The organism is Fructilactobacillus sp. YLN 2507 (assembly GCF_059614085.1).
In genome coordinates this window covers 115,343-346,028 of the sequence record NZ_CM184303.1, presented here as the reverse complement: position 1 = coordinate 346,028, position 230,686 = coordinate 115,343, and the positions used below count along the sequence as shown (strand labels likewise).

At 34.9% G+C, this 230,686-nt stretch carries 232 protein-coding genes, 8 tRNA genes, 2 pseudogenes, 2 riboswitches and 1 other annotated feature (1 of these 245 only partly in view); of the genes and pseudogenes, 56 read left to right on the top strand and 186 right to left on the bottom strand.

All coding sequences use genetic code 11. The annotated features are described in order from the left end of the window. Together thrB and thrC are read right to left on the bottom strand one after the other, a co-directional pair. Window positions 1-599, bottom strand: the 5' portion of a protein-coding gene (gene thrB, locus AC0GLY_RS01730) for a homoserine kinase (RefSeq protein WP_496611846.1). 274 nt of this gene lie to the left of the window's left edge; only the first 599 of its 873 coding nucleotides appear in the window; its start codon is at window positions 597-599; its stop codon lies beyond the left edge, outside the window. Then, window positions 592-2,082, bottom strand: coding sequence for a threonine synthase (thrC, locus tag AC0GLY_RS01725; protein WP_496611845.1), 1,491 nt, complete (start codon window positions 2,080-2,082; stop codon window positions 592-594). The genes thrB and thrC overlap by 8 nt, the downstream gene beginning before the upstream one ends. A gap of 106 nt (window positions 2,083-2,188) precedes the next feature. Between thrC and AC0GLY_RS01720 the strand changes: the two genes are divergently transcribed. After that, entirely contained in the window at window positions 2,189-3,364 is a 1,176-nt protein-coding gene (locus AC0GLY_RS01720) for a homoserine dehydrogenase (RefSeq protein ID WP_496611844.1), read from the top strand. Further along, window positions 3,351-4,637, top strand: a complete 1,287-nt coding sequence (locus AC0GLY_RS01715; RefSeq protein WP_496611843.1) for an aspartate kinase — start codon at window positions 3,351-3,353, stop codon at window positions 4,635-4,637. Before AC0GLY_RS01720 ends, AC0GLY_RS01715 begins: the two co-directional genes overlap by 14 nt. 50 nt (window positions 4,638-4,687) lie before the next feature. On the opposite strand, the gene AC0GLY_RS01710 is transcribed toward AC0GLY_RS01715, so the two are convergent. The 3 genes from AC0GLY_RS01710 to AC0GLY_RS01700 form a co-directional block, all read right to left on the bottom strand. Further along, window positions 4,688-5,914, bottom strand: a complete 1,227-nt coding sequence (locus tag AC0GLY_RS01710; RefSeq protein WP_496611842.1) for an ArgE/DapE family deacylase — start codon at window positions 5,912-5,914, stop codon at window positions 4,688-4,690. 20 nt (window positions 5,915-5,934) lie between these two features. Continuing rightward, window positions 5,935-6,462 (bottom strand): GNAT family N-acetyltransferase, encoded by a 528-nt coding sequence (locus AC0GLY_RS01705; RefSeq protein ID WP_496611841.1) that lies wholly within the window; start codon window positions 6,460-6,462, stop codon window positions 5,935-5,937. 308 nt (window positions 6,463-6,770) lie between these two features. Further along, window positions 6,771-7,004 carry a hypothetical protein gene (locus AC0GLY_RS01700; RefSeq protein ID WP_496611840.1) on the bottom strand — a complete coding sequence of 78 codons (234 nt, stop codon included), beginning with the start codon at window positions 7,002-7,004 and terminating at the stop codon, window positions 6,771-6,773. A gap of 266 nt (window positions 7,005-7,270) precedes the next feature. Here AC0GLY_RS01700 and AC0GLY_RS01695 point away from each other — a divergent pair, with 266 nt between their 5' ends. Together AC0GLY_RS01695 and AC0GLY_RS01690 are read left to right on the top strand one after the other, a co-directional pair. After that, a complete protein-coding gene (locus AC0GLY_RS01695) occupies window positions 7,271-7,483 on the top strand; it encodes a helix-turn-helix domain-containing protein (RefSeq protein WP_496612226.1) in 213 nt (70 codons plus the stop codon). A gap of 32 nt (window positions 7,484-7,515) precedes the next feature. Continuing rightward, on the top strand, window positions 7,516-8,388 hold the full coding sequence (locus AC0GLY_RS01690; RefSeq protein WP_496611839.1) for an HNH endonuclease: 873 nt from the start codon (window positions 7,516-7,518) through the stop codon (window positions 8,386-8,388). A gap of 57 nt (window positions 8,389-8,445) precedes the next feature. Here AC0GLY_RS01690 and AC0GLY_RS01685 read toward each other — a convergent pair whose 3' ends face one another. Next, window positions 8,446-8,679 carry a DUF2922 domain-containing protein gene (locus AC0GLY_RS01685; protein ID WP_496611838.1) on the bottom strand — a complete coding sequence of 78 codons (234 nt, stop codon included), beginning with the start codon at window positions 8,677-8,679 and terminating at the stop codon, window positions 8,446-8,448. Window positions 8,680-8,693: 14 nt separating this feature from the next. Then, window positions 8,694-8,897 (bottom strand): DUF1659 domain-containing protein, encoded by a 204-nt coding sequence (locus AC0GLY_RS01680; protein WP_496611837.1) that lies wholly within the window; start codon window positions 8,895-8,897, stop codon window positions 8,694-8,696. A 181-nt stretch (window positions 8,898-9,078) separates the two neighbouring features. Here AC0GLY_RS01680 and AC0GLY_RS01675 point away from each other — a divergent pair, with 181 nt between their 5' ends. After that, complete coding sequence (locus AC0GLY_RS01675) at window positions 9,079-9,216, top strand: DUF2798 domain-containing protein (protein ID WP_496611836.1); 138 nt, start codon at window positions 9,079-9,081, stop codon at window positions 9,214-9,216. Between the two features lie 93 nt (window positions 9,217-9,309). Further along, on the top strand, window positions 9,310-9,552 hold the full coding sequence (locus tag AC0GLY_RS01670; RefSeq protein ID WP_496611835.1) for a DUF2798 domain-containing protein: 243 nt from the start codon (window positions 9,310-9,312) through the stop codon (window positions 9,550-9,552). Between the two features lie 70 nt (window positions 9,553-9,622). Here the strand turns inward: AC0GLY_RS01670 and rlmD are convergent, their stop codons facing one another. The 10 genes from rlmD to AC0GLY_RS01620 all read right to left on the bottom strand — a co-directional run bounded on the left by rlmD (window position 9,623) and on the right by AC0GLY_RS01620 (window position 22,501). After that, window positions 9,623-10,999, bottom strand: coding sequence for a 23S rRNA (uracil(1939)-C(5))-methyltransferase RlmD (rlmD, locus tag AC0GLY_RS01665; RefSeq protein ID WP_496611834.1), 1,377 nt, complete (start codon window positions 10,997-10,999; stop codon window positions 9,623-9,625). A gap of 55 nt (window positions 11,000-11,054) precedes the next feature. After that, on the bottom strand, window positions 11,055-11,993 hold the full coding sequence (locus AC0GLY_RS01660) for a diacylglycerol kinase (protein WP_496611833.1): 939 nt from the start codon (window positions 11,991-11,993) through the stop codon (window positions 11,055-11,057). Between the two features lie 16 nt (window positions 11,994-12,009). Continuing rightward, window positions 12,010-13,431: an Asp-tRNA(Asn)/Glu-tRNA(Gln) amidotransferase subunit GatB gene (gene gatB / locus AC0GLY_RS01655; RefSeq protein ID WP_496611832.1), complete on the bottom strand. Its 1,422-nt coding sequence runs from the start codon at window positions 13,429-13,431 to the stop codon at window positions 12,010-12,012. 11 nt (window positions 13,432-13,442) lie between these two features. Then, a complete protein-coding gene (gene gatA, locus AC0GLY_RS01650) occupies window positions 13,443-14,891 on the bottom strand; it encodes an Asp-tRNA(Asn)/Glu-tRNA(Gln) amidotransferase subunit GatA (protein ID WP_496611831.1) in 1,449 nt (482 codons plus the stop codon). Next, window positions 14,891-15,199 (bottom strand): Asp-tRNA(Asn)/Glu-tRNA(Gln) amidotransferase subunit GatC, encoded by a 309-nt coding sequence (gatC, locus tag AC0GLY_RS01645; RefSeq protein ID WP_496611830.1) that lies wholly within the window; start codon window positions 15,197-15,199, stop codon window positions 14,891-14,893. The genes gatA and gatC overlap by 1 nt, the downstream gene beginning before the upstream one ends. Before the next feature lie 21 nt (window positions 15,200-15,220). Further along, window positions 15,221-16,336 (bottom strand): CamS family sex pheromone protein, encoded by a 1,116-nt coding sequence (locus tag AC0GLY_RS01640; RefSeq protein WP_496611829.1) that lies wholly within the window; start codon window positions 16,334-16,336, stop codon window positions 15,221-15,223. Between the two features lie 17 nt (window positions 16,337-16,353). After that, window positions 16,354-18,378 carry an NAD-dependent DNA ligase LigA gene (ligA, locus tag AC0GLY_RS01635; protein WP_496612225.1) on the bottom strand — a complete coding sequence of 675 codons (2,025 nt, stop codon included), beginning with the start codon at window positions 18,376-18,378 and terminating at the stop codon, window positions 16,354-16,356. A gap of 23 nt (window positions 18,379-18,401) precedes the next feature. Then, entirely contained in the window at window positions 18,402-20,663 is a 2,262-nt protein-coding gene (pcrA, locus tag AC0GLY_RS01630; protein WP_496611828.1) for a DNA helicase PcrA, read from the bottom strand. 88 nt (window positions 20,664-20,751) lie between these two features. Continuing rightward, window positions 20,752-21,843, bottom strand: a complete 1,092-nt coding sequence (locus tag AC0GLY_RS01625) for an ATP-grasp domain-containing protein (protein WP_496611827.1) — start codon at window positions 21,841-21,843, stop codon at window positions 20,752-20,754. A 13-nt stretch (window positions 21,844-21,856) separates the two neighbouring features. Continuing rightward, complete coding sequence (locus tag AC0GLY_RS01620) at window positions 21,857-22,501, bottom strand: glycoside hydrolase family 73 protein (protein ID WP_496611826.1); 645 nt, start codon at window positions 22,499-22,501, stop codon at window positions 21,857-21,859. 114 nt (window positions 22,502-22,615) lie between these two features. On the opposite strand from AC0GLY_RS01620, the gene AC0GLY_RS01615 reads away from it, so the two are divergent. The 4 genes from AC0GLY_RS01615 (at window position 22,616) to aroD (ending at window position 26,224) form a co-directional block, all read left to right on the top strand. Continuing rightward, window positions 22,616-22,897 (top strand): DUF2187 domain-containing protein, encoded by a 282-nt coding sequence (locus AC0GLY_RS01615; RefSeq protein ID WP_496611825.1) that lies wholly within the window; start codon window positions 22,616-22,618, stop codon window positions 22,895-22,897. A 514-nt stretch (window positions 22,898-23,411) separates the two neighbouring features. Continuing rightward, window positions 23,412-24,620, top strand: coding sequence for an MFS transporter (locus AC0GLY_RS01610; protein ID WP_496611824.1), 1,209 nt, complete (start codon window positions 23,412-23,414; stop codon window positions 24,618-24,620). After that, window positions 24,610-25,506, top strand: a complete 897-nt coding sequence (locus AC0GLY_RS01605; RefSeq protein WP_496611823.1) for a shikimate dehydrogenase — start codon at window positions 24,610-24,612, stop codon at window positions 25,504-25,506. The genes AC0GLY_RS01610 and AC0GLY_RS01605 overlap by 11 nt, the downstream gene beginning before the upstream one ends. Continuing rightward, window positions 25,487-26,224 (top strand): type I 3-dehydroquinate dehydratase, encoded by a 738-nt coding sequence (aroD, locus tag AC0GLY_RS01600; protein WP_496611822.1) that lies wholly within the window; start codon window positions 25,487-25,489, stop codon window positions 26,222-26,224. Before AC0GLY_RS01605 ends, aroD begins: the two co-directional genes overlap by 20 nt. A 57-nt stretch (window positions 26,225-26,281) precedes the next feature. Here the strand turns inward: aroD and solA are convergent, their stop codons facing one another. The 43 genes from solA to rpsL form a co-directional block, all read right to left on the bottom strand. Next, entirely contained in the window at window positions 26,282-27,409 is a 1,128-nt protein-coding gene (gene solA / locus AC0GLY_RS01595; RefSeq protein WP_496611821.1) for an N-methyl-L-tryptophan oxidase, read from the bottom strand. Window positions 27,410-27,454: 45 nt separating this feature from the next. Next, window positions 27,455-27,697: a binding site (T-box leader), on the bottom strand. A 59-nt stretch (window positions 27,698-27,756) separates the two neighbouring features. Beyond that, window positions 27,757-28,140, bottom strand: coding sequence for an SMU1112c/YaeR family gloxylase I-like metalloprotein (gene gloA2, locus AC0GLY_RS01590; RefSeq protein ID WP_496612224.1), 384 nt, complete (start codon window positions 28,138-28,140; stop codon window positions 27,757-27,759). 10 nt (window positions 28,141-28,150) lie between these two features. Continuing rightward, a complete protein-coding gene (locus AC0GLY_RS01585; RefSeq protein ID WP_496611820.1) occupies window positions 28,151-28,999 on the bottom strand; it encodes an SPFH domain-containing protein in 849 nt (282 codons plus the stop codon). Then, a complete protein-coding gene (locus AC0GLY_RS01580) occupies window positions 28,986-29,318 on the bottom strand; it encodes a hypothetical protein (RefSeq protein ID WP_496611819.1) in 333 nt (110 codons plus the stop codon). Before AC0GLY_RS01580 ends, AC0GLY_RS01585 begins: the two co-directional genes overlap by 14 nt. 125 nt (window positions 29,319-29,443) lie before the next feature. Then, window positions 29,444-31,126, bottom strand: a complete 1,683-nt coding sequence (dld, locus tag AC0GLY_RS01575; protein ID WP_496611818.1) for a D-lactate dehydrogenase — start codon at window positions 31,124-31,126, stop codon at window positions 29,444-29,446. Window positions 31,127-31,279: 153 nt separating this feature from the next. Next, window positions 31,280-31,672, bottom strand: a complete 393-nt coding sequence (gene rpsI, locus AC0GLY_RS01570; RefSeq protein WP_496611817.1) for a 30S ribosomal protein S9 — start codon at window positions 31,670-31,672, stop codon at window positions 31,280-31,282. Between the two features lie 13 nt (window positions 31,673-31,685). Further along, on the bottom strand, window positions 31,686-32,129 hold the full coding sequence (rplM, locus tag AC0GLY_RS01565; protein ID WP_496611816.1) for a 50S ribosomal protein L13: 444 nt from the start codon (window positions 32,127-32,129) through the stop codon (window positions 31,686-31,688). A gap of 121 nt (window positions 32,130-32,250) precedes the next feature. Then, window positions 32,251-33,054: a tRNA pseudouridine(38-40) synthase TruA gene (gene truA / locus AC0GLY_RS01560; RefSeq protein WP_496611815.1), complete on the bottom strand. Its 804-nt coding sequence runs from the start codon at window positions 33,052-33,054 to the stop codon at window positions 32,251-32,253. Continuing rightward, complete coding sequence (locus tag AC0GLY_RS01555; protein ID WP_496611814.1) at window positions 33,054-33,854, bottom strand: energy-coupling factor transporter transmembrane component T family protein; 801 nt, start codon at window positions 33,852-33,854, stop codon at window positions 33,054-33,056. Before AC0GLY_RS01555 ends, truA begins: the two co-directional genes overlap by 1 nt. A gap of 12 nt (window positions 33,855-33,866) precedes the next feature. Then, a complete protein-coding gene (locus AC0GLY_RS01550; RefSeq protein ID WP_496611813.1) occupies window positions 33,867-34,715 on the bottom strand; it encodes an ATP-binding cassette domain-containing protein in 849 nt (282 codons plus the stop codon). Then, complete coding sequence (locus AC0GLY_RS01545; RefSeq protein WP_496611812.1) at window positions 34,694-35,518, bottom strand: energy-coupling factor transporter ATPase; 825 nt, start codon at window positions 35,516-35,518, stop codon at window positions 34,694-34,696. Before AC0GLY_RS01545 ends, AC0GLY_RS01550 begins: the two co-directional genes overlap by 22 nt. Before the next feature lie 161 nt (window positions 35,519-35,679). Further along, window positions 35,680-36,060 (bottom strand): 50S ribosomal protein L17, encoded by a 381-nt coding sequence (rplQ, locus tag AC0GLY_RS01540; RefSeq protein ID WP_496611811.1) that lies wholly within the window; start codon window positions 36,058-36,060, stop codon window positions 35,680-35,682. Window positions 36,061-36,081: 21 nt separating this feature from the next. After that, window positions 36,082-37,032 carry a DNA-directed RNA polymerase subunit alpha gene (locus tag AC0GLY_RS01535; protein ID WP_496611810.1) on the bottom strand — a complete coding sequence of 317 codons (951 nt, stop codon included), beginning with the start codon at window positions 37,030-37,032 and terminating at the stop codon, window positions 36,082-36,084. Window positions 37,033-37,094: 62 nt separating this feature from the next. Beyond that, window positions 37,095-37,481, bottom strand: a complete 387-nt coding sequence (gene rpsK / locus AC0GLY_RS01530; RefSeq protein ID WP_041817915.1) for a 30S ribosomal protein S11 — start codon at window positions 37,479-37,481, stop codon at window positions 37,095-37,097. A 27-nt stretch (window positions 37,482-37,508) separates the two neighbouring features. After that, a complete protein-coding gene (gene rpsM / locus AC0GLY_RS01525; protein ID WP_496611809.1) occupies window positions 37,509-37,859 on the bottom strand; it encodes a 30S ribosomal protein S13 in 351 nt (116 codons plus the stop codon). A gap of 20 nt (window positions 37,860-37,879) precedes the next feature. After that, complete coding sequence (rpmJ, locus tag AC0GLY_RS01520) at window positions 37,880-37,999, bottom strand: 50S ribosomal protein L36 (protein ID WP_014082355.1); 120 nt, start codon at window positions 37,997-37,999, stop codon at window positions 37,880-37,882. A 26-nt stretch (window positions 38,000-38,025) separates the two neighbouring features. Continuing rightward, entirely contained in the window at window positions 38,026-38,244 is a 219-nt protein-coding gene (infA, locus tag AC0GLY_RS01515; protein WP_014082356.1) for a translation initiation factor IF-1, read from the bottom strand. Between the two features lie 98 nt (window positions 38,245-38,342). Next, window positions 38,343-38,996: an adenylate kinase gene (locus tag AC0GLY_RS01510; RefSeq protein ID WP_496612223.1), complete on the bottom strand. Its 654-nt coding sequence runs from the start codon at window positions 38,994-38,996 to the stop codon at window positions 38,343-38,345. Window positions 38,997-39,003: 7 nt separating this feature from the next. Continuing rightward, window positions 39,004-40,332, bottom strand: a complete 1,329-nt coding sequence (gene secY, locus AC0GLY_RS01505; RefSeq protein ID WP_496611808.1) for a preprotein translocase subunit SecY — start codon at window positions 40,330-40,332, stop codon at window positions 39,004-39,006. Then, window positions 40,332-40,763 carry a 50S ribosomal protein L15 gene (gene rplO / locus AC0GLY_RS01500; RefSeq protein ID WP_496611807.1) on the bottom strand — a complete coding sequence of 144 codons (432 nt, stop codon included), beginning with the start codon at window positions 40,761-40,763 and terminating at the stop codon, window positions 40,332-40,334. Before rplO ends, secY begins: the two co-directional genes overlap by 1 nt. 30 nt (window positions 40,764-40,793) lie before the next feature. Then, window positions 40,794-40,979, bottom strand: a complete 186-nt coding sequence (rpmD, locus tag AC0GLY_RS01495) for a 50S ribosomal protein L30 (RefSeq protein WP_395319241.1) — start codon at window positions 40,977-40,979, stop codon at window positions 40,794-40,796. Between the two features lie 12 nt (window positions 40,980-40,991). Then, entirely contained in the window at window positions 40,992-41,495 is a 504-nt protein-coding gene (gene rpsE, locus AC0GLY_RS01490) for a 30S ribosomal protein S5 (protein WP_496611806.1), read from the bottom strand. 21 nt (window positions 41,496-41,516) lie between these two features. Then, the gene (gene rplR, locus AC0GLY_RS01485; RefSeq protein ID WP_496611805.1) at window positions 41,517-41,873 is read right to left on the bottom strand and encodes a 50S ribosomal protein L18; all 357 of its coding nucleotides are present in this window, start codon (window positions 41,871-41,873) and stop codon (window positions 41,517-41,519) included. 38 nt (window positions 41,874-41,911) lie between these two features. Further along, complete coding sequence (gene rplF / locus AC0GLY_RS01480) at window positions 41,912-42,451, bottom strand: 50S ribosomal protein L6 (RefSeq protein ID WP_496611804.1); 540 nt, start codon at window positions 42,449-42,451, stop codon at window positions 41,912-41,914. 31 nt (window positions 42,452-42,482) lie between these two features. Continuing rightward, on the bottom strand, window positions 42,483-42,881 hold the full coding sequence (gene rpsH / locus AC0GLY_RS01475) for a 30S ribosomal protein S8 (protein WP_395319249.1): 399 nt from the start codon (window positions 42,879-42,881) through the stop codon (window positions 42,483-42,485). A gap of 32 nt (window positions 42,882-42,913) precedes the next feature. Then, window positions 42,914-43,099: a type Z 30S ribosomal protein S14 gene (locus AC0GLY_RS01470; protein ID WP_395319251.1), complete on the bottom strand. Its 186-nt coding sequence runs from the start codon at window positions 43,097-43,099 to the stop codon at window positions 42,914-42,916. 11 nt (window positions 43,100-43,110) lie between these two features. Further along, on the bottom strand, window positions 43,111-43,653 hold the full coding sequence (gene rplE, locus AC0GLY_RS01465; RefSeq protein WP_496611803.1) for a 50S ribosomal protein L5: 543 nt from the start codon (window positions 43,651-43,653) through the stop codon (window positions 43,111-43,113). Window positions 43,654-43,683: 30 nt separating this feature from the next. Then, on the bottom strand, window positions 43,684-43,992 hold the full coding sequence (gene rplX, locus AC0GLY_RS01460) for a 50S ribosomal protein L24 (RefSeq protein ID WP_496611802.1): 309 nt from the start codon (window positions 43,990-43,992) through the stop codon (window positions 43,684-43,686). A 34-nt stretch (window positions 43,993-44,026) separates the two neighbouring features. Continuing rightward, complete coding sequence (gene rplN / locus AC0GLY_RS01455; protein WP_496611801.1) at window positions 44,027-44,395, bottom strand: 50S ribosomal protein L14; 369 nt, start codon at window positions 44,393-44,395, stop codon at window positions 44,027-44,029. A gap of 54 nt (window positions 44,396-44,449) precedes the next feature. After that, window positions 44,450-44,716 carry a 30S ribosomal protein S17 gene (gene rpsQ / locus AC0GLY_RS01450; RefSeq protein WP_395319259.1) on the bottom strand — a complete coding sequence of 89 codons (267 nt, stop codon included), beginning with the start codon at window positions 44,714-44,716 and terminating at the stop codon, window positions 44,450-44,452. Between the two features lie 28 nt (window positions 44,717-44,744). After that, window positions 44,745-44,939, bottom strand: a complete 195-nt coding sequence (rpmC, locus tag AC0GLY_RS01445) for a 50S ribosomal protein L29 (protein WP_014082370.1) — start codon at window positions 44,937-44,939, stop codon at window positions 44,745-44,747. Next, window positions 44,929-45,363, bottom strand: a complete 435-nt coding sequence (gene rplP, locus AC0GLY_RS01440; protein ID WP_496611800.1) for a 50S ribosomal protein L16 — start codon at window positions 45,361-45,363, stop codon at window positions 44,929-44,931. Before rplP ends, rpmC begins: the two co-directional genes overlap by 11 nt. Before the next feature lie 2 nt (window positions 45,364-45,365). After that, a complete protein-coding gene (rpsC, locus tag AC0GLY_RS01435) occupies window positions 45,366-46,028 on the bottom strand; it encodes a 30S ribosomal protein S3 (RefSeq protein ID WP_496611799.1) in 663 nt (220 codons plus the stop codon). Window positions 46,029-46,031: 3 nt separating this feature from the next. Beyond that, window positions 46,032-46,388 (bottom strand): 50S ribosomal protein L22, encoded by a 357-nt coding sequence (rplV, locus tag AC0GLY_RS01430; RefSeq protein WP_496611798.1) that lies wholly within the window; start codon window positions 46,386-46,388, stop codon window positions 46,032-46,034. A gap of 15 nt (window positions 46,389-46,403) precedes the next feature. Continuing rightward, window positions 46,404-46,688, bottom strand: coding sequence for a 30S ribosomal protein S19 (gene rpsS / locus AC0GLY_RS01425; RefSeq protein WP_014082374.1), 285 nt, complete (start codon window positions 46,686-46,688; stop codon window positions 46,404-46,406). A 44-nt stretch (window positions 46,689-46,732) separates the two neighbouring features. Continuing rightward, entirely contained in the window at window positions 46,733-47,578 is an 846-nt protein-coding gene (rplB, locus tag AC0GLY_RS01420; protein WP_496611797.1) for a 50S ribosomal protein L2, read from the bottom strand. Window positions 47,579-47,603: 25 nt separating this feature from the next. Then, entirely contained in the window at window positions 47,604-47,891 is a 288-nt protein-coding gene (rplW, locus tag AC0GLY_RS01415; protein WP_496611796.1) for a 50S ribosomal protein L23, read from the bottom strand. Beyond that, window positions 47,891-48,514, bottom strand: coding sequence for a 50S ribosomal protein L4 (rplD, locus tag AC0GLY_RS01410; protein WP_496611795.1), 624 nt, complete (start codon window positions 48,512-48,514; stop codon window positions 47,891-47,893). The genes rplW and rplD overlap by 1 nt, the downstream gene beginning before the upstream one ends. An 18-nt stretch (window positions 48,515-48,532) precedes the next feature. Further along, window positions 48,533-49,168: a 50S ribosomal protein L3 gene (gene rplC / locus AC0GLY_RS01405; protein WP_496611794.1), complete on the bottom strand. Its 636-nt coding sequence runs from the start codon at window positions 49,166-49,168 to the stop codon at window positions 48,533-48,535. A gap of 26 nt (window positions 49,169-49,194) precedes the next feature. Beyond that, window positions 49,195-49,503, bottom strand: coding sequence for a 30S ribosomal protein S10 (rpsJ, locus tag AC0GLY_RS01400; RefSeq protein WP_041817923.1), 309 nt, complete (start codon window positions 49,501-49,503; stop codon window positions 49,195-49,197). A gap of 271 nt (window positions 49,504-49,774) precedes the next feature. Then, window positions 49,775-51,865 carry an elongation factor G gene (gene fusA / locus AC0GLY_RS01395; RefSeq protein WP_496611793.1) on the bottom strand — a complete coding sequence of 697 codons (2,091 nt, stop codon included), beginning with the start codon at window positions 51,863-51,865 and terminating at the stop codon, window positions 49,775-49,777. 85 nt (window positions 51,866-51,950) lie between these two features. Then, window positions 51,951-52,421 carry a 30S ribosomal protein S7 gene (gene rpsG, locus AC0GLY_RS01390; RefSeq protein WP_496611792.1) on the bottom strand — a complete coding sequence of 157 codons (471 nt, stop codon included), beginning with the start codon at window positions 52,419-52,421 and terminating at the stop codon, window positions 51,951-51,953. Window positions 52,422-52,451: 30 nt separating this feature from the next. Further along, entirely contained in the window at window positions 52,452-52,871 is a 420-nt protein-coding gene (rpsL, locus tag AC0GLY_RS01385; protein ID WP_496611791.1) for a 30S ribosomal protein S12, read from the bottom strand. Between the two features lie 165 nt (window positions 52,872-53,036). On the opposite strand from rpsL, the gene AC0GLY_RS01380 reads away from it, so the two are divergent. Further along, complete coding sequence (locus tag AC0GLY_RS01380) at window positions 53,037-53,705, top strand: prepilin peptidase (RefSeq protein ID WP_496611790.1); 669 nt, start codon at window positions 53,037-53,039, stop codon at window positions 53,703-53,705. Then, window positions 53,699-53,794, top strand: a riboswitch (purine riboswitch). Its footprint overlaps the gene before it by 7 nt. 6 nt (window positions 53,795-53,800) lie before the next feature. Beyond that, complete coding sequence (locus AC0GLY_RS01375; protein WP_496611789.1) at window positions 53,801-54,373, top strand: xanthine phosphoribosyltransferase; 573 nt, start codon at window positions 53,801-53,803, stop codon at window positions 54,371-54,373. Window positions 54,374-54,418: 45 nt separating this feature from the next. Here AC0GLY_RS01375 and AC0GLY_RS01370 read toward each other — a convergent pair whose 3' ends face one another. The 13 genes from AC0GLY_RS01370 to AC0GLY_RS01310 all read right to left on the bottom strand — a co-directional run bounded on the left by AC0GLY_RS01370 (window position 54,419) and on the right by AC0GLY_RS01310 (window position 66,085). Next, window positions 54,419-54,643: a DUF3923 family protein gene (locus AC0GLY_RS01370; RefSeq protein WP_496611788.1), complete on the bottom strand. Its 225-nt coding sequence runs from the start codon at window positions 54,641-54,643 to the stop codon at window positions 54,419-54,421. A gap of 126 nt (window positions 54,644-54,769) precedes the next feature. Beyond that, the gene (gene rpoC / locus AC0GLY_RS01365) at window positions 54,770-58,417 is read right to left on the bottom strand and encodes a DNA-directed RNA polymerase subunit beta' (protein ID WP_496611787.1); all 3,648 of its coding nucleotides are present in this window, start codon (window positions 58,415-58,417) and stop codon (window positions 54,770-54,772) included. A 17-nt stretch (window positions 58,418-58,434) separates the two neighbouring features. Continuing rightward, window positions 58,435-62,040 carry a DNA-directed RNA polymerase subunit beta gene (rpoB, locus tag AC0GLY_RS01360; protein WP_496612222.1) on the bottom strand — a complete coding sequence of 1,202 codons (3,606 nt, stop codon included), beginning with the start codon at window positions 62,038-62,040 and terminating at the stop codon, window positions 58,435-58,437. A gap of 283 nt (window positions 62,041-62,323) precedes the next feature. Beyond that, on the bottom strand, window positions 62,324-64,783 hold the full coding sequence (locus AC0GLY_RS01355) for an ATP-dependent Clp protease ATP-binding subunit (RefSeq protein ID WP_496611786.1): 2,460 nt from the start codon (window positions 64,781-64,783) through the stop codon (window positions 62,324-62,326). An 18-nt stretch (window positions 64,784-64,801) separates the two neighbouring features. Further along, window positions 64,802-65,272 (bottom strand): CtsR family transcriptional regulator, encoded by a 471-nt coding sequence (locus AC0GLY_RS01350; RefSeq protein WP_496611785.1) that lies wholly within the window; start codon window positions 65,270-65,272, stop codon window positions 64,802-64,804. 125 nt (window positions 65,273-65,397) lie between these two features. Next, window positions 65,398-65,471 (bottom strand) — tRNA-Pro (locus tag AC0GLY_RS01345). Window positions 65,472-65,477: 6 nt separating this feature from the next. Next, window positions 65,478-65,551, bottom strand: a tRNA-Arg gene (locus AC0GLY_RS01340). 8 nt (window positions 65,552-65,559) lie between these two features. Continuing rightward, window positions 65,560-65,645 (bottom strand) — tRNA-Leu (locus AC0GLY_RS01335). Window positions 65,646-65,668: 23 nt separating this feature from the next. Further along, window positions 65,669-65,740, bottom strand: a tRNA-Gly gene (locus AC0GLY_RS01330). Between the two features lie 4 nt (window positions 65,741-65,744). Beyond that, a tRNA-Thr gene (locus tag AC0GLY_RS01325) sits at window positions 65,745-65,818 on the bottom strand. 10 nt (window positions 65,819-65,828) lie between these two features. Then, window positions 65,829-65,911 (bottom strand) — tRNA-Leu (locus AC0GLY_RS01320). Between the two features lie 26 nt (window positions 65,912-65,937). Continuing rightward, window positions 65,938-66,010: transfer RNA gene (locus AC0GLY_RS01315), tRNA-Lys, on the bottom strand. Between the two features lie 2 nt (window positions 66,011-66,012). Continuing rightward, window positions 66,013-66,085 (bottom strand) — tRNA-Val (locus AC0GLY_RS01310). 207 nt (window positions 66,086-66,292) lie between these two features. On the opposite strand from AC0GLY_RS01310, the gene AC0GLY_RS01305 reads away from it, so the two are divergent. Then, window positions 66,293-67,255: an L-lactate dehydrogenase gene (locus AC0GLY_RS01305; protein ID WP_496612221.1), complete on the top strand. Its 963-nt coding sequence runs from the start codon at window positions 66,293-66,295 to the stop codon at window positions 67,253-67,255. A 51-nt stretch (window positions 67,256-67,306) separates the two neighbouring features. On the opposite strand, the gene AC0GLY_RS01300 is transcribed toward AC0GLY_RS01305, so the two are convergent. Beyond that, on the bottom strand, window positions 67,307-68,479 hold the full coding sequence (locus AC0GLY_RS01300; RefSeq protein WP_496611784.1) for an aminotransferase class I/II-fold pyridoxal phosphate-dependent enzyme: 1,173 nt from the start codon (window positions 68,477-68,479) through the stop codon (window positions 67,307-67,309). A 97-nt stretch (window positions 68,480-68,576) separates the two neighbouring features. Between AC0GLY_RS01300 and AC0GLY_RS01295 the strand changes: the two genes are divergently transcribed. Then, window positions 68,577-70,916 carry a Xaa-Pro dipeptidyl-peptidase gene (locus tag AC0GLY_RS01295; RefSeq protein WP_496611783.1) on the top strand — a complete coding sequence of 780 codons (2,340 nt, stop codon included), beginning with the start codon at window positions 68,577-68,579 and terminating at the stop codon, window positions 70,914-70,916. A 35-nt stretch (window positions 70,917-70,951) separates the two neighbouring features. Here AC0GLY_RS01295 and phnE (AC0GLY_RS01290) read toward each other — a convergent pair whose 3' ends face one another. From phnE (AC0GLY_RS01290) to AC0GLY_RS01260, 7 genes are all read right to left on the bottom strand, one after another. Continuing rightward, window positions 70,952-71,743: a phosphonate ABC transporter, permease protein PhnE gene (gene phnE / locus AC0GLY_RS01290; RefSeq protein WP_496611782.1), complete on the bottom strand. Its 792-nt coding sequence runs from the start codon at window positions 71,741-71,743 to the stop codon at window positions 70,952-70,954. Then, entirely contained in the window at window positions 71,743-72,528 is a 786-nt protein-coding gene (gene phnE, locus AC0GLY_RS01285) for a phosphonate ABC transporter, permease protein PhnE (protein ID WP_496611781.1), read from the bottom strand. Before phnE (AC0GLY_RS01285) ends, phnE (AC0GLY_RS01290) begins: the two co-directional genes overlap by 1 nt. Further along, window positions 72,528-73,289, bottom strand: coding sequence for a phosphonate ABC transporter ATP-binding protein (gene phnC, locus AC0GLY_RS01280; protein WP_496611780.1), 762 nt, complete (start codon window positions 73,287-73,289; stop codon window positions 72,528-72,530). Before phnC ends, phnE (AC0GLY_RS01285) begins: the two co-directional genes overlap by 1 nt. Before the next feature lie 16 nt (window positions 73,290-73,305). Beyond that, a complete protein-coding gene (locus AC0GLY_RS01275) occupies window positions 73,306-74,241 on the bottom strand; it encodes a phosphate/phosphite/phosphonate ABC transporter substrate-binding protein (protein WP_496611779.1) in 936 nt (311 codons plus the stop codon). 227 nt (window positions 74,242-74,468) lie between these two features. Further along, window positions 74,469-75,758 (bottom strand): serine--tRNA ligase, encoded by a 1,290-nt coding sequence (serS, locus tag AC0GLY_RS01270; RefSeq protein ID WP_496611778.1) that lies wholly within the window; start codon window positions 75,756-75,758, stop codon window positions 74,469-74,471. 260 nt (window positions 75,759-76,018) lie between these two features. Beyond that, on the bottom strand, window positions 76,019-76,657 hold the full coding sequence (locus tag AC0GLY_RS01265) for a deoxynucleoside kinase (protein ID WP_496611777.1): 639 nt from the start codon (window positions 76,655-76,657) through the stop codon (window positions 76,019-76,021). A gap of 81 nt (window positions 76,658-76,738) precedes the next feature. Continuing rightward, on the bottom strand, window positions 76,739-78,193 hold the full coding sequence (locus AC0GLY_RS01260) for an amino acid permease (protein ID WP_496611776.1): 1,455 nt from the start codon (window positions 78,191-78,193) through the stop codon (window positions 76,739-76,741). A 100-nt stretch (window positions 78,194-78,293) separates the two neighbouring features. Beyond that, a riboswitch (Lysine riboswitch) is annotated at window positions 78,294-78,466 on the bottom strand. 105 nt (window positions 78,467-78,571) lie between these two features. Between AC0GLY_RS01260 and AC0GLY_RS01255 the strand changes: the two genes are divergently transcribed. After that, window positions 78,572-79,129, top strand: coding sequence for a cysteine hydrolase family protein (locus AC0GLY_RS01255; protein ID WP_496612220.1), 558 nt, complete (start codon window positions 78,572-78,574; stop codon window positions 79,127-79,129). Between the two features lie 32 nt (window positions 79,130-79,161). On the opposite strand, the gene AC0GLY_RS01250 is transcribed toward AC0GLY_RS01255, so the two are convergent. After that, window positions 79,162-80,577 carry an amino acid permease gene (locus tag AC0GLY_RS01250; protein ID WP_496611775.1) on the bottom strand — a complete coding sequence of 472 codons (1,416 nt, stop codon included), beginning with the start codon at window positions 80,575-80,577 and terminating at the stop codon, window positions 79,162-79,164. A 136-nt stretch (window positions 80,578-80,713) separates the two neighbouring features. Here AC0GLY_RS01250 and AC0GLY_RS01245 point away from each other — a divergent pair, with 136 nt between their 5' ends. Next, complete coding sequence (locus AC0GLY_RS01245; protein ID WP_496611774.1) at window positions 80,714-81,589, top strand: LysR family transcriptional regulator; 876 nt, start codon at window positions 80,714-80,716, stop codon at window positions 81,587-81,589. A 42-nt stretch (window positions 81,590-81,631) separates the two neighbouring features. On the opposite strand, the gene AC0GLY_RS01240 is transcribed toward AC0GLY_RS01245, so the two are convergent. Next, a complete protein-coding gene (locus tag AC0GLY_RS01240; RefSeq protein WP_496611773.1) occupies window positions 81,632-82,297 on the bottom strand; it encodes a phosphatase PAP2 family protein in 666 nt (221 codons plus the stop codon). A gap of 119 nt (window positions 82,298-82,416) precedes the next feature. Here AC0GLY_RS01240 and AC0GLY_RS01235 point away from each other — a divergent pair, with 119 nt between their 5' ends. Next, window positions 82,417-83,262: a sulfite exporter TauE/SafE family protein gene (locus AC0GLY_RS01235; protein WP_496611772.1), complete on the top strand. Its 846-nt coding sequence runs from the start codon at window positions 82,417-82,419 to the stop codon at window positions 83,260-83,262. Then, a complete protein-coding gene (locus AC0GLY_RS01230) occupies window positions 83,262-83,636 on the top strand; it encodes a DUF1634 domain-containing protein (RefSeq protein WP_496611771.1) in 375 nt (124 codons plus the stop codon). The genes AC0GLY_RS01235 and AC0GLY_RS01230 overlap by 1 nt, the downstream gene beginning before the upstream one ends. A gap of 47 nt (window positions 83,637-83,683) precedes the next feature. Here the strand turns inward: AC0GLY_RS01230 and AC0GLY_RS01225 are convergent, their stop codons facing one another. Further along, window positions 83,684-84,052, bottom strand: coding sequence for a hypothetical protein (locus AC0GLY_RS01225; RefSeq protein WP_496611770.1), 369 nt, complete (start codon window positions 84,050-84,052; stop codon window positions 83,684-83,686). 121 nt (window positions 84,053-84,173) lie between these two features. On the opposite strand from AC0GLY_RS01225, the gene pepT reads away from it, so the two are divergent. The 3 genes and pseudogenes from pepT to AC0GLY_RS01210 all read left to right on the top strand — a co-directional run. Beyond that, the gene (gene pepT, locus AC0GLY_RS01220; RefSeq protein ID WP_496611769.1) at window positions 84,174-85,406 is read left to right on the top strand and encodes a peptidase T; all 1,233 of its coding nucleotides are present in this window, start codon (window positions 84,174-84,176) and stop codon (window positions 85,404-85,406) included. Between the two features lie 584 nt (window positions 85,407-85,990). Beyond that, complete coding sequence (locus AC0GLY_RS01215) at window positions 85,991-86,170, top strand: hypothetical protein (protein WP_496611768.1); 180 nt, start codon at window positions 85,991-85,993, stop codon at window positions 86,168-86,170. Between the two features lie 878 nt (window positions 86,171-87,048). Continuing rightward, a pseudogene (locus AC0GLY_RS01210) lies at window positions 87,049-87,138 on the top strand (transposase); the annotation flags it as partial. Between the two features lie 133 nt (window positions 87,139-87,271). Here the strand turns inward: AC0GLY_RS01210 and glyA are convergent. Then, window positions 87,272-88,504: a serine hydroxymethyltransferase gene (glyA, locus tag AC0GLY_RS01205; protein WP_496611767.1), complete on the bottom strand. Its 1,233-nt coding sequence runs from the start codon at window positions 88,502-88,504 to the stop codon at window positions 87,272-87,274. A gap of 293 nt (window positions 88,505-88,797) precedes the next feature. Next, complete coding sequence (locus AC0GLY_RS01200; RefSeq protein WP_496611766.1) at window positions 88,798-89,133, bottom strand: hypothetical protein; 336 nt, start codon at window positions 89,131-89,133, stop codon at window positions 88,798-88,800. A gap of 88 nt (window positions 89,134-89,221) precedes the next feature. Between AC0GLY_RS01200 and AC0GLY_RS01195 the strand changes: the two genes are divergently transcribed. The 3 genes from AC0GLY_RS01195 to AC0GLY_RS01185 are packed head-to-tail and all read left to right on the top strand — an operon-like array spanning window position 89,222 to window position 91,838. Then, a complete protein-coding gene (locus tag AC0GLY_RS01195) occupies window positions 89,222-91,048 on the top strand; it encodes an FAD/NAD(P)-binding protein (protein ID WP_496611765.1) in 1,827 nt (608 codons plus the stop codon). 58 nt (window positions 91,049-91,106) lie between these two features. After that, the gene (locus tag AC0GLY_RS01190; protein ID WP_496611764.1) at window positions 91,107-91,307 is read left to right on the top strand and encodes an LBP_cg2779 family protein; all 201 of its coding nucleotides are present in this window, start codon (window positions 91,107-91,109) and stop codon (window positions 91,305-91,307) included. 33 nt (window positions 91,308-91,340) lie between these two features. Further along, entirely contained in the window at window positions 91,341-91,838 is a 498-nt protein-coding gene (locus tag AC0GLY_RS01185) for a hypothetical protein (RefSeq protein WP_496611763.1), read from the top strand. Between the two features lie 47 nt (window positions 91,839-91,885). On the opposite strand, the gene AC0GLY_RS01180 is transcribed toward AC0GLY_RS01185, so the two are convergent. From AC0GLY_RS01180 to AC0GLY_RS01165, 4 genes are all read right to left on the bottom strand, one after another. Then, window positions 91,886-92,515: a DNA-3-methyladenine glycosylase gene (locus tag AC0GLY_RS01180; protein ID WP_496611762.1), complete on the bottom strand. Its 630-nt coding sequence runs from the start codon at window positions 92,513-92,515 to the stop codon at window positions 91,886-91,888. A gap of 15 nt (window positions 92,516-92,530) precedes the next feature. Further along, window positions 92,531-92,977, bottom strand: coding sequence for a universal stress protein (locus AC0GLY_RS01175; RefSeq protein ID WP_496611761.1), 447 nt, complete (start codon window positions 92,975-92,977; stop codon window positions 92,531-92,533). A gap of 159 nt (window positions 92,978-93,136) precedes the next feature. Continuing rightward, window positions 93,137-95,431 (bottom strand): ABC transporter permease, encoded by a 2,295-nt coding sequence (locus AC0GLY_RS01170; protein ID WP_496611760.1) that lies wholly within the window; start codon window positions 95,429-95,431, stop codon window positions 93,137-93,139. Beyond that, complete coding sequence (locus AC0GLY_RS01165) at window positions 95,428-96,129, bottom strand: ABC transporter ATP-binding protein (RefSeq protein ID WP_496611759.1); 702 nt, start codon at window positions 96,127-96,129, stop codon at window positions 95,428-95,430. Before AC0GLY_RS01165 ends, AC0GLY_RS01170 begins: the two co-directional genes overlap by 4 nt. A gap of 116 nt (window positions 96,130-96,245) precedes the next feature. Here AC0GLY_RS01165 and AC0GLY_RS01160 point away from each other — a divergent pair, with 116 nt between their 5' ends. Continuing rightward, window positions 96,246-96,560 (top strand): winged helix-turn-helix transcriptional regulator, encoded by a 315-nt coding sequence (locus AC0GLY_RS01160; RefSeq protein WP_496611758.1) that lies wholly within the window; start codon window positions 96,246-96,248, stop codon window positions 96,558-96,560. Window positions 96,561-96,632: 72 nt separating this feature from the next. Further along, window positions 96,633-96,800 (top strand): SHOCT domain-containing protein, encoded by a 168-nt coding sequence (locus tag AC0GLY_RS01155; RefSeq protein WP_496611757.1) that lies wholly within the window; start codon window positions 96,633-96,635, stop codon window positions 96,798-96,800. Between the two features lie 76 nt (window positions 96,801-96,876). On the opposite strand, the gene AC0GLY_RS01150 is transcribed toward AC0GLY_RS01155, so the two are convergent. The 3 genes from AC0GLY_RS01150 to AC0GLY_RS01140 form a co-directional block, all read right to left on the bottom strand. After that, the gene (locus tag AC0GLY_RS01150; RefSeq protein ID WP_496612219.1) at window positions 96,877-98,517 is read right to left on the bottom strand and encodes a BCCT family transporter; all 1,641 of its coding nucleotides are present in this window, start codon (window positions 98,515-98,517) and stop codon (window positions 96,877-96,879) included. A gap of 133 nt (window positions 98,518-98,650) precedes the next feature. After that, a complete protein-coding gene (locus AC0GLY_RS01145; protein ID WP_496611756.1) occupies window positions 98,651-99,217 on the bottom strand; it encodes a sugar O-acetyltransferase in 567 nt (188 codons plus the stop codon). Window positions 99,218-99,223: 6 nt separating this feature from the next. Further along, the gene (locus tag AC0GLY_RS01140; RefSeq protein WP_496611755.1) at window positions 99,224-99,907 is read right to left on the bottom strand and encodes a ribonuclease H family protein; all 684 of its coding nucleotides are present in this window, start codon (window positions 99,905-99,907) and stop codon (window positions 99,224-99,226) included. 115 nt (window positions 99,908-100,022) lie between these two features. Here AC0GLY_RS01140 and AC0GLY_RS01135 point away from each other — a divergent pair, with 115 nt between their 5' ends. Further along, the gene (locus AC0GLY_RS01135) at window positions 100,023-100,463 is read left to right on the top strand and encodes a hypothetical protein (protein ID WP_496611754.1); all 441 of its coding nucleotides are present in this window, start codon (window positions 100,023-100,025) and stop codon (window positions 100,461-100,463) included. Between the two features lie 73 nt (window positions 100,464-100,536). Here AC0GLY_RS01135 and AC0GLY_RS01130 read toward each other — a convergent pair whose 3' ends face one another. After that, window positions 100,537-100,659, bottom strand: a complete 123-nt coding sequence (locus tag AC0GLY_RS01130; RefSeq protein WP_496611753.1) for a hypothetical protein — start codon at window positions 100,657-100,659, stop codon at window positions 100,537-100,539. A gap of 104 nt (window positions 100,660-100,763) precedes the next feature. Here AC0GLY_RS01130 and thiD point away from each other — a divergent pair, with 104 nt between their 5' ends. Further along, the gene (gene thiD, locus AC0GLY_RS01125) at window positions 100,764-101,561 is read left to right on the top strand and encodes a bifunctional hydroxymethylpyrimidine kinase/phosphomethylpyrimidine kinase (protein WP_496611752.1); all 798 of its coding nucleotides are present in this window, start codon (window positions 100,764-100,766) and stop codon (window positions 101,559-101,561) included. A gap of 61 nt (window positions 101,562-101,622) precedes the next feature. On the opposite strand, the gene AC0GLY_RS01120 is transcribed toward thiD, so the two are convergent. Both AC0GLY_RS01120 and AC0GLY_RS01115 read right to left on the bottom strand, forming a co-directional pair. Beyond that, the gene (locus tag AC0GLY_RS01120; RefSeq protein WP_496611751.1) at window positions 101,623-101,799 is read right to left on the bottom strand and encodes a hypothetical protein; all 177 of its coding nucleotides are present in this window, start codon (window positions 101,797-101,799) and stop codon (window positions 101,623-101,625) included. A 2-nt stretch (window positions 101,800-101,801) separates the two neighbouring features. Then, on the bottom strand, window positions 101,802-102,488 hold the full coding sequence (locus AC0GLY_RS01115) for an NAD(P)H-dependent oxidoreductase (RefSeq protein ID WP_496611750.1): 687 nt from the start codon (window positions 102,486-102,488) through the stop codon (window positions 101,802-101,804). A gap of 178 nt (window positions 102,489-102,666) precedes the next feature. Here AC0GLY_RS01115 and AC0GLY_RS01110 point away from each other — a divergent pair, with 178 nt between their 5' ends. Both AC0GLY_RS01110 and AC0GLY_RS01105 read left to right on the top strand, forming a co-directional pair. Next, complete coding sequence (locus AC0GLY_RS01110; RefSeq protein ID WP_496611749.1) at window positions 102,667-104,343, top strand: phosphoenolpyruvate carboxykinase; 1,677 nt, start codon at window positions 102,667-102,669, stop codon at window positions 104,341-104,343. A 155-nt stretch (window positions 104,344-104,498) separates the two neighbouring features. Next, the gene (locus AC0GLY_RS01105; protein ID WP_041817938.1) at window positions 104,499-104,702 is read left to right on the top strand and encodes a cold-shock protein; all 204 of its coding nucleotides are present in this window, start codon (window positions 104,499-104,501) and stop codon (window positions 104,700-104,702) included. 176 nt (window positions 104,703-104,878) lie between these two features. On the opposite strand, the gene AC0GLY_RS01100 is transcribed toward AC0GLY_RS01105, so the two are convergent. The 15 genes from AC0GLY_RS01100 to AC0GLY_RS01030 form a co-directional block, all read right to left on the bottom strand. Then, window positions 104,879-105,418 carry a TetR/AcrR family transcriptional regulator gene (locus tag AC0GLY_RS01100; protein WP_496611748.1) on the bottom strand — a complete coding sequence of 180 codons (540 nt, stop codon included), beginning with the start codon at window positions 105,416-105,418 and terminating at the stop codon, window positions 104,879-104,881. A gap of 15 nt (window positions 105,419-105,433) precedes the next feature. Further along, window positions 105,434-106,237, bottom strand: coding sequence for a biotin--[acetyl-CoA-carboxylase] ligase (locus tag AC0GLY_RS01095; protein ID WP_496611747.1), 804 nt, complete (start codon window positions 106,235-106,237; stop codon window positions 105,434-105,436). Beyond that, window positions 106,191-106,952, bottom strand: coding sequence for an enoyl-ACP reductase FabI (fabI, locus tag AC0GLY_RS01090; protein ID WP_496611746.1), 762 nt, complete (start codon window positions 106,950-106,952; stop codon window positions 106,191-106,193). The genes AC0GLY_RS01095 and fabI overlap by 47 nt, the downstream gene beginning before the upstream one ends. 67 nt (window positions 106,953-107,019) lie before the next feature. Then, on the bottom strand, window positions 107,020-107,790 hold the full coding sequence (gene accA / locus AC0GLY_RS01085) for a carboxyltransferase subunit alpha (protein WP_496611745.1): 771 nt from the start codon (window positions 107,788-107,790) through the stop codon (window positions 107,020-107,022). Further along, a complete protein-coding gene (locus AC0GLY_RS01080; RefSeq protein ID WP_496611744.1) occupies window positions 107,783-108,619 on the bottom strand; it encodes an acetyl-CoA carboxylase carboxyltransferase subunit beta in 837 nt (278 codons plus the stop codon). The genes accA and AC0GLY_RS01080 overlap by 8 nt, the downstream gene beginning before the upstream one ends. Beyond that, complete coding sequence (locus AC0GLY_RS01075; RefSeq protein WP_496611743.1) at window positions 108,609-109,979, bottom strand: acetyl-CoA carboxylase biotin carboxylase subunit; 1,371 nt, start codon at window positions 109,977-109,979, stop codon at window positions 108,609-108,611. Before AC0GLY_RS01075 ends, AC0GLY_RS01080 begins: the two co-directional genes overlap by 11 nt. An 8-nt stretch (window positions 109,980-109,987) precedes the next feature. After that, window positions 109,988-110,398, bottom strand: coding sequence for a 3-hydroxyacyl-ACP dehydratase FabZ family protein (locus AC0GLY_RS01070; protein WP_496611742.1), 411 nt, complete (start codon window positions 110,396-110,398; stop codon window positions 109,988-109,990). Between the two features lies 1 nt (window position 110,399). Beyond that, window positions 110,400-110,828 carry an acetyl-CoA carboxylase biotin carboxyl carrier protein gene (locus AC0GLY_RS01065; RefSeq protein WP_496611741.1) on the bottom strand — a complete coding sequence of 143 codons (429 nt, stop codon included), beginning with the start codon at window positions 110,826-110,828 and terminating at the stop codon, window positions 110,400-110,402. After that, complete coding sequence (fabF, locus tag AC0GLY_RS01060) at window positions 110,828-112,069, bottom strand: beta-ketoacyl-ACP synthase II (protein WP_496611740.1); 1,242 nt, start codon at window positions 112,067-112,069, stop codon at window positions 110,828-110,830. Before fabF ends, AC0GLY_RS01065 begins: the two co-directional genes overlap by 1 nt. 25 nt (window positions 112,070-112,094) lie before the next feature. After that, window positions 112,095-112,829: a 3-oxoacyl-ACP reductase FabG gene (gene fabG / locus AC0GLY_RS01055; RefSeq protein WP_496612218.1), complete on the bottom strand. Its 735-nt coding sequence runs from the start codon at window positions 112,827-112,829 to the stop codon at window positions 112,095-112,097. 2 nt (window positions 112,830-112,831) lie between these two features. Beyond that, window positions 112,832-113,746, bottom strand: coding sequence for an ACP S-malonyltransferase (locus AC0GLY_RS01050; RefSeq protein ID WP_496611739.1), 915 nt, complete (start codon window positions 113,744-113,746; stop codon window positions 112,832-112,834). A gap of 14 nt (window positions 113,747-113,760) precedes the next feature. Then, entirely contained in the window at window positions 113,761-114,015 is a 255-nt protein-coding gene (locus AC0GLY_RS01045; protein ID WP_496611738.1) for an acyl carrier protein, read from the bottom strand. Window positions 114,016-114,043: 28 nt separating this feature from the next. Then, entirely contained in the window at window positions 114,044-115,024 is a 981-nt protein-coding gene (locus tag AC0GLY_RS01040; protein ID WP_496612217.1) for a beta-ketoacyl-ACP synthase III, read from the bottom strand. Beyond that, complete coding sequence (gene fabZ, locus AC0GLY_RS01035; protein ID WP_496611737.1) at window positions 115,021-115,467, bottom strand: 3-hydroxyacyl-ACP dehydratase FabZ; 447 nt, start codon at window positions 115,465-115,467, stop codon at window positions 115,021-115,023. Before fabZ ends, AC0GLY_RS01040 begins: the two co-directional genes overlap by 4 nt. A gap of 247 nt (window positions 115,468-115,714) precedes the next feature. Next, window positions 115,715-115,885: a hypothetical protein gene (locus AC0GLY_RS01030; RefSeq protein WP_496611736.1), complete on the bottom strand. Its 171-nt coding sequence runs from the start codon at window positions 115,883-115,885 to the stop codon at window positions 115,715-115,717. 171 nt (window positions 115,886-116,056) lie between these two features. Here AC0GLY_RS01030 and AC0GLY_RS01025 point away from each other — a divergent pair, with 171 nt between their 5' ends. Beyond that, on the top strand, window positions 116,057-117,055 hold the full coding sequence (locus AC0GLY_RS01025) for a YczE/YyaS/YitT family protein (protein WP_496611735.1): 999 nt from the start codon (window positions 116,057-116,059) through the stop codon (window positions 117,053-117,055). Between the two features lie 50 nt (window positions 117,056-117,105). Here AC0GLY_RS01025 and AC0GLY_RS01020 read toward each other — a convergent pair whose 3' ends face one another. Then, the gene (locus AC0GLY_RS01020) at window positions 117,106-118,491 is read right to left on the bottom strand and encodes a class II fumarate hydratase (protein WP_496611734.1); all 1,386 of its coding nucleotides are present in this window, start codon (window positions 118,489-118,491) and stop codon (window positions 117,106-117,108) included. 231 nt (window positions 118,492-118,722) lie between these two features. Here AC0GLY_RS01020 and AC0GLY_RS01015 point away from each other — a divergent pair, with 231 nt between their 5' ends. Continuing rightward, on the top strand, window positions 118,723-119,985 hold the full coding sequence (locus AC0GLY_RS01015; RefSeq protein WP_496611733.1) for an adenylosuccinate synthase: 1,263 nt from the start codon (window positions 118,723-118,725) through the stop codon (window positions 119,983-119,985). A 48-nt stretch (window positions 119,986-120,033) separates the two neighbouring features. Here AC0GLY_RS01015 and AC0GLY_RS01010 read toward each other — a convergent pair whose 3' ends face one another. The 10 genes from AC0GLY_RS01010 to pyrF all read right to left on the bottom strand — a co-directional run bounded on the left by AC0GLY_RS01010 (window position 120,034) and on the right by pyrF (window position 130,155). Beyond that, a complete protein-coding gene (locus AC0GLY_RS01010; RefSeq protein WP_496611732.1) occupies window positions 120,034-120,612 on the bottom strand; it encodes a 4'-phosphopantetheinyl transferase family protein in 579 nt (192 codons plus the stop codon). A gap of 23 nt (window positions 120,613-120,635) precedes the next feature. After that, window positions 120,636-120,890, bottom strand: a complete 255-nt coding sequence (locus AC0GLY_RS01005; protein WP_496611731.1) for an acyl carrier protein — start codon at window positions 120,888-120,890, stop codon at window positions 120,636-120,638. A gap of 78 nt (window positions 120,891-120,968) precedes the next feature. After that, window positions 120,969-122,084: an alpha/beta hydrolase gene (locus tag AC0GLY_RS01000; protein WP_496611730.1), complete on the bottom strand. Its 1,116-nt coding sequence runs from the start codon at window positions 122,082-122,084 to the stop codon at window positions 120,969-120,971. Window positions 122,085-122,134: 50 nt separating this feature from the next. Beyond that, window positions 122,135-122,986, bottom strand: a complete 852-nt coding sequence (locus AC0GLY_RS00995) for a DUF975 family protein (RefSeq protein ID WP_496611729.1) — start codon at window positions 122,984-122,986, stop codon at window positions 122,135-122,137. Window positions 122,987-123,082: 96 nt separating this feature from the next. After that, entirely contained in the window at window positions 123,083-123,967 is an 885-nt protein-coding gene (locus AC0GLY_RS00990) for an aldo/keto reductase (protein ID WP_496611728.1), read from the bottom strand. A gap of 46 nt (window positions 123,968-124,013) precedes the next feature. Next, a complete protein-coding gene (locus AC0GLY_RS00985) occupies window positions 124,014-125,192 on the bottom strand; it encodes a DUF998 domain-containing protein (protein WP_496611727.1) in 1,179 nt (392 codons plus the stop codon). A gap of 70 nt (window positions 125,193-125,262) precedes the next feature. Then, a complete protein-coding gene (locus AC0GLY_RS00980; protein WP_496611725.1) occupies window positions 125,263-127,458 on the bottom strand; it encodes an SH3 domain-containing protein in 2,196 nt (731 codons plus the stop codon). 194 nt (window positions 127,459-127,652) lie between these two features. Then, window positions 127,653-128,684 carry an alcohol dehydrogenase AdhP gene (gene adhP / locus AC0GLY_RS00975; protein ID WP_496611723.1) on the bottom strand — a complete coding sequence of 344 codons (1,032 nt, stop codon included), beginning with the start codon at window positions 128,682-128,684 and terminating at the stop codon, window positions 127,653-127,655. Window positions 128,685-128,798: 114 nt separating this feature from the next. Beyond that, window positions 128,799-129,425, bottom strand: a complete 627-nt coding sequence (gene pyrE / locus AC0GLY_RS00970) for an orotate phosphoribosyltransferase (RefSeq protein WP_496611722.1) — start codon at window positions 129,423-129,425, stop codon at window positions 128,799-128,801. A gap of 10 nt (window positions 129,426-129,435) precedes the next feature. Then, entirely contained in the window at window positions 129,436-130,155 is a 720-nt protein-coding gene (gene pyrF, locus AC0GLY_RS00965) for an orotidine-5'-phosphate decarboxylase (protein WP_496611721.1), read from the bottom strand. A 242-nt stretch (window positions 130,156-130,397) separates the two neighbouring features. Here pyrF and AC0GLY_RS00960 point away from each other — a divergent pair, with 242 nt between their 5' ends. Beyond that, window positions 130,398-131,621 (top strand): MFS transporter, encoded by a 1,224-nt coding sequence (locus tag AC0GLY_RS00960; RefSeq protein ID WP_496611720.1) that lies wholly within the window; start codon window positions 130,398-130,400, stop codon window positions 131,619-131,621. Window positions 131,622-131,697: 76 nt separating this feature from the next. Beyond that, window positions 131,698-131,913, top strand: coding sequence for a P8 family protein (locus AC0GLY_RS00955; RefSeq protein WP_496611719.1), 216 nt, complete (start codon window positions 131,698-131,700; stop codon window positions 131,911-131,913). A 46-nt stretch (window positions 131,914-131,959) separates the two neighbouring features. Here AC0GLY_RS00955 and AC0GLY_RS00950 read toward each other — a convergent pair whose 3' ends face one another. The 9 genes from AC0GLY_RS00950 to galE all read right to left on the bottom strand — a co-directional run bounded on the left by AC0GLY_RS00950 (window position 131,960) and on the right by galE (window position 141,150). Beyond that, window positions 131,960-132,211, bottom strand: a complete 252-nt coding sequence (locus tag AC0GLY_RS00950; protein WP_496611718.1) for a hypothetical protein — start codon at window positions 132,209-132,211, stop codon at window positions 131,960-131,962. After that, window positions 132,201-132,812 (bottom strand): hypothetical protein, encoded by a 612-nt coding sequence (locus AC0GLY_RS00945; RefSeq protein WP_496611717.1) that lies wholly within the window; start codon window positions 132,810-132,812, stop codon window positions 132,201-132,203. The genes AC0GLY_RS00950 and AC0GLY_RS00945 overlap by 11 nt, the downstream gene beginning before the upstream one ends. A 70-nt stretch (window positions 132,813-132,882) precedes the next feature. Beyond that, window positions 132,883-134,301, bottom strand: coding sequence for a basic amino acid/polyamine antiporter (locus AC0GLY_RS00940; protein ID WP_496611716.1), 1,419 nt, complete (start codon window positions 134,299-134,301; stop codon window positions 132,883-132,885). A 110-nt stretch (window positions 134,302-134,411) separates the two neighbouring features. Next, window positions 134,412-135,332, bottom strand: a complete 921-nt coding sequence (locus tag AC0GLY_RS00935) for a DMT family transporter (RefSeq protein WP_496611715.1) — start codon at window positions 135,330-135,332, stop codon at window positions 134,412-134,414. Between the two features lie 19 nt (window positions 135,333-135,351). Next, window positions 135,352-135,666 (bottom strand): DUF7671 family protein, encoded by a 315-nt coding sequence (locus AC0GLY_RS00930; RefSeq protein ID WP_496611714.1) that lies wholly within the window; start codon window positions 135,664-135,666, stop codon window positions 135,352-135,354. 9 nt (window positions 135,667-135,675) lie between these two features. Further along, on the bottom strand, window positions 135,676-136,581 hold the full coding sequence (locus AC0GLY_RS00925) for a DMT family transporter (RefSeq protein ID WP_496612216.1): 906 nt from the start codon (window positions 136,579-136,581) through the stop codon (window positions 135,676-135,678). 141 nt (window positions 136,582-136,722) lie between these two features. Continuing rightward, complete coding sequence (locus AC0GLY_RS00920; protein ID WP_496611713.1) at window positions 136,723-139,413, bottom strand: MMPL family transporter; 2,691 nt, start codon at window positions 139,411-139,413, stop codon at window positions 136,723-136,725. Beyond that, window positions 139,406-140,047, bottom strand: coding sequence for a TetR/AcrR family transcriptional regulator (locus AC0GLY_RS00915; protein WP_496611712.1), 642 nt, complete (start codon window positions 140,045-140,047; stop codon window positions 139,406-139,408). Before AC0GLY_RS00915 ends, AC0GLY_RS00920 begins: the two co-directional genes overlap by 8 nt. 110 nt (window positions 140,048-140,157) lie before the next feature. Continuing rightward, window positions 140,158-141,150 (bottom strand): UDP-glucose 4-epimerase GalE, encoded by a 993-nt coding sequence (gene galE / locus AC0GLY_RS00910; RefSeq protein ID WP_496611711.1) that lies wholly within the window; start codon window positions 141,148-141,150, stop codon window positions 140,158-140,160. A 181-nt stretch (window positions 141,151-141,331) separates the two neighbouring features. On the opposite strand from galE, the gene AC0GLY_RS00905 reads away from it, so the two are divergent. The 4 genes from AC0GLY_RS00905 to AC0GLY_RS00890 all read left to right on the top strand — a co-directional run bounded on the left by AC0GLY_RS00905 (window position 141,332) and on the right by AC0GLY_RS00890 (window position 147,305). Then, window positions 141,332-143,071 carry a phospho-sugar mutase gene (locus AC0GLY_RS00905; protein WP_496611710.1) on the top strand — a complete coding sequence of 580 codons (1,740 nt, stop codon included), beginning with the start codon at window positions 141,332-141,334 and terminating at the stop codon, window positions 143,069-143,071. Between the two features lie 166 nt (window positions 143,072-143,237). Continuing rightward, a complete protein-coding gene (locus AC0GLY_RS00900; RefSeq protein WP_496611709.1) occupies window positions 143,238-144,599 on the top strand; it encodes an AAA family ATPase in 1,362 nt (453 codons plus the stop codon). Window positions 144,600-144,658: 59 nt separating this feature from the next. Further along, window positions 144,659-146,089, top strand: coding sequence for an MFS transporter (locus tag AC0GLY_RS00895; RefSeq protein ID WP_496611708.1), 1,431 nt, complete (start codon window positions 144,659-144,661; stop codon window positions 146,087-146,089). Further along, entirely contained in the window at window positions 146,079-147,305 is a 1,227-nt protein-coding gene (locus tag AC0GLY_RS00890) for a DUF2075 domain-containing protein (protein ID WP_496611707.1), read from the top strand. Before AC0GLY_RS00895 ends, AC0GLY_RS00890 begins: the two co-directional genes overlap by 11 nt. A 30-nt stretch (window positions 147,306-147,335) precedes the next feature. Here the strand turns inward: AC0GLY_RS00890 and AC0GLY_RS00885 are convergent, their stop codons facing one another. Beyond that, window positions 147,336-147,995: a histidine phosphatase family protein gene (locus tag AC0GLY_RS00885; protein WP_496611706.1), complete on the bottom strand. Its 660-nt coding sequence runs from the start codon at window positions 147,993-147,995 to the stop codon at window positions 147,336-147,338. A gap of 9 nt (window positions 147,996-148,004) precedes the next feature. Continuing rightward, the gene (locus tag AC0GLY_RS00880) at window positions 148,005-150,587 is read right to left on the bottom strand and encodes a YfhO family protein (RefSeq protein ID WP_496611704.1); all 2,583 of its coding nucleotides are present in this window, start codon (window positions 150,585-150,587) and stop codon (window positions 148,005-148,007) included. A 144-nt stretch (window positions 150,588-150,731) separates the two neighbouring features. Here AC0GLY_RS00880 and AC0GLY_RS00875 point away from each other — a divergent pair, with 144 nt between their 5' ends. Together AC0GLY_RS00875 and AC0GLY_RS00870 are read left to right on the top strand one after the other, a co-directional pair. Then, on the top strand, window positions 150,732-151,253 hold the full coding sequence (locus AC0GLY_RS00875; protein ID WP_496611703.1) for an HdeD family acid-resistance protein: 522 nt from the start codon (window positions 150,732-150,734) through the stop codon (window positions 151,251-151,253). 79 nt (window positions 151,254-151,332) lie between these two features. After that, complete coding sequence (locus AC0GLY_RS00870) at window positions 151,333-152,280, top strand: NmrA family NAD(P)-binding protein (protein ID WP_496611701.1); 948 nt, start codon at window positions 151,333-151,335, stop codon at window positions 152,278-152,280. Window positions 152,281-152,367: 87 nt separating this feature from the next. On the opposite strand, the gene yjeM is transcribed toward AC0GLY_RS00870, so the two are convergent. From yjeM to AC0GLY_RS00760, 22 genes are all read right to left on the bottom strand, one after another. Then, window positions 152,368-153,849, bottom strand: a complete 1,482-nt coding sequence (gene yjeM, locus AC0GLY_RS00865; protein WP_496611700.1) for a glutamate/gamma-aminobutyrate family transporter YjeM — start codon at window positions 153,847-153,849, stop codon at window positions 152,368-152,370. 47 nt (window positions 153,850-153,896) lie between these two features. Further along, the gene (locus AC0GLY_RS00860) at window positions 153,897-154,400 is read right to left on the bottom strand and encodes an MGMT family protein (RefSeq protein WP_496611699.1); all 504 of its coding nucleotides are present in this window, start codon (window positions 154,398-154,400) and stop codon (window positions 153,897-153,899) included. Window positions 154,401-154,538: 138 nt separating this feature from the next. Further along, complete coding sequence (locus AC0GLY_RS00855) at window positions 154,539-154,763, bottom strand: hypothetical protein (protein WP_496611698.1); 225 nt, start codon at window positions 154,761-154,763, stop codon at window positions 154,539-154,541. A 15-nt stretch (window positions 154,764-154,778) separates the two neighbouring features. Continuing rightward, a complete protein-coding gene (locus AC0GLY_RS00850; RefSeq protein ID WP_496611697.1) occupies window positions 154,779-155,384 on the bottom strand; it encodes a nitroreductase family protein in 606 nt (201 codons plus the stop codon). Between the two features lie 9 nt (window positions 155,385-155,393). Beyond that, a complete protein-coding gene (locus tag AC0GLY_RS00845; protein ID WP_496611696.1) occupies window positions 155,394-156,383 on the bottom strand; it encodes an NAD(P)-dependent oxidoreductase in 990 nt (329 codons plus the stop codon). Window positions 156,384-156,394: 11 nt separating this feature from the next. Then, window positions 156,395-157,393 (bottom strand): NAD(P)-dependent oxidoreductase, encoded by a 999-nt coding sequence (locus AC0GLY_RS00840; protein ID WP_496611695.1) that lies wholly within the window; start codon window positions 157,391-157,393, stop codon window positions 156,395-156,397. A 108-nt stretch (window positions 157,394-157,501) separates the two neighbouring features. Next, window positions 157,502-158,548: an acyltransferase gene (locus AC0GLY_RS00835; protein ID WP_496611693.1), complete on the bottom strand. Its 1,047-nt coding sequence runs from the start codon at window positions 158,546-158,548 to the stop codon at window positions 157,502-157,504. Between the two features lie 223 nt (window positions 158,549-158,771). After that, window positions 158,772-158,975: an IS3 family transposase gene (locus tag AC0GLY_RS00830; RefSeq protein WP_496611692.1), complete on the bottom strand. Its 204-nt coding sequence runs from the start codon at window positions 158,973-158,975 to the stop codon at window positions 158,772-158,774. Continuing rightward, entirely contained in the window at window positions 158,951-159,496 is a 546-nt protein-coding gene (locus AC0GLY_RS00825) for a transposase (RefSeq protein WP_496612215.1), read from the bottom strand. The genes AC0GLY_RS00830 and AC0GLY_RS00825 overlap by 25 nt, the downstream gene beginning before the upstream one ends. Before the next feature lie 55 nt (window positions 159,497-159,551). Further along, window positions 159,552-159,887: a helix-turn-helix domain-containing protein gene (locus tag AC0GLY_RS00820; protein WP_496611691.1), complete on the bottom strand. Its 336-nt coding sequence runs from the start codon at window positions 159,885-159,887 to the stop codon at window positions 159,552-159,554. A 92-nt stretch (window positions 159,888-159,979) separates the two neighbouring features. Continuing rightward, on the bottom strand, window positions 159,980-160,999 hold the full coding sequence (locus AC0GLY_RS00815) for a tetratricopeptide repeat protein (RefSeq protein WP_496611690.1): 1,020 nt from the start codon (window positions 160,997-160,999) through the stop codon (window positions 159,980-159,982). Between the two features lie 92 nt (window positions 161,000-161,091). Next, window positions 161,092-161,763 carry a sugar transferase gene (locus AC0GLY_RS00810; RefSeq protein ID WP_496611689.1) on the bottom strand — a complete coding sequence of 224 codons (672 nt, stop codon included), beginning with the start codon at window positions 161,761-161,763 and terminating at the stop codon, window positions 161,092-161,094. 108 nt (window positions 161,764-161,871) lie between these two features. Continuing rightward, entirely contained in the window at window positions 161,872-163,305 is a 1,434-nt protein-coding gene (locus AC0GLY_RS00805) for an oligosaccharide flippase family protein (protein WP_496611688.1), read from the bottom strand. Window positions 163,306-163,310: 5 nt separating this feature from the next. Continuing rightward, window positions 163,311-164,429: a UDP-galactopyranose mutase gene (gene glf / locus AC0GLY_RS00800; protein ID WP_496611686.1), complete on the bottom strand. Its 1,119-nt coding sequence runs from the start codon at window positions 164,427-164,429 to the stop codon at window positions 163,311-163,313. An 87-nt stretch (window positions 164,430-164,516) separates the two neighbouring features. Further along, window positions 164,517-165,575: a glycosyltransferase gene (locus tag AC0GLY_RS00795; protein ID WP_496611685.1), complete on the bottom strand. Its 1,059-nt coding sequence runs from the start codon at window positions 165,573-165,575 to the stop codon at window positions 164,517-164,519. Beyond that, window positions 165,562-166,464 (bottom strand): glycosyltransferase family 2 protein, encoded by a 903-nt coding sequence (locus tag AC0GLY_RS00790; protein WP_496611684.1) that lies wholly within the window; start codon window positions 166,462-166,464, stop codon window positions 165,562-165,564. Before AC0GLY_RS00790 ends, AC0GLY_RS00795 begins: the two co-directional genes overlap by 14 nt. A gap of 10 nt (window positions 166,465-166,474) precedes the next feature. Beyond that, on the bottom strand, window positions 166,475-167,557 hold the full coding sequence (locus AC0GLY_RS00785; RefSeq protein WP_496611683.1) for a glycosyltransferase: 1,083 nt from the start codon (window positions 167,555-167,557) through the stop codon (window positions 166,475-166,477). Window positions 167,558-167,560: 3 nt separating this feature from the next. After that, complete coding sequence (locus AC0GLY_RS00780; RefSeq protein WP_496611682.1) at window positions 167,561-168,397, bottom strand: GT-D fold domain-containing glycosyltransferase; 837 nt, start codon at window positions 168,395-168,397, stop codon at window positions 167,561-167,563. A gap of 2 nt (window positions 168,398-168,399) precedes the next feature. Then, a complete protein-coding gene (locus AC0GLY_RS00775; RefSeq protein ID WP_496611681.1) occupies window positions 168,400-169,356 on the bottom strand; it encodes a glycosyltransferase family 2 protein in 957 nt (318 codons plus the stop codon). Between the two features lie 61 nt (window positions 169,357-169,417). Continuing rightward, a complete protein-coding gene (locus AC0GLY_RS00770; RefSeq protein WP_496611680.1) occupies window positions 169,418-170,623 on the bottom strand; it encodes a hypothetical protein in 1,206 nt (401 codons plus the stop codon). A gap of 4 nt (window positions 170,624-170,627) precedes the next feature. Next, window positions 170,628-171,311, bottom strand: a complete 684-nt coding sequence (locus tag AC0GLY_RS00765) for a hypothetical protein (protein ID WP_496611679.1) — start codon at window positions 171,309-171,311, stop codon at window positions 170,628-170,630. A gap of 21 nt (window positions 171,312-171,332) precedes the next feature. Then, complete coding sequence (locus tag AC0GLY_RS00760) at window positions 171,333-172,328, bottom strand: LCP family protein (protein ID WP_496611678.1); 996 nt, start codon at window positions 172,326-172,328, stop codon at window positions 171,333-171,335. 256 nt (window positions 172,329-172,584) lie between these two features. Between AC0GLY_RS00760 and AC0GLY_RS00755 the strand changes: the two genes are divergently transcribed. The 3 genes from AC0GLY_RS00755 (at window position 172,585) to AC0GLY_RS00745 (ending at window position 176,647) form a co-directional block, all read left to right on the top strand. Beyond that, window positions 172,585-174,723, top strand: coding sequence for an ATP-dependent Clp protease ATP-binding subunit (locus tag AC0GLY_RS00755; RefSeq protein WP_496611677.1), 2,139 nt, complete (start codon window positions 172,585-172,587; stop codon window positions 174,721-174,723). Between the two features lie 87 nt (window positions 174,724-174,810). Next, window positions 174,811-175,488, top strand: a complete 678-nt coding sequence (locus tag AC0GLY_RS00750; RefSeq protein WP_496611676.1) for a TVP38/TMEM64 family protein — start codon at window positions 174,811-174,813, stop codon at window positions 175,486-175,488. A gap of 70 nt (window positions 175,489-175,558) precedes the next feature. After that, entirely contained in the window at window positions 175,559-176,647 is a 1,089-nt protein-coding gene (locus tag AC0GLY_RS00745) for a baeRF3 domain-containing protein (RefSeq protein ID WP_496611675.1), read from the top strand. 113 nt (window positions 176,648-176,760) lie between these two features. On the opposite strand, the gene AC0GLY_RS00740 is transcribed toward AC0GLY_RS00745, so the two are convergent. Continuing rightward, a complete protein-coding gene (locus tag AC0GLY_RS00740; protein WP_496611674.1) occupies window positions 176,761-177,147 on the bottom strand; it encodes an iron-sulfur cluster biosynthesis family protein in 387 nt (128 codons plus the stop codon). A gap of 167 nt (window positions 177,148-177,314) precedes the next feature. Between AC0GLY_RS00740 and AC0GLY_RS00735 the strand changes: the two genes are divergently transcribed. Further along, on the top strand, window positions 177,315-178,100 hold the full coding sequence (locus AC0GLY_RS00735; RefSeq protein ID WP_496612214.1) for a glucose 1-dehydrogenase: 786 nt from the start codon (window positions 177,315-177,317) through the stop codon (window positions 178,098-178,100). A gap of 111 nt (window positions 178,101-178,211) precedes the next feature. Here AC0GLY_RS00735 and AC0GLY_RS00730 read toward each other — a convergent pair whose 3' ends face one another. From AC0GLY_RS00730 to AC0GLY_RS00665, 14 genes and pseudogenes are all read right to left on the bottom strand, one after another. Further along, the gene (locus AC0GLY_RS00730) at window positions 178,212-178,715 is read right to left on the bottom strand and encodes an acyltransferase (protein ID WP_496611673.1); all 504 of its coding nucleotides are present in this window, start codon (window positions 178,713-178,715) and stop codon (window positions 178,212-178,214) included. A gap of 46 nt (window positions 178,716-178,761) precedes the next feature. Continuing rightward, window positions 178,762-179,532: a tyrosine-protein phosphatase gene (locus tag AC0GLY_RS00725; protein WP_496611672.1), complete on the bottom strand. Its 771-nt coding sequence runs from the start codon at window positions 179,530-179,532 to the stop codon at window positions 178,762-178,764. Next, window positions 179,529-180,266 (bottom strand): CpsD/CapB family tyrosine-protein kinase, encoded by a 738-nt coding sequence (locus tag AC0GLY_RS00720; protein ID WP_496611670.1) that lies wholly within the window; start codon window positions 180,264-180,266, stop codon window positions 179,529-179,531. The genes AC0GLY_RS00725 and AC0GLY_RS00720 overlap by 4 nt, the downstream gene beginning before the upstream one ends. An 8-nt stretch (window positions 180,267-180,274) precedes the next feature. Then, on the bottom strand, window positions 180,275-181,018 hold the full coding sequence (locus AC0GLY_RS00715) for a YveK family protein (protein WP_496611669.1): 744 nt from the start codon (window positions 181,016-181,018) through the stop codon (window positions 180,275-180,277). Between the two features lie 208 nt (window positions 181,019-181,226). Then, the gene (locus tag AC0GLY_RS00710; RefSeq protein ID WP_496611668.1) at window positions 181,227-182,255 is read right to left on the bottom strand and encodes a glycosyltransferase; all 1,029 of its coding nucleotides are present in this window, start codon (window positions 182,253-182,255) and stop codon (window positions 181,227-181,229) included. Then, a complete protein-coding gene (locus AC0GLY_RS00705; protein ID WP_496611667.1) occupies window positions 182,252-183,250 on the bottom strand; it encodes a glycosyltransferase family A protein in 999 nt (332 codons plus the stop codon). The genes AC0GLY_RS00710 and AC0GLY_RS00705 overlap by 4 nt, the downstream gene beginning before the upstream one ends. Window positions 183,251-183,308: 58 nt before the next feature. Then, window positions 183,309-184,094: a DUF4422 domain-containing protein gene (locus tag AC0GLY_RS00700; protein WP_496611666.1), complete on the bottom strand. Its 786-nt coding sequence runs from the start codon at window positions 184,092-184,094 to the stop codon at window positions 183,309-183,311. A gap of 14 nt (window positions 184,095-184,108) precedes the next feature. Further along, window positions 184,109-184,988: pseudogene (galU, locus tag AC0GLY_RS00695) on the bottom strand (UTP--glucose-1-phosphate uridylyltransferase GalU). Between the two features lie 125 nt (window positions 184,989-185,113). After that, window positions 185,114-186,046, bottom strand: coding sequence for an alpha/beta hydrolase (locus AC0GLY_RS00690; protein ID WP_496611665.1), 933 nt, complete (start codon window positions 186,044-186,046; stop codon window positions 185,114-185,116). A 64-nt stretch (window positions 186,047-186,110) separates the two neighbouring features. Next, the gene (locus AC0GLY_RS00685; protein WP_496611664.1) at window positions 186,111-186,542 is read right to left on the bottom strand and encodes a hypothetical protein; all 432 of its coding nucleotides are present in this window, start codon (window positions 186,540-186,542) and stop codon (window positions 186,111-186,113) included. 80 nt (window positions 186,543-186,622) lie between these two features. After that, entirely contained in the window at window positions 186,623-187,810 is a 1,188-nt protein-coding gene (locus AC0GLY_RS00680) for a hypothetical protein (RefSeq protein WP_496611663.1), read from the bottom strand. Between the two features lie 159 nt (window positions 187,811-187,969). Next, window positions 187,970-188,722 (bottom strand): aggregation-promoting factor, encoded by a 753-nt coding sequence (apf, locus tag AC0GLY_RS00675; protein WP_496611661.1) that lies wholly within the window; start codon window positions 188,720-188,722, stop codon window positions 187,970-187,972. Between the two features lie 317 nt (window positions 188,723-189,039). Continuing rightward, entirely contained in the window at window positions 189,040-189,831 is a 792-nt protein-coding gene (locus tag AC0GLY_RS00670) for a 2-keto-4-pentenoate hydratase (protein WP_496612213.1), read from the bottom strand. 319 nt (window positions 189,832-190,150) lie between these two features. Continuing rightward, the gene (locus AC0GLY_RS00665; RefSeq protein WP_496611660.1) at window positions 190,151-190,903 is read right to left on the bottom strand and encodes an AEC family transporter; all 753 of its coding nucleotides are present in this window, start codon (window positions 190,901-190,903) and stop codon (window positions 190,151-190,153) included. 374 nt (window positions 190,904-191,277) lie between these two features. Here AC0GLY_RS00665 and AC0GLY_RS00660 point away from each other — a divergent pair, with 374 nt between their 5' ends. Then, window positions 191,278-191,868, top strand: coding sequence for a cadmium resistance transporter (locus AC0GLY_RS00660; protein ID WP_496611659.1), 591 nt, complete (start codon window positions 191,278-191,280; stop codon window positions 191,866-191,868). A gap of 26 nt (window positions 191,869-191,894) precedes the next feature. Here the strand turns inward: AC0GLY_RS00660 and AC0GLY_RS00655 are convergent, their stop codons facing one another. The 5 genes from AC0GLY_RS00655 to AC0GLY_RS00635 form a co-directional block, all read right to left on the bottom strand. After that, on the bottom strand, window positions 191,895-192,263 hold the full coding sequence (locus AC0GLY_RS00655) for a hypothetical protein (RefSeq protein WP_496611658.1): 369 nt from the start codon (window positions 192,261-192,263) through the stop codon (window positions 191,895-191,897). After that, window positions 192,256-192,576, bottom strand: a complete 321-nt coding sequence (locus AC0GLY_RS00650) for an acetyl-CoA carboxylase (RefSeq protein WP_496611657.1) — start codon at window positions 192,574-192,576, stop codon at window positions 192,256-192,258. The genes AC0GLY_RS00655 and AC0GLY_RS00650 overlap by 8 nt, the downstream gene beginning before the upstream one ends. Next, window positions 192,569-193,870 (bottom strand): Y-family DNA polymerase, encoded by a 1,302-nt coding sequence (locus AC0GLY_RS00645; RefSeq protein ID WP_496612212.1) that lies wholly within the window; start codon window positions 193,868-193,870, stop codon window positions 192,569-192,571. The genes AC0GLY_RS00650 and AC0GLY_RS00645 overlap by 8 nt, the downstream gene beginning before the upstream one ends. A 485-nt stretch (window positions 193,871-194,355) precedes the next feature. Further along, window positions 194,356-195,855 carry a xylulokinase gene (gene xylB / locus AC0GLY_RS00640; protein WP_496611656.1) on the bottom strand — a complete coding sequence of 500 codons (1,500 nt, stop codon included), beginning with the start codon at window positions 195,853-195,855 and terminating at the stop codon, window positions 194,356-194,358. Window positions 195,856-196,010: 155 nt separating this feature from the next. Next, window positions 196,011-200,198, bottom strand: coding sequence for a bacterial Ig-like domain-containing protein (locus AC0GLY_RS00635; protein ID WP_496611655.1), 4,188 nt, complete (start codon window positions 200,196-200,198; stop codon window positions 196,011-196,013). A gap of 289 nt (window positions 200,199-200,487) precedes the next feature. On the opposite strand from AC0GLY_RS00635, the gene AC0GLY_RS00630 reads away from it, so the two are divergent. Beyond that, entirely contained in the window at window positions 200,488-201,405 is a 918-nt protein-coding gene (locus tag AC0GLY_RS00630; protein WP_496611654.1) for a LysR family transcriptional regulator, read from the top strand. Window positions 201,406-201,474: 69 nt separating this feature from the next. Here AC0GLY_RS00630 and AC0GLY_RS00625 read toward each other — a convergent pair whose 3' ends face one another. The 3 genes from AC0GLY_RS00625 to AC0GLY_RS00615 form a co-directional block, all read right to left on the bottom strand. Next, window positions 201,475-202,074, bottom strand: coding sequence for a TetR/AcrR family transcriptional regulator (locus tag AC0GLY_RS00625; RefSeq protein ID WP_496611653.1), 600 nt, complete (start codon window positions 202,072-202,074; stop codon window positions 201,475-201,477). Between the two features lie 22 nt (window positions 202,075-202,096). After that, the gene (locus AC0GLY_RS00620; RefSeq protein WP_496611652.1) at window positions 202,097-203,419 is read right to left on the bottom strand and encodes a YhgE/Pip domain-containing protein; all 1,323 of its coding nucleotides are present in this window, start codon (window positions 203,417-203,419) and stop codon (window positions 202,097-202,099) included. Window positions 203,420-203,592: 173 nt separating this feature from the next. Beyond that, entirely contained in the window at window positions 203,593-203,931 is a 339-nt protein-coding gene (locus tag AC0GLY_RS00615; protein ID WP_496611651.1) for a winged helix-turn-helix transcriptional regulator, read from the bottom strand. Window positions 203,932-204,161: 230 nt separating this feature from the next. Here AC0GLY_RS00615 and AC0GLY_RS00610 point away from each other — a divergent pair, with 230 nt between their 5' ends. Together AC0GLY_RS00610 and AC0GLY_RS00605 are read left to right on the top strand one after the other, a co-directional pair. Next, a complete protein-coding gene (locus AC0GLY_RS00610) occupies window positions 204,162-205,214 on the top strand; it encodes a zinc-binding alcohol dehydrogenase family protein (protein WP_496611649.1) in 1,053 nt (350 codons plus the stop codon). Continuing rightward, a complete protein-coding gene (locus tag AC0GLY_RS00605) occupies window positions 205,207-205,992 on the top strand; it encodes a glucose 1-dehydrogenase (protein ID WP_496612211.1) in 786 nt (261 codons plus the stop codon). The genes AC0GLY_RS00610 and AC0GLY_RS00605 overlap by 8 nt, the downstream gene beginning before the upstream one ends. 72 nt (window positions 205,993-206,064) lie before the next feature. Here the strand turns inward: AC0GLY_RS00605 and AC0GLY_RS00600 are convergent, their stop codons facing one another. Further along, window positions 206,065-206,670: a TetR/AcrR family transcriptional regulator gene (locus AC0GLY_RS00600; protein WP_496611648.1), complete on the bottom strand. Its 606-nt coding sequence runs from the start codon at window positions 206,668-206,670 to the stop codon at window positions 206,065-206,067. An 87-nt stretch (window positions 206,671-206,757) separates the two neighbouring features. Here AC0GLY_RS00600 and AC0GLY_RS00595 point away from each other — a divergent pair, with 87 nt between their 5' ends. Next, window positions 206,758-207,051, top strand: coding sequence for a YciI family protein (locus AC0GLY_RS00595; RefSeq protein WP_496611647.1), 294 nt, complete (start codon window positions 206,758-206,760; stop codon window positions 207,049-207,051). Between the two features lie 247 nt (window positions 207,052-207,298). After that, window positions 207,299-208,234, top strand: a complete 936-nt coding sequence (locus tag AC0GLY_RS00590; protein ID WP_496611646.1) for an aldo/keto reductase — start codon at window positions 207,299-207,301, stop codon at window positions 208,232-208,234. A gap of 80 nt (window positions 208,235-208,314) precedes the next feature. On the opposite strand, the gene AC0GLY_RS00585 is transcribed toward AC0GLY_RS00590, so the two are convergent. Next, window positions 208,315-209,466 (bottom strand): alpha/beta hydrolase, encoded by a 1,152-nt coding sequence (locus AC0GLY_RS00585; RefSeq protein WP_496611645.1) that lies wholly within the window; start codon window positions 209,464-209,466, stop codon window positions 208,315-208,317. Between the two features lie 136 nt (window positions 209,467-209,602). On the opposite strand from AC0GLY_RS00585, the gene AC0GLY_RS00580 reads away from it, so the two are divergent. Further along, a complete protein-coding gene (locus tag AC0GLY_RS00580) occupies window positions 209,603-210,139 on the top strand; it encodes a TetR/AcrR family transcriptional regulator (RefSeq protein ID WP_496611644.1) in 537 nt (178 codons plus the stop codon). Between the two features lie 96 nt (window positions 210,140-210,235). Here AC0GLY_RS00580 and AC0GLY_RS00575 read toward each other — a convergent pair whose 3' ends face one another. The 3 genes from AC0GLY_RS00575 to AC0GLY_RS00565 all read right to left on the bottom strand — a co-directional run bounded on the left by AC0GLY_RS00575 (window position 210,236) and on the right by AC0GLY_RS00565 (window position 220,695). Continuing rightward, window positions 210,236-214,843 carry a MucBP domain-containing protein gene (locus tag AC0GLY_RS00575; RefSeq protein ID WP_496611643.1) on the bottom strand — a complete coding sequence of 1,536 codons (4,608 nt, stop codon included), beginning with the start codon at window positions 214,841-214,843 and terminating at the stop codon, window positions 210,236-210,238. Between the two features lie 182 nt (window positions 214,844-215,025). Further along, window positions 215,026-215,907: a LysR family transcriptional regulator gene (locus tag AC0GLY_RS00570; protein ID WP_496611641.1), complete on the bottom strand. Its 882-nt coding sequence runs from the start codon at window positions 215,905-215,907 to the stop codon at window positions 215,026-215,028. 102 nt (window positions 215,908-216,009) lie between these two features. After that, window positions 216,010-220,695: a bacterial Ig-like domain-containing protein gene (locus tag AC0GLY_RS00565; RefSeq protein WP_496611639.1), complete on the bottom strand. Its 4,686-nt coding sequence runs from the start codon at window positions 220,693-220,695 to the stop codon at window positions 216,010-216,012. A gap of 423 nt (window positions 220,696-221,118) precedes the next feature. On the opposite strand from AC0GLY_RS00565, the gene AC0GLY_RS00560 reads away from it, so the two are divergent. Next, window positions 221,119-222,006, top strand: a complete 888-nt coding sequence (locus AC0GLY_RS00560; RefSeq protein ID WP_496611638.1) for a LysR family transcriptional regulator — start codon at window positions 221,119-221,121, stop codon at window positions 222,004-222,006. Here the strand turns inward: AC0GLY_RS00560 and AC0GLY_RS00555 are convergent. Further along, window positions 221,995-222,960 carry an alpha/beta hydrolase fold domain-containing protein gene (locus AC0GLY_RS00555; RefSeq protein ID WP_496611637.1) on the bottom strand — a complete coding sequence of 322 codons (966 nt, stop codon included), beginning with the start codon at window positions 222,958-222,960 and terminating at the stop codon, window positions 221,995-221,997. The two genes, AC0GLY_RS00560 and AC0GLY_RS00555, sit on opposite strands and share 12 nt — an antisense overlap. Before the next feature lie 304 nt (window positions 222,961-223,264). Further along, on the bottom strand, window positions 223,265-224,245 hold the full coding sequence (locus AC0GLY_RS00550) for a LacI family DNA-binding transcriptional regulator (RefSeq protein ID WP_496611636.1): 981 nt from the start codon (window positions 224,243-224,245) through the stop codon (window positions 223,265-223,267). 137 nt (window positions 224,246-224,382) lie between these two features. Here AC0GLY_RS00550 and AC0GLY_RS00545 point away from each other — a divergent pair, with 137 nt between their 5' ends. From AC0GLY_RS00545 to AC0GLY_RS00535, 3 genes are read left to right on the top strand one after another with little or no spacing between them, the layout of a single operon-like run. Continuing rightward, window positions 224,383-226,044, top strand: a complete 1,662-nt coding sequence (locus tag AC0GLY_RS00545; protein WP_496611635.1) for a glycoside hydrolase family 13 protein — start codon at window positions 224,383-224,385, stop codon at window positions 226,042-226,044. Further along, on the top strand, window positions 226,028-227,476 hold the full coding sequence (gtfA, locus tag AC0GLY_RS00540) for a sucrose phosphorylase (RefSeq protein ID WP_496611634.1): 1,449 nt from the start codon (window positions 226,028-226,030) through the stop codon (window positions 227,474-227,476). The genes AC0GLY_RS00545 and gtfA overlap by 17 nt, the downstream gene beginning before the upstream one ends. An 11-nt stretch (window positions 227,477-227,487) precedes the next feature. Continuing rightward, window positions 227,488-228,816: an SLC45 family MFS transporter gene (locus AC0GLY_RS00535; RefSeq protein ID WP_496611633.1), complete on the top strand. Its 1,329-nt coding sequence runs from the start codon at window positions 227,488-227,490 to the stop codon at window positions 228,814-228,816. A 180-nt stretch (window positions 228,817-228,996) separates the two neighbouring features. Here AC0GLY_RS00535 and AC0GLY_RS00530 read toward each other — a convergent pair whose 3' ends face one another. Continuing rightward, window positions 228,997-230,229, bottom strand: a complete 1,233-nt coding sequence (locus AC0GLY_RS00530) for an ATP-grasp domain-containing protein (RefSeq protein WP_496612210.1) — start codon at window positions 230,227-230,229, stop codon at window positions 228,997-228,999. A 136-nt stretch (window positions 230,230-230,365) separates the two neighbouring features. On the opposite strand from AC0GLY_RS00530, the gene AC0GLY_RS00525 reads away from it, so the two are divergent. Continuing rightward, window positions 230,366-230,656 carry an ArsR/SmtB family transcription factor gene (locus AC0GLY_RS00525; RefSeq protein WP_496611632.1) on the top strand — a complete coding sequence of 97 codons (291 nt, stop codon included), beginning with the start codon at window positions 230,366-230,368 and terminating at the stop codon, window positions 230,654-230,656. Window positions 230,657-230,686: the final 30 nt, after the last annotated feature.

Genomic DNA, 230,686 nt, shown 5'->3' with positions numbered 1-230,686 from the left:
TCTGCTAATGCTTTAACTAGTAACAAACTATGACTAACTTGGTAAGTAACATCCGCATAACTCAATTGTTTGGGCAAAATTTCTCGTGCCGCTTTCGTCGCAACCCTAAAATCTGGAATGATTGCCACAAAATGATAGGCAGTATTAATTGGATACTTAATTAATTCAATATCAGCAGCAACAAAGGCCATACATAAACCACCAAAAATAGCCGGTGCGACGTTGTCCGGATGTCCTTCCATTGCATTCGCTAATTTTAATAACTCATTTTGATTGATTGAAATCCCAAACCAACCGTAAGCGGCTGCTAATCCTCCCACAATGCAAGTGGCTGAACTACCTAGACCTCGCGATAACGGAACCTCACTTTTAATTGTAATTGCAACGGGAGGAACGGTTTTTCCTAACGCTGCACAACCTTTACAAAACGCCTGATAGACTAAGTTATTTTCATTTTGTAATACCTTTGGACACCCAGTAATGCGTAATTCATTACTCCGGCTAAATTCAAAAGTCGCATATAAATCAAGCGCCATTCCCATACAATCATAACCAACCGCTAAATTAGCGCTCGTCGCTGGGACTTGAACTCTAATCATGACCAAACACCTCATTTACCTTTTGATAAACGAAGTCGGCCATTGCAGCTGGCTGAATCACAGAGGCTTTAACCGGTTGCTTTTGCCAAATTGCTTGCAGTGGTTCAGGTACGGGAACCCCCGTATATTCATTGATTTTAGCAGTGGTTACTTGAACATCGGCATCGTGTTTACCAAATAATGCATCCGCAACCGCATCCACAAATTTATAAGGACTAGCGGTACTCAATAAAATCATCGGAATTTCTGGATTTTCACTTTGAGCTTCCCGCATCACCTTATAACCAGAAGCAGTATGGGGATCCATAAAATAGTGGTATTTGTCATAAACCATCCGAATTGAATCTTCAATATCATGATCAGAACTATAACCACAGGAAAATTCCTCTAGCAACCGTTCCAATAATTGGTCACTTACTCGATACTTTCCCGTCGCTTCTAATTCTTCCATTAAACCTTTGATGTAATTAGAATTTTGGCCACTCATGTAATAAAGCAAGCGTTCAAAGTTACTAGAAACTTGAATATCCATGCTAGGAGCCACCGTCTTAAAAAATGGACGATTACGATCATATACACCCGTAGCAAAAAAATCAGCTAACACGTTATTTTCGTTACAAGCGACCACTAATTTTTTCACAGGTAAGCCCATTTGTTTAGCATAGTAACCGGCTAGCACATCGCCAAAGTTCCCAGTTGGAACAGTAAAACTGACCTCATCGCCGACTTTAATCGTGCCCTTGGCTAACAATTGTTGATAAGCACTAAAGTAGTATACGACTTGGGGAATGAGGCGGCCAATATTAATTGAGTTAGCGCTCGATAAGATGGTATCAGAACCTAATTTCGCTTTTAATTCTGCATCATTGAAAATCTTTTTCACGTTGGTTTGCGCATCATCAAAGTTTCCTTCAATGGCAGCCACGTTAGTATTTTCCCCATTAGTGGTCAACATTTGTTGTTGTTGGACCGTACTGACTCCGCCATCAGGAAAGAAAACCGTAATCCCCATTTGAGCTTTATCCTGAAAGCCATTCAAAGCAGCCGTTCCGGTATCACCACTAGTAGCTGCTAAAATCATCACTTGTTGTTGCGCTTGAACCGAACGTTCCATTAATTCTGGTAACATTTGTAAGCCCACGTCTTTAAAAGCGCTGGTTGGTCCATGGAATAATTCTAAAATATGGAAGTCATCAACCCCTTTAAGTGGTGTAATTGGGTTGGCAGCAAAAGTATTCGTATAGGCGTTTTTAATTGACTCGTTAATCTCAGTTTCGGAAAAATCAGGTAATAATAAGGAAAGTACCCGTTTCGCAATCGCTTGGTAGTCCAAGTCAGCTAAGTCTGACAAATCAAATTCTAAGCTAGGCAAAATTGGTAATACAAATAAGCCCTTATCATCAGCAAAACCTTTCACAATTGCTTCTTTAGCACTAATCTTAAGCTGATTATTGCGGGTGCTGGTATAGTACTCGTCAATCATTATTTATCCTCCGTCACTTGCGTTTTTGTTATTTCCATGATAATCTGTTTTTAAATAAAATACAAGTGTATATAATTAAAAAACATAATTTTAGGAGTACTTTAAAATGAAAATTGCAATTTTAGGTTTAGGAACAGTGGGTTCAGGAGTGGATAAAATCATTGCGAGTGCTCAAACTAACTTCGTTAAAAAAATAGAAGTAGCCGCTATTTTTGTGCGCCCTAATAAAGTCGACTTAGATCCCCGCATGACATCCAATTATGATGACATTTTAAACGATCCTTCCATCAAATTGGTTGTGGAAACCCTTGGTGGCTTAGAACCTTCCCATACCATGATTATTCAAGCACTGAAACACGGTAAAAGCGTTGTTACTGCTAACAAAGCTGTCGTGGCACGTCATATTCAAGAATTTACCCAATTAGCACGTGAAAATAACGTGAAGTTTTATTTTGAATCAGCCGTTGGTGGCGGAATTCCCTGGATTATTAATCTAGAACGGACTTTGCGAATTGATGAAATTGATTCTATTCACGGAATTTTCAACGGAACCAGTAACTTTATCTTGGATCAAATGACCAAAACCGGGGCATCCTTTGAAAGTATTCTTAAACAAGCACAAGCACTTGGATATGCCGAAGCTGATCCTAGTGCCGATATTGATGGGTATGATATTGAAAATAAATTATGTATTAGTGTTGATATTGCGTACGACACATTCGTCGAACCGGGCGACAACCTTCTCAAGTTTGGGATTCGGAATGTTACGGCCGAAGACATCGCCTACTTCAAGGAACACGGCTGGGTAGTTAAACTTCTCGGCCGTAGTTTCCGGAAAAATAATCGGTTTAGCTTTGTGATTGAGCCAACCTTATTTGCCCCCGGACAAATCGAAGCTGGTGTTCATGATAACTATAACTACGTAGGCTTACGGGGAACAACGATTGGTAAACTGACGTTTAATGGTCAAGGAGCTGGAATGTTCCCCACGGCGCACGCGTTAGTCCAAGATATTATTGACGTGGCGATTGACCAAGTTCATTTACCTCGGGACTTCCACCAAAAACTCCAACTCGATAATGCCACGAAGCGACGTGACTACATTGTCCGAACTAATGCTGATTTGGCTGAATTACTTCCCGACTACTCAGTCACTCAAGATGGCAACTACTGGTTAGTGAAAAACATTAACACAGCTCTTATCCACCAAACCATTGCTCAATTAGCTGGTCAACCTTTCTTAGCTTGTATCAATGGAGGCGCACAGAATGAAGGTCGCTAAATTTGGTGGAAGCTCAGTGGCGGATACCCAGCAGTTTCAAAAAGTTAAGCAAATTATTGAAAGTGATCCCGCACGCCAAGTCGTGGTGGTCAGAGCCATGGGAAAAGGGCCGCACAATCCCGTTAAATTAACTGATCAATTAATTGCCCTGACACAAGCTGAAAATGCGGATGCTTATCAAACTGAGTTTGCCAAAATCAAGCAACGGATTGAAAATCTAGTGAAAGAATTAAATTTACCCGTTTTTGTAAGTGAATTATTGACTCCCTTGGCAGCATTTAATCATCAACTAAGTCAGGCCGAAATGGTCGCAAAGGGTGAATTTATCACGGCAACTTTGCTGGGTGCTTACTTGGACTGGCCAATGCTAGATGCTGCAGACTTTGTCACGCTTACAGAACAAGGAATTGATTATCAAGCTTCGGCCACTAAACTAGCCAAATTACGTAAAAATAAAAATCATTTTATCGTCCCTGGTTTTTACGGGACTAATCAAGCCGGCGAAATCACTTTACTCCAACGAGGTGGTGGCGATACGTCTGGTGCTTTAGTTGCTAATTTACTGGAGGCCGATACCTACGAAAACTGGACTGACACTTCGGGAATTTTACAAGTTGATCCTCGCATTATTGATAACCCTCATCAAATTCAAGAATTATCCTTTGATGAGTTACAAGAACTTGCTTACCTAGGTGTGCAAGTCTTTAATTCCGAAGCCGTACAGCCGGTCAAAATGAAAGGGATTCCCATTCAAATTAAGAATACTAATCGACCTGCTGATCAAGGAACCCGAGTGGTTTTACACCGGCAACAACCAACAGAAATCACGGGGGTGGCTGGAAAAAAGAATCAAACGGTCATTACTTTAAAACAGTATCAACTTAACCAGCATTTAATCGAAATTTCTGGATTATTAAAGCAACTAAAACAACAACCCTACCATTTTGATTACTATCAATCTGGAACTGATCAAATTAACTTAGTATTGAGCAACATTAATACCAAACAACTTTGTGAGGTAGTTGATTTAATTCAAGCCGAAATCAAACTTGATTTAGAAATCCAAGTTCAATCGCAAGTCGCACTGGTCGCCATTGTCAGTGATGCCTTGAAGGTTCACCCTGCCATGACGGGGAAATTCATTGCTGATTTAGACGAAAGTGACATTAAAGTTAATTCCGTTTTTCAAGCTACTAATGACATTAAGGTTGTTTTTGGCGTGGCTAATCAGGATTATCAACGAACGATTGCGGAATTGTATAAACAGGCATAGCAAAAGCAGCTAACCTCTGAAATTAATCAGAAGTTAGCTGCTTTTTATCATTAACCTAAATATTCTTTAAATAATTTTTCGTAAATCTCAATAAAATCAAACCACATTTGCTCGGAAGCAGATTCGTTGGTTTGGTGCATTTTTAAAGGATTCCCTGGACCAAAGACCGCATAGTTAGCGCCTTTTAACTTATCTTTAAGGAGTTCAGAAGCATCCGTTCCCCCAGCCCCACTCAATACATCAAGCTTGTCATTAGAAAAAGGATTGAACCCTTGCTTAGCTTGCATTTCTTTTCCTTGTTGTTTTTCTAACGGCGTGTATTTTGTATCTTTCATGTAAGGAGTCGCAATTTTAATAATATCCTTAATTAAGTTTGATTTAGGATTTCCGACCACAGGTGGAATATTCATTAAAATTTCAATTTTAATTTCACCATCATGGCTTTGGTTAAATTCATCAATCACAGCTTGAACATCGGCCATCACTGCATCATTGGGATATTCAGGTACAATCCGCGTATTAATTTGTGCTTCCGCATTGGCTGGAATTGCATTAATTTGAATGCCACCTTGAAAAATATCAATCGCAAAAGTCGTTTTGCCTAAAATATTATCCGGGTTTTGCTCAGCACGAGCTTCAACTTTAGTTCTAATTAATTCTAAAGCATCCATCAGGTTTTGAATGGCATTAATCCCAAAGTTAGGTCGTGAACTGTGAGCCGCTTTCCCCTGTGCCGTAATCTTGAAGTCAACTTCACCCTTATTGGCATAGACGGTCCGATAGCCAGTTGGCTCTGCAATTAAAAGGGTATCGGAATCGTGCATCGCTCCGTCAACATGTAATTGACGAGATCCGTGCATATTTGATTCTTCTCCAGCCGTTAAAACTAAGCGTAACGTTCCGTTTAAAGGAACCTCATCATCTTTAAGCATAATCATGGCAATTACTAAGGCAGCAGCGCCACCCTTCATGTCGGTCACACCACTTCCATACATTTGACCATTTTTTCGCACTAAAGTGAAAGGGTCTGTATTCCATTTTTCTACATCAACGGCCACCGTATCTAAATGACCACTAATCGTAAAAACTGGTTTTTGTCCGTTTCCAATTTCCGCAATTAAATTAGCTTCATGATTGCCTAAATTTTCAATTTCACTTTCAATACCGTGGTCTAACAATAAGTCTTGTAGATATTGGGCTTCGGCTAGTTCGTTACCTTCTGAGGTGTTAAAACTAACTAATTTTTCTAACACTGCTAACTTTTCTGCTTTATTCATTCATTTCACCTAACTAATGCTTATTTTTGTAACTTTTTGACCATCACTAAATCAGTCTGTGGATCATCACCTAAATTAAAGGTGTGGGTAGTCGTTTGTTTGAACCCAATCTCATGGTAAAAAGCTAATGCTTTATCGTTATCACACCACACTCCAAGCCAGAGGTACTCTGCATGCTTTTGGTTAGCGGTTGTCTCCGCAAAGGCTAATAACTTCCGACCAAGTCCCTGGCGTTTGAAAGCTGGTAAAACATATAATTTTTCAATTTCAACTGACTCACCATCATAAGTTTCCGTTTGAGCATCAGCAAAATTAAGTTTCATATAACCTGCCACTTTCCCTTCTTTCATTATAAAGTAAAAAGCACAGTTTGACTGGTCTAATTGAGTCGCAATTTGGGCTGGTGAATATGAATCCTTTAAGTAGTCAGTAATATTTTGATCAGCACTGGAACCACGATAGGTATCCCAAAAAGTATCGACAATCATTTTATGTAACTTTTGGACATTTTCGGGGGTGTTAGTAATCTTTTTAATTTCGGTATCCATTTTAAATTTATGACCTTTCAGTAGACGAATAAAGTTCGATTTTTATTAATATATACCAAAAAAGCAAGCAATGTCAATCGCTTTCCGATGACATTGCTTGCTTTAGTTATTTATGAAAGTTCGGGATTTTTGCATAAATTATCATGATTTGAAATCACTAGTTACTTTTAAATTTATTTTTCCAAAAATAATGTACTTCATCACTCGCAAAATCTAATGCTAAATCTACACTTTCCTAACTATCGTTTATAAATTTCAGTTGGGATTTATAAGTCACTTGAAAAAGTAATTGATTTTTGAAATCATCATTAATGGCTTCGTAATAAGGTAACCTGTCTGTCGAAAGCACCCTTTGTATAATTTTCTAACGATTCATCATTAACGTAGGCCACCACACAGAGTGCTTTATGATCGACAAACCAATTCCCGCCAACATACCATTCATCAGCTAAAATATCTTCACAATTACTTTCGATAAATTGAGTATCTGCTTGTAAAGCTAAACTGTGATAGTTAAATTTTTCGGATAAATTAGGTCGCAAGATGTATTATTTCTCGATGTTATATCGTTCGTTTTCGGACCTGATTAGTTTAGTGGCTGCTTTGGTTACATCAATTAAAGTGAAATCGATTAGTTGACCATCGGCTTCAATCCAGAGATTGGTGCATGGTAGGTTTAGGATTTGAATATTATTTATGACTCCTATAAAAAATATATATTCAATCAATTTATTTAAAATGTCACTTATAGTATGTAGACTCGTTTTAATAAGTCTCTCATACTCTACATTATTATGGATAATTTGTTATTATTAGGAAAAACATCCGAAAATATCGGGACAAACAAAGTATAACCCAAGAAAAACTTGCTGAATTATGTAATATTCATCGAACATATATTTCAGAGGTAGAACTTGGAAAACGAAATATTAGTATTAAAAATTTGATTAAAATTTTTAATGACCTAAATGTCTCCATTACTGTTTTAGTAAAGGACATAGACAATAATAAAAATAACTAAAAGTTTGTGGCTAAACACTAGGAGGATTTAAATTGGACTCAAAAATAAATAATTTAATTATTGGTGAATCATATTCTAATCAACAAATAATGGATACATTTCAGGTTGCTAATAGTGGTGGTATAAGAGCTTCAACTAAAACAAATACTATAGTTGTATTTACTTCTCATTACTTAGCTAGTAAAAATGATATTTCTTACCAAGATCAATGGATAGATGGTATTCTTCATTATACTGGACAAGGAAAAAAAGGTAATCAAACGTTAACTCATAACAACAAGAGTTTAGCTAATGCAAAGCATGATGAAAAAGAAATTCATCTTTTTGAATCTTTTGATAAAGGGAAAAATATTTATCGTGGAATAGTTGAATTAAAAGAAAAACCTTATAAGATTAATGAATTAGACTTTAATAGTGAAGAACGTACCGTTTATAAATTTCCTCTGGCTTTAGTGAGCAATAGCTCTGTATTATATCAAAAAATTGTAGCACAATTCGATCAAAAAAGATCTCTTAAAGTTGCTAAAGCATCTAAACAAGATATTGAATGTTTAGCTAAAGAAGCCAGTAGATATAATGAAGAAATCTATCAACATACTAAATCTAATGAAAGTTTTTATCAAAAAACAGTTACAAAAACATTTAGTCGAGACCCATATATTGCAGCATACGTTAAAGATCTGGCGAATGGTATTTGTGTGCTTTGTGAAAAAAATGCTCCATTTAAAGATAAACATGGAAATCCCTTTCTTCATTCGCATCACATTAATTACCTATCACAAGGTGGAAAAGATGTTATCGATAATTGTATTGTTGTTTGTCCTAACTGCCATGCCAAAATACATACATTAAAATTATCAAAAGATAAAGAAAAATTATTAGAAAAAGTCAAAAATCGAAAATAATTTAATACGCCAAAAAGGCCGACATCCGCAGATATCGACCTTTTCTTCTACCTAAATTTAAGCAGTTTTCTTACTATCATCAAAAATAGTGTAATTACGATGGTCCAAGTAACGCGCACCAACTGGAGTGGCATAAAGCTTAACGCCATCTTTTTGAAACATCTCCAAAGCTGAGATGCGTTCCATCAAAGCTTTGGCACTCGTTTCGTTTAAGTCTTGATTGGCGTAGTTGAATTTCATGGTCCGGACTTTGTGTTCCTCTGATTTAAAAACAAATTCTAAAATTTTCATGTGGTATTCTCCTCTTATTCAGCAATTACGCTAGCAGTATTAACAACGATTTTTTCTAAAGCATCTCCTGATAAATCAGACAATATCGTACCAAATTTGGTAATTTGCTCATCGGACACATTCTCAACTAAGTTAGAACAGTTAACTTTCCGTCCTTTGAGATGGGCTTCCCAAATCATGGTGAATGTTGCCGTAGTTCTTAACCAATTCTTTTTCATGTTTTTTCTCCTCTTGTGAGTAATTTATAGTTTGTAATCAGTTGGCCAACCCTTACATAGATTAGTAACGAATTAGCGGGCTGGTGTGTTACCCCAAATTGAAATATTTTAAAAATAAAACTTACGAAAAAAATCAATTTGTGATAGATTAATCATTGTGCTTAATAAAGGAGATATAAAAATGCCACATAATTTTAAAGAAGACCTCTTATTCACTGGTTTAATGGCCGGCATGATGGTTTTCGTCATGGAAGCTTATAACATTGCCCTGAATGACGCGATTTCAAATGGTTTTATCACCAAAGTTTTACTTGGTTAAACAATTGCTTTGTTAACTGCAGCTCTGTTTGATCTCTGTCTGGTAGGCCCTATTGCCAAGGAAATCTTTTTCAAATTCATTTTCAGTCCAAAAATGGAAGAAAACCCGATTTGGATTGCCCTAGGAATTTCAACCTTAATGGTACTTGGAATGGTTTCTTGCATGTCAGTGTTTGGAATTGTAATTGAAAATGGTTGGTCTGCCCTTAACTTAGGGTTATTTGTAACCACTTGGCTCAAAAACTTGATTGTTGCTCTCCCACTTCAAATTATCATTGTGGGACCGTTTGCAAGATTGCTCTTGACTAAGTTTCAACAGGTTCATGCAGAAAAATAATTTAAATGAATACTCAAAAAGCGATCAAATCCATCGAGATTTGGTCGCTTTTATTATGCTTATTTAATTATTAGCTCCGAGAAAATACCGTGATGCTCTCAACGTGTGGTGTTTGTGGAAATTGATCAACTGGTTGAACCGGTTGGTTAATCTTGTAGCCACCTTCTTCAAGTAACTTAGCGTCACGAACTAACGTAGCTGGGTTACATGAGACATAGACTAAACGTTCTGGTTTCATCTTTAGAACCGTTTCAATGAAACTTTCATCCATTCCCTTACGAGGAGGATCAACAACAATCACATCTGGTTTGATGCCATCTTCAGCCCATTGTTTCATTTGCTTTTCAGCTTTACCAACCACGAAAGTTGCGTTATCAATGTGGTTTAACTTAGCATTGGTTCTGGCATCTTCAATTGCTTCTTTAACCACATCCACTCCGTAAACGTGTTTAACATTGGGTGCCATGGCTAAGGAAATCGTTCCAATTCCACAGTAAGCATCAATTACGATGTCATCCTTAGTTAACTTCGCTTTTTCAATTGCTAATTTGTAGAGCTTTTCGGTTTGGAAAGGGTTCACTTGGTAAAATGACAATGGTGAAATCATAAATTTCGTGCCCATTAATTGATCCATGATGTAGTTTTTACCTTCCAACATGAAGTTCTTGTCACCCATCAATTTGTTACCTTTACCAGTGTTAATGTTCAACATTAAACTGTCTAAGTTCGGTAATTTTTCCATAATGTCATGCGTAATTTCTTGGGCATGAGGTAAATCACGACCATTAATGACAATCACAATCATCATTTCATGACTGTAAAAACCGTAACGGACCATGATATTTCGAATTAAGCCTTCATGCGTAACTTCGTTATAAGCAGCAAGATTATATTTCCGTAAAACGTCTCGAACTACGACAATGGCTTTATCAATTTCGGGATTTTGGATGTAGAAATCTTCAATTGGAATCAAGTCATGACTGTGACGACGATAAAAACCAGTTTCTAAGCGATTATTAATCATGCGCACTGGAATTTGGGCTTTATTCCGATATTGCATGGGTTTTTCCATCCCAATTGTTGGATTAACTTCCACGTCTAGATGTTCTTTTTTGAACATCTCAGCAACTTGGTGTTGCTTGAATTCCAGCTGCTTATCATAACTTAAATGTTGCAATGGAGCAATTCCAGCTTGAGTATACCGTTTATCAACGGCTTCCACCCGATTTGGACTTTGCTTCAAAATTTTCTCTAACTTAGCAAACGCAAAGTTGCGTTTTACTTTTAAAATTTTAATTTTTACTTCTTCACCTGGAAGAGCATCCTCGATAAAAATGGGGAAATGTTCGCCAACTTTAGCAACCCCCATTCCTTCGTAAGTTAAATCCGTAACGGACACCGTTAATTCTTCGTTTTTGGTTACTGGTGCATCAATTTTTTTACTCATTTTTTCTCCCTAATAAAAAGTTTTGTCGAAATTTCCGACAAAACTCGTAAGTTTATTATTGGTCAGTTAGTTTTTTATTTTTTAGATTGGCAAAGATTTGGATATGTTGTTTTAAATTAGTAAACTTCATGGGAGCATCTCCCCCAAATTCACCATCTAAATTAATGGGCATTTTACGATCCGTTTTGGGTACAATAGAGAAATTTTGGGTTTTTTTATAAACAATTCGTTTATCATCAATATGCCGTCCGCCATTTAAAGCTTTGGTAATCAATTGTAAAACTTCAAAAACATTTCCGGTTTTGACAATAATCATGGTGAAATTTCCGTCATTCAGCGAGGCATCCGGCACTAATTGTTCCAAGCCACCAACGGAATTCGTCATTGCAAGGAAAAACATCAATGCCTTACCTTTATATTCCCCACCATCATACTGAGCTTCAATTTCAACTGGATGACTGCTAGGCAACATTTCAACGGCTTTCAACATATATGCCATGTATCCAAAAATCGTTTTTAAGTCCGATGGCACACCATAGGTCAATTCAGTTAACCGGCCCCCAGCAGCAATATTAATGAAATAATGCGTTTCTTTTTCATTATATGCTTTACCAACATCCATTGGCATTAATTCTCCATTAAGCATAACTTTAGCAGCTTCCACAAAATCATCACGCGGAATCCCTAGAGCCCTAGCAAAATCATTGGTAGTTCCAGCAGGAATAATTCCTAATTTAGGGCGTTCGGCTAAAGGAGCAATCCCATTAATGACATCATTAATGGTTCCATCTCCCCCAGCTGCCACAATTAAATCAAAACCTTCTTTGGCAACACGAGTCGCTTCGTCTCTAGCAGAATGTGGTTGAGGTGTAGTAGCAAAAGTACTAGTTTCATAACCACCATTTTCTAGGACATTCAAAATATCAACCAACTTGGGTTTAAGAGTCTCCCTCCCCGAACTTGGATTGTAAATTATACGCGCTCGCTTTACCATCGTTACACCACTTTCTCTACTTATTTAATGATTCCATCAAAAGCTTGTTAACAATTGATGGGTTTGCTTTTCCTTGCGTTTTTTTCATAATTTGACCAATTAAAAAGCCAACTGCTCGATCCTTACCATTGTTAAAATCTTCAATTGATTGAGGATTTGCAACAAGAACTTCATCAATAATTGGTTGAAGCTTAGCAGGATCAGACAACTGTACCAACCCTTTTTCTTCAACAAATTGTTTAGGATCTTTGCCATCCGTAATGGCTTTGAAGACCTTTTTAGCCATCTTAGTTGAAATGGTCTTATCCATAATCATTTTAATCATGGTTGCTAAAGCCTCTGGTGTGATTTTAGTATCTGCTAAATCTACTTGATGATCGTTTAGATAAGCATTTACATCCCCTTGGAGATAATTAGAAGCCATTTTAGGATCACTGCCAAGTTCAATTAATTTGTCAAAGAAGTCTGACATTTCTTTGGTTTGAGTAAGCACCATGGCGTCGTATTCTGTAAGACCCATATCCTTTACATAACGTTGCCGACGACTTTCTGGCATTTCAGGAAGTGCTGCTCTAAGTTCGTCAATCCATTCATCTGAAATATCAAGGCTAGGAAGATCAGGTTCTGGGAAATAACGATAATCGTCTTTCCCTTCTTTAACCCGCATCAAGTAAGTTTTTCCATTTAATTCGTCGTAACGCCGAGTTTCAGCACCAATTGTTCCACCAGACATTAAAACTTGAGCCTGACGAGCTTCTTCATAAGCTAGAGCTTTCCGCACATAGTTAAAAGAATTCAAGTTTTTAAGTTCGATCTTTTGACCTAACTTATCGCTACCAACTGGACGAAGAGAAATATTACAATCAACCCGCATTGACCCTTCTTCCATTTTAACATCAGAAATTCCAGTGAATTGAATTCGTTCCCGAAGTCCTTCCAAATAATCATAGGCTTCTTGAGGACTCGTCATCTCTGGTTTAGAAACAATTTCAATCAAGGGAGTCCCCTGACGGTTTAAATCAACGTAAGAATAATTTTTCCCGTGCGTATTTTTCCCTGCATCTTCTTCCACATGCATTTCTTCAATTCCAATTTTTTTCTTCCCATTTGCGGTTTTAACTTCAATCCAGCCATTAGTAGCTGCGGGAATGTCATTTTCGGTAACTTGATATCCCTTTGGATTATCAGGATAGAAGTAGTTCTTCCGATCAAAATGAGGATGACGAGAAATGTCTGCGTGTAAAGCAAGAGCAGCAGTAATACCATTAGCAATCACTTGCTTGTTAACCATTGGCAAAGTTCCTGGATAACCCCAGTCAATAACGTTAGTGTTGGCATTTGCTTCAGCACCATACTTAACGGGAGAAGGACTAAAAATTTTTGAATTAGTTTTTAATTCAACGTGAACTTCTAGACCGATAGTAGTTTCAAAATTCATAATATTTCCTCCTATAATTCTGGCGTTTGTTTGTGGAAGTCAGTATTTTGTTCAAAAGCATATCCAGCCCGGTAAATAGTTTTTTCATCAAATGGACGGCCAATCAATTGAAGTCCAATTGGAAGTCCATTACTAAATCCTGCTGGAAGTGACATTCCGGGTAGTCCTGCTAAGTTCACTGGAATAGTTAAGGCATCGTTAACGTACATTTCCATTGGATCAGATGATTCTTCCCCAATTTTAAAGGCCGTACTAGTAGCAGTGGGGGTCATAATTAAGTCATAGTCTTGGAAAACCTTTTGGAAATCATTGATAATCTTAGTTCTAACTTTGGCAGCTTGCTTGAAGTATTTATCAAATGAGCCAGCTGAAAGGGAGAAAGTTCCAATCATAATCCGCCGTTTAACTTCATCACCAAAACCTTCTGAACGCGTTTTAACGTAGACATCTTCTAAATTAGTCACATCCGGTGCACGGAAACCATACCGAATTCCATCAAACCGTTCTAAATTAGATGATGCTTCTGAAGAAGCTAACACATAGTATGCCATTACTCCATACTTAGTATTAGGAAGCGAAACTTCTTCAACCGTAGCACCTAATGATTTGTAAGTTTCAGCGGCCTTTAGAATTGCATCCTTAATTTCTGGTTTAACCCCTTCGCCTAAAAATTCTTTAGGTAAAGCAATCTTCAAGTCCTTTACTCCTTGATCAATGTCCTTTGTAAAGTCAGGAACTTCTTTAAGTGAGGAGGTTGCATCCCGTTCGTCATGTCCAGCAATAATATTTAGCATGTGGGCGTTATCTTTAACCGTCCGAGTAAATGGTCCAATTTGATCAAAGCTAGAACCAAACGCAATTAATCCCCAACGTGATACTCGACCATAAGTTGGTTTCATTCCAACCACTCCAGTAAAAGATGCTGGTTGGCGAATTGAACCACCAGTATCGGAACCTAAACTAGCAAGGACTTGTCCTGCTGAAACGGTTGCTGCTGATCCACCTGACGAACCACCAGGAACTGTGTCTAAATTCCAAGGGTTACGAGTCGTAGCAAAGGCTGAATTTTCTGTAGAACTACCCATGGCAAATTCATCCATGTTCGTTTTTCCCACCAAAACTGCACCAGCAGCTTTTAATTTTTCCACAACCGTAGCATCAAAAATTGAAGTAAAGTTTTCCAACATTTTTGAAGCCGCTGTAGTCCGCATTGTCTTGGTAACTAAGTTATCTTTTAAGGCCACTGGAATCCCTGAAAGAATCTGATCTGGGTCAATTCCCGCTTTATCAATCGCTTGTGCTTGCTCAAGTGCTTGATCATTAATCGTTAAGTAAGCTTGGACAGACTCATTTTGAGCTTTAATTTTTTCAATCGTTTGTTTAGTTAACTCTTCAGAAGTAATTTCTCCATTCACCAACTGGTTGTGAAGCGTCTCTAAATCAGTATCAAAATAGTTCATTATTTGTCCTCACTTTCGTCAATAATGGTAGGAACTCGGATTAATCCATCCGCAGTTTCCGGTGCATTGGCTAATAATGCATCACGTTGACCCCAATTATCAGCCACATCCGGACGCAAAACATTAATTCGGTCAGTTACTGAATAAGTTGGTTCAATTCCTTCAGTGTCAACCGTATCGAGTTCATCTAACATATTCAACATATCGTTTAATTGTTCTGTAAACTTAGGTAATTGTGCCTCAGTTAGCTTTAATTTAGCTAGACCAGCAATGTGTTGAGTAGTTGCTTCATTTACTTTTTCTGTCATAATGACCTCCTTAAATCTGCATTAATAGTTTGTAAAGACGTGTGAACTAAACTTCTTATCGTTCGTGCCTCGGTACAAGTAACTTTGCATTCCGTTAGTTGATCCAACTTGAATTTCAATTGGAGCTCCCGTTGGTAAGTATTTTTGTGCCGCAGTTTGAAGATATTGCGTAAAACTATTAATTTCGGTGTAACTATAGAATTGAGTAGTAACATTAATGGTCATTCCAGATAATGACCCATTTACATAATGAGCTTGAGCTGTAACTCCACTCAAGTTAGGGAAATAACTTTGGGCTTTATTCTTAAATTCATTAAAAGCAGCTGCATCATTGTCATTGGGAAGCTTTTCGTCTTTTGTCGTTGGTAAAACATAGTTCTTTTCATCAACCTTGTTCCAAGAACTAACGGAAGTGGATCCACCTTTATTAACTGAATAGGCAATAAAGTTTCCCCCAACCAAACTATCCTCAGGGGCAGCTTTGTATAAAGCAATTACAATCGGAATATTTTTAGTGTCTTTGTTTTTCCGCATCCGAGTTAAGACTTGATTAGCAATTTCTTTCCCGTTTTTTTCAATTTCAGCATCATCTAAATTTTTTGAATATTGAGCTCCATACTTTTCCTTAGTGTAATAATAAACTGAATTCAATCCAATTCCAATTGTCATCCCCTTCAGTTTCATTTTTCCACCTTCGGGTTGAAGATAATCTTGCTCATCAATTTGTTGAAGATATTCGGGAACAACCTTTTTCTTGGGCTGCTCAGGATTTAAACCTTCAGGATTATCTTTAGACTTTCGTCCTAACCAATTATAAGTAGTTGCTGTTGAAATATATTGACCTTCTTGGAAAACATATTTACTGGGAGAAAACTCTTTCTTAGAAATATTTTGCAATCCATGTTGAAAGCCCTGTAAGTTAAAAGTGTTGCTGGTTTGACTTTGGTCAACTCCAGAAGACTTACTAACTTGATAATGACCATCCTTAATTAAACTTTGATAATTACTTCCGGAGTTATTCCCCGTTAATTCAGTTTTGCTAGACCCACTATTAGTTCCAACTTCCTTGCTATTTCCACAAGCCACTAAGACTATCGAGCTTGCAGCTACTAATAGTGCTACTCCTAATCGTTTCATGCTTTCCCCTTCCATCATTAATCCTGCACTTTTTCCATTTCAGCCTTAAATTTTGGTTCATTCCACACGGGAACATTTAATTCTTCTGCTTTGGTTAATTTACTTCCAGCAGCCTCACCGGCAATCACTAAATCCGTTTTTTTAGATACGCTACTCGTAACTTCTGCTCCATGAATTTCAAGCCATTTGGCAGCACTACCATGGGTCATCTCAATTAACTTACCAGTTAATACTACTCTTTTTCCAGTGAAAAATGTTTCAGTTTGAACCGCTTGGTTAGTGGGCTTAAAGTTCATGTTAACCCCTGCTGAAATCAACTCTTCAATTAAAGTTTGACTGTTTGGATCAGCAAAATAAGTTGCGACACTATCAGCAATAATTTCACCGATTGAATCAATTGCAGCAATCTCTGAACTCGTGGCCTGCATCAAATTTTGGATATTGCCAAAATGAGCAGCAATTACTTGAGCCGCCTTTCCACCGACATGTCGAATTCCTAGGCCAAATAGTAGTCTTTCTAACGAATTATGGCGACTATTATCTAATGCATTTAATAAATTATCGGCCGATTTTTCACCAAATTTATCTAATTCAATTAACTGTTCTCGTTTTAATTGATAAAGACTCGCAACATCATCAATTAAATGCCGCTCAAAAAGTTGTGCTACAATTTTAGGCCCTAAACCTGCAATATCCATAGCATTTCTTGAGGCAAAATGCGTAACTTGTTCTGATAATTGAGCTGGACATTTCGGATTAATACAGCGAAGGGCCACTTCATCATCTAGATGAACTAATTTAGCTCCACAAGAAGGACAATTGCTGGGAATTTGGTAAGGCTTAGAATCAACCGGACGTAGTTCTGGAAGAAAGCGTTCTACTTCAGGAATAATATCCCCAGCTTTGTAAAGCACGACTGTATCTCCAATACGAATGTCCTTTTTCTCAATGTAGTCTGGATTATGTAAAGAGGCTCGAGAAACTGTAGTCCCTGCAAGTTTAACTTTATCCATAATTGCTGTAGGCGTTACAACTCCTGTACGTCCAATCGTCCATTCAATATCTAAAATTTTAACTCGTGCTTCTTCAGGAGGAAATTTATACGCAATTGCCCACTTAGGCACCTTCACCGTATGTCCAATTTCTTTTTGTAAGGATAGCGAGTTCGTTTTAATTACAATTCCATCAATTCCATAAGTTAAATCATTCCGTTGCCCTTGATATTGTTCAATATACTGGTTAATTTCATTCATATTAGTGGCAACCATTGCATTTTCATTAACCGTAAAGCCAAGTTCCTTTAATTCTTTTAGTAAGCCACTTTGAGTGTTTGCTTGTAAGTCATTATAATCAGCAACATTATACATAAAAGTGCTCAAATGCCGATCAGCTGTAACTTGTGGATCCAATTGGCGTAAACTTCCAGCCGCTGCATTGCGTGGATTAGCAAAGGTAGCTTTCCCATCATTTTGCCGACGTTCGTTTAACTTAAGAAATTCAGCCTTTCCCATATAGCATTCGCCCCGAACTTCAATATTAATCGGACGACTTAACGTTTGTGGAATTGAAGGAATTGTAAGTGCATTTTGAGTAATATCTTCTCCAATTTGTCCATTTCCCCGCGTAGAAGCTTGAACCAACTTCCCCGCTTCATAACGCAAAGCAATTGAAAGTCCGTCAATTTTTAATTCACAATTAAACTCCTGATCTTCCGGATATTCAGCTTGTAATCGATTAATAAATTCGGCTAATTCTTCATTTGAAAACACATCACCTAATGAAAGCATCGGAATTGGGTGTGCAACTTTTTTCAATTCTGAATCAGCTGCCCCACCAACTTTTTGTGTAGGCGAATCAGCTGTGACAATCCCAGGATACTTCTCCTCTAACTTGGTTAACCGATCATACACTAAGTCATACTCAGCATCTTGGACAGAGGGGGAATCTTGTTCATAATATTCTTTTCCCCACTGAATTAGTTGTGGACGCAATTGTTCTGCTTCTTTTCGTGCTTGTGTTTCGGTTATTTTTTCTAAGGGAATTTGTTCCAAGAAAATCACCACCTTTATTTTTCGACTTTAGTAATTGGTGCAAAGGCCGCAAGAAGCCGTTTGATTCCCTTTTCTGGGAAAGCAATGTCAAGTTCCATATCTTCACCAGTTCCGTTAATCTTAACGACCGTTCCGATCCCCCAAGCTTTATGAGTAACTTTATCGCCCACTGTCCAACTCTTTTTATCAGCACCAGTTCCTTGGGGTTTTTCAACTCGTTGAGCGGGACGTTGGTAAGGAGTACTAAAGGCTCGCTCCGTCCGACGATTATACGTATTATTATCAAACGGCGTCTTTGATCCTTGTGAGTTCGTCATAGCTGCATCATTTTCAATTAATTCTGGCTCAATTTCTTCCATAAAGCGTGAAGCAGGGTTATTTTGCATTCGTCCATATAACATCCGTGAATAAGCATTTGTCATGTAAAGTTTCTTTTGGGCTCTTGTAATTCCAACGTAGGCTAACCGGCGTTCCTCTTCTAACTCATCAGGCTTTTCTGCTGCTCGCACAAGTGGGAACAATTTTTCTTCCATACCTGGCATGAAAACAACGGGAAATTCCAAGCCTTTAGCTGCATGTAAAGTCATTAATGTGACTTGTTTAGCGTTTTCATCAACATCATCTTGAGCAGATACTAGAGCCAAATCAGCTAAGAAATCAACTAACCGATTCCCCGTTTCACTATCTGCTGGTTCATATTTGTCATCAAAGTTTTGGGTTACCGAAATAAATTCTTCAATATTTTCAACCCGAGCTTGATTTTCCAATGATTTAGTTTTCTTCAATTCAGCTAAATAACCCGTTTTTTCTAAAATGGCTTCTGTAATTTCCGTAACCGTTTTACTTTGGCTTTCTTTATTAATTTCTCGCATGGTTTCACCAAAGTTAGCAATTGCATTCCGTGCCCGCGTAGGAATCCCATTTGCCATCATTACATTTTCAGCAGCCTCAGAAAGATTCATACCTGCGTCTCCAGCAAACATTCGTAGCTTTTCAAAGCTCGCATTTCCAATTCCACGTTTGGGAACATTAATGACTCGTTCAAAACTAAGCGAGTCATTAGGATTGGCTACCAAGCTTAAATAAGAAAGAAGATCCATAATTTCTTTTCGTTCATAGAATTTGTGACCCCCTACAATATTATAAGGAATGTTAGCTTTCATGAAAGTTTCTTCAATCACTCGTGATTGGGCATTTGTTCGATAAAGCACCGCAAAGTCATCGTAAGCATAATGGTTATTTTTCATTTCTTCTTTGATTTTTGCAACTACGTATTGAGCTTCATCACGTTCACTTTGAGCTCGATAATAAGTGACCTTGTCGCCCGCAGGATTTTCGGTCCACAAATTTTTATCTTTTCGTTCATCATTATTTTGAATGACCCCATTAGCAGCATCCAAAATAGTTTTGGTAGACCGATAATTTTGCTCCAGCATCACTGTGTGCGCAGTTGGATAATCTTTTTCAAAATTTAAAATATTACTCATGTTAGCTCCACGCCACCCATAAATACTTTGATCGGCATCCCCAACCACACAGATATTTTGATATTTATCAGCTAATAATTGTACAAGCCGGTACTGGGCTTCATTGGTATCTTGGTATTCATCAACATGAATATAATGAAATTTGTTTTGATAATAGCTCAAAACATCAGGAAATTCTTCAAATAATTCAATCGTCAGCATGATTAAATCATCAAAATCAACAGAATCATTTTGTTTTAAACGATTTTGGTACTCTTCGTAGACCCCAGCCACTACCTGATGAAAAGGATTTCCATCGTTATGCTTTTTGGCATACTCTTCAGGGGTTTCCATATCGTTTTTAGCATTGGAAATTGCACCTAAAATTGCACGAGGATCATTCTTTTTAGGATCTAAGTTTTGATCACTTAAAATTCGCTTGATGAGCGTTTTTTGTTCACTAGTACCGGCAATATTAAAAGCTTGATTGTACCCAAGCTTTTCGATGTTTCGGCGTAAAATTCGCACCCCGAGAGCATGGAAAGTCGAAACCCAGACATCATCGCCACCCACTTCTAAAAGTTTATTGACCCGGTCTTTCATTTCGCGTGCGGCTTTATTGGTGAAAGTAATCGCCAAAATGTTCCAAGGCATCACGTGTTTTTCTTCAATTAAATAGGCAATTCGGTGAGTAAGCACTCTAGTTTTACCACTGCCGGCTCCTGCCATTACTAAAAGCGGACCTTCAGTTTGTTCAACGGCCTCTTTTTGTTTATCATTCATACTCGTTAACAGGTCTGCAATTGCCATTTATTTTCGTCCTCCAAAAATTTCTCTTACTTTAATTATAGCAAAAATAGAGACAGCATAAATGCCGACTCTATCATTTTTATGATATTTATAAATTGTATTGTTTAAAGCTGGCTTCGGTCTTAATTACATCATCCGTTGGAATTAGTAAACATTGATGTTCAAAACTCAATTGCCAATCAGGTTCACTAGCCCGAGCTGTTAAAATGGCAGGTAATTCTTCAGGAGTAAATGATTTTAAAATAACATCTGAATACTTGTTAACCTCAGTTAAAGGTAAATTTCCTAAGGCTCGTAGGTGTTCTCGGTATTGGTTAATGTTCATGCCTAGATTGAAAATATAACCTACTGAAGCGGTAGCTGGGCGAACTCCGCAAACGTATAAGTTTTCATTTTTATCAAAGCCAAAGGTTAACTCAAATGTCCCTACGTAATCAATGTTTTTGGCAACTTCACTAGTAATTCGTTTCATTTCAGTAATGGCTGCTTTCATATCCGTAAACTCAGCATTAATTACTACCGACTTTCCATTAGCAGCATCATGATACTCCACTGCTGGAAATTGAATCAACTTGCCAGCCTGATCACGCGTCGCTAATACCGCAAATTTATGCAAGTAATCAATATCTGATTCTAAGATAAAGGTCCCATGACCAAAGAGTGGCTTAGTTAAATCAATTTCACTTTTCGACCCAATTTTAAATTGATTATGTTTACCAAGTGTTTTTACAATGGGTTTTAAAATGGCTGGATACCCAATGGAATCACTGGCTTGATACAAGTCTTCAATTCCAATTGCCGTTATGTAAGGAACACTATTCACATTAATTTGATCAAAAAAGGCATGCTCCAAAGCTCGATCTTGAGAAATTTCCAAAAGACTCGTTCCCTGAGGAACTTTAGTAAATTGAGATAAAAATTGAACCGTTTCGACATCAATCATATCAGTCGCATAAGTTACCACATCACAACGTTGCCCAAATTCTTTGAGAGTAGCACGATTCTTAAAATCGCCCACAATTACAAAATCTGCATAGTGTTTAATTTTACTTTCAGAGATACTCGTTAAAACTCCAACGTTTAACCCTAAATTTTTAGCCTCTTTAACAATTTGACATCCGTTGAGATTATCCCCAATCACTCCAAGGGTTGCACCTGGATTTAGTAATGCTGTACTCATAACAAATCGCTCCTTATTCTTTGCTTCGATCATATTGATTCAGATGATACTTCTCTATAATTTGAATTACCTTTTGGGCATATGCTGGATCAGTCGCGTAGCCATCGACACTTAATCCTTTGGCTGAATCTCGATAATTATCAGCTTGCACAACTTCTTTATACTGAAGGGAATTCCAATCCGTTCCGTGAGCTAATAGCTTAGCATGTTCGTCAATTGATTGTTTCCAGCTATCGTACACGCGAAAGCGACCCGTAACCGTTTCAGCTTTTCCATTGCGATATTCCGTCGTGGTTAAATCAATTCCAGGTTGATTAGCATCTGCTTTGACCCCAAATAAATTATGATATTTAGCAGCTAACTCGCTCTTTCCCCAATTTGATTCTAAAATTGCTTGGGCTAATGTAATGCTAGTTAAAATATTATATTTTTTCTGGACCACAACTGCTTCTGGTAAAATTTTATTAACAAAATCCTTATCGGTTTGATTAATATTATTTTGATCATAGTACATAAAAGCCGGTGATTGGACGAACTTCATAATCCCAACTGCTAAAAATACAGCCAAGACCATTATTACAATCAGACCATACCCAGAAAAGCTACTTTTCTTAGTTTTACGTGGACGCCTACTTTTACGCCGTCTTTTTTTTGCCAAATTAAACACCTGCATCTTTCGATATACTTAAATTGTACTACAAAATAGGTTATAATTAACTAGTATAGTATTTTGAAATATTTTGCCTGAGTATTAAACAAGGAGGCGACAATCTTGCCAAAGAAAAATGATGAATTAACCGAAACGGAAAAGTCACCCTTTGAAGTCGGTGATGTAGTTGGTTTCAAGATTAAAAAAGATGACTTTACGGGAACTATTGAAAAAGGTTACAAAAATGCCTTCTTAGTCTATTTTAAGACAGATGATCCAGACATTTTAGACAGTTACCACGATAAGACTGTCATTAACTGGAAAGACTTAACCATGATTAAGCAAGGTCCTCGACCAAAAAAAGTTGAAGAACCTGAAACCGATGAAAAAGACGAAACAAAATAATTTTTACACAAAAAATGGCTGTGATTTAAACCCAGCCATTTTTTAGTACATATTAAGGTAAAAAACGAACAAAAAGATAAATTGATGGATAAAAAACATAAAAAAGGTAATAAAAAGATGTTGACATAGCTTTTGTTCGGTGTTTAAATTAAAACAATCTAAAAAGAAGGGAATTTAAACAATGATTATTAGTAATTGGAAACAAAATATTAAAAATACTTTGGCACAATTAACTGCTAATTATTATAGCTTTGCTTGGTTTATATAACCGTTTGTATGCTTAAATTAGATACAGACGGTCATGTCTGTATCTAAGCAGAGTTATTAATAGCACTCGGCTAGATACTTTAACGTTCAATGTTAATCTAGCTGGGTCATTAATGATTGTTAATGTTCCCTCCTTACTAATTTTTACGAATTAAAATTAAAAATTATAGAAGGAGCCAGTTAGACTAACATTATGTTTGTTAGTCTAGCTGGCTTTTTATTTTTGATTAAAAAGGAGATTATTTATATGGAAACTAATCATACAATTAGCTCAAAAAGGCGATTATCAATTGGATTATATCTAAATTATTTCATTCATGGTTTTGGACTAATTATTTTAGCCCAAAATATGCAATCACTCGCAACCAGTTGGTCAACTACCATCGCTGTCGTTTCTTATATCATGTCTGGAATTGGAATCGGTCGACTAATTGCATATCCCATCACTGGATTTCTTTCTGACCGTTTAAATAGAAAACTTTTCATTTACTTAGGAATGGCTGGGTATTTTATTTTCGCCGTCGGAATGATTATGACTAACAATTTAATTATTGCTTACCTATTAGCCATTATCGCCGGATTAGCAAATTCTAATCTTGATGCAGGAACGTACACAACCTTAGTAGAAATTAATGATGGAAACGGTCATGGGACTGTAATTTTAAAAGCTTTCATTTCCGCTGGTGAATTTATTTTACCTGTCATTGTGTTAACTTTACATCAACATCAACTCTGGTTTGGTTGGGCTTTCATCATCATGGCTGGCTTGATTTTAATTAACTTATTAAATATCATGCCCCTTCGTTTTCCTCAACAAGTTGCTCCAACCGTTGATCAGATAAAACGTTACCCTAAGGTCAATCGGCAACGTAAAGGAATTGCAACGGTTTTGTTAGCATTTTATGGCTTCACTTCGATGGCAGTGATGATTTGGTTTACTCAATGGATTACCTTGTTCGCTCAAAAAACATTGCATTTCAATGAAAGTACTGCACATTTTCTTCTATCCTTATACAGTATCGGCTCAATTATCGGGGTTTTTATGCTTTACTGGTTATTAAAACGAAAGGTTTCAGAGCAGCTTCTGTTAATCACGCTTAATTTAGGAGCTCTTGTTGCACTATTACTGGTCAGTATCGGTCAACAACCATTAGTCGCTGAAATCGGATGTATTCTATTCGGTTTTTGTGCCGCTGGTGGAGTCATGCAAACTGGATTAACTTGGTTTATGAACCTTTATCCACAGCATCGAGGTACAATTACAGGAATCTTTTACTTCTTTGGTAGTATTGCATCATTATTAGTCCCCATTATCAGTGGTTGGTTATCTAAAACTAGTATTCAAATTGCATTTTGCTCTAATTTAATCATTGCTATACTTGGATTTTTACTAGTACTGGGTGCAACAATTGTTATAAACACAAACACGCGAAAGGATGATTCACATGCAAACTGAAATTAATGGACACACGATTTTAATCGGATTAATGGCATACCCCATTCGTCATTCTATGTCACCAACCATGCATAATCATGCATTCGACAAATTAGGACTAAACTATGCTTATCTAGCTTTTGATATTGATCAAGAAAAATTACCCGCAGCAATTCAATCATTACGTACTTTGGAAATGCGCGGCACTAATATCTCAATGCCAAATAAACGTAAAGTAATTCCTTTATTAGATAAAATTGATCCAGCAGCTAAATTAATCAATGCTGTTAATACCGTTGTTAACGATGATGGGGTCTTAACTGGTTATAATACTGATGGAACTGGATTTATGCGTTCTTTAAAAAAGCACAACTTAGATATCACTAACCAAACTATGACTTTAATTGGAGCTGGTGGGGCTGGAACTGCAATTGGAATCCAAGCTGCTTTAGATGGGGTTAAACAGGTTAATTTGTTTAACCGCAAAGATGGTAACTGGCAAGATGCCAAAAAATTAGCCCAAATCATTAATGAACAAACCTCCGCATCGGCTGATTTATTTCCTCTCAAGGATCAGCAAGCTTTAAAAACTTCGTTGACCAATTCCAAAATTCTCGTTGATGCAACTGGAGTTGGGATGAAACCATTAGAAGGTAAAAGTTTGATTAACAATCCCGAGTGGTTCCATCCTGACTTAATTGTCTATGATACAGTCTATGCACCACGAACCACTAAATTAATGGAAATTGCAGAAGCAGCGGGCGTTAAAAACGTAATGAATGGACTAGAAATGATGCTAGAACAAGGTGCTGAAGCCTTTCAACTTTGGACTGGAAAACCAATGCCAGTTGACTACATTCATCAGATCTTGTTTGCGGAGGAATCAAATGACAAAGCAAATCGTTAAACTTGGCCCCGTTACGTTAGGCAAGCAAACTAAAATCGCCGTTCCGCTGGTTGGTGCTAGTGAACAAGCAATTCTTAACCAATTGCCAAACATTTTAGCTGCTAAACCCGATTTAATCGAATGGCGAATTGATGACTATCCAGATTGGAATAACCCAACCAGAGTAAGTGAACTTGGTCAAAAGATTCAGCATCATTTAGGTAAAGTTCCACTATTAGTAACTTTTAGAACCATTTTAGAAGGTGGCAAAGGCCCCTTCAAATCTGATAATTATCAAAATTTAATTTTATTTTTAAATAAGCAAGCTTGGGTTGCAGCAATTGATGTTGAATGGAAACAGATCCCTGATAGTTTCGTTAAAAAACTACAAAAACCCGTCATTCTTAGTCAGCATAATTTTACAGCTACCCCTAATTTAGAAAGTTTAAGCATTGATTTGAAAAAAATGGGGACTACAAATGCGGATATCATTAAACTAGCTGTAATGCCAAAAACGGCACTGGATGTTGCTAATCTTTTGCAAGCAACCATAATTGCGAACCAAACGTTAAGTCAGCCACTTGTCACCATGTCAATGGGAAATTTAGGTAAAATTAGTCGAATTAGTGGAAACGTCTTTGGTTCAGCAATCACCTTTGCCACTGCAGGAGCTAGTTCAGCACCTGGTCAATTACCAGTTAACCAAGTTCGCCAACTATTAAATGAATTTAAAATTTAAATACCAAATAATTTTATAAAAAACTGACTGAGAATCATCTCAATCAGTTTTTTTATTTTAAAATCGGTCCAGCTTAAACGGAGTTAAATCAAATTCATCTGGTTTATTTTGGGCTCGATCAGCAACAATTTTACCGAGAACACTGGCAAACTTAAAACCATGGCCACTCAAGCCTGTAATTACTTGCACGTTGGGTTGCCCTGGGACGCGATCAATCACGAAATCTTCATCGGGAGATAAATCATAACTACATGAAGCTCCGTGATCAAGTCCTGCTGTTCCAGTTAAATGTTCGTTTAAAAGTTCATCAACTTCACGTCGATCACTAGCATATTCTCCAAAAGGTAACCGGCCGGCTCGTTGCTCAATTGGTTGGCCGCCATCGTGATGCCCGATTTTAATGTTTCCAGCTTTGCCTGGAAATCCATAATAGGTTTCGCCATTTTTTGTCTCAACGGTAAAACAGCTAAATCCTTCGTCTTCGTTAAGCTGCTGATCATCAATTTTGAACCAGCCAAAAACCTTACGTAGTGGTTGAATTGGTAAATTAGGTAATAATTCTTTGACCCAAGTTCCCGCTGTCACGGCAACTTGATGAGCTAAATAAGTCTGTTGCTCCGTTTTAATTTCAACTAAATTTGGTTCAATTTGTTTAATCGACAATACTTTCGCCGAAAAGTCTTGCGTTACTCCTTGATTTTCAGCACCCGCCAGATAGGCTTTAATGGCATTTTCCGATAATAAATAGCCACTATCTTTTTCAAAAACGCCGCGATAATCAGCATCAAAATGCCAGTTTGGCCAACGTTGTTGAATTTCAGCTGCCGTTAAATAATCAACGGGTAAATGATAGGCTTCAGCCGTCTTAACCACGTTAGTGATAAATTCGGCATTTTGAGGTCCAATATTTAAGACCCCAGTTTGATGAAAAATATCCCGTCCACTTTGCGTTTGTAAATCTTGCCATAATGCTTGGGCTTTTAAAACTAATGGTAAATATTTTTCTCCTTCCCCATATGCATGGCGAATAATTCTGGTTTGCCCATGATGGGAACCTTGGTCATGTGGGGGTCGCGCTAAATCTAATTCTAAAACGTCTAGTCCATCCTGACTGGCATAATATCCAGCTGCTGAACCAACCGAACCAGTTCCAATAATTGCTAAATCAAATACTTTTGTCATCATCAATACTCCTTTAGTTTTTGATAAATAAAAAAGCATCCGCCCTAGTAAAAGGACGAATGCTTTCGTGATACCACCTTTGTTCATAGTCGACTCACGTCCAACTATCTCAAAATAGGTTGCTCCAGAGGTGGAATAACCTTGCGCTGGTATCGGATGCAAAACCGTCATCAGCTAATTATCACTGATAATAACTCCAAGCCCATCTTCAAAATCAACTTGTCATTCCTTTTCACCAACCAGGAACTCTCTGAGACAAATTAAATCCTTACTCTGCTCTTCCGTTTTGTTTTATTAATCAAATTTTGTTTTTATCAATATACCTTGCGATTCATAAAGTGTCAAGGTCTTTATTCATGTAATTCAATTGGTAAGCCATCGGGATCATAGAAAAAAACCATCTTTTCGCCAGTATAATCATCCGTCCGTAAGGCTTCAACTTCAACACCTTGGGCTTTAAGTTCTGCTATATCCGTTTCAATCTGGTCTGTAGAGAAAGCTAAGTGACGTAACCCTTGGGCTTCTGGATAATTAACTCGTTGGGGTGCGTCTGGCTTAATAAATAGCTCTAATTCAGTTGTCTCATTGATTTTTAAATCAATTTTCACGTCCCTTTTATTAGGACGTCGATGTTCATGAATTACTTCAAAGTCTAAAATATCACGATAAAAATGAAGTGATTTATGGTAATTGGAACCAATGATGGCAATATGATGAATTTGTCTAAAGTTCATTTTTTCACGCTTATTTGGTTGCATTGTTTTTTTGCATTTTACTGAAAGCAGCTAACTGACCGTACAAACTATTACTTTCATTTGGCACAATAATTAAATTACCATCGGTACCAGCTGCGCGAATCGCATCAATCGATTGGGCATTGAAATACTTAGCGTCTGCAGTAGCATAGGCAGCTTGTAATTCCGCAATTCGATACTTGTCGGCATCGGCTTGAATCTTTGTAGCATATGCTTGCGCATCGGCATGAATTTCGGTTTGTTGTTTATCAGCTTTGGCCGTTGCAATCTTCGCAGCATTTTGGGCTTCGGTATTTAAACGAATTTGTTCTGCATTCCCTTGCGCTTCCGAAATGGTGGCTTGTTTGTTCTTGGAGGCCGTAATTTGATTTTCCATCGCTTCACTAACTCCTTTAGAAGGGGTTAGGTCGCCGATTTGAACCCGTTCAATCATGACTCCATAAGTGTTAGTCAAATCACCAATGTTTTGCATTAATTTCGTGTTAATCTTATCAGTAGAGTTCAAAACTTCATCCAAATCCATACTTCCAATAATATCACGGAGCGTTCCGCTAACTTGGTAAGCCATTGATTGAATTGAATTACTGTTGCCAAAAGTATAACGTTCAGCGTTAGTAATCCGGTAATTTAACGTAACTTGGATACTGATGCTGGCATTATCTTTAGTAATCCCCGTTTGCACTGGTAACGCTAACGGTTGTGATTGAAGACTTACGGATTTAACATGTTCCAAAATGGGAATATAAAAATGAATTCCACTTTCAAATTGACGGGAATATTTTCCTAAAAAGGTCACTAATCCGACATTGTTTTGTTGCACAATCTTAATTCCGAGCATGGTACTCTCCTTTATCGACTAAATAAACTTTTTGGTCGGTCACATCAGCCACTACATAAGTCACTTTTGGCTTTAATGCACTGCCGACGAGTTGGTAAAAGTATAACACACCGTTAAGTTTTACAATGCCATCCGATTGGAGTTGCTTGCCACTAATTTCAGTACCAACTAAATCAGGCATCCCAATTAGTTCTGGTTTCGCAAAATGCTGGGCGATGATTGACTCGATTTCGGCTGCCACAGTGATGCCTTTGGCGTTGGCTAGCAGTTCAAGGGTGTGGGCGTTTTGAGGATTGAGAGTGATGGTGATTTTTGTCATATTTTTTCCTTTACTAAAATTCATTTTATTGTATATTTTATCATTTTTCTATATTCTTGATAAAATTACTATAAATTAAAGCCTCGCTATTTAATAACGAGGCTTTAAACTATTTATTTTAATTTTTACTTCCAATCCCGCTTCGTCGAAGTAATTCCAATTCCCAGATTAAAAGTGTTGGTTGGATCACATTCTTTGTAATGTTCCAATAGATTTTCGGGAGCGTGGTACAAATGTCCAACATTATGTTCAGCTGGATATTTAGCACCTCGTTTGTCTAAAATCTTCAACATTTCTTGTTTTAGTTCATGTGGATCAACACCCTTTTTCAAGATGTAATCTTGATGCATAACGTGATCCAAGAAGTGTCCATAGTAAAGTTTGTATTTAATCTTATCATCAATTTCTTTTGGTAAGGTTTCAAACCAGTCTTCTTCGTTTCTTGGCAAAGCAACATCCAAAGGTAATATTTGAATATCATCTTTTTGATGAGTTTCTGCATAACGAATGGGAACAGCTGCTGTTACATAGCGATGGGTTGCAGCAACTTTAGCTTCTTTAGGCGTACATTCAAAGTACCCACCCTCATGATCTTTGAAAAATTCCTGCAAATAATCACGAGCTTCATCGATGCCTTGATCTTCAACCTTTAATTGAAGGTAATGTTGATATTTGTCACGAAATTCTTCCATCCGTTTTGGTAATTGGTCAGGAAAAATTCCGCTAAGCTTTTGGAGTGTCCGATCTACAAAATATGGTTTAAATGTAGGGATATGATGCAAGATTCGTTCACTAGCTGCTCGAGCATTAAACAAGAATGGAAGTGGCTTAGTCCCAATGTCATCAATCACCATTAAATTATCTTTACCATATTTTTTTGCTAAATCATAAGCTTCTCGGTGCATGTATTCCCCAGAAACTGGAAGATATTTGAATTTTGTTAAAATATGACGTCTTAATTCCTCTAAAACTGCAGGATCATTAGTTCCAATATAAAAGACTTTTTCTGCTTTAGGTTTTGGATAAGTATCCAATCGAACGGCAAAGGTAACTAATTTACCGGCAGAACCAGAAACTTCATAAAGTTCCTTGGAATCAGCATTATAACGAGTTGGGGTGCTTGCATCAACATCGCGAACCCGGCTTTCGTAATTACGATTATGTCCTACTCGGTCTTCGCTGTAATGAATCGATTGATTATTATAATTGTGTTCTTCCAGATTCGTTAAGATTTCTTCAGGAGTTGTTCCTAAATCAATCCCCAAATGATTGACTAAATGTAACTGATTATTTTTATCAATTTGCGCATACAAAGCTAATTCTGTATAAGCAGGACCTCGTTGAATTAAGGCACCACCTGAATTATTGTTAACTCCGCCGACCACAGTAGCGCCAATCGTTGATGAACCAATGACAGAATGTGGATTACGATCAACTTTATCAAGCGTCGTTTCTAAGGCATGTAAAGTTGTTCCTGGAAAAACAATCACTTGCTGATTATCATCAATTAATTGAATTCCTTTCATTCGTAAAGTATTAATCACTATAACATCACGATCATAACCATTTTGGTTAGGCACAGAACCTTCTGTCAAACCAGTATTGGCAGCTTGCATAATCACAATTAAATCATGCTGATGGACAATCTCCAATACCTTCCATAATTCTAATAAAGTTTTAGGCCGAACTACAGCTAAAGCATCTCCGTGTCCAGAACGATAACCTTCACGATATTGTTCAGAGCGTTCTTTTGAAGTAATTACATGTCTTTTCCCGACAACGTCTACAAGTTCATCAATAACCTTCATTTTTGTCACCCTTCTTTTTTATCAAAATCATATTCACACCCTTATTGTATCCCTTTATACAAGAAAATGAAGCAATAAAGATTGGTTTTAACTAACAAAAAAACACTCATACACGGTATGAGTGTTTCATAAACATATTCGTAAAAATATATCTTAACGTTTTGAGAATTGACCAGCCTTACGAGCTTTCTTAAGACCTGGTTTCTTACGTTCTTTCATTCGTGGATCACGAGTCAAAAGACCAGCTCTCTTAAGTGCTTCACGGAAGTCAGGATCTACATCAAGCAATGCACGAGCAATTCCTAAACGAACTGCACCTGATTGACCAGAGAAACCACCACCATTTACATTTGCTAATGTATCGTAGTTACCTAATGTTTCAGTAACATTGAATGGTTGTAAAATAACTTCTCGTAAACTAGGGAAAGGGATGTATTCTTCAACGTCTTTACCGTTGATAATAACTTTACCAGTACCTGGTACTAAGCGTACACGAGCAACTGAGTCTTTACGACGACCTGTACCACTGTATTGAACTTTAGCCATGTGTATATCCTCCTTAAATTAGGTTAGTAATATCTAAAACTTCTGGTTTTTGTGCTTCATGCTTGTGATCTTCACCAGCATAAACGTGAAGTTTCAAACCGATCTTACGACCTAATGAGTTGTGAGGAAGCATACCCTTAACAACTTGTTCAATGAACTTTTCAGGTTTTTCAGCACGCAATTTACCAAATGATTCTTGTTTAATTCCACCAATGTATTGAGTGTGGTGATAGTGCATCTTATCTTTGGCCTTGTGACCAGTTAATGCAACTTGTGATGCATTAATGATAATTACATTGTCACCATTGTCTACGTTTGGTGTGTAAGTTACTTTGTTTTTACCGCGTAAAATTGAAGCAGTAACACTTGCAAGACGACCTACTGGAATTCCAGCAGCATCGATGATGTACCATTTGTGTTCAATTTCACCGGGTTTAGCCATGTATGTTGTACGCACTATATTTTCCTCCGCGTTTCTTTGTTTTGTTCGACACCAATATAAGTTTCCGGGGCTTAAATGTGGGGCAAACAATACCATATATCATTTTACAAATTATAAGACAAAAAGTCAATTAAATTCAGGAATTAATCTGATTTTGATGCTTCTTTTGGGAATGTTTTGGATCATCACCCGGATAATAAACCTGTTTTAAGTATAGTCCCTCAGCTGGCATCGTTAAGCGAGCTTCTTGTCGATTCTTTACGCTTAATAAGCGTTGAATGTCATGGATTGGTCGTTTACCCATCCCAATTTCGACTAAGACGGCCGTCATAATCCGAACTTGATTATACATAAAGCCATCGCCATAAAATTCAAACTGAATTTCTTGATGTGCTTCATCATTAATTGCTTTTACCGAAAAAATCGTTCGAATTCGACTTCCAGGCTTAGCTCCCGAAGCCACAAATGAAGAAAAATCATGTTTTCCCACTAAATCTTGAATTGCAATTTCCATCTTATTAAAGTCCATGGGAAAGCGCCAATGCGCCGTATAAAACCGTTTAAAGGGATCCGTGAATCGCCCTAACGAAATTTTGTAGAGATATTTTTTCCCCGTTACGTCATAACGAGCATGAAAATCAGAATCTACAATTTCAACTTTCAAGATTTCGATATCTAAAGGACACATGCTGTTTAATCCTTTAAGCATATTATCCGCTGGAATTGCAAACGGAAAATCAAAATGTGCCACTTGAGCTAACGCATGTACACCTGCATCCGTCCGTCCAGAACCATAAATTCCAATTTCTGATGATGGATTTTTAGCCATTCTGTTCACAATTTTAGTTAACACACCTTCCACAGTTCGTTGCTTAGGTTGTTTCTGAAATCCCGCAAACTGGGTTCCATCATATGCAAATGTAATTTTATATCTTCTCATTAACTTAAGTTCCTCATTAAAATAACTGTGATTCCAACTAAAATTACAATTAAAATCGCGATGCTATCTGACCAATCCCAGTGATATCGACGATAACTACTTCTGGTTTGATTAGCTTCATAACCTCCCGCACCTAAAGCATCAGCTAAATTGTCGGCGTGACGAAATGAGGACACTAACAGCGGAATAATTAATGAAATAATATTTTTGCAACGTTTAATAATTCCACCTTGATTAAACATTACACCACGTGAACGTTGAGCATCCATAATCACTTGAAGTTCCTCCATTAAGGTGGGGACAAATCGCAATGCAATTGAAATCATTATTCCTACGGTTTCCACTGGAACCCCAATATGACGTAATGGACCAATCAACTTTTCTACCCCAAAAGCAATCGAATTTGGTGAAGTAGTCATGGTTAAAATTGTTGCTTGAATAATAATTAAAATAAACCGAATTAGAATCAATCCAGCAAGCTGAATTCCATAATCCGTAATTTTAATTGGACCCCACGAAAAATAAACCTGACCATGGGGACTAAACAAAATTTGAATAATTACTGTAAACATAATCAACCAAATAAAGGGCTTAATTGCTCTTAAAATGGTTTTAATTTCAATCTGGGAGAGATAGGCTTCTACAATCAATAAAATCGTTAAAAGCCCATAATTCCAAAGATTGTTAGCAAATAAAATCCAAGTAATAATTAAAAGCGTAGCCAAAATTTTAGCAGTCGGATTTAGACGATGAATATTTGAATTACCCGGTAAATAATTCCCAAAAACTGCCTTATTCAAATACTCATCCTCCTACTTCTTTAATTTCTTTAACACTAAATTAACTAATTGTTGCTGATTTAAAGGAACATCGGACAACTTAATTCCGTTTTGTAATAATGCTTTATATATTTTAACAGAATCTGGTAAGCCTGCTGAATTTTTCATATTTAAAAAAAAGACGGCAGGGTCAGAATCACTAACTATTTGACCATGATCAAGCATTATAACTCGTTTGGAAAATTCACTAACTACCTTCATATCATGAGTAATTAATAAAATGGTCACATGTTGCTGTTCATTAAGTCGCTTAACAATTGTCAAGATTTCATTACGACCAATTTCATCTAAACCGACCGTTGGCTCATCTAAAATCAAAATAGGAGGCTGCATGGCTAAAACTCCTGCAATTGCTACTCGTCGCATCTGACCACCTGAAAGTTCAAATGGAGAACGCTTAAACAATGTTTCAGGAATTCCAACTTCTTTTAAAATTTGTTTAGCAAGACTTTCCGCATCCACCTTCGACTTGCCAAAGTTTTGTGGTCCAAAACTTACATCGTCTAAAACTGTGTCCGCAAATAATTGCTTCTCTGGCGATTGAAAAATCATTCCCACCTGGGAACGAATTTTCAATAATGCAACTTTTTTCATTTTCTGTTGAATCAAAGTATCATTAACAATTACTTGTCCAGAGCTTGCACTCAATAATCCATTTAACAAACGAACTAAGGTAGACTTTCCACTTCCAGTCTTACCGACTAAAGTAACAAATTCTCCTGCACTGACTGTTAAGTTGATATCTTTTAAGGCTTGGCTAGCAGATTTAGTATTTTGAGCATAAGTGTAATTAACGTTTTTTAAAATAATTTGGTTATCCATTCACTTAACCTCTCATTATCTAAATATTCAACGGGTGGATTATATCCATGTTTTTTAAAAAGGTCCTTAACTTGTTCAGTAAATGGTGGCTGCATGGCTAACTCATTTAAAATAGTGGGTTGCTGGTATAATTTTTCTGGTTTTCCTGAAAAAATTAGCTGTCCTGCATTTAAGGCTAAAACTTCATCAACTAATTCTAACATTTTCATATCATGAGTAATGTAAATAACCGTTAATTTGGTTGCCTTTTGTAGTTTTATAATAATTTGCTTGATTTCAGCTGTTGCAGCGGGATCTAACATGCTCATGGCCTCATCAAGAATTAAAACTGACGGTTCCAAAGCTAAGGCACGAGCTAAAGAAACTTTTTGCTTTTGCCCACCAGAAAGTAAATTAGGGCTCACATTTGCATATGCTTGCATTCCAACTGCGTTAAGGACTTGATTAACGCGCTTATGCATCACAGGAAATGGTAAATTACGATTTTCCAAGCCAAAAGCTACGTCTTCTTCAACTGTGGCTCCGACAATTTGATCATCAGGATTTTGAAAAACAATTCCAATTTTTTTGCGTAAGTTAACTAAATTATTTTCCACTAATTGAACACCATCAATTTTAATTTCACCTACAGTCGGACTAAGAAGCCCATCAATTAATTTTGCAATTGTACTTTTACCGCTTCCGTTTTGTCCGATTAAAGCAACCGTCGTCCCTGAGTTAATTCTAAATGATACCTGGTCCAATGCCTTAACTTGATTTGGATAAGCAAATGATACTGCATTAAATTCAATTTTAGGTCGCATAAGCATCTTTCCTTTAATTTTATGTATAAAAAAATCACATAAATATAAGGCGCTTGGTTTTACCCACATTCAAGCTAGACTTGGGTGTTCCCATCATCATAACGCTTTATGCCTCATATTTAGTGATTCAGTTATTTATGCTATTATCTCATTATTTATAATTAAACAAATTCTAAGATTACCATTGGTGCACCATCTCCACGACGAGGCATGGTTTTAAGGATACGAGTGTAACCACCGTTACGATCCTTGTATTTTGGTGCAATTTCATCAAATAACTTTTGCAAAGCAGTAGTTACCTTGATCTTATCGTCAGTTTCTGTAACATCAGCAATCATGTTTTGTAAGTAAGCAGCAGCTTGACGACGAGCAGCCAAATCTCCACGTTTACCTAAGCTAACCATCTTATCCACGGAAGATCTAACCGTTTTAGCTTTAGCTTCAGTAGTTTCGATACGACCATTAACGATTAATTCAGTAGTCAAGTTACGAAGCATAGCGCGACGTGGGCCTTTTTCACGACCAAATTTACGATAACTCATAAATGGATATCCTCCTTTTAACTAATCTTCTTTACGAAATGACAAACCTAAAGCATCGATTTTTTGTTCGATTTCTTCAAGTGACTTGCGTCCAAGGTTTCTAACGTTCATCATGTCTGCCATTGACTTGTCTGTTAATTCTTGAACAGTGTTAATTCCAGCACGTTTCAAACAGTTGTAAGAACGAACTGAAAGATCTAGTTCTTCAATTGACATTTCAAGCATTTTTTCTTTGTGGTTTTCTTCTTTTTCCACCATCACATTAGCATTTTGTGCACGATCAGTTAAATCAACAAACATTTCTAAATGTTGACTTAAAATCTTAGCAGCTAATGAAATTGCATCGGAAGGAGAAATTGAACCATCTGTCCAAACGTCTAATGTCAACTTATCGAAATCATCACGTTGTCCTACACGTGTGTCTTCAACTTGATAGTTAACACGTTCGATTGGGGTATAAATAGAATCGATTGGTAATACACCAATTGGCATATCATCGTTTCTAGCTTTGTTTTCTTCAGCTGATACAAAACCACGACCTTTATTAGCAGTCATAGTCATGTGCAAAGTTGCACCTTCAGCGACAGTAGCGATATGCAAGTCTGGATTGAGAATTGTAGTCTCGCTATCAGTCGTAATATCAGCAGCAGTGACATCAGCAGGACCAGTTACATTAATACTCAAGGTATGAGGATCGTTATCTTCAGAGTCAATTCTTAACTTAAGCTTTTTCAAGTTTAAGATAATTTTAGTAACATCTTCGGTAACCCCTTTTACAGTAGAGAACTCATGTAAAACACCATCGATTTGAACACTAGTTACAGCAGCACCGGGCAATGAGGCAAGCAAAATCCGTCTCAATGAGTTACCAAGCGTAGTACCATATCCTCGTTCTAATGGTTCTACAACTACTTCACCGTAGTTATTTGTTTCTTCAATTTTATGAATGTTAGGCTTTTCAAATTCAATCATTCTAACTTCTACCCCTTTCAAACCGCGTTGAGTCTTTTACAAAATTAACTTTCATTAAAAAATTAAACTCGACGACGTTTTGGAGGACGACAACCATTATGAGGAACTGGAGTAACATCACGAATAGCAGCTACTTCCAAACCAGTTGTTTGTAATGCACGAATTGCTGATTCACGACCTGAACCAGGACCCTTAACAGCAACTTCAACGGTCTTCATTCCATGTTCCATTGCTGTCTTTGCAGCTGCTTCTGCAGCCATTTGAGCAGCAAATGGAGTAGATTTACGACTTCCACGGAAACCTAATGCACCAGCTGATGACCAGGCAATAGCGTTACCTTGAACATCGGTAATCATAACCAATGTGTTGTTAAATGTTGAATGGATGTGAGCAACACCAGATTCAACATGTTTCTTTGCTTTACGCTTACGAGTATTTTTCTTAACCATAAGAACTAGTAACCTCCTTCTTAATTATTATTTCTTGGTTCTCTTACCTTTACGAGTACGAGCATTGTTTTTAGTGTGTTGACCTCTAAGAGGTAATCCACGACGATGTCTCATTCCACGGTATGAACCGATTTCTGATAGTAACTTGATATCCATACTTACTTTACGACGTAAATCTCCTTCGATAAGGAAGTTATCAAGAGCCTCTCTAATCTTATCTTGTTGATCAGGAGTTAAGTCTTGAGTACGAACATCTTCTGAAACACCAGCTTGTTCAAGAACCTTTTTTGAAGTTGCGTCACCAACACCATAGATGTAAGTTAAAGCAACAATAACACGCTTGTTACGTGGTAAATCCACTCCGGCGATACGAGCCATTTAATCCACCTCCTGTTTAATTACTTACCTTGTCTTTGTTTGTGCTTAGGATTTGCTGAACAAATTACCATCACACGGCCTTTTCTTTTAATAATTTTACATTGTTCACACATTTTTTTTACTGATGGTCTTACTTTCATCTTATAAACCTCCTAATAAAGGGAAATTACTTAAATCGATAAGTAATTCTACCCTTAGTTAAATCATATGGTGACATTTCAACAGTTACACGGTCTCCTGGAAGTATCTTAATGTAATGCATTCTAATTTTGCCAGAAACGTGAGCTAAAATAGCATGACCGTTTTCTAGTTCTACTTTAAACATCGCATTAGGTAAGGTTTCAGTAATCTTTCCTTCTACTTCAATTACATTATCTTTAGACAAAACAATCCTCCAAAATCATGATTAATTCAATTCAAATCCAATAACACTATCAATCTTCAATATAGCATATCATTGCCTCAGCGACAATTAAGAAGACCTTAGTTTAAATTGGTAAGAATCTTATTAATGTCTTTAGTAACATCTGCAATGTCTTGATCACCGTTCACTGTGTGCAATAAGTTTAAATTCTTATAAAAATCAATTAATGGCGTATTCATTTTCATGTTTACTTTCAATCGATTTTTTACAGTTTCTGGTTCGTCATCGCTTCGTTGATAAAATACATGTCCACCACAAACATCACACGTACCTTCAACTTTAGGTTTTTTGTACAATTTATGATAAGTAGCACCACAGTTTTTACAAATGAATCGACCAGATAAACGAGCAACTAAAACGTCAGGATCAACATCAATGTTAATCACTGCATCTAGCTTTTTCCCTAATTTATCAGTAATTATCTCTAATTGTTGGGCTTGCTCCAAAGTTCTTGGGAACCCATCTAAGAGGTAACCGTTCTTGGTATCATCTTGTTTCAATCGTTCTTCAACGATCTTACAAGTAACCGCATCAGGAACCAATTCACCTTTATCAATATACTTTTGAGCTTCAACACCCATTGGAGTCTTTTCCTTTATCGCTGATCTAAAGATATCTCCAGTAGAGATGTGTGGAATGTTGTATTTTTCAACAATATCTTCAGCTTGTGTACCTTTACCAGCACCAGGAAGACCCATTAATAATAAATTCATTGACATATTATTTATCTCCCTTATCGTTGTCTTTTGGTTCATTTTGAATAAATCCTACATATTCTTGGCGCATTGTTAATCCTTTAATCTGATTCATGGTTTCAATTGCAACCCCAACAATAATTAAGATGTTAGTTCCACCTAAACCAATTGAGCTATTAAGATTCCATAAGTTTTGAGCAACTAAAGGAATTAAAGAAACAAATCCTAAGAATAATGCTCCAACTGTACTTAATCTCATTAAAAGATGAGAAACGTAAAGTTGGGTAGATTTTCCAGGCCATACTCCTGGAATGTAACTTCCTTGTTTTTGTAAATTTTCAGCTAATTTTTGTGGATTAACTTGAACAAACGCATAGAAGAAAGTAAAGACAACAATCAAAATCGTATAAAATGTAGCACCCATTGGGGTTTGCATATTAAATAATTCTGACATGAATTTAAACCAACCCTGACTACCATGGTTCTTGGTAAAGAACATTAAAATTGTCTGTGGGGTTGAGATAAATGCACTAGCAAAGATAACCGGAATTACTCCAGCAACGTTAACTTTTAATGGAAGATAACTGCTTTTTGATGAGCCGGTTGCTCGCCGAGTATATTGAATTGGAATTCGACGTTCAGCTTGTTGAACCCACGTAACGAAAGTAACAATTACTAACATTGCGATGATAAGTCCACCAATGAATAGTGCTGGTTGCCACAAATCACTAGTTGGAGTTCCCTGAATGTATTCTCGATAAATACTTTCGAACCCAGTAGGAATATTAGCAACAATTCCAGCAAAAATGATCATTGAAACTCCTTGACCAATTCCTTTATCCGTAATCATGTCTCCCATCCAAGTGGTTAACATGGTTCCAGCAGTAAGAATCAATCCGATGCTAGCATATGTAGCAATCCCAGGATTTTCAACTAAGTGTAAACTACTTAAAGCATTGAAACCAGCGGTAATACCGATGGATTGAGCGAAGGCTAGGACAATTGTTAATCTACGAGTAACCTTGTCTAACTTAAGCCTACCAACTTCACCTTGCTTTCCCCACTCAACAAACTTAGGAACGATATCCATTTGTAGTAACTGTACAACAATTTGTGCAGTAATATAGGGAGAAACACCCATGGCAAAAATTGAATAGTTAGTTAATCCTCCACCACTGAAGATATTTAAAACATTAACTAACCCAGAAGAAGCTACTTCTTGAAGAGCTTTAGCATTAACCCCAGGAACTGTAATATAAGCTCCTAATCGGAAGATAGCTAAAACAAACAAAGTAAAAAGAATCTTTTTACGAATATTTTTATCTTCAAATGCACTTTTTAAGGTAGATAACATTAGATCACCTCAGCTTTACCACCAGCGTCTTCAATAGCTTTTTTGGCACTTTCAGAAAATCTATTAGCTGAAACTGTAAGTTTCTTTTCAAGTTTTCCTTCACCAAGAACCTTAACACCATCTTTAACATTCTTAATGATGCCGGCTTCGATTAACAATTCTGGTGTAACTTCTACACCGTTGTCAAATACGTTAAGTTCTTCAACGTTAACGATAACAATTTCTTTACGGTTAATGTTAGTAAATCCACGTTTAGGGATACGACGGTACAATGGCATTTGTCCACCTTCAAAACCTAAACGAGTCTTTCCACGGGCCTTTTGACCTTTTTGTCCACGACCAGAAGTTTTACCTTTACTTGAACGACCGCGTCCTTTTCTTGTTCTTTCTGAACGAGAACCATCAGCGTATTTTAATTCGTTTAACTTCATTGAATTGCACCTCCTCTTACTTTAAAATAATTAATCTTTAACTTGTTCAACCTTAATTAAGTGAGCAATTTTAAATAATGCACCACGAGTTGCTGCATTATCAGGTCTTACAACGCTACTGTTAATACGTCCTAAACCTAAAGCTTCCACAATCTTACGTTGTTTTGGAAGACGATGAGCAGCACTATGAATCAAAGTGATTTTTAATTGAGCCATCTGTAAATCCTCCTATTCAGCTAAATGATCAACAGAAACACCACGAAGATCTGAAACTTCGTTAGCGTTCTTAAGTCCTTTAAGACCTTCGAAAGTTGCACGGATAACGTTGATCTTAGTATCTGAACCAAGACGCTTACTAGTAACATCATTGATACCTGCTAATTCCATAACGGAACGAACGGCACCACCGGCTGCTACTCCAGAACCTTCTTCGGCTGGTTTCAACATAACTTTTCCACCGCCGTATACACCAACGATTTCGTGAGGAATAGTAGTTCCAACAATTGGAACTTCAATCAAGTTCTTTCTTGCAGCTTCAACCGCTTTACGGATTGCTTCAGGAACTTCTTGAGCTTTACCTGTACCGAAACCAACGTGACCATTCTTGTCACCAACAACTGCTAAAGCAGCAAAACGTAATCTACGTCCACCTTTAACAACCTTAGTGATTCGGTTAATGGCAACAACGTTATCTTCTAAATCCAATTTATTTGGATCAATATACTTAGCCATGTGATTTATTCCTCCTTTTTATTAAAATTCAAGTCCATTTTCACGAGCAGCACCTGCAAGAGCAGCTACACGTCCATGGTATAAGTAACCACCACGGTCAAAAACGACATGTTTAACATCTTTGTCAAGAGCACGTTCAGCAATTAACTTACCAACACTTTGTGCTTGTTCAGTTTTATTACCTTCTGCAACTTCTTTGTCAAGAGTTGAGGCACTAGCTAGCGTTACACCCGCTACGTCATCAATAATTTGAGCGTAGATGTTCTTGTTAGAACGGAATACGTCTAAACGTGGGCACTCAGCAGTACCAGCAATTTTATTACGAACACGTTTGTGTCGAATGACACGTGTTTTATTTTTGCTTGGTTTTGTAATCAAAATAGTCACCTCTATATTATTGTTTATTTAAAATTCGATTATTTACCAGTCTTACCTTCACGAAGAACAATGTGTTCATTTTCGTAACGAATACCTTTACCTTTATAAGGTTCTGGTGAACGAATTTCGCGAACTTTAGCAGCAAAGTCACCAACGTGTTGCTTGTTAATCCCAGCAATTTCAATTGTGGTGTTATCAGGAACTTTAACTTCTAAGTCTTCAGGAACTGGAACATCAACAGGATTTGAATAACCAACATTAAGGATCAAATCTGAGCCTTTAAGTTGGGTACGGTAACCAACACCAACTAATTTCAAAGTCTTGTTGAAGCCTTTTTCTACCCCTTCAATCATGTTAGCAAGGTTAGCACGTTGGGTACCATGTAAGGCACGCATTCTGTTGTCATACTTACCAGTTGGTTCAAAGTTAATTTCATTACCGTTAACGTTCATTTCAACGTCAGGGGCAAAAATAGCAGTTAATTCACCCTTAGGGCCCTTAACCGTAACATTGTCACCATCACGTGTAACAGTTACACCTTCAGGAATTTCAATTGTTTTATAACCAATTCTACTCATGTGTTAGACACCTCCATCTCTTAATTATTTTTTACCAAACGTATGCTAATACTTCTCCACCGACTTTTTGAGCACGAGCTTCTTTGTCAGTAACCACACCGTTTGAAGTTGAGATGATCGCAATACCTAAACCATTAAGTACTTTAGGAACATCATCAGATTTAACGTATGAACGTAATCCTGGTTTTGAAATTCTCTTCAAACCAGAGATTACACGTTGATTGTCTTTACCATATTTAAGGTAAACACGGATAACACCTTGGTTATCGTCTTCGATATATTCAACACGACTCACAAAACCTTCACGTTTTAAGATTTCGGCCATGTTGCGTTTAATTTTTGATGCAGGAATATCAACAGAATTGTGACGAACCATGTTCGCGTTACGAATTCTTGTTAGAAAATCTGCAATTGGATCTGTCATAGTCATGAACGTACAACCTCCTTTTAAGTTTGTTTATTCTACCAACTAGCTTTTTTCATACCAGGAATTTGACCCTTGTGGGCAAGTTGTCTTAAACAAATTCGGCATAAGTGGAATTTTTGGTAAACCGCACGAGGTCTACCACAACGTTCGCAACGAGTGTAAGCTTGAACAGCGAACTTAGCTGGACGTTTGCTTTTTGCAACTAATGATTTTTTAGCCAATGTAAAACCTCCTATTTAGCGAATGGCATACCAAATTGACTTAACAATTCGTGTCCTTCTTCGTCAGTATTAGCAGTTGTAACAAGTACGATATCTAAACCTCTAACTCGGTTAACATCATCGTAGCTGATTTCAGGGAAAATTAATTGTTCCTTGATACCTAAGGTGTAGTTTCCACGACCGTCAAATGAACGGCTAGGAACACCATGGAAATCACGAACACGTGGTAATGAAACGTTGATTAATTTGTCCAAAAAGTCATACATTTTGTCACCTCTAAGAGTGACTTTAGCACCAATTGGCATACCTTCACGTAAACGGAAAGTTGCAATTGATTTTTTAGCTTTTGTAACAAGAGGCTTTTGACCAGAAATTAGGGTCAATTCATTAACAGCCTCGTCTAAGTTTTTAGAGTTTGTTACAGCATCACCAACACCCATATTCAAAACAATTTTTTCAAGTTTTGGTCCTTGCATAATTGATGAATAGTTGAATTTTTCAACTAGTGCTGGGAGAATTTCTTTCTTATATCTTTCTTCTAAGCGAGTAGACATGCGAGTAATTTCCTCCTTTCACTTACAATCTTAATCGATTGATTTGTGTGATTTCTTTGAAATACGAATTTTTTTGCCATCTTTAACTTCAAAACTAACTCTAGTTGGTTCATTAGTTGATGGGTCGATTAGCATTACATTTGATGCATTGATTGGGGCTTCAACATCAGCAATTCCACCTTGTGGGTTTGCTTGAGAAGCCTTTTGGTGTTTCTTAACTTTGTTGATTCCTTCAACAACTACGCGATTATCAGCTGCAATGGTTTTGATGATTTGACCATCTTTACCTTTGTCTTTACCAGCAATAACCCGAACTTTGTCACCAGTCTTTAAGAACATTAATCTGGCACCTCCTTGATTTTGCTTCTTAGTATTAAAGTACTTCGGGTGCTAATGAAACGATCTTCATGAAGTTGTTATTACGCAATTCACGAGCAACCGGCCCAAAAATACGAGTACCTTTAGGACTCTTATCATCATTAATTAAAACAGCAGCGTTTTCGTCAAAACGAATGTAAGAACCATCATTTCTGCGTGAAGCAGCTTTAGTTCTAACAATAACAGCCTTAACAACGTCACCCTTTTTGACAACGCCACCTGGTGTTGCTTGTTTAACAGTAGCAACAATAACGTCACCAACGCCCGCATAACGAACTCTTGAACCACCTAAAACTTTAATAGTTAATAATTCTCGAGCACCTGAGTTGTCGGCAACTTTTAAACGACTTTCTTGTTGGATCATCGCAAGTGTCCTCCCTTCGATTTAAAAATCATAATACGATAAAAACGATACAAGCTAGATAATAACGGCTTTTTCAACAACATCTAGAAGACGGAAGTGAACAGTCTTTGATAATGGTCTAGTTTCCATGATTTCAACGATATCGTTAACTTTAGCAATACCTTCTTCATCACGAGCCTTGTACTTTTTAGTATATTTAATACGCTTGCCATAAGTAGGATGTGTTTTTGTAGTTTCTACAGCAACTGTAATAGTTTTATCCATTTTGTCAGAAACAACACGACCTCTATATGTTTTACGTTCATTACGTTCTACGCTCATATAAATAAACCCTCCTTTTTATCGTATTTTATTTATTTAATTCTTTTTGTCTTAGTGCAGTTTTGATCCGTGCAATTGTTTTGCGAACAGTTCTCAATCTTGCAGTATTTTCTAATTGACCAGTGGCTAATTGGAAACGAAGATTAAACAATTCTTTCTTGTAATCTTGTTCTTTAGCACGCATTTCATCAGTGGTTAATTGAGCAATTTCTTTAGCCTTCATTTGATTCGCCACCTACTTCCTCACGTTTGATAATTCTAGTACGAACAGGTAACTTATTTGAAGCTAAAGTCAATGCTTTAATTGCAGTAGCTTCGTCAACGCCGGCAACTTCGAAAAGTACCTTACCACGTTTTACGGCTGCTACCCATCCAGCTGGACTACCTTTACCTTTACCCATTCGAACACCAATACCTTTTTCAGTATATGATTTTTGAGGGAAGATTTTAATCCAAACTTTTCCACCACGTTTCATACAACGAGTGATGGCAACACGACAAGCTTCAATTTGTCTGTTAGTGATCCAATGTGAATCAATGGCTTGTAAACCATATTCACCAAAGGCAACTGAGTTTCCACCTTTTGAGTGTCCACGTAGTTTACCACGGAATTCACGACGGTGCTTAACACGTTTAGGTACAAGCATGTTTATTTACCTCCTTTACGGTTTTCCAAAGGCTTTTCAGGTAAAACTTCTCCACGGTTAATCCATGTTTTAACACCGATTGCACCGTAAGTAGTGTGTGCTTCATTCCAAGAATAGTTGATATCAGCTCTCAAAGTATGAAGTGGAACACGACCTTCAGAATAACTTTCAATACGAGCCATGTCAGCACCGTTTAAACGACCAGATGATTGAGTTTTAACTCCATCAGCACCTGAACGCATAACTTGCTTCATAGCTTGACGCATAGCACGACGGAAAGCAACACGACCTTCAAGTTGTTTAGCGATATTTTCACCAACTAAATCAGCTTCCAAGTCAGGTTTCTTAACTTCAATAATGTTAATGTGAACACGACGTCCAGTTAACTTGTTTAATTCATTACGTAGACTTTCAACTTCTGATCCACCCTTACCAATAACCATACCAGGTTTTGCAGTGTGGATAGAAATGTTTACTCGTTTGGCAGCACGTTCAATTTCAATTTCTGAAACTGAAGCATCAGCAAGACGTTTAGCAAGGTAGTCACGAATCTTCAAATCTTCATTTAAATATGAAGCAAATTTGTCATCGTTAGCATACCATTGAGCTTGCCAACCACGGTTAACACCGATACGGAAACCATTAGGGTTAATTTTTTGACCCATGCTCTATCCCTCCTTTTGTTCTGATACTACGATTGTAATGTGACTTGTACGTTTGTTGATTGGTGAAGCAGAACCCTTAGCACGGGGACGGAAACGCTTTAAAGTTGGTCCTTCGTCGGCGTATGCTTCAGCAACAACAAGGTTTTGACCATCAAGATCAAAATTATTTTCTGCATTTGCTACAGCTGATTTTAAAACTTTTCCAACTACTGGAGATGCACCACGAGGGGTGAATTCAAGAATTGAAGCAGCTTCTGCAACGTTTTTACCTCTAATAAGATCTAAAACAAGACGGACCTTACGAGGGGCAATACGAACAGTTTTAGCAATAGCTTTTGCTGATGTAACTTGTTCAGCCATTTTGTATCCTCCTTGTTATCCTGTAATCTTGTCTTTTCCACCTACATTACCATGACCATGGAATGTACGTGTTGGAACGAATTCTCCAAGTTTATGTCCTACCATGTCTTCTTGGATGAAAACTGGGACATGAGTTCTACCATTGTACACTGAAATAGTGTAACCAATGAAACTAGGGAAAATAGTTGAGCGACGTGACCAAGTTTTAATAACTGTTTTCTTTTCTTGGTCTTTTTGGGCATCGATTTTCTTTAATAAAGATTGATCAGCGAATGGTCCCTTTTTCAAACTACGACTCATTATAAAACCTCCTCTTCAAGTCTTGTATCTAGATGCACTTAAAATTACATCTTTGAACCCTTACGACGACGAACAATGAATTTGTTTGAACGAGCAGTCTTAGAACGGGTCTTCTTACCAACAGTCTTCTTGTGCCAAGGTGACAAAGGAGATGGGTAACCAACTGGAGCTTTACCTTCACCACCACCATGTGGGTGATCGTTAGGGTTCATTACAGATCCACGTACGTGAGGTCTTTGACCACGGTAACGAGTACGACCGGCTTTACCCCAGTTAATAAGTGAATGTTCTTCATTTCCAACAGTACCAATTGTGGCACGACAAACAGAAAGAACCATTCTTACTTCACCAGAAGGTAATTTAACAAGTGAATATTTACCGTTTCCTTCGTTACTCAATAATTGTGCTGAGTTACCAGCAGAACGAGCAAGTTGTCCACCTTTACCAGGTTTTAGTTCAATATTATGAATAGTTGATCCAACTGGAATATCTTTAAGTGCAAGTGTGTTACCAGGCTTGATATCAGCATTTGAACCAGACTCAACAACATCTCCAACTTTAAGACCTTTAGGGGCAAGAATGTATGATTTGATTCCGTCAGCGTAAACGATCAAAGCGATGTTAGCAGTACGGTTTGGATCATATTCGATGCTTTTAACTGTTGCTTTAACATCATCATGGTTACGTTTGAAATCAATAACACGATATAAGTGCTTGTTTCCACCACCACGGTGACGAACAGTCATACGACCTGAATTGTTACGACCAGCCTTTTTAGAATTAGCTTGTACTAAGCTTTTTTCTGGCTTATTAGTTGTAATATTACTGTAGTCAATACTAGTCATATTACGACGACCATTAGTCGTTGGTTTATATTTCTTTAAAGCCACGTTGTTTTCCTCCTATCTTAATAGATTATTCTTCAGAGAATAACTTAATTTCGTCTGAATCATTTGATAAAGTAACGATTGCCTTACGACGTTTCTTAGTGAAACCAACGTAACGACCTTGGCGTTTTTCTTTACCTTTAACGTTCATGATGTTTACTTTAGCAACCTTAACGTTAAAAATTTCTTCAACAGCATTTTTAACTTGGTTTTTGTTTGCTCGTAAATCAACATCAAATGTATATTTTTTGTCGTCCATACGATCAGTTGAAGCTTCAGTGATTACAGGACGTAAAATGATATCTCGTGCTTCCATTATGCGAGCACCTCCTCTACTTGAGAAAGAGCAGCTTTGGTAATAACGACTTTTTTAGCATTCAATACATCAAGAGTGTTAACACCTTTGGCGCTAATTACTTGAACGTTCGGAATGTTTTTAGCTGATAAAGCAACGTTATCGTTAGTATCTTCCAAAACTACCAATGTCTTAGTAGCTGCATCAAGATTTTTCAATAAGTTCGCAAATTCCTTTGTTTTTGGTGATTCAAAGTTAATTGAATCAACTACAACAAAATTATCTTCTGAAACTTTTTCTGAAAGAACTGATTTAACAGCTAATCTAGTAACCTTTTTAGGAAGATGGTAGCTGTATGAACGAGCTGATGGTCCAAATACTACTCCACCGCCAACCCATTGTGGTGAACGAATAGAACCTTGACGAGCACGACCAGTACCTTTTTGTCTCCATGGCTTCTTACCACCACCAGAAACTTGGCCTCTAGTCTTAACTCCGTTGGTACCTTGACGTTGAGATGCACGCTGCATAATTACAGTGTCAAATACTACGCTTTCGTTTGGTTCAATACCGAAGATGTTTTCGTTAAGATCGATTGAGCCATCTTTACTACCATCTTGTTTAAATAATGATACGCTTGTCATTTTGCGGTTCCCCCTTTCCTATTTTCTTGAATTGTGTACAGAAGTACGAATCGTAACTAGTGTTTTGTTTGCACCAGGTACATTACCTTTAATTAACAATACGTTGTTATCAACGTCTGCTTTAACAACTTCAAGGTTTTGAATGGTAACAGTTTTGTTACCCATCCGTCCAGGAAGTTTCATACCTTTAACAACTCGGTTAATAATAACTCCAAGTGAACCTGGACGACGGTGATATCTAGAACCATGAGTTTCTGGTCCACGACTTTGATTGTCTTTGTGAATGTTACCTTGGTAACCATGACCTTTAGTGATACCAGTTACATCGACTGAGTCTCCAGCTTGGAATGTATCAGCTTTAACTTCATCTCCAACTTTATAAGCCTCTAAGTCGACATCACTGATTTCACGAATGAAGCGCTTAGGGGTAGTGTTAGCTTTTTTGACGTGACCTTGTTCAGGTTTATTACTTAAAACTTCACGTTTTTCATCAAAACCAAGTTGAACTGCTTCGTAACCGTCTGTTTCGTTGTTTTTAACTTGTAAAACAACATTAGGAGTTACATCCACAACAGTAACTGGAACTAATTCACCGTTTTCAGTAAAAACTTGAGTCATACCAACCTTTTTACCTAAGATTCCTTTTTTGATCATGAGTACACCTCCAATATTGTGTAATATTATAATTTAATCTCGATATCAACACCACTTGGTAAGTCTAATTTCATTAATGAATCAACAGTTTTTGGTGTTGGATTTAAAATGTCAATTAAACGTTTGTGTGTTAACATTTCGAATTGTTCTTGTGCTTTACTATACTTGAATGGTGATGCCAAAACTGTATAAATAGTTCTTTCAGTTGGCAATGGAATTGGCCCTGAAATAGTAGCACCAGTTCTTTGTGCAGTAGCAACAATCTTATCAGCAGCTTGATCTAAGCTACGGTGTTCGTATGCTTTCAAGCGAATACGGATTTTTTCTTTTGCCATGTTTTTCCCTCCCTCGTCTATTTTCTTTTAAGACTAACTCCGTAAAAGTTACCGGACAGACCTTGCCATGGCAAAGCGGCCGGGTGTGCCGCAATCTTTTACATCATCGCTTACTGTATCAATTTTAGAGCACAATCTGCCCCTTCATTTAAGACACTACTATATAATACATGTAATTTGCTTGTGTTGCAAGGGTTTTACGATATAAAACAAAAAAAGCTTTGTTAATTAAAATTAACAAAGCTTTTTCGAATTAATAATTGAAAAGTAATTAAGATTCTCCACCATTTTTCTTAATAATATCTTCTTGGATACTCTTAGGAACAGCAGTGTAGTGGTCAAATGACATTACAAAAGTTCCACGTCCTTGAGTTGCTGAACGCAAATCAGTTGCGTAACCAAACATTTCTGAAAGAGGAACCATAGCATGAATGTTTTGTGCATTATCTTGTGCTTCCATACCTTCAACGTTTCCACGACGAGCTGTAACTTGTCCCATAACGTCTCCCATGTATTCTTCAGGAACACGAATATCAACTTTCATGATTGGTTCCAAAATAACTGGAGCAGCTTTTTTAGCGGCATTCTTCAAAGCGATTGAGGCAGCAATTTTGAAAGCAGCTTCACTAGAATCGACATCATGGTAGCTACCATCATACAACTTGGCTTTAAGATCAATTAATGGGAATCCTGCAAGAACACCATTTTCCATTGATTCTTTAATCCCTTGTTCTACTGAAGGAATAAATTCACGAGGAACAACTCCACCAACAATGGCATTTTCAAATTCGAAGCCAGAACCTTCTTCACCAGGAGTGAATTCAACCCAAACATCACCATATTGACCTTTACCACCAGATTGACGAACAAACTTACCTTGAGCTTCAACTGGTTTAGTAAATGCTTCACGGTAAGCAACTTGAGGTTCACCAATGGTAGCGTCAACACCAAATTCACGTTTCATTCGTTCAATCAGAATATCAAGATGAAGTTCTCCCATTCCGGCCATAATTGTTTGACCAGTTTCTGGGTTAGTTTGTGCCCGGAAAGTAGGGTCTTCTTCAGAAAGTTTTTGAAGAGCAGTATTCATCTTGTTTTGATCGGCCTTAGTCTTAGGTTCAACTGCAACTTCAATAACTGGTTCTGGGAATTCCATTGATTCAAGGTGTAAAGGATGATCAATATCAGTTAATGAATCACCAGTAGTGGTATTTTTCAAACCAATTGCCCCAGCAATATCACCAGAGAATACTTCAGGAATTTCTTGACGAGTATTTGAGTGCATTTGAACCAAACGACCAACTCGTTCACGCTTGTCTTTGGTAGCATTTAAAATGTATGAACCAGATTCAAGTGAACCACGGTAAACACGAATAAATGTTAAACGACCAACGAATGGATCAGTAGCAACCTTAAATGCTAAAGCAGCAAATGGTGCTTTATCATCAGGCTTAACTGGTACTTCTTCACCAGTTTCTGGATCAATAGCTTGGTAAGGACGAACATCAAGTGGTGATGGAAGGTAATCAACAACCCCATCCATCATCATTTGAACACCTTTGTTTTTAAATGCTGAACCAGCAAAAACTGGGTACATTTCAAGGTTAATCGTTGCTTTACGAATCGCAGCTTTTAATTCATCCTTAGTAATTTCTTCACCATTAAGGAATTTGTCCATGATGTCATCGTTCAAGTCAGCAACTGCTTCAATTAAGTTATCGCGAGCGGCTTGAGCTTTTTCTTTGTAGTCATCTGGAATTTCAACAGTATCCCAGTTGGCACCTTCTTTATCTTCATCATAGATGTAAGCTTTCATTTCAATAAGATCAATTACACCCACAAAATCATTTTCAGCACCTACAGGAACTTGAACAGGAACCGCATTTGCTCCTAAACGATCATGCATTGATTGAACAGAGAAATCAAAGTTAGCCCCTAATTTATCCATTTTGTTGATAAAAACAATTCGAGGAACATCAAAATCTGATGATTGACGCCAAACAGTTTCTGTTTGAGGTTCAACACCTGCTTGTCCATCAAGTACAGCAACGGCACCATCAAGTACTCGAAGTGAACGTTCAACTTCGACAGTAAAGTCCACGTGTCCTGGTGTATCAATGATGTTAACCCGGTAACCCTTCCATTCAGCGGTAGTAGCGGCTGATGTAATGGTAATACCACGTTCCTTTTCTTCTTCCATCCAGTCCATTTGTGAAGCACCATCATGGGTTTCACCAATTTTATGAACTTTACCAGTATAGTAAAGAACCCGTTCGGTTGTTGTTGTTTTACCAGCATCGATATGGGCAACAATCCCAATGTTACGTGTTTTTTCTAACGGGAATTCACGTTTGTTAGCCATTATTAACTCCTTTTAAAATTCAATAGTTCTAAAAAAGTGGCCAATTTCTTAGCCACCCTTTAATTGCGATTAAGCAATCAGAAGATTACCAACGGTAATGAGCAAAAGCACGATTAGCTTCAGCCATTTTGTGTGTATCTTCACGTTTCTTAACAGCTGCACCAGTATTGTTTGATGCATCAATAATTTCTTTAGCAAGACGGTCACTCATAGTATGTTCACCACGAAGACGTGAGTAGTTTACTAACCAACGTAAACCTAAAGTAGTTCTTCTTGCAGGACGAACTTCGATAGGAACTTGGTAGTTAGATCCACCAACACGGCGGGCCTTAACTTCAAGGACCGGCATAATGTTTTTCATTGCTTCTTCAAACACTTCAACTGGATCGTTACCAGTAGTATCTTTAATTTGGTTAAATGCATCATATAAAATTTCTGATGCAGTACCTCTCTTACCATCTAACATCAAATGGTTGATTAATTTTGAAACCAACTTTGAGTTATAGATTGGATCTGGAAGGATTTCACGTTCTTGAACTTTTCCTTTTCTAGGCATCTAAAAGTCCTCCTTTAATTAAATATTATATTATTTTTTAGCTTTAGGTTTCTTAGTACCGTATTTAGAACGACTTTGACGACGATCTTGAACACCGGCAGTATCTAAGGCACCACGGATAACATGATATCTAACCCCAGGTAAATCCTTAACACGACCACCACGGATTAAAACAACACTATGTTCTTGTAAGTTATGCCCAATTCCGGGAATGTAAGCAGTAACTTCAAGTAAATTTGAAAGACGAACACGCGCATACTTACGTAAGGCAGAGTTAGGCTTTTTAGGAGTCATAGTTCCCACACGAGTAGCAACTCCACGTTTTTGAGGTGAAGCATTGTTTGTTTGTTTCTTCTTGTAACTGTTGTATCCGAAGCCAAGAGCTGGGGATTTTGATTTAGAACTTCTAGATTTACGACCTTTTCTAACTAATTGATTAATTGTAGGCATCTAAAAAGTCCTCCTTTCTTAAATTTGTTTTTAAGTCCACACATCCAGGTGAACCATTTTTTAGGAATAAAAAAATCGCTTAACTGTTTAAGCACATTGATTAGAATAACATGTTAATCAAACACCGTCAACAAAATTTAACGTATTTTTTGATGAGGTGAAAATATGAAAATCATTTTATTTATTTATGGAAGTATCATCGGATCGTTTTTACCATTATTAGTTGAAAGAATGGTAACTAAAACTAATTTCATTTGGTCACGTTCCCAATGTAATTCTTGCCAACGTCAGTTAGCTTGGTTTGAATTAATTCCAATTGTTAGTTTTATTGGTCTACGAGGGAAATGCAACCGGTGTCACATAAAAATTCCAAGTTATTTATTATTGTATGAAGTTAGTACCGGATTACTTTTCACTTTGCTGAATTCAATTCCACTACAGTTATTTGGATTGTTATTATGTTTAACAATTATTAGTTTATTTGATCTCCTTACTCTCCACTTTAGCTCACATTGGATTCCTATTATCTTTAGTTTAGCAATCTGGATTTCAGAATTAGATTTTTGGGCAATAATCATAATTGGTTTTTGTTACCTAAGCTTGCTTTTGATCAACCAAAAGCTAAATTGGATTGGTAATGGTGATTTGGATGTGATGTTTTGCCTTTTAATTGCCTGCAGATTTTCATTAGTTATCCATACTACTTTACTAGCAGCTTTATTAGCCTTATTCTATTGTGGAATTAAAAAAACCAAACTAGTTCCTTTTATTCCTTTTCTAACTAATAGTTTAATCATGATATTGTTTATCGATAGCATTCCAGTTACAATGTAGGAAAGTGTAAAACTTATATATGACTGAAATTGGTCAGTCGTTTCTACTCAGAACCAGAATTCTGAACTATAAGCATGAAAGGTATTGTATTCATTATGGAAGAATTAAAAAAAGTGATTCGCGAGCAAGGAACCATTTTACCAGGTAATATTTTAAAAGTTAATTCATTTTTAAATCATCAAATTGATCCTGAATTAATGTATCAAATTGGCCAAAACTTTGCGGAATACTTTAAAGATTTGGGAATTACAAAGATTCTCACCGTGGAAGCTTCTGGAATTGCACCAGCTGTGATGACTGGCTTAGCAATGAAACTACCAGTGGTTTTTGCTCGGAAAAGTAAATCATTAGTGGTTAAAAATGATGTTTATAGTGCTGAAGTTTACTCTTACACTAAACAAGTTACTAATCAAATTTACATCGAAAAACAATTTTTAACCAATCAAGATAAAGTATTAATTATCGATGATTTCTTAGCTAATGGAGAAGCCACTAAGGGCTTAATTCAAATTGTCGAAGCAGCTCAAGCTTCCGTGGCCGGTATCGGAATTGTAATTGAAAAGACTTTCCAACCTGGGGGACAATACTTACGTGATCAAGGTTATAACGTACTTTCTTTAGCCCAAATTGCTTCACTAGCTGGTAATCAAGTTAAATTTGCTAACTAATCAAAAAGCAGTCAAATTTCAAAAATTTGACTGCTTTTTCTATGCCTATTTTTTGTTAATAAGTTTCATAACTACAAACCAGATTAATTGAATTAAAAAGAAAAATAAATAAAATCCACTTAACAAATACCAAGTCATCATTTTAATTTGAGGAGTTTGATCCACTCCTGCTCCATCAACACTTCGCATAAAAATCATCACTGAAAATAATCCATAAGTGATAACTTCTAAAATAGTTACCCCACACCAAATTTTAAACCCTAGGCGCATTCTTTTTTCTCCTCTAAAGTTATAAACTTTACTGTATTGTATCAAAATTATATCAAAAAAACGCAATGAATTTTTTAATTCATTGCGTTTTTTGAAATAAAGCTTGTTTTCCAATCCCAGTTTTAATTATTTAGTTGGGTTATCAGTATCTAAATCAGATGTCTTATCAGAACCAGCAACAACGCTTTCGCCAGCTGGTTTACCAACTTCTTCTGGTTCAATGTCTTCATATTCATGAACACCGGTTCCAGCAGGAAGAAGCTTACCAATAATAACGTTTTCTTTAAGTCCGATTAATGGATCTACTTTACCACGAATTGCAGCATCAGTAAGTACTCGAGTGGTTTCTTGGAAGGAAGCAGCTGATAAGAAACTATTAGTTTCAAGGGCAGCTTTGGTAATTCCAAGTAAGACCGGACGAGCAGTGGCTGGCACTTCACCAGTCATAACTGCATCAGCATTTCGTTCTTTGAAATCATCGATATCAATCAAGGTACCTGGCAAGATATCGGTGTCACCTGGATCCATGACCCGTACCTTACGAAGCATTTGTCTAACCATGATTTCGGCATGCTTATCATTAACTTCAACCCCTTGACGACGGTAAACTTCTTGAACCGCCGTTAATAAGTAAGTTTCAGTTGATAAGGTATCACGAATCTTAAGAAGCTCTTTAGGATCAATTGAACCTTCGTTTAGCGCATCACCACGGCGAACTGTATCACCTTCAGCAACTCTCATCCGAGCAGTTAATGGAACCTTGTATTTTCTGGTATCTGCTTTACCTTGAATAGTAACTTCTTTAACCCCTTCAGCAGGATCTTCTTCGATTAATTCAACTACTCCAGTAACTTCAGAGATAGTTGACTTACCTTTAGGATTTCGAGCTTCAAAAATTTCTTGAACCCGGGGAAGCCCTTGGGTAATATCAGTGTTACTTGCAACCCCACCGGTATGGAAAGTCCGAAGAGTTAATTGGGTACCAGGTTCACCGATTGATTGAGCAGCAACAGTTCCAACTGCTTCACCAACTTCAACGTTATCACCAGTAGCTAAGTTTTGACCGTAGCACATTTCACAAACCCCATGAGCAGTGTTACAAGTGAAGGCTGAACGAATTTCAACTGAATCAATTCCAGCATCAACAATTTGTTGAGCTTTCTTATCATCAATCATTTCGTTTTTAGCAACGATTACTTCACCAGTTTCAGGATCTTTAACGGTCTTCATGGCATTTCTACCAAGAATTCGATCGTAAAGTGGTTCAATCATTTCGTTACCTTCTTTAATCGCACGCACTACTAATCCACGATCAGTGTGACAATCTTTTTCACGAATGATAACATCTTGAGCCACATCCACAAGTCGACGAGTTAAGTAACCTGAGTTGGCAGTCTTCAAGGCCGTATCGGTCATCCCTTTACGAGCACCATGGGTAGAAATGAACATTTCCAAAACTGACATCCCTTCACGGAAGTTAGATGTAATTGGAAGTTCCATAATTTTACCATCAGGAGAAGCCATCAATCCACGCATTCCGGCAAGTTGAGTAAAGTTTGAGATATTCCCACGAGCTCCAGAATCACTCATCATGAAGATTGGATTTTCAGGATCAAAATTTTGTAATAAAGCATCTTGAGTTTTATCACGGGCATCATTCCACACGTTCACAATTCTTTCATAACGCTCTTGATCGGTAATCAAACCTCGACGGAATTGTTTGGTAATGGTAGCAACCTTTTTGTGACCATCAGCCACAATTTCTGGTTTTTCTTTAAGTTCAGTAATATCTGCCATTCCAACAGTTAAACCTGACTTAGTTGATTCATCATTACCTAAATCTTTAATTCGATCAAGTAATTCTGAAGTTTCTGTAACTTTGTATTGGTTATAAACTTCAGCGATGATATCTGATAAGAAACTTTTCTTAAATGGTTTAACAGGCTCAGTATTAGCAATATGTTCGTGAATGTTTTCCCCAGGTTCTAAGAAATAGTTATCAGGAATAAAGCCATTTAAATTAGTAGCAGTTGGTTCATTCAAGTAAACAAATGCCTTAGGCAAAATTCCGTTAAAAATTACTTTACCAACTGAAGTAACCATAATTTTATCTTTTTGGTCATCAGTAAATGGCTTATCTGGAAAAGCTGCAGCAGGAATTCCAATTCGACTGTGCCAATGCACTAAACCATCACGATAAGCAACTTCAACTTCTTCAGGCGTGTTGAAAATCATTCCTTCACCTTCACGACCAGGTTCTTCCATCGTTAGGTAGTAGTTACCGATAACCATATCTTGTGATGGAGCCACAACGGGTTTCCCATCTTTTGGAGCCAAGATATGACCAGCAGCAGCCATTAACAATCTTGATTCAGCTTGAGCTTCATCAGAAAGAGGAACGTGAATGGCCATTTGGTCACCATCAAAATCGGCATTGTAAGCAGCACAAACTAATGGATGTAAACGCATTGATTTACCACTTACCAATACTGGTTCAAAGGCTTGAATTCCAAGTCGATGCAAGGTAGGGGCTCGGTTCAATAGAACTGGATGTTCTTTAATTACGTAAGGAAGAACATCAAAAACAACATCATCTTTACGTTCAATTTCACGTTTAGCATTTTTAACATTTGAAGCTAACCCGCGTTTAACCAACTCGTGCATGATAAATGGTTTGAATAATTCAAGTGCCATTGAAACTGGAAGACCCATTTGGCTAAGTTTTAACCATGGACCAACATCAATAACAGAACGACCTGAATAATCAACCCGTTTTCCAAGTAAGTTTTGACGGAATCGACCTTGCTTACCCTTAAGCAAGTGAGAAAGTGATTTCAAAGGACGATTACCAGGACCGGCAACAGGACGACCACGACGACCATTATCAATCAAAGCATCAACTGCTTCTTGTAACATTCTTTTTTCGTTTTGGACGATAATTCCAGGAGCGTGTAAGTCTAATAATCGTTTTAATCGGTTATTTCGGTTAATTACCCGTCGGTATAAATCATTCAAATCAGAAGTAGCAAATCGGCCCCCTTCCAGTTGTACCATCGGACGTAAATCAGGTGGCATAACTGGAATAGTATCCATTACCATCCAAGATAAATTGTTTCCAGAGGTAAGAAACGCTTCCAAAATATCTAAACGACGAATTGCACGTGTTCTTTTTTGACCAGTAGCTTTCTTAAGTTCTGCTTTTAATTCAGTAACTTCTTTTTCTACATCAACACTATCAAGTAAAGCCCGAATTCCTTCAGCACCAATTTTCGCATCAAATCGGTTGCCATATTCACGTTTCTTATCACGATATTCTTGTTCAGATAATAATTGTTTCTTTTCAAGTGGTGTATTACCAGGATCAACAACTACATATGAAGCAAAATAAATGATCTCTTCTAAGGCACGAGGGCTCATGTCTAGAACTAATCCCATTCGACTTGGAATACCCTTGTAATACCAAATATGAGTTACTGGAGCTGCTAATTCAATGTGACCCATTCGTTCACGACGAACCTTGGCACGAGTAACTTCAACTCCACAACGATCACAAACAATTCCTTTATAACGAATTCCCTTGTACTTACCACAGGCACATTTCCAGTCCTTAGTAGGTCCAAAAATTCTTTCATCGAATAAACCATCTTTTTCTGGCTTTAAAGTTCGATAGTTAATCGTTTCAGGTTTGGTTACTTCTCCGTATGACCAGCTACGAATTGTTTCAGGAGATGCAAGTCCAACTTGCATACTTTTGAATTTGTTAACATCAACCATTGGCGTCCCCTCCTTTATTAATTATTGTCTTTTTCATCAGTTGAAGCATCATCAGCGACCTTAGAGGTAGCTTCTTTATTTTCGGCTTCTTTTTTTGCATCTTGTTCTTGGGCAATTTTGTTAAGGGCATTAACGTTCACAACATCATCGTCATCATCCATATCACGTAAATCAATTGGTTGGTGATCAGCACCAAGAACCTTCATATCAAGGCCAAGGGCTTGTAATTCTTTAACCAATACTCGAAATGATTCAGGAACTCCCGGTTTAGGAATTGGTTCACCTTTAACAATGGCTTCATAAGTCTTAACTCGACCAACTACATCATCTGATTTGTAAGTTAGAATTTCTTGTAAAGTATGAGCTGCTCCATATGCTTCAAGAGCCCAAACTTCCATTTCACCGAAACGTTGTCCCCCAAATTGGGCTTTCCCACCAAGTGGTTGTTGCGTAACAAGGGAGTATGGTCCGATTGAACGAGCGTGAATTTTATCTTCTGACATATGGTTAAGTTTAAGATATCCCATGACTCCAACTGCGATTCGTTTATCAAATGGTTCACCAGTCCGACCGTCATAAACAACTGACTTTCCGTCACTAGCCATACCGGCTTCTTTTACAGCAGCCCAAACATCATCAGAAGTGGCACCATCAAATACTGGAGTAGCAACATGAATTCCAAGCTTCTTAGCAGCCATTCCTAAATGCATTTCCAATACTTGACCAATGTTCATCCGTGATGGAACACCCATGGGACTCAATAAAATATCAATTGGAGTTCCATCAGGTAGATAAGGCATATCTTCTTCAGGAATTACGATTGAAACCGTACCTTTATTACCATGTTTACCGGCCATTTTATCACCGACTTGAAGTTTCCGTTTTTGAGCAATGTAAACTCGAACCATTTTGTTTACACCAGGCTGTAATTCGTCTCCATTTTCCCGAGAGAAAACTTTAACATCTTGAACCACTCCATCAGCACCATGAGGAACTCTAAGTGATGTATCTCTAACTTCACGTGATTTTTCACCGAAGATGGCATGTAATAAACGTTCTTCAGAAGATAACTCAGTTACCCCTTTTGGCGTAACTTTACCAACTAAAATATCACCATCATGAACTTCAGCACCAACTCTGACAATTCCTTCTTCGTCAAGATCCTTAAGCGCATCTTCACCAACATTAGGAATTTCACGAGTCATTTCTTCAGGTCCAAGTTTTGTGTCACGAGTTTCTGATTCATATTCTTCAATGTGAATTGAAGTATAAGCATCTTCCTTAACTAATTTTTCACTAATTCCAATGGCATCTTCAAAGTTATAACCTTGCCAAGTCATGAAGGCAACAGTTGGGTTTTGACCTAAAGCCAATTCCCCATTTTCCATTGCAGGTCCATCAGCAATGATTTCATCAGCATCAACATGATCGCCAGTCTTCACAATTGGAGTTTGATTATAGTTCATCCCATTGTTAGAACGCATAAACTTGGTTAATTCATAAGTGTCTAACGTTCCGTTATCACGACGAATCTTAACTACGTCAGCGTCAACGTATTCTACAGTTCCAGGATACTTAGCAATTTTAGCAACTCCAGAATCATGAGCAGTCTTATATTCCATTCCAGTACCAACAAGTGGTGCATGTGGATTGATCAATGGAACCGCTTGACGTTGCATGTTTGATCCCATCAAGGCCCGGTTACTATCATCATTTTCCAAAAATGGAATACATGCAGTGGCAACTGAAACAACTTGAAGAGGAGAAACATCCATGTAATCAACATTATTAATATCTGCTTCAACATATTCAGCTTTATCACGAGCCATTACGTGTGTTTCACGGAATGATCCATCGTCATTAAGTGGAGTATTGGCTTGTGCAATCACATATTTATCTTCATCACTGGCAGTTAAATAATCAATCTTGTCAGTAACTTTGTGAGTTCCCCAATCTACACGACGATAAGGAGATTCAATAAATCCATACTTGTTTACACGAGCGTAACCAGAAAATGAGTTAATCAACCCAATGTTAGGACCTTCAGGAGTTTCAATTGGACAAACCCGACCATAGTGGGTGTAGTTAACATCACGAACTTCATACCCGGCACGGTCCCGAGTGATACCACCAGGTCCAAGTGCAGATAAACGACGCTTATGAGTTAATTCACCTAATGGATTAGTTTGATCCATAAATTGTGAAAGTTGTGATGAGCCAAAGAATTCTTTGACTGAAGCAACTACTGGACGAATATTAATTAATTGTTGTGGAGTAACGGTTGCCGCATCTTGAATTGACATTCTTTCACGCACAACTCGTTCCATTCGTGATAAACCAATGCGGAATTGATTTTGTAACAATTCACCAACTGAACGTACTCGACGATTGCTCAAGTGATCAATATCATCAACAGAGCCGATTCCCTCTTGTAGATCAAAGAAATAGTTCACTTCAGCTAACATATCAGCAGGTGTAATGTGCTTATAGTCAAGGCTGATGTTGTCATTTCCAACTACAGGAACCACTTTTTCAGGGTCTTTGTTTGAATAAACTTTAATAATTTGAACAGTTACTGGATCTGTAACCACAGCTTCAGGAGCTGGATTAAATGTATAAGCTTTGAAATCTTTGTTATCCAAATATGGAGCCAAAGTCTTCATAACTTCTTTATCAATTAAATCACCCTTTTTAGCAATGATTTCACCAGTTTCAGGATCAGCCAAAGTTTCAGCCAAATAAAGTCCCATTAAACGATTCTTTAAACTAAGCTTTTCGTTAGTCTTATAACGACCAACGGGAGCCATATCATAGCGTTGTGGATCGAAGAATCTAGTCGTTAAAAGATTACGTGATGATTCAGCAGTCTTAGGTTCACCAGGACGCAAGCGTTCATAAATATCTTTTAACGCTTCTTCAGTTCGGGTGTCACTTGAATCTTTGTGAACATCTTTTTCAATGGTTAAGTTAAGACTATCATTAGTCTTACCAAAAATTTCAAAGATTTCATCATCAGAGCCAAACCCTAAAGCCCGAATCAATTCAGTAATTGGTAACTTTCTAGTTCTGTCAATTCGAATATATGATACATTTTTGGCATCAGTAGCGAATTCCATCCAAGCACCACGATTAGGAATCACTGTGGCACTGAACATTTCGCGACCATTTTTATCTAATTCTTTGTGGTAGTAGGCCCCTGGCGAACGAACTAATTGAGAAACAATTACTCGTTCTGCCCCATTAATAATGAAAGTTCCTTGATCAGTCATTAATGGTAAATCACCGAAGAATACGTCTTGAGTTTTGATTTCACCAGTTTCATGGTTAGTCAATTTAAGCGTAACGTGAAGCGGAGCTGAGTAATTAACTTCATGAGCTCTTGCTTCGGCAACGGTGTATTTAGGTTCTAACAATTGGTAATCAACGAAGTCCAATGATAATTTTCCTTGGAAATCGTCAATTGGCATAATGTCTCTAAACATCTCACGAAGGCCTTCATCTAAGAACCAGTTGTATGAGTTAGATTGCACTTCAATCAAGTTAGGAAGATCCAAAACTTTTTTGATTCTGGCATAACTTCTACGGGTTCTATGTTTACCGTATTTAACAACGTTCCCAGCCATTGCATCTTTTTGGTTGTTTTCTTTAACGTTTTCTGCCAAGTTGTTAACCCTCCTTAAATAATCCCTTCAAAAAGAAATGTTACAGTTTGATTACATTTCACTAAAAAAGCTAATTTAAAGCAAAAAAAAGCCAAAAATAGAGTTTTCTATTTTTGGGTAACTATAAGCGTTATCCCGGACAATAGATCGGCATAACTCATTTCAATTTACTATATACTACTATATGATAACGCTAGATCAACACTACGTCAACAAAAAACGCCATCGTAAAATGGCGTTTTTTCTATATAACTGGTGTTTTATGTGTAATTGTAATTTTACCTTTTTGTGCTCCAATTGTAATTTTATCACCTGGGTTAAATTTACCAGCTAATAATTCATCACTTAATGGATCTTCAATTTCACTTTGAAGCGCACGACGTAAAGGACGAGCCCCATACTCTGGGTTATATCCTTTTTTAGCAACTACATCAATTGCAGCTGGAGTAATCTTTAAGATATACCCTTGTTTTTCAACTCGTTCCACCAAATTTTTAGTCATTAATTTAACGATTCGATGAAGTTCTGATTCGGTCAATCCATGGAAAATAACTGTTTCATCAATTCGATTTAAGAATTCTGGTCGGAAAAACTGCTTCATTTTTTCTTGAATTACTCGTTTCATTTCATCATCGTTACTGTCAGGTTGTTTTGCATCAAAACCAACCGTCTTTTGTTCCCGTAATGCTGACGCACCTAAATTAGAAGTCATAATAATAACGGTATTTCTGAAATCAACCTTCCGTCCTTTAGAATCAGTTAAAAACCCATCATCCAATACTTGTAATAACAGATTAAAAACATCTGGATGAGCTTTTTCAACTTCATCAAGTAAGATAACCGAGTAAGGATGCTTACGTACCTTTTCAGTTAGTTGACCACCTTCTTCATAACCTACGTATCCTGGTGCTGAACCAACTAATCGACTTGTGGAATATTTTTCCATGTATTCACTCATATCAACTCTAATAACATCGTCTTCTGAGCCAAACATTTCCTCAGCTAGATCCTTAGCTAACTCCGTTTTTCCAACTCCGGTAGGACCAAGAAAAATAAACGATCCAATTGGACGATTAGGATCTTTCAACCCGCTTCGAGCTCGACGAACTGCTTTAGCAACCGCTGTAACAGCTTCATCTTGCCCAATTACTCGCTGATGTAAAACTTTTTCCAAATTCATCAACCGATTGGCATCGGTCTTTTTAAGATGGGTAACAGGAATTCCCGTCCATTCAGCTACAATTTGAGCAACTGATTCCACATCTTCTTTTAATGTATAGTCATGTTTTTGATTTTCTTGCTTTCGTTTTTCTTCTTCTGCTTGCAAGAGCTTATCAACAATTGATTCTAACTCTTGTTCACGACTTCGAAAATGAACTGCATCATCAAATCGTTGTTCCTCGATAGCCTGATCTTTATTAGCTCGTGCTTCATCAAGTGAAAGTTGAGATGACGCTAGATCGGTAGGCTTACCCATAGCATCAATCCGAACTTTAGCAGCAGCTTCATCCATTAAATCAATCGCTTTATCTGGCAAGAAGCGGCCACTAATGTATCGACTAGACAAATCAACTGCTGCATCAATAGCAGCATCAGTAATTTGAACATGATGATGCTCTTCATATTTGGGACGTAATCCTGTTAAAATTTTCTTAGCTTCATCAACACTGGGTTCTTCGATTTGAATCGTAGCAAACCGACGTTCCAAAGCTGCATCCGATTCAATATGCTTTTGATATTCATTAAGGGTAGTTGCTCCCATCATTTGAACTTCACCACGGGCTAAAGCAGGTTTTAAAATATTAGAAGCATCAATCGCTCCTTCTGCTCCCCCCGCACCAATTAAAGTATGCAACTCATCAACAAATAAAATCACGTTTCCATTCGCTTTAATTTCATTGATAACTTTTTTTAAACGATTTTCAAATTCACCACGATACTTTGTTCCAGCAACTAAAGTTCCCATATCAAGTGCCATTACTCGCTTATTGTACATATCAACGGGGACCGCTTTTTCCACAATCTTTTGGGCAAGTCCTTCCGCAATCGCTGTTTTCCCAACTCCAGGTTCGCCAATTAGAACTGGGTTATTTTTTGTTCGACGACTTAAAATTTGCACTGCCCGTCGCACTTCTTGATCACGTCCAATAATTGGATCTAATTGACCATCACGAGCAGCCTTGGTTAAGTCCTTAGCAAAAGCATCTAAAGTTGGTGTTTTTTCTTTATTATCATTCTTATTTTCCGTTAGAATTCCTTGATCAGGAACCCCCATTTTACGAATTGTAATTTTCCGTACATCATCTGGAGAAATACCTAAGCTATTTAAAATTCTTGATGAAACAATTTCGTTTTCACTAGTTAAAGCTAACAATAAATGTTCAGTACCAACCTTTTGACTACCATATTGTTTAGCAATTTGGGCAGCTAAATTTAGCATATCTCGCATTTTAGGCGAATAAGGCAAGTATGTGGCATCATCATATTTTAGGTTTCCGTAACCAGCAATTTGTTCAATTTCTTCTTTAACATCCTGTTCGGTAACAGAAAGTTGATTCAAAGTTTGATAAGCAATTCCACTTTTTTCAATTGCTAATGCTAATAGTAAGTGTTCCGTTCCCACAGATTGATGTTGAAAATTACGTGCTTGTTCTTGCGCAATCATCAATGTTTTTTTTGCACTAGGTGTTAATGAATCTTCCATTAAGATACCTTCTTTCAGCTAACATTCATATTTTAAGCGGCACAATAACGCAGATAATACGTTTGCACGCACTTTTTCTTCTGTTTCATAGTTTGAGACATTAATAGCATCATGGGTAAGAATGGAAGCTACCATTTGAACCTCTCGTTCATTCAACAGCCCATTATCCAATAAAGTATGCAAAATGTCCTCTTCATCTTTTTGACTAATCATATCTCCGATTGAGTCAATTAAAAGATCAAAAACATTTGAGTCCTCTGTTAAATTTATTTTTTCAATTCTAATGTAGCCACCGCCACCACGTTTGCTTTGAACTACAAAACCATCTTGAATGGTAAAACGAGTTTTGATGACGTAGTTAATTTGGGAAGGAACTACATCAAAATGTTCTGCAATATCTGAGCGGCGAATTTCAATTTCTTCGTCGCCTTCTGTTAATAATTCTTTTAAATATTCTTCAATTGTATCTGACATACTATGATTTGCCATCTTATCATCTCATCTCTGACTAATGTTGACTTTAATTATATAAACATCACACCCAAATAACAAGCAAATTCACTTATCAAAACAAAAAAAGCATTGATGATTAATCATCAATGCTTTTTATTCGATCGGGAAGACAGGATTCGAACCTGCGACCCCCTGGTCCCAAACCAGGTGCTCTACCAAGCTGAGCCACTTCCCGAAAAAATGCACCTAGCAGGAGTCGAACCTGCAACCTTCTGATTCGTAGTCAGACACTCTATCCAATTGCGCTATAGGTGCATAATAAATGCCGAGGACCGGGATCGAACCGGTACGGTCATTACTGACCGCAGGATTTTAAGTCCTGTGCGTCTGCCAATTCCGCCACCCCGGCATAATTCTATTATCATAGAAAAAAGCGGAAGACGGGATTCGAACCCGCGACCTCCAGCATGGCAAGCTGGCGTTCTACCACTGAACTACTTCCGCATAATGCCGACTAGAGGACTCGAACCTCCGACCTCATCATTACTAGTGACGCGCTCTAGCCAACTGAGCTAAGTCGGCAAAAATAATATGCGGGCAAAGGGATTCGAACCCCCACATCACGAAGATACTAGAACCTAAATCTAGCGCGTCTGCCAATTCCGCCATGCCCGCATGATATTATTTTTACTATTTGAAAATGAGCCGTGGCAGGTTCGAACTGCCGACCCTCTGATTAAAAGTCAGATGCTCTACCGGCTGAGCTAACGGCTCAATGGAAGATACAGGGATCGAACCTGTGACCCCCTGCTTGTAAGGCAGGTGCTCTCCCAGCTGAGCTAATCTTCCATTGAAAAATCTAATTGTCTGGGAAACGAAAACCCGTTTTGACAACTATTAAATAATATCATCGAAACCAATCGTCGTCAACCTTTTTTAAAAATTTTTTTATTTTTCAGTTTACCGTTTTGCTAGCTTTCTATTATTAGGAATTAGATTGAAAAAAATGGTACAATATGGTTGAAACATAACTAATTAGAATTTGAAAGGAAGTTTATTATTATGGCTGAAAAACATCAAAAAGTTGTTTTAGTTGGTGACGGTGCCGTAGGTTCTTCATACGCATTCGCCATGGTTCAACAAGGAATTGCTGAAGAATTTGTAATCATTGATATCAACAAAGAAAGAACTACCGGAGATGCACTTGACCTTGAAGATGCAACCCCATTCACTTCACCAAAAAATATTTATTCTGGTGAATATTCTGATTGTAAAGATGCTGATTTAGTAGTTATTACTGCTGGGGCACCTCAAAAACCAGGTGAGACTCGTTTAGATTTAGTTAACAAAAATCTTAAAATTTTATCAACAATCATTAAGCCAGTTGTCGAATCTGGATTTAATGGTATTTTCTTAGTTGCTGCTAACCCAGTTGACATCTTAACTTATGCAACTCAAAAATTATCAGGTTTTCCTAAAGAAAAAGTTATTGGTTCAGGTACTTCATTAGATACTGGTCGTCTACGAGTTGCAATTGCTAAGAAATTCAGCTTAGATCCAGCTAGTGTTGATGCTTACATTTTAGGTGAACATGGTGATTCAGAATTTGCTGATTTAGATGAAGCTACTATCGGTAATGTTCCATTACTTAAATATGCTGCAGATCGTAACGTCACTAAAGATGACCTACTTAAACTTGAAGACGAAACTCGTAACAAAGCTTATACCATCATCAACAAAAAAGGTGCTACTTTCTACGGAGTTGGTACAGCTTTAATGAGAATTTCTCGTGCTATTTTGCGTAACGAAAATGCAGTGCTTCCAGTTGGCGCACCAATGAATGGTGAATATGGATTAAACGATATTTACATTGGTACTCCTGCTGTGATTAATGCAAACGGAATTGCAAGTGTTATCGAAATTCCACTTAGTGATGAAGAAAAAGCTAAAATGGCTGCTTCTGCTAAAACTTTAAAAGAAACTGCTCACAATGGTATGAAAGCTACTGGTTTAGAATAAAAAAGTTTTTAGTCAAACTAAAAAGAACGAATCCTAGGATTCGTTCTTTTTTTACAATTTTGTAGCTAAGTAAGTTTGCAAAAGATTTAAAGCCGTTTCAAGATTAGTAAAACTAGTGGCATAACTAAGACGTACATATCCTTCTCCACCATCGCCAAAACTTGACCCAGGAATCATTCCAACTTTAGCATTTTGCGCTATCTCAATACAAAAATCATAACTATTTTGATTTAAATTAGCCGGAATTTTAGCAAAGATATAAAAAGCACCTTCTGGCAGCTGATTTTCAAACCCCAAATCCTCTAATCTTTCATGTAAATAATCCCGTCGTTTTCGATATTGTTCTAACATAGGTTGCGCATCATTTTGACCGTTGGCAAATGCTTCTTCCGCTGCAATTTGAGCTGCAGTCATGACGGACGTAGTAACTAATTCGTGAACTTTTGCAATTTGATTAACTAAATCATCCGGTCCTGCAAAAATACCAATTCTCCAACCTGTCATTGCATGTGATTTAGACAAACCATTGAATAAAATAGTTTGTTCTGGAATGAATTTGGCAATTGAAGTATGTGGTTGACCATAAGTTAATTCAGAATAAATTTCGTCACTGACCACAACCAGATCAGTTTTTGCTAAAACATCTGCAAGTGCTTGAATCTCACTAGCAGAATAGGTACGGCCAGTAGGATTAGAAGGAAAATTTAGAATAATCATTTTGGCCCGAGGATGAGTAGCAATTGCTTTTTTCAACCGTTTTGGCGTTAATAAAAAGTCGTCTGGTTGGGTATTAATCGATACTAATTTTCCTCCATTCAAATCAATTAAAGAATAATAAACGGGGAATGCTGGAGTTGGGACCAATACTTCGTCCCCTTCTCCAATAAAAGTTGCTAAAGTATCGTACATCGCTTCCGTAACTCCATTAGTAATTACTAATTGGGTTGCTGGATCATAATCCAGTCCATACTTATTTTTCAAAAAATCAGCCGCAGCCATTCGGGTTTCAATTCTTCCCCAAGTAGATGTATAATGACTTTCATCGTTATTAACCGCAGAAATTGCGGCTTGTTTAACATGAGTCGGGGTAGGAAAATCTGGTTCGCCTAGCGTAAGCTTAATTAAATCAGGAATGGTGCTAATCTTTTCACTAAATCCATAAATATTTGACAATTGTGTATTTAAAACAGACTGTTTAATTTTATCTTTTAAATTTTTGTTCATTATTTTCTCCATAAAAAGTAGTATAGTTTCATTTTACACTTTTTTTGAACAAATGTATTCAAAATTACGACAATCATTAATTACCATGGAGGTGCTTATGAAAATCAATCAATTCGCTCAATTACATCCAAATTTATCAACTATGAAAACTGAACTCCAACGTATTGGTTTTAAGCTTGAATCAAAGAATGTAAAACAACTTTTCCATTCTTTTTTAGTTCAAATTCAACCTAATAAATCTAGCTCCGCCAATTTACGGATCAAGTTAAATCAATTTCTAGCGACTGCGGACACTAGGCTAGGTGATTTTTTCAATTCTAAGACTCCGCTTTCAGCAGAAATTTTTTATTTAATTGCGCTTCAACTCTTAGGCTTTCAGGCAGGTGTCGATTACAATCTTAATCAACCCCTTCAGTCTGTCAAAAAATTAAATTTATTTCATCATCATGTAGTTAATACAACTGATGAATTAATCAAAGCTTGGTATGATTTACTTAATACCCACGGAAAAAATGATTTAACTTTACTTGATAACTTGGCAGCGGAGGGATATTTTGCCAAACCTGAGTTTAGCCATCATCAACCCCTATTTTTTAACGGAAAAGCCCAAGCTACCTTCTTGACTCAAGATTTTAAATACGAGACCGTTTATGTTCAAACTGATTTTGATTCTGATTTTGATGGAAAAAATGACTTAATTAAAGTTCAAATCACACGTCCTAAAGCAGACAATCAAATTCCCGTGGCTTATACAGCCTCACCTTATGACCAAGGCGTTAACGACCAACTGGGAGAACATTTAACCCATAACGTTCATCAGAATTTAAGCGAAAAAATTGCTGGAAAATTAGAATTTAACGTTCCACATCCTTTAAAAAGTGGAACTAGTCAAACACCTGCATCCGTCACTAAAATTGCAACTGAAACTCATCAACCAAAACCAGGATACACCTTAAATGACTATCTGTTAGTTCGTGGTTTTGCAAGTGTGTATGCTGCTGGAATTGGAACCATTGACTCTGATGGATTCCAAACCTGTGGCGACCCCCAGCAAACTGCTAGTACAATTGATGTGATTGAATGGTTGCATGGAGACCGTATTGCCTTTACCAATCGCACGGATCACATTCAAATCAAAGCGAATTGGTGTAATGGAAATGTAGCCATGACTGGACGATCATATTTGGGAACATTAGCAATTGCTGCAGCTACAACTGGTGTAGCTGGTTTAAAAACAATTATCGCAGAGGCCGCCATTTCATCTTGGTATGATTATTATCGAGAAAAAGGACTGGTAGTTGCACCTGGTGGTTTTCAAGGAGAAGATGCTGATGTACTAGCAGGGGAAACATTCTCTCGAAGCTTACGTCCAGGTGATAACTTCAGCATTCGCCCTCAATTTGATAAGTATTTAAAGCAAATGGCAACTGAACAAGATCGGGCTACTGGCAGTTATAATCAATTTTGGGATGACCGAAATTATCGCAAGCAGATGGGAAACATCAAAGCAGACGTCATGTTAGTACACGGACTCAATGACTGGAACGTCAAGCTGCGCAATCCATATGAACTTTGGCAAGGAATTCAGAATTTACCAATTCAGAAAAAGTTAATTCTTCATCAAGGTCAACACGTTTACATCAATGCTTTTCCTTCATTTGATTTTTCTGATATCACTAATCTTTGGCTTTCCCATGAACTATACGAAATTGATAATCAGGCCGAAACAATTCTACCTAATTTAATTGTCCAGGATAATGTCCAACCCGATACTTGGGAAACTGCTAAAAATTGGCCTACAAATCAAGCCAATCCACAAAAAATTAAATTTAACCAATCTCTTTTTAAAAATAACGTACCGGCTGATTGTTTTAACCAATACTGTCACGATCCTCAGCAATGGCGCCAGCAACTATTTGATTTAAAAAATCAAACACTTCAGGATAATCGGGTAACCGCAACCCTTGATTTCCCTCATCAAGTTACCATCAATGGGTCAGTTACTTTGAAACTTGAGGTTACTAGTAATACTAATTTAGGAATGTTAAGTGCCGCTTTACTGGACTATGGGTCTGCCAGACGACTCAACGAAAACCCCACTATTTTAGCCCGACATGGTGTGCCGTTAGGTTATCAATGGTATACAGATGACTTACGAGAACTCACTTTAAATAAAAGTGAGACCCCTTTTAAGTTGATTTCTGAAGTGCATCTTAATCTTCAAAATCGGACTAGCCCTGCTATCAATGAAACGATTGAACCAAATCATACTTATACCGTGGAATTAAAATTTCAACCCACTTTTTATCGGCTTCCAGAAAGCCGTAAACTGGCAGTTGTGCTTTATTCCACTGATTATGAAATGACGAACCAAAATAATCAGTCAATCACTTATAGAATTAAACCTAATGCTACTTTATCAATTCCATTCAATTAAAAAAGGACCTGCAGTGGCAGGTCCTTTTTTTCAGATTAAATTAATTTACGCCGTAAGTAAGTTGAAAGGGCATCAATTGCCAAAACCATCGCAACAATTCCTAACAATATAATTCCTGTTTTAGACCAGTCTCTGGTCTGCAAAGCAAACATCATGGGTGTCCCAATTCCCCCCGCTCCAACTAAACCAAGAATTGAAGCAGAACGAACGGAAATTTCAAACCGGTATAAAGTATAAGAAATTAATTCTGGTAAAATTTGAGGCAGCGTAGCAATTCGAAAGATTTGCCACTTAGTTCCTCCAGTAGCAGCAATTGCCACCTCAGCACTTCGATCCATTTCTTCAATTGCCTCAGAAAATAGCTTTCCTAACATTCCAACTGAATGAAGGCCAATTGCTAAAACACCCGCAAATGAACCTGGACCAACGGCTTTAATAAACATAATTGCTAAAACTACTTCAGGAAAAGCCCGAATAGCCGTTAACAAAAATTTGCCAATAGTTGAACGGGGATGAAACATGGTGTTTTTAGTTTGGGCTGCAAAAAACGCAAACGGTACTGAAATTACTGCTGAAATAATAGTTCCCAGGAAAGCAATTGCTAAGGTAATTACCAATTGAGAAACTAAATCTTCACCACTGCCATTATAAACATAGGACCAATCCGGATGCATAATCCCGTTAAAAATTGAAGCACTTACTTGACCAGCTGAACTTTGAATCCCAGTAAATGGAATCCCAGTAACTGACCAAGCATACAAGGCAATGATCACAATGGCAGTAATAATCCATTTCATACGTTCAAATTTAGATTTTTTTAAATTCATTATTGTAGTCGCTTCCTTAGATAATTACTGATAGTGTCAATTACAAGTACTACCACAAAGATTGAAATAATAATGACAGCCGTTCTTGGGTAGTCAAATTGATCCAAAGTTTGTGATAAGTAGAGCCCAATTCCTCCTGCTCCTAAATAACCAAGGACGGTTGAGGAACGAACGTTAATTTCAAGAGTATACAAAAAATCACTCATAAATTGACCAGCAACCTGTGGCATTACGGCAATTCTAACTGTTTGGGCCATCGTAGCTCCAGTAGCACGAATCGCCCGGACTGGTCCCATATCAATGGTTTCGATTACTTCATAGAATAACTTTGAAACCATCCCGAATGAGAAAAGGGCTAACGTAATTACCCCAGTCATTGGTCCAATTCCAAATACAGCTACGAATAAGGCTGCTAACAAAAGACTTGGTAACGTTCTAATTAATGAAAGAATGATTCGAATAATTCCCCGACCAATCCGATTTTTAACGATATTACGAGCAGCTAGGACCGAAAAAGGAACAGCTAAAATTGTTCCAAAGGTGGTTCCTAAAATTGCCATTTGAATGGTTTGCAATAAGGGATCTTTCATTTTTGCCAAATATGACCAATCCGGATCCTTCATTTGTCCCAAAATTACACCAAATTGATCAATGTTAGTCATGAAAGTGTTGAAATCAACTCCCGTAATTTCAGATGAAAGATAAATCAAAACTAACATAATTACGGCAATCGCAATTCCAATTAAATGGAACCGATGCACGAAATTTTGTTTAGGGACATTCATTATTGTTCCACCCCGTTTTCATAAATCTGTTTCAAATCAGCTTCGCTAGCTTCAGCAATTGGTTTGTTATAAACTAACTTCCCATCGCGTAGTCCAATGATTCGGTCCGCGTATGCTAGTGCTAATTCAACTGAGTGAATGTTAACCAAAACAGTAATATTTTCATACTTTTTCAAGTGGTAAAGGTCGTCCATTACTCCTTTACTAGTCTTAGGATCTAGTGAAGCAACCGGTTCATCAGCAAGGACCAAAGTTGGATCTTGCATCAAAGTCCGTGCAATCGCAACCCGTTGTTTTTGTCCTCCAGATAATTCATCAGCACGACGATACAATTTTTTCACCATGTTAACTTTATCAAGTTCAGCAATGGCTTTTTGCTTGTCCGCCTTACTGTACAAACCTAACATTGTTTTCCAAGTTGGGTAGTACCCAGAACGACCAGCTAACACATTTTTTTGGACAGTGGTCCGTTCAACTAAGTTAAAGTTTTGAAAAATCATCCCAATTTTACGACGCATCTGGCGAAGGGCTTTTCCCTTTAATTTAGTGATATCTACGCCATCAACTAAAACTTCACCATCAGTGATATCAATCATTTTGTTGATTGAGTTAAGCATGGTACTTTTACCAGCTCCTGATAATCCAACGACGGCCACAAATTCACCACGATTAACTTTAAAATTAATATCTTCTAAACCTTTAACGCCACTTTGATAAACTTTGTTAACGTGTTTAAACTCTAAAACTGTTTGGTTTTCCAACGATTTTATCCCCTAACTATTTGTTGATTTTCTTTACGTCTTCTAGATTTTTTCTAACTCCATCAAAATCTTTATCGTTTATTTTAGCAAAACCTTCGTAACCATATAGGTTGTTAAGAATGTCATGACCTTCTTTTGATTTAGCAATGTTTTGGAAAGCTTTGGAAATTTTAGTATCCCACTTAGGTGACATGTCGCTTCTAACGGCAATTGCATCATTTGGAATTGGTTTTGTTTTGTATATAACTTTAGTGTTTTCCATAATCTTAGGATCGTCTTTAGAAGCAATCTTACGTGCCCCTTCAAAACAAAAGGCAGCATCAGCGTTCCCATTTTCCACTGCCATTACAGCTTGATCATGCCCTTTGACTGTAAAAGTCTTGATTCCATCTTTATGAAGATTAATCCCCTTTTTATTCATTTCGACCGCCGGATAAATATATCCAGCTGTTGAAGTTGCATCTTGGGTAGCAATTTTCTTACCCTTTAAATCTTTAAGACTGTTGATACCACTGTCTCTTTTAACCACTACTTCACTGATGAAGGTATCGGAAGTTTTATCAGTGTGATTTTCAGCGGCGTCATATTTAAAACGAGTTCCTTGAAGTAAAGGTTTCACTTTGTAATTTTTATGTGCTAAAACGTAATCGGCTGGTGAAAGGAAAGCCACATCAGCAGTCTTGGATCCCAACGCTTCAACCATTGAACTTCCGCTCGTTTGCATTACCACTTTAACGGGAATGTGAAGTTGCTTAGTAAGTAACTTCTCCAACGGTTTAACTTGAGAATCAGCTGATCCAGCATTTGATGATGGTTTAAATTCAACAACTAATTTTTTGGGTTCATAACTACCAGGATTGGCACTTTTCTTACCACATGCAGTAAGTCCAATTGCCATTACAAGCATTGCTGTGGCGATTGTCACAGTTTTTATAACTTTTCCAAACTTCATATCCATTCTCCTCTGGGTATTTCCTTTAGTTATATTTAAGATTTTACAGTTAAAAGTGAACATTATCAAGCAAAAAATGTAAATATTTTGTATTTTATTGATATTTTAATATTTTTTTCAAAAAAAGTATTAAAAAAATAACTCAAAAGATAAAAACGCGAACATTAAAATCCGAATGTTCGCATAATAAAAAGGGAAACTCCTATGAGTTCCCCTTTTTTATTCAGTTAAAACAAATCTTGTTTAGTAATCTTAGTTTTACCATGCATGTATGGTTGTAAGGCTTCAGGAATATTAACCGTGCCATCTTCATTTTGGAAGTTTTCCAAAATCGCAGCTACCGTTCTACCAACAGCCAGGCCTGATCCATTCAAAGTATGCACATATTGTAATTTACCATTTTCATCGCGATATTGAATGTGAGCTCGACGAGCCTGAAAATCAGTCGTATTTGAACAACTAGAAATTTCACGGTAACAATTTTGTGAGGGCATCCATACTTCAATATCATGAGTCATCGCTGCTGTGAAACTCATATCACTACTAGTTAAAGTAATCACGTGGTAAGGAATTCCTAATTTCTTCAATGATGATTCAGCTTGTGCAGTAATATTCTCTAAAGCATCCCAAGATTGTTCTGGCTTAGTAAACTGTACCATTTCAACTTTGTTAAACTGATGCAAACGAATTAATCCCTTGGTATCCCGACCAGCACTACCTGCTTCAGAACGAAAAGCAGGTGTCAAAGCAGTAAACTTAACGGGAAGCTTTTCAGCAGGAATTACTTCATCACGATAGAAATTAACCAATGGAACTTCAGCAGTTGGAATCATGGTTAAATCGCTATCTGAAATTTCAAAGCCGGCTTTAGTTTCTTTAAACTTAGGAAATTGCCCTGTCCCAAACATTGAAGCTGAATTAACCATATAAGGTGGCAAAATTTCAGTATAACCAGCTTTATCATTTTCATCTAAGTAAAAATTGTAAACAGCTCGTTCCAACATTGAACCAGCCCCAATGTAATAAACAAACCGACTACCAGCTACTTTAGCACTTCTTTTAAAATCTAAAATATCAAGATTTTCCCCAATTTGCCAATGTGGTTTAGGTTCAAAATCAAATTTACGCGGAGTTCCAACCTTCCGAAGTTCAACTGAACCTTCCTCCGTTAAGCTAACAGGAACCTTATCATTCGGAATGTTGGGAAGATGGGCTTCAAGATTATCTTGTTCAGCTTTGGTAGTCTCTAGATCAACATCTAGTTGTTTGATTTCGGCCCCTACTTCACGCATCCGTTTAATTTGAATATCAGCATTTTCTTTGTTGCGCTTAAGCTGCGAGATTTCTTCTGAAACTGAGTTTCTTTCAGCTTTAAGGGCTTCACTTTTAACAATTAAATCACGCCGTTTTTGGTCTAATTCCATTAATTTATCAATAGTTGTACCGTCAATACCACGATCAGCCATTTTTTGTTTAAACCAATCAGCATTTTGCCGAATCATTTTCATATCTAACATAGCTTTTCCTCCATTGTACGAAAAAAGACCCTCTCCAATTGGGACGAAGGTCTTTTCTTGTTCGCGGTACCACCCAAGTTCCTACCAGTATAGATAGGCCCTTAATTATTGATTAGTAACGGAATCGCCGTGCAGGATTAACTGCCCATTTTGCATACTGGAATCTTCGACGATAACTCTCAGCCTCGTTATCTCTCTGTAAGTCTACTCATAGGTATGCATTCGTTTTATTTTTCTTAATTATACAATATAAGTTAGCATTAACCTAATATTTTTTTAAGTTTTTGGTCGACTGCAGCTAAGACTTCCTCGCGAGCTGTTCCATCTACCATAAAATCATATTGATCTCCATCAATCATCATTTTAGGTGATCTATCATAAGCCTCGTACCACTTAACGTAACGCTGATTTAATTCTTGGTAATAGTTGTAAAGACTTTCATCAGTTTCAATTTGTTCAAATGAACGACCTCGCTTTTTTATTCGTTGCAACATCGTTTCAAAGGAAACCTTAATATAAATTAATAAGTCTGGATTTTTTTGAAAATCACTACCTGGGATTGGTTCCAACATGTTATGCAATAATGAATCATAGATTTCAACCTCGGTCTCAGTTGAACGACCTAAGTCCGCATTTAAATGAAAAAGAAGCGAGTCTTCAAAAATTGAGCGATCCATCACACTATATTGGTTAGCATTAGCTTCTTTAATACTATCCAGTCGTTTATTTAAAAAATAAATTTGAAGTAAAAAAGCATACTTTTTGGGATCCTTATAGAATAACGGCAAAATTTGATTATCATCCACTGATTCATAAAAAGCCGGAGCCTTTAAATGCTCTGCTAATAAAGTTGTTAACGATGTTTTCCCTGCACCAATCGCTCCTGATAAAACAATCATCTTATTATCTCCCCTATTAAAAAATGGTCCAACTAGCAAAACTAATTGTACCATTTTTATGATTATTTTAATTTAAATAGTTTATTTTTTGTCTGATTCATTCTCAACTTTAGCAGGGCTGACATCCACTTGATCTAATGGAATGATATGCGTTTTTTTCACAATCTTATAGCCAAAGTAAAGAACAATAACTAACGGAACACTAATATAAGTCACTGCAATTTGGAACCAGTCTCCGTGCGCAAATGCTCCAACATCTTGACCACAAATTACAATGATACAAAGAATCAAACAAAGAATTGGTCCTAGTGGAAACAAAGTTGCCCGATATTTCAGCTCACTAAGCTTATGACCCTGTTTCAAAAAGGCTCTCCTGAAACGATAATGCGATAGCGCAATCCCAAACCAAGCAATAAATCCAGTTAAACCAGAAGCAGCAACTAACCATAGATAAATTTGAGGACCAACAAAACTAGTTAAGAAAGTGAGTAATGCCACCAACGTTGTCGCAAGTAATGCTAATACTGGAATTCCATTTTTACTTATTTTACCAAAAACTTTAGGGGCATATCCTTCATCAGCCATCGCGTAAAGCATTCTAGTAGAAGCATACATCCCAGAGTTAGCAGATGAAATCACTGACGTTAAAATAACAGCATTCATCACACTGGCAGCAGCAGCTAATCCAGCTCGTTTAAAGACAACTGTAAAGGGACTGATTGCAACATCAGTGGCTGATGAACCTAATAAATCATGACTAGTATAAGGAATAATAGCAGCAATTACAAAGATAGCAAGGACATAGAATAAAATAATTCGCCAAAATACTTCATGAATTGCCTTAGGAACACTATTATGGGGATCATCTGCTTCACCGGCAGTAATTCCCACTAGTTCAGTTCCTTGGAAAGAGAATCCAGCAACCACAAAGACACTTAAAATTCCGGGAATTCCGTTCACAAAGGGAGCATCTTTATAGGTAAAGTTACTTAATCCAGTAGCGTGACCACCCATAATTCCAAAGATAGTTAAAACTCCAACCCCAAGGAAAATAAAAATCGTAATTACTTTAATCAATGACATCCAAAATTCAGTTTCTCCAAAAGCAGAAACTGCCAAAATGTTAATTCCAAAAATAATAGCTAAAGCAATTGCACTCCAAATCCATGCTTGAACGTGAGGAAACCAAAAAGCCATAACTAGAGAAACCGTCGAAATATCAACCGCAACCGTAATCGCCCAGTTAAACCAGTAGTTCCACCCCATTGCAAATCCTAATGCTGGATCTACATACTTAGCAGAATACGTCGAAAATGAACCCGAAATTGGTAAATTAGTGGCCATTTCCCCTAAACTGGTCATCAAAAAGTAAACCATAATCCCCATTAAGATATAGGCAACTAAGGCACCCCCTGGTCCTGCATTGTGAATTGCTGCTCCACTAGCAACGAATAGCCCCGTTCCAATACAACCACCCAAGGCAATCATAGAAACGTGCCGCGACTTTAAGCCACGCTTAACTTGTTTTTCAGCCATTACTAAATTCCTCCTATATAATAAGAAAGGCTATCAAACTAATCAAAAAAGGCACTTCAAGAAATTAATCCAGAAGAGCCTAATTAAACAATCGTTCATTAGTCTGCAAAGCGCTCCGCATTTCTCAATGCGACAGTGCTTGATTTATTAAATCAAGCCCCAATCAAATGGTTACCACTCATTTAATTTCGGCGACAGTTCCTTTCATCCTGCTTCATCGACTTGGTAAGTCTCTACAGCATTACTAATAAAAGTCGCTCCTCTTCTTAGATATTTTATTTGTGTATCAACAGTATAAGTTTTTATTAAACTAAATGCAAGTGCCTCCAAAAGAGCGTATGATCAACTTAACTAGTCGACTAATCAAGGAGGATCATGATGTCAAAGCAGGAAGCACTTTTAATTATTGATTATACAAACGATTTTGTCGCAGATGACGGCGCTCTCACCCTTGGTAAACCAGCACAAGCATGTGAACCAGAAATTTTGGCTTTAGCAAATCAATTTTATGCGAATAATCAGTTTGTGATTTTGCCAACTGATGTTCATCATAAGGGTGACCCGTATCATCCAGAAACGAAACTTTTCCCACCTCATAACCAACGAAACACCTGGGGACGGCAATTGTTTGGTGAATTAAAACCTTGGTATGAAGCTCATCAAACAGACGAAAATGTGTGGTTAATGGACAAAACCCGTTATAGCTCATTTGTCGGCACTGATTTAGATTTACGATTACGCGAACGAAACATTAAAACCCTTCATTTAGTTGGTGTTTCCAGTGATATTTGTGTCTTACATACTGCCATTAGTGCCTATAACTTAGGATATCACGTAATTATTCACGAACCTGCTGTGGCTAGTTTTACGGGTGAAAATCAAGCTTTTGCTTTAAATCATATGAAAACGGCTCTCGGGGCTGAAATCGTTCAATAAACAAAAAAGTCCTCCATTAAGTGGAGGACTTTTTATTTTTGCCGTTGTTGCAATTTAGAATGGCGAATCCCATAAACAAAATAAGTTACTAAACCAATCACCAACCAAATTCCCACTGAAACTTTAGTCATATCTGGCAACATAATAATGAAATAAATACTCATTAAAGCAGCAGCAATCGGAAGATAGGGATACCAAGGCATTTTGAACCCATCGTTTTTAATATCCTTCCGACGACGCAATGGAATCACCCCAAACGAGATGCAGGCAAAGGCTAATAAAGTTCCAGCATTAATCAATGAGGCCAATTGTTCTAAAGGAACTAATCCAGCAAAAATTGCTTGAATAATTGTCGCTACCACAATTGCATTACGTGGTACTTTGTATTTATCGTTAATTTTACCCATTTTTTCCGACAACAAGCCATCACGTCCTAAGGCATAAACCAAGCGGGATCCACCAAAGAACATGGTAACCATCGCAGTGAAAATTCCAAACAAGGCTCCAATGGTAATCAGTTTATTCCATGAATCAAGACCAACTACATGTAAAGCATAAGCAGCTGGGTCATCGACGTTTAAATCAGTATAATGAACCATTCCAACTAATACCAATGAAAAGGCCACGTACAGAATAACTGCAATAATCACCGTTCCTAAAATACCACGTACCACGTTTTTCTTTGGATTAATGGTTTCAGCCGAATTAGCAGCCAAAGCATCAAACCCGATAAAAGCAAAGAAAACGGTTGCTGCGGCAGTAGAGATCCCTCCCATTCCAAACGGACTTCCATGAAATTGTTTCGGATAAAAGGGAACATAATTACTCGTTTTAATGTAAAAAGCTCCTAAAATTACAAAAATCACAATAATGGCAAGTTTCACAATCACAGCAACGTTTTCTACTCGTTTTGAAAGATCAGCTCCTCGAGCAATAATCAAAGCAATGATTAAAATGATAACCACAGCCGTCAAGTTAATGACTCCCCCTTCCATGGGTCCGTTTTGCAAAGCCTTTGGCAGATTGATCCCAATGGGAGCCAAAAGATTATTGTTAAAATATGCTGCAAAACCAGTGGCTTCAGCAGACACCGCCAAAAAATATTCCAAAATCAATGACCAACCAATCATCCATCCAACTAACTCACCATACACAACTGAACCAAATGAATAAGCAGACCCTGCAATTGGCATCGCTGAAGAAAACTCAGCATAAGCCATTCCTACTATTCCAGAAAGTAAAGCAGCCAATAGAAAAGCGATTGCTACTGCTGGACCAGCATGCTGGGCGGCTTCGTGCCCTGGTAAAATGAAAATTCCAGTCCCAATTACTGCTCCAATTCCTAAAGCAACCAAATCCCAAGCATTCAATGTTCGTTTCAATTTTGAATCAGCTTTTAGATAATGACTCACTGATTCTTTTCTAAAAATTCGTTTTCCAATTTCCATGTTAATTCTCCAATTTTTCTTTACGTTTTCCCTAAGAAAAGTTGCGCAACTAATCTGATAGCTTTAATATTACAAGGAGGCTATTAATAAGTAAAATTAATCTTTTTAATCTAAGTATTAGGAGAACCGATTTAAAATGCAACGATTATTAGCACTACAAAAAATTATTACCACTGGAAGTTTTACGAAAGCCGCCAAAGAGCTTGGCTATACTCAGTCTTCCATTAGCCAAGCAATCGCTAGCTTAGAAACTGAATTTGGCGTTAAAATTCTCAAGCGATCCCGCACTGGGGCTTCATTAACTCCTGCGGGCCAAAAACTCTATCCCCACTTTCAAAACATGCTGCGACAATACGAAGATACCAAAGTCATTGCCGACCAAATCAACGGTTTAGAAACCGGAATTGTTAAAATTGGTGCCATCAATAGTCTGTCACGGTATTGGTTACCAAGTTTAATTCGTGGCTTTGAAAAACTGCATCCAAACGTCCATTTTACCTTGTACCAAGGTAACTACGACGAAATTCGTGAAGACTTGCTTTCAGGCAAGATCGAGCTTGGCTTTTTAAAACCACCATACACCAACGGTTTGAAAGTGAGCCCCTTAAAAATTGAACGACTACTTGCAATTGTGCCAACTAGCCATCCGTTAGCAAACGCCAAAAACCTGAATCTGACTGAACTTTACCAAACATTTCTTAATATCATCTTAATTCCCGAGGGCTCGCATAGTAGTGTATTGGAAGCCTTTGACAGTCTGGACATTTACCCAAAAATTAAAGATAAAATTCAAGATGATTACACCGTGATGGCCATGGTCGAAGCAGGCTTAGGGATTAGTTTTGTATCTGAATTAATGTTAACCAACTGCCCCTTTGACATCAAAGGCATTGCCACCACTCCGGCCTTAAACCATTCCATTAACCTTGCCTATCAAGATCCAGCCAACCTTTCGATTGCCAGCAAGCGCTTTTTAGAATACGTAAAATCACAAAAGGCAAATTTATCGTAAACAAAAAGGATTGAAATCAATTGATTTCAATCCTTTTTTTAATTAATCCAAACTATGTTGGAAAAGTTTAAAGTTTTTAAGTTTAGGTGCACCCCATAAATAAATATACTCTGCAATTTGAAGCCAGGTATAGGCAAAGAATGCTCCCCCAATCACATCGGAAGGAAAATGAGCGTTTAAATAAACTCTGGAGACCATCACTAAGAAAAGCCATATTCCAAGCAAAGTCTTAATCATCCATGCATTTGTACTATTCTTAACGACTGGAACTAGCACAATCCAAATTACACTAACCACTAAAAATGTACCTAAAACATGACCACTAGGAAAACTATATCCATCATCGGCCGCTAAATGTAAGCTAGGACGAGGCCGGGCAATAATATGTTTAACAATTGTGCCTAAAGCGTCACCACCAAGTAATAAACACAAAGCCCAAAAGGCCGGAATTTTATATCGACATCCCCATAGAAAGAATGCCAATAAAAACATCCACACAATGTCCATTTTGGGGCTGGCTAAGAAGCTAATCATTGTAAATAAATGATCTTCAAAACCAGATTGGCCATGTTGTACTCCACCAATCATAACTGTATCTAAAAAGTCAATAAAACCAAATTTCATTTTAACGGACACGGCCAATAAAACCGTAATGATTAATGAAACCGTCAATTTATATGGACGACTTGGGTCCTTTTTAATAATCATACTTTTGCCTCCAATATTATATTGTTAGTATACCATATCGAATTTTAAAAATTTTCTCTAAGCAAAAACTTAAGGTTTAGCGTAAAATTAAATAAAACATTAAAAAAGTGAGGTTTTCTATGTTTAATAGTATTTTTATTATGCTAATGGTTGGAATCGCCGTTGGAGTGCTAGGTTCAATCCTTGGAATTGGTGGTGGAATGATTATCACCCCTGTGTTAACACTAGGTTTTGGCCTAGACATTAAATATGCCATTGGGGCCAGTATCATTGCCGTGATTGCCACCAGTTCAGGAGCTACCATCGCTTACTTAAAAGATAATGTCTTAAATTTACGAGTAGCGATGTTTTTAGAAATTGCCACTTCAATTGGAGCAATTGTCGGTGCACTTTTAACCGGCGTAATCCAGCCCGTTTTTCTCTATTTATTATTTGGTCTCTTACTCTTCTTTTCCGGTGCCAACATGGTACGTAAATTATGGGGTAAACAGGTGCAAACCAATGCAACTAGTGATGATCCGATTGCCAAAAAATTAAAGCTAAATGGTTCTTATTACGATAAAAATTTACACAAACAAGTGGATTACAAGGTAACTAACGTGCCTTCAGGAATTACCATCATGTTTGGTGCTGGAATTGCCAGTGGTTTACTAGGAATTGGTTCAGGAGCTTTCAAAGTAATTGCAATGGACACCTTCATGAAGATGCCACTTAAACCTTCTAGTTCAACTAGTAACTTAATGATGGGAGTTACAGCAGCAGCTAGTGCTACCATTTACTTTTTTAACGGATCCATTCTTCCCCAAATTGCTGTTCCCATGGCATTAGGAATTATCGTCGGAGCTGCTATTGGATCTCGGGTAATGCAAATTATGCCATCCCGCATGTTACGAATGATTTTTATTCCTATCTTACTTTATTTGGGCTTACAAATGATTTTGAAAGGATTTGGGGTGACTATTTAATGCCAAACACAACTAAAAATGAAATTAATCGTGTCGAAGTTACTATTGGTAACATTTTACGCTGGGGTGTAATAATTTCCGCTGCCATCATGATTGCTGGCTTACTACTCTTTATTCTTAAAGATGGATTAGGTTATCCAAATGGATACTATGCTAAATCATTTCGTCAAATTTGGGATGGGCTAATTCAACTTAAGCCTTACTCCGTCATGATGCTTGGAATTTTCGCCTTAATTTTAACGCCCGTTTTACGGGTTGTCGTTTCCATTTATTCTTTTTATAAAGAAAAAGATTTTACTTACGTTTATATCACTACGTTTGTTCTTTTAATTTTAATTTTCAGCTTTATAATTGGAATCGTTTTTCATCTATAAATCAAAAATCAGTCAGCCATATTGGCTAACTGATTTTTTGATTTATTTTATTTTTTGGTAATCGCAGCATCCACGTATCCCAATAAAAAGAGAAACTTCGGATCATCCAAATCAGGTGAAACAGTTACAGCACCAATGGCTACTTGGGTCTTAGTTTCGTCAGTTACATCTTTTTGCGCATCTAATTCAATATCCAAGTTAACTTTAGCAGGTAAAGCACCAAGTTGTACGTTATCAGCTTGTGACACAATTTTAGAAAATTCTTTATCACCAATATTATCCATAATTTTTTTCACTTGTTGGGTAATGAATTGTTTCCAAAAGTTCACAAATTCAGCCCGACCGGCATCAGTTTCAACGTTAAATGGTCCTGTAACGGCAATTTGGCCGTCACTAATTTCAATATTAAGTTTCATAGTCATTCTCCTTTATGCGTTTGTCTATATTATAAGCTAAACTGAGTTTCCATCCTAAAAGAATGCCTAATTTGGCAAAATAGCTTATCATAGAAAATAAACTATTTAAGGAGCCAACATTATGAACGAAAATTTATTAGATCGATTTCTCCGCTACGTTAAAGTTAACACCCGTTCCAATCCAGATTCAACCACCGTTCCTTCCGATCCAAAGGAAGTCGCCTTTTTAAAGGATCTTAGTCAAGAATTAACCGACTTGGGTATGCACAATGTCCGAACTGGCAAGGATGGCTACGTGTTTGCTGATTTACCAGCTAACGATGACCAACCCCGAGCTACCGTTGGTTTCATTGCCCACGTGGATACCGCTGAATTCAATTCTGAAAACATTCAACCCCAAGTGATTGAAAATTACGATGGTCATTCCGTGATTTCCCTTGATCAAGCAGGCAAATATCTTTTAGATCCCCAAACTTTCCCTAGTTTAACAAAGTATGCTGGGCAAACTTTGATTACCACGGATGGCTCAACTTTATTAGGAGCTGATGATAAAGCTGGGGTCTCTGAAATCATGGAGACCCTCCACTATTTAATTGCTCATCCTGAAATCAAACATGGTGAGATTGTAGTAGGTTTTGGGCCAGATGAAGAAATTGGGACTGGAGCCGATCATTTCAATACCAAAGACTTCGGCGCCGACTTCGCCTATACCATTGATGGTGGATCATTAGGCGAACTGCAATATGAAACCTTTAACGCTGCGGCTGCAACAGTCCATTTTAATGGGACCAACGTGCATCCTGCTGAGGCTAAAGATGTAATGGTCAATGCATCCCAACTTGCCATGGATTTTCATGAAAGTTTACCAATTAATGAACGCCCTGAAAAAACGGCTGGTCGCGATGGTTTTTACATGCTAACTGATATGTCCGGAACCCCTGATTCTGCTGATTTAAACTACATCATTCGAGACTTTGATCACGCTAACTTTGAAAATCGGAAAGCCTTTATCAAAAACTTATCCACCGAATTCAACCAAAAATATGGAGCTGGACGCGTTGAAATCAACGTTGCTGACCAATATTACAACATGGGCGACGTCTTAAAAGACGATTTAACCCCGGTGGAATTAGTCAAAACGGCCATGCACAAAGTCGGAATTACACCTAACGTCTTTCCCGTTCGTGGTGGAACAGATGGTTCTAAAATTTCCTTCTTAGGAACTCCTACCCCTAACATTTTTGCGGGCCCTGAAAACATGCACGGTCGGTTTGAATATGTTTCCCTTCAAACGATGCAAAAAGCGGTCGATTTGTTAGTCCAAATTGTCCAAGATGTGCCTGTTGAAAAATAACGAATTAACAAAAAAGATTCCACCAATTTAAGAGGCCTCAATTCCAGTTAGACAAAATCTAACCGGAATTGAGGCCCTTTTACTATGACTAAATATGATTTTAAGTCTAAATTAAAAACAATAAATTTTTATAAAATAATGATATTCCTTAAAGGAAGAACGACAAAGTCTTTCCATTATCTTAGCTGATTCTGAAAGAAATAAATATATAAATGAAATTATAAAAATAAAAATTGACTATCAAGCATATTTATATAACAGTTTATTATTTACCTAATAAACTTTGGATTAAGTAAATCACTAATATTAAAACTATCATTGGAATTAAAACCAATCTAAGAAAGTTACCATCATTTAGAAACTGATTACTAAATAAAAAAATTATTATTCTCACAATCAAATAAATGCTTAATGCTATTAAAAAGTTATAAAAAGTCTTTTCATGATATCTCCCAATTTAGCATTACTTATCTTTTTCTTTTTTAAACATGAACTAATATTGTAATAACAATTACTAAAATAACAAAAATACGAAAGTACATTTCGAGGACTCTACTATTAATAGTGTGCCCTTCAAAACCTGAATGCAACGTAAATCCAGTGGTAATTTTGATGTTGCAACTAGCTTTTGGATGTCTGATAATTCTAATAATTTCTTAGACTTGCTAAAAATTAAAAATTTCGGTAATTGGTATAATCAACCATACAGTAATTTAGTAAATAAAAGTGAAGCAATGCATGCTAATAAAGCACAAACACGTTGAAATGATATGTTAAAAGACTAGCACATTATTACTGAAGATTTAGCAGAAATAACTACTTATCAATCAAATAATAGAATTTTAACTAAATCCAATGTGAAAGGGATGGAAGAAAATCCCTATTAATCTCTATAGCATGGCAGATACCTATAAATATTAGACTAGCTTAATACAAAACAGCTACATTCACTTTAAAATAAGCGTAGCTGTTTTGTATTTAATGCCTCTTTTTTGGTCAATAAATCAAATTGTTTTTGATATTGCGGATTATTTTTAATATTAAATAATTTATTTGGTTTTTTTAACTGTATCACCCTACCATTTACTAATTTAACTTTATATTGATAAACAGTATAAGGACAGACTTTAGACGTAGCATTATATTCAACAACGTTTCCTGCATTCAATCGTTTAATTTCATAAGAATTAAAAACATGATTCCCAAAACATGATTCCCAAAACTTGATTTCACTTTTCGCTCCATGAAAAATATACTTCTAACTATAATTGAGATAAGAAAAAGAATTTCAATCTATAAATCTTTCCTTATGACTATGAATGACCCTTTACAGTTTTATTATAACTTACTTGAGTTAAAAGGGAGATTAATTTGATGTATCAGTTAATAATTTTGACAATCACGATTTAACTATGAAATTATTTTAAAAAATTTATGAGTGAAAAACAATCTCTCAAAAACGAATTAATCATGATAATTCAAATGATGAAAATGATTCCAAAATTATAACGACAGAAACGATATCAAAGATCTAATAGAATATCGAAAAATTAATTATCCAGAAACAGTAATCAAATTAATTAAGAAATTTTTCAAAAACAACCCATTCTTACCTGGTGCCATAATTCATTAATATTTAAGATTTCATTATCAATTAGAAGCTTATAGAAAATAGATTAATGAACAAAATATTTTACAAAGTATGTCTAGGAAAGGTAATTGTCTTGATAATTAGACTGTGGAGAGTCAAATAGATTTGATAAAAAAAAGAACTTACGACGACAGAATATCGTAATAAGTTCCCAAAAATTGCTTAACTATAATATTTAACCTTATTGTATCCCAACAATTGGTGAAATCTTTTTTTATTTTTCTGCTGGATGAATTGTAGTTAATTGCTTCACCACTTGACGAGCATGAGCTTGAATTTTAATATCAGTAGGATTTTCAATCACCGCCACAATTAATTCTGCCACTTTTTGGGCATCTACTTCATCAAAACCACGAGTAGTGATGGTAGGTGTCCCTACTCTAATTCCTTCCATCGTGGTTCCGTCTTCTAAAGGCAATAACTCTTTATTAGTAGCTATTCCAACTGAATACAATAGCTCTGCTGCTTGCTCTCCAGTTAATCTAGTTTGATTCAAGTCAAGAGTCATTTCGTGGTTTTCGACCCCTCCAGAAACTAATCTAATTTTATTAGCTGCTAGAAAGACTTTTCCCATAGCTTTTGCATTTTTTATCACACTTTGGGAATAAACTTTAAAATCTGGTTGTAAGGCCTCTTGGTATGCAATCCCTTTCGCAGCTACAACTTGTTCTAAAGAGCCACTTTGAGAAGCGGGAAAGACTCCTGCATCTAAAACATCTGCATACTTTGCTTTTGCTAAGATCATTCCTCCCCGAGGACCACGCAGAGTTTTATGCGTTGTTGAAGTCACAACATCTGCTTCAGGAACTGGATTCGGATGAACACCACCGGCCACTAATCCAGCAATATGAGCCATATCAACCATTAAAATGGCACCGACTTCATCAGCGATTTCGCGAAATTTGTGCCAATCAATAATATGACTGTAAGCTGATGCTCCGGCAATAATTAGTTTTGGTTTAACAGCTAATGCCTGTTGGCGAATCGCAGCATAATCTAATAATTCGGTTTTTGGATCAACCCCATAAAAATGGGCATCATATAATTGTCCAGAAAAGTTATGCGGTTGTCCATGAGTAAAATGGCCTCCAGCATGCTCACTCATCGCTAAAATAGTATCACCTGGTTTTAAAAAAGCATTGTAAACAGCTTGATTAGCTTGGGTTCCAGAATGTGGGAAAACGTTCGCATATTCCGCATGAAATAATTTTTTAGCACGATTACGCGTTACGTTATCAATTTTATCAATCGCTTCGTTTCCGGTGTAAACGCGTTTACCGGGATAACCGACCGCATATTTATTGGTTAAAGCGGAGCTTTGGACTGCACGAACAGCTGGTGAAGCAATGTTTTCGGAAGCAATTAATTCAATGACCTGTTCTTGTCGCCGTGTTTCTGCTTGCATTGCATTCCAAATTTCTGGATCTTGCTTTGAAAAATCATACATCCTATTTCCCCCTTAAAAATCAAAAAAGACGCTCTTGTACTTTCGTACAAGGGCGTCTTTAACACTGTTCCACCTTATTTTATAGCAAGCTCACACATGCTATCTCTATCTCTTAATGCGCATTAAGAATTATATTAAACTTTAGTAAAGCTTGACTGCCTTCATTTTAAATAATGGTTTTCCTTTGCACTAAATCGAAAACTCGCTAAACATTATCTTAAAATTACTACTTTCAAGTTGGAAGTATCATAACAAACCTTAAAAAGTTCTGTCAACCGTTTTTCTAATTTTGCTTAACGATTTCCTGCAATTCGATTGGCGGCAGCCTCTAACTTTAACAACATTTTAAAATCAGCGGTTTTAAAATCATTTACTAAACTATCACTTTGTGCTTTAAATTTTCCTAACTTACGTCCGGTAATACTCACAAATTCTAACGTTTTATCATCAATTGGTCTAACAGAATCGTAATGTCCTTCTTCAGCATTATCTAAATATAGCTGTAATAAATCTTGAATAGTTTGATAAATTAAATCATTTTCAGCAACTGGTTGTCCTGCTTGCTCTAGTTCGGCCATTCGCTGCTGTACTTGCTCCATTGTCTCCGGAATCATTGGTTGATTATTCATTAATAGACCCTCCTAATTTCTTAATTATAACTAATTTTGTCGTGATTGTGCTACCATGTCTATGTACGCTGTGAAAGGAAATGACGACATGAAAATAGCAATTGTCGGAGCTGGTCCCCGAGGACTTATGTTGCTCCATCATTTAAATAAGAACCTAACTAAAAAATCACAAATTGATCTTTATGATCCATTTAAAATTGGCGGTCGAGTTTGGCGACCAGATCAACCACTTTATTATCTAATGAATTCTGCAGCCCAATTAGTTACTTTGTTTAACGATTATCATTCTAAGACAACCACTGGCCCCACCTTTTATGAATGGAGTCAGAGTGAAAATGCCCAAAAGTTTATTAAAAATCAAAATTATCAAACAGATTTTGAATCTATCTGTCGTAACTTAAAGCCCAATGATTTTGCTCCTCGAGCCTTATTTGGAGTATATGCTCAATGGTTTTACCAAGAAATTATTAAAACCGTCCCTTCTAATCTTTCAATTAATTTTATTAATCAAAACGTTACTAGAGCAAAAATTTTACCTGAGCAACGTTATGAATTAGCAAGTGGTATGACCACAAATGTTTATGATTATGTCATCATCAGCACTGGTACTAGTGATAATCAGCCTACAACTGATGAAAAATCATTAGCAAACTATGCCCAAAAATATAACCTAACTTATTTAACCCCATCGTACGTCAATGAAACTAATTTAACTAACATTACTGCAACTCAAACGGTTTTGCTTCGAGGATTAGGCTTAAATTTTTTTGACTACTTAGTCGCTTTTACCATTGGACGAGGTGGAAAATTTGTTTATGATAAAAATCAACATTTAACCTATCAAGCTAGTGGAAAAGAACCCAAATTAATTGCTGGCTCACGTCGCGGGGTTCCTTATTATCCTAAAACAGCTAATGAATTACCTTTAGGTCAACGAGTTCCTTTGGTTTTCATGAATTGGAACCACATTAACGCTAATTTAGTAAACCACAAACTCCCTTATGCTAAATTTTTTGAACTATTTAAAGCAGAAATTGAAAATCGTTACTATCAGTTATTAATCAAACAAAAATATCCCAAGTTAGATTCCACCACTTTTACTAAAGCTTTTCAAATTAGTAAAGACCATAAAGCCACAATTGCCAGATATCATTTTCAAGAAAATGATTTGCTCGATTGGAACTTATTAGCTAATCCAGTTGCTGGAACAAGCATTACTACAATTGCAGCTTATCAAAAAATATTACTCCAATGGATTAAATTAATGACCAACGATGCTGAGCTGGGTGCTCTACATGATCCATTAACAGGGGCATTAACCATTTTTGTAGAAATGCGCACTATTATTCAGCAACTAGTAGCTGAGCGTTATTTTAGCAATGATGACTATGTAAACAAGTTTCTCAAAGAGTTTACTTCACTGACTGGATTTCTAACTTCTGGTCCCCCCGTAATTCGTTATGAACAGTTACAAGCCCTACTAGAAGCTGGCGTTTTAACTATTATTCCACCTCAACTACAAGTAATGGGTGCCAATCATCATTTCATTGCTCGTTCCCACTTTTATCCTAGTGAGATCTTTACTTGCGACGCATTGATTGAAGCCCGCTTACCAAAAGCGAAACTTAGTTCAACTAATAATCAATTGTTAAACACTTTAAAAAATGAGAATTTGCTAACCCCTTACACACTAACTTTAGCTGATAATCAAAGCTTTAATACTGAAGCAATTAATGTAAATGAGCCTGCTTTCAATCCAATTAACGACCAACAAGTTTCAGCTTCTAATTTATTTATTTGGGGATTACCGCTTACTGGTCGCGAGTGGATGACAACTGCTCTTCCACATGCTTTAACTAACGATCGTAATTTTATGATTGTTAACCAAATTACTCAGCAAATCATCAATCCTTAATTCAAAAACAAGTAAAATAGTTTATAATTAAGTTAAATAAACTATGGGAGGATTCAAAATGCCTTATATCGATGAACAATTTAGCAAACTTGCAACTGATCTAATTAAGTTCCAGGAAAAACATAATGTTGATGATAACGCAATGGCAGTTAACCTTATGATGAGTGTTGAACGCTATCATGCTATCAAAAGTATGTGGGATAAACCTACTGACACTGAAGTTAAAAACATTGAAGATTTCTTAATTCACAACAAATAGTAATAAAAAATATATGATTAATCGGAGAAAATTATGAAGAAAATTTTATTGTTATCAACTGTTGCGGTTTCATTGCTAGGTTTAACGGCTTGCTCAAATACCCCAAAAAAACCTGCTGATAAAAAAAATAATACCGAAAAAGTGGAAAAAAAGGCTAAAGACAATAAAGCAACAACGAAAAAAGCAACTGACTCAAATAGTTCTAATACAAATGCAACTACTTCAAATAAATCTAACAGTAGTTCAAGTAATAGTGGTTCAACTAGTGGTACTAACCATAGCACCTCAAGCAATAAAGCTAATAATAAAGTAACTACCACCCCTACTGCTACTAATTCAAGCACTAATCAAAATCAACCAGCTAGTTCAACTCAAGGAACCCAGGCTTCAACTCCTGCTACCCAAACTACAGGTAGTAATAATCAATCTTCACAAGCATCTTCAGATACCAATGGCACTGCTAACACTGATTCAAATCCTGACTTAAATGTCTACACTAACCCATCAGAATACTCTAACCGTTGGAATTAATTAAATGATAAAAAAGAGAAGTGAATTTTAAAATTCACTTCTCTTTTTTATTTCCAACCATAAGTTGTTAAATTCATGTCTCGTTTAGGAACTTTTGAAACATAGGGATTCCCCGCCACAATGAATCGATAAGGCTTTTCACTCCATGAGCCTTGAGTACTAACTCCAATTCGACCGGTAGATATGATTTTTTCAGGGGTTTTACCATGGATGAGGTCAATATCAAGTTTCGTATCGCCAAATTCCAAAAGATTCATCTGTTTGTCAGTAATACCTAAGGCTTTCATCAACTTCCCGGGACCATTAGTCAAATCAAAGCCATGTTTCGCTCGATTTTGTTCCATTACTTCAATTCCTTGGACTGGTTGAATCCCCCGAATTAAAATTCCTTCGGGCGTCCCCTTAGCTTGGGTAGCAATATCCAAGCATAACTGACTATGAATTGAGTAAATATAAACTGTGCCAGGAACACCATATAAAGGTTCATTAGAAGGAGTCCGTTTACCAGCAAAGGCATGTGCTGTAGTATCATTAACTCCGAGATACGCTTCAGTTTCTGTGATATACCCACTCATAATTCCTGCTTTAGAATGATAAACTAACAACTTTCCCAATAACTTCTTGGCAATCTCATCAGTTGTCCCTTCACTAAAAAACCTTCTCAGCCGTTCTGTCACAATTATTACCTCTTCTTAACGAACTACGATTACTGAAATTTTTGCACGCTTAGCCAACTTAATACTAATGCTATAAAAATGATGTTCTCCGTCTTTATCAGCCCCACAAACTAGTAAGTCTGGTTTGTAATCCGGAATGATATCATCAAGAATTTGATCATCAATATCTCCACCTTCACTTGCGATAGCAGAAACTTTTTCAATCCCAAAATCTTTAGCAGCATCAACATATTTATAAATAACTGCATTTAAAGCAGCACGCTTCTCGTCTAATTTCTTCGGTGTTAAAGAATCGTAGATGTTAATATCATCACCCTCTAATACCGAACAGATTCCGAGTTCAGCGCCAAATTCTTTTGCTTGAGTAACTGCATAACTCAATGCTTTTTGGTTTGCTTGAGGATCATCTGCATCAATGGTTAATAAAATCCGTTTAAAAACAAGTGGTTCTACTTTTGTCATATTTTTCACCTCCAGTGACTATCATTATAATATCATAAGAATTTGTTAAAACCATCACTTTTTTAAAAAATAAAAAATGAATGATTCATTAATCACAAAACTTAGCAATATAAAAACAGAAATGAAATTTCATTTCTGTTTTTATATGAAAATATTTAGTTACTCCACTCCTTTAGTAGAAGCAATCATATCTAATTTTTTAAGTCGACTTCCCATCATGACAACAGTTGAGAGTGCCGCCGCAACTACAATTATGGTAGCTAGGCCAACACTAAGCGTTGTAATGAACGGATAATAAATAATCTGACTGGTATTAAAGGTCGTAACGTACTGTGAAAGAAACCAATAACCAAATGGAATACCTAAAATCCATCCCAAACTGGTAATCGTTAAGTTTTCAATAATCGTTAGGTTTCTAATTTGGTTCCGGGAAAAACCTAAAATTTCAAGCGTTGCATAACTCCGTGAACGTTCCGTAAAACTCAATGAGCCTAAATTATAAAGGATAACCACGGTCAATAAGATTCCAAATACTTGAATCATCAAGAAAATACTGCTCAAATTATCAACCATTTGTTTAGCATTTTGCTTCTGTTCTTTCAAGCTAACCACTTGTGTCACTACTGGATTATCTTTGACAGATTGCGATAGTTTGTACTGACTAGTTAAAATGGCCGTTGGTTTAAAGGTCATTCCTTGATCTTGCCAAGTCGTTTTAGTCATATAAATCCCTTGTGGTGCACTAGTCTTGATAATCCCTTTAACCTTAAGTTTTAGGGTTTTATCGCTAAAAGATGGCTTCAACGAAACTGTTTGATTCTTTTTCAGATGTGCAGTTCTGGCAATGCCTTCGCCGACATAGACACCACCATCTTCAATTTTTTGGTGATTTTCGGTTTTTAAATTAATTTTTGAACCTGAATCAAGGATGGTTAACGGACGATCAAACTTTCCTTTGGGTTTCAAACTACTATAAACAGTCTCGATTTTTTCACCATGAACTTGGTTCGTGATGCGCTGAATTTCTGACTGGCTAGTCGTATTACTTAAATTAAGTTTTTTGACATATACATATTCGTGACCGTAAGTTTGATTGACTTGATTATCCATTGAATTTTTTGTTCCAAATCCAGTCATAACCAAAGCTAAGCCACCAATTACTCCAATTAAGCCCATCAACATTTGAACTTTGTTACCTAAACTATCCCGAATTGACCACCGGTTTCCAAAGGAAATTCGGTTCCAAATTGCCGGAAAACTTTCTAGCATTACTCGTTTACCATGCTTAGCGGTGCTACCTTTTCTAAAGGCTTGTGCTGGAGTTAAGCCATGATTTACTTGAGCCGCAAACAAGGATGATAAAATACAAATAATAATAACCCCTACTGCTACGTAGAGTGGGACAAACGTGTAAGCAATTTGCCAACTCGGAAGGGAAAACATTGGTTTTTGGGAACTCATAACAAAGTTAGAAAGCAATGGTGCTACACCTAAACCAACTACGGCTCCAATTCCTCCAATTAGTAGACCATACATTGAATAGTACAACGATAAGGTCGTGTTTTTATACCCTAAAGATTGTAATGTTGCCATGTCACGTTGTTGTTGATCAATGATTTTTCTAATCGTGGTGTACATTGCAAGGACTGCCAAAAGAATGAAGATAATGGAGAACAAAATCGAAATATTTCGAACTTGTCCAACCCGATCAACGGCGGTCGCAATCCCAACGTTTGATTTTTGAGTTTGTAACGCAATGTATTTAGCTCCAATCAACTTCCGAATTCGGTTTTCCACTTGATGATGGTTGCTATCTTTCATTTCGACCACATTATTTAGTTGTGGAAGCTTAAATTGATTGGTTAAAGTTTTTTCGCTAATCAATCCATAACCATAATCTTGATTTTGGGGTGAAATAAAATCATTGGACCCCGTATAGTACATCTTATCAGGAGAATTTACTAATCCTGCCACCTTTAATTTAACCGCTTGTTGATTAAATTTAACTGTCACGGAACTGTTTTTATGCAATCCATTACTCTTAGCAAATTTTTCGTTTAAATAAATTCCGTTAGCATCTTTGTCGATTTTATGACCGTTACTTTGCAACGTTTCTGATAGTTTTTGCGTACCTGGGGTACTAACTGCCAAATAACGTTTACTTCCTTTTAGATGGGTAGTGGTGTTAATTTCTGTTTGGGAAGACACTTTAGATACATCGGGAAGGTGCTTAATCTGACTGACTTCATAATCACTTAACCCCGTTGATAGTAAGGTAGAAGTTGCTAAATGGGTGCGCGTGGTATATTGATTAATATTTTGCTTCATCCCATTCCAAGTGCCTTCTAGTCCGGTGTAAAACAGCACGCTCAGAAAGGCCATCAAGAAGACTGAGAAAAACTGGGTCCAATTTTTAAAGACCGTCCGAACTAATTTTTTTAATAGAAATCTCATCCCCAATCAACCTCCTCAACTTCAAGTGGATTCGGATTATCAATGATTTTATCGACTTGTCCATCTTTAATGTGAATTACTCGGTCAGCAATCGGCGCCACTAACGGATTGTGAGTAACAATCACGACTGCCGTATCTTTACTCTTACTCTTCTTTAAAATTTCAAAAACTCGTTGGGAGGTTTCTGTATCTAAAGCACCAGTGGGTTCATCACACAAAAGTACTTTGGGACCTTTTGCTAACGCTCTCGCAATTGAGACCCGTTGCATTTCTCCTCCAGAAAGTTGGTCGGGAAAATTATTTTTTCGTTTTAAGAGTCCAACTTTTTGTAAATAATTTTCGGTTGCTTTACGATAATTTTTATTTTCTAATTGCGCAGAAATAGCGACATTTTCAAAAACCGTTAAATTAGAAATCAAGTTGTAAAACTGAAAGACGAAGCCAACAATGTTTTTCCGATAATTAGTTAATTGTTTATCTGATTCCGTATTAATAACGGTTTTGTTATAGGAAACCGTGCCATCAGTCGGACGATCCATTCCCCCTAAAATATTCAAAGTGGTACTTTTACCTGATCCACTGGGTCCTAAAATAACCGTCACTTGATTAGCTTCAATGTCAAAACTAACATCATTAAGTGCATGTGTAACCTCTGATCCATTTTTATAACTTTTACTAACGTGTTTTAAACTAAGCATTCTATCTTTCCTCCCTTTATGATTACTTGTATAATAAAGGCATAGCTTTAAAAAGAAAAGTAGGGTAATTTTTTACAGTTACTGCATAAAATTAAAGAATTTAGGAGAAACCTAGCATGGAGAGCACAAAAATTATTGAAGAATGTCCAATTCAACCCGTTGTCGATATTATCAGTGGAAAATGGACAGCTTACATTCTATGGGAAATTTATAACGAAAATAATCATTATGGTGGAATTATTAAAGCACTTCCGGGAATTAGCACCAGAACCCTATCGACTAGATTAAAAATGTTAGAAAAAAATAGCATCGTTACCAGAACAATCTTTAACACGACTCCCCCCACTGTTGCTTACCAATTAACCAAAAAAGGTTTAGACTTAGCCCCCATTTTAGTTTCGATGAAGGACTGGTCGGAAAATTATAAGTAAACAAAAAATACCCAACTTCAATTCAGTTAGGTATCAATTTAAAATTAGCTTTCTAAATAAAGGAGAAAAGTTATGATTACTATCTCAATAATTATAATTTTAGTATATTTGTACCTCAAACACCGTAATAATAAAAAGAGTGATTCAAATGAATTAATCAAACTCAAAAAATTATTGGACAAGGGCGTTATTACCCAGGAAGAATTTGATAAAAAGAAGAAAGATATTTTAGATCTATAATTGCCTAAAACCATAAGAAAAAGCATCTTTGATAATCAGTCAACCAGTTGGCGATTATCAAGGGTGCTTTTATTTATTAGTCATCATCGTCATCGAAATCAGTATTCCGATTTAAACGAGCAGCCATCCGTTTCGCCCGAATCCGCTGCATTTTTTCTTTCTTCTTTTCGATCCGCATATCGTCCATCCCCTTAGCTTTAAGAACAATTCCCTCATCATTTTTCACCATATGATAAATGGAAACTAAAATCATGATACAAACAAACATCAAAGGGAATCCTGAGATCGCACAGAAAGTTTCAACGGTATTAAAACCACCAACTACCACAATCCCAAAGGAGAATAATACAAAGATAATTACCCAAGTCATTCGATTAACTTGACTAGGTTCTTGATCATCTTTCAATTTCAAACTAGTAAATGATGAAACGATGTAAGCTGACGACGAGATAGTCGTCGCTAAGAAAATAAAACAGGAAATACAGTAAACAATAAAGACAATTGATTTAAACGGTAAACTTGATAAGACCGCTGTGATTACGGCTTCTTGACCCTTAGTATTTAAAATATGAACTAAATTAATGGCACCGGTTTTTTGTAACCAAAGTGAGTAACCACCTAAGATGGCGTAGAAACTCAAACAACCAGCTGATCCATAACCCAACATTCCTAAAAGAATTTGCCGAATGGTTCTTCCTTTTGAAATTCGAGCAATGAAAAGTCCCATCACGGGCATGTAAGCTAACCACCAACCCCAGTAAAAAATAACTTCTGAGTTAGCAATATCTGGAGTCCCATTTGGGACCGTATTCGTACTTAAAGAAACAAAGTTACTGGCTAACAAACCTAAACTATTAGTTTCTGAACTTAAAATGTAAATCGTGGGTCCGACCAAAAGAACAAAGGCTAAAAATAAAATGGCCGTCCAGATGTGCATATCACTTAATTTATCAATTCCACCATTAAGTCCATGCCAAACGGTCCAAGCAAAAATCACAAATAAAATTCCAAAGAGCGCAATTTTAAGCGCCATGTTATCTGGAAGACCAGTTAAACTACTTAAAACATTTGAAATGATTGGAATTTCCATTCCAACTGATGAACCGACTCCGCCCATAATTCCGAAAACAACTAAGAAATCAACTAATTGACGACTGGCATATTTCCACTTTTCATCCCCTTGAAGAAAAGTGATTGATCGACTAAGTCGCTGGACATGTCCTTTTTTAACAAATAATATGTATCCAATTGCAATGGCAGCAGGAGCATACATCATCCAAGCCATTGGTCCCCAGTCGAATTGACCGAGCATATGTGCGTAATTATACGCATTTTGTGAAAAGGGCTTAATGCCAAAGGGTGGTGAAGAAACGTATCGGATTGGATCAACAATACTCAACATTAAAATACTAGCGTCAATGGCCGTAGCAAAAACCATACTCCCCCATTGTAAATTACTATATTGTGGTGTCGAATGTGGATCACCTAATCGAATTGCCCCATATTTACTAAATAGTAACCACATGAAAAAAACAAAGTTCACAATGTAAACCATCATGTAAGCCCAACCCATTTGCTTAGTTATCCAAGCTAAAGCTACCGTTAGAAAACCTTGCAGGCTTGTTCCCCCCATAATTAAAATTGTCGAGGCGACCGCAAAAATCAAAATCGTCGGAATAAAGACATATTTATCAATATTGAAATGTTTAAAAATAATTAAAATCCTCCTCAGATTAATCTAAAAGATTTCTAACAAAAAGCACCGTAAAATGGAACGAATCTCGAACCATTTGCTCAGTGCAGATAAATACCAAAACTTCAATGTAAAGTATACCACTTATCTCTTTTTACTAATTTTGACCATTATCAATGGTCTTAATCACACGAGCAGGATTTCCAGCAATACAAACGTTATCGCCAAACGACTTGGTTACCACTGAACCAGCCCCAACAACCACATTATCACCTAAAGTAACTCCAGGAAGAATCGTAACTCCACCACCAAACCACGCATTATCACCAATTTTAATGGGAGCACCTAATTCCACATCCGCTACCCGTTCTTTGGCAGTCAACGGATGAATATTGGTATATAGGCCACAATTAGGTCCAATGTAACAATTCTTTCCAAAAGTAATCGGACAAGAATCCATTAAAGTCAAGCGATAATTTCCAAAAAAGTTATTGCCAATGTGAATGTTCCAACCATAATCAAATTGTAAATCCGTTTCCACGAAAAATTCATCACCTGTATCAGCAAATAAGCCTTTGATCATCGCATTTCGTTCTTCATTATCAGGTGTATTGTTAATTTTTTGAAGCAGCTTACGGACCAAAATCCGTCGTTTGATTAATTCATGATCAAACTGATTAAAGTCTTCCCCAGCTGTCATTTTTTCCCGTTCTGTGGTCATCATAACCTCCTACATTTTATCCATCGTTTGATTTAATAATTCATCAACAAAGACATTTCCTTGATTTGTTGCATGCCCTTTAGTCCAAGCATATTGAATTTTAGGGAATTTTTCCAATAATTGGTCTAGTTGTTGCCAAAGCTCAGCGTTTTTTAACTCTCCTCCACTACGCTGCCACCCTCGCTTTTTCCAACCACTCAACCATCCCTTTTGAATTGCATTCAAAACATAGCGTGAATCAGCAACAATTCCAACCGACTTATCATTCAAATGATTTTCCAATAACCATTTTAAAGCTTGTACTAGCGACATGATCTCCATTCTATTATTCGTTGCCCCAAGTTCTCCACCAGTATCAGAATGTTGCTTACCATGATAGTCAATTAGATAAGCCCAAGCTGCTGGATCAGTAGCTTTAACATGACCACCTGCCACATTGCCATGATTGCGTGAGCCCCCATCCGTAAAGACAATTAATTCTGGCTTTTCTTTTGAAATTGTCGAAGTAACATTCAGTTGCCGTTTAGACGCATCTTTTCTCTGCATAAAGCGCTGAGCTTCCACCTCAGTTGCAAAACCTTTATATTTAGCAGCCGAATATCCTTCAACTTGTTTTTTAGCATCTTCCCAAGTCTTGTAAATTCCTGGTTTTTTCCCAACTCGGACTGCATAAAATTTATTTGTCTTGGCCATGTCCATTACTCCTTTAAATTGTTAAAAATTAGTTATTAATACGGCTTTGCCCTTTGCTTTCCGCTCATTTTATGTAAAAATAGTAAGTAAGGTAATCTAAATAGGAGGAAACGAGATGTCAGATATTAACATCAAATTAATCACCGCTGATCAAGCTATGAAAATGTTACGTGATCGACATGCGAAACGAAATGAACGTTTCCCAGAGTTAATTACTCCTGGTAGTTATATCTTACCAGACTACTATTTAACTCGAAAAAGAGAAGCATTTAAAATTCGTCGTCATACCTTCTTAAAGAAAAAACCACGTTCTTATGTAGCTTTTGATTCTGAAAATGGACAAACTCTTTGGTTACGCAACTTTAATAGTTTATCCGAAGCGATGTTTTGGCTAAGCACTGGTTTAAAACCAGCCGATAGTGATTCAAATAATTCTTTTGCAAAGTGGAAAGAAAATCATGCTGCTGAAATTAACACTTTAAAGGATCAATTAAGAGCGTTATCAAAACCTAAGAAAAAAGAGATCACGAAAGCAACCAAAGCAAAGGCAAAATAAACCAAATAAGAGGTCATCAAGAGATGACCTCTTATTTTTTAGCAAGAAAAAAAGCCGCCGTAGCGACTTTTAATTATTTAGCAGGTGTTTTCTTTAAGAATTGTTGTAATTCAGCAATTCTTTTTTGTTCTTTTTTACGGCCTTTTTGATCGATAGGACGACGACCTTGAACACCATTTGGATGACAAATTCTCATGATGAAATGCTCCTTTACTTTTTTACTTACAAATAACAGCTTCTTGTATTATAATACACCCAACCCTATAAAATCAAATATATTTCAAAGGCAGGTAACTAATTATGATTAACGATTATCCTCAAGTTGTGACCATTGCTGGAAGTGATAGCGATGGTAGTGCCGGAATTCAAGCAGACTTGTTAACCTTTTTTGCTAAAAAAGTGTATGGTGCAACAATTATTACCGCCTGTGTGGCTGGTAATTCATTTGGAATTCATGCTGAAGCTAACATGGATTCTTCCTTTATCAGTCAAGAATTCCAAGACTTAGCTGATGATTTCAAGATTCGGGCTGCTAAAACTGGAATGCTCTCTGATACTCAAATTATTAATACGGTCGCTGATAACTATGAAAAATATGATTTCGGCCCACTAGTTGTTGACCCCGTAATCATTACTAAACACGGTGACATGTTATTGGAACAAGAAGCTTACAATACTTTAGTGAACCGTCTTATTCCAATGGCAGATGTTTTAACGCCTAATTTTTTTGAAGCCGTTAAACTAACTGGTTTAGACGATCAAGATCCTAATTTTCAAGCCAAAGCCGCTCATAAATTACAACAGCTTGGTGCTAAAAACATCATGGTGAAAGGCCGTCACGATAGTGACAACCAAACTGAAGTAACAGATTACGTTTTACTTGAAGATGGGTCCACATTTACGTTAACTGGACCTTATTTTAAGACAACTCACAAGAATGGAACTGGTGACACTTTGTCAGCTGCCATTACCGCTGAACTTGGCTTAGGAAAAACAGTTGAGGAAGCAATTCGGGCAGGAAAAAAATACGTAGATGCTTGTATTGAAAATGAAATTGAAGTTGGTCACAAATTTGGGCCAATTAATCACTGGGCATAGTTAATAAAGAATAAAGGGTAATGACTTAACTTTTTAGTCACTACCTTTTTTTATTTTTAAATTACCATTTATTGGGGCTCCAGATTCTTCCATCCAATTCCATTTCTGCCTGCTCAATCCGTTTTGCTTGTTCTTTAGCAATTCCTTTTGTTGCTTCTAAGAGTGCTTGATTAGTAAATGTGGTAGTTTTATTTTTCAAATCATTAATTTGATATACTAGCCAATCTAAATTTTCCATTTTTAACCCTCCTCTGCCTGTCGAATCATTCTAATTTGATTTTTCAAATCATTTAAATCAATTTTATTTTGGGATAATTGATCAATAATTAATTGTAATTGAGCTTGATTATCAACATTCATCATCATTTTTAAACGTTCAATCACCCAGTCTTGCCGTACACTAAAGCTAAATGGAAACTGAGCTGTTAAATATTGTTGATAATTAACTAAGAGCTTGGTTTGCTGCTCAGGCGTCATGTATTCAAATTGATTAACCACTAGCGGTGTCATAAATGTCATTCCAGCTCGATGTGCTAATGCTCGGTATGGAATTAGAATTTCAGAAATACTAAAATCCTCCCTAGCTCCCGCTTGAAAATCTTTTTCGGGATACCCAAGAGTAGTAACAATTCCTAATTCTTTACTCTTTAGAATTCCCTTTTCGTTCGCAAAGGTAAATGATCGCGTTAAAACATCATCTTCCCATTTTTTTAGGGTAGCTGGAGCACTGTACCAATACATTGGAAATTGAAAAATAATCCGTTCATGCTGAATCAAGAGTTTTTGTTCCGCCTTAACATCAAAATCAGTTTCTTCCTGCAAGTAATGCCAGGTAATGTTATTCAATCCTTCTGTGGCCCGCTTTAAAAATCCTTGCGTACTAGAATCATGATAATCTGGATGTGCTATAATCACTAAAGTTTTCATTCTCTCTCCAATCTTTTCTTAACATTAATCAATTACGTCCTCTAATATTTTATTTTTTATCTATATTTCAATTAAAAGTTATATGTTGCGTTCGGCTTTGATGCATTGTAGAATAAATCTTAAAGATGATTACTAATAGTTAGTAATCACTTTAACTAACTTATAAGGAGCTATTATTTTGGCAAAGCAAAGTGCGTTATATATGAATCCTAACCGAAAGGTTGCAGTTTTAGATTACAATCAAAATTATGTCACTGATATTTTTACTTTACTAGATAGTCCAGAATTAGCTCAAGTCGTCACCGAATTTTTAAAGGGACAACGAATTAATTCATCAAAAAATGACTTTAATAACGTCACTGCTGAACAATATGTTGATACTCTTAAAAGAGTGTTACTTGATCAAAATGATGTATATGCTGATTATTCACGTACCGCTATTTTAGCAAGTATCGAAAAACTATACTCGTTTTATCGCTCATTTTTACGAATTTCAGTACTCAATAAAGAAGGTAACGATTCCGCAAATACGTTTATTGACTTAGATAATAAATTCAATGATTTGGTATTACAATTATATCGAACTGTCGAAGAAAAACTACAAGGATTTACCAATCATGCCTATCGACAAGTTAATGCCGGAACTTCGGCAGCCGCGTTAACTAAAAAGCATGCCATTAAACTACCTCCAAAATACCAAAAATTAAACAACATTCCCTTTTTAGACACTTTAATGTTACGTCCACCAATGATGATTACGACTCCTAGCAACAAACGAAAGGGAGTTTTTTCACCAGTAGATTATAACCCTATCGAGCACTTTAATCCTGATTCAAAGCAAGATTGGTTCTGCTATCCTGCTAAAATCGGAGAAAGTCTTGCTTTCATTTACTTCCATCGTGATTACTTTGCTGCTGGTATTTCATTAGCAAACCTATTTGAATTAGCAACAGCAGAGGAAATTGCAGATCGACAGCCTGATTTAATTTTACTCTTTGGTTTAGACCATACTAAAGATGAAGTCAGCCATTACTATCACGATGTCGACAATGACCTATGGGTAGGAGAAGTGCCTTATAATGATCAAACCACTTACTTTGGCTACATGAAAAAAATGTGTTTGACCTTGCATAATTTACACCAAATTTATACAAATCATTTACCAATTCATGGATCAATGGTTAAAATTAAATTTGCAAATGGTAAAGAAAAATCAGTGGTGTTTTTCGGTGATTCTGGGGCAGGAAAGTCTGAGTCAATTGAGGCTTTACAAGAAGTAGCTGATGATAAAATTGTTAGTATCGAAACCATCTTTGATGACATGGGAAGTTTCACGTTAAAAGATGGTGATTTATACGCCCAAGGAACTGAAATTGGCGCCTTTGTTCGTTTAGATGACTTAAGTAGTGCTGTAGCATTTAATAACATGGATCGGGGAATTTATTTAAATCCAGATCAAAAAAATGCACGGGTAATTATCCCAGCTAATACCTATGCGAACGTAATAGATCATCACCACGTCGATATGTGGGTTTATGCTAACAACTACGATCAAGAAATTGGCCTTCACCGCTTTGCTAATCAAGACGAAGCAAAAGCAACCTTTACTGCTGGACGAAGAAATGCACTTGGAACCACTGATGAAATTGGAATGAGCACAACTTTCTTTGCTAATCCTTTTGGACCAGTTCAAGAGCCAGAGCGTACTCAACCAATTATTGATGATGTTTTCAATTGGTTCTTCAATAATGATACTTACATTGGTGAGATTTATACCCACCTGGGTAATGATAAATCAAAAACTAGTTTAAATGCTTCGGCAAAATCATTATTAAATGAATTAATGAATTCCTAGGTTAGATAGTTGACAAAATCTATAGATATGTTATTCTATAGTAGATGTATGTAACGTTTCGAGTTTTTAAGGTTTCTTGTTTTGTTTTATGATGAGATAACTTCCTTATTAGATTCAAACATGCAACATTAAAAATTATATGGAGGTATTATATTATGAAGCAAGGTACTGTTAAATGGTTCAACGCTGATAAAGGTTACGGTTTCATCACCACAGATGATGGTGACGTATTCGTTCACTTCTCAGCAATCAACAAAGACGGATTCAAGACTCTTGATGAAGGCGAAAAAGTTACTTTAGACGTCGAAGATGGCGATCGTGGCCCACAAGCTGCAAACGTTACTCCCGTTGAAGGTTAATAACTTTTAAAAAAACATCTCAATTTATTGAGGTGTTTTTTTGTCCCCTTTTTTACAAAAACAAATCTAATGTAAGCAACTTAAAAATACCTATTTAAATTTGATTACATTATTTAAAATAAAAAGCTCTTCATTCCCAATTTAAATTGGGAATGAAGAGCTTTTATTTTTTCGCTTTAAGTAGTTTTAAAATGCATATATTTTGAAGCAAAAATAACTAATTCATCAATCGGTTGTTTCATACCATCTTTTGTCCAAGTTATAATAACTTCTGTTAACCCTCCAGAAATCATCGCAACCAACAACTTATTCGATTTTTCTCTTGTTTTCAAAATTTGATCATCTACCAAAGTTTTTATGTATTTTCTCAAAGCATTTAACAAAAAATTAGATAAATCATTTTTTACAATTGCTTCCATCATTAATTGATTCTCTTTAATGATAGTAAAAAAGGTCGTTGCTACATCATAAAAAGTAAATCGATTTTGGATTACCAATCGTCTTATGAAAGTTGAATAAACCATTTCAAATTGACCAAAAATAACATCCTCTTTAGTATGAAAATTCCGATAAAAAGTCATCCGTGAAACTTCTGATTTCTCACAAATTTCTTTTACAGTAATATCAGCGTATGGCTTTTCCATCATCATTTCAAACATTCCAAAGATAATTTGTTGTTTGGTTTTATTTTTTTTATTTTCAACTTCTTTGCTCATAAAAGATCCTTATCCTTATTTAATTCGTAAATGTTGTGATTCATCCATGGTTAAAAAATGTTTCTGTTGATTTTCATCAACTAAAATCAAACTAAAATCTGAACTTATCCCAATAATCCTACCAAGAATTGTAACATCATTCACTAAAATTGAAACTATTTGGTTTTTCCAAATTAAGTGCTTTTGATATTCTTTAATAATTTGGGTTGCATCTGGATGAGAAAACATTTCAATCACTAAATCATAAATTTTCGCAATCAGTTCATTCTTTAACGAATCATCTGTTTGTAACCCAATTGCTTCAACTTCATTTAAGGCAGTCCTAGTCATTAAATTTAAACCAATTCCAATAATAAAATTTTGAATTTGATTGTCACTTCCACTTTTTGTTTCTACTAGAATTCCACCACATTTTTTTTGATGATAATAGATATCGTTAACCCATTTAAGCTGTGTAGTAACCTCTAGAACAGTTTGAATGGCCTGTTGGACACAAACACCTACCCCTAACGTTAACATTCCAGGATGCTTAATTAAAGCATCTGTTGCTGGAATGATAATGGTCTCATAAATTCCGGTATCAGGGGAGCAAAAGGTATGTCCGTGTTGGCCCTTTCCAGATGTCTGAAAATTAGCGATAACCAAATTAAGCCCAGACCAAGCATTGGCCTGAGCATAATTCATGGTTGAATCAATTTGATCAAAAACAACTAATTTGGATAATGGTTGCTCAATAAAATCTAATAATTTGCTTTCACTAACTTTCATCTTATTAACGATTGAATAAATGAACACCCTTATCAACGTAAATGACGTCACCGGTAACTCCAGTAGCTAAATCACTCATTAAGAAGGCTGCCGTATTCCCAATTTCTTGCTTTGAAACACTTTTACCATCGATGGTAAGAGATTCAGAAGTTTTAAGCAAGTTATTGTGTCCTTTTACACCAGTAACTGCAAGCGTTCTAACGGCACCTGCTGAAAGAGCATTAACTGTGATTCCTTGTTGACCTAATTCTGCTGCTAAGTAACGCATTGCAGATTCAAGAGAAGCTTTCGCAATTCCCATCATATTGTAGTTAGGAATTGCATAAGTTGATCCCATATAAGTCAAAGTAAGAATGCTACCTTGTTCGTTCATAATCTTTGCAGCTTCACGAGAAACTGAGATAAAGGAATAAGCACTAACATCTTCAGCTAAGTTAAAACCAGCTTTTTTAGTGTTAATTACTCCATTTTGTAAGGTTTCACTATCAGCATAAGCAATCGCATGAATTACTCCATCAATCTTACCAACTTTTTCATGAATTTCTTTGAAAGCCTTTTCAACATTACTATCTTCTGCAACATCACATTCTATCATTAAAGTATCTTCGCTCACAAAACGATCAAGGCTTTTTTTCATCCGATCATTTTGGTAAGTTAATACAACTTGGCCACCAAGAGCTTCAATTGCTTGAGCACAACCCCAGGCAATACTCTTTTTGTTGGCAACTCCCATTACGACAATTTTCTTACCTTTTAATAAATCCATGCTCGTTGACTCCTCCTTGATTTAAGACACAAAACTAACTAATGGAAATCTATTGGCTAGTTAGTGTTTAAAATTCACGATAACGTTCAAATCTTTTTTGCAACATTTCTGTTTTGGATAATACACTTAACTCTTTTATTTTATCAAATAATTGCTCTTTAAACCGTTTAATTTCAGTAGAAGTTTTAACTTCTGGAATAATTTTATCAATAACCCCGTTTTTGATTAAATCTTCAGGAGTTAACTTCATTACTTCAGCAGCTTCTCGAGCTCGACTTGAATCTTTCCAAAGGATGGTAGCGTAGCCTTCTGGTGAAAGAATTGAATAGATACTATTTTCAAAAGCCCAGACACAATCTCCTACAGCAAGTGCAAGCGCACCTCCACTACCACCTTCCCCAACAATTACAGAAATATAAGGAACTTTTAATTGCATTCCTTGTAAAATTAATTGAGAAATCATATACCCTTGTCCATGATACTCAGCTTCAACATCTGGATAAGCCCCTGGAGTATTGATAAGTGTAATAATAGGTCGATTAAATTTTTCAGCTTGTTTCATTAAGCGGAGTGCTTTACGATAGCCATCTGGTTCAGCTGATCCAAAGTGAACATCAGCGTCATTACAATCATCATCACCCTTTCGAATTCCAATAATTGTAACTGATTGCCCATTCAACGAACCAATTCCCGCATAAACAGCTTCATCATCACCATAAGCTCGATCACCATGGAGTTCAATAAAACTATCCGTAATTCCGTTAATCAAATTTTTGATACTAATTTTATCTTTAGAGCGAGCATCTAAGACCCGTTCAAATGCTGCTTTTTTAGTCATTACTGTCACCACCTTCGTGAAGTGAAAGCACCTGACTAAGCGTTGTTTTCATGTCTTCTCGTTTAATAATGGCATCTAAAAAACCATGCTTTAACAAAGTTTCGGCTCGTTGAAAGTCTTTGGGTGGATTTTGTTGGATGGTTCGTTCAATGACACGTCGGCCAGCAAATCCAATTAACGTATGCGGTTCAGAAAAAATCAAATCTCCTTGCATCGCAAAACTAGCAGTTACCCCACCAGTCGTTGGATCGCAAAGATAACTAATGTATAACAGGCCTGCCTTACTATGTTGTGCAACCGCTTCAGATACCTTAGCCATTTGCATTAAGGATTCAATTCCCTCTTGCATCCGTGCACCACCAGAAGCTGTAAATAAAATAACTGGTAATTTCAACTTGGTCGCTTTTTCAAACAAACGAGCAATGATTTCACCTGTAGCAGATCCCAAACTTCCCATAATAAAACGCCAATCCATCGCTCCAATAGCTACTTGATGCCCATCAATTACACCAATTCCAGAAAGTACTCCTTCATTTAAACCCGTTACTTTCCGAGCTTTAGTTAATTTTTCTAAATATTTAGGACTATCAAATTTAGAATTAGCTTTAATTTCAAGATTCATCGGCGTAAATTTATCGCATACCAAGTCAATTCGGTCTTGAGCTCCCAGACGAAAACCATATCCACATTCTGGACACGTTTGATATTGATTTAAATGTTTTTTATAAATTGCCGTCCCACAGAAAGGACATTTAATCCAAATTGATGGGATGTCATCCATCCTTTTTTGTAACTCTTGTGGACTAGGCTTTCCATCGTTATTTATCATGATGCTTCACCCATTCTTTCAAAAAATGATCTTCCACATAAAGGTTGTTAAAGTCACCATCTAAGAAATGTTGATCTTGTAGTAGGTCAACTAAAAATTCTCGATTGGTTTTAACTCCCTTAACTTCAAATTCTTGTAAGGCACGTACCATTTTATTAACCGCTGCTTGCTTAGTAGGCATATGTACAATAATCTTAGCAATCATTGAATCATAAAATGGTGAAATTTTACTCCCCGCTTCTACTCCTGAGTCAATGCGAACCCCTTTTGTTCCAAAGGGAAAATGAATAGATTCAATGGTTCCCGGAGTTGGCTGGAAACCTTTTGCAGGATCTTCAGCATTAATTCGACATTCTAAAGCGTACCCTTTTGCCTTACAATCAGTTTGATCAAACGGAAGGACTTGACCTTCTGCTACCATAATCATGGCTTTAATTAATTCTACTCCAGCCACTTCTTCAGTAATGGTATGTTCCACTTGTAAGCGGGTATTCATTTCCATGAAATAGAAGTGATGATCACGATCCATTAAAAACTCAAAGGTTCCCGTATTTTCATAGTGGATACCCTTCATAGCGTTTACCACTATTTTTCCCATCCGTTGCCGTTCAGCAGAAGAAAGCCCTAAACAAGGCGACTCTTCAATAATCTTTTGATGATTTCTTTGTAAAGAACAATCCCGTTCTGGAAAATAAACAACATGACCTTGTTGATCCGCAATCGCCTGCATTTCAATGTGCTTGGCATCCGAAAGATCTTTTTCCAAATACAAATGATCATCACCATAAGAAAGCTTTGCTTCCTGTTTTGTATCAACGTAAGCCTTTCTTAATTCATCGTCACCATCAACTCGACGAATTCCCTTTCCGCCACCACCGGCAGCAGCTTTTAACATTACTGGATACCCAATTTGATGAGCAATTTCTAAAGCCTGATTTAAATCTTTAAGATAGCCATCAGATCCTGGAATCGTAGGTACCCCCAGCTTTTTCATAGTTGCTTTTGCATTAGATTTATTTCCCATCAAATCAATCACTTCTGCAGATGGACCAATAAATTTAATCCCATATTCTTGACAAAGTTCTGCAAATTCACTATTTTCTGACAAAAAACCATATCCGGGGAAAATTGCATCTGAGGCCGTTAAAACTGCTGCATCTAGTACAGATCCCATTTTTAAATAAGAATCTTGCGGCAAGCCACTTCCAATACAAACTGCTTCATCTGCCATTTTTACAAACAAACTATCTGCATCAGCAGTCGAATAAACAGCAACTGCTTGAAGGTTTAGTTCGTGTAATGCACGAATTGTTTGTACTGCAATTTCACCACGATTGGCAATTAATACTTTTTTAAACATCTATTCACCTATTCAATCGCAAACATTAAATTAGCATCTACAATCACTTCATGATTCCGAATTACTTCGGCATGTCCAACCCCAATATTCCGTTTAAGCTTCGTCAACTCAACATTTAGGTGTAAGACATCTCCTGGATGCATATCAGCTTTAAAATCAGCGCTTTTAATTCCACCAAAAAAAACGTTTTTCCCCTTATGTTCGGGCATCGAAAGAATTGCTACTACTCCTGTTTGGGCTAATGCCTCGATAATAATTGGATGTGGCAAACTAAATTGATTTCCATTTGAAAAAAACCATTCATTTACTGAAAGGTTTTTAACTGCTTCTGCAGATTTTCCTGGTTGTACATCGATAATTTTATCAATCATTTCAAAAGGATAACGCTGAGGAATAAAATCACTAACTTGATAATTCATATTAATCCTCCTTGATTTCAAAAATTGGTTGATCAAATTCGACCATTTCACCATCATTAACTAACCGATTAGTAATTGTTCCACTAACTGGGCTCTTAACTTCGTTAATTAATTTCATGGCTTCAATTGCACAAATTGTTTCTCCTTTTTTGACATGATCTCCGACTTTTTTATAAGCTGGTTTATCTGGACTAGGAGCAAAGTAAACCAATCCAACCATTGAAGCCTTTAATTTATAATTTTCACTGGCTGAAGTCGATTTTTTCGATTCAAGTGGTTGTGAAGTGTTCCCCACTACAGGAGCTGCCGGCTCGTTTTTATTAACTAACTTACTAAAATAAACGTCAACACCGTTACCATCAATTTTTAATTCTTGTAAACCGGACTGATCAAATTTTTCAAGTAAGCGTTCGATGTCAGCTTCATTCATTAGTCATCTTCCCACTTTCTCATTGCAATAACTGCATTATGTCCACCAAAACCAAAGGAATTACTAATTGCCGTTTTGATTGGTGCTTTTTTATTTTCATCATTAACTAAATCAATTTTAACTTCAGGATCTTGATTTTTCATTCCGACGTTAACTGGCATTTGTCCGTTTTCTAAAGCTCCAACTAAGGCAACTGCTTCTAATCCACCTGCTGCCCCAAGAGAATGTCCAACCATTCCCTTGATTGAACTGGTTTTAAGATGGTCATTATCAGCAAATAATTTACCGATTGCAGCGCTCTCTCCTGCATCATTAGCATGCGTAGCAGTCCCATGGGCATTTACATAATCAAGCTCATCTGTGGCAATCTCGGCTTCATCAACAGCCTGTTTCATTGCCATAATGGCACCTTTACCTTCTGGATCGGGAGCAGTTAGATGGTAAGCATCACTAGTTGTTCCATAGCCTACCACTTCCGCCAAAATCTTTGCACCACGTGCTTTAGCATGGTCATAATCTTCAAGTACTAAAGTTCCTGCACCTTCACCTAATACAAAGCCGTTACGGTCAACATCAAATGGCATTGAAGCCGTTTTGGGATCAGTTGATTCTGATAAAGCTGTTAGGGCAGCGAATCCAGCAATTCCCATGTTAGTAACCGCTGCTTCAGCCCCTCCAGTAATCATAACTTTAGCTTTTCCTTGTTTGATAAATTCAAAAGCATTTCCAATTGCATTAGTTCCAGAAGCACAGGCTGTTACAATAGCTTGTGAAGTATTTTTAGCATCAAAATACATTGAAATATTTCCAGCAGCCATGTTAGAAATTGCTTTGGGAACAAAGAGAGGAGATACACGACGTGGCCCTTTTTCATGTGCTTTAATTACTTGTTCTTCAATCGTTTCAATTCCACCAATTCCAGTTCCATAAATTACTCCTAGGTCTTCTGGTTGATAGTTTTCGCCTTCAACTAATCCCGCTTGATCCATAGCTTCTTTAGCGGTGTAAAGAGCGTATTGAGCATATGGGTCAAGTCGTTTGTAATCTTTTTTTGAAAGTCGATCTGATGGGGTAAAATCCTTCACTTCACCAGCAACCGTGATTCCTGTTTCTGAAGCATCAAATTTAGTGATTGGTGCAATTCCAACTTGTGAATCTAACATATTTTTAATAAAATCTTCTGCAGAATTTCCAATTGGAGAAACTGCTCCGATTCCTGTTACTACAACTCTTTTACTCATTAATTTTCTCCTTTGAAAAGCCAATTTACATTGTAAGCCCACCATCAACCGTAATTACTTGGCCAGTGATGTAATCATTTTCAACTAAAAATTCAACAGTTTGAGAAATATTTTCAACATCGCCAAACCGACGAAGTGGAATTTGGCCTTCCCATTGCTTAATAATTTTGTCGCTTAATTTATCAGTCATAGCAGTTTTAATCATACCTGGTGCGATTGCATTACAACGGACCCCACGCAATGCTCCTTCTTGAGCAGTAGTTTTGGTTAGCCCAACAATCCCTGCTTTACTTGCAGAATAGTTGGCTTGACCAACGTTACCATGTGTTCCTGCAATGCTTGACATGTTAATAATTACTCCCGTACGTTTCTTTTGCATGGTCTTTAAAGCAAATTTTGACATATTAAAAGTTCCAACTAGGTTAGTGTTGAGTACATCTTTAAACGATGTTTCTGTCATTCTAGTCATTAGCTTATCTTGCGTCATTCCCGCATTATTGACTAAAACATCTAGATGGCCAAACTTTTCAACTAAATCATCGACCATGCGCTTAGCATCATCTTCCTTAGCCACATCTCCAGTCACAATTTCGACCGGACTAGAAAACTTTTGCATCAATTCAGCTTTGGCAGCATCATCTAACTCTCGATGAGAATTAATCACTACCAAATTATGATCATTTTTAGCTAATCGCTGTGCTGTAGCAAGTCCAATTCCTTTAGTTCCACCTGTTACCAGTACAATCTTTTTTTCAGTCATCATTAATCCTCCGTCTCTAAAGCTGTTTGAACTTCATTTAAAGTTGCAACACTATCAATGTGATACGTTTCAATCCCCTTTAACGTCTTTTTAGCAAATTTGGTTAACGTTTCCCCTGGACCAATTTCAATTAAAGCATCAACCGGAAAATGTGCTTGCAAAAAGTTTAAATCCTCAGCAAAATGAGTTGGTTTAATTAACTGATTTTGTAAGGTCGCTTTAACGGTGGCCTTATTGAATGGTTTGACCGTCGTATTGCTGATAACTGGAACCACAAAATCATTAAAGTGCACCGTTTCAAGTCGTTTTGCTAGATTATTACTAGCTTCCATCATTAACGGAGTATGTGAAGCAACTGCCACTTTTAAAGGAACCACACGCTTAGCGCCAGCTGCTTTAAGAGCTACATTAGCTGCTTGAACTCCAGCTTCAGTTCCACCAATCACTGTCTGAACATTAGTATTATAGTTAGCAGGATAAGCTCCAGAAATTGATTGACAAATTTCAGTCACTGTTTGTGGATCAAGTTTTAGAATTGCGGCCATTGAACCTGGATTTTGAATCCCAGCATCGGCCATATAATGAGAACGATCTTTAACTAAATCTACCGCATCCTTAAAATTTAAAGCACCACTAGCAACTAATGCCGAGTATTCTCCTAGACTAAGTCCCATCATTACTTCAGCCTTTGGCAAATGATTAGCAATTGTTTGATAAATTCCAATTTCCATTGCTAAGATTGCCATTTGCACATTTTTAGGATCATCCATGTTTTCAGTATCCGCTAAATCAATTCCTAAAACCGTAGAGGCTTCATCAATTACATCACGATAGGCAGATTCACTTTGGTATAAATCAGTTCCCATATTAGGAAACTGACTTCCTTGACCACTAAATAAATAACCAATTTTTTTCATTAATTATCCCCAAATTATTTTTCGTCAATTTGTTTTTGCACATAATCAACTAATTGTTGGACCGTTTCGATTCCTTCATCACCATCAATTTCGATATCATATTCGTCTTCTAAAGCATCAACAATTTCAAAAATATCTAAACTATCTAAGTCTAATCCATCTTTTAAATTAGTACTTAATTGAATTTCGTCAACGTTAATATCATCCATTTGATCTGCAACTACTTCTTTAATTTTAGCTAAAATTTGATCTTGATTATTTTCACTCATTGTAATTCTCCTAATAAAATGTAATTTTTTAATATTTAATTATAACTGTTCCGACCGTTAATCCACCACCAAAGCCAGTTAAGGCAAGATAGTCGCCACGTTTTAGTCGGCCGTGTTCTGCAAGCTCGGCCATTAAAATTGGTTCACTAGCTGCAGCTGTATTCCCATAATTGTTAATGTTAATTGGAAAATGGTTCATCGATAATGATAACTTTTTAGCAACTCGTTTGACAATTCTTTCATTAGCTTGGTGCATAATAAAATATTTAATGTCATTTAAATCTAGGCCAGCTGCGTCAACAGCCGCTTCTATTGATTCTGGAACCCGATTAGTAGCAAAATTATAGACTGCGTGACCATCCATTTTTAAAAATTGATCATCTTGATCATGACTTTCGCCAAAGGGTGAGTGTCCTGCATGATGTCCAGCGGTTAAACTCATACCTGCTTCACCAAAAGTACGCAAATTTTCTCCCATAATCTGAGAATCGCTACCATCATTTTGGACTAACACTCCTGCGGCACCGTCACCAAAAAGAACAGCGGTTCCTCGATCATGCCAATTAACTAAGCGACTTAATTTTTCTCCACCAATGACAATCCCAATTCCGTCTTTTTTTCCAGCTAATAAAGCATTCATTACGGAAATTCCGTAAACAAATCCCGAACAAGCAGCATCAATGTCAAATGCAACCGCATTGGAAGCGTGGATTGCTCCTTGAACACTAGCAGCGGTTGCTGGAGTTAAATAATCGCCTGACATGGTTGCCACAATAATAAAGTCAATTTGTTTAACGTCAATGCCAGACTGCTGAACTAACTGATTGGCTACTGAAACACACATTTCCGTATTACTTTCATCAATAGCAATGTGTCTTTGTGAAATTCCCGTCCGCCGTTTAATCCACTCATCAGAAGTATCCATGATGTTGGTTAAGTCAGTATTAGTTACAACTTTTTCAGGAACAGCCTTAGCAATTGCTTTAATTCTAAAGCTACTCATAGTTATTTTGTTCTTTCGTTTTTATCAACAATAAAGGTTAATTTAGTTTCACAACATTTTTCTTCACCTACATAGGCAATACATGAAACTGATCCAGTACGGTCGCGAACCTTATCCATCGTAACTTTAAAAGTTAAGACATCTCCTGGCTCAACCATTCGTCTAAATTTAGCGTTTTTTATACTACCTAAATAAGCAGTCTTATTTTCAAATTGTGGGGATTTAAGAATTAAGATTGAAGCAACTTGAGCCATTGATTCAATAATCAAAACTCCAGGCATTACTGGATTCCCAGGAAAATGTCCTTGAAAGTATTCTTCATTGATTGTAACGTTCTTAGTTGCAACAATTGATTCTCCAGGTACCATTTCATCCACACGATCAATAAATAAAATTGGATAACGGTTTGGAATTAAATCCATGATTTCTTTTGCATTCATTACAGCCATGTTTTCACCTCAAAAAATTTTCTTCGTTTACACAACATCTTAATTCTCGTAAATTTGAACTAATTTTACCAATTTTAAGTCTTAAACAAGTTTATAATAACTCGAGAAAACCCTTTGATGTCAAGGATTGCCAGCTAATCATGGTGGCTGTTACAAATATATCAATGCGTAACAAATTAAACCTTCACTTATGAATATACAAAAAACGAAGTTCAATAATTGAAACTTCGTTTTTCTTGGTTTGATATTAGTATTTTAATTTAGTTTGCATAAATAGATTAATTTGACGATCAGATAATTTTAAAGTGGTTGCTTTACTAAAATGCATTAGTCGATGTAATTGACTAGTACGCATCTCACGTGCTCTCCACTTATTTAAGGCCATAATTTCTTTTTTACCTAGTGCTAAAAATTTCATAAAAACACCTTCTATTCAAAAATTTCCCATCTATCTATTGTTTATTATAATATAGATAATTAATTTTATCATGCTTTATTTTAATAATTATTAGTAAAGTTTTTGAAACTTTCGAATGTGGTATAATTAACGCATTATCATTTGTTTTTATATGAAAGGAATTGAATTAATATGGAAAATACAGGATCACAGCCAAGTGAAGCAGAAGTAACCCAAAACCTGTCTGGTTGGGGTAAAGTAGTCAATGTTTCTCTTAGAACTTTAATGTCGTTTGTTGGAATCGCAATTTTGTCAATGGGAGCTGCGTTATTAAAAGCTTCGCCAATTTTAGGGCTTGATCCTTTTACTGCTCTAAACGTCGGAATGGCAACCAAATTTCATACTACCCTTGGTGTTTATCAATTAGGTGCCAACTTGGTAATTTTCATTTTTGTTCTTTTTCTTGATCGTAAAAAAATCGGAATTGGAACCATTATGAACATGGTACTTGTTGGATTTGAAATTCAATGGTTTTCTTCGTTTTACCATGTTCTTTTCCCAGGGAAGGTTACTGCTTTAGTTTTAGTTGCCGACCTAATTTTAGGACTATTAATGTTTACAGCAGGTAGTTCTCTATACATGGCTCCAAGTTTAGGGGTGGCACCTTATGATGCCATTGCACCAATCATTTCAAGTCGTTTCCATATTAAATACAAAACTGCTCGAGTTGGACAAGACATTTGTTTCTTAATTGCTGCCGTAATTGCCAGCGGTCCTATTGGTTTTGCTTCAATTGTGGTCGCTTTCTTCGCCGGTCCACTAATTTCTTACTGGGATCGAACCATTAGTACCCCTACCATGGACTACATTAATGATCTTAGTGAAAAACCATCATTCAAATCATTGGCTAACGTCGTTACGAGTGCTACTAAATCTGGATATAATTCATTATCTAATGCTTACAACTCAACTTTAGACTTCCAAATGCACTTAGCTGGATACACTAATCAAGAATTATTGAAAAACATTCAAAGTACAGAACAACATATGAAAGAATCACAACGGGCTTACAATCAATATCGGACTCAATATCGGATGTTAATTGCCGAATTAGTTAAACGTGATAAACGTGGTGAATTACCTAAGCATCATCCTGAGAGTACTGATAACAACTCTAATTCACAAAAATAAAAACAAAATAAAAAGGGCACGGTGCTTACCGGGCTCTTTTTATTTTCCAACTAATGCCGCTGATTATTTGTCATTTTTAACGGATTAACCCATTTATCAAAATCTTTTCCACTAAGAAAACCTGATTCTTCAGCAGCTTCCCGTAGATTAAGTCCATTCTTCATCGCCAATTGAGCAATTGAAGCCGCATTATGATATCCAATGTGCGGAGATAAAGCCGTAACCGTCATAAGTGATTCATCGACCAGTTTTTTCATTTCTTCCTCATTAACTTGAATTCCAGCAACTAGTTTATCTGTATAGTTAGGTAACAATCCAACTAGTAGTTCAATGGATTCAATAAAGGTTGCAATTATTACGGGTTTATAAACGTTCATTTCAAAGTTTCCCTGGCTGTTAGCAACCTCAATTGTAGTGTTATTTCCCATGATTTTGGTTGCAGCCATCGTCATTGCCTCAGTCTGTGTTGGATTAACTTTCCCAGGCATAATTGATGAGCCTGGTTCATTAGCTGGAATTCTAATTTCACCATACCCAGCTCGTGGTCCACTGGCTAAAAATCGAATATCATTGGAAATCTTCATTAAGTCCGTAGCCAAAGTACTGATTGCTCCATGTGTATTTGTGAGGGCTGTATGGGCAGTTAACCCATAGAATTTGTTTTCAACTTTAAATTTTTCGTTGTAAATTCCACTTAACGCCTTAACCATTGCTTGATCAAAGCCTGTTGCCGTATTTAATCCTGTCCCCACAGCTGTTCCACCGATCGGTAACCCAAGTAATCCCCGTGCGTTCAATTTGATAAATTCTACATCATGTTCAAGCGTACTGGACCAACCTGAAATTTCTTGCCCAAAAGTCATTGGAGTTGCATCTTGTAAATGAGTTCTTCCAAGCTTAACGACATTCCAATACTTTTTTGAAAGCTGATTAAAGACCTCAATTAAATGTTCTAATGCTGGTATAAGCTGATTAATTGCTTCCACACCAGCAATATTCATGGCTGTTGGAAAAGTATCATTAGAACTTTGTGAATGATTAACATCATCATTTGGTAAAATTTTAGCCTTTGGATCAATTTGATTAGCAACATGAGCTAACACTTCATTCACATTCATATTAGTTTGCGTTCCTGAACCCGTTTGATAAACATGTAGTGGAAAGTCTCTCATTAAATTCTGATCTGGAAGTTTTAGTAACTGCTCTGCTGCTTTTACAATTACGTTGGTCCGCTTTAAATTTAATTCACCCATTTTACCGTTAACCTTAGCTGCTGCCATTTTAATGGTAATTAATGCTCTAATTACCAAAACCGGCATCAATGGCCCAACGGGAAAATTATGACGACTTCGTTCCGTTTGGGCACCCCAGAGAGCATCATTGGGGACTTTTACTTCTCCTAAAGTATCATTTTCAATTCGATAACCGTTTTTCATGCTTGTTTCTCCTATTTTTGTTTTAAACCAACTTCGTTAATAATTCTTTTATTTTCCTATTGTTCGTATTTTTTGTCAATCAAACCAGATAAATATGACCTATAACATTGATAATAAACAAAGACGAACTTTGTTTTTGTTAATTTTTTCAAAAGTCTTGAATTACTTAATAATGATTGCTAAAATAACTGTGGTTCAAAAATAAATTGGGATTTATGTGAGGTGCACAATATGTCAGTTACAGTTGTAGTTGGTAGTCAATGGGGCGATGAAGGAAAAGGTAAGATTGTTGATTACTTGAGTAAAGATTCTGATATCATCGCTCGTTATCAAGGTGGTGACAACGCTGGACACACCATCGTTTTTAATAACAAGAAGTTCAGTCTTCAACTTCTTCCATCAGGGATTTTTTACTCTGATAAAATTGCTATGATTGGCAATGGAGTTGTTCTAAACCCTAAGGCACTTTTTCGCGAAATGAAATACCTAAATGATAACCAAGTGCCAACTGATAACCTTCGTATTTCTTCACGTGCTCAAGTTATTATGCCATATCATATTTTACTAGATCGACTTAATGAAAAAGACCGAACTAATAAAATTGGAACTACCCAAAAAGGAATTGGTCCCGCTTATATGGATAAAATTGCCCGGGTTGGAATTCGTGTAGCTGATTTAATTTATCCAGAAACTTTAAAGAGAGTTTTAAAAGAAACCCTTCGGCAAAAAAATGAATTATTAACTAAACTATACGAAGTAGAACCCCTTGACTTTGATTCAATGTATGAAGAATACAAAGAATATGGTCAACGAATGAAAAAATACGTAATTGATACTTCTGACCTACTCAATAAAGCCGAGGGACAAAATATCCTTTTCGAGGGAGCTCAAGGAATCATGTTAGATATTGATCATGGAACCTACCCCTATGTAACTTCTTCAAATCCGGTTGCTGGTGGTGCTGCTGTCGGCGCTGGAATTGGTCCAACTGAAATTACTGATGTCATCGGTGTTTGCAAAGCCTATACATCTCGGGTGGGTGAAGGTCCTTTCCCTACTGAGCAATTAAATGAAATTGGCGATTACATTCGTGACACTGCTCATGAATATGGAACCGTCACTAAACGCCCTCGTCGAATTGGTTGGCTTGATACAGTTGCGCTTCGGCATGCTGCTCGAGTATCTGGGTTGACTAGTTTAGCAATGAACTGTGTCGATGTCCTAGATGGTCTAGATACCATTAGGGTTTGTACTGGTTATGAATTAAATGGTAACATCATTGATTTTTATCCCGCTAACTTGGATGTCTTAGACCAATGTAAGCCAATTTATCAAGAACTTCCTGGTTGGAAAGTTGATACTACTAAGTGTGATACTTTTGATAAACTTCCTGAAAATGCCCAAAATTATATTAAAACAATTGAAAAACTAGTTAATGTACCGATTGATTGGTATTCAGTTGGTCCTGATCGAGAACAAACTCATAAACGCTAAAATAAAAGCCGATAATTACTGATACTTCAGTAATTATCGGCTTTTATTTTACTCAGCTTTTGTCGCCATCGTTCCAATATAATCATGGTCAATGCCTAAAAAGTTAATTTTAAACTTTTCACCATTCCGAATAGCATAATCCATTTGCGGTAAAGAAACTTCAATCGATTTTGGTTTACTAACTAACCCCAATCCCAATTCTTTTAAAACTGCTTCTTTAATGGTCCACAAACGTAAAATTTGTTCTGACTTTCTCGGATCATGTAATTGATTAAGATAATCAATTTCAGCTACCGTAAAAGCGTGGCTTAATTTCTCAAGCTTTTTAGGTTTAATCTTTTCGATATCAATTCCAATTGGTTGATCAGATATCGCAACTGTCACTAGATTAGATGAATGAGAAATATTGAAATGTTCACCACATTGCTTAAAATAGGGCTTTCCGTGTTCACCATTCTTAAATTCTTCATCAGCTAAAAAGGTATCTTCTGGTACGTCTAGTAACTTAGCTAATAATATTTTACCAACCAAAGTTTGTTGCTGTTTAGGATGATTCTCAATCTCGAACTTTTGATAATAAGGTTGATATTGTAAATCAGTGAGTCTTCCACTTTTAAACTTTAACAAGTGTGAATCCTCCCATTTAAAAACTATTTGGCGTCAATTTGTTTAGCAACATAATCAACTAAATCTTGAACAGTTGCCATTCCTTCATCACCATCAATTTCAATATCATACTTATCTTCAAGTGCATCAACAATTTCAAAAACATCAAGACTATCTAATTCCAAATTTTCTTTGAAGTTAGCATCCATTGTAATTTTGCTTTCATCTAAATCAGTTTGATCAACAACGATTTCTTTAATTTCATCAAAAATTTGTTCTTTGTTTGCTTTTTCAGCCATAATTATTCACTCCATTATTTTAATAATAAACTTTGTAACAACTCAATTTTAACACAATTACAATTAATAAATAAAATTTTAACGCTTAGACCATAGTGCCATTTCTCGAGCAAGATCCTCAGCTTGCGGGATAATTCCCATTCTAGTAACGAATCCATGCATCATTCCGGCATACCAAATGTATTCAACATCATTATTATTTTTTGCGACACTTTTAGCATATGTGTAACCTTGTGGAGTTAAACAATCATATTCTGCTGCAATTACCATAGTCCGAGGAGCTTTTGCAAACGTTGCTTCACTACTATTAATCGGTGAAATAATTGGGTCACTCATTTTATGCTTTCCAAGATAAATTACTTTTAAGGTGGCCAATGATGCAATGTTTTCATTATCCATAGTTTCAATTAAGTCAACGGCAAAATTTTCCATAGTAGGTAACTTTTGCTTAGTCGGAATTGTTGCAACATCTAACATTGGATAAATTAAAACTTGGCCGTTAATGTATCCAGTTGCTTTGTGGATATCAAAACTACTCATCACTGCAGCAATATTTCCACCTGCACTATCCCCCGTCACGAAAATTCGATTAGGATCAACGTTAAGTTCTTCTGCATGGGTTGCAACAAATTCAACAGCATGCCAAGCGGCACTAGTCAATGAATCAACATCTGCTTCAGGAGTTCTTGGATAGTCAACATTAAAGACCGATCCTTGCATTAACTCGGCAAGCTTTTTCCCAAAATTTTTGGTATTATCTGGAGTATTTCCATAAAAATTACCGCCATGAAAATAAATGAAAGCCGGCTTTTTAGCAGCTTCATTTGCAAAAACATATTGATATAATATGGCATCATTGATATCGATTTCGTTTTCTAAAACGTTATATGAAAGATCTAAATCATAACAACCGTTATTTTCACGGGCTGCTAAAGCGGCTTGAGCTTCACTAGACGAAATATCATTATTAGCTCGTTCAGTTGCTAAACTACGAGCAACATGGTGTCCATGGCGACTTTTATCAAAATTAATAGTATAACTATCTAAACTATCTTCTACAGCTAATGATTTTTTATTAACTAAAATATTATCATCATTACGCTTAAAATTAGTTACACTGTAGTTAGGTGAAATTTGCTTTAAACGGTGATAATATTCCGCCGTTGTAGGTGCCCAGTCCTGATTGTTTTGCATGTTAATTTCCTCCAAAAAAAATCACCTAATCAGGTGATTTTTTATTTTAATTATTTAAGTCTTTCAAAAAACTTAATTCCATCCATAGTAAACCAGAATTGGAAAAATAGAAAGACCACTAGTCCAGCAACAAAAACTATAATTCCTAAAATAATCGACAAAATTAAGGCGAACCCAGTTACATCAATTAGACTTACTAACCAAGCAATTACGGTAACTAAAGCACCAAAGACTACCGCAGCAATTATTGCCATAGCGGCTTGTAAAACGATTAAGCCTAATAATTGATATCGATGTCCTTTCATTAATTTCCAAGTTTCAGGGAAAGCTTTGAAAAGCCCATTATCTAAATCTTTAGTATCAACATAGTAAGTCAAGAAAACAAAGTATAAACCTAAAGCAATGTAGGCATAAAGTGCTACTCCAACTAAACTAACCAATGCAGCAACCGCAAACAAAAATGAATTTTGTTCTGTAATTCCAGCAACTACAAATCCTCCAGTAATTCCACTAAATACTAAGAAAAAAATTAACCCAATTAAACCGACTAAAAATGAAATTCCAATTACTGAAATCCAAGTTAAACCTTTAAACGCAACAAAAGCTTTTTTAAATTCAAACTTACCATCTTGATCAGATTGAAAAAGTCCCATTTGTAAGGAAACTTTAAACAAAGTAACAATAATTGAAATAATCATCATTACAAAAAATGATCCTTGAAGGGCCGTTACTAAAGCAGTTGGGTTATAAGGAAAACTAGCCGCTGAAGTTAAAATTGAACTAGTATTAGAAAATCCATTTGCAAATAGGCTCACAATCAATGAAGGTAACGCCATTCCTAAAATGGCCCACTTATGTTCTTTAACGGTTTTTAAACCATCTTTTAATACATCAATAATCATCTTAAATTCCTCCACCTTTTTATTTCTTATTTTAACAGAAGTTAGCTCTTGATTAAACCCAAATAAAAAATCACCCCATATAGAGTGACTTTTAGTTTATTTTTCCCACTGATCAACCGTATCAGCACCACCATCTGGATTCCCACTCCATTGGAAGTCGCCATACCAAATTGATCTTTTATCTAAGTTCAAACTATTAATCAAATCCATATCGTCATCTGAAAGTGAAAAATCATATACATTAGCGTTCTCTTGAATGAATGATTCATGAGTTGACTTAGGGATGGTATTAATTCCACGTTGTAATTCCCAACGTATAATTACTTGTGCCGTAGTTTTATCGTACTTATCGGCAATTTTTTTAATTTGTGGATGATTAAGGGCTTCACCATGACCAAGTGGTGACCATGCTTCCAATTGAATATTATGACGATCACAGTAGTCCTTAATATCAGTTTCTTGTTCTAAAGGATTAAATTCCATTTGATTAATCACTGGTTTAATAGAAGCATGTTGCATTAAATCACGAAGTCTTTGAATATCAAAATTAGAAACCCCAATTGCTCTAATTTTACCATCCCGATAAAGATCTTCTAAAGCACGCCAAGTTTCATTATATTTATCAGTCACTGGCCAGTGAATCAAAACTAAATCAACATAACTAGTTTGAAGACGCTTTAATTGTTCAGCAAAAGCGGCAATGGTTGAATCGTAACCAGCGTCACCATTAAAAATTTTAGTGGTTAAAAAAACATCTTCTCGTTTTAATCCATTTTCTGCTAGTCCTTGGGTAAGTCCATCACCAACCCCAGCTTCATTACCATACTGTTTTGCGGTATCAATTGCTTTGTATCCATGCTTTAATGCCCAACGAACGGATTGAGAAGCAGTGGCGTTATCGCTACGCCAAACTCCTAGTCCTAAACGTGGCATATCCACTCCGTTATTTAATTTAACGGTTGATTCTAAATTTAAATTCATATCAATCACCTCACCTAGAGTATAAAACTCTCAGGATCACTTTTCATTAATCTTGCTTCACTTCCACCACAAATTCATGTGTTCCTCGGTTAATCTGTTTCAAAATATATTGAAATAACATCATAATCCAAGAAAATGCTAAAGCCGAAGCAAAAATTTCATAAGCAGTTAGTGAAAAGTAATGGGCTCCTTTAAACAAAAAGCTAGCTAGTACAATCAAAATTCCTAATGTATTTGAAATTCGAAGAAAGTTTCTAGAAATTCCTGGCCATAACCACTTAATTCCAACAATTAAAATGATAATATCAAAAGCCATTGCCCAAGCACAAATATCATGCCAATGATGCATCCAAGGAATTTGCCGATCGTTTGAAATTAAACCGACACACATTGCATTAATTGCTAAGACTGTTAGTAAAATTCGTAATATTAAAGTGGGCACTACTGGACGCTTTAATGGTTTTATTGAAACAAACAAATAGTCAACTAGTGCAAGCATCAGTAAAGCGGCAAAAATAAAAGTTAAATTAAATTGCCAACTATCAACAGCTTTATTAGTACCTAAAAAACTAATGTTATGTTTCCACCAACGTAAATTACCATTTGAGAGCATAGAAATCATAACTCCCCCAAAAATCGTAATTACAAATACATCAACTAACATTGTTGGAGTAATGTTTTCGGCTAATAGAATCATAACCATATTAATAATAATTTGGAAAACTAAAAATAATAAAGTTGCCGTATAAATTCCAAATGATACTCCCATAAAAACTCGTGCTAAAATCCAAAAAATTCCTAATAATCCAATTAATAAAATAGCAGTAAATGAAATTATAATTGTAGGAAAGTTTCGCCAATATAAATTTCGATAAATCGAATTTACAGATTGATTACGAGCCTTAACGAAAAAGATTGCAAAAAGAATTAATCCTGAAACTAATCCTAAGATAATTGTAGCAGTAGCAATTGAATAACTTCCTGTAAACTTAACCGAACTCGTTTTTTTTAGTGTGAAGTATAAGAAAAAGATAATGCTAGTAATTAGTGCCGGAATTACACTCCACCAGTAAGACACATCCCATCCAGTATTTTCTGCATCTGCTTGTTTTTCCAACCGAATGGCGTTGTTTTCAATTTTTAAATCTAACTTTTCATTTGCTTTAAGCTTAATTTGTTTTATAACTTGTTCCGGGATTTCAATGTGGTAATTCTGGTTGCCCATATTCTAAAAATTCCCCTTTTTGTTTTATGATTAACGCCATAAAAAAAGACCCATAAGGGCCTTTTTTAAATTAAAATGCTAAGTTTAATTTGGCAATCCAACGTGATTGACCTGAATAATTTGTGTAGTGTAACCAAGTATATCCATCAGCCTGTTTAGTACCATCGTAGTAAATTGTTACCTCAGGATCAAGTAATATTTTAGTATTACTATTTAAACTTGCTTCATCACGAACATATTGGCTTCCAGAAGTAGTATAAGCACCAGTTGCTGCTTCCATTTCACTAGCATTATTACCTGGTTGTTGTACTGGTTGAGCATCAGTGATTTGAGCAACCCAGTGTGACTCACCAGCATAGTTAGTGTAATGTAACCAAGTATATCCATCAGCTTGTACAATACCATCATAGTAAATTGTAATACCAGAATCTAAGGTTCCAGCAACACTGGCATCAAGACCAGCACCACTACGAACATTTTGAACTCCGGCAGTAGTGTAAGCACCAGTTGCTGGTTCTATTTCGCTGGTATTATTTGCGGGTTGTTGTACTGGTTGGGCATCATTTAAATCAGCAATCCAGTGAGCATCACCAGCATAATTAAAGTAATGGTACCAAGTGTAACCATCGTTATCAACCGTTCCATCGTAATAGATCGTATTCCCAGCATCTAAAATTGCAACGGAATCAGCCTCAATACTTGCACCGATACGAACATTTTGTGCTACAGCAGTAGTATAAGCACCACTAGCAGGCGTAATTGCACTATCCTTACTTGGGGCTACTTCATTAGCAGGTTGAGCTGGTTGGTTATTAGTGTTTTCAGTATTTCCGTTTGAATTTGAAGGTTGAACTTCTGGTTGAACATCATTATTTGACTGAACTTCATTAATGTCAGCAATCCAACGAGAGGCCCCAGAATAGTTACTGTAATGCATCCAATTGTAACCATCGTTATTTAAAATTCCATCATAATAAATTGTAACACCAGGATCTAATGTTCCAGCAACGGTAGTATTAAGACCAGCATCCGTACGGACGTTTTGGCTAACTGAAGTCGTATATGAACCATTTACTGGAGTCATTCCTTCAGTATTACTTGGTTGAGCTGGTTGATTAGTTTCTGGATTAACGTTAGCGTTGTTACTTGCTGATTGATTATTGTTATTTGAATTTGATTGACTTTGAGTATTATCGTAACGACCCAAATTATTGTAATTAATAACACCAATTAAGGTATTAGCATAATTGGGATCTGTAGCATATCCATCGGCTTGCAACATTTGACATACATAATAGTAATCTTGGCTATAAAGTAAGTTTGCATAACGTGAATTAGCTGCTAAAAAGTGTCCATGATCTTCAACACTTGCAGCAAAGTCAGGGTAAGCACGGAATTGATCTTGAATCGTTACATAATGACCATTGTAATATTCTTGAGTTGATTGCCAAGTAGACTGTCCGTTATATTCACCTTTAATTCCATAAAGATTATTACCAGGAGCAGATTGTCCCCAAGCACTTTCAACGATTGCTTGTGCAATTGAAACACTAGGAAGAACCCCATATTCATTCCAAGTATTTTGAGCTCCAGGTACTAACTGACTAATGAAAGTTTGGTTAGCTGGAGAAGTTTTCCCAGAAAGATCAGGATTATCATCATTTAATCTAGCAACATATTGTGAGTTGCCATTGTCATTACTATGCAACCATTCATATCCATCGTTATCAACACTACTATCATAATTAATTGATTGACCTGGTTGTAGAGTATTAACTACATCAGAATCTAAACTTGCACCATTGCGAACATTTTGAGTTTGCGCAGCAGTATAAGTTGCAAACTGACTTGATTTAGCAAGTTGAAGTGCACTTGGTGCACTATCAGTTACAGAAGCTGCTTGGTTATCAGCATCACTTGCATTAACTGCATTAGTTTGAGGTTGTGCTACGTCAGTTACCACATTAGTTTGATCATTAGTTGACGCTACCTGATTATTATCTGAACTTTGATTTTCACTTTGGTTTTGATCTGCACTTTGATTTTCTGGTTGAGCCGATACTGCAGTTTGATTTACCGTAGCTGTTGGTTGAACATCATCGGCAAAAGTAGGCGCATTCATTAAAAATAATGAAGTAGATGCAAATGTAATGCCCATTGCAATCTTAATCCAGCCATGCTTTGACTTGCTTAATTTTGTTCTTGTTTTGGTTTCTCCAGTAGCCGTAGCCATCCGATTATGTGCTCTAGTATACTTGTTATCCATAAACTCATTCCTCTCTTATGTATCACATGACTTATGTATATAGTTAATCTTTTCTTAATTATTAAAGATATTCATATGATAACACAAATAATCAAATAAGGTATTTATATTTGACATAAATTAAAAATTTAAAGTAGTTGTAATAAAAAAAACATGGTAAAAGTAATTTACACCATGTTCTCTTAATTAAAAAACTAATCTTTTTCACCAGTGAAATCAAAAACTACACGGCCAACAATCTTACCAGCCTTCATTTCATCAATCACTTTATTGATATTTTCAAGTTTATCAGTTCTAACGATTGGTTTAACTTTTCCTTGAGCACCAAAGTCAAAGGTTTCACGTAAATCTTGACGAGTACCAACAAGGGAACCAGCTACTTTAATTCCATCAAGCACTGTTTTATCAATGTTAAGAGCCATATCACCCTTTGGAAGAGCAACCGCAACTAAAGTCCCATTTGGTTCTAGGGCATCAACGGCATTAGTAAAGGCTTGTGCACTAACCGCCGTTACGATTGAATCGTGAACTCCACCATTAGTTCCTTTAATAACTTGGTCAGTTGCATCCGCATCGTGACGATTAATTACTAAATCAGCGCCATTTTCTTTAGCAGCTTCAAGCTTTTTAGGATCACCGTCAGTAACAACTACTTTAGCTCCAAAAACGTTATGAGCTAATTGAACACCTAAATTACCTAGTCCACCAGCACCAACAATTTGTGTCCATTCACCCGGTTTAGTATCACCAATTTTAAGCGCCTTATAAGTTGTAACTCCAGCACAAGTTAATGAAGTAGCTTCAACTGGATCTAGTCCTTCTGGAACTTTAACAGCGTATTTGGCATCGACAATACATTCTTCAGCCATTGCACCATCAACTGTGTACCCTGCATTTTTAACGTTTCGACAAAGAGTTTCATTACCAGTTACACAGTACTTACAAGTACCATCTGCTGAATAGAACCAAGCAATTGATACTCGATCGCCAATTTTTAGATTAGTTACGTTTTCCCCAATTTGAGTTACGCGTCCAACCCCTTCATGTCCAATAATTCGACCAGGAACTTCACCAAAATCACCTGAAGCAACGTGTAAATCAGTGTGACAAAGACCACAATATTCTACTTTTACTAAGGCTTCATTGGAACGAATGGGACGTAAAGTAACATCTTTAATATCAACATATCCATCTGAATCAGGTCTAACAACAGCAGCTTTAACCATAATAATTCTCCTCTTTATAATGAAACCAATAATTATTAATTTTAACAAGTTCATTATAACGTGAATAATTTCACATTGCAATTAATTATAGATAAAAACTAATTTTAACTATGCTTACCAGTTCCAAGGATCCTGGTGCCATTGATTTAATGATTGGTATTTGGCTTCAGTAATTTGCTTAGTTTTGTATAATTCATCAATTAATTTAGCATAGGTCACTAATGGGCTAAATTTCAAGCCTGCTTCCGCAAAGTTTTTTTCTGCATCTGGAAAACCATAAGAAAAAATTGAAACTACTCCAGCAACTTGAAAACCTTCTCGTTGAACTGCTTGAGCTGCTTGAATTACGCTTCCACCAGTCGAAATTAAATCATCAATTAAAACCACTTGATCATTTTGCCTAATCCGTCCTTCAATTTGTTTACCCGTTCCATGATCCTTTGGTTTTGAACGAACGTAAACCATTGGTAAGGCTAACTCATCAGCTACAATGGCAGCATGTGGAATTCCCGCAGTTGCAACGCCACCAATTACGGTTACATCTGGATATTGATTTTTAATTAGCTGCGATAGTGCCTTTGCAATCATGCTACGTAACTCAACATACGAAACCGTTAAACGTAAATCAGTATAAATTGGTGATTTAATTCCACTTGCAAATTCGAAATAACCTTCTGATTTAAATTGAACAATTTTATCTTCCACTAATTGATTTAAAATCTGCGTTTCTAAGTTTTGCATAATCATTCTCCTATTTTTGTAAGTTCCAGTCCTTTAAATATCGATCATAAGCCATAATTGGATGCTTGCTCTGCGTAATTGGGCGTCCAACCACAATTGCAAAAGCTCCATCTGCTCTGGCAGTTGCAGGATTAGCTACACGACTTTGATCACCAACAGCATCTTGTTGCATTCTGATTCCCGGAACCACATATTCAAAATCACGGCCGAGGGCTTTAGTTAAGTCAGGAAGTTCCAAAGCAGAAGTAATTACCCCATCACAACAAGAATTTTTCGCTAGCTTAGCTAAAGCAACAACCTGTGCATTCATTGACAATTTACAATTTTGTTCGTTTGCTAAAATCGCTTGTGAAATTGAAGTTAGTTCGGTCACTCCTAGTAAATGAGGTGCTTGTAATCCAGCGCGTTGAGCTCCTGCTTTTAGTCCTCGCTTGGCAGCTTTTAACATTGCTTGGCCACCGAGTGTATGAACAGTTGTATAATCAACTCCTAGTTCTCCCAACTGTTCCATAGCTTTTTCCACGGTATGGGGGATATCAAACAGCTTCAAGTCAAGAAAAATATCACAACCACGCTGTTTAACTTGCTTGACCACTTCTGGACCCGCTTGGTAAAAAAGTTCCATCCCAATTTTAACGGTAAGCTGACTAGGATTTTCAAATTGATCTAAAAACTGATTAACTTGGTTGATTTCTGGGAAATCTAATGCAATCATAAGTGGTTTATCCATTTTAACCTCCAAAAATTTCACTATGTAAAAAGACTATTCACTGATTTCAGAGAATAGTCTTCTAGAATTAAATTCGCTTTAAATTCAATTTGGCTTCTCTGAACCAATTAATTTGTTGTGAGAATTATAATATAATTCTGTGACTTGTACAAGCTAACCTTGTCACAATTGACAGTTTATGCCACAATACTAAAAGCAACAAATAAATAAGGCCCGTGAGCCTTTCTTTGGAGGATTTTTTTATGAATAATCAAATAACTAAGCACACTTCACTAACTCGGAACCAAAAACTGGTGTTAACTTCATCAAGTTTAGGCTTTGGATTAGAAAATATGGATGTGCTTTTTCTTTCTTTTACGATGAGTTCGATTATCGCTTCTTTGCATGTTTCAGCTGGTGCGGCTGGTCTAATTGGGACCATTACTAACTGGGGAATGTTACTAGGCGGAGTAATTTTTGGAATGCTTGGAGATCGATTTGGACGCGTAAAAACATTTACATATACCATTTTTGTATTTGCCTTTGCTACTGCTTTAATGAGCATTGCCAATAATATTTCAATGATTTATCTCTTGCGATTTATTGCCGGAATTGGAGCTGGTGGAGAATACGGATTGGGAATCACGCTAATTGCTGAAGCATTTCCGAAAAAAGAACTTGGTAGAATGTCATCAATCGCAGCAATTGGTGGTCAATTTGGAGCAATTGCTGCTGCCATTTTAGCTGCCTTTGTTATTCCAAACTTAGGCTGGCATGCCCTTTATCTCTTTGGATTGCTTCCCATCATTTTAGTTTTCTTTGTTAGACGACACATCAAGGAATCAAATGAATTTCTCAATGTCCAAGCAAGTCGTACAACAACCACTATTCAAGCCATCAAAAAGTATATGTTTCCTAATTTAAAAACCACCTGGACCTCAATTGGATTAATGATTATGACCACTGTCCAAATTGCTGGATACTTTGGTTTAATGAACTGGCTACCTTCAATTGTTGAACAACAAAGCCATCTAAGCGTTAAAGGATCTTCACTTTGGATGATTTCTACAATTATTGGAATGAGCATTGGGATGATGACTTTTGGAACTATTTTCGATAAAATGGGTCCTCGTTTATCCTTTGGAATTTTTCTCCTTGCTTCGGCCATCTTGGTTTATACATTAGCTCTTGCTCATTCAACTGGGCTTCTTTTAATCATCGGAGCCGTGGTTGGTTTCTTTGCTAATGGGATGTATGGAGGCTATGGAGCCATTGTTAGTCGGCTTTATCCTACTGAAGTCCGCTCAAGTGCTAACAACATCATCGTTGGCGTTGGTCGTGCTGTCGGCGGAATGTCATCATTAGTAATCGGGATTATTATGGAACACTACAGTTTAATTGTAGTAATGCTCTTTTTATCAGTTCTTTACCTAATCAGTTTTACAGTTATGATGACTCTTCCAGGACTTAAAAAATTAAAACAATAATTCAAGCAGATTGTTAACCCTTTTCTTCAAAAAGAACTACTATGTAGTTGTAGATTAAGAAAGAGGAGAAATAATCATGACTGAAAATTTCGAAGAAAACACAATGTTAGATGAACACATGAATGAAGTATTTGATTGGTCAGATAGTCCAATGCCAATTCGGGATGCTTTATGGGATTATTATATGCAAAAGAATGCTAAAGATACCATTAAAACTGAAGAAGTAATGCAAAAATACTTAGACATGAGTGACGCAGATGTCAAAGCTGATGCTGAAAAATTGCTTAAATAATTATTTTCAAATAAAAAGGTGACTGGAAAATTTCCAGTCACCTTTTTTATTGATTTAACGGATCTGTATGGGTTGCTTTAAATTCTTGTTGCGCTTTTTTAGCGATTTTTTTATATTTAGTCGCAAATTTTGTACTGACTTTTTTTATTTCTGTATTTTGTGAAGTAATTTTTTGTGTTATTTGTTGATTTTGATAAAAGGCGTAGCCATTTCCAACTATCAAAAAGACAATTATAATAATCGGGATTGTAATAATTAAATTAGGCTTTTCAAAGATGATTTTAATTTTATTTAACATGTTGATCACCTCTAAAACTTTGAATTAAATGAAATCGAATCTTATTAGAGTTTAAATCTTGATGATTCAAAGTAACTTTAAAAAGATAATGGTTGGTATTAAGGCGATTTCCTCGTCTCCCATAATATGTAACTGTCACGTTTGAATAATAGTAATGCCCCTTTTGTGATACTTCATTACTATAATTATAAATTTTAACTTCATTTAACCGCGTATAGTGATTTACTGAAGCTAGCAAAGCCTCTGCATCGGCCTTAGTCATATAATTTTTGGTTAACTTAGTAATAGCTGTTTGATTTTCCAGTTGGGTTGGATAGTTACTGAAAATAATTTTCATACTGTCAGTCAGAACCGCATTGTTTGTTTTAGCAATTGTTTTCATATTTTGATAAGTTAAGTTTTCTTGATAAGTAACATCATCCGTCGTCATTTCATCATATGATTTTTTTAACATGTCATATTTAGTTTGAACATCACTCAATTTTTGCTGATTTTTATTTAGATTATATAAGTTAATCCCACCTAAAATTAACAATGCAAGCACAATTACGTTCAAAGTTCCTGCAATAATCAACTTGCGATATTTTTTGCTTTTTGTCATTAGAAAACATCCTTCACAATTTATTGATGAATAGTATATCGTATTTTTAGTTTGAGTGAGTAAAACTCTATTATGATAAACTAATTTTTCCGGTTGCTAATCCAATCACTGCCAAAATAGCAATAAACGTTACCAAAATCATTAATAGCCATTCTTTACGATTGATGGGACGCTGGTTTTCTTTAGCTGCTTTAATGTAAAAAACAAAACCTAATACGTAGGCAATTGCACAGAGCCAGAGGTATTGTAGCCCAGCAAAAGTAATTCCTATTACTTCAAACGTAAAAGCTAGTAGTCCTGGAAAAATCAGTTTAATTGATTTAGCCTGATAGCCAACTTTAATTTGATAAGCAGCCACTAAGGTATAACACACTACCATGGCAGCCGTACACAACGAAATCGCAAAATTATAAGCTTGATCTGAAAAAACAAGTGAAACTAAAAATAATTGTAATAAAACTTGAGTCAAGATTAACGAATTGATGGGTGCTTTCTTACTATTTAACTTGGCAAACCAATGGGGTAACATTCCTTTTTCTGCCATTTCCGCAGTTGCAATTACTGGCGGCAATGTCCAAGAGAGCCATGATCCAAAAATCGTAATAATCAATGAAAGACTAACTAACATTCCACCAACTGGACCAATCATATCTTTCACAACATAGGTCAATGCAGGATTACTTAAATGTGCTAATTGCGCTTGGGTTAAATAACCATATGGAAGCATTGAAATTACCACATTAATAATTAATAAGGCCCCAAAACTAAGAATAGTCGCTTTGCTAGCATCCGAAGCCTTTCGAGCTCGCCCAGTCATTGTAGTAGCACCCTCGATTCCAACAAATACCCACATCATCGTAATCAAGCATCCCTTAACCTGATTAAAAATTCCACCGGGAGTGGCCGATTGATAAGTAAAATTAGTCGTAAAATTATTCCAAAAATGAGCTGTAAAAACGTTGGTTTTAAATAATACTACCCCTAAAATTACAAAAGCTAATAAAGGAATCAGCTTAATAATCGTAATAAAAACATTAATAAAAGCCGCATTTTCAACTCCCCGTGATACTAAGTACGTTAATAACCAGGAAATGACCGATGCCACGATAATTGCTGAAATTGAATTTCCCGAACGAAAACTAGGAATAAAATAGCCAACTGCTGACATCATCATCGTAGCAAATGCTACACTTCCAATCCAAGATGATAGCCAGTATCCCCACCCTGAAATAAACCCGACAAAATTTCCAAATCCTTTTTGAGCATATTCAGCCATTCCATTTAAATCTGGATTAGTTTCACTTAATGACTTCAAGCTCATAGCAAGTCCAAAGATTCCAATTCCAGTAATTAGCCAAGCCAATAGCGCAGGTCCGGGAGTCGCTACACTTGCTAGTTGTTCACTAGCATTATAAATTCCCGCACCAATGGAGGCACTAATCACTAGCATAACCAACCCCACCAATGACACTCCTGATTGTTTTTTCATTTTTGACCCCTTTATCCATTTTTTTGCAATAGCATTAGTATACCTTAAATAAGTCTGACTATTCAGCAAAATAAAAAAGGTCCCGCTAAAAGCGCAACCTTTTTTATTTTTTAAAGTTCATCTTCCGATGGTGAGAAGTGAAGTAGGTAAATAGCTAAAATAACTAGAATTGCCCCTACAACTTCTGCCAGACTTAATGCTGTCTTGAAGAAAATCACACTCAAAATAAAAGTTGAAACTGGTTGTAAGGCATCCATCAAACTAATATTAGCCGAAGATGTAAAGCGAGTCGCAAAAATCAAGGTTGAAAAGGTTAAAAGAGTTCCAAAAAAAATGATTCCACAAACCCCTAAAATCGCACCCGTGGTTAAATGTGGTACATTCGTCCACACTGGATGATTAAGGTTATAAGCAATACTAGCTACTAATGTTCCCCAACCCATAACCACAATTGGTGGATTATTTTTACCTAAACTACGTGGTAACACCACGTAAAGGGCAGCTGTGATTCCTGAAATCAATCCCCAAATAAAGGAATCCATTGGAATGGAAAGCTGACTAATATCACCCTTAGTAATTGAAAGAAAAACTCCAATAATTGCAATTACGAAAACAATAAAATCAATTTTAGCTGGTTTTTTATGTTGAAAAATAAATGATCCTAACAAAATAAATAAGGGAGCTAAATATTGCAAAATAGTAGTTGCTGCTGCATTACCATCTTGGATACTAACGTAAAAACTTCCCATATTTGCTGCTAAACCAAACAATCCATAACAAACTAAAGTAAGAATTGCTTTCCAACCTTTAAAGATATTGAAAATTTTGCCCTTATAGATGATTGCACTAACCAATAATAAGATTAATGCTGCTCCTGTAGTTCGAGCAGATAAAAACCAGGATGCTGGAATTGAAGCATTTTGTGAAACAAACTGAGTAATAACCCCAGCAACTCCCCAAGAAACTGACGCAAATCCGGCAAGAGCAAGACCTTTAGCAGTATTACTCATTCCTTTGATTTTGTTAAACATTTTCCAAAACTCCTTATTTTTAATCAGGTAATTTAGTACTAGCTTCAGCCACAATCTTTGAGGATACATTATCACTCAAAAATCGTGCCATTGGCGTGTACTGATGGCGCTTCTTAAAGGATACCTTAAAGGTCGCTAAAATTGCAACACGCATTTGATTCTCCGTTAAAAAAACTTGCCCTATTTGTCGAAACCTTCCTTTAGTATGCTTCCCAATTCTCCATTCATGTAATTTAAACTCATCGTTTTTATCACGTTTAATTTGGTAATTCCCAGATCCATCTTGCTGTACTGGCACACCAATCAATCTTAAAACCTCATATTTATCAGTCATAATTCTCCATTAAGCGTTAAATTCATTTGTACTCGTTAATTTACGTTTATAATTTTGTAAAATATAAATTGCAAGAATCACTAGAGCTGATCCAATAACTTCCATTAAGCTAATCTTGGTATGTAAAAATAAGACACTTAAAATAAAAGTCATTACTGGTTGAACTGCATCAACTAAGCTAACATCTGCTGAACTAGCAAATTTCATGCTATGAAGTAAACAAGCAAATGGCAAAACCGTTCCAATAATTACAATTGCTCCAATTCCAATAATGCTGCCAGTAGTTAAGTGTGGTACGCCAACCCAAACAGGCTGATGTAAATTAAAAAATAAACTCGCAATTAAGGTTCCCCATCCAAGGACAGTTAAAGGAGAATTATCCTTCATCAAAGGACGAGGGATCACTACATAACACGCTGCTGTAATTCCAGAAATCACACCCCAAAATAGTGAAATTGGTGGAATTGAAAGCTCTCTAATATCTCCCTTAGTAATTGAAAGTACAACTCCGACTAAAGCAATCACAAAAACCAATAAATCAATTCGATTAGGTTTCCGATGCATAAAAAAGAAGCCACCTAGTAAGATAAAGAGGGGTGCCAAATACTGAAGAATCGTTGCTGAAGCTGCATTCCCCGTTTGAACACTCAAAAAGAAAGAAAGCAAATTTGCACCCAGTCCAAAGATAGCATACCCCAAAATACATAAAACTGATTTACGATTTTTGAAAACATTGAAAATCTTTCCGTGAAACATGACTGCACTAATTACCAATAAAATAATTCCTGAAAATAAAGTTCTCACAGATAAAAACCATGCTGCTGGAATTTCAGCATTTTGTGATACAAATTGTAAAATTGTTCCAGAAATTCCCCAAAACGCTGAAGCAAGGGTTGCCCAAAAAATCCCTTTCATAATGTTCCTATTTGAATTCAATTCTGCCACCTCATTTTATATTTTTTCTAATAGCTATATCATACTCTTTCCCAAGTTTACCCGTAAACCTAAAAAATAAAGCCTGGCAAATGTGCCTGACTTTATCATTTACTTGTTTAATCATTTAGTATTCTTTGTTGAATAAGTTAATTTAATTCCGGCTGACATTAAAATTGGCAAAATAATTACTAAAATTAATAATCCAATTATTACTGCAATTGCTACCTGAATCAACGTCATTACCCCAGAAGGAATCAAGGCTGCAAAGGTTCCTCCTAAAATAACTGCAGCTGATAGCACAACCACCCCAATGAACTTAGATGCATGCACAATTCGGGTTGCTGGGGCAGCACTTGGTAAGATGTTTTGATACTTTTGCATTAAGAAAATACTGTAATCAACTCCTAAAGCAATCAACATAATGAAAGCAAAGAACGGGGTGTTCCAAGTCAACATATCTTGACCAAGGAAGAGACTACTAAATAATCTCGTAATTGATAGTGAAGTTAGGTAAGCCAAGAGCAATGTTCCAATAATATAAAGCGGTTGCAAAATTGACTTGGTGACAAACATCAAAGCAATTAAAATACCAATTACCATAATGACCGCTGTCCGCATGAAATCACTTGAGGCAATCTTGTTAGTATCAGAAATTGTCGCAGTTTCTCCGCCAACAGCCACCGTAGCATCTTGCATATCCGTACCCGCTAAGTTTTGTTTAACTTGGTTTTGGATTTGGTTAACAGACTTAATGGCATCCGCACTCGAAGGATTGGATTTAAGTACCACCGCAATTCGAGCGGTCTTCTGATCTTGTGAAAGATAAGTATTAACTGCTTTTTGGAAAGTTTTGCTTTCGAGAACTGATGTTGGAATGTAGAACGTCTTGGCAGCCGCAGCTGAGTTTTGTAATTCAGTTAAGTAGTCTCCCGCTTGCCCTAATCCAGTAGAAATCTTATTTAAGCCTTGGTTAGCTTGCGTAAGTTTTCCTTGTACACTTTCAAGTTGGGTGGCCATGGCTTTTGTATTGTTCCCAATGCTTTGTGTATCACTTGCAATTCCATTTAATTGGCCACTTAATCCAGCTTGTTGTGCTTGAACTTGAGCGGCAGATTGTTGTAAGGCCCCTGCAATAATTTGCATTTGGGTAGCATTTAATGGTGACCCCATTGCTGTTGCTTGTTGTTGCATTTCTGCGATGACTTGTTGTCCAGAAACCGCACTACTATTTCCAGCAGTTGCTTGAATGGCTTGTAAACGTTGGCCAATTGATTGAGCTGAAGCGCCAATTGCTTTTAATTGATCACCATTAAAGGAGTTACTGGAGGCGCCTTGTTGAATTTGACTCAAACCATTATTAGCTTGACTCATTTTCCCAGTCAAAGTACTAAGTTGATCGTTTAAGTAAAGTTGATTCAAGGGTACTCCGTTAGGTTGGGTTACCGAAGCAACCGTTTTTACATCCTTACGGTCCCGAAGTTGATTGGTAATCCGATCAATTTCCATTAAATTCTTTTCGTTTGATAAATTATGCTTAGTTTTAATGTAAACGGTTGATGGTTCAGCCGTTCCCTTACTAAAGTGTTTCTGTACCACGTTTAATCCTTGTTTAGAAGGAATCTCATTGCTTAATTCAATCGTTTGATCGTAATTTAGCTTGCCATGACCTAACGCTATGAATGGAAGCGTCACAATCAAAACAAAAATAATGGCCGGAACTGCATATTCAACGGACTTAGTTGATAAAATTCCCCACAAAGCACTTGATTGTTTTTGTTCTTTTAGGTTTTTAGCTGGCCAATATAATTTGTTCCCCAACGTTGCCATGAAAAAGGGGTTCAAAGTAAGCAAAACCATTAAAAGAACGATTACTCCTACTCCCACCGCAAAACCGGAACGATAAATTGAAAATTTAGCAAGTCCCAACGCTGAAAAACCAATTAAAACAGAAATTCCGCTATAAAGAATCGTTTTCCCAGCCGTTTTTCTCGCATTAATGGTGGCTGCGACTTTGTCCATTCCTTCAGCTAAGTTATCTTTAAATTGATTATATAAAAGAATATTGTAATCAGTTCCAATTCCAAAGAGCACTACCACCATAAAAACTTGCGTAAAGTTCGAAAGCGGAAAATCAAAGAACTTAACCAAATTCATAACTACACTAAGAGAAACAATGAAGGAAACACCCACGGTTAATAACGAAATCAAAGGCACTACAGGTGAACGAAACACGATAATTAAAACAATTAAAATAAAAATTATTGCAATAATTTCTGTCTTTTTAAGCCCATCAACCATTGAAAGTCGCATATCATCATTTAAAATTTCCGCTCCGGTAACGTATGATTTCAAGCCATCAATTTTGCCACCTTTTTGTAACTTTTGATTCATCTTTTCCACCGAATCTTTTTTCGAAACGTTAAGTTGCACCAATTCAGTGGTTTTATCTTTGGAAATCAACTGTCCCTTGGCAGAAGGTGTATCAACTACGGAAGTAATTCCTTTAATATCATAGTGATCGGCATGCTTTTGTAAATCTTTAACCTTAGCATCAATCTTTGCTTGTTGTGCTTTTGTAATTGCCCGATTCCCGTTATTATAAATCAGCACTACTTGGTCAGTATTACTAATGTGATGACCCCAGTGTTTTTCGATATTGTTAGCAACTTGGCTTTGCATATCACTTGAAATCTTGGTTTGCCCCTTTTCAGCCTCTAAATTACCCATGTTAGGCAAAAAGACCACTGCAGCAATCAGTGCCAGGAGCCACACAATTGCAATCCCAGAATATTTTTTAACGAATTTATTCATGCTCTAACTTTCCCCTTTGCTTAGTAAAAATATTAATTGGAGCTTTTTGTTGTAATTTAGTAATAACTTGAGCAACTTCCATCGGTGTCTCTGGTGCAGGTTTTGAAATCCAATACACAATAATGCCCATTAGTTCATCAATCATAAACTCACGTGCATAATCTAACGGAATTTCATCATTAACAACTTCAATCTGTTCTTCTAAGTTCTGTACTGATTTGTCCAAATCAGCAAAAATGATTTTTTTAACCTTATTTAAAAAGTAAGGATCACCTTTTTCACTGAGTAAAGCCGCAATCATTTCCCGATTTTGATAAAAATTATTTAAAGTTTCAATGATAAACGGTGCCGGCTGACCAGCCCCTTTATCGGCAATTAACCATTCCATCGCATCTGGAATTACATCATTTAAATCGGCTTGTAACTTATCGATTAACTCATTTTCGATATTTTCTAATAAATTTGAAATATCAGTAAAATGAGTATAAAAAGTTCCACGACCAATTCCAGCTAGTCGTGTAATATCAGTCACGTTAATGTCACGAATCCCTTTTTCTTTGATTAATGACACGAAAGCTTTTTTTATATCTTCAACGGTATTTGTTTTTCGCATCTTATTTTCCAATCGTTCCACCCCTTTCAACTTTTAAGCTTATTTTAAACTTTTTAGCTAATAAGTCAACGCGGTGTCTTATTAAGCCAATAAAAAAACGAACCAACCAGTTCGTTCTTAATTACATTTAATTATTTATCTTCATACCCATTTGGATGAGTTTGTTTCCAAGTCCATGCTGTACTAATAATATCCTCAATGTTATCAAATTTAGGCTTCCAACCCAGAACTTCTCGAGCCTTAGTACTATCAGCAACTAGCGTATCTGGATCACCAACTCGGCGAGGAGCCATTTCAGCAGGAATTGGTTGCCCAGTCACTTTTCGAGCAGCTTCAACGATTTGTTTGTTAGAAAAACCAGTAGAAGAGCCTAAGTTAAAGACGTTACTTGGATTGCCTTTCTTTAGGTATTCCATAGCTAAAATATGAGCATCCGCTAAATCTAAAATATGCACGTAGTCACGAACATTGGTCCCATCAGGAGTATCATAATCATCACCAAAAATCTTCAAAGTATCTTGTTGACCAGCAGCAACTTTAAGTACCATGGGAATCAAATGAGTTTCAGGATGGTGATCTTCACCAATTGAGCCATCTTGTTTAGCACCAGCAGCATTAAAGTACCGTAAAGCAACCGAATGAATTCCATCAGCTTTTTCGACCCATTTCATGATGTGTTCCATGATTAGCTTACTTTCACCATAAGGGTTAATTGGTTCTTTGTGATCTTTTTCGTGGATGGGAACCCGTTCTGGATTGCCATAAGTAGCGGCCGTTGATGAGAAGACAATGTACTTAACGCCGGCCCGTTTCATGGCTTCCAGTAAAACAATCATTCCAATCACGTTGTTATCAAAGTATTTTAAGGGCTTTTTCATTGATTCAGAAACCAACGAAAAAGCATCCATATGAATCACAGCTTCAATATCTTCTTTTGCAAATAAATCATCTAAAAATTTAGCATCACGAGTATCACCTAAATAAAATTTTGCCTTAGGGTTAACTGCTTTACGGTGTCCAGTTGAAAGATTATCAGCGACAACCACATCGTAACCTTCATTAATTAATTGATCAACCATGTGCGAGCCAATGTAACCTGCTCCACCAGCAACTAAAACTGCCATATTAATTCTCCTTTTGCAATTCCTAAAAATTATAATTACCTCAATTATATCACAATCTAATTATTCAATAGTTTGCTGAAAGTGAGCTAAGCTGGGACGACTACCGCTTGATTGACTAAGCTACTGATTAAACCTATAATCTAAAGTAAATTAGCTAATTATATCTAGGAGACTATTACTAATGAATAAAACAGAAATTGATACTCAATACAATACATGGTTAAGCGATGCAGACATGCCTGCTGAATTAAAAAATGATTTACATAACATGCAAAATGACGAAAGTGTGAAAGCAGACGCTTTTGGCACTTCACTATCTTTTGGAACTGCTGGAATGCGTGGCCTTTTAGGGGCTGGTACAAATCGGATGAACATCTATACAGTTCGTCAAGCAACTGAAGGCTTAGCTAAACTAATGGAAAGCCTCGATCAGTCCGAACGCGATCGTGGGGTCGCTATTAGTTTTGATTCCCGTTATAACTCAAAGCTTTTTGCTCACGAAGCTGCCCGGGTCTTGGGTGCTCATAACATTAAAACATTTGTCTTTGATGATATTCGCCCTACACCTGAGCTTTCCTTTGCAGTTCGTAATTTAAATACTTACGCAGGAATTATGATTACAGCTAGTCATAACCCTAAGCAATACAATGGCTACAAAATTTACGGTGCCGATGGTGGCCAAATGCCACCTAAGGAATCAGATCTTATGACGACTTACGTGCGTAAGGTGACTGATTTATTCAATATTCCAGTGGAGGATGAAAAGAAACTTAGAGCAAATGGTTTAATGAACATCATTGGGGAAAATGTTGATTTAGCATACTTAGAACAAGCTAAGTCCGTTAACATTAATCATGATTTAATTGCTGAAGTTGGAAAAAATCTAAAATTTATTTACACTCCTCTTCACGGAACTGGAAAAGTTATTGCGCGTCGAGCTTTATCTGACGCTGGTTTCAAGAACTATGATGTCGTTGTGGAACAAACGATTGCTGATCCAGAATTTCCAACTACCCCCTTCCCTAATCCAGAATTCCCTCAAACTTTTGATTTAGCAATTAAATTAGGGAAAACGGAAGACGCAGATGTTTTAATTGCCACTGACCCGGATGCTGATCGACTTGGAGCCGCTGTTCGTCAACCAGATGGTGAATACACTTTGATGACAGGAAATCAAATTGCTAGTGTCTTACTTCATTACATTTTGGAAGCCAAAAAAACCAGTCATACACTTCCAGCTGACGGTCGAGTTGTTAAATCAATCGTTTCAACTGAATTAGCCACTGATATTGCTAACGATTACGGCGTTGAAACGAAAAACGTTTTAACTGGTTTTAAGTTTATTGCTGAGCAAATCAAACAATATGAAGAAAATCATGATCACACTTTCTTATTTGGTTTTGAAGAAAGTTTTGGCTATTTAATCAAACCCTTTGTTCGTGACAAAGATGCCGTTCAATCAACCATGTTATTAGCCGAAGTTGCTGCTTACTATAAGCAAAAAGGGATGACCTTATATGATGGTCTTCAAGCACTTTATGAAAAATATGGTTATTTTGAAGAAAAAACCATTTCTGAAGAATTCGATGGCCTTGATGGAACCGAAAAAATGGCTAATTTGATGAAGGGCTTCCGCAATCATCCAATGACTAGCTTCAACGGTGTCCAAGTAGTTGCCCTTGAAGATTTTCAAACATCAGTTAAAACTGATGCCAACGGAAACGAAACGAAGATTGATTTACCACAATCGAATGTTTTAAAATACTGGTTAGCAGATGGAACCTGGTTAGCCATTCGTCCTTCTGGAACAGAACCTAAAATTAAGTTTTATGTTGGTGTTAAAGCTAATACTCAAGCTGATGCTGACAAATTATTAGATAGTTATGTAAATGCAATTGATAATGAATTATTAAATAAATAAGTAAATCAGCAAAAGCTCTGAAGATTAACTTCAGAGCTTTTTTGTATCCAATACTAAATATTTACTAAAAAATCTAGATTTTTTAGTAAACTTTACCTTTTTCGTTTACATTTTTACACGTTAAATATAGAATTAAAGGGTTAAAGACTACATAAGGAGTATGGCGATGACCTTCGAAGAACTAAAAGAATACGGTCAACTTTTCTATCGAGCTAATTATAAACTCGATAGTGATTTAGAGACCAAAACTTTTAAAATTAAAAACATTAAATCATATCAACACGAACAAAATGATGAAGGCGGTTATACAGACTGGACGGATAACTTGGTCACGCTTTACAACTTATTGAGTCCCGTGATTGGGAAAACGTTTGGCTTTGACATTAACTTCAAAAACCGTCAAATGTCACTTTTCTTCCCACTTAAGGTAAAAACTACTCAAGCGGCATTAAATCAAGCCCTTCCTTTAGTCGATGTAATTGCTTTAGAACAAGACGATAGTTCCAATGTGGCTACTATTGATATTTCCAAATTCAATGATCGTTATGCTTACGCCTCAAGCCTCTATGATACTAATCCACTTGCTGATCTAACTTTGAATGATCTTAACAATTTAAAAGCTAGCAATTCGTCCACTAGTTCTGACGATAGTGATGATAAGGCCTATGAAGATCTTAATTTAAACATTGAAAAATTGGATACCTCCGTAGATGCTCTTAAGGAACTCAACGAATTAACGGGGCTTGACGAAGCCAAAAAACAAATTACGGATATGATTGCAATTGCTAAAATCAATCAGCTTCGTGAAGAACGTGGGTTGAAAACTCCGGCTGGAATTAGTAAACATATGATATTCGTGGGCGATCCTGGAACTGGTAAAACAACCGTTGCCAAACTTTTCGGTACAATTTTAGCCCAAAATAATATTATTAAAGAAAATAAATTTGTCAGTACGGATCGTTCTGACTTAGTAGGACATTATACTGGAACCACCGCTGACCGTACCAAAAAAGTAATTGAAAGTTCTTTAGGTGGAATTCTTTTCATTGATGAAGCTTATCAATTATCACATACTGATAGTCCAACTGACTTTGGCCACGAAGCTATTGATCAATTAATTATCGGTATGGAAAATCATCGTAAAGATTTAATTGTCATTTTAGCTGGTTATACAGACCGAATGGAAGAGTTTTTAAATGATAATCCGGGATTACGTTCCCGAATTCCTAATCGCATCTTTTTTGCTGATTACACAACTCCTGAACTAGTAAAAATCATGAAACAAATGATGAGTCAGGAAGGAATTGTTAAATTAGCTGATGAAAAACATTTTGATAAAACTATCACAGACTTTATCGAAACTCACCACCCTTCTGGAAATGCACGTTGGGCACGAAATGTTTATCAAGGTGTCCTTCAAGCTCAAGCTCGTCGTGTCGCTTTCATGCAAGGTCCAACTGATGATGATTTAACTTATATTACTAAGCCAGATATCGACGCTGCCTTAGCCAATACACCAGCCAATTAAGCTATGACCAAGTCATAGCTTTTTTGCTGGCTAGCAGTGCTATACTAAAATAAAAATAATTGGAGGTCTTTCTCATTAATTCTGAAAGCATTACTTTAAAAACCAAATTGGCAATTTTAGCCACTGCACTACTTTCTTTTTGTGGAGTATTACTAGAAACTTCCATGAACGTTACTTTTCCCGAACTAGCAAAGTTATTTAACGTTTCTTTAGATACAATTCAATGGATTACGACTGGTTATCTGTTAGTCGTAACCATTACTATGTCAACTACCGCTTTTTTACTAAAAAAGTATCACGTTAAAAGTTTATTTTTGTTAGCAGCAACCTTTTTCATCATTGGAGATTTACTTTCGGGATTAGCCCCTAATTTTTCGATACTCTTGCTTGGTCGTTTAATTCAGGCTGGTGCCACGGGAATCTCAATGCCAATGATGTATCATGTTATTTTTACAAAAATTCCACGAAATAAAATTGGAACCTACGTGGGAATTTGTTCAATGGTAATTTCCATGGCACCTGCTTTAGGGCCAACTTATGGTGGTGCACTAGCTTCTTTAGCTTCTTGGCGTTATATTTTTGTAATTGTCCTTCCGATTGCAATCATTACCGTTATTTTAGGAACTAAAACCATTGATCTTAAACCACAAGGAATCAAAAAAAGCTTTGATTTTGTGGCTCTAATTATGATGTCCATTGCTTTTTTCATGTTTGTCTGGTCAGCAAATCAATTTGGAGTAAAAAACGCAACTGTGACAGATTGGTTATTTCCAGCTATCATTGGATTATTTAGTCTATTTAGCTTTATCTGGGTTAACCAACGTGGTAACTCCGAATTAATTTCGTTTCTACCGCTAAAAAACTTAGCGGTTATCCTAGATGCTTTTACTTACATGTCTCTTATGTTTATTAACATTGGAATTTCGTTTGTCATTCCAATTTATGCTGAAATTGTCTATGGAATCAGTCCTTTAACTGCTGGGCTAATTTTATTGCCAGGATCAATTATTGGGGGAATTACTTCTCCTATTTCTGGAATAATTTATGATCATTTTGGAGCTTTCAAACCTATCTTAACTGGGGTTTGTTTAGTTTGGTTAACAATGGTGCTCTTTAATATAACTGAGTCATGGACTACTAGTCTGTTACTTACGCTTTTATTTAGCTTACTCCGCTTTGGTATTAATCTTATGTTTTCCAATACGATTTCTAATGCTCAGGCCAACGCTCCAATGTCACAATCGGCTGACATTAGTTCAATTTTTAACATGTTACAACAATACGCTGGGTCGTTAGGAACAACCATTTTAGCATCCATGATTGCTTTTCAGCAAAACCAAGCCACTAACCACTTAGAATTCATCCAAAAAACCAAAGTTGGTGGTGATCTAGATTATTTAATCCTATTAGGCTTAGCCACAGCCATTGCCGTCGTTACTTTCTTTAACTGGCATCTCCAATCAAGAAAGAAGCAAACTAATGAAAATTAATAATGAAGCCATCAATAAAATTGCCCCTAATTTAAATCATTTAACTGATGAACAGCAGCAATTAATTAAACGTGTTGAAGCTTTTATCAAAAATCGTATCAACCATCATCATTCCATCTTCACCATTTATGGAGATTGTGGAACTGGAAAAAGTGTTATTTTAAGTCAATTATTTTTTGATTTACAACAAGCAGCCCATAATCCTAAAAATCCCCTTTATAAAACGAGAAATTACTTTTTAGTCAATCATCCCGAAGTGCTGAAAGTTTATAAACAAATTGCGGGAACAGAAGCAAATGTTTTAAAAAAGAATTTTATGCGCCCCACGTCGTTCATTAACCAAATGCAAAAACACGACGAAAAAGCTGACGTCGTCATTATTGACGAAGCCCACTTATTGTTATCTCAACCTGATCACTATAATAACTTTTACGGCGAAAATCAGCTCAAAGAAATTATTAAATTAAGTAAAGTTGTGATTGTCGTTTTTGATATGCGGCAGGTAATTCAAACAAAAAACTATTGGGATCAGAAGCGTTTAGATAAAATCTTAACCCCCTACCATCATGACAGTTATCATTTAACTCATCAATTTCGGATGACCGCCAAACCTGATTTAGTCCACTGGATCGACGAGTTTAGTAATGGAAAACTGCTTCCTATTCCAAAAGATGCTGACGATGGTTATGATTTTAGGGTTTACGATAATCCTGAGTCTATGCGACAAGCAATTGTCAAACGTAATCAAGCAGTTGGTCTTTCCCGAATTGTCTCAACTACTGGTTATCCATCTACTTTGGACGGTGGTAAACACTATATTCAAGAACGAGGTGGTTTTAAAATGCCCTGGGATCAATATAATTACACAAGTACTCCATGGGCCGAACTTTCTCAAACAATTAATGAAGTTGGTTCAATTTACACTTGTCAGGGTTTTGATTTAAACTACGTCGGTTTAATTCTAGGTCCTCCGATTTATCTTGACTCTCATGATCATAAAATCAAAGTCGATTTGAGCAAACAAACTAATACCGAATCAATCAAACGCCGTAAGGATGTTCAAAACTTAGTGGAATTTCAAAAAATGCAACGCCAAATTATTTTAAATTCTGTGAATGTTTTAATGAAACGCGGAGTTTATGGAACATATATTTATGCTCATGATCCGCTACTTCGAAAAGCACTTTTAACTAGTTTTGCTAAAACTAAAAAATAAAAAAGTTCTGCATCAAATGCAGAACTTTTTTTAAACGTCACTATCTAATTTATTGTAGTATTCAACTTCAATGGTTTCTGGCAAAATCCGTAACTTAGTAATACTACCATTTTTAGCTGCTTGACCTTGATCAAGTTCGGGTGCATAACGATCAACAATTGAACGAATTGTCATTCCATGAGAAACAATTAAAATAACTTCATCATCCTTAGTGTTTTCACGAATTCGGTCAAACCCACGATCAAGCCGGTTCCAAAATTGTTCATTATTTTCCGCATTATTGTATAAATCAGCTTTCGCAATCAAATCCCGTGCACGTTCGAGCCCAAAGTTATCTAAAACACCCGCTTCATTGGTAATTTTCACTTGTTCACCAACAAATTGCCACATTTGTTCAAGATTCTCTCCTTCAAAATAACCATGAAATTGTTCTCGCAATTCAGGAAACTGGTAGGTAATAATGTTAATTCCATTTGGATTTTTCTTTAAAATTTGGCGTCCTGTTTCAATTGCACGTCCTGAATCACTAGTAAAAGCCGCATCAAAATTAATTTTAGCTAAGCGATCTCCAGCATCTTTAGCATCTTGAATCCCTTTTGCAGTCAAGGGTGAATCAATCCATCCTTGAACCTTGTTATATAAGTTCATGTACGTTTGTCCGTGACGAACTAAGTATGCAGTAACAGCCATAATAATCTCCTATTTGTGTCTTTTGTTAAAAATCATTAATTGTAATAAAACACCAATCATTCCAAGGATTGTTATTCCTAAACCTATTTTAAGTCCTGGCGTGTGGTAAGTAAATTGTAATTTATGTTTACCAGTAGTTAATTTAATTCCAGTTAATCCATTTAACACTTTATGAACCTGAATGGGTTTCCCATTTTCTGTAATTTGCCAACCTTTGTCATATGGAATGCTAATTATAACTTGGGGCCGATTTTTCGTCGTGGTAATATTTCCACTAAAATGATTTCCCTGATATTTAAGTCTTTCAGGCTGTGGAACCATTAACCGATATGGCTTAGTATCCTGAACAAACTGGTTAAATGCAAGCTCATTAAAACCGGCAAATAGTTGTTTCATTTCTAAAATTCGACTATTACTAGTAAAACTAACTTTAATTTCCTGACCCTTTTTAAACTTACCTAGTTCAATAATTTCAGCTCCAAGTTGGTGATAATCTGTAGCAAGTTTTTTGCCATTTACTCTTACATCAAGTTCTTGATTAGGACTAGTCGTGGTTAAATCCATGTATTGAATTCCACTAATTTTGGGAGTCATAGTTACGGTATAACGATAATTATCCCGATTAGCTTTGACCAAAACCCCATTAATTTGATTAGCTACAAAATAATTATCGTTTGTATGACTTTCTTTTTGCACCAAGGTATTCAAATTTTTGAAAATTTCATTTTTATGATAGTGCACTTGCTTAATTTGATTAGGAACAGCATAACCTAAGCTTGCGTTAGCATTATTTTTCGTAGTTTTTACTTGCCTATTTGTACCAATCTTAATTTGTTGATTAATTCCCAATAATTGATCAGTAACTGGAGTTGAGCCATTAGAACTAATTCGTCGTTCATTTCGACTATATAACCCTATGTTTGCTAGCGCATCGTGAGTATTAACATTCAAGGATGAAGTATAACTGTTTACGCCAAAAAATTCATACAATAAAGAATCATTATATTGATTATAGTTAATGTTAAAACTATTACTATACAATTGATTATTTACTTTTGTTCGACTAAAGTACGGTTGTTTTGCGGTTTTTTGTTTAATAATTTTAGCCGACTGATTATAGGCCTGCTTAAACTTAGCTTGATTCCCATACTCTTGAGTACCACCAAGTGCCATCCACAAGTTAGTCCCCATTTCTAAACAAACTAAGACCAGCAATAACCACCACATTCGTTTTCCGTAACGATTAGCTAATAAAATTACTCCTATGGTTGCCAAGATAAATAATAAAGCTGGAATTAAGTACCAATAATTAGCAACGTAAAATGGCGTATGAAAATGATATCGTTTAGCGGTAATAATTTCTAATATGGCTGAGCCATACCCAATTATAACTAAGCCAGCTAAAATTAAACCAGCTTTAATTACCAAAAGATTATCTTTAAAGCTACCATCTAGCCAAGCTTGATACCCAAACACAATCATGACAAAGCTTAACATGTAAACTTCTCTAAATGGGAATCCAGCGGGCATTTGAAACATATGCCATATCGTATCAGTTGTGGTAATTAACATTCCCAAGAAAATAGCACCAACTAGCCAAAATGAAGCCTTACGTTCTCGGGAGTTGGTGATTTTTGAAAGCCAAAATACCAATAATCCCATCGCAAAGAAACTTCCAATGAACAACGATGGTTCATGATCAAGGCGTCCCACAAAGTTGGTAGCCCCTACTCCCAAACTAACAAATGCTGACGGTAAAAAACGAAGCATCGGAAAGAAATTCCATAAATTAATGCTGCTTTTTCCGGTAGAAAGCATTCCAATAATGGTTGGAATTAACATAAACCCAGATAACATTGCAGCTAAAATTGAACTTATCACATACTTAATGGTTAGCGTTTTATGTTCGACAATATATTTCCAAAATCCAACATTTACCGGTCGATTCAGTATGACTAAATATACAAAATAAATGACTGAATAAATGCACATCATGTAACCCATATAGTAGTTCAAGACAATCATTGCAAATAATGCAATTACATAACCGCCCCACTTTCCCTTATAAAAAAGGCGTTCAATTCCTAAGGTAACTAATGGCAACATCATCAGAGCTTCAAGCCACATGAAGTCATAAAAGTACATGGCCACAAACCCACAAAGACCATATGTGACAGATGCAATGATTTGCATCATGTCTTGACGTCGATATTTAACTTTCAAAAACCACGCCATTGAAAGACTAATTAAACCGATTTTAAAAATAATAATTGCTTCCATTAAGACTGGTACATCTGCAGCCTTTACTAAAACAACTAAAAGATTCAATGGACTCATTAAGTAGTACGTAAAAATAGGAATAGTATTATCTCCAAGGGATAACATGAATGAGTACATACTTAAGGAATGGTTTAATAATTGACTCCGTAAAAATTCAAAAAATGGTAAATATTGTGTTGCTAAATCACTAACTAAAATGTTATTAGGTCCAAAGGGGGCAATTCCACGAAATCCTAATGCTGCGACAACTACTAGAATTGGTAATAATAATGCTGCTAAATAATATTTAAACTGTTGCAAGAATTTATTCATAATTAAAGCGATCTACTTTCTTAACTTTGAATTTGATTATAGTTTAATTTTACTATACAAAATTATAAAATTCATTAAACCTTTTTAAAATCACCAGTGTGGTATAATTAAGAACGTATTAAGAACTTTTAGGAGGATATTTTTATGTTTAGTTCAGAAAGAAAATTTGATCCATTTACTTTAGTAATTGGAATCTTATTTGCTGCAATGTCAGTAATTATTGCTCGTAATCCTGTTGGTTCATTAAAAACTTTAATTTTCATTATTGCTTTTGCTTTAATTGCCGAAGGAATTTTTAAACTTTTTGATGTTTCTATGATTGATAAAACCCTTGGTTTAAATCCAGGTTGGTTAATCCTTAGTGCTGTTATTGACATCATTTTAGGTGGCCTAATCTTATTTAAGCCAGAAATTGGTGCAGCTTACATTTGGATTATGTTAGCTCTTTGGTTTATCTTTGATTCTTTATTTGAACTTTGGTTCAGCCGTTACATCCGTAAAGAAAGTAAGGGATACTTTTGGTTCAACGTTATTCTTGGGGTAATTGGTGTATTTCTTGGAATTGTCCTATTATTAAATCCTGGAATGGCAGTTAGCGTTGGTTTATTCTTAGTTTCATTTTACTTTATGTTTTTCGGTATTTTACTTATTGTTCGCTCATTCTAATTTATTAGAATTAATTAAGACGTGGAATTTTTTCCACGTCTTTTTTTATGCTAGAATTACAAAAAAGGAGATCCTAATTATGAAATATGCTGTAACTGCGGCAACTGGGCATTTTGGTGAAAGAGTTGTCTTAAAATTACTTAGTCTTGTATCATTTAACGACATCGTAGTTATTGCCCGCGATATTGAAAAAGCCAAACAAATGTATCCAACTGCCGTCGAAATTCGACAAGGGAATTATAACGACGAAAAAATGATGGAAAAGTCTTTTGCAGGAATCGATCGTGTTTTATTCGTCTCTTCACAACCAAGTGAACAGCATCCTCGCATTGTTCAACACAAAAATGTTGTAACAGCTGCCGCTAATGCCGGGGTGAAATATTTGGCTTATACCAGCTTCCCCCATGCTAATACTAATAAAACTCCGTTAGCTGAAGATCACCGTGCAACCGAACAGATGATTATTGATGCTCGAATTCCTCATTCATTTTTACGAAATAATTGGTACTTAGAAAACGAAACGCCTGAAATAAAAACTGCTATAACTGGAGAATCCTTCCTGTATGCTACTGGTGAAGAAACAGTCGGCTGGGCTCAAGAAATTTATTATGCTGAAGCAGCTGCCAAAGTAATGACTATGTTAGAGCACGATCCACTCGAAGTTTATGAATTTCATGGTGCCCAACATACTTATAAGGAGCTAGCAAAAGCCATTAAAGAAGCTACTGGGAAAAACTTCCCCGTTCAATCAGTTGATTTAAAACAATATCAAACGGAATTAAAAAAGGAGCATCTTAATGCTGCTCAAATTAACTTTAAAGTAGCCATGCAAAAACTAATTGCTAGTGGTGCTCTAAACGAACGAGTTGCAAAAAAAGATGTGGCTTTTGGGATGACCCATGAGCAAATTTTAAAAAACAACGTTAATAATGAAAATGCTTTAGAAACTGTTTTGGGGATTCCTTTACCTAGTCTCTCAGCACAAATTGAGAATTTATTAGCTGATAAACCAAAATATTTAATTTAAAGAATACAAAAAGAACTTGCTGGATTGAAAAAACAATTTAGCGAGCTCTTTTTTAGTATAAATTATAGTTAATCATTTTTCATAATGTTATTTATTTAACTTTTCGTAATGTTGGTAGCCTAATAACGCCACACTAGCAAAAATAATTGGTCCAACAATCATCCAAATTGTGTTCATTGTTTGTCCTTGTAACACAGGGGCAATTAACGTAAAAATAATAGCTAAACCAACCGTCAATAAAACAACTACAGATGCTACCTTAGCAGAACGTTTCGTTTTAAAAAACGTAAAGGGCCGAACAACATCATCTTTCTTTCTAAATTGTAAATACGCATAAGCAATGAATAAATATGGTAACGACATCGCCACATTTGTCATTGAAATTACAATTTGAAAGAAAATTTTGGCATTTTTACCACCAAATGAAACTAAAAGAATAAAAGCAATCACTAGTAAGGCTTGAATTTTCATTGCATTAACTGGTAAATCATGTTTAGTTTTACGAATTACTTTTGGCCAAAGCTTTTCCGGAGTTCCTTCAACTAGTTGTTTAATTGGGGAAAAAATAACCGTCGTAAAGGCTCCAATTAAGGCAAGAAACATAGAAAAACCAATGTAACGAGCCGTCCAAAGTCCCATTTCAAGGGCAACGTGATGTGAAAAGTGGAGTGCTAAGCCCAACTGATACCCAAAGTTATTCATGGCGATGAAAGCTTCGTTTCCAAGGTTAACATGTGAACCATTAGCAGCATTGAAAACTTGATCCCAGTTAGTAAACATCCCTGTCACAAATATTCCTAAACAATAAACTAACGTAATCATAATGGCACTGATTGTAACTCCACGAGGAAACGTTTTTTGGGGATTTTTCGTTTGATCAACCAATCCGCTAATAATCTCAATCCCTCCAAATGCAAAGACCGCAAAAACTGAGAAACTTAGAGTACCAATCATACTAGCATATTGAGGATCCGGTGATTTAAAAAAACTAGCAAAACTTAGTGGTTGTAAAGGATGGCCATTCAAAATTAAAATAAACGTTCCCCCAACAATTAAAATAAAACTTGCCAATAACATTGCTGAACCACCAATTGAAGTAATTAATTTAAACTTACTTAAACCACGACTTGCAACAAAAGTAATCACAATAACCAACAAGGAAGCTAAAATTCCCAGCGTTTGAACATCGCTAAGTCCGAACAAATGCCACGTTTGCGTCTTATCAACCCCAAAAATAGCCGTTGAAATAGGAATCCAAATAATTGAACTAGTATTTAACATCCAAGCAATGAATGATGTATACCACATCACAATCCCAACAAATGCATATTTTGGGTTAACTGCTTTAGCCATCCAAGTATAAATTCCACCTTTTGCATTTGGAAAAGCAGAACCCATTTCTGCTACCATAAAGGCGAATGGTAAAAAGAAACAAAGTGCAGCAATCACATACCAAATAATAGCTGCATATCCCATTAAATAGAAAGCTCGGGGAATATTTACAAAATTAAAAATGGAAGTAAAGACCATTAAAACAAGGGAAATCAAAGTTAATTGACGTTTTTTCATGATGTTAGGTTTCCTCTCAAAGGGTGCATATCAAATTACATTTTTTGTTATTTAAATTCCGCCTTAGAATTCTTTTCTATCTCACGTAAATATTTGGCCATCTCAGCATCAGTTCTAAAGCCAGTTTCATTTCCACGTTCAATCACTCGATGCATGGGAACAGCTAACCACACTGGACAAAATTTCATGGCCTGAGCAACCATTGTAACTGACAGATACAACTCATCAGCCAAATCAACTAATTTAAAAGTTTCACCATAAGGAATTTGCATAATTCGATTCCAAATCACTGCTTGTTGAGATGTTCCATTAATATCAATTTCGAAGCCGAAATGATCTTGTTTTCCTTTAAGATATTTCTTTAAAGTTTTTCGATAGTAATCCGTTTCGCGGTGAACATGTACATATTCAAATTGAGTTAAGGGATAAAACTCTAAAATTTGTGAAACACCCATCTCTGGTGAACTCACAAAATTCAACCCTTGACGAGTAACCGTATAAAAAACTTTCCGTCCATTAACGTTAACAGCATCCCAATAAATTCTTTGCATGTATACAAATTCCCCCTTTTTATTACAGATAACACTTATTTTAACATATTTTTTAATAATTTAAAAAACGTTTCAGTACCTAAGAATTCTACAACAAAAAATCCTTAATTCTCTGAAATCTAGAATTAAGGATTCTACCTATTGCTTTTTGAGCAACTTTCGTCGTTTAAAAACATAATAACAAACGATGATGCCATATAAGAAATAAATTATTAACGTGATTACTGCCAAAATAATTACTAAAGGGGTTGTATTTTTTTGAATAAAATAAACCGCAATTAAAACCACAAATAAAGGCGTAATTACAAAATTAGCAAACTTGCGCAATTTTAATAATTTTTCATCAATTTCTTCAACTGTCATGACTTAGCCCCCTAATCACTGGAATAATTTAAAGCGAGTTTCATCCGCAATAAAATCCTTATTCTTAGTAGTTCCTGCAATTGATCCAAAGTTCATTTCAGCACGTAATTGCCAGCTACTAGGAAGTTTAAATTTAGCTTTAACGGATGAACTAATCAACGGATTGTAATGTTGAATATTAACTCCTAAGCCATTTTCTTCTAAACCAGTCCAGACCGCAAATTGGGCATTTCCCTGCGCTTGTTCTGACCAGTTATATTCGTCATATTGGTAGGTCGCAATTTTAGGGTTATTAGCATAAGCTTGCACAATATCCATATCGGTAAAAAACAGGATGGAACCAAATGACCTCTTAAAGGTGGTTATTTTTGCCTTAGTTCGTAAAAAGGCATCTGGTTCAACCTGTTCTTTGAGAATTTCAGCCGTTAAATCCCAAAGCTGGTCATGCTTTTCATTAAATAGAACTACTGCTCTAACGGGCTGACTATTAAACGCTGACGGCGTATAACGGATAATTTCTTTAATGTATTCATATAGTTCAGTTTGAGGAATGTCCACTGCTTTGCCTAAATCATAAATTGTACGACGGTGTTTCATTAAATCTAATAATTGTGTGTTCATGATAACCTCTTATTGAATTTGATTTTTGGTTTTTCCAGTGGTAATTGCATCATTAAAATTGGCAAAACTAATTCGAATCATATCTTCAGTAGCAGGTTTAGTAAAGTAACCCATATGTGGAGTAATAATAACGTTAGGGTAATGACGCATCAATGCTAACAAATCAGGATCTGAAAAATCATCTAAGCTATCAAATTGTTTACCATTAATCTTGCTGTTGCTAATCACATCTGCTGCATAACCCATCAAATTCCCGCTTTCAAGGCTACTCGTAACTGCATTGATATCGACTAATGGTCCACGAGCAGTGTTTACTAAAATTGCACCTGGTTTCATGCTCTCAATTTCAGTTGCTCCAATCATCATATCATTTACGCCGGGAATGTAAGGAACATGCACTGAAACAATATCAGCTTGTTTTAGCAAAGTCTTTTCATCAACAAACTTAACTTCAGGATTATAATTGGGATGGCGTTGATAGCCCAAAACTTTTGCACCTAAAGCATGATAAAGATGAGCTTCTGCTGATCCAATATGTCCAACTCCAATAATTCCAACGGTTAAATCACTAATTTCTGGTGCAAAGTAACTAGGTAAAATGCGAAAATCACCTTCGTGTGTATCAACCGTTGCAGCTGAAACATGGCGCATCAAATCTAGTCCCATCGTCATCGCTAATTCAGCTACTGAATAAGGTGAATAACTCGGAACGCGTGCAACCATAATTCCAGCAGTAGCAGCTGCTTCTAAATCTAAATTGTCATAGCCAATGAACCGGGTAAAACAATATTTTACCCCTGCTTCCTTTAAAGCCTTCATAACCTCTGCATTGGCATCCGTTGCTCCATCAATCAAAACTCCGATCGACCCAGTAGCGGTTTCAATATTATTTAATGAAAGGGGAGCCGCCACTAATTGAAGGTTAAAATTGTATTGGTTTAAATCACGATACAATGGCTTTTCAAAATCTTTAACACTGTATACTGTAATTTTATTCATATTTATGCCTCCTATCGTTCGACTGGGTGCACTGGTTTTCCTGTTTTAATGGTACTTTCAAAGTTCTCAAAGCTTGTACTAATCATGTCCGTAACCGCTGGAATTGTAAAGAATCCCATATGAGGTGTCACAATCACATTAGGGTAACTTTTCATTAAGTCTTTGTCAATTTGGTTTGGAACATTATCTAAAGTATTAAATTGTTTATCCATCACTTGTTGTTCATCAAGGAGCACATCAGTCCCATAACCACCAATTTTAAAATCTCGAACCGCTTGAGCAACTGCTTCATTATCCACAACTGGTCCTCGAGCAGTGTTTACCAAAATTGCTGATTCTTTCATTTTTGCTAATTCAGGGGCTCCAATTAAATTGTCAGTTTTCCCTGGAATATAAGGAACGTGAATTGAAACAATATCAGCTTGTTTTAGCAAGGTATCTAAATCGACAAACTCAACCGCATCATTGCCTGAATCTGGATGACGTTGAAATGCTAATGTTTTAGCTCCAAGCGCTTTATACAATTTAGCTTCAGCCGTTCCAATACTACCCGCCCCAATAATTCCAACTGTAGCATTATGAATTTCATTGGCAAAGTATTCTGGTAAAATCCGAAAATCCCCCATATGCGTGTTGTAAGTAGCTGGAGCAACATGACGGAATAGTGTCATTCCCAAAATAAAGGCTAATTCAGCCACAGCTCGTGGTGAATAATTGGGCACATTGGCAACCTTAATTCCTAGTCTATCAACCGCATCAAAGTCGTACCGATCAACTCCTACTGAACGTGTATAAACTAATTTAATCCCATAACTAGCAAATTTTTCTAAGACATCTTTACCAGTATCGTCGCCACCACTAACCAACACAGCATCCGATCCTTTTGCCTGATCTACATTATCAGGTGTTAAATGATCTGTAACTAAGTTTAATTCAAAGTCATCTTTATTTAATTTTTTAAAAAGTGGGATTTCAACATCCCGTACACTATAAACCGTAATTTTAAACATCGTTAAATCCCCTATTTTTCTAATTTATCTCAATTATAGGTTAGATTTAGGACTGTTAGCAAGAATTAGAAACTAGGAATATACATTATAATTTATTTGTTAATCCACTTAAGGAATAATATTTTTAATTACTGGAACCTTTTTAATAATGTAAACGGTAAGGCCACAAAGAACATATGTAAAAATTGGCATAATAATAATATCAATCCAACTACCAAATTGAGTATTAGTGATTTTCATAAATAATTTTATAAAAAATGGATGAAGAATATAGGTTCCTAAACTAAGAGAAGATAAAACTGCTAAACATTTCTGCAATTTCCTATTTTCAAAAATATGATAGTTTTCAACCACTTTTTTAATTACAATGTAAAATCCGATAGCATAGAAAAAGTTTAACGGGCCAGCATATTCACCTAAATTATAAATTAATGGATTCTTTATTTGAAATCTAAAAAATGCAATTATTATGATAATAACCAATGATAAAATTCCCAGTATTATCAATATTTTAGTATGTAATTTACTAAAATATCCAATTTTAATTAAATATCCCATAATATAAAAACCGATATATGAATTAGCTGTGCTAGCTAAAACATATGTAGTAACATCCCAATGTAACCAGTTATTGTTGAGATACATAAAACAAAAGTTAATCGCAAAATCCAAACAAACTATATAAAACAAAACATTTAAATGATTTTTACAAAGAACCGAAATAATTGGTGTAACCGCATATAATGAAATAATTAAATAAAAAAACCAAAATGATCCATTTATATGTTCAGTGAAAAAAGCCATTATGAATGAATAAAAACTGAGCTTATCAATTTTATCATTAACCACTGGAAGCGGCGTTTTAACCATAAAATCAATAAAATAAAAAATAACACTCCATAAAATTAACGGAAAAACCACTCGCTTAATTCTTTTAATAATAAACTTTTTCGTGGAATACTTATCTCGATAATTTAATAAAGTTGCACCTGAATTCATCAAAAATAAAAATACAGCGATTGCAGCAACTCCTCTTATAATATTGTCAAAAATACCCAGTGCTGAATTAACTGAATGCCAAGATGAATGAATTAACAAAACCAAAATTATAGCAATTATATTAGTTACATCAATGTAAGTTAATCTTTTTTTCATGGTTACTCCCAAAATAATATATTAATTAATATGTCCTAACTATACTTCAATAAATATAGTTATTAATTTAAATATTTTTAAATCAATACAATAACAATATAAGATAAAAATATAAAATGCAAACTCTATAAAAAATGTAATAACAAGGCTACTAAATTAAAATAATATATAAAAAGGAATTGATGATGTGAACCCATAAAGTTGGACACATTATTTAGTTTTTCTAGGAGACAAGTTTTCGATATTGAATCGGAGACTTGCCTCCTAGTTTTGTTTTAATACGAAAATTATTGTAATAATAAATCCAATTCCTAACGGAATTTATTAATTCTTCTTTCGTACTAAAATCGTTTCCTATTTCAATTTTTAAAAGGTGAAAAAATGATTCAATAACCGCATTATCTAAACAGGTTGCTTTACGCGACATGCTTTGGGTAATGTGGTTTTTTTTAGAAATTTATTTAATCGTTTATTTTGATAGTGAACTCCTTGATCAGAATGGAAAAATCTTTTGAAGTGTGTTTTTGGTAGCTTTAAGATAGCTTCTTTAATTGGTGAAAAGACGGAATTAGAATCTGGATGGTTGCTAATACTATATGAAATTATCTCTCCAGAAAATAAATCTAGCACTGGATTTAAATATATACGTTCATTTATACTTTGTTTTCCATATCTTAACTCTGTAGTATCTGATACTAACTTTTGAAATGGAATTGGTGTATTGAATCGACGATTAAATCTATTTTTAAATCTTTTACCAACATTACCTTTATAAGAACTATATTTTCTTTTCTTCTTTCCAAAAGCTGACGATAAAAGATTATATTTTTTCATAATACAAAGAACACGTTTGTGATTAACGTTATATCCATCATTATTGAGGGCCATCGTAACTCTTCTATAACCATATTTAGAGTTGATTTCTTTAATAACATTTATTAATTTAATTATATCTTTATCCTTATCTATTGATTGCGACGAAGCCGCATAGTAATAGTTACTTCTAGGTAATTTCGATTATACCTAATTCATCAAACTGACGCTGCCAAAAATAGATGGTACTTTCTGAATGTATTTTAAATTTGTTACATAACTCTGATAAAGTACAATTATTCGAATTTTTATAGCTTAATACTTTTATTTTAAATTCGACAGAATACTCTATTCGATGACGGTTTTCACTAGTAACCATTACAAAATTTTCATTTTTAATTCTATTAATCCAACTTAAAATAACTGAATTTGAAACTTTATATTTTTGGGACAACGTAGTTGACCCAGTCCCATTAAAATATTCTTTTATAATTTGCTGTTTTAACTCGTAATTTATTTTTGGCATAACAAAAACCCCATAAGTTAGATTTTTGTCCAACTTATGGGGTTCATATCATGAATTTTCAAAAATTCAATTCCTTTTTTATGTTAAATACCCTAATTTGAGGAAGTGGAACTAGTTGTTGAAGTTCCTTGATTAGTTATTGTTGAGGTTGAAGAATCATTAATTTGTGAACTATTGTCAACTGTTTTAGATTCAGTTGATGCTGGAATGGAAGTTGAATTAGTACTAGTTGGGTTAGAATCATATCGCTTATTACCAGATGAAGAAAATGGCTGATAATTATTTGCAGAAGATGAATTTTTATTTGAACTGCTTACAGTTGAGCTAGGTGTTGGCGTAACCGTTTGACTATTTGAAACTGCCTGGTCGCTAGCGTCTGAATCACTTTCGGTAGCAACCGTTGGTGCTACAGTACTAGTAACAGCATTAATTGCTGTACTAGTTTCCTTAGTTGCTTTAGTAGCCTTAGGTGTCTTATTTTTTTCTTTCTTCGCTTTAAACTTTTTATTGCTAGTTTTAGTATTCCTTTTTTTAGCCTTATACTTAATCAAAACAACATGATCATCATTTGCTGCTTTAAGTTTCTTAGCTTCTTTCACAATTCCCGCATAGAAAGTGTTAGTAGCTAAATCATCATCAAAAATACCCTCTAAAGTTATATTTGAAGCATCAAATTGCTTAGCTTTATTTTGTTTCAAGGCTTGATTATAAATTTTCTCTAACCGAGTTACATTTCCAGAAACTTGCTTAAGTATCTTTAATTCGACTTTTGCACGATTTTTAAGAACTGATGAGCCTTGATTATAATTCACTACGTCATTAAAAGATTCAATTGCTTCACTAAAATCATAATCTTTAAACTTGTTTTCAGCAGCAACAAACTTACTAGTTTGACTCAATAAATTATTTGCTTCCATTGAATTAGGCTTAATTTTAGCCGCCTTTTGAAAATCAGCTTGTGCTTCATTGTATTGTTTATTTTTAATTTCAGTTCGCCCATTTTGCAAACTGGTTTTATAAGTTGATGCATTAATTTTGTAATTAATTAAAAAACCACCCGCTAATCCAACTATCAGGATAATCCCAATTGCATACCACATCCATTTTTTCATTTATTAATTCCTTCTCCCTAAGTTTTTGCAATACCCCGTTTACAGCATAACGCAAAATTGATATTCTAACCTTAGAAAATATATCAATTTTTTCAGTATGCTGAATTTGGCTTAATCATGACTTTCACCGTCTCAAATATGATTTTAAAATCAAATGTAAAACTACTCTTTTGAATGTATTCCAAATCTAGTTTTACCATGCCATCAAAATCAGTATTATTACGAACCGTTGCTTGCCATAAACCAGTACATCCTGGCTTTACAAGTAATCTTTGCTTATCATAGTCATTATATTCAGCCACTTCACTAGGAATTGGTGGCCGAGGTCCAACTAATGACATTTTGCCTTGGAGAACATTAAATAGTTGTGGTAATTCATCTAAACTATACTTCCGAATAAATTTTCCGACTTTAGTAATTCGGGGATCGTCTTTCATTTTAAACATCGCCCCCTCCACTTCATTTTGATCCATTAATTCATTTAAATGCTGATCAGCATTCGGAATCATCGACCGAAATTTATACATATTAAAATGAGTTCCGTTTTTACCGACCCGCTCCTGTATATAAAGGGCCTTTCCATGTGAACCATCATTTCTAATTAAAATACTTAAGATGATAAACAAAGGACTCAAAAATACGATTCCTAATGCACTCAAAAATACATCGGTAGTTCTTTTAAGGGTAAAGTAAACTGGGCGATTTTGTACTTGAGCTTTATTTAGCCAAATTTTTTGTTTTTCTTTTTCCAATTTAGTCACCATTATTTTTAATTTATTTCAATCCAGTACCTTCATAGTAACAAAAAAATAAATAATAAAAAAGACTTTCTGTCAATCTAAGCAAAAAAGATTAATGAAAACTTAATTTCATTAATCTTTTAATTTTCGATTTTTTATTTTAATTAATGTTGCTTTAACTAAGTGTGGTCTTAAAATTAAGATAAACAGCAAGTATGAAACCATTCCGATTATAATCTCAAATAAGATCATTAACCAGCTGTCCTTTAACATCTGTCCTAATTTAAATACAATTAGAAACATCAAAAATCCTGATAGTAAGTATTTCCAATAACTAACGAATAATTTTCGCATATTAATTTGATTTCGAATTGCATACATTTGATATCCGGTAACCGTAACTTCTGAAATAACCGTTGCCAAAACTGTTCCGACTGCCCCCCACATCAAAATTAATGGAACATTTGCAATAATGTTAACGATTGCACCTAAAATTACTGAGTAATTAAAGGCTTTATTTTGACTAGTTGGCACCAAATATTGCATCCCAATGGCATTGCTCCACCCAATCAACAACACTACAACTGCTTCAATCATCATTAAAGGAATTACTGGCATAAATTTTGAACCTAAGAATAATGGAACTAATGCTGGAGCAATCGCCGCAATTCCAAACATCAATGGAACTGCAACCGCTGTAACAAACTCAAAGGAAGTATATAAGTATCCCTTTACTTTATCCATTCGTCCATTCTTATAAGCATTAGAAACATGCGGTAACATGACTAATCCCGTTGCCGTGACCACTGCTAACGACATTTTAATAATCTTATCTGATTGTTCAAAATATCCAACTGCACTAACCGTTGTCATATCACCTAACATAGTTTTGTTAACTTGAAGGTAAATTTGCGTTGCAATTTGAGGAACAAATAAAACTAGTGAAGGCCAAAAATGCCTAAACAATTTTAAATGGTGCCATTGTGGTCTCCCAATAAAGCGTTTCAAACTCGGAAATAATGCTAAATTACCAATTAATAGTGACAAAGATAAAATTAAAATATAAAGCGCCAAATCATCATATGATTTAACTAGAGTAAAAATACTAACTAAGGTAATAATTTTAACTACTAGGTTTCTAACCACTGTCACAGCAAAATCTTCAACCCCTTCAAAAAACCAGGCAATATCAAAAGCCGCTGCTAATAGTGAAAGTGACTGCGCTAAATAATAACCAATCCAATCTTTACGGACAAATAATAAAAAAATAAAAAAAGCTACAAAGGCTAATCCAATTGTTATAATCCGCATCAAAAAGATTTCGTAAAAAGTATCCGTTAATTTTTGTTTATTATCTCTAACATAAGCAACCTGACGATTTCCATACATAGATACTCCAATACTTCCAAAAATAATAAAGTATTGAATAATCGTATTAGTATAAGAATTAATTCCAACCCCATGTGGTCCTAAAACTCGCGCTAAATATGGAGTAGTTATTAAGGGAACTAATAAAACAAAAATTTGATATGAAGCATTATAAAGGTAATTTTTAATAACTTTCATATTAACTATTCGCCAAATTCTGTTTTAACTAACCGAAGCGCTGACATGATAGTTTGATCCATATTATAATAACGATATTGTCCTAAGCGACCACCAAAAACCACATTATCATCATTTTTAGCAGCTAATTCAGTATACTCTTTGTATAACGAACGATTACGTTTATTATCAATTGGATAATAAGGTTCGTCACCACGACTCCAACTTTTAGGATACTCGTGGGTAATAACCGTCTTGTTTTTGTTACCTTTGCCAAATTCAAAATGTTTGTGTTCAATTACCCGAGTATAAGGAGTCTCAGCATCCGTATAGTTAACTACTGCATTTCCTTGATAATTATCAACGTCTTTAATTTCAGTTTCAAAACGTAAGCTTCGATATTCAAGTTCTCCTAAGGCATATTCAAAGAATTGATCAATCATCCCTGTAAAGATAATTCGTTTCCCAGATTTAAGATATTCATCCTTTTTATCAAAGAAATCCGTATTTAATTTAACGTCAATCAAATCACTATCTAACATTTTTTCAATGATTTGGGTGTATCCACCAATTGGAATTCCCTGATATGGATCGCTGAAGTAGTTGTTGTCATAAATAAAACGTACTGGAATTCTTCTAATAATAAAAGCAGGAAGATCAGTTGCTTTACGTCCCCATTGTTTTTCGGTATATCCTTTAATCAATTTTTCATAGATATCTGGTCCAACTAAAGAAATGGCCTGTTCTTCCAAATTAGTCGGCTCTGCAGGAATATCAGCCTTTTGCTTTTGTTCTTCAATCTTAGCATGTGCCTCATCTGGTGTTACCACACCCCAAAGCTTGTTAAAAGTATTCATGTTAAATGGTAAATTATAAATCTCACCATTGTAGTTAGCAATGGGACTGTTAATGTAGTTATTAAATTCTGCAAATTGTTGGACATAATCCCAAATATTTTTCATCTTAGTATGAAAAATATGAGCACCAAATTCATGAACTTGAATTCCTTCAATTTCTTTAGTATAAATATTTCCAGCCACATGGTCACGTTTTTCAATTACTTCAACATGATGGCCTCGTTTAGCTGCTTCGTGAGCAAATGTTGATCCAAATAAACCTGAACCAACGACCAGATAATCAGTCATTTAAAATCTCCTTAACTTTATAGTAATTTTTAATTTAATTAATAAACATCAATAATCATTATAGCAATTTTTATTGTTTTTTTAAAATTATTTCAAAAAGTATTCAATTGCTTGAACAAACCTTTCATCATATTGCTGTTCATAAAGGAACTTAATGGATTCTTTAACCGTTTGCGCATCAAAATTAACTTGATGAGTAACAAACTTCTGTAAATATTTTTGTAAAGCACCCTCATCGTTAACGGGATAAAGAAATCCATTAACATCTGGCTGGATAATGTCACTGGGCCCAGCTACACAATCAGAAGAAATGCATGGAATTCCATAACTCATTGCTTCTGCTAAGACCATCCCAAAACCTTCATAATTAGAATTTAACAATAAAGCATTCGCTTTTTTGATCTGACTAAAGGGATTAATGACCCAGCCTTTAAAAATTACTTTATCCTTTAAATTAAGATTTTGTTTCACTAATTGTTGGGCTTCAGCAAAATCAGGACCTTTCCCATAAATTTCAAATGTCCAATTTCCCTTTAATTTATTTAAACACTTTAATAAACCGCGGAGATTTTTTTGTCCATCTAATAATAACCGACCAACATAAATGAAACGACATCCGTCTTCTAAGGGTAAAATGGTCTTTTCTTCTGGTTTAACCGGATTAAAAATCGCCTGAATATGACTAGGTTCAACGCCTTGATTGATAATTTCTTGTTTAATTTCATTAGAAATCGCTAAGTTACCATCAGCTTGTTTTAATTTTTTGTAATCTAATGCCTGGTCTTGATTAGAGTTATGCATCCACGAGATAATTTGATACCGCTTAAAAAAGACTTTTTTAATTAAACTAGCAATTGGAATAGCATTGGGAGTCATAATCACTAAGGCATCCCCTTGAAATAAAATCAAAAAAACAATTAGTCTGATTAGGCATAAAAAGTTATTAGTTAAATTAGTCTTATTAATTTTAACGTTTTTTAATTTTGCAAAAAAATCATTAAATTTAACTTTGCGAAAAATAAAAAATGATAAGTTTAAATTTTCATTGATAAATGAGCTAGTTAGCACATGGGTAATAACTGTCTCTAATCCCCCACGACCTGCAACTGAGCCAATCAATGCTACCGTTGGTTTATTTTTCATCATTAACATACTCAATTTGAGGATTGAAAAACAATCCAGACCAAATTCCTTTAAAAATTACGCCAACTTTTTTCAGTTTCATTTCACTATTTGAAAATAAAATTTTAATGCTTAAGGAAATCCGATTAAGTACAAATTTTAGTCCTTGCTTAAAGCCTTGTTTTTTAGCCATGTAAAATTGATTGCGATTATCATAATAATACCGTTGAACACGGTCTCCCTTTTCAGAAATAATGTCAACTCCATTATTGGAGCCTGTTTTATGAGTTACCAAACTATCAGAAACAAAATAAGCTGGAAAAGCTTGAGAAATTCTGCGGGAATATTCCATATCATCTCCCCAAATAAAAAATTCTTTAATTGGTAATCCCACTTTATGTAGGGCCGCTTTACTAACAAGCATTGAAACAAATGACCCTGATTCAAGTCCTACTAACCCCGCTTGCACCTTATCATTCCAAACTGACGAGACTACTGGAACGTTCATTTTAACCGGACTACCATCGTTCCACACTACATCACTAGACAAAAAGCCTACATTTTCAATCTTATTATCAGCTTTCAATAGATTAGCTAAAGCATTTTCACTTGGGTAAGTGTCATCATCCATTAACCAATAAAAATCATAATCATGCTTTTGATAGGCAAACTTCATTCCTGCATTAAATCCACCAGCCCCACCGACATTTTTAGTAAGATTCTTAACAAATAAATTAGGCTGTTTTTCCATCAATGTCGTTAAATATGCTTCAGTTCCATCCGTACTATTATTATTAATTACAAAAATTCCATCAACGGGAACTGTTTGCTGAAAAATGGTTTCTAAAGCACCTTTTAAAAGGTCTAATCGGTTATATGTCACCATAATTAATGCAACTGATTTTTCATTCATTGCTTACCTCCTACTTTTCTATAATTGCCCTTAAATCATCAATAAACCGTTTATCATATTTTTCATTATACGTAAAATCAACTGACTGAATAATTTTACTTTGATCGAAATTAACCTGTTTATTAATGATTAGCGTTAGTTCTTCATTCATTTTTTGGTAATCATGAACCGGGTATAAAAAACCATTTTTTCCAGGAACAATTAAATCATTTGGTCCAGTAGGACAATCTGATGAGACACAAGGAATTCCATAACTAAGTGCTTCCGCTAAAACCATTGGCAATCCTTCATAATCAGAGTTTAACAGTAAGGCATTAGCTGTTTTAATTTGCTTCCATGGATCTGAAATCCATCCTTTAAATGTTACACGCTTTTTCAAATTAGGTTGTTGGTTCACAAATGTTTTGGCTAGCTGTAAGTCATCGCCAGAACCATATACATCAAGTACCCAGTTTCCGTCCAATTTTGCTAAACTGCTCAATAACCCCCCTAGATTTTTTTGGCCGCCCATTTGAATTCGCGCAATGTAAATAAAACGACAAACTTGTTGGTCAGCTGGTATAAGACGTTTCTTAGGTTGAATTGGATTATAAATAACATCAACTTTTTCTGCTGGAATTCCATTTTCGACTAGTTCCTGCTTAATCCCAGAGGAAATTGCAAAATAATAATCAGCTAGTTTAATTTTATTGAAATCAATTTCAACACTATTTTTGTTATTTGCTAAAACATCTTTGTCTAAAGCATAGTGGTTCCAAAAAATAATTTTGTATTTTTTATGGAAAAATTTCTTTATATAATACGCAGCTTGTAACACTTTTTGATCAGTTACTAGCAAAGCACTACCATCAAAAAACATTAGATATAAAAATATTTTTACCAAACGAATATATTTATTTTTAATCTGCGTACTATAAACATGATTATACCCACAGATTTTTAAAAATGATTGATATTTAACTGGGCTAAAAATAAACAATTCTAAATTAAACTGATTAAGAATTGCTTTACAATTTCCAAGATAAGCTAGCACACTTTCGGTTCCACCCTTGCCACTTAATCCATTTCCAATGATTGCGACTTTTTTCTTCACTAATTAATCACCAACTTCATTAACATCTTTTCCTTCTACAAAAGTTCTTTTAGTAGCCCCATCTAAGTACCAACTGTATTCTATATCAAAATGACCAATATCAATTGATTGAACGTTATTTTCAATTGTTAAATCATAGGCTAAAATGGTAGCCGTAGGTCCTAAAGCAATCAAAACCAAGTCAGGTTGATAAGTTTCAATTAATTTTTTAGCATCATTTTTAATTTGTTCATATGATTCAAAAGCGTTTTTAGCTGGGCCTTCTAATCGAATAACATCATTACAATTATGTAATAAGTCATTGTCCTCGCCAAAATGAGTATTATTTCCTTCAATCACTAAAACAGTCTTATTTTTCATATATGTTTTAAATTTATCAAAAGTATATTTTGCAACTGCTTTATTTTTTAAATCCATATATGGTCGAGTGACACTAGTATTGTAGTAATATTTTTCGGAGTTAAGATTAGTTAACCAAGTTCTTCCATAAAAGCCCATTTCTCTTTCCCAATACATTTTAGCCGTTAAAATCTGAGGGTCCCGAAAAGCTTGCGGTAACGCAATTCCTACTTTTTCGTTATCAGATTTTAATACTTCCAGTAACCGCTTCCTTAATTCAGGTGAATCAATCTCATAAGATCCTTGATCAGTCATATCAATCCACTTAAACTCACCGTCACCAAATCTACTTAATGATATTTTTTGATTAACAATTGCATCAATTGTTTGTTCAATCGATGCGATTGTTAATGAACAATAACTGCTTGCATAAAACAATTTATAAACTGGTACATAAATTGAATCAACAATAACTTTATGTGCTAAACTTTTAAAATTCATATTTAACTCCGTTTCCGATACAACTCAATATATTTCTGGGGCATTAAATAGGCAAACAGAATTGCAATTGAATATTTAAGTGAAAGGTATCTAAAAGTGCTAATTTTAATGATATTTTTTAAAATTTGTTTCTGTTTTTTATTTGACCATTGAGTGTCGTTTAAAATATTTCTGTGAACATAAAATAAATAAATTCTAGCTTTAAAGGCATTAAAATACTTCTTAATTTCAGGCTTTTTAGCGACAATTTTAGCAACTTCATTAATATAAAAATCACATTTTTCCAAAAGTCTTGAGTCAAAGCTATTGGTAGTCGATCCAGAACGTTTAAACAACGTATAACCAATAAAATCAGTGTACCCAATTTCGCAATAATTAATTACAAATAAATATTGTAAAACAAATAAACTATCCTCAAAAAAATTTTTATTATTCATTTTAAGCTGATTTTTCGTAATGATTTCTTTAACAAAAATTTTATTCCACAACCCAACATCCATCTCCTGATTCTTAGTCAAATAATTACCAATTAATTCGGCTTGGTTGTGCGAGTTTTGTAAAATAGAATGACTTTCAACTTCAGTTATTCCTGAACTAAACTTTTTTTCAATTCCAGCAATTACTAACTGACGATTTTTAATCAAGTTACCCATTTCATTGATAAATCCAGGTTGATACAAATCATCAGCATCTGCAAACATTAAGTACTTTCCCGATGCCTTTTCAATACCAAGGTTACGTGCTTCGGCTTGAAATTTATGCCTTTGAAAAAAGAGACGAATATTTGGATGACTATCCATTCGTCTCTTTATAATATCTACAGTATTATCTGAAGAACCATCATCAATTACTACAATTTCAAAATTATATTTAGTTTGTTGATTTAAAATTGAATCTAAAGTTTGCTTAATCGTTTTTGCAGAATTATAGCAAGGTATAATCACGCTAATATCAATCATAATAGAGATACTCCTTAAAGATGTTTTTATAATATTCAAAAATCAGTGAATTTTTATTTGCTTATCGATTAAAAAGTCTAAAATCATCAATAACATTTCCAATAATTAGCACAAAAGGTGAATACGATATATACATTAATTGCGGATCTCCTAAACTATGAATAGCTATGAAAATAAAAACAATTAATACATACCAGTTTTTATTTTTATATTCTCTAATCATTTGTATTGTTAATAAAATAATTATTAACAATACAAAAATAATTCCAAAATTAATTAAGTACTGCATATAAGAGTTATCTAAATAAAAATAAGTTCCTTTAAGCATATGAGCTGGATTAAGAACATTATATACTACTTTAGATCCAAAAAGATGAATTCCATATTTTTCTAATCCAATATGGGAATAAAAAATCCTGTTAGACATTAAATGGTCAAGTTTCCCCATAATATAACCATTTGTTCCTATCCAAGCAAATAATAACGAAAAAATAAAACATAATGGAAAAATAACAATAGAAACGTATCCTAATATATTAATATTTAATAATGGTAATATTTTAACCTTATTTTTAGAATTGAGTATGATAGATACAAAAACGATTAACAAAACTAATAGAAATGGATTTTTAGTATCTGTTTGTACATACAAAAAAATATCTATTAACACAATTACAATAATTGATTTCCATGAAATTAGACCTTTTTTTAAGAAAAAATATGACAAAGTTAAATAAAATAATAATTGAGATGGTAAAGTTACCCAATTAAAACCTAGTCCTTGTCGCCAAATTACTTCACCGTTGGTTCCAAAATTTCGTGGTGATTGCATAGTTGGAATAAGCCTGAAGTACCCCATCGTTAACGTAAAAATTGTTAATGGAGCAGTTACATAGAAGAAAACCTTAACGATTTTAGTAAAACTTATTTCACTGAGCATCAGTAAAATCAGGAAAAACCATAGGGGGAAAGCAATTGTTGATTCATGACGAATAATAATTCCTAAAACAATTAATCCCCCATAAATCAAGTATGATTGACTTGGTTTTCTTAATGAAACGCTAACTAAACAACCGATTATTAAAAACAAAGTTGAAAGATTGGATAACATTCCAAAAAATACGCCATTGGAAGGAATCCAATATGCATAAACTAAAGTAGCAAACATCATAATTAAATAAATTCCAAAAAAGGTTAAAGCAATATTTACCCGTATTTTTTTAACTTCATTTTGGTCTGGAATGATAGATTTTAATTTGCTTAGCATTAAGCTATTCCAACTCACTTTCATAGTACGGTCTGGTATACCCATAAAAATAACTATATGGATTAGACTTGATTTTGATTACTTCACCATTAACATCGTTATTGTTAAACCTCTTAATTTGTCTTTCTGTATTGTTATCATGACCATATTTAGCATGATTTTTGTACTTAAATACAGCTTTATGGTTTTGAAGCTTAACGTAATCCCCGACATTAATTTTATCAAACTGACGTTTACTAATATGAGCTCCATCGTATTTTTCGATGTTTGGATCGTCTAATGCAACGGGAGGAACATCTGATTTAACTGTAATTACTTTCCGACTTCCATTAAGAGCAATCATTAGCGTATTAGAGCGATGGTTCATTTTAATGACTTTTCCTTTTGCAATTACACTAGATTTGTTGTCATTGTCAACAGCGTTCGGCCCATCAACTCCATCAGTAATGTAACGCCCAATAAATAAGACGATAATCAATCCACCAAAAACGATTAAACTGATTCTTTTCCATAATTTAAGTTTTTTTAATTTTGAAAGAGAAATATTCGGCTGTTCTTGAACAGCATTTACAAAAAAGTAAGTAACGATTGCAGTCGCTAGAATTATTGCTACTAAGATAGCAAAAACAGTTGAATTTAAAACATGACCTAGTTTAAAGAGGGAATACTGTAAGTTAGTATAATCCAAGCTTCATTCACCTTCCTCTTTTTAATTATTAACCGCAATATCACCAGTTTGAGCCGCAGGTAGCCCTAAATTGTTTCTAATTTGATTGGTTGTATTTTGTAATTCTGATTCAGGGGTAACTTGCATACTTGCCCCATTGATTTCTCTAGTAGTTTGTCCTTGAATGTAAGTATTATCCATATTGTCACGAGCCCCAAGATACCCTTTTGCAATTGAAGTTAAGTCTCCAAAAGTCATATCAGTCCTCGTTGATTTTGATAGTGAATTAATAAAGCCAGGATTTAATAGCGCATCAACTGAGCCACTATCTTCAGCAACTTCCTCAAGCACTTGACGTTGCCGTTTTTCCCGTCCGTAATCATTTTCTGGGTCATCATATCTCATTCGTGTATAAGCAAGGGCTTTTTTACCATTCATGTGGGTCGAAACCCCCTTGGTAAAGTGGTACCCTTCATAATCAAAAGTTAAGAGTGGCTTAATTGTTATTCCACCAATTTGATTAATAATTTGTTCCAAACCATGCATGTTAACTACTGCATAAAAATCAATTGGAATGTTTAACATTTTTTGAATAGTATCGATAGAAGTTTTAGCACTTCCATATGCATAAGCCGCATTAATTTTTGCTACCCCTTCATCCTCGAATCCGGGAATATTAACAGCCGTATCCCGAGGAATACTAGTGATTAAAGTCTTTTTGGTTTGGGGATTAATGGTAATTACCATCATTGAATCCGTTCTTCCTTTATCATCACGGCCTAATTCACCTGTATCGGTTCCCATTAATAAAATCGAAATTGGTTTCTTTTGGTTTAACAATTTAGAAGTGTCACGTTCCTTATTTATTCCAGAATCTTTGTAAGCATTATCAACTGCACCTTTAATAGAAGCAAACTTGTATGCTCCAAATCCAAGTATAATTAAAACAATTACAGCAATGATAATTAAAATAATATTTCGTTTCTTATGATTTGGTTCTTTTTCAAATTGATCTCTTTGAACACGACTTTCTTGCATAGTCAGACTCCTCTTTTTGATTCGGTAATAATAATACCAGTTTAACAAACATCAATGACTTTTTAAATATTTTTTTAATTGTATCCCTTTTGCATTAATTATATTTATTGTTAAGAAAAGTTTAATTTTTGACCTTTTTTGACTAAAAGTGAGCAAATAACTACACATTTAATGGTAACCAGTTTTATAATATATGTTAAGAAGTTGGAAACAACTTTACTTAGATTTTAATAAAACTTGAAAGAGGGATTATAGAATGGCAAACAATGGTTTTGGAAACGATCCATTTGGTGGAAATGGAATGGATGACATTTTCAATAGTTTATTTAATAACATGGGAAATAGCGCAAATGCGCGTTACTCAGTTAACGGACATGAACTCACTCCTGAACAAGTCGCAGAAATGAGAAGAACAGGTCAAATTCCTGGTCAAGTTGGTAGCCATAATGGTGCTAACCCTGCTCAAGCAAAACAACAAAAAGCAGAAAGCTACCTTGATAAGATTGGCCGTAACTTAACTGATGAAGCTAAACAAGGTTTACTTGATCCAGTTATTGGTCGTGATAAAGAAATTCAAGAAACGGCTGAAATTTTAAGTCGTCGAATTAAAAATAATCCAATTTTAGTTGGTGATGCCGGTGTTGGTAAAACTGCTATTGTTGAAGGTTTAGCTCAAAAAATTGTCAAAGGTGATGTTCCTGCAACCATCAAAGACAAACAAATTATTTCAGTTGATCTTTCTTCATTAGAGGCTGGGACTCAATACCGTGGTGCTTACGAAGAAAACATTCAAAAATTAGTTAAAGAAGTTGAAGAACGTAAAAACGTTATCCTATTCTTTGACGAAATTCACCAAATTGTTGGTGCTGGTGCATCTGGTGATGAAACCGGTGGTAAAGGTTTATCAGATATCTTAAAACCAGCTTTATCACGTGGTGAAATTTCAGTAATTGGTGCCACTACTCAAGATGAATATCGTAACACTATCATGAAAGATGCTGCTTTAGCACGCCGTTTCAATGACGTTGTAGTAAATGCTCCAAGTAAAGAAACTACTTTCGAAATTCTTAAAGGAATTCGTAAAGCTTATGAAGATCACCATCAAGTTAAATTACCAGATGATGTTTTGAAAGCTGCAATTGATTATTCTGATCAATACATTCCTCAAAGATCATTACCTGATAAAGCAATTGATTTAGTTGATATGACTGCTGCTCACTTAGCTGCAAAGCACCCTGTTACTGATAAAGTGAGCCTTGAAAAAGATCTTAAAGCCGCTAAAGATCAAAAAGCTGCTCACGCTAAAGCAGAAAAATTTGAAGAAGCTGCTAAAGATAAAGCTAAAATTGAAGAAATTGAAAAGAAACTTAGTAACGAAACTGAATCAAATGATGTTCCAGTTGCTACCACTTCCGATATTGCTAACTCAGTTGAACGTTTAACTGGTATCCCAGTTTCACAAATGAGCACTGATGATATGGAACGTTTGAAGAGTATGGATGGTCGTTTGAAAGCTCACCTTATCGGTCAAGATGAAGCTGTTGACGCTGTTGTTGACGCTATTCGTCGTAACCGTGCTGGTTTCGATGACGGTAATCGTCCAATTGGTTCATTCTTATTTGTTGGACCTACTGGAGTTGGTAAAACTGAATTAGTTAAACAATTAGCTAAAGATATGTTTAACAATGAAGATTCAATTATCAGACTTGATATGTCAGAATACCAAGACGAAACTGCTGTTTCAAAAATGATTGGTGCTACTGCTGGTTACGTTGGTTACAATGATAATGGAAATACTCTTACTGAACGTGTAAGAAGAAATCCATACTCAATTGTTTTACTTGATGAAATTGAAAAAGCTAACCCACAAGTTATCACTTTATTACTTCAAGTAATGGATGATGGTCGCTTAACTGATGGTCAAGGTAATGTGGTTAACTTTAAAAACACTGTTATCATCGCTACTTCAAACGCTGGCTTTGGTAACGATGCAATGACCAAGAACCAAAAAGAAGACATTAAGATTATGGATCGTTTAGCTCCATACTTCAGACCAGAATTCTTAAACCGTTTCAACGCTATCGTTGAATTCAGTCACTTAACTAAACCTGATTTAAGTAAAATTGTTGATCTTATGATTGATAACTTAAACGATACTTTGGCTAAGAAAGATATGAAACTAGAAATCAGTGATGAAGTCAAAAACTGGTTGATGGAACAAGGTTATGACGAAGCTATGGGTGCTCGTCCACTTCGTCGAGTAATTGAACAACAATTACGTGATAAGATTGCTATGTTCTACTTGGATCACCAAGACATTAAGAACATTAAAGCTGTTCTTGACCACAAAAACGACACAATCAAAATTGAAGCTAATGAAAAAGCAACTAAATAATTAATTCAATTTTCTAAAAGGATATAACCATTTTCGGTTATATCCTTTTTGTTATATAATTATCGTAAAACACGATAAGGATAACTTATGAAAATTAATAAATTAAAAGTCTTTAAAATAGTTGCCATTTTAGTTAGTTTGCTTTTTCTCTACCTTTTATTTAAAGATTATCAGCCACAAATTGAAATGATGTTTAATCCTAAAGAACGAAATCTAGCAATTGCCCAAATTCGTGAACATGGTTTAATTGATGTCATAATCTTAATGATTCTGATGTATCTCGGGACTATCATTCCTGGATTTCCGGTCGTACCAATTGGAATCATTACCGGAATTTGTTTTGGTCCAATCTGGGGAACTTTAATTAACACTTTTTCAATTGGATTAGGAAATATTGCTGCAATTAATTTCATCGGTTATTTAAAAAAAGACTTACAAAAAAAGTATAAAAATAATCGTTTTACTGCTCACTTTAAGCATTCTAAGAACCCATTAATGTCACTAATCATTGGCTATTCAATTCCAATTATTCCTTCGTACTTAGTTAGTATGCAAGCTAATCAAGACGAAAAGAAATATAATAAACGAATTATTTTTATGACCGCAATTTTAGGTCCATTCCCAATTTCATTAGTGTATGCTTTAGGGGGCAACGCCATCTTCAAAGCCGACTGGAAACATTTAATAATTTTAATTATCATTATCACTATTTTCTTGGTTTTTGCTAATCATTTATTGAAAAAGATGGTGAAAGATGAGCTATAGGACTAACGAACAAATTAAAATTGGTGTATGATAGAGATTGATAACAATATATATTGGAGGATTTTATACCATGTCAAGACACGATCAAAAAGGTCAAATCAAAAATTTATTGGACTTAGAAGCACAAAGTGGTCCAGTTGTAACTATTACTATTCCTTTAGACCCTAAACTAGATGATACTAGATTAGACAAAATTCAAACTGATAGCTTAGTAGACTCAGCTAAGGATGCTTTCCAAAAAGTATACAAGCCAGAATTATGGAATGCATACGAATTCCAAATTAAAAACTACTTAAAGACACTTAAACCTAACGCATCAATTGCCAAAGGGGTAGTGCTTTACGTAACTAACGATTCATTGGTAGCTTACAAACTAAACTACGCTCCACAACCATCATTCTCATTTAGTGACAAATTACAAGTTTTACCAGTTGTTAAACAACTACAATTTGCTCCTAACTTTGATATGTTATTCCTACAACGTGACTCATACAAGCTCTACAACGTTAAAGACTTAGACGTTACTGATCCCGATAATGTTCCTGCAGATCCATTTAATAGTGATAAAACAGAAACTAACACGATCCACGATCCTAAGAAAAATGGTCCAGAATTTGATACTCATGACTACTTTGAAGAAGTTGACAAGTATGTACAAAAACGTTATTCAAACGTTGACCATAACCCATTAGTCTTAGTTGCTAACGCTGAAGATGCTGGTCGTTTTGAAAAAGCTTCACACAACCCTTACTTGGTCCAAGATAAGGCTGTTGAAATTGATGCGGCCGTTAAAAATGCTGGTGAAAATGCCCAAGAAATTGCTCAACAAATTCATGATCAATTCGTTGCTGATGGTGAAAAATCAGTTAAAGGTAAATACAGCGAAATGTTAGGTGCTAAAAAAGCAACTGACAACTTCGATGAAATCGTTAAAGCTGCTGAAGAAGATCGCATTGCTAACTTGATTATTCAAGATGATGCTTACGTTCAAAGCAAAGACAATGGTGAAACTGTTGAAGTTAACACTGAAGGTAGCCGTCCAGCCAACGAACTTAATACTTTAGCTCTTACTGTATTAGGTTTAGATGGTGATGTTACTGTTCTTCCTGCTTCAGATATGCCTAGCGATGCAAAAGTTGCTGCTATCTTAAGATGGTAAGATAATTTAAACATTAATTTGAAGTCACACTTGGTGTGGCTTCTTTTTTTGCCCTATTTTTAACTAAAAAGAGATATTAATCAACATTTGATTAATATCTCTTACTATCATAATTAGCAGCCTTTAATTGCGCCCATACCTTCGTTTTTAACAGGTTTAGTCGCATCGTTAGTAGTAACTTGGCCATCTAACATTTCACTATTAGTCTTCAATTGAAGCCAGTTATTCTTGAAATCAAGTTTCATACCCGCATCAAAGAAAGTTTCATCATTTTTACTGGTATAGAATGGAGCCTCTTGATTAGTTTGAAGCTCTTGATCATATGGCGCTTCTAATTTAACTACCCCAACAACTTGGAAAGTATCACCAACTGTACATGCCCCACCACCTTGCGAGTATTGATTAGAACCATCATCAGCAGTTAAAATAAAGTACTTTGCTGCTGGTAACCGTTTTTTTAGATATGTCATTGCTTCATTAGTAATTGTTAATTCCATCATAAACTCCCCTTTCCTTTTCTTTTTACACCATTATAGTAACATCATTTTCGATCTATGCCAAATAGATTGTTCACAATTTATTTTTTATAAAGCAAATTACTAAAGGTTTATACACGAATATGATAAAGTTATTATATTAAATAAAGAAAGAGGTAAGTTAAATGGTTATGTATAAAGATTTAGAAGGTAAGACTGCCGTAATTACTGGAGGAGACTCTGGAATCGGTGCAGCCATTGCTGAACGTTTAGGCCAAGAACACATGAACGTGGTTATCAACTACCACAAGAACGTTGATGCTGCTAATGCTACGAAAGCAATCGTTGAACAAAATGGTGGTAAAGCCGTAATTGAACAAGGTGATATTAGTGATGAGGATAGTGCCAACAAATTAGTACAAACTGCCGTTGATGCCTTTGGTGGTTTAGATGTCTTCTTCAATAATGCTGGAATGGAAAAACATTGTCCTACTAATGAGATTCCATTAGACGACTGGAATCAAGTTATTTCAGTTAACCTTACTGGTACTTTCTTAGGTACTAAAGCAGCCCTTAACTACTGGCTTGCTAACAAGAAACAAGGTGCCATCGTGAACACTTCTTCTGTTCATCAACAAATTCCATGGCCTAACTTTGCTAGTTATGCTTCAAGTAAAGGTGGAGTTAAATTATTCACTGAAACGACTGCAATGGAATATGCTAAGCAAAACGTTCGAATTAATCAAATTTGTCCAGGAGCAATTAATACTCCAATTAACGCTAAAAAATTTGCCGATCCAAAGACTTATGAAGAAACTGTAGCAATGGTTCCAATGGGTCGCATTGGTAAACCATCAGAAGTTGCCGCAGCTGCTGCATTTTTAGCTTCTGATCAAGCTAGTTATATCACTGGTGTATCTCTATACGTTGATGGTGGTATGACCCTCTACCCTTCATTCCAAGGCGGTAAAGGTTAATATTTTAAAGATTAAACCAAAAAGTCGATGATGACAGCCCATAAGTGCTTGTCATCATCGACTTTTTAATTTTGATTTTAAAAAATAATAATCTTAAATAGCAATAAAATACTATTTGATTTTTTTGACTATTTGGTCCTGTTTACAAATAACTACTGTATCATCAGGTACATCTTTATAAACAATACATCCTGCACCAATAACTACATGGTCTCCTATTGTTACACCTTTCAATATAACAACATTAGAACCAATCCAGCAATTTTTACCAATAGAAATACCATCTACTTTAAATCCTTGCTCAGCAATTGGAACATCCGATTTAATAAACTTATGATTATGATCAAAAAGTCTAACGTTTTCACCAAAAATGGAATTATCGCCAATTGAAACTTTCCCTAAAACATTAACACTACAGAAAGAATTAAAAAATACATTTTTTCCTATGTGCAACATCCCACTTTGGGGATTAATAAAAAGTGAGAATCCCTTTCTAAAATTTAACGAATTATCAATATCAATTCTATTCTTATATTCTATTTTATAGAAAGTAGTTAAAGTTATAATTCTAATTTTTCTAACAACTTTTATAATTAGGTTAAATATCCATCTCATAATTTTCCTTCTTTATATTTAACAACTATATTATCTTTAATGAATCCTAGAATAATCCCAAAAATTTCTTTTTTTTCACAATTGGCTTAATGTCCCCTTGTTCAATATTATCACCATTTAAGATTGCCTTAGCATTATATTCATATCTAGCTTTTATTCTTGGACCAAATTGTTTTTCTAGTTTAGAATATGCATCCTTCATTTGATAACGACGACCTTTAAAATTATGAGCATCGGATCCAAAGGTACTTCCAAGATTAGCTTCTATAATTTCTTCAGTAAATTTTTCAACTTTAGGACCAAAAACACCAACATAGCTACTTGCAGTTAGTTGAGTAGCAGCACCTTGTGACACAAATTTATATAGTAATTTATGATCATCTTGAAAACCATGATTACGTTCAGGATGAACAATCACAGGAGTTATGCCTCTAGCATTTAATTCAAAAAGCATTGTTTCAGTATATTCAGGAACTTCTGAATGTGGAAATTCAAGCATAATATACCGATTATATGGATCTGCAAACAAAATATCACCGTCATCAATTGCATTTAACAAATCACCTGTGATATGAACTTCTTGCCCAGGAAAAACTTTAAAATTTATTCCATGCTCATTAATTTGCTTTTGAAATTCTAAAGTTTCTTTCTCTACATCTTTGCGATGATTAATATACTGACCATCCATATGATGTGGAGTAAGTAAAGATGCAGTTATTCCTTGATTTTCAGCTTCTCGGGCTAATTTTAAAGAAGTTTCCATGTTTGGTGAACCATCATCAACACCGGGAAGAATATGGCAATGAACATCTATCATTGTTTTTCCTCTGTTCCATAATATCCGCCATAATATCCACCGTAACCTTCAGATTTTTTAGCACTAACCCTATTCATAACAGACCCCAAAATCTTAGCATCAACTCGACGAAGTTGTTCAACGGCATTTTTTACAGCATCTTTATCTGCTATTCCCTGTGGAACAACAAGAACTACACCATAACAATCTGAGGCAATAAGAGCAGCATCTGTTGCAGCATTTACTGGTGGAGTATCAATTAAAATACGATCATATTTACTATTTAAATCTTTCAACATATCAGTAAAATTTTCACTTCCAATTAATTCTGCTGGGTTAGGTGGAACAGGCCCACTAGTAATCACATCTAAATTACTAATCTGAGTATTCTTAATCACATCATTCAAACTAGAAGAATCTGATAAAAGATTTGATAAACCATTTTGATTAGATAACATAAAAGTTCTATGAACTGTTGGTCTTCTCAAATCAGCATCAATTAACAATGTTTTTTCTCCTTGTTGGGCAAAAGTTGCTGCCAGATTAGCACTAAAAATACTTTTCCCCTCTGAAGGATTAGCTGAAGTTATTGAAATAGCTTTATTATCGTTACCAATAATAGAAAACTTAATATTAGTTCGAACAGTTCTAAATTGTTCAGCTACTGGTGATGTTGGTTCATCTTCAACAATTAGTGGCGCACCATTTTTCATTGTTTGATCATCTAATTTTTGATTTTTCTTAAATAATCCCATTATTACACCTATACCCTTCTTCTATGATCATTTGGACGATGATTATTTTTAAAGCTATTTCTCATTTTATTTTTATCAATTTCAAAAAGAACACCTAAATTATTTAATCCCAGATCATTTTCTAAGTAATCAACATCATAGACTTTTTTATCATTTAATTCTCTAATAATAGCTAACATTGATCCGATAATTATCCCTAAAATCAAACCAATAGCAAGATTAATTACATAGTGAGGAGAAGTAGGCTTTAATTTTGGATAGGCTTTTGATACAACTGTCACGCTGTTAACATCCATAATTTTTTTAATCCGTTTTTGAAAAACATTAGCTGTATCATTTGCAACACTTGCAGATAAGTATGGATTATCTGTTGTTGCAGAAACTGAAAATACTTGTGAATTTTGCTGACTAGTTACATCAATTTTTGCATTCTTAACATCACCTTGATTTTTCAAATCATTTGCAACTGCTCTTTGTACCACTGGACTAGTAATTATATCTTTATATGTATAAACCCGTTGAACATCAGATTGAACTTGTTGTGCTTGAAGTGCAAGTTGATTTTTTGAAACCTTTTGATTAACAAGTAGCTGGGTAGTTGATGTATATTTAGGCTTCATTACTCCAAAAGTTATAAAAACACTAATTAAAAAAATAATTAAAGTTACAAAAATAACTAAACGTTTATCTTTAATTATTATATCCAAAATCTTCTTTAAAGAATAACTTCTATTACTTAAATCTTTGTTCATTTTATTTCTCCGATCATCTTCTTATTATATATAATATGATAATACAAAGATATCATTTACATATGAATTATTTAACTGAAACTAAATTATTTTCCCAAAAATAAGGGTATTATTTGACATTATGGTACACAATTTTGAATTTAATTAATATTACATAAATAAATTCAAAATTAAATTATATAAATTCTTGGATATTTTAAATTAATTATTAATTATTAATTATTTTTTCAATACTACTAGTTAAATAAAACCCACTTCTCATTTTATCACTAATAAGAGAAACATTTTTTACCATTTCATTAAATTCTTCATCACTTATATTCTCTAAAGTACTATTCAAATCATTTAATGAACTAACTGAGATACCGATATTATTTTCAACTACAAATGGATTTAAAGCAGACTTATCCCATACTATTACTGGCATTCCAGAACTAATGTATGAAGAAATTTTGTAAGGATTATTGAATTGCAAATAGTTACCAATTTTTCCAGAAACTGTATCTAATTTATTTCCATCCCAAACTAATCCATATCCAAATCCTGTTTTAGAAGCTAAAATATCTGGCGGAACACTACCATGATAATCAATAGAGGTATTAATTTCACTTAGTTTATCAATATTACCATAAAGATCAAAATGTATTGGTTTATGTATCTTCAGGTTCTTTAAAAATTTTGCTTTATTTAAATTCCCAGCGAATGTTATATTATACTTAAATTTTGCATCATTTTTATTAGGATTTTTTTTACATAAGTAATCAAAAACATTTAAATCTTGCACATTAGTAGTTAAATCATTTTCCTTTAGCTTATTTGTCATGCTTTCATTATGAGAAATAACATAATCATACTTGTTTAAATAAGAAACCTCGTTTTTTAAACTACCAAAAATACTCCAATTAAATCTTAGGGAATCAATGTCATGAATTAAAGCAATACTAGTAACATCGTGATCATTCAAATAATCAATTAATTCGTTCTCAAATTTAGCACCAGTATATATAGGGTAATGTACCAACACAATATCATTACTGCTCAAATTTAATTTTTTTAAAGCATGTCTTATCCTATATTTAATTAAAAAGTTACTATCTATTTTATGATACTTGTATTCCTTTATACTTACTGTTTTAAAATTTAGTTTTTCTTCAAGAATCTCAGAAACATCTGTTTTAGGCTTAACATCACCAACAATAGATTTATTTCGAGATACATTTATAATATACCTACTCATATTTTTCTCCTAAAAATACACATTAAATTGTTAAATGTATATGAAATAATGCTTTTCTTAGTTTTTAAAATAATATATTTGCTAAACAATAGAGTAATAAAGTATTCTTTTAAAAAAATTAAAAAATCTGATTTTATTTTTGAAACTTCAGAATATTCTCCTGCTCTATATAAAATGTAAAAAAGCTCATCAGTTTTATAATAATACTGAGCATATAGCATTTTAAATGCATAATAAGAAAATCCATTATCGGAATTTTTAACAGCCTTTATTATATTTTTATAAGTTTCAAACCAATTATTACTTTTTCTTTTTATTCCATCTAGGTCTTGCTTTTTTCTTAGGGCACTATTTGGATTAGGCCTATAATAATACGTTATATGTGGATTATAAACTATTCCTGAATTCAATTTAGCATATAATTCACAGACAAATAATAAATCTTCACCCATATATATTCTATCATCAAATTTAATGTTATATTTTTTTATATCTTCTACATAAAACATTTTATTCCATAAGAATCCTTGAATTCCATTAACACCAATTAATTCACAAAAACCATTATTTCTATCATATACTTTTACTTTTTTTAAATTTTTAGGGTTGATTTTTAAATGACTTCCCCCTCCAGAAACAGCCAACCTAACATTCTTATAATTATTTAATAAATTTACAAGAACTTTAATATGATTTTCAAGCATAAAATCATCTGCGTCTAAAAATGTTAAAAATTCTCCATAGATTTCTTTTAAAGCTTCATTTCTAGAATAAGATACACCCATATTGTTTTTATTATTTATTACAGTAACATCATACTTAGAGTTATCCTTATACTTTTTAATTAATTCAAATGATGCATCTGTTGAACAGTCATTAACAATAATTGGATGCAAATATTCATAACTTTGATTTTCTATAGACTCAAAGCACTCATCCAAGAATTCATAATTATTATAAACTGGAATTATAATATCCACATAATTCTTTTTCATTAAAACAACTCCTTTATCGACGAATGATTAAATCTTTTATATAGTAAAATACTACTAATTAATAATGTGTAGCATCTTTTCCAACATTACTAATCAATTTTCTTTTAATAAATCCAATTGCTTTCTTTGTTAATTGTCGATCGCCAATTTGAATCCAATTACATTCGACATAGTCAACATGATTTGTTTTAATCCAAACATCCATTAATAACTCTGATAAGTAACCGAATACCCGGGCTTCTTGAACAGAGTAGTTAGAAATATCAATTCTTTTTTCAACTTCAAATAATATTGCAAAAAGCCATTCACAATATTTATTAAAATAATCAGTTTTCATAATAAACATATTGAACATATGTGCTGATTTGCTATCCATCACTTTATCAAATGCTTGTAAATAGTTTGGAAATTTTTCACTAATCACTTCACGTGTAACATCTAGTGGTTTCTGATAATGAGAATGTAAATAGTGAGATTTAATAGTTTCTATGTAATAATTTCTTTTTCTAGGTAAAATAACTGGTGCATTATTTAACAATTCTTCAACCTGATTTGAAGTCAACACATTATCTAATAATCTTTGATGACTTTTACTAAATAACCTTCGGTAATGCACTAGACCGATTGCATCAGTACCTTTTAAATTTTTCCAAGCCCAATAAATAGCAGTCAATTCATTGTAATTAGGATTCTTACTTGAAATGTTAATTCCATCATTATCAAGTTGAAATCCTTTTTGCCCATTAAAATTTTTGTCAGCACCTACTAATACAGGCATATATAAATTTTTATTTTTTGGCATAGGAGCATCTTTGTGTGATGCAACAAGAATCTTAATATTCATTTATGCTAACCTCACTATTTTTCAAATTTATCAGCCAAATCAATGATATAAGCCTTCAAATCATCACTTAAATCATCACGACGTAGAGCAAATTCGATGTTAGTTTCTAACCAACTTAACTTGTTCCCTGTATCAAAACGATCACCTTTAAATTCATGAGCATAAACTTTTTGTGTTTTGTTCAAAGTATCAATGGCATCCGTCAATTGAACTTCATTACCCTTACCAGGTTTAGTGGTTTCAAGGACATCCATAATTTCTGGAGTAAACAAGTAACGACCAATAATGGCTAAATCACTAGGCGCATCTTCGGGTGCTGGCTTTTCTACGAATTGTTTTACATCGTACATCCCATCACTCACTTCTTCAATGGGATCAATCACTCCATATTTCACCGTTTCTTCATGGGGAACTCGCATTACAGCAAGGGTTGAAGCACCTGACTTTTCATAGCTATTAATTAATTGTTGCGTTAACGGAACTTTATCAGTCATTAAATCATCACCCAACATAACCACAAAGGGATCATTGCCTACAAAGGTTTTAGCAGTTAAAACTGCATCGCCTAATCCCTTGGGATAAGCTTGACGAATAAAGTAAATGTTCATATCATTAGTTTTTTTAACTGCTTCTAACATAGCATCTTTACCTTTAGATTCAAGGTTTTTTTTCTAATAAATAGTTAGATGAGAAATGGTCTTCAATTGAACCTTTTCCTGAACCAATCACAATAGCTAAATCAGTAATTCCTGAAGCTTTAGCTTCTTCCACGATGTATTGAATCGTGGGTGTGTCAACAATTGGTAACATTTCTTTAGGCACAGCTTTGGTTTCAGGTAAGAAACGCGTTCCTAAACCTGCTGCTGGAATAATTGCTTTTGTAACTTTTTTCATAATTTAAAAAACTCCTATAATATTTACATAACTATATCAATATTAATGATATATTATTTCAGTAAATTATCAATTAGATTTTAATGTTTTATTAGGAAATCAATTGATAATTAATTCATTGTAATCTAACTGTTAAACCATTTACTTGCAAATGCTGCTGTTTTTTCTTGATACTGAACTGGATCAGTTTGTTTTGATTGGGCATGTTCCGCCCCATGAACAATCCAAATTTCTTTATCTTTACTTTGATCATTTTCATAATTTTGGTAAGCAAATTTTGTGGGAACAAATTTATCCTTACTACCATGAATAATAAACAACGGAATGTGATTACGCTTCAAAGTATCCTTTGTTTCACCATCAGTAAATTTATACCCTGCTAAAAACTTGGAATACCAGTTAGCAATTGGCAAAATGGGAAAAGATGGTAAGTTAAACACTTCATGCAATTCGTGGCTTAATTCGGCATTAATGCTTGAATAGCCACAGTCGGCAATGGCAAACTTAGTGTTTGTTGGTGCAGTAGGAAGCGTGTACATTACCGTAGCTGCACCCATACTAATTCCAAAAATTCCTAATTCACCATGAGGATTATACTGATTAACCTGTTTCATCCAATTAGTCACATCAACCCGATCAAGCCATCCATAACCAATGTATTTTCCAGTACTATCTCCAAATCCGCGATTATCAGGTGCTAAGACATTATACCCATCGTTATGAAACATCCGAATATAGGTACTCATCCGTCGAGCAGAACCACCATAACCATGTACAACGATTACCGTTTTATTAGTGGGTTGGTCCGCAGCAAAATAATGGGCCTTTAAAGTTTGTCCATCCTTCGTTTTTTGCGTCCAAGTTTGAGATGGATGCGTATCAAACCACTCCGTATTGGCTCGGCTTCTAATTTGATCACTAAAACCACCGCGAGCAAACGCAAAATTAAATAAATAATACATCCCAATTCCACCGATGATGATTAAAATTACCAATAAACTCAACAAAACCCGAAGCCAAATTCGCTTATGCTTCTTTTTTTTATTTTTTTCTACCATATTAATTAGTCACAGCTTTCATCAAAACAAAAATGCCCAATTTCCCATGGACATTTTTAATCTATTATTTATTATCGTTGTTAGTTTTAACATCTTCAGCTTTAACGTCTTCAATTACGTCATCTTTAACAACTTTATTCTTCATGCGCATTAAATTACTGTATTGTAACCACATAATAATTGCCATCACGATATGTAAAATCCAGCCAATAATTGGAATAAAGGCTACAATTGCACAAATAATTCCAAAAATAAATTTAGTTTTGATACCTGACAACTCAATATTATACCGATCAGCTCCTGAAGTTCCTTGAGCTTGAATAGTAAAAATTAAGCCAGCAACATAGAGCCCCACTAAAGCAATTAATGGTGCATCTAAGCTTATAATAATCACTAAGCCACCGAGGACTGGAACAGCTCCGATTGTTTCAATGATTGCTGCTACTAACGTTAAATAGTAGATGATATTAATTTTGCTATATAAAGTATTTTCCATGACTTACTCCTTCCTTTATTTTTATGAAAAAGAAATTAATAGTGTTATATAGAACTCTTAATATGCTTAGTGAATTTACTTTAGCTTTTAGAATAATCGTTTAAATAATCTGCTTCACTTAAATTAAAGAAGCCATAATTTAATACATATAAAGAACAATTAATTCCAATAACTAAAAATAATGTCGAAAAAATTCCCTCAAATGCAGTTACCAACAACACACATAATAAAAGTATATTTAATCTATCTCCTGACTTAATAATTTTATAAAAAGCATATTGAATTATTAAATATAATATTAAAAACGGAATTATACCATTCATAAAGTACACTCTTAAAAAAGAAGAATCAAGAAATAAATAATTAGTTACTGTTGCAGTTGAAAAGCCATTTCCACGTTGAACGAAATATTGACCAAATAGTTTGGCTGGATATAGTGAAGCAACTAAATTACCTAAATATAGCCTTTCACTAAAAAGTTCATTCATCTTTAACCAAAAATTACTAATTGGATTATAAAAATAAGTTGAATATAGTGTCCATAAAAAAATAAGTGTTGGAGAAATTAGAAGTAAACCTCTAAGTGATTTTAATTTTGTAAAATCAAATTTACTTAGTAAAAAAATAAGAATAAGAAGTAACGAACATATAAAATCAGTTCTCGTATCAGTAATTTTATAAATAAAGTAACTAATAAACAACATCAGTAAAGATAAAATCAATCGATGATTATTCTTCCAAAAAAAACTCCAACAAACTAGTGAAACCAATACGTAAAAAACTACTGATGCTAGTATGGTGGTATAACCCATTCCTAAAGATTGCCTATATAATCCATTTCTAAAATATGTATAATTTGGTATTAGTCCAATATTAAATAAAAACAGTATTACAAAAAATAAAATACTTAGCAAATAAAAATAAATTTTAAATATATTTTCCAATTTTATACTAAAAGATGCTAGAACTAAAACAAAACAATTAAAAAAATCTTGTGATTTACCAATTATAGAAGTTAATAATAATAGTAACAATATAAAAAAAATAAAAAATTTATACAAAATATCGTAGTCATTTAAAAAAAATATTTTTATAGAAGCAATAATTATAGAAAAAATTTCGAGTGCATGACAAATAGTTCCAAATACTGGGAATACCGTGGTTATGGTTGTGTTATTTAAAAAACAGGAAATAATCATAGGAACCAGGGCAATTATAAATATATAATTATCTATTATATATTTATATTTATACGTATATTTATTCATAATTACTCTCCAATATTATAAAATTAATGATGTATTTTTATAAAAATACATCATTAATTTTATCACTTATTTTCTCTTAAACAAAGACAGATTAATATTGTTCCGAACAAAAGGGAACCCCAAATGGAATTCCCTTTTAAAGTCAGTTTTAAATTAATTTTAGTACCAACCATTTGCTTGCCAGAATGCTTGAGCACCTGACCATGATCCATAACGTGAAGTTACATAGTTATCAGCAACTTTTTCTTGGTTAGCAGCTGAATAATCACCGTTTAAGTATGATGATGATAATTGGTATTTACCTACGTATTGACCATTTTGGGCACCGTAGTTACCACCAGATTCGCGACCAGCAATCCAATCTTTAGCAGCGGCATCACTACCACTTACTGAGCTTGCAGCTGGAGCAGTAGTTTGTGCAGGTGCTGGAGTAGCAACTGGTTGAACTGGTGCTTGTGTAGCTGCAGCAACTGGTTGAACTGATGCTGGAGTTTCAGCTTTGACTGGAGCTGGAGTAGTTACAGCATCTGGAGTTGCAGCTTGTACAGGGGCAGCAACTGGTTGTGCTGGTGCACTTGTTTGAACTGGTTCTGCAGCTGGAGCAGATACAGTTTTATCTGCTGAAACTGAAGCAGTTGCAGCTGGAGTAGCACTTTGATCTGAAACAAGTACTTGACCATCATCACCAATTTCAAAAACTTCACCAACATAGATACGGTTAATATCTTCAATCTTGTTAGCATCTTTAATACTTTGCATTGAAACATTGTAAGTCTTAGCAAGTTCTGAAATAGTGTCACCTGACTTAACTGTTACTCGAGTCGAAGCATTAGCACTGTTAGCACCGGCAAATAAAACACCAGCTGATACAGCAGTAACTGCTGCAATTGTCTTTAAACCTTTTAATTTCATATAAATAAACTCTCCTTTTAATTAACTTTTTCTAGTTTTCTGATTTAAGAATGTTGTATTAGACGGATAAACACCTCAACTAATCAACAGTACCCATGATAAAGGATATTTGTTACATTGAGATTACAATGGGTTTAAGAAAAAGTGGGGTTTTGTAATGCTGTAATCTTAATATCACAATTTGTAATTTAATTTAAGAACTACCTGATACTTTTATAATGATTTGAATAGTCGAAAATCTTCAAACAAATACAAAAGTCACAGCTACTTACTCTAGCTGTGACTTTTGCCTGGTATAAAAATAAGATAACTAAACCTTATTTTTCTAATTCAAATTTTACGTCGCTTAACCCATAGTCAAATTCAGCTTTCCAATTTCCTGGAGTTAATGAAACAGGTAGTAAGAAAGTTCCAGTTGAGATATGTTCACCTGCATGGACCACTTGATCAGTTTCAGCTAATTTTTCAGTTAACCATTTTAAGGATTTAACGGGATTACCTAAAACTTCACTAGCTTTCCCATCTGCAACTTTTTTACGATCATGAAATAATTCCGTATGAACTTTGGCTAAATCAGCTAAGCTAAATTGATCAGCATCAACTTCATCGCCATAAACTACAGCTCCACCAACTGCAGCATCCGCCATCACTAAATTCTTTGGTAAAGTTGGGAACCAATCTTTAAACCGGCAATCAGGTAATTCTACTGCCGGAGCAACCGTTGTTTTTGCCATTAATTCATCTAAAGAATCTTTAGCAGATAAATCAACTTTTGCCGTAAAAACTAATTCAACTTCAACTAATGGATCCATAAACATCGATTGGTTTAATTTAACACCAGATTTAAAGAAGTGTTCAGCCAACTGAGCTCCATATAGTGGTTCAGTAGAATTAAACATTTTTTGTGTCTCAGCACTTGTCAAACTAATCTTGTAACCACCTAATTTTTTCGCTTTTAGCTCAGTTAACCGTTTTTGCACACGATAAGCAGAATCATCATCAAAAATAGTAAATGCTTCCATATCTAAAGGTTCTTGCGTTGCATAGGCTTTATACAAAATTTGGGCAAGTACCTCTACTTCATCACTAGTCAATTCCTTGTCAGTCATCATAAACACATCCTTTACGTTAAATTTTTCAACCGAAACCTAATGTTCGATTTCTTATTAATATACAGCACATTTTAAATTTGTCAATTTGATTTTTAACCAAAAAAACAGTCCTTGCAAAACATATCGTTCGCGTTTTGCAAGAACTATTAATCTAATGTTAAACTTCTTTTTCTTCATAGTAACCTTTTGCAGTAACTTCTCTATCAATATCCACTTGCCATTCGGGCGTATGTATTTCTTTCAAATTGATAATAATCCCTTCTAATTACATTATGTAAGGTTAAGTATATTATATCTTGTACACAAAGTAAATTTTTTAAAAAATGGTCATTAAAAGGAAAACGAACGGAATCGTCACAATTGATAAAACGGTTGACATCGTCATCAACGCAATTCCCGGTGTTGGATTGTCATTAGCTTGAAGACTAAATAGTACTACTAGTCCAGCCGTTGGACATGCAAATAGCAAGACTGTTGTCAGCAAACTAATGCCACTTAGTCCTAAAGCAAGTAATACTCCATAAGTCATCATAGGATATATTAAGTTTCTGAGAAGCAATGCTCCTATTAGTGTTTTATTAAAATCATCTTTACTAAAACGTGAATTTGCTAAACTATTTCCAATGACAATCATTGACAGTGGAGTATTTAAAGAACTTAGATAAATTGCTGGTCGGTTAATGATTTCCGGAACTTTAAATGAACAAATAAAAATTAGTCCACCTACCAAAATAGCAATAATGTTGGGATTTATTAAGGCATTAAAAGCCTGTTCTCGCAAGTTCATCCAACTAAATTCTCTTTTTTCTTTAAAGATGGTTATCCCGTATGTCCAATTAAAAAGACTATACCCAGCAAGAGAAGCAACCGCAAAAAAGACTACTACATTCCCAAACTTGGCACTGGCTAACGGAACTCCCATGAAACCAGCATTGGAAAAAATGCTACCAAAAATGGCAACTCGTTTCATGGTTTGCTTTTTAGTTTTAGCGAAACATAGATTAGATATAACGATACTGATCATGTAGACAATACACACTCCCAACATGACTACTAGTAATTCGTGCATCGTCCACTAAAATATTTTTGTTCAAATGCTTGGATAATTAAACATGGTGACACAATATAAAGTAAAATGTTGGTCATGTCATTTGAAGTACCAGCCGACATAAAGTGTAATTTATTAATTAACACGCCCACCGCCATTAAACAAAACATTAAACCAATTTGATTGCTCAATTGTACTATATCCATTCCAATCATCTATCCTTCCAATTTTTTAGTTAAGATTTAATATATTATAGAAGGAATATTTTCATAATAAATATAATTAAGTCCATAAGCGAGTTCTTATAATTTAAAATATCCTGCCGAAAAGGGCATCCTTATTAATCAGGTTAATATAGTATAATGAATACTAAACTTTTCATTTAAGGAATCAATATGTTAGAAATTATTATAAATTCAATTGTATCTTATATTTCAACTAACATGGATTATATTTTAGTCTTAGTCTTACTAATCCATGCGCATCGTTTCAAGAGCCCCATTTTAATTGGAGATATGATTGGAACGATCATTCTTACTCTTACTCCCATGGCAATTGCTGTCTTACTTCGAGCTGTACCAGAAACTTGGATGCTTGGTTTCCTAGGCCTCTTTCCTCTCTACTTTTCATGCAAAAATTTTTTTAGTAAAAGTAACGACAATTCAATGGAAGAAACTGATAACAAATCACGCTTTAAATTAATTGTACATACCGTAATTATTACTGTAGCAGCCTGTGGTGCTGATAACATTGCCGTCTACATTCCAATTTTCATCCGTAAATCAACTTTTGAACTTATCGTTGCTTTTTGTGTCATGCTAACTATGGCAATCATTTTCTTTGGTTTAGCTGTAATAATTAGTAAAGACAAACGACTTGAGCAATTTTTAAATCGTTATAGTAAGTATTTAACTGGAACCATTTATCTGTACTTAGGAATTTCTGTGCTAGTTCAATGTGGTACGATTTCCCATTTTATTAAATAATTCGTAGGTCTAATAGCCTTCTTTATTTAAGCTAAACTAACGTTGCGAATTTCTTCTAAGGCAATGGGAGTCTTTTTAAATAGCTTAACTACATCATCATTTAGATCTTTAATTTGGTTACTTACCTCTATAGGCTTGCGTTCTAAATTTAGTTCATTCAGCTGAATAATAACCGCATAGTTATTTTTAAACGCATAACATAGTCGCTGCTTAATTAATGAGATTGGTTGTGGTTGTTTCTCTTTTGGAATTTGCTTTATTTTATATTTTTGCTGCTTGATTGCTACGGTATGATCGGATAAATAGAATCCTTGCCATTTCGTCATTCCACGATCTTGATAATCGTGTTCAAAAAACTGATCAACTACTTTTTGGCTAAAATGATATTTACTCAAGTAAATCACGCTTTCTTTGAATTATTTTTTGTGAATTTGGCCACTTAAGTCCATAAAATCCAACAAATTTGATGGTTAATTGATTTTTTAATTTAAAAGCAACAATTAGAGCTTCTAAATATTCCAAATTATAAGTCTTAACTGAATGTAAAGGGATTGACTTTAAACGCTGTCGGGATCGCTGACTATTAAAGAAAAAATTATAAGTTTGGTCATAAGGATCATTAGCGATTTCAATCCAATAATGGGTTTTAGAAATTCTTTTAAATAATTCATCAATCCGTTCCATTATAATTTTCAAGTCGCTATTCATAACTATTTCCTCCATTATGTCCACCCACCAATTTGGCTCTTTCAAGTGCCGTTCCACCTTTACCTAAACTATTCGCAAAAATTAATTTAGAAAAGCCATACTTATGATGAATTTCATCAATAGTTTGGTTTAATTTATCAGTCTTGATTTGCTTATCGACTTTCGTAAATAAATCTAGTGACCGTCCGGTGTTAGTGGTTAAGTTACTGCAATAGACCGCAATATTTCTAATTGATTGACCTTTCCAATGTTTTCTAAATAAGTATAAAAGCTGACTAACAATTGCTTGATTATCATCAGTTTTATCAATTGACATACTCTGATGAAACCCAGCTTTTCCAAGTTCTTCACTAACATGGAAAGAAAACCCAAGACTTAAAGAAAGACAACTAGTTAATTGATGGTGACTGCGAACCCTAGATGCTACTTGCTCACCAATTTCTTTAATTACATTTTCAATTTCAGACTGACTTTGATAATCACGAGGTAAAACCTGAGAATTGCCTAAGCTTTTAGATTTAATTGCTGGTTTTTCAGTAAGTTTAGAGCGATCAACTCCCCAGGCAGTTGCAAAAATTTGTGTCCCAATGATGCCCATTTCTTGTTTCATAAGATAGGGGTTCGCATGTGCTAAATCATTCATATTATAGATACCTAACCGATTTAAATGCTTCGCGGTCCGTTTACCAATTCCCCAGACTTGGGTTAAATCTTGAATCGACCAAATCTTTGTTGGAACATCTTGATAGTGAATTTCTCCAATTAAATCAGGATTATGTTTAGCATAAATATCTAATGCTAACTTAGCTTGAACTGGATTGTCACCAATGCCAACCGTTGTATATAGTCCAAGCTCCTTTCTAACTGTTTTTTGAATTAATTTTGCAACTGATCTAACTGAATTCCCAAACAAGTGCCAAGACTTTGTCATTTCTAAGATACTTTCATCAATTGAATAAGGCCAAATTAATTCTTCAGGAGTAAATTTACTAAACAATTGATTAATTTCAAGATTTTTCTTTATGTAAAGATTCATTCTAGGTGGTACCACTTGTAATCTAGGGTCAGTGGGCAAATCTCTTTGTCGCGAGACATTGGCCTTTAGATGATAAAGCTTTTTTGCCTCAGGGGATGTTGCTAAAATTAATCCGCCATTGGTATTTTCAGCCTCGCTCATTACTACCAATGGTACTTTCAAAGGATTAAAACCACGTTGAACTGCTTCACAACTAGCATAAAAAGACTTATTATCGATTAAGAAAAATACCCCCTTGGGCTCTCTATCAAAAAACATCATCGCATCTCCTTTAATTACAAAGTAATTATATCACAGATACGAACATACGTTCTAATTTTTCGAAAATATAATTATAATATCTTAGTTGAAAAGTGATAGTTAATTAATTTGAACTTTATAATTGTGTGATATAATTTAAACAGTCAAAAGAAGACATTTTACATTTGCTCCTATTACTAACCATTTTAGGACAGCTAAATAAAAAGAGCGCTCAGATAGCCAATCTGATCGCTCTTTTTTTACTTATGATTTAACAAATAAGTAATGATAGCAACTACTAGCGTAGTAACTAAATAATCAAAAGAAGACATAAAACAAAACTCCTACCGCCGCCAGAGTTACCAGCTCTTCACGACTTGCTAATTTACTCACTGATCAATAAATTAGCTAATTTAAATTATAGCACAAACGCGAACACATGTTCTGGTTTGCTTAAATAACAAATGAAAAAGACATCCATTATGGAATGTCTTTAACAATACTTATTTTTTAAATTTTTGTAATTCATGACTAATTTCAACAGTTTGTGGATAGACTTGCTGGTAAATCGCATATAATTGATCATATTTTGCAACGTTTGCTGGAATTGGATTATGCACCTCAGCAACATGAACAAATTTTTCTGCACAAGCTTTAAAGTCTGAATACCAACCTAAGCCAACTGCTGCAATCATTGCTGCTCCCATACCAGGTCCTTGTTCATTCGCCAACTTTTTAACGGGAGTATTAAAAATATCAGCTTGAATTTGGAGCCACAAATCGCTCTTAGATCCTCCACCGATTGAAACGATTTCATCAAAATCAGCACTTTGTTCCCGATAGATATTTAAAATATCTCTAAAACTAAAGGTAACCCCTTCAATAACTGCTCGGGCAAAATCATTTAGATCTTGGGTTGCATCAATTCCCAAAAAACTTCCGCGAATATCAGCATCTGCATAAGGAGCTCGCTCTCCCACAATATATGGAGAAAATAGTAATCCATTTGCTCCAATTGTAGAACTAGCCGCTCCACTAATTACTTTTTCAAAGGGAATATCTTGACAGAAGGTATCTTTAAACCAACTAAGCGAATAACCAGCTGCCAAAGTAACCCCCATTGAATAGTATGCCCCAGGAACCACGTGATCTTCCATTTGAACTCGACCATGATACTCATCAACTGGTCGATCTTCGTATTTTAAAATTACCCCAGAAGTCCCAATACTAGAAAGAACTACCTTAGGAGATAAAATTCCAGCACCTAAAGCTCCACAAGCATTGTCAGCTCCGCCACCAAAAACTTGGGTGCTTGTTTTCAAGCCAGAAAATTCAGCATATTCCTTCGTAATTGGCCCTACATCGGTTGTTGACTTAATCAATGGAGGTAAGATGTTCATCGGAATATCAAATTTCTCACAAATTTGTTTGCTCCACTGGTTAGTATGAATATCTAATAAAGTGGTTCCGGTCGCATCGGAATAATCAATTCCTAGTTTTCCTGTCATCCGATAACGGACATAGTCTTTGGGCGTTAAAATAACAGCTGTTTTTTCCCAACTTTCTGGCTCATTTTCTTTAATCCATAATATCTTAGGTAAAGTAAATCCTTCCAACGGACGATTGCCAGTAATTTTAACAAAATCATCACCCATTTGTTTGTCAATCTCATTACGTTGTTTGGTAGTACGAGTATCGTTCCATAAGATGGCAGGTCGAATCACATCATGTTGTTGATCTAGTAAAACTAATCCATGCATTTGACCAGAATAACTAATTCCTTTGATATCACTAGCTTGAATCTTATCATCCAAAATTAAACGTACAATTGCAACTGTCGTTGACATTACCCAATCATTAGGATTTTGTTCACTATATCCTGATTTAGGATGGCTAAGTGGATAATCAAATGACTCTTGAGCAATTACGTTACCTTCTCGATCAACTGCCGAAACTTTAACTGCACTTGTACCTAAATCAACTCCTAATACACATTCTGTCATATCATCTTCCCCTTTCAAAACATCATCATTTACTTCAATTATAGTTGATAAAATTTAAAGAACCTTAATTAACGCTTACTTTAATAGAAGTTTTAAAAAAGAATATTACTGATAAATCACCAATAACATTCTTTTCCAAAAACATAAACTAATTATTAATTTTTCTTCTTAAATTTACCTAATCCGAAGAATCCAAAGATTGAAAGTAAAATGACACCAATGATACTCATCAAACTAGCTGTAGCATCTTGTCCCGTCTTTGGTAAACCGGTTTGCTTAGTAGTCTTAGTTTCGGCTGGTGTTTCAGAAACTGAAACCGTTTGAGTTTCTTTAGCAACTGGATTTACAGTTGAAACATTAGATTCTAAGTGATCTGTTGTAGTAGAGTCAGTCTGTTTAACTGGAACACTTGTAACTGATTCAACTGGGGCACTTGGTTGTGCTGGTGTAGTCGTCGTTGTACTTGGTGTAACAGCTGAAACTTTTACCTCAACACTTACTGTAGTTGATACTCCATCTGCATCTGTAATTACAACTGGGTAAGTACCAACTTTTTGGTTATCAACCTTGCTTGTGGCTACTGAAGTAATGGCTACTGAAGTTTTACCATTTTTGCTAACTGCGGTTGCACCGTAGGCGCTTGGATCAGTTGGGACTGCATCACCAGTATGGATTGTAACACCATGTGCAGTGACTTTAGCTTGATCAGCTAAGACAATTACACTTACTTCTTTAGTTTGTCCATCTGCTGCTGTAATTGTTACTGGGTAGGTGCCAACAATATCAGGCTTTACTTTACTAGTATCAATGGTAACAGCAATTGCTTTACCATCCTCATCAGTTGCTGAAGCTTCAAAGGCACTGGCTGCTGGAACTGCTTCACCGGCATAGATAGTGACATCTTGGCCACTAATGCTTGCTTGGTTAGCGACTACTTCGACATTTACTGTGGTTGATACTCCAGCTGCATCTGTAATTACAACTGGGTAAGTACCAATATGTTGGTTATCAACCTTGCTTGTATCTACTGAAGCAATGGCTACTGAAGTCTTACCATCCTTACCAACTGCTGAGGCACCGTAGGCGCTTGGATCAGTTGGGACTGCATCACCAGTGCGGATTGTTACATCATGTGCAGTAACTTTGGCTTGATCTGCTAAGACAATTACACTTACTTCTTTAGTTTGTCCATCTGCTGCTGTAATTGTTACTGGGTATGTTCCAGCTACTTGGTTGTTTACTTTACTAGTATCAACCGTTACTGCAATGGCTTTGCCATCTTCATCTGTTGCTGAAGCTTCAAAGGCACTGGCTGCTGGAACTGCTTCCCCGGCATAGATAGTGACATCTTGGCCACTAATGCTTGCTTGGTTAGCAACTACTTCAACATTTACTGTAGTTGATACCCCATCTGCATCTGTAATTACGACTGGGTAAGTACCGACTGTTTGGTTATCGACCTTGCTTGTATCTACTGAAGCAATGGCTACTGAAGTCTTACCATCCTTACCAACTGCTGAGGCACCGTAGGCGCTTGGATCAGTTGGGACTGCATCACCAGTGTGGATTGTTACATCATGTGCAGTAACTTTGGCTTGATCTGCTAAGACAATTACACTTACTTCTTTAGTTTGTCCATCTGCTGCTGTAATTGTTACTGGGTATGTTCCAGCTACTTGGTTGTTTACTTTACTAGTATCAACCGTTACTGCAATGGCTTTGCCATCTTCATCTGTTGCTGAAGCTTCAAAGGCACTGGCTGCTGGAACTGCTTCCCCGGCATAGATAGTGACATCTTGGCCACTAATGCTTGCTTGGTTAGCAACTACTTCAACATTTACTGTAGTTGATACCCCATCTGCATCTGTAATTACGACTGGGTAAGTACCGACCGTTTGGTTATCGACCTTGCTTGTATCTACTGAAGCAATGACTACTGAAGTCTTACCATCCTTACCAACTGCTGAGGCACCGTAGGCGCTTGGATCAGTTGGGACTGCATCACCAGTGTGGATTGTTACATCATGTGCAGTAACTTTGGCTTGATCTGCTAAGACAATTACACTTACTTGAGTTAAAACACCGTCATCATCAGTAATAGTTACTGGATAAGTCCCGGCTGCTTGATTATTTACTTGAGAAGTATCAACTGATTTAATACCTACTGAAGTAATTCCATCTTTGCCAACTGCAGTTGCACCATAAGCGCTAGCATCAGTTGGAACAGTTTCACCTGTGTAAATGGTTACGTCATGTGCAGTGACCTTAGCTTGATCTGCTAATACATGAACAGTAACTTCCTTCGTAACTTCACCATTATCGGCTGAAATTGTTACTGGATAATTTCCTGCAACATTAGGATTTACTTGAGAAGTATCAATTGAAATTTGATCTGCTGGAACAGCACTACCATCATCAGCTGTAGCTGATGCTCCAAAATCTGAAGCTGATGGCATTGCATCACCAGCATAAATTGTAACATCATTACCGTTTATACTAGCTTCACTAGATTTGACTGTAATAGTTCGGCTAAATGTTGAAGTTATACCTTGATCATTAGTTACGCTATAAGAAATAGTATAAGTGCCAGATGCTGGATTAACTCCATCAGCTGGATATCCACCTAAATTAGTAATGGTAACTTTATTAGTTAAGTTACCAGTAGTTCCATCAAAGGCAGAAACACCTGTCATAGGAACATAAGTGACATTACCTTGATTATCTTGATAAATTGTTTGATCTCCACCTATAAACCATGGTGTTGTTTTATTAATACCTTCCGGTTGAAAAACATAGTAATTAGGTAATTTAACTGTCGTTTCAGTTTGATTCTTTACACCGTCAGTATACCCATAATATAAAATATCGCCATCAAATTCTGGTAATTCAGTTTTAGGGTCTTCTACTTGCATAGCAAAAACAAGCGTCAAATTATATGAACTAACAGGGCGATTATCATAAGTTGCCTTTGAAAAATCTACAGTAGCTCCATCAACTGTTTTTGTCCATACTAATCCATCTACATTAGAAATATCTGTCCAAGGCCCATAGCTGATTGACTGACTATATAAATAAACACTATTTGGATCAATAGGCATATTAGCTTTAATTCCTAGTGATACTCCCTCTGCCTGAACACCAGGAACGTTTGGATTGAAGTTAATTTGACCAACAACATAAGATTCACCATTTGTATCCTTTATATTGGAAACATAAACATTAGTTCCATCAGTTGTTCCACCGACAAATCCCTTGTCTCCTTCTGGATAATCAGAATTATTTACTGGATAAGAATTACCATTATAATATCCTGCTGAATAACCAGGTATTGATACGTGTTCAGGCTGAACAAAAGGTTTTACATAAATAGTAGAACCGCTGGTAATAGGAACATTTTCGACATTGCCAACATAATCGAAACTAGCACTCACTGGAGCAGTTACTATTGCTGGGTCTTTTGTATTGCCCTTACCGTCCCAATTATCACCAGGATCTTGGGTAATAAAGTTTATTATGAAATTATAATCACCGGGAGAAAGTTCCTTTATTACAGTTACAGAAACATTACCAGTACCATTATCTACAAAATCAAATAAGGTTTCATCACCATTAAAAGATCCATTTTTTACAAACTTATCTATATCACCATTAGTAGGAGTACCTATCGTAAGCGTAAAAGTCGTTCCAACAGGAATAACTTCACCATCTGAGGAATCATTATGAATAGATACGTTATAAGGAATATTTCGTGCTAAACTATATGGATCAGTTTCGGAAGAAGGATTATCTTGACTAACATCAACCGAAACATCACTTGCCGGTGCAGTTTGGCCTACGGCCAAATTAACATTGGCAGTATTAAGTTGCATGTTTTGATTATTAGTAGCTGTCACAGTTTTATCTGCAGTTACGTCATTTGTAGAACTAATTGGTTCAGATGCTTTTGTTTCACTAGTTGCGTCAGCAGATGTTGTATCTGTAGTCTCTTGTGAGCTTTCCGCTTTTGGTTCTTCATTATTATTTTGTGTGTTAGTTGTAGCATCCTTTTGTTCCTCAACCAGAGCTACCGTTGTCTCCGGTTGTGTGGTTGCATCTGTTGTATTTGTTTTTGCATCGGTAGTCGTCACAGTTGAATCTTGAGTCTGCGTTTCATTATCCGCTTTCGACTCTGTCTCAGTCTGCGCTTTTACAATCGTTGCATCATTAGATGTATTAACCGTATCGGCATGAACTTCATTTAAAGCAAAGCCTCCAGTGGTAATCATGGTAGTTGCAATTGCAGCAAACAACCAACGTTTGCCAGCTTTGTACATTTTGTAATGTACCTTGGAATTATTTCTCAAAGTTTATACCTCCAAATGATATTTATAATTTACCCAATAATTATATCATCTTTTATTATAAATAATATAATATTTAGTGATGATGAAATCATTTATTTTCAAAGAAGTTTATTTAATTTCTAAAGGGGTTGAAAATGACTAAGGAAAACGCTACTATAATGTAAGATAATATACACTATAAATAAAAATATCATTAAAAATGAAAGTTACATAAATCACAAGTATGTAACAATTTAAAACCAAGTAAAAATACAAAAAATAATATTAATTCAATTAGATAGGTTTACTCATGAAATTAAATAGTTTAAAATATTTCGAAAAATTAATCGAAACCAAAAGTTATAGTGAAGTTGCTAAGTACTATGGGGTAACCCAGCCAGCCGTTTCAATGAACATTAAAAGACTTGAAACTGAATTAAATGATGAGTTATTTATAATCAGTCAATCTGCTGGGACTGTAAAATTAACCAAAAATGGTGAAAAATTACATAAACATGCAAAAGTTATTTTGCAACAATTACAATTAATTGATGATGGCATTAAAAATCAAAAAAATAAAGTTATAAATTTAGGAGTTTCTCCATTAATTAGTGATGGGTACTTTTCTAATTTATTAAATGAGTTAGAGAATTCTAAAGTTAATTTAATAGAAAATGATACAGATTCATTATTAAAAAAATTAGAAGTCGGTGATTTAGATTTAGTATTAGTTGAATCTATTGCTCCACTTAAAAATAAGTGGATTCAATCTGAAATTATTGAAACCGACCAAATTAATATTATTGTTAGTAAAAACAATCCTCTGGCTGACAAAAAGGAAATTGACTTTAGAGATTTAAAGGATACTCCGTTCATCACAATGCCAAATAAATATTTACAAGCACAGTTATTTAAAGCTTTTGAAAAAAAATATGACACTGCTATTCCAGTAGTTTCTTGCGGTCGCGATCCTAAACTAATGAATCAATTAGTACAAAAAAATATTGGCTTTTCATTTTCATTGAATCAATGGCTTCCACAAGATAATCAACAAGAACTAGTTGCCTTAAAATTAAAAAACAATGAATTACCAGATTTTATGCTATCTATCGCTTATTCTAAGTTACATGAATTAACCAAAGCAGAAAAAAGTGTTATAGATCTTATAAAAAGTTCTTCACTAACCAAGCTTGCTCAAGCTAAAAAAAAAGAATCCGTTTTATTATGAATACCAAAAAATGACCTACAAATTAATTTGTAGGTCATTTTGATTTATAACTTCCGTTATGTTTACTAATTATTTTACAGATTTTAAATGCTTTGCAAATGATCTAATGTTTTTTTCTAGAAAAACATTTTCAGAAATCATTAATCCATTTGCAATATCTCTTGAATTATTAGTTACCACCATAAAACCAAAATTCAAAAAAATAAAATTGATAGTTTCCGTTTCTACATCTACATTTTTACTGATCTCTCCTTTAACTACCAATCTGTTAATCCTACTTTTTACAAACTTTTTGAATTCAAGTTTTATTGCATTAGATGCTTGTAAAGCCTCTGGGGGAAAAGATGGATCATTAAGTAACGAAATCGCTTTATGCTGATTCATAAAATCAAGATAAAATTTAGACATTAAAATCATTTCTGCTTCAATGTCATTAGTCTCAAATGCAACCTTATTCATTTTGCTAAATGTTGTAGACAAATCTTTCATATATTCGTCAACCAAGTCATTTAACAATCCCCTTTTATCTCCAAAATGACGGAAAACGGTGCTTTCATTAACCCCAGATTCTTTAGCAACCAACTTAGTTGTCGCACCTTGATAACCTTTTTTTATCAATAAATCCGAAAATGCATTTAAAATTTTAATCGTCGTTTGACTTTTATCCATGATAGGCTTTCTCCTAGTAATTTTAGCTTAACTTTCTAAAATCTAGAATTGGCTGTTTTTTACGGAACGTTACAATTATTAAGTTTAAAGCTAATAGTCCTGCCACTAAAGTAATTGCCCCAATTTCTGTTTTCAACAAACCACTTCCACCATACATGATATCAAAACTTCCTTGGATTGAATAAAACATTGGCGAAATATAATGTGCAATTTTAAAGAAGACCCCCATTGTAATAACTGGAATCATTCCTCCTCCAGCAACAATTTGAATCATAGTAAACAAAATATTGATAGCCGTTCCAATTTGGCCCAATAACAAAAGCATCACAAAGTTAAAATTATAAGCAGAAAAAATTCCAATGATGTAATTTAACCATAGCAATGGTAATTTACTCATGTTCAAGCCCATCATATTAATAATTACAAAAAGTACAATTAATGATCCAATTGCTGCTAAACCAAGCATAGCAATTTCGACATATGCAAACGATTTAAATCTTCCAAATGTTTTAGCAAACTTTGCATATACGCCATATAGAAGTAATGCCCCAATTAAACTTCCAAAATAAACTACCAAAGAATTGATAAAGGGCGCAAGTGAATTATTACTTCCACTTGGAACTTTATTTACTCGATTAACCACCACATTTACTGAATTAGGCACATCTTTATATACCTGGTTAACTTTTTGCTTCATTTCATTCTGCATTTTTTGTTCTTGTATTTTCAAGTTCCCCTGCTGAACATCAATTTGCTTTTGCAACTGTGCTTGTAATTCTGGTTGTTCTGCAATTGGGGCAGCAGCAATTGCTTGTTTTTTCAAAGTAACATTATCTTGCATTTTTTGTTGCGCTTTAACTATATTTTGCTTTAAAGTTGCTTCCTGACTTTTTAACAGAATTTCCTTACTTTTATTAACAATTACCTCCTGATTCAACTTAGCTCCCAATGTATTCGCAATCGACTTAATACTAGCGGTAGCGGTCGTAGGATTGGCTTCATTAACATAAAAATTAAGATTTACCGATTTGTTGTTTTCAATCTTTTTTGTGAAATTATCAGGAATGTTAATTATCATAAAAATATCATGATTATTTAAAGATTGCTGTGCTTTTTTTAAATTACTGCTTTTATGTATATGCTTAAAGGGCAGATTTTTCTTGATTTGATTTTCCACATCATCATTACTATCTTGATTTACAATTGTAATTGGCAATTTATCAACGTTTTTAGGCATAGCACTATACCCTGAGTAATATACCACGAACATTAAACACCCATATAGCATCATTACTATAAAGGCCATAATTACTCCTCTGCTGGTTAAAACTTTTTTTAACTCCATGTTTATTTCTCCCTGATAGTGAATTTTTATATTTGAAATAATAACATCTCATCTAATTATATGCAAGTGCTTGCATGCATATAATTAATCGCATTTAAAAAGTCGAGCTTAACAACCAGGTTAAAGATTGTTAAGCTCGACTTTTTATTATGAAATTGGCATTAATAAACAATTTATGCGCTCGCCTCATTAAATGAAGCTCCCCAATTATTCATAGCCATAATTACAGGTTCTAAACTTTTTCCAAAATCAGTTAAAGTATATTCTGTGATTGCCGGACGAACTGAGTATACTTTCTTATTTACAATTCCATCTTCCTCTAATTCATTAAGTTGAAGGGCTAGCATCCGTCTTGAGCATCCCCCTATTTCTTTTTGAATTTCCCCAAAATGCATTTTTTCATTTTGAAGAAGGTGAAATAATATTACACTTTTCCATTTTCCAGCAATAAATTGTAGTGTACTTTCTACCGAACATCCATCTTTACAATCATATATTTTTCGTTCTTTCATAATTTTATTTACCCTTTCTTCATATAAATAAATTAATTTTTGCTTTGAAATTATGCCCATGTTACAAATAATTAACTAATAAGTAAAGAATTTATATTTAAAATCAAATTATTTTAAATAACTAACATTTCGCAACTGGTAACATAAATTTCACTATTGTGAAAAATAATATTCATATTAGTATTAATAGTATCAATTGATGTAAACAACAAAAAAATAGGAGATTAACTATGAAAAAAGAAATGAAAGCAATTGGTTACACAAAAGGTCTATCAATCAAAAATCCTGATAGTCTATTTGAATTTGAAACAGCCATTCCTACGCCACAGCCTCATGATTTATTAGTCGAAATTGAAGCTGTATCAGTGAATCCAGCTGACGTCTTTTCAAGAAAAGGTCAAAGAAAACCCCTTAAAGAACCAAAGGTAATTGGCTACGATGCTTATGGAACTGTAGTTGAGACCGGTTCTGAAACTAGTCTCTTTAAAGTTGGAGATAAGGTCTTTTATGCAGGAGCATTTGATCGCCCAGGTAGTGATAGCGAGTATCAACTAGTTGATGAAAGAATTGTCGGACATGCACCTAAAAACCTTAGTCCTGAAGAAAGTGCAGCAATGCCCCTAACCAGTTTAACTGCTTGGGAATCATTATTCGAACAAATGAATATTGATATTAATGATACTAAAGGAAATGCTTCCAAATCTATTTTAGTAATTAATGGTGCTGGAGGAGTGGGTTCTGTTGCCACACAACTTGCACATATTGCTAACTTAAAAGTAATTGCAACAGCAGGAGAAGAAAAAACCAAAAATTGGGAATTAGACCACGGTACTGACTATGTAATTGACTACCATAAAAATATTGTTAATGAAGTGCATAAATTAGGCTTTAAAAATGTAGATTACATTTTAGAACTATTAAATCTAGATGCATATTGGCCTACTATCAGTAAATTAATTGCTCCTAGTGGAAATATTGTTTCAACAACTGGTTCTGGAAGAAGCTTAAACTTTCAACCATTGAAATCACGGATGGTTAGATTTGGCTGGGAATGGATGTTTGAAAAGTCATATTATCATACCAACATGATTTCTCAACACAATATTCTAGATAAAGTTGCCCAACTCTTAGATGAAGGTAAACTAAAAAGCACCTTAACTAAAACATTAGAACCCTTTAATGCAGCTAATTTAAGAAAAGCGACGGAAATGGTAGAAACAAACCATATGATTGGAAAAGTAGTAGTTAAAAAGAGTAAGGATAATAAAAATGACAATGTATAAAGATTTAATAGGAAAAACTGCAGTAATTACTGGAGGAGACTCTGGTCTAGGAGCCGCAACAGCACTGCGTTTGGGTCAAGAACATGTTAACGTAGTAATTAATTACTATAAAAATGAAAATGCTGCACATCAAGTAAAACAAAGCATTGAAGATGCAGGTGGTAAAGCAACTATTATTCAAGGTGATATTAGTAATCCAAAAACTGGAGATTTATTGGTAAATAAAGCTGTCAATACTTTTGGTGATTTAGACATTTGGATTAACAATTCAGGAATTCAAATTAAATCACCAACTAACGAAGTTACCGTAAAAGATTGGGAAGCGGTTATTAATGTTAACTTAACTGGTACCTTTTTAGGTACAAAGGCTGCTTTAAATTACTTTCTTAAAAAAGATAAAAAAGGAAATATCATTAATACTTCCTCCGTACATCAACAAATACCATGGCCAGAATTTGCTAGTTATGCAACCAGCAAAGGCGGGATTAAACTTTTTTCTGAAACAACTGCCATGGAATTTGCAAAGAAAAATGTAAGAATTAATTCAATTGCCCCAGGAGCAATTGATACTCCCATTAATGCTAAAAAGTTTGCTGATCCTGCAAAGTTGAAAAAAGTAATTAGTATGGTTCCTATGGGTACTATTGGAAAGCCATCAGACGTTGCAAATGCTGCTGCCTGGTTAGCTTCAAACCAGTCCAGTTATGTAACTGGAATTACATTATTTGTAGATGGTGGTATGTCATTATATCCAGCATTTCAAAATGGTAATGGATAATTAAATTAAAAATAGACAGATTATCAATGATAATCTGTCTATTTTTAATTTGGTAATAATACAATTGCAAAATTAATTTGAAACAACACTCAAGGAAACAATATATTTATTGATAACTGCATCACCAAAATCAGTTATTGAAAAAGATCCATTTTTAAAACACCAACTTATTAAAATTCCTCTAACCAAAGTTTCAAATTCTAATAACAAATCATCCGGTTTACCATCACTTATTTCTTTATTGTTTATAGCTAAATTTATTTCATCTTTTAATATATTAGTAAACAAAAGTTTAGTTTCATGATTTACTTTTTTTTCAAAATTTAAATTTAAATTTGCTATATATGCCATTGTAGTTATTTCAACGCCCATTTTATTAGCAAATTCTAGCTCTTTATTTAAAACTTCCCTTATTTTTTCTAAATGCTGTTTACTACCAGATTTAATCGTTAAGTAAAATTGGTTTATATAATCGTTTAAATTATCATAATAAATTTGGGAAATTATATCTTGTTTCGATTGAAAATAAAGATAAAACGTTCCAATAGATACCCCTGCTTCTTTAACAATTTCTTTTATAGATAAATTATTAAATCCTTTTTCATTAGTTAGATTAATTGCTGCAGTAAATATTTTCTTTTTTGTAATTTCTTTTTGTTGTTTACGATTGTTTTTCATTGATAAATTTCCTCCATTTGAAGTATAATGAATGTGTTCACTGAACTGATTCATTAAAATATTTTATTTAAGAAAGGATTATTAAAAATGTATTTATTAGAATTAACTTATATTAAACCAATTGAAGAGGTTAACAAATTATTACCAAAGCATAACGCATATCTTGATAAAAATTATGCAAATAATAATTTTATATTCTCAGGTAGAAAGGAACCACGTGATGGTGGAATCATTCTAGTAAAGGCCAATTCCAAAGATGAATTAGACAAAATTTATCATGAAGATCCATTTTACATTAATAAAGTAGCTAACTATAAGATTATTAAATTTATACCTACTAAATATAGTACTGAATTTAAAAAAATTATTGACAACAAATAAGTCCCGTCTTTATTATATACAAATTTATAATATAAACTAAATAATCACAAATTTCAAAAATAAGATTAATTACGTTAATCTTTATTTTGAAATCTAAAAAAACCTTCAGTAAATACTTCTAATTTACTTTTTAAAGGTGTTTTTAATTATGAATTTAATGTAACAAAAATTTCACTATTGTTGGAACTAAATTGTAGGATTATGCTTAAGTCACTTCAAAAAATAAAAACACTAAAGGAGATTTATTATGAAACAAGTAAAAATTGGAAAATCTAACGTAATTACTACCCCACTTGGATTAGGAACTAATGCTGTTGGTGGACACAATCTTTTTCCCAATTTAAATAATGAAACTGGAATTAAAATTATTAAGACTGCTTTAAATGATGGAATTACCTTATTAGATACCGCATTTGCTTATGGAATGGGAGAATCCGAAAAATTAATTGGCGAAGCAATTAAAGAATATGATCGTTCTAAAATTCAAATTGCAACTAAAGGTGCCCAAAGAGTAAATGAAAAAGATGGCAGTATTATTATCGATAACTCACCCGAATTTTTAAAACAATGCGTAGAAGATAGTCTAAAAAGACTTCAAACTGATTACCTTGATATCTTTTATATTCATTATCCAGATAACCATACTCCTCTAAATGAAGCGGTTGCTGCATTAAATGACCTTAAAAAAGAGGGAAAAATTAGAGCAATTGGTGTGTCAAACTTTTCCATGGATCAAATGAGAGAAGCTAACAAGGATGGATTTGTTGATATTGATGAAGAACAATACAATTTAATTGATCGAGAAGCCGAAAAAGAAAGATTCCCTTATTTAAAGAAAAACAATATTTCTTTTGTTCCTTTCTTTCCTTTAGCTTCTGGATTATTAACTGGTAAGTATTCAAAAGATATCAGTTTCCCAACCAATGACGTTCGTCATGATGATCCAAACTTTAAAAAACCAAAGTTTGACGAAATTCTAAAATCAGTTGAATCAATTAAACCCATTGCTAACAAATACCATGCAACAATTGCGCAAGTAGTCCTTGCTTGGTATATTAAAAATCCAAATATTTCTACTGTAATTCCTGGTGCTAAGAAGCCAGAACAAGTCGAAAGTAATGTCAAATCGTTAGATATTGATTTAACTAGCATGGAATACGAAAAAATAAGTCGTGCTTTTTAAATATTTAATTAAAATACAAAAACAGAAATGAAACCTAGGTTCCATTTCTGTTTTTGTATTTTAAGATTATTATCTAACCATCAATCATTTAATTTTAAAAAAGGAATAATTTGTTGAAAAGCAACTATTTTATTACCAACTTGACAATGGTACTGTCCGCCTTGTTCTTTAGTGAAAATATGAGTTTCAATTTGAGCAGCATTAACCAATCTTTCTTGCAAATAACCTGTACGATAAGTTGGAACATACATGTCTTCATTACCTGCCAGTAATAACGTATTTTGTTTGACTTTATCTTCAATTCCCTTTAATGTAAAATGTGCAATTTTTCGAACAATTTTACTATAACTTTTTATTCCATAAACTCCCTGAGCCTTAGTTAGCTTAAAATCAAGATCAATATTATTTTTTTCCATATTAGTAAGTAACTGATTAAATTTATTATCACTTTCTGGACTATTTCCAGCCAAAACTTTCTCAAATAAAATTTTAATTTTTTCAGGGATAGAATCCTTACTTCGCTTACCAATTAAAGCATCAAACATGCTATAAAAAGTATCAAAGGCAATGACATTCTTAATTCTTGGTTCAAAAGCAGCCGCTCTAATTGCTAAGTAACCTCCCAATGACATCCCCATTAGACTAACATCCTTCAAATTAAAAAAATCTAAAATAGCCCCAACTGGTTTTTCCCATTGATAAGTTAAATAAATTCCATCAGCCATTGGTTGACCTTGACCTGGACCCTCAAATAGTAAAATATTATAATTACTTAAATCTTTTAAATAATTATGAGAAATTCTAATTAACTCTTCTAAATAGGAATCAAATCCCCCATTAAAAACGAGCCAATTACTAGCATTAGGCTTTTCAATTGTAACAACTGGCAAGTAGCCATTTTCATATGGCACTTGATAGCGTTTTAAATTATGATTATCTATGCTTTTATAAAAAGTTGTTTTAAATAACTCATATGTTTTTGAATTTTGAGGACTATCCTCTGGAACAAAAAAATTAGCTAATTGGTAATATGCAGACGCTATTCCGTATTGACCATTTTCATTTTTTTCATCACCTAATTTTAACCAAACATTAAACCATTCACTAAGTGACTTAATTTTATTTCCAGCTGCAAAAGCTTCCTTTTGTACTTGTTCATCATTATAATAAGGTTCTAAAAAACGATTCATTTGAAAATTCATTTGTTCATTATCAATATATTTTTTATACATTATCTATTCCTTCCCAATCTATAGAAACTAAGTAATCAATTTAACTTACATAAATCATTTTAGCTTGCCTTAAAATCAAATCATAGAAACATTTAAGCCTAAATTGTCCAACTATCTACTAGAAAGAATCCTACTAATGACTAATTCAGAAATAAAAATCAATCAAGCAATAATTAATTTATTAAAAGAAAAAAGCTTTGCAAACATTACTATTGGCAATATTTGTAATACAGCCCAAGTTGGAAGGTCAACTTTTTATAATCATTTTTACGACAAGTATGATGTGATTGAACAAATGAATGAAAAATGGAAAAAAATTATAGAACAACGTATGGATCAAAGATTCCGTTTAAAAGATATTCAAAATTTTTTAAATGAATTTTTAGCAGATTTCAATGACCCAGAATTAATAACCTTACTTAAAATTAAAGATACTCATTTTAATTTAATTCAAGATTTAAAAGCCATTATGAAAAAAAGCTTTCTTAAAAATAATGTTAGTCGTGCAGCAATTAAAAATTTAAATATTTCAGAGGAATTTGCCAGTAATTTTTTTGTATCAATTGCTTTCTCGTTAATAAATGAAAGTATTAATAATAACAACCAGGAACAAGTAACAAATGCAATTAGTTATATTAATAAACTCCAAAAAGAACTTTTTAATAATCGTTAACTAAAGGTGCAACAAACAACTTTTATTATAAAAAAAATGCAATCACAAAATTAATTTGTGATTGCATTTTATGTTTATAATTCTAAAAAACAAAATTTATTGTTTATCTCTGTTTTTCTTTCTGAATTCTCCGAGTCCAAATAATCCAAGAATCGAAACTAAAATACTACCGATAATACTAATAAAATCAGTTTTTACATCTTGTCCTGTTTGTGGTAGAACATCATTTTTGGAAGTTATCCCTGAATTAGCCACAGAATCCGTTGAGTTTGAACCTTTAGGTTTAGCAATTGTATTTGAGGTTGTTGCTGTTTCAAAAGGTGTCTCTGAAACTGTTGTTGTGTTTTCATTACTTGAATCTGATGATTCACTTGGTATTACAGGTGTACCTGACTTTGCTGGAGTAACGGGATTTGTAGGTTCATTGTTTTCTCCTGGTACATGCTTTGCTAAAACAATGACCTTGACTTCTTTGGTCTGGCCATCTGCTGCCGTAATGATAACGGGATATGTGCCTGCAACTTCGTTATTAACTTTAGATGTATCCACTGTCACATCCACGGCCTTACCATCTTCATTAGTTGCCGCTGCACCGAAGGCGCTGGCTTCAGGCATTGCATCACCTGCATAAATCGTTACATCATGCCCGGTTATCTTGGCTTGATTGGCAAGTACATGTACGGTAACCGTAGTGGTTACTCCTTCGGCATCTGTAATGACAACTGGGTAATCGCCAACCACTTGGTTGTCTACCTTACTCGTATCAACTGATTTAATTACTACTGGCGTGTGACCGTCTTTGCCAACTGCACTTGCTCCATAAGCTTTGGCATCACTTGGTACTGAATCACCAGTATGAATAGTCATATCATGAGCTGTTACTTTTGCTTGATTTGCTAGCACAATAACATTGACTTCTTTAGTTTGCCCATCAGCTGCCGTAATGATGACGGGATATGTGCCTGCAACTTCGTTATTAACTTTAGATGTATCCACTGTCACATCAACCGCTTTACCATCTTCATTAGTTGCCGCTGCACCGAAGGCGTTGGCTTCAGGCATTGCATCACCTGCATAAATCGTTACATCATGCCCGATTATCTTGGCTTGATTGGCAAGTACATGTACGGTAACCGTAGTTGTTACTCCTTCGGCATCTGTAATTACAACTGGGTAATCGCCAACCACTTGGTTGTCTACCTTACTCGTATCAACTGATTTAATTACTACTGGCGTGTGACCGTCTTTGCCAACTGCACTTGCTCCATAAGCTTTGGCATCACTTGGTACTGAATCACCAGTATGAATAGTCATATCATGAGCTGTTACTTTGGCTTGATTTGCTAAAACAATAACGTTAACTTGTTTCATTTGTCCATCTGCTGCCGTAATGATAACGGGATATGTGCCTGCAACTTCGTTATTAACTTTAGATGTATCCACTGTCACATCCACGGCTTTACCATCTTCATTAGTTGCCGCTGCACCGAAGGCGTTGGCTTCAGGCATTGCATCACCTGCATAAATCGTTACATCATGCCCGGTTATCTTGGCTTGATTGGCAAGTACATGTACGGTAACCGTAATGGTTACTCCTTCAGTATCTGTAATGACAACTGGGTAATCGCCAACCACTTGGTTGTCTACCTTACTCGTATCAACTGATTTAATTGCTACTGGCGTGTGACCGTCTTTGCCAACTGCACTTGCTCCATAAGCCTTGGCGTCACTTGGTACTGAATCACCAGTATGAATAGTCATATCATGAGCTGTTACTTTGGCTTGATTTGCTAAAACAATAACGTTAACTTGTTTCGTTTGTCCATCAGCTGCTGTAATGATGACAGGATATGTTCCCACTGCCTGATTATTAACATGACTGGTATCAATTGAAATAATTCCAATTTGCTTACCATTCATTCCTAAAGCACTAGCACCATAATCACTAATATTAGTTGGAATATTATCACCAACATAAATTTTAATGTCATGAGCTGTTACTTTAGCCTGACTATTTATAACATGTAAAAGTACGTGCTTGGATAATCCATTAGAAGCAGTCAAAGTAACTTGATAGTCTCCAGATTTAGTAGCAATTCCCGATTGTTGATAAGGATCATCAACTGAAACCATTACCGGAATTTCTTTTCCATCAATATCAGTTGCTGTTGCATTATAGTCAGTGCCACTAGTTGGAATCATCTGACCAGTGTAAATAGTAACATCTCGTCCATTGATACTTTGTTGATTTTTCGCAACAATCACATTGATAGTTTGATTAATCTCATCTGAAATCAAATATTCTTTAGGCCCACTGATATAATGGTAGTCCGTTGGAATATCACTTAAAGTATCTATTGAAGTATGGTAATTACCGTTAACTATTTTGTCACCAACTTTTGTTCCATCTTCAGTAACATAATTAACCGTAATTTGATATTCTTTAGGGGCATAAACAACCGTGTAATCAAATCCGTGTGACCCATCTAAAACTCCAGTTACAAAAGCATCATCTGAGTTTTTTAAAGTATAACCAGTAATTGATGGACTTTTAACGCCAATTTCAAGCTTACTAACTCTAGTTGAAGGATCATTAAAAGCTGGAGTCGTCCAATCTGACCAATTACTTGTTTCGCCTGTAACTAAATCTTCAGTTCCAGTTCTAGTAAAAACAAAGTCTTTTGTATAAACTGGCACTAATGCAGTTCCATCTTGTGAGACATAATTAATTGTTGCTGTCTGATTTTTATTTTCTAAAACTTGTTTTGTTGCGTGTTTATAGTAATAAGTAACATTAATTGGATTACTACCAACAATTCCAGAAGCATTATTAGGCATTCGATTACTATCTAATACATAATTTGGAATATCAAGAGCACTCGTTGTATAACTCGAACCATACATTTCTGATTGAACCGTAGCTGGAAAATCTTTAATTTCTTGACCAGTTTGTTCATCAACATAAGTAGTCGTAACACTTTGACTTTCTGTAATGGTTACAAATCCAATAACCAGATCGACTTGCTGGCCTTTACTATCAGTAATTTGATACTTAACTTTATACGTTCCTACTTCTTTATTGTTCCATGCATTGTTAAAATCACTAGCATCCAAAATTGAAATATTTTGACCATCTTCCATTCGTTCTGCTGTGACACCGTTCATTAACCAATCATTTTCTGAATCCATATTATTAAATGGTGGTTTATTTAAATCTGCACTCTTATTTGGTGCAATTAATCTAGGTGATGACGTTGCATCTTGGTAAAATAAATTAAGTGCCCAAGTAGCTTTATTAGGTCCATTAAATCCATCTGCTTTTGAATCATAACCATCGGCATTAAAATTAGACCCATAGATATATCTTTTATAGAACGGATCTCCTGTCGCGGTTGGATCGGATCCCATAATATTAAAACTATAGACTAAATTTGTATCATTATATCCATCAGGAATGTAAAGCGTTAAATTATGTTCATCATTACTTTTCAATAAAATTCCAGTTTGTTCATATAATTGCATATATGTGAGCGGAGTAGTGGAATTTGGTAAATAAAAAATAAAAGAATCGATATCAATTGAAGAACCACCTTCAGTATCGATATTATAAGTTCTATTTTTATATTGTAATGTAGCATTAACTGGATCTAATCTATTACTTGCAGTCATAAAACCATTATCATATTTATACGCAACTCCACCTGCATACCCCCCAATCGTATTATTAAGATTGGCCATATCATCTGGATTAGGTCCTTGATAAGTTGCTGAAGGTTCTTGAAAGGGCACACTAGGAATTGAAGGGTCATAAGGAACATGTTTAGTATAAAAGGTGGGGTTATTAACACTTAATGGAATACTTTCCCCACTATTTTGATTAAAAGAAGCCGTTAAAGTAAAGGGTCCCTGTAATTCAGTAGTTACGTTAATAAACTTAATGTCTGCATAAAATGAAAAGCCATATTCACTTTGACTAACATCACTAGAAAAAGTAAAAGTTACACAATGATTAACTTTATCTAGAGCAGCCGTTCCGTAAGGATTACTAAATCCATTAATATATGAATTATCCCAATCAATTTGGTTGGGGTCAGGAATATCAATTTTAATATTGTCGCCCTTAATAATAGAAACATTAGGATTAGTAATTGATGTGTCTACTTTAATAGGCATTAACCCCCCATTATCATAGGTTGGATTATCACTATTCAAATCACTAATTTTAATGTTTAAGCCATCTTGAATTGCTGCCTCATTTTGATCTGCTATTAAGTTAGTAGACCCAGCAGTGGTAGAAATAGTTTCATTTGTTGCTTTATCTGTGTTATCATTTGAATTTGGCTGATTATTGTTGGAAAGCGATTGCTTATCTATAGTTGTCTCAGTATTATCAGTTGATTTTACAATTGTATTCTGACTATTATCGCTAGCATCAGGATTCTGTGGTTTCGTTGATTGAACATCTTGATTTACCGGAGCTACCTGATCATTACTTGATTGATCACTTGCATTAAGCGCCACAACCGGTTGTTGGGATTTATCATTATTACTATTTATTAATGTATCAGCATGAACAATTGAGTCATTAAGAAAGTATGTTCCACCTGTCATACCGATACTAACAATTGAAACGGTAATTAAACTGAACACCCAATTTTTTCCATTTTTATACATTTTATAATGCGTTTTGTGATTATCAAACATTAAACAAGTTCCTTCCTTAATAATTTAAATAAACAATATTTACGTTCCTTATTGTATCACTTAAATTGATCAAAGTATCAAGACAGATGATGTTAAACTTTGTTCATTTATTAAAAAAGAGCTTATCCTGAATTTATATCAGAATAAGCTCTTTTATCTTTATACCATTTAATCCTATTACTTTATTTAACTGACTTTACTACCGTATCTAATAATTTGTGAACCCGTTCATTTTTTTCATTGCTTATCCGCCAAACCAATGAAATATAAATGTCAGGAACAATGTCACAATCTAGAGTAACTTGCATTATGTCATCATTTTTATAAATTTCTTTGCTAAATAACATCGATATTCCAATATTGGCTTTTACTAATTCTTTTACTAATTCGGGATCTTTAGTTTGATAAACAATATCTAATGCGTCTGGATATTTTTTCTTAATCCTATTAATGACATCTGCTTGAATAAATCCATCACCCATTTGAATAAATTTCTCTGCATTTAAATCCTTTAAACTAACCTTTTCTTTATCTGCCAACTTACTTTGTCGACTTGTTACTAATTTAAATTTATCTTGCGTTAAAACTTTGGAATTGAAATTTTTTAATTTGATTGGTGCCACAGAAGCAACAATGGCAATATCAAGTTCACCTTTTTTCATCATTTGAATTAAGTCTTTAGAGGTACCACTTACAATGTTTAAATTTAATAACATATCTCCACTTAAATTTTTGGCTATTTTAGGCAGATAAGTATTATTAACCATTGTAGGCATTCCTAATTCAAGATTTAACTGTTGTTGATACTTTTTCATTTCTTTATTAAGTAATGGAATTTGTTTCACAATTGTTGTTGCATATTTATGCAACGTTTTACCGGCTGGAGTTAAAACTATTTCATTATGCTTATAGTTATGAAGGACTAGTCGACAACCTGCGACCTTTTCTAGTCGCTTAATTCCCATTGAAATCGTTGATTGATAAACATCAAAAAAGTCGGCTACACTACTATAACTTTTTAATTCAATTAATTTTTCAAAATACTGTAAATTTTGTAAATTCATTTTAGATCGCCTTCTCTAACTTGATAAAAATTACACAAAAAAGGGCTTACACTATCGGTAAGTCCCCTTTTAGTCTTAAAAATTATAATTAATTATTATCAATTATTTATTTTCCTTTTTCTTTCTAAAACCATCTAATCCAAAGAATCCAAGGATTGAAAGTAAAATAACACCAATGATACTCATCAAACTAGCCGTAGCATCTTGTCCCGTCTTTGGTAGACCAGTTTGCTTAGTAGTCTTAGTTTCGGCTGGTGTTTCAGAAGCTGAAACCGTTTGAGTTTCTTTAGCAACCGGATTTACAGTTGAAACATTAGATTCTAAGTGATCTGTTGTAGTAGAGTCAGTCTGTTTAACTGGAACACTTGCAACTGATTCAACTGGGGAACTTGGTTGTGCTGGAGTAGTCGTCGTTGTTGTCGTTGTTGTCGTTGTACTTGGTGTAACAGCTGACGCCTTTACTTCGACATTTACTGTAGTTGATACCCCATCTGCATCTGTAATTACGACTGGGTAAGTACCGACCGTTTGGTTATCGACCTTGCTTGTATCTACTGAAGCAATAGCTACTGGAGTAGTTCCATCTTTGCCAACTGCTGAAGCACCGTAGGCGCTTGGATCAGTTGGGACTACATCACCAGTATGGATTGTTACATCATGTGCAGTGACTTTGGCTTGATCTGCTAAGACAATTACACTTACTTCTTTAGTTTGTCCATCTGCTGCTGTAATTGTTACTGGGTATGTGCCAGCTACTTGGTTATCTACTTTACTAGTATCTACCGTTACTGCAATGGCTTTGCCATCTTCATCTGTTGCTGAAGCTTCAAAGGCACTGGCTGCTGGTACTGCTTCGCCGGCATAGATAGTGACATCTTGGCCACTAATGCTTGCTTGGTTAGCAACTACTTCAACATTTACTGTAGTTGATACACCATCTGCATCTGTAATTACGACTGGGTAAGTACCGACCGTTTGGTTATCGACCTTGCTTGTATCTACTGAAGCAATGGCTACTGAAGTCTTACCATCCTTACCAACTGCTGAGGCACCGTAGGCGCTTGGATCAGTTGGGACTGCATCACCAGTGTGGATTGTTACATCATGTGCAGTAACTTTGGCTTGATCTGCTAAGACAATTACACTTACTTCTTTAGTTTGTCCATCTGCTGCTGTAATTGTTACTGGGTATGTGCCAGCTACTTGGTTATCTACTTTACTTGTATCAACCGTTACTGCAATGGCTTTGCCATCTTCATCAGTTGCTGAAGCTTCAAAGGCACTGGCTGCTGGTACTGCTTCGCCGGCATAGATAGTGACATCTTGGCCACTAATGCTTGCTTGGTTAGCAACTACTTCAACATTTACTGTAGTTGATACACCATCTGCATCTGTAATTACGACTGGGTAAGTACCGACCGTTTGGTTATCGACCTTGCTTGTATCTACTGAAGCAATGGCTACTAAAGTCTTACCATCCTTACCAACTGCTGAGGCACCGTAGGCGCTTGGATCAGTTGGGACTACATCACCAGTATAGATTGTTACATCATGTGCAGTGACTTTGGCTTGATCTGCTAAGACAATTACACTTACTTCTTTAGTTTGTCCATCTGCTGCTGTAATTGTTACTGGGTATGTGCCAACAATATCAGGCTTTACTTTACTAGTATCAATGGTAACAGCAATTTCTTTACCATCTTCATCAGTTGCTGAAGCTTTAAAGGCACTGTCTGCTGGCATTGGATCTCCAGCATAAATGGTAACGTCTTGTCCACTAATGCTTGCTTGGTTAGCAACTACTTCAACATTTACTGTAGTTGATACACCATCTGCATCTGTAATTACGACTGGGTAATTACCGACCGTTTGGTTATCGACCTTGCTTGTATCTACTGAAGCAATGGCTACTGGAGTAGTTCCATCTTTGCCAACTGCTGAAGCACCGTAGGCGCTTGGATCAGTTGGGACTACATCACCAGTATGGATTGTTACATCATGTGCAGTGACTTTAGCTTGATCTGCTAAGACAATTACACTTACTTCTTTAGTTTGTCCATCTGCTGCTGTAATTGTTACTGGGTATGTGCCAGCTACTTGGTTGTTTACTTTACTAGTATCTACCGTTACTGCAATGGCTTTGCCATCTTCATCTGTTGCTGAAGCTTCAAAGGCACTGGCTGCTGGTACTGCTTCGCCGGCATAGATAGTGACATCTTGGCCACTAATGCTTGCTTGGTTAGCAACTACTTCAACATTTACTGTAGTTGATACACCATCTGCATCTGTAATTACGACTGGGTAAGTACCGACCGTTTGGTTATCGACCTTGCTTGTATCTACTGAAGCAATGGCTACTGGAGTAGTTCCATCTTTGCCAACTGCTGAAGCACCGTAGGCGCTTGGATCAGTTGGGACTGCATTACCAGTATGAATCGTTACGTTATGTGCTGTTACCTTGGCTTGATCAGCTAACACAATTACATTTACTTGAGTAGAAACACCATCATCATCAGTAATAATTACTGGATAGGTACCTGCAACTTGATTATTTACCTGAGAAGTATCAACTGACTTAATTCCTACTGAAGTTTGACCGTCTTTACCAACTGCAGTAGCATCATAAGCAATTGCATCAGTTGGAACATTTTCTCCAGTATAAATGGTTACATCATGTGCAGTGACCTTAGCTTGATTGGCTAAGACATGAACATTAACTTCCTTTGTAACTTCACCATTATCGGCTGAAATTGTTACTGGATAATCCCCTGAAACATTAGGATTTACTTGAGAAGTATCAATTGAAATTTGATCTGCTGGAATAGCACTACCATCATCAGCTGTAGCTGATGCTCCAAAAGCTGAAGCTGCTGGCATTGCATCACCGGCATAAATGATTACATCGTTACCATTTACACTAGCTTCACTAGCTTTAACTGTAATAACCCGACTAAAGGTTGAAGTTACATTTTCATCATTAGTTACACTATAAGCAATAGTATACTCGCCAGTTGCTGGATTGACTCCATCAGCTGGATATCCACCTAAATCAGTAACAGTAACTTTATCCGTTAAATTACCCGTAGTTCCATCATAAGCAGAAATTCCTGTCATAGGAGCATAAGTAACATCACCCTGCTTGTTTTGGTAAACTGTTTGATCTCCACCAACAAACCATGGGGTAGTAGCATTGACACCTGTAGGTTGAAATACAGAAATCATATTAGCCATCTGAGAGTCGATTGGATTACCATTATTCCAAGCATAGGTTCCATCAGGATTTTTAACTTCATTTTGCCAATTTAAATATCCTTGAACTTGAATTACATCAGTACTCTTAGCAGGAATATAGAAAACTATATCAAAATCCCCTTGACCAAAGGCAGTTGACGCATCAATACCGGAAACATCTGCAACTATCTTTGTTCCAGTTTTAGTCCATTTAACCCTAGAATCATTTGATATATCAATTACTGTGTTAGTTCCATCTTGTTTATGATAAAGTAAGTGAACATGATTTAAATCAAAATTACCACTATTAGCATTAATTTGTGCGGTTATTGTATTAATTTGGGTTCCACCAATTGCCCATGGATTTCCATTTACCATTCCAGCTACATAAGAACTTCCATCAGCAGAAAGTACCGTAGGATTATATAAATTGGTATTATCCTGTGTTGATCCAAGGTATCCCTTATAAGCTTGAGGATATGCTGGATCAGTCGGATAGCCAGATCCAGTTAAATCCATTGTATCAAAACCTGGAATTCCAGGCGCACCTGGTATCGAATATGGACGTGGTTTAACATAAATAGTTTGACCATCAGCAATAGGTGCATTACTTGTACTACCTTCATAATCATACGTAGCACTGACATTAGCAGTTACGACGTTAGGGTCGGTATTATTTCCAGTTCCGTCCCAACCATAACCTGGATCTTGTGCTATAAAATTAAGGGTTACTGTATAAACACCCTTAGCCAAGTCTTCATTTACATTAATAGTAAATGTACCATCGCCATTGTCTACCACATTAAACAAGCCAGCCTCAAAGTTAGGTGTAGACGCCTTCAAAAACTTACTCATATCGTTATTAGTTGGTGTACCAATCGCAAATTTAACACTAGTTCCAGTTGGAATTACACTACTATCATCTGAATTATTAGTAAACTTAATATCATAAGCAACATTATTATCAGGATTATATGGATCAGTTGCTGATGAAGGTACTTGAGCAGCAACATCAACTGAAACATCACTTGCTGGTGCAGGTTGATCTACAGCCAAATTAACAGTGGCAGTATTAAGTTGCATGTTTTGATTATTAGTAGCTGTCACAGTTTTGTCTGCAGTTACATCATCTGTAGAACTAGTTGGTTCAGATGCTTTTGTTTCACTAGTTGTGTCAACAGGTGTTTCATCCGTAGTTGCTTGTGAGCTTTCCGCTTTTGGTTCTTCATTATTATTTTGTGTGTTAGTTGTAACATCTTTTTGTTCCTCAACCGGAGCTACCGTTGTCTCCGGTTGTGAGGTTGCATCTGTTGTATTTGTTTTTGCATCGGTAGTCGTCACAGTTGAATCTTGAGTCTGCGTTTCATTATCCGCTTTCGACTCTGTCTCAGTCTGCGCTTTTACAATCGTTGCATCATTAGATGTATTAACTGTATCGGCATGAACTTCATTTAAAGCAAAGCCTCCAGTGGTAATCATGGTAGTTGCAATTGCAGCAAACAACCAACGTTTGCCAGCTTTGTACATTTTGTAATGTACCTTGGAATTATTTCTCAAAGTCTATACCTCCAAATGATATTTATAATTTACGGTCTAAGTATATCACATTTTATTATAGAAACGATAATACTTTGTTATATGTTATACCTGTATCAATTTAACTGATAGCATAAATCAAACCCAAATTGAAACATTTTTCATTGAAAATAAATAAGTCATAGCACTATCTCATCAACAAATTTTCCAAAATCTACATTAATAAGCAAAAGTTTTTGTTGATAAATAAAACCCAAACTAAATCAAAAAATTAAAAGAAAAAGTAAAGATAATATGAGATAATAACAACATAATTGATCCATTTATAAAATTATTTTTCATTGTAAAAAGGTTACCAATTACGAATTATGTAACAATTGATTCATTTATTAATACTTCAACCGATAATATTTAATACTGATTTAAAAATAGATGGGAATAATTATGACATTAAATAGTTTAAAATATTTTGAAAAATTAATAGAAACTAAAAGTTACAGCAAAGTAGCAAAGTATTACGGAGTTACTCAACCAGCCATTTCAATGAACATTAAACGACTTGAAAATAAATTTAATGATAAATTAGTTACGATTAATAAATCTAAAGAAAATATAGAGCTAACAAATTCTGGAGAAAATGTGCACCAACATGCAAAAGTTATTTTGCAACAATTACAATTAATTGAAGATGACATTAAAAATCCCCAAAATAAGGTTACTAATTTAGGTGTTTCCCCATTAATTAATGATGATTATTTCCCTAATTTAGTTAATAAGTTAAAAAATGATGATATTACCTTAATAGAAAATGATACAGACAGCCTACTGGATGAAATATCTCTTGGTAACTTAGATTTAGCATTAATTGAATCTGCTGGCTTAATATGCAAGCCAGGAATTCAAGCTGAAGTTATTGAAACAGATCAAATCAATATCATCGTTAGTAAGGACCATGCTTTAGCAGACCAAAAAACGATTGATTTCCGAGATTTAAAGGACACCCCTTTTATCACAAAGCCAAATGAATTTTTACAAGCGCAATTATTTAAACATTTTGAACAAAAATATCACACTGCAATTCCTGTTGTTTCTTGTGGTCGAGATTCTAATCTAATGAATCAATTAGTAAAACAAAACATTGGTTTCTCATTTTCCTTAAAGCAAAATTTTGATGATGATTTAGTTGCTTTAAAGCTTAAAAATAATAAATTGCCAGACTTTGTGCTATCCATCGTCCATCCTAAATTACATAAATTAAACACCAATGAAAAAATAATCATCGATACTATCAAGGAAGAATCGCTTTCAAAGAAAAACAGGTTACAAAATTAACCTTGCAATTTTTTCCAGTGAATCCTGTGCTTCTGGAGTTGGATACCATGAAAAAACATGATCCATTTTTTGATAAATGTGGATATTAATATTCCATCCCATTTTATTAGAAATTCTTCCCAATTTTAATGTATCGGCATATAAAATATCATGCGTTCCTGAAAATATATCAACGGGTGGCAAATTATCAGAATTCCCATAGATAGGACTCACTAAGGGATTCTTAACATCTAAATCTCCAGCAAATATTTTCCCACATTCAGCTAATTCTTTAATATTTAGAATTGGATCAAAAGGCTGAATCTTTTTCATTTCGGGATTTGAATCTGTGATATCCAACCAAGGAGATAATAAAATCGCCCTTAGTGGCATTGGTAACTGGTTGTCTCTTAGTTTTTGAAGAAATGCAAGGGAAAATCCTCCTCCTGCTGAGTCTCCCATTAATATAATGTTATTTGGATTAATTCCTTTGTTATTAATTAAATTCAAATAACATTTTAAAATCATATTATAAGTATCTTTAGCATGAAAATTAGGTGCTAACGGGTAAATGGGCATGATGATGGTAGCATTTACCATCCTAGCTAATTTATTTAACATCGGATAAAGGATGTTTGCTGGTTGACTCCAATATGCTCCACCATGAATATAAAAAATAATTTTAGACTGTACACCATTATTTGGAACCATTTTTATCATATTTTTGTCAGCATTAAGATATTTTACATAATACAAATTCTTAATAATTTCAGGAATAACATACTCTTTGGAATTATTTCGTAATGCTTTTTGATATTCTTTCAAGTCGAATGGATTTATCATAATATTCATTTTCTTTAAAAGATTTTCAATCAATAGACTTCTTAAACTTCTCTTTTCTCTGAGGGCTTTTATTTTTTGGTACGTAAACCCCGCTATTCCTAATGAGAAAAGAGTTTTTTGATATCGCTTCATTTCTACTCCAATCATCAATTAATATTCTTTAAAGATGCATTTTTAGATATATCAATATTAGGTATTAACTCAGCTCTGTTATTCATTACATAATATTTTTATAATTGAATGTTAACATTCAAGGTTCATCAGTGCAAGTGTTTGCATGCATCGAGAAGCTATTCATGATGAAAAGTGTATTTTAAAGTAGAAGAGTATCCTTAAAAATTTTATTACAATAAAAAATCACCTTCTAATTTTTAGTAAAAATTTAGAAGGTGATTTTCACTTACATAAAATAATTGTATTCCAGACTACTTAGTTTTTATTTTTTTAGTGAATCTTTTTGTAGTAATGAAATTGGTAATATGTAATTTTGTTTTACTTGTTTATTATTTATTCGATCAATTAATAATTTAACTAAAAGATTACAAATTTCATCAATTGGTTGCACAATGGTACTTAATTTGGGACTATATTCCTTCACATAATTAGATCCATCATAACCTATAATTTGAATGTCATTAGGAATTTTCAAATTTAATTTTGTAGCTTCTTGCATTGCAATAATAGCCGTTAAATCATCAGTACAAAACAAGCCATTAATATTTTTTTGCTTGATATGTTCTTTAATCAAAGAACGCTTATTTGTTAGCGAAGAATTAAATGGAATATCTAAAGTATTTACAGTCATAAATCTACGTTTAGCTGTTTCTATAAACCCACTAACTCGATTACTATTTAAAGATCTTTTGTCAATACTTCCAGAAACAACCATAAGATTACTGGCTTGCTTTGATATTAAGGTATTAGCCGCTAATTGTCCACCAGCATAATTATCACTGCTAACTGTTGGTACCGGATAATTAAAATAACGATCATAAGAAATAATTGGCAGCTCATTATTTTTATATTCTTCTATTCCTTCATTGTGAGAACCCGTAATAATTCCATCTACTTGATTTGCTTGTAACAATTTAAGATATTTTTGCTCTTTTTTGGGGTCTTCTAGACTATTACAAATAATTGATTTGTAACCAAAAGTAAATAATCTAGTTTCAATTTTCTCTACAATTTCCGCGATAAATGGATTCTCAAGTCCAGCAAAAATAAGACCAACTAGTTTTAATTTTTTACCTTGTAATGCTCTAGCAACAATACTAGGCTGATAGTTTAACTTTTTCATTGATTCATATACAGTATGTCTTGTCTTTTCTGAAATATAACCCCGATTGTTAATTACCCTAGATACTGTTGTAGTAGAAACATTAGCCAATTTTGCAACATCTTCAAGTTTGTAACTCATAAAAATTCCCCTTTAACTTAATAGCTATGATAATATAGTAGCATTTTATAAACATGTCAATCGATTGACATGCTTATAAAAAGGATTATCATTATCAATGTAAGCGGTTACAAAATAGTTTTTAATGAGGTGTTCTTATGGAATTAGTTAATAAAAATAGTTGGTGGAAAAATGGAGTTGGATACCAAATCTATCCTAAAAGCTTTAATGACAGTAATAATGATGGAGTTGGTGATATTAATGGAATTATTGAAAAAATTCCATATATAAAATCATTAGGCGTTAAATTTGTATGGATTTCTCCATTTTTTGCATCGCCTAATGTCGATAATGGGTATGATGTCTCTAATTATGAAGCAATTGATCCTCAGTATGGAACTATGGATGATGTTAAAAATATGATTTCTAAATTTCATAAAGCAGGAATCAAAGTAGTATTTGATTTAGTTATTAATCATACTTCTGATAAACATGAATGGTTTAAGGAAGCAAAAAAATCAAAAAATAATCCATACCATGATATGTACATATGGAAAGAAAATATTAATAACAAAAAACCTAATAATTGGAAATCACTTTTTGGCGGATCTGCATGGGAATATAACAAGGCAACTAATGAATATTATTATCATTTGTTTGCTAAAGAACAACCAGACTTGAATTGGGAAAGTTCTAAGGTTCACGATGAGGTTGCTAGTGTGATTAGTTGGTGGAAAAAGCAAGGCGTTGATGGTTTTAGGTTAGATGCTATTTCTCATTTGAAGAAACTTCAAACCTTTGAAGATGTAAATGATCCTAATAAAGCTATGAATGATGTTCCAGGAATTGATGGTTATTTAGAATTTTTGAGTGAACAATTTAAAAAAAATAACTTAATGACAGTCGGTGAAGCTGGTGGAATTCCACTACAAAGAGCCAAAAAATGGGTTAATCAAAATAATGGTTATTTTAGTATGATTTTTCAATTTGATCATGTTAGTTTCTGGGAAAAATTTGATATTGGTAAAGTTTCGGTACCACAACTTAGAGCAGCATTATCCAAGTGGCAGGATGGTTTAAATGAAACTGGATGGAATGCACTGTTCATTGAAAACCATGATCTTCCAAGAGGAGTTTCATATTTTGGTGATGGAAATGAAAAATATAAAACAAAAACAGCAAAGACATTGGGAATGATGTACTTTTTAATGAAAGGAACACCATTTATTTATCAAGGACAAGAATTAGGGATGGACAATATTCAATTTGATAAAATAGATGAATTTCGAGATTTAGATAGTATCAGATATTATAAAGAACAACTTGAAAAAGGAATTGATGTTAAGACAATCATGCAACATTTAATTGGTAAAAGTCGTGATAATGCTCGTACACCAATGCAATGGAATAACGAAAAAAATGCCGGTTTTAGTAATCATAAGCCATGGATTAGTGTAAATCCTGATTATGTGAAGAAAAATGTTGCTCTTGAAGATAAAGATGATGATTCAGTATTAAATTTTTATCGTAAATTAGTTAAATTACGTTTAAATGATGAAGTTCTACTTAATGGAAACTATCAGTTAGTTAACACAAACGATAATCAACTGTATGTATATACTAGGACACTTGATAAGAAAGAATATTTAATTATTACTAATTTAAGCAGTAAGGAAGCAACATTTAAAATACCTAAAAATATGAATCCTAAATCAGTACTAGAAGTAGGAAATAATAAGATTAAAGATAATGAGTTAACCTTATCTCCATGGGGATCTGTTTTATATAAAGGAGACCTTGAAAATGAAACTAACAAATAAAGCAATGCTAATTACGTATCCAGATAGTTTAGGAAATAATCTGTCAGATTTAAAAGAAGTATTAAATAAATACATGAACGGAGTCGTTGGCGGATTACATATCTTACCATTTTTCCCATCCTCAGCTGATCGTGGATTTGCTCCTAAAGACTACACAAAAGTAGAAAATAAATTTGGAGATTGGAATGACATTGATGAGTTATCCAAATCATATTATTTGATGTTCGATTTTATGATTAATCATATTTCTAAACATTCTAAATATTTTGTGAATTTTCAAGAAAATCATAACAATTCTCCATATAAAGATATGTTTATTAACTGGGATGAATTTTGGAAACATCAAAATCCAAAACAATCTGATATTGATTTAATCTATAAGCGAAAACCTAAAGAACCAATTCAAGAAATTCATTTTAAAGCTGGAAAAGTAGAAAGGGTTTGGAATACTTTTGGAGAAGAACAAATTGATCTAGATATTACGAAACCAGTAACTCAAAAGTTCATTAAAAACACCCTAGACTTTTTAATGAATCATGGTGCTTCAATTATTAGATTGGATGCGTTTGCGTATGCAATCAAAAAAATTGGTACTACCGATTTCTTTGTTGAACCTGATATTTGGAAAGTACTTAATGAAATTAAAAAAGTAGTTGAACCACAGGGAGTTAAGCTTTTACCGGAAATTCATGAAAACTATCATATTGTAAGAAAGTTAACTGATCATGATTATTATAGCTATGACTTTGCACTTCCTATTATTGTCTTATATAGTTTGTATTCTGGAAAAGTTGATCCATTAATTGATTGGCTTAAAAATAGTCCAATGAAACAGTTCACCACCCTAGACACTCATGATGGTATTGGAGTAGTTGATGGCAAAGGTGTTTTAACAAATCGTGAATTAGATTTTACCAAAAAAGAAATGTATAAAATTGGTGCAAATGTAAAAAAAGTATATTCAAGCACTGCATATAATAACCTAGACATTTATCAAATCAATACAACTTACTACTCTGCTCTTGGAAATGACGATAAATCATATTTGATTGCAAGAGCAATCCAAATCTTTGCCCCTGGTATCCCACAAATTTACTATGTTGGATTATTAGCTGGTAAAAATGATATTAATCTTTTGGAAAAAACTAAAGAAGGACGAAATATCAACCGTCATTATTATTCAAAAGAAGAAATTAAAGAAAATACTAATCGACTAGTTGTTAAAAATTTGTTTAGAATATTAAGATTTAGAAATGATAGTAAAGCCTTTGATTTAAACGGATCAATTAATGTAACTAAAATTAATGAAAACAACTTCACTATCGTACGATCATCTCAAGACAATAAAGTTACAGCAAGTTTAGTAGTTAACTTAAAAGATAAACATTTAAAAATTACTAATACTAAAAATCAGACGATTTTAGATTTATAAGGAGAAAAATTATGGATGATAAAAGGGACCATTTGCCTAATTTATCACGTTGGACAATCTTAGCATTAACATTTGGATGCTTTGGAATTAATATGGCGGGTTCATTACAAAGCTCACAAATGGGAAGGATTTTTCAAACAATTGGAGCTGATCCTACTAAATTAGGATATTTCTTTATTCTTCCCCCATTAGTAGGAATGATCGTACAACCACTAATTGGAAAATATTCAGATATGACATGGACAAGATTTGGGAGAAGAATGCCATATACAATGATTGCTGCCCCATTTGCAGCACTAATGTTAATTTTATTGCCAAACTCTGGTTCATTAGGCTTTGGTTATGGTTCAACTGCAGCAATGCTTTTCGGAGCCTTTGCCATCCTATTTATGGATTTATCAACTAATGCCTCAATGCAACCACTAAAAATGGTTATTAGTGATATGGTTAATAAAGATCAGGAAAATTTTGCTTGGTCATGGTCATCAAATTTTAGCAGTATTGGTGGGATTTTAGCTACATTGCTACCTGCAATATTAACTTTTGTTGGCGTTTCCAATGTTGGTAAAAAAGGATCTCTACCTAATTCAGTAATTTGGTCATTCTATATTACTGCAGCAATCCTATTAGTAACAACTTTATTATCTGTATTATCAGTACATGAATATAATCCAGAAAAATATGCAAAATATCATGGTATATCAATTGAAGAAAATAAAAACACACCAAGCTTTATTAAACTTTTAAAAAAGGCACCAAAATCATTTTGGCAATTATCATTAATTGAGTTTTTCTGCTGGTTCCCAATGCAATATATGTGGACATACAGTACTGGTGCAATTGCAAAAAATGTATACCACGTTACAGATCCATCAACTGCGGCCTACCAAGCTGCCGGTAACTGGTACGGTGTACTATTTGGTATTTTCTCATTAGTAGGAATTGGTTGGGGATTAGTTATTGCCAAAACTAAACCTGAACAAAGAAAATTAATGTATAAATTAGGAATTTTATTAGGGTCCCTAGGGTATCTTTCCGTATTTTTCATTACTAATAAATGGTTATTAATTATTTCGTACTCACTCTTAGGAATAATGTTTGTCACTATGAATACAATACCATTTACAATTTTAAGTGATACTTTAGGCGGAAAACATCAAGGTTCATATTTAGGATTATTTAATATTAGTATTTGTATTCCTCAAATTACTGCTTCAATTTGTAGTTTTATAATTTTCCCATTAGTTGGTAAATCTATGCCAGCAATGTTTATTGTTGCAGCTATTGTTGCTTTTTGTGGAATATTCTTTGTACAGAGAGTTTCCACAGAAAAATCTTGATAATATTTTAAGCTACCCATTATTCAATATTTTATAAATTAAATGAACTTGAATTAAAAATTCAAGTTCATTTTTTATGATTAACTACTAAAAATATTACTAAATTTATAAACAATTTGTGACCATATCATTTAATATTAAAAAAATTTTTTCCTGAAAGAATCCCTATTAATTCTAAGACTATTTCACCAAAACTATTAACTTATCAGATAAATCATTTGCAAGTTTTTTCAAATCGTTAGAATTTTTCCCTGATAAAATAAAATAGCCTAACCGATCATCAGAATTTTCAGGTGGCCTAACTTTCAGACCTTTATGTGCATTAATTACAAATTTTTTAACTTCTGGAATATGTTCAAGTACGTTAGTATTTTTGATTTCTGCAAGTTCCCCATGGCTCTTGGCAAAAATATATCTAATTAAAGCTGAATTATTTTTTTGCTTTTGAATTTTTATATCTTCACCTAAATATAATTTAATTGTTTCCTCAAATAGATTAATTCCATAAGCATCTTGTATTAAATCAGATGTTATATTATCACCACCTGGTCTTCCATTAACTTCAACAATTTTAGGCCCTTCTTTGGTTAACTTAATTTCAATATGTGTTGGACCATTCGTAAAACCTAAGGATTTAGCAGCATCAAATGCCACATTAACAATGGAATTCTTTTGATTCAAATCAATTGACGTTGGAAATACGTGCATTATTTCACTAAAATATGGCGGTTTTGTAGTATGTTTTTCCGTAACTTCTGCAAAAGCAATTTTATTTTTATATAAAAATAACTCTACACTGAATTCAGGACCATCTAAAAATTCTTCAATCATAAATTCTGGTCTCACTCTAAAACCCAGATAACTTTTTTTAAACTTTTTTAGTTCTTCAAATCTATTTTTTAGTTCATTAGAACTATTAATAAAAAAGACATCTAAACTACTTGCAGCGTTAGTCGGTTTTAAAATCACTGGATATCCAATTTCTTCAGATTCTTTTAAGGCATCTTGCAAATTATTTACAACGGCATATTTTGCTGATGGTACTCCATTTTTTTTGAATTCTTTTCTAGCCAAATCTTTATTTCTAGCATTCACCGCTGTTTTAACTGAAGTTCCAAATTTTTTAAAATATTTTGCTACTTTTGCTGTGACAGTTGTTACATAATCCGTTGAGGGAATAATTGCATCAAAATTTTTATATTTACTATTATTAATAGCATTAATAATTGATTTTTCTTCATGGATATTAGCAACTAATAAATCATCATAGTCATTTTCATAGTTATACTTAATTGGATCTGCTTTATTTTGAACAATACTAACAACTTTACAACCAAGTTTTTTTGCTGCTTTTGCAAAAACAACTCCGTAAAAGCTCGGTTCAACTAACAAAACTATTTTTTCTTTATTCATTTTCAAATCCTTTCTTCCTGACTAGTCAATTCTTAATTTCATACCTAGTCTACCTTCAATTAAAATAAGTAATATCATTATGTAAAGATTTTCGTCATAATTTGACATATACTTTTAAAAAACATAAGATTGTTTTATGACTATTGAACAATTAAATGAAGATCAAATTAGAGTAAAAATATTTAAAGCACTTTCTGATGAAACAAGACTAAATATAGTAAGGAAACTTTTTAAAAACAAAAAAGAATTAAATTGTGGGGAAATAGGTGAAAATTTAAATATTAACAAATCCACAGTTTCTTACCATTTTAAGACTTTACGAGAAGCTGGATTAACTTGTACTCGTAAAGAAGGTCAAATCAAATATGTTAAATTAAATATAAATACTTTTAATAAATATTTACCTGAATTTTTAAAAACCTTGTAATCACAAGGTTTTTATTTTAAATAATTGTTC

Coding starts and splice junctions, on each gene's coding strand:
- pepT (WP_496611769.1), top strand. CDS start 84,174: ATGAACGAAAATTTATTAGATCGATTTCTCCGCTACGTTAAAGTTAAC.
- AC0GLY_RS00590 (WP_496611646.1), top strand. CDS start 207,299: ATGAAACAAGTAAAAATTGGAAAATCTAACGTAATTACTACCCCACTT.
- AC0GLY_RS00760 (WP_496611678.1), bottom strand. CDS start 172,328: ATGCAAGAAAGTCGTGTTCAAAGAGATCAATTTGAAAAAGAACCAAAT.
- AC0GLY_RS01350 (WP_496611785.1), bottom strand. CDS start 65,272: ATGGCAAATCATAGTATGTCAGATACAATTGAAGAATATTTAAAAGAA.
- thiD (WP_496611752.1), top strand. CDS start 100,764: ATGATTAACGATTATCCTCAAGTTGTGACCATTGCTGGAAGTGATAGC.
- AC0GLY_RS01710 (WP_496611842.1), bottom strand. CDS start 5,914: ATGAATAAAGCAGAAAAGTTAGCAGTGTTAGAAAAATTAGTTAGTTTT.
- AC0GLY_RS00605 (WP_496612211.1), top strand. CDS start 205,207: ATGTATAAAGATTTAATAGGAAAAACTGCAGTAATTACTGGAGGAGAC.
- gatC (WP_496611830.1), bottom strand. CDS start 15,199: ATGACAGAAAAAGTAAATGAAGCAACTACTCAACACATTGCTGGTCTA.
- AC0GLY_RS00990 (WP_496611728.1), bottom strand. CDS start 123,967: ATGAATTTAAATTTAGAATCAACCGTTAAATTAAATAACGGAGTGGAT.
- AC0GLY_RS01215 (WP_496611768.1), top strand. CDS start 85,991: ATGCAACGTAAATCCAGTGGTAATTTTGATGTTGCAACTAGCTTTTGG.
- AC0GLY_RS00840 (WP_496611695.1), bottom strand. CDS start 157,393: ATGTTTAAAATTACGGTTTATAGTGTACGGGATGTTGAAATCCCACTT.
- AC0GLY_RS00810 (WP_496611689.1), bottom strand. CDS start 161,763: ATGGTGACTAAATTGGAAAAAGAAAAACAAAAAATTTGGCTAAATAAA.
- AC0GLY_RS00935 (WP_496611715.1), bottom strand. CDS start 135,332: ATGTTTAACAAAATCAAAGGAATGAGTAATACTGCTAAAGGTCTTGCT.
- AC0GLY_RS00850 (WP_496611697.1), bottom strand. CDS start 155,384: ATGAACACACAATTATTAGATTTAATGAAACACCGTCGTACAATTTAT.
- fabF (WP_496611740.1), bottom strand. CDS start 112,069: ATGAGTAAAAGAGTTGTAGTAACAGGAATCGGAGCAGTTTCTCCAATT.
- AC0GLY_RS00875 (WP_496611703.1), top strand. CDS start 150,732: ATGTTTAGTTCAGAAAGAAAATTTGATCCATTTACTTTAGTAATTGGA.
- AC0GLY_RS00775 (WP_496611681.1), bottom strand. CDS start 169,356: ATGATTGATATTAGCGTGATTATACCTTGCTATAATTCTGCAAAAACG.
- AC0GLY_RS01135 (WP_496611754.1), top strand. CDS start 100,023: ATGTCAGATATTAACATCAAATTAATCACCGCTGATCAAGCTATGAAA.
- AC0GLY_RS00650 (WP_496611657.1), bottom strand. CDS start 192,576: ATGAATAGCGACTTGAAAATTATAATGGAACGGATTGATGAATTATTT.
- rpsK (WP_041817915.1), bottom strand. CDS start 37,481: ATGGTTAAGAAAAATACTCGTAAGCGTAAAGCAAAGAAACATGTTGAA.
- rplC (WP_496611794.1), bottom strand. CDS start 49,168: ATGATCAAAAAAGGAATCTTAGGTAAAAAGGTTGGTATGACTCAAGTT.
- AC0GLY_RS01025 (WP_496611735.1), top strand. CDS start 116,057: ATGGAAAATACAGGATCACAGCCAAGTGAAGCAGAAGTAACCCAAAAC.
- xylB (WP_496611656.1), bottom strand. CDS start 195,855: ATGACAGAATGTGTATTAGGAGTTGATTTAGGTACAAGTGCAGTTAAA.
- AC0GLY_RS00720 (WP_496611670.1), bottom strand. CDS start 180,266: ATGGGATTATTTAAGAAAAATCAAAAATTAGATGATCAAACAATGAAA.
- AC0GLY_RS01510 (WP_496612223.1), bottom strand. CDS start 38,996: ATGAATTTATTATTAATGGGTCTTCCTGGTGCTGGTAAAGGTACACAA.
- AC0GLY_RS00660 (WP_496611659.1), top strand. CDS start 191,278: ATGTTAGAAATTATTATAAATTCAATTGTATCTTATATTTCAACTAAC.
- rplV (WP_496611798.1), bottom strand. CDS start 46,388: ATGGCTGAACAAGTTACATCAGCAAAAGCTATTGCTAAAACTGTTCGT.
- AC0GLY_RS01720 (WP_496611844.1), top strand. CDS start 2,189: ATGAAAATTGCAATTTTAGGTTTAGGAACAGTGGGTTCAGGAGTGGAT.
- AC0GLY_RS00830 (WP_496611692.1), bottom strand. CDS start 158,975: ATGTCGCGTAAAGCAACCTGTTTAGATAATGCGGTTATTGAATCATTT.
- AC0GLY_RS00575 (WP_496611643.1), bottom strand. CDS start 214,843: ATGTTTGATAATCACAAAACGCATTATAAAATGTATAAAAATGGAAAA.
- rpsM (WP_496611809.1), bottom strand. CDS start 37,859: ATGGCTCGTATCGCCGGAGTGGATTTACCACGTAACAAGCGTGTTATT.
- AC0GLY_RS00700 (WP_496611666.1), bottom strand. CDS start 184,094: ATGAATATTAAGATTCTTGTTGCATCACACAAAGATGCTCCTATGCCA.
- pyrE (WP_496611722.1), bottom strand. CDS start 129,425: ATGCAAAACTTAGAAACGCAGATTTTAAATCAATTAGTGGAAGATAAA.
- phnE (WP_496611781.1), bottom strand. CDS start 72,528: ATGAATGTCCCTAAACAAAATTTCGTGCATCGGTTCCATTTAATTGGA.
- rpsJ (WP_041817923.1), bottom strand. CDS start 49,503: ATGGCAAAAGAAAAAATCCGTATTCGCTTGAAAGCATACGAACACCGT.
- AC0GLY_RS00610 (WP_496611649.1), top strand. CDS start 204,162: ATGAAAAAAGAAATGAAAGCAATTGGTTACACAAAAGGTCTATCAATC.
- AC0GLY_RS00665 (WP_496611660.1), bottom strand. CDS start 190,903: ATGCACGAATTACTAGTAGTCATGTTGGGAGTGTGTATTGTCTACATG.
- AC0GLY_RS01685 (WP_496611838.1), bottom strand. CDS start 8,679: ATGAAAATTTTAGAATTTGTTTTTAAATCAGAGGAACACAAAGTCCGG.
- AC0GLY_RS01640 (WP_496611829.1), bottom strand. CDS start 16,336: ATGAAACGATTAGGAGTAGCACTATTAGTAGCTGCAAGCTCGATAGTC.
- AC0GLY_RS01020 (WP_496611734.1), bottom strand. CDS start 118,491: ATGAAAAACGGTTATCGAATTGAAAATGATACTTTAGGAGAAGTAAAA.
- rpsQ (WP_395319259.1), bottom strand. CDS start 44,716: ATGAGCGTAGAACGTAATGAACGTAAAACATATAGAGGTCGTGTTGTT.
- gatB (WP_496611832.1), bottom strand. CDS start 13,431: ATGAATTTTGAAACTACTATCGGTCTAGAAGTTCACGTTGAATTAAAA.
- AC0GLY_RS00530 (WP_496612210.1), bottom strand. CDS start 230,229: ATGAATAAAGAAAAAATAGTTTTGTTAGTTGAACCGAGCTTTTACGGA.
- AC0GLY_RS00835 (WP_496611693.1), bottom strand. CDS start 158,548: ATGAAAAAAAGATTAACTTACATTGATGTAACTAATATAATTGCTATA.
- AC0GLY_RS01175 (WP_496611761.1), bottom strand. CDS start 92,977: ATGACAAAAGTAGAACCACTTGTTTTTAAACGGATTTTATTAACCATT.
- AC0GLY_RS01260 (WP_496611776.1), bottom strand. CDS start 78,193: ATGGCTGAAAAACAAGTTAAGCGTGGCTTAAAGTCGCGGCACGTTTCT.
- AC0GLY_RS01550 (WP_496611813.1), bottom strand. CDS start 34,715: ATGGATAACCAAATTATTTTAAAAAACGTTAATTACACTTATGCTCAA.
- AC0GLY_RS00820 (WP_496611691.1), bottom strand. CDS start 159,887: ATGCCAAAAATAAATTACGAGTTAAAACAGCAAATTATAAAAGAATAT.
- AC0GLY_RS01190 (WP_496611764.1), top strand. CDS start 91,107: ATGCCTTATATCGATGAACAATTTAGCAAACTTGCAACTGATCTAATT.
- AC0GLY_RS01155 (WP_496611757.1), top strand. CDS start 96,633: ATGATTACTATCTCAATAATTATAATTTTAGTATATTTGTACCTCAAA.
- AC0GLY_RS01105 (WP_041817938.1), top strand. CDS start 104,499: ATGAAGCAAGGTACTGTTAAATGGTTCAACGCTGATAAAGGTTACGGT.
- AC0GLY_RS01225 (WP_496611770.1), bottom strand. CDS start 84,052: ATGAAACTTAATATTGAAATTAGTGACGGCCAAATTGCCGTTACAGGA.
- apf (WP_496611661.1), bottom strand. CDS start 188,722: ATGAAATTAAAAGGTTTAAAGACAATTGCAGCAGTTACTGCTGTATCA.
- AC0GLY_RS00535 (WP_496611633.1), top strand. CDS start 227,488: ATGGATGATAAAAGGGACCATTTGCCTAATTTATCACGTTGGACAATC.
- AC0GLY_RS01300 (WP_496611784.1), bottom strand. CDS start 68,479: ATGAACAAAAATTTAAAAGATAAAATTAAACAGTCTGTTTTAAATACA.
- AC0GLY_RS00995 (WP_496611729.1), bottom strand. CDS start 122,986: ATGATTATTGATGTATTAAAAGATGGTTTAAAAACCGTTAAAGAACAT.
- AC0GLY_RS00980 (WP_496611725.1), bottom strand. CDS start 127,458: ATGGATAACAAGTATACTAGAGCACATAATCGGATGGCTACGGCTACT.
- AC0GLY_RS01625 (WP_496611827.1), bottom strand. CDS start 21,843: ATGAGTACAGCATTACTAAATCCAGGTGCAACCCTTGGAGTGATTGGG.
- dld (WP_496611818.1), bottom strand. CDS start 31,126: ATGAAGGTTATTGATGAACTTGTAGACGTTGTCGGGAAAAGACATGTA.
- AC0GLY_RS00690 (WP_496611665.1), bottom strand. CDS start 186,046: ATGGTAGAAAAAAATAAAAAAAAGAAGCATAAGCGAATTTGGCTTCGG.
- AC0GLY_RS00735 (WP_496612214.1), top strand. CDS start 177,315: ATGTATAAAGATTTAGAAGGTAAGACTGCCGTAATTACTGGAGGAGAC.
- AC0GLY_RS00545 (WP_496611635.1), top strand. CDS start 224,383: ATGGAATTAGTTAATAAAAATAGTTGGTGGAAAAATGGAGTTGGATAC.
- AC0GLY_RS00685 (WP_496611664.1), bottom strand. CDS start 186,542: ATGGAAAATACTTTATATAGCAAAATTAATATCATCTACTATTTAACG.
- AC0GLY_RS01240 (WP_496611773.1), bottom strand. CDS start 82,297: ATGATTATTAAAAAGGACCCAAGTCGTCCATATAAATTGACGGTTTCA.
- AC0GLY_RS00855 (WP_496611698.1), bottom strand. CDS start 154,763: ATGACAGTTGAAGAAATTGATGAAAAATTATTAAAATTGCGCAAGTTT.
- pcrA (WP_496611828.1), bottom strand. CDS start 20,663: ATGGCAATTGCAGACCTGTTAACGAGTATGAATGATAAACAAAAAGAG.
- AC0GLY_RS01115 (WP_496611750.1), bottom strand. CDS start 102,488: ATGAAAACTTTAGTGATTATAGCACATCCAGATTATCATGATTCTAGT.
- AC0GLY_RS00715 (WP_496611669.1), bottom strand. CDS start 181,018: ATGAACAAAGATTTAAGTAATAGAAGTTATTCTTTAAAGAAGATTTTG.
- AC0GLY_RS00625 (WP_496611653.1), bottom strand. CDS start 202,074: ATGGATAAAAGTCAAACGACGATTAAAATTTTAAATGCATTTTCGGAT.
- thrC (WP_496611845.1), bottom strand. CDS start 2,082: ATGATTGACGAGTACTATACCAGCACCCGCAATAATCAGCTTAAGATT.
- AC0GLY_RS01680 (WP_496611837.1), bottom strand. CDS start 8,897: ATGAAAAAGAATTGGTTAAGAACTACGGCAACATTCACCATGATTTGG.
- AC0GLY_RS00960 (WP_496611720.1), top strand. CDS start 130,398: ATGAATAATCAAATAACTAAGCACACTTCACTAACTCGGAACCAAAAA.
- AC0GLY_RS01275 (WP_496611779.1), bottom strand. CDS start 74,241: ATGAAGTTTGGAAAAGTTATAAAAACTGTGACAATCGCCACAGCAATG.
- truA (WP_496611815.1), bottom strand. CDS start 33,054: ATGAGAAGATATAAAATTACATTTGCATATGATGGAACCCAGTTTGCG.
- AC0GLY_RS01675 (WP_496611836.1), top strand. CDS start 9,079: ATGCCACATAATTTTAAAGAAGACCTCTTATTCACTGGTTTAATGGCC.
- rpmD (WP_395319241.1), bottom strand. CDS start 40,979: ATGGCTCAATTAAAAATCACTTTGATTCATAGTGCTGCTCATCGTCTT.
- AC0GLY_RS00745 (WP_496611675.1), top strand. CDS start 175,559: ATGTCAAGACACGATCAAAAAGGTCAAATCAAAAATTTATTGGACTTA.
- rpmC (WP_014082370.1), bottom strand. CDS start 44,939: ATGAAGGCTAAAGAAATTGCTCAATTAACCACTGATGAAATGCGTGCT.
- rpsH (WP_395319249.1), bottom strand. CDS start 42,881: ATGACTATGACAGATCCAATTGCAGATTTTCTAACAAGAATTCGTAAC.
- AC0GLY_RS01065 (WP_496611741.1), bottom strand. CDS start 110,828: ATGAATGAAGCTGACATCGAACGCTTACTTGAAAAATTTGATCAGTCC.
- AC0GLY_RS01230 (WP_496611771.1), top strand. CDS start 83,262: ATGCCAAACACAACTAAAAATGAAATTAATCGTGTCGAAGTTACTATT.
- AC0GLY_RS00585 (WP_496611645.1), bottom strand. CDS start 209,466: ATGTATAAAAAATATATTGATAATGAACAAATGAATTTTCAAATGAAT.
- rpsL (WP_496611791.1), bottom strand. CDS start 52,871: ATGCCTACAATTAATCAATTAGTTAGAAAAGGTCGTAAATCTAGAAGT.
- AC0GLY_RS00885 (WP_496611706.1), bottom strand. CDS start 147,995: ATGGCTGTTACTGCATACTTAGTTCGTCACGGACAAACGTACATGAAC.
- AC0GLY_RS01605 (WP_496611823.1), top strand. CDS start 24,610: ATGCAAACTGAAATTAATGGACACACGATTTTAATCGGATTAATGGCA.
- AC0GLY_RS00925 (WP_496612216.1), bottom strand. CDS start 136,581: ATGAAAGGGATTTTTTGGGCAACCCTTGCTTCAGCGTTTTGGGGAATT.
- gtfA (WP_496611634.1), top strand. CDS start 226,028: ATGAAACTAACAAATAAAGCAATGCTAATTACGTATCCAGATAGTTTA.
- AC0GLY_RS00555 (WP_496611637.1), bottom strand. CDS start 222,960: ATGAAGCGATATCAAAAAACTCTTTTCTCATTAGGAATAGCGGGGTTT.
- AC0GLY_RS00580 (WP_496611644.1), top strand. CDS start 209,603: ATGACTAATTCAGAAATAAAAATCAATCAAGCAATAATTAATTTATTA.
- AC0GLY_RS01375 (WP_496611789.1), top strand. CDS start 53,801: ATGGAAGAATTAAAAAAAGTGATTCGCGAGCAAGGAACCATTTTACCA.
- AC0GLY_RS01535 (WP_496611810.1), bottom strand. CDS start 37,032: ATGATTGAATTTGAAAAGCCTAACATTCATAAAATTGAAGAAACAAAT.
- fusA (WP_496611793.1), bottom strand. CDS start 51,865: ATGGCTAACAAACGTGAATTCCCGTTAGAAAAAACACGTAACATTGGG.
- AC0GLY_RS00900 (WP_496611709.1), top strand. CDS start 143,238: ATGACCTTCGAAGAACTAAAAGAATACGGTCAACTTTTCTATCGAGCT.
- AC0GLY_RS01070 (WP_496611742.1), bottom strand. CDS start 110,398: ATGAATTATCAAGTTAGTGATTTTATTCCTCAGCGTTATCCTTTTGAA.
- glyA (WP_496611767.1), bottom strand. CDS start 88,504: ATGTATGATTTTTCAAAGCAAGATCCAGAAATTTGGAATGCAATGCAA.
- accA (WP_496611745.1), bottom strand. CDS start 107,790: ATGACTAAAAAAGCAGCATTTGAACGGGTCTTAGATGCTCGCTCTAAA.
- rpsG (WP_496611792.1), bottom strand. CDS start 52,421: ATGCCTAGAAAAGGAAAAGTTCAAGAACGTGAAATCCTTCCAGATCCA.
- AC0GLY_RS01610 (WP_496611824.1), top strand. CDS start 23,412: ATGGAAACTAATCATACAATTAGCTCAAAAAGGCGATTATCAATTGGA.
- AC0GLY_RS00780 (WP_496611682.1), bottom strand. CDS start 168,397: ATGAATTTTAAAAGTTTAGCACATAAAGTTATTGTTGATTCAATTTAT.
- AC0GLY_RS01235 (WP_496611772.1), top strand. CDS start 82,417: ATGTTTAATAGTATTTTTATTATGCTAATGGTTGGAATCGCCGTTGGA.
- AC0GLY_RS00630 (WP_496611654.1), top strand. CDS start 200,488: ATGAAATTAAATAGTTTAAAATATTTCGAAAAATTAATCGAAACCAAA.
- AC0GLY_RS01050 (WP_496611739.1), bottom strand. CDS start 113,746: ATGAAAAAAATTGGTTATTTATTTAGTGGTCAAGGAAGTCAGTTTCCT.
- fabI (WP_496611746.1), bottom strand. CDS start 106,952: ATGGATTTATTAAAAGGTAAGAAAATTGTCGTAATGGGAGTTGCCAAC.
- AC0GLY_RS00815 (WP_496611690.1), bottom strand. CDS start 160,999: ATGAAAAAATGGATGTGGTATGCAATTGGGATTATCCTGATAGTTGGA.
- rpoC (WP_496611787.1), bottom strand. CDS start 58,417: ATGGTTGATGTTAACAAATTCAAAAGTATGCAAGTTGGACTTGCATCT.
- AC0GLY_RS01705 (WP_496611841.1), bottom strand. CDS start 6,462: ATGGATACCGAAATTAAAAAGATTACTAACACCCCCGAAAATGTCCAA.
- AC0GLY_RS01145 (WP_496611756.1), bottom strand. CDS start 99,217: ATGATGACCACAGAACGGGAAAAAATGACAGCTGGGGAAGACTTTAAT.
- AC0GLY_RS00560 (WP_496611638.1), top strand. CDS start 221,119: ATGACATTAAATAGTTTAAAATATTTTGAAAAATTAATAGAAACTAAA.
- AC0GLY_RS00755 (WP_496611677.1), top strand. CDS start 172,585: ATGGCAAACAATGGTTTTGGAAACGATCCATTTGGTGGAAATGGAATG.
- AC0GLY_RS00880 (WP_496611704.1), bottom strand. CDS start 150,587: ATGAATAAATTCTTGCAACAGTTTAAATATTATTTAGCAGCATTATTA.
- glf (WP_496611686.1), bottom strand. CDS start 164,429: ATGACTGATTATCTGGTCGTTGGTTCAGGTTTATTTGGATCAACATTT.
- rpmJ (WP_014082355.1), bottom strand. CDS start 37,999: ATGAAAGTAAGACCATCAGTAAAAAAAATGTGTGAACAATGTAAAATT.
- rpsS (WP_014082374.1), bottom strand. CDS start 46,688: ATGAGTCGTAGTTTGAAAAAGGGACCATTCGCTGATCAATCTTTATTA.
- AC0GLY_RS00955 (WP_496611719.1), top strand. CDS start 131,698: ATGACTGAAAATTTCGAAGAAAACACAATGTTAGATGAACACATGAAT.
- rplE (WP_496611803.1), bottom strand. CDS start 43,653: ATGTCTACTCGCTTAGAAGAAAGATATAAGAAAGAAATTCTCCCAGCA.
- gatA (WP_496611831.1), bottom strand. CDS start 14,891: ATGAACTATTTTGATACTGATTTAGAGACGCTTCACAACCAGTTGGTG.
- AC0GLY_RS00905 (WP_496611710.1), top strand. CDS start 141,332: ATGAATAAAACAGAAATTGATACTCAATACAATACATGGTTAAGCGAT.
- AC0GLY_RS00845 (WP_496611696.1), bottom strand. CDS start 156,383: ATGAATAAAATTACAGTATACAGTGTTAAAGATTTTGAAAAGCCATTG.
- AC0GLY_RS01660 (WP_496611833.1), bottom strand. CDS start 11,993: ATGGTAAAGCGAGCGCGTATAATTTACAATCCAAGTTCGGGGAGGGAG.
- AC0GLY_RS00930 (WP_496611714.1), bottom strand. CDS start 135,666: ATGACTGATAAATATGAGGTTTTAAGATTGATTGGTGTGCCAGTACAG.
- rplQ (WP_496611811.1), bottom strand. CDS start 36,060: ATGAGTTATCGTAAATTTGGTCGTGAAAAAGGCCCACGTCGCGCTATG.
- AC0GLY_RS00860 (WP_496611699.1), bottom strand. CDS start 154,400: ATGCAAAGAATTTATTGGGATGCTGTTAACGTTAATGGACGGAAAGTT.
- aroD (WP_496611822.1), top strand. CDS start 25,487: ATGACAAAGCAAATCGTTAAACTTGGCCCCGTTACGTTAGGCAAGCAA.
- AC0GLY_RS01140 (WP_496611755.1), bottom strand. CDS start 99,907: ATGGCCAAGACAAATAAATTTTATGCAGTCCGAGTTGGGAAAAAACCA.
- AC0GLY_RS00600 (WP_496611648.1), bottom strand. CDS start 206,670: ATGAAAAACAATCGTAAACAACAAAAAGAAATTACAAAAAAGAAAATA.
- AC0GLY_RS00705 (WP_496611667.1), bottom strand. CDS start 183,250: ATGAAAAAGAATTATGTGGATATTATAATTCCAGTTTATAATAATTAT.
- rplF (WP_496611804.1), bottom strand. CDS start 42,451: ATGAGTAGAATTGGTTATAAAACAATTGAAATTCCTGAAGGTGTAACT.
- rpsC (WP_496611799.1), bottom strand. CDS start 46,028: ATGGGTCAAAAAATTAACCCTAATGGTTTCCGTATCGGTGTTAACCGT.
- phnE (WP_496611782.1), bottom strand. CDS start 71,743: ATGAATTTAAAAAAATCTAAATTTGAACGTATGAAATGGATTATTACT.
- rplP (WP_496611800.1), bottom strand. CDS start 45,363: ATGCTTGTACCTAAACGTGTTAAGCACCGTCGTGAATTCCGTGGTAAA.
- AC0GLY_RS00740 (WP_496611674.1), bottom strand. CDS start 177,147: ATGATGGAATTAACAATTACTAATGAAGCAATGACATATCTAAAAAAA.
- rpsE (WP_496611806.1), bottom strand. CDS start 41,495: ATGGCTAAGTATATTGATCCAAATAAATTGGATTTAGAAGATAACGTT.
- AC0GLY_RS01130 (WP_496611753.1), bottom strand. CDS start 100,659: ATGAGAATTTGTCATCCAAATGGTGTTCAAGGTCGTCGTCCTATCGAT.
- AC0GLY_RS00595 (WP_496611647.1), top strand. CDS start 206,758: ATGTATTTATTAGAATTAACTTATATTAAACCAATTGAAGAGGTTAAC.
- adhP (WP_496611723.1), bottom strand. CDS start 128,684: ATGGTTAAAGCTGCTGTTGTTAGACCTGATTCAGATGGATATGTTGAT.
- AC0GLY_RS01030 (WP_496611736.1), bottom strand. CDS start 115,885: ATGAAATTTTTAGCACTAGGTAAAAAAGAAATTATGGCCTTAAATAAG.
- AC0GLY_RS01100 (WP_496611748.1), bottom strand. CDS start 105,418: ATGAGCAAAGAAGTTGAAAATAAAAAAAATAAAACCAAACAACAAATT.
- AC0GLY_RS01370 (WP_496611788.1), bottom strand. CDS start 54,643: ATGCGCCTAGGGTTTAAAATTTGGTGTGGGGTAACTATTTTAGAAGTT.
- AC0GLY_RS00805 (WP_496611688.1), bottom strand. CDS start 163,305: ATGAAAGTTATTAAAAATTACCTTTATAATGCTTCATATCAAATTTTT.
- fabZ (WP_496611737.1), bottom strand. CDS start 115,467: ATGGCTGTAATGAATGCAAAAGAAATCATGGATTTAATTCCAAACCGT.
- rplN (WP_496611801.1), bottom strand. CDS start 44,395: ATGATCCAACAAGAAAGTCGTTTAAAAGTTGCCGACAACTCAGGTGCT.
- AC0GLY_RS00920 (WP_496611713.1), bottom strand. CDS start 139,413: ATGAATAAATTCGTTAAAAAATATTCTGGGATTGCAATTGTGTGGCTC.
- AC0GLY_RS01015 (WP_496611733.1), top strand. CDS start 118,723: ATGTCAGTTACAGTTGTAGTTGGTAGTCAATGGGGCGATGAAGGAAAA.
- AC0GLY_RS00525 (WP_496611632.1), top strand. CDS start 230,366: ATGACTATTGAACAATTAAATGAAGATCAAATTAGAGTAAAAATATTT.
- AC0GLY_RS01075 (WP_496611743.1), bottom strand. CDS start 109,979: ATGTTTAAAAAAGTATTAATTGCCAATCGTGGTGAAATTGCAGTACAA.
- AC0GLY_RS00945 (WP_496611717.1), bottom strand. CDS start 132,812: ATGACAAAAAGCAAAAAATATCGCAAGTTGATTATTGCAGGAACTTTG.
- AC0GLY_RS00680 (WP_496611663.1), bottom strand. CDS start 187,810: ATGAATAAATATACGTATAAATATAAATATATAATAGATAATTATATA.
- AC0GLY_RS00770 (WP_496611680.1), bottom strand. CDS start 170,623: ATGCTAAGCAAATTAAAATCTATCATTCCAGACCAAAATGAAGTTAAA.
- AC0GLY_RS01000 (WP_496611730.1), bottom strand. CDS start 122,084: ATGCAAAACAATCAGGACTGGGCACCTACAACGGCGGAATATTATCAC.
- AC0GLY_RS01265 (WP_496611777.1), bottom strand. CDS start 76,657: ATGATTGTTTTATCAGGAGCGATTGGTGCAGGGAAAACATCGTTAACA.
- solA (WP_496611821.1), bottom strand. CDS start 27,409: ATGATGACAAAAGTATTTGATTTAGCAATTATTGGAACTGGTTCGGTT.
- AC0GLY_RS01080 (WP_496611744.1), bottom strand. CDS start 108,619: ATGATAAATAACGATGGAAAGCCTAGTCCACAAGAGTTACAAAAAAGG.
- AC0GLY_RS01545 (WP_496611812.1), bottom strand. CDS start 35,518: ATGCGACCTAAAATTGAATTTAATGCAGTATCATTTGCTTATCCAAAT.
- fabG (WP_496612218.1), bottom strand. CDS start 112,829: ATGACTGAAAAAAAGATTGTACTGGTAACAGGTGGAACTAAAGGAATT.
- AC0GLY_RS01255 (WP_496612220.1), top strand. CDS start 78,572: ATGTCAAAGCAGGAAGCACTTTTAATTATTGATTATACAAACGATTTT.
- rplW (WP_496611796.1), bottom strand. CDS start 47,891: ATGGAAGCACGAGATATCATTTTACGTCCTGTAATCACTGAAGCTTCA.
- AC0GLY_RS01200 (WP_496611766.1), bottom strand. CDS start 89,133: ATGAATAATCAACCAATGATTCCGGAGACAATGGAGCAAGTACAGCAG.
- yjeM (WP_496611700.1), bottom strand. CDS start 153,849: ATGAAAAAACGTCAATTAACTTTGATTTCCCTTGTTTTAATGGTCTTT.
- AC0GLY_RS00645 (WP_496612212.1), bottom strand. CDS start 193,870: ATGTTTTTTGATAGAGAGCCCAAGGGGGTATTTTTCTTAATCGATAAT.
- rpoB (WP_496612222.1), bottom strand. CDS start 62,040: ATGGCTGGGAACGTTGTTAAATACGGTAAACATAGAACCCGTAGAAGT.
- AC0GLY_RS00620 (WP_496611652.1), bottom strand. CDS start 203,419: ATGGAGTTAAAAAAAGTTTTAACCAGCAGAGGAGTAATTATGGCCTTT.
- AC0GLY_RS00730 (WP_496611673.1), bottom strand. CDS start 178,715: ATGAGATGGATATTTAACCTAATTATAAAAGTTGTTAGAAAAATTAGA.
- AC0GLY_RS00615 (WP_496611651.1), bottom strand. CDS start 203,931: ATGAAAGAACGAAAAATATATGATTGTAAAGATGGATGTTCGGTAGAA.
- AC0GLY_RS00950 (WP_496611718.1), bottom strand. CDS start 132,211: ATGTTAAATAAAATTAAAATCATCTTTGAAAAGCCTAATTTAATTATT.
- rplX (WP_496611802.1), bottom strand. CDS start 43,992: ATGTTCTTAAAGACTGGTGACAAAGTTCGGGTTATTGCTGGTAAAGAC.
- AC0GLY_RS01580 (WP_496611819.1), bottom strand. CDS start 29,318: ATGACAAAAATCACCATCACTCTCAATCCTCAAAACGCCCACACCCTT.
- AC0GLY_RS00940 (WP_496611716.1), bottom strand. CDS start 134,301: ATGAAAAAACAATCAGGAGTGTCATTGGTGGGGTTGGTTATGCTAGTG.
- AC0GLY_RS01120 (WP_496611751.1), bottom strand. CDS start 101,799: ATGGAAAATTTAGATTGGCTAGTATATCAAATTAATGATTTGAAAAAT.
- gloA2 (WP_496612224.1), bottom strand. CDS start 28,140: ATGAACTTTAGACAAATTCATCATATTGCCATCATTGGTTCCAATTAC.
- rplO (WP_496611807.1), bottom strand. CDS start 40,763: ATGAAGTTAAACGAATTAAAATACGCTGATGGTTCTCGTTCAGAAAGA.
- AC0GLY_RS00790 (WP_496611684.1), bottom strand. CDS start 166,464: ATGAATGAAAAATCAGTTGCATTAATTATGGTGACATATAACCGATTA.
- AC0GLY_RS01715 (WP_496611843.1), top strand. CDS start 3,351: ATGAAGGTCGCTAAATTTGGTGGAAGCTCAGTGGCGGATACCCAGCAG.
- galE (WP_496611711.1), bottom strand. CDS start 141,150: ATGGCAGTTTTAGTTGCTGGTGGAGCAGGTTACATTGGCTCGCACATG.
- AC0GLY_RS01195 (WP_496611765.1), top strand. CDS start 89,222: ATGAAAATAGCAATTGTCGGAGCTGGTCCCCGAGGACTTATGTTGCTC.
- pyrF (WP_496611721.1), bottom strand. CDS start 130,155: ATGGATAAACCACTTATGATTGCATTAGATTTCCCAGAAATCAACCAA.
- AC0GLY_RS01250 (WP_496611775.1), bottom strand. CDS start 80,577: ATGGAAATTGGAAAACGAATTTTTAGAAAAGAATCAGTGAGTCATTAT.
- AC0GLY_RS00725 (WP_496611672.1), bottom strand. CDS start 179,532: ATGATAGATGTTCATTGCCATATTCTTCCCGGTGTTGATGATGGTTCA.
- AC0GLY_RS01005 (WP_496611731.1), bottom strand. CDS start 120,890: ATGGCTGAAAAAGCAAACAAAGAACAAATTTTTGATGAAATTAAAGAA.
- AC0GLY_RS00670 (WP_496612213.1), bottom strand. CDS start 189,831: ATGACTGACAAGGAATTGACTAGTGATGAAGTAGAGGTACTTGCCCAA.
- AC0GLY_RS01165 (WP_496611759.1), bottom strand. CDS start 96,129: ATGCTTAGTTTAAAACACGTTAGTAAAAGTTATAAAAATGGATCAGAG.
- AC0GLY_RS01170 (WP_496611760.1), bottom strand. CDS start 95,431: ATGAGATTTCTATTAAAAAAATTAGTTCGGACGGTCTTTAAAAATTGG.
- AC0GLY_RS00870 (WP_496611701.1), top strand. CDS start 151,333: ATGAAATATGCTGTAACTGCGGCAACTGGGCATTTTGGTGAAAGAGTT.
- AC0GLY_RS00710 (WP_496611668.1), bottom strand. CDS start 182,255: ATGAGTAGGTATATTATAAATGTATCTCGAAATAAATCTATTGTTGGT.
- AC0GLY_RS00550 (WP_496611636.1), bottom strand. CDS start 224,245: ATGAGTTACAAACTTGAAGATGTTGCAAAATTGGCTAATGTTTCTACT.
- AC0GLY_RS01355 (WP_496611786.1), bottom strand. CDS start 64,783: ATGGAAGATTCATTAACACCTAGTGCAAAAAAAACATTGATGATTGCG.
- AC0GLY_RS01245 (WP_496611774.1), top strand. CDS start 80,714: ATGCAACGATTATTAGCACTACAAAAAATTATTACCACTGGAAGTTTT.
- AC0GLY_RS01295 (WP_496611783.1), top strand. CDS start 68,577: ATGAAAATCAATCAATTCGCTCAATTACATCCAAATTTATCAACTATG.
- AC0GLY_RS00795 (WP_496611685.1), bottom strand. CDS start 165,575: ATGATGAAAAATAAACCAACGGTAGCATTGATTGGCTCAGTTGCAGGT.
- AC0GLY_RS01585 (WP_496611820.1), bottom strand. CDS start 28,999: ATGCTCGGAATTAAGATTGTGCAACAAAACAATGTCGGATTAGTGACC.
- AC0GLY_RS01670 (WP_496611835.1), top strand. CDS start 9,310: ATGGAAGAAAACCCGATTTGGATTGCCCTAGGAATTTCAACCTTAATG.
- AC0GLY_RS00890 (WP_496611707.1), top strand. CDS start 146,079: ATGAAAATTAATAATGAAGCCATCAATAAAATTGCCCCTAATTTAAAT.
- AC0GLY_RS01160 (WP_496611758.1), top strand. CDS start 96,246: ATGGAGAGCACAAAAATTATTGAAGAATGTCCAATTCAACCCGTTGTC.
- AC0GLY_RS00570 (WP_496611641.1), bottom strand. CDS start 215,907: ATGAATTTACAAAATTTACAGTATTTTGAAAAATTAATTGAATTAAAA.
- AC0GLY_RS00985 (WP_496611727.1), bottom strand. CDS start 125,192: ATGGGCAACCAGAATTACCACATTGAAATCCCGGAACAAGTTATAAAA.
- AC0GLY_RS01380 (WP_496611790.1), top strand. CDS start 53,037: ATGAAAATCATTTTATTTATTTATGGAAGTATCATCGGATCGTTTTTA.
- AC0GLY_RS01185 (WP_496611763.1), top strand. CDS start 91,341: ATGAAGAAAATTTTATTGTTATCAACTGTTGCGGTTTCATTGCTAGGT.
- AC0GLY_RS00750 (WP_496611676.1), top strand. CDS start 174,811: ATGAAAATTAATAAATTAAAAGTCTTTAAAATAGTTGCCATTTTAGTT.
- rlmD (WP_496611834.1), bottom strand. CDS start 10,999: ATGAGTAAAAAAATTGATGCACCAGTAACCAAAAACGAAGAATTAACG.
- AC0GLY_RS01045 (WP_496611738.1), bottom strand. CDS start 114,015: ATGAGTGAAAATAATCAAGATCAAATTTTAGCTAAAATTAAAGAAGTA.
- serS (WP_496611778.1), bottom strand. CDS start 75,758: ATGTTAGATATGAAAATGATTCGGCAAAATGCTGATTGGTTTAAACAA.
- rplD (WP_496611795.1), bottom strand. CDS start 48,514: ATGACAAGCGTATCATTATTTAAACAAGATGGTAGTAAAGATGGCTCA.
- secY (WP_496611808.1), bottom strand. CDS start 40,332: ATGTTATCTACCTTAAAAAGTGCATTTGAAGATAAAAATATTCGTAAA.
- rpsI (WP_496611817.1), bottom strand. CDS start 31,672: ATGGCTAAAGTTCAATACAGTGGTACAGGTCGTCGTAAAGACTCAGTT.